209 protein-coding genes, 1 tRNA gene and 5 pseudogenes (2 of these 215 cut by a window edge) are annotated in these 230,686 nt (G+C 49.0%); 138 read left to right on the plus strand and 77 right to left on the minus strand.

Annotation, left to right across the window (positions count from 1 at the left end):
• From malQ to C2M29_RS09865, 16 genes are all read left to right on the plus strand, one after another.
• Nucleotides 1-1,831: the 3' portion of a 4-alpha-glucanotransferase gene (gene malQ, locus C2M29_RS09795; RefSeq protein ID WP_105189612.1), read on the plus strand. Its footprint begins 182 nt before the window's first position; only the last 1,831 of its 2,013 coding nucleotides appear in the window; the start codon falls outside the window, past its left edge; its stop codon occupies nucleotides 1,829-1,831.
• Nucleotides 1,821-4,055 carry a 1,4-alpha-glucan branching protein GlgB gene (gene glgB, locus C2M29_RS09800; RefSeq protein ID WP_105189613.1) on the plus strand — a complete coding sequence of 745 codons (2,235 nt, stop codon included), beginning with the start codon at nucleotides 1,821-1,823 and terminating at the stop codon, nucleotides 4,053-4,055. Before malQ ends, glgB begins: the two co-directional genes overlap by 11 nt.
• Nucleotides 4,036-6,150 carry a glycogen debranching protein GlgX gene (gene glgX, locus C2M29_RS09805; protein ID WP_105190232.1) on the plus strand — a complete coding sequence of 705 codons (2,115 nt, stop codon included), beginning with the start codon at nucleotides 4,036-4,038 and terminating at the stop codon, nucleotides 6,148-6,150. Before glgB ends, glgX begins: the two co-directional genes overlap by 20 nt.
• Nucleotides 6,147-8,636, plus strand: a complete 2,490-nt coding sequence (locus C2M29_RS09810; RefSeq protein ID WP_105189614.1) for a glycogen/starch/alpha-glucan phosphorylase — start codon at nucleotides 6,147-6,149, stop codon at nucleotides 8,634-8,636. Before glgX ends, C2M29_RS09810 begins: the two co-directional genes overlap by 4 nt.
• Before the next feature lies 1 nt (nucleotide 8,637).
• Complete coding sequence (gene glgC, locus C2M29_RS09815; protein ID WP_105189615.1) at nucleotides 8,638-9,930, plus strand: glucose-1-phosphate adenylyltransferase; 1,293 nt, start codon at nucleotides 8,638-8,640, stop codon at nucleotides 9,928-9,930.
• A 5-nt stretch (nucleotides 9,931-9,935) separates the two neighbouring features.
• Nucleotides 9,936-11,516 (plus strand): glycogen synthase, encoded by a 1,581-nt coding sequence (locus tag C2M29_RS09820; RefSeq protein WP_105189616.1) that lies wholly within the window; start codon nucleotides 9,936-9,938, stop codon nucleotides 11,514-11,516.
• Nucleotides 11,517-11,943: 427 nt separating this feature from the next.
• Nucleotides 11,944-12,270 carry a DUF6572 domain-containing protein gene (locus C2M29_RS09825; RefSeq protein ID WP_105189617.1) on the plus strand — a complete coding sequence of 109 codons (327 nt, stop codon included), beginning with the start codon at nucleotides 11,944-11,946 and terminating at the stop codon, nucleotides 12,268-12,270.
• A 111-nt stretch (nucleotides 12,271-12,381) separates the two neighbouring features.
• Nucleotides 12,382-12,786 (plus strand): hypothetical protein, encoded by a 405-nt coding sequence (locus C2M29_RS09830; protein ID WP_105188984.1) that lies wholly within the window; start codon nucleotides 12,382-12,384, stop codon nucleotides 12,784-12,786.
• Nucleotides 12,787-12,912: 126 nt separating this feature from the next.
• Nucleotides 12,913-13,128: a glycine zipper domain-containing protein gene (locus C2M29_RS16595; protein WP_147712359.1), complete on the plus strand. Its 216-nt coding sequence runs from the start codon at nucleotides 12,913-12,915 to the stop codon at nucleotides 13,126-13,128.
• The gene (locus C2M29_RS09835) at nucleotides 13,121-13,456 is read left to right on the plus strand and encodes a threonyl-tRNA synthetase (protein WP_158684706.1); all 336 of its coding nucleotides are present in this window, start codon (nucleotides 13,121-13,123) and stop codon (nucleotides 13,454-13,456) included. Before C2M29_RS16595 ends, C2M29_RS09835 begins: the two co-directional genes overlap by 8 nt.
• A 128-nt stretch (nucleotides 13,457-13,584) precedes the next feature.
• Nucleotides 13,585-14,079: a hypothetical protein gene (locus C2M29_RS09840; RefSeq protein ID WP_105190233.1), complete on the plus strand. Its 495-nt coding sequence runs from the start codon at nucleotides 13,585-13,587 to the stop codon at nucleotides 14,077-14,079.
• A 111-nt stretch (nucleotides 14,080-14,190) separates the two neighbouring features.
• Complete coding sequence (locus C2M29_RS09845; protein WP_105189619.1) at nucleotides 14,191-14,856, plus strand: hypothetical protein; 666 nt, start codon at nucleotides 14,191-14,193, stop codon at nucleotides 14,854-14,856.
• 117 nt (nucleotides 14,857-14,973) lie between these two features.
• The gene (locus tag C2M29_RS09850; protein ID WP_105189620.1) at nucleotides 14,974-15,399 is read left to right on the plus strand and encodes a lysozyme inhibitor LprI family protein; all 426 of its coding nucleotides are present in this window, start codon (nucleotides 14,974-14,976) and stop codon (nucleotides 15,397-15,399) included.
• A 327-nt stretch (nucleotides 15,400-15,726) separates the two neighbouring features.
• Nucleotides 15,727-16,128, plus strand: a complete 402-nt coding sequence (locus tag C2M29_RS16635) for a hypothetical protein (RefSeq protein ID WP_199774877.1) — start codon at nucleotides 15,727-15,729, stop codon at nucleotides 16,126-16,128.
• Between the two features lie 114 nt (nucleotides 16,129-16,242).
• Nucleotides 16,243-17,577, plus strand: a complete 1,335-nt coding sequence (nhaA, locus tag C2M29_RS09860) for a Na+/H+ antiporter NhaA (RefSeq protein ID WP_105189621.1) — start codon at nucleotides 16,243-16,245, stop codon at nucleotides 17,575-17,577.
• A 228-nt stretch (nucleotides 17,578-17,805) separates the two neighbouring features.
• The gene (locus tag C2M29_RS09865; RefSeq protein ID WP_105189622.1) at nucleotides 17,806-18,021 is read left to right on the plus strand and encodes a TIGR02450 family Trp-rich protein; all 216 of its coding nucleotides are present in this window, start codon (nucleotides 17,806-17,808) and stop codon (nucleotides 18,019-18,021) included.
• A 99-nt stretch (nucleotides 18,022-18,120) separates the two neighbouring features.
• On the opposite strand, the gene fur is transcribed toward C2M29_RS09865, so the two are convergent.
• The 5 genes from fur to C2M29_RS09890 all read right to left on the minus strand — a co-directional run bounded on the left by fur (nucleotide 18,121) and on the right by C2M29_RS09890 (nucleotide 20,649).
• Nucleotides 18,121-18,564 (minus strand): ferric iron uptake transcriptional regulator, encoded by a 444-nt coding sequence (fur, locus tag C2M29_RS09870; RefSeq protein WP_105189623.1) that lies wholly within the window; start codon nucleotides 18,562-18,564, stop codon nucleotides 18,121-18,123.
• Between the two features lie 138 nt (nucleotides 18,565-18,702).
• Nucleotides 18,703-19,230 carry a flavodoxin FldA gene (fldA, locus tag C2M29_RS09875; RefSeq protein WP_105189624.1) on the minus strand — a complete coding sequence of 176 codons (528 nt, stop codon included), beginning with the start codon at nucleotides 19,228-19,230 and terminating at the stop codon, nucleotides 18,703-18,705.
• Nucleotides 19,231-19,244: 14 nt separating this feature from the next.
• On the minus strand, nucleotides 19,245-19,523 hold the full coding sequence (gene ybfE / locus C2M29_RS09880) for a LexA regulated protein (protein ID WP_022946544.1): 279 nt from the start codon (nucleotides 19,521-19,523) through the stop codon (nucleotides 19,245-19,247).
• Between the two features lie 2 nt (nucleotides 19,524-19,525).
• Complete coding sequence (locus C2M29_RS09885) at nucleotides 19,526-19,747, minus strand: DUF2788 domain-containing protein (protein ID WP_105189625.1); 222 nt, start codon at nucleotides 19,745-19,747, stop codon at nucleotides 19,526-19,528.
• A gap of 125 nt (nucleotides 19,748-19,872) precedes the next feature.
• The gene (locus tag C2M29_RS09890; protein ID WP_105189626.1) at nucleotides 19,873-20,649 is read right to left on the minus strand and encodes an alpha/beta fold hydrolase; all 777 of its coding nucleotides are present in this window, start codon (nucleotides 20,647-20,649) and stop codon (nucleotides 19,873-19,875) included.
• A gap of 188 nt (nucleotides 20,650-20,837) precedes the next feature.
• Here C2M29_RS09890 and seqA point away from each other — a divergent pair, with 188 nt between their 5' ends.
• From seqA to C2M29_RS09925, 7 genes are all read left to right on the plus strand, one after another.
• Nucleotides 20,838-21,431 carry a replication initiation negative regulator SeqA gene (seqA, locus tag C2M29_RS09895; RefSeq protein WP_105189627.1) on the plus strand — a complete coding sequence of 198 codons (594 nt, stop codon included), beginning with the start codon at nucleotides 20,838-20,840 and terminating at the stop codon, nucleotides 21,429-21,431.
• Between the two features lie 10 nt (nucleotides 21,432-21,441).
• Complete coding sequence (gene pgm / locus C2M29_RS09900) at nucleotides 21,442-23,079, plus strand: phosphoglucomutase (alpha-D-glucose-1,6-bisphosphate-dependent) (RefSeq protein ID WP_105189628.1); 1,638 nt, start codon at nucleotides 21,442-21,444, stop codon at nucleotides 23,077-23,079.
• A 94-nt stretch (nucleotides 23,080-23,173) separates the two neighbouring features.
• Nucleotides 23,174-24,208 (plus strand): succinylglutamate desuccinylase, encoded by a 1,035-nt coding sequence (gene astE / locus C2M29_RS09905; RefSeq protein ID WP_105189629.1) that lies wholly within the window; start codon nucleotides 23,174-23,176, stop codon nucleotides 24,206-24,208.
• Nucleotides 24,209-24,498: 290 nt separating this feature from the next.
• A complete protein-coding gene (locus C2M29_RS09910) occupies nucleotides 24,499-25,716 on the plus strand; it encodes a thiamine pyrophosphate-dependent dehydrogenase E1 component subunit alpha (RefSeq protein WP_105189630.1) in 1,218 nt (405 codons plus the stop codon).
• Complete coding sequence (locus C2M29_RS09915) at nucleotides 25,716-26,693, plus strand: alpha-ketoacid dehydrogenase subunit beta (RefSeq protein WP_105189631.1); 978 nt, start codon at nucleotides 25,716-25,718, stop codon at nucleotides 26,691-26,693. The genes C2M29_RS09910 and C2M29_RS09915 overlap by 1 nt, the downstream gene beginning before the upstream one ends.
• Nucleotides 26,694-26,703: 10 nt before the next feature.
• A complete protein-coding gene (locus C2M29_RS09920; protein ID WP_105189632.1) occupies nucleotides 26,704-28,260 on the plus strand; it encodes a dihydrolipoyllysine-residue acetyltransferase in 1,557 nt (518 codons plus the stop codon).
• A gap of 167 nt (nucleotides 28,261-28,427) precedes the next feature.
• Nucleotides 28,428-28,793 (plus strand): DUF805 domain-containing protein, encoded by a 366-nt coding sequence (locus tag C2M29_RS09925; RefSeq protein ID WP_105189633.1) that lies wholly within the window; start codon nucleotides 28,428-28,430, stop codon nucleotides 28,791-28,793.
• A 73-nt stretch (nucleotides 28,794-28,866) separates the two neighbouring features.
• Here the strand turns inward: C2M29_RS09925 and C2M29_RS09930 are convergent, their stop codons facing one another.
• On the minus strand, nucleotides 28,867-30,495 hold the full coding sequence (locus C2M29_RS09930) for a M28 family metallopeptidase (RefSeq protein WP_105189634.1): 1,629 nt from the start codon (nucleotides 30,493-30,495) through the stop codon (nucleotides 28,867-28,869).
• A 107-nt stretch (nucleotides 30,496-30,602) separates the two neighbouring features.
• On the opposite strand from C2M29_RS09930, the gene C2M29_RS09935 reads away from it, so the two are divergent.
• Genes C2M29_RS09935 through C2M29_RS09945 form a run of 3 tightly spaced genes read left to right on the plus strand, consistent with a single transcriptional unit; the run spans nucleotide 30,603 to nucleotide 33,395 of the window.
• Nucleotides 30,603-31,415 carry a DUF3025 domain-containing protein gene (locus C2M29_RS09935; RefSeq protein WP_105189635.1) on the plus strand — a complete coding sequence of 271 codons (813 nt, stop codon included), beginning with the start codon at nucleotides 30,603-30,605 and terminating at the stop codon, nucleotides 31,413-31,415.
• On the plus strand, nucleotides 31,412-32,203 hold the full coding sequence (locus tag C2M29_RS09940; protein WP_105189636.1) for an ABC transporter ATP-binding protein: 792 nt from the start codon (nucleotides 31,412-31,414) through the stop codon (nucleotides 32,201-32,203). Before C2M29_RS09935 ends, C2M29_RS09940 begins: the two co-directional genes overlap by 4 nt.
• Nucleotides 32,196-33,395 carry an ABC transporter permease gene (locus C2M29_RS09945; protein ID WP_105189637.1) on the plus strand — a complete coding sequence of 400 codons (1,200 nt, stop codon included), beginning with the start codon at nucleotides 32,196-32,198 and terminating at the stop codon, nucleotides 33,393-33,395. Before C2M29_RS09940 ends, C2M29_RS09945 begins: the two co-directional genes overlap by 8 nt.
• Nucleotides 33,396-33,444: 49 nt before the next feature.
• Here C2M29_RS09945 and C2M29_RS09950 read toward each other — a convergent pair whose 3' ends face one another.
• The gene (locus C2M29_RS09950; protein WP_105189638.1) at nucleotides 33,445-34,290 is read right to left on the minus strand and encodes an OmpA family protein; all 846 of its coding nucleotides are present in this window, start codon (nucleotides 34,288-34,290) and stop codon (nucleotides 33,445-33,447) included.
• 99 nt (nucleotides 34,291-34,389) lie between these two features.
• On the opposite strand from C2M29_RS09950, the gene C2M29_RS09955 reads away from it, so the two are divergent.
• The 21 genes from C2M29_RS09955 to C2M29_RS10060 all read left to right on the plus strand — a co-directional run bounded on the left by C2M29_RS09955 (nucleotide 34,390) and on the right by C2M29_RS10060 (nucleotide 54,868).
• Complete coding sequence (locus C2M29_RS09955) at nucleotides 34,390-35,181, plus strand: hypothetical protein (protein ID WP_158684707.1); 792 nt, start codon at nucleotides 34,390-34,392, stop codon at nucleotides 35,179-35,181.
• Between the two features lie 40 nt (nucleotides 35,182-35,221).
• Nucleotides 35,222-35,737: a response regulator transcription factor gene (locus C2M29_RS16640; RefSeq protein ID WP_105189640.1), complete on the plus strand. Its 516-nt coding sequence runs from the start codon at nucleotides 35,222-35,224 to the stop codon at nucleotides 35,735-35,737.
• A 108-nt stretch (nucleotides 35,738-35,845) separates the two neighbouring features.
• Nucleotides 35,846-36,121: a Flp family type IVb pilin gene (locus C2M29_RS09965; protein WP_105189641.1), complete on the plus strand. Its 276-nt coding sequence runs from the start codon at nucleotides 35,846-35,848 to the stop codon at nucleotides 36,119-36,121.
• A gap of 32 nt (nucleotides 36,122-36,153) precedes the next feature.
• Nucleotides 36,154-36,462 (plus strand): Flp family type IVb pilin, encoded by a 309-nt coding sequence (locus C2M29_RS09970; RefSeq protein ID WP_442792549.1) that lies wholly within the window; start codon nucleotides 36,154-36,156, stop codon nucleotides 36,460-36,462.
• A 77-nt stretch (nucleotides 36,463-36,539) separates the two neighbouring features.
• On the plus strand, nucleotides 36,540-37,919 hold the full coding sequence (locus C2M29_RS09975) for a Tad domain-containing protein (protein ID WP_105189642.1): 1,380 nt from the start codon (nucleotides 36,540-36,542) through the stop codon (nucleotides 37,917-37,919).
• Between the two features lie 2 nt (nucleotides 37,920-37,921).
• Nucleotides 37,922-38,824 carry a hypothetical protein gene (locus C2M29_RS09980; protein WP_105189643.1) on the plus strand — a complete coding sequence of 301 codons (903 nt, stop codon included), beginning with the start codon at nucleotides 37,922-37,924 and terminating at the stop codon, nucleotides 38,822-38,824.
• A complete protein-coding gene (locus C2M29_RS09985; protein ID WP_158684708.1) occupies nucleotides 38,814-39,488 on the plus strand; it encodes a hypothetical protein in 675 nt (224 codons plus the stop codon). Before C2M29_RS09980 ends, C2M29_RS09985 begins: the two co-directional genes overlap by 11 nt.
• Entirely contained in the window at nucleotides 39,475-39,711 is a 237-nt protein-coding gene (locus C2M29_RS09990) for a DUF4244 domain-containing protein (protein WP_105189645.1), read from the plus strand. The genes C2M29_RS09985 and C2M29_RS09990 overlap by 14 nt, the downstream gene beginning before the upstream one ends.
• Before the next feature lie 21 nt (nucleotides 39,712-39,732).
• Nucleotides 39,733-40,623 (plus strand): Flp pilus assembly protein CpaB, encoded by an 891-nt coding sequence (gene cpaB, locus C2M29_RS09995; RefSeq protein WP_105189646.1) that lies wholly within the window; start codon nucleotides 39,733-39,735, stop codon nucleotides 40,621-40,623.
• A 25-nt stretch (nucleotides 40,624-40,648) separates the two neighbouring features.
• Entirely contained in the window at nucleotides 40,649-41,944 is a 1,296-nt protein-coding gene (locus tag C2M29_RS10000; RefSeq protein ID WP_105189647.1) for a type II and III secretion system protein family protein, read from the plus strand.
• 8 nt (nucleotides 41,945-41,952) lie between these two features.
• On the plus strand, nucleotides 41,953-43,689 hold the full coding sequence (locus C2M29_RS10005) for an ATPase, T2SS/T4P/T4SS family (protein ID WP_105189648.1): 1,737 nt from the start codon (nucleotides 41,953-41,955) through the stop codon (nucleotides 43,687-43,689).
• Nucleotides 43,682-44,533: a type II secretion system F family protein gene (locus C2M29_RS10010; RefSeq protein WP_105189649.1), complete on the plus strand. Its 852-nt coding sequence runs from the start codon at nucleotides 43,682-43,684 to the stop codon at nucleotides 44,531-44,533. Before C2M29_RS10005 ends, C2M29_RS10010 begins: the two co-directional genes overlap by 8 nt.
• A gap of 9 nt (nucleotides 44,534-44,542) precedes the next feature.
• Nucleotides 44,543-45,406 (plus strand): type II secretion system F family protein, encoded by an 864-nt coding sequence (locus tag C2M29_RS10015; protein WP_105189650.1) that lies wholly within the window; start codon nucleotides 44,543-44,545, stop codon nucleotides 45,404-45,406.
• Nucleotides 45,407-45,408: 2 nt separating this feature from the next.
• The gene (locus C2M29_RS10020) at nucleotides 45,409-45,747 is read left to right on the plus strand and encodes a DUF192 domain-containing protein (RefSeq protein ID WP_105189651.1); all 339 of its coding nucleotides are present in this window, start codon (nucleotides 45,409-45,411) and stop codon (nucleotides 45,745-45,747) included.
• 96 nt (nucleotides 45,748-45,843) lie between these two features.
• Nucleotides 45,844-46,227, plus strand: coding sequence for a tetratricopeptide repeat protein (locus tag C2M29_RS10025; protein WP_233998399.1), 384 nt, complete (start codon nucleotides 45,844-45,846; stop codon nucleotides 46,225-46,227).
• Between the two features lie 25 nt (nucleotides 46,228-46,252).
• Complete coding sequence (locus C2M29_RS10030; protein WP_105189653.1) at nucleotides 46,253-46,972, plus strand: hypothetical protein; 720 nt, start codon at nucleotides 46,253-46,255, stop codon at nucleotides 46,970-46,972.
• Nucleotides 46,973-47,001: 29 nt separating this feature from the next.
• A complete protein-coding gene (locus C2M29_RS10040) occupies nucleotides 47,002-48,498 on the plus strand; it encodes a hypothetical protein (protein WP_199774878.1) in 1,497 nt (498 codons plus the stop codon).
• The gene (locus C2M29_RS10045) at nucleotides 48,468-51,230 is read left to right on the plus strand and encodes an IPT/TIG domain-containing protein (RefSeq protein ID WP_233998430.1); all 2,763 of its coding nucleotides are present in this window, start codon (nucleotides 48,468-48,470) and stop codon (nucleotides 51,228-51,230) included. Before C2M29_RS10040 ends, C2M29_RS10045 begins: the two co-directional genes overlap by 31 nt.
• 49 nt (nucleotides 51,231-51,279) lie before the next feature.
• Nucleotides 51,280-51,735 carry a hypothetical protein gene (locus tag C2M29_RS10050; RefSeq protein ID WP_105189656.1) on the plus strand — a complete coding sequence of 152 codons (456 nt, stop codon included), beginning with the start codon at nucleotides 51,280-51,282 and terminating at the stop codon, nucleotides 51,733-51,735.
• A gap of 2 nt (nucleotides 51,736-51,737) precedes the next feature.
• Entirely contained in the window at nucleotides 51,738-52,433 is a 696-nt protein-coding gene (locus C2M29_RS10055) for a hypothetical protein (RefSeq protein ID WP_105189657.1), read from the plus strand.
• 434 nt (nucleotides 52,434-52,867) lie between these two features.
• Entirely contained in the window at nucleotides 52,868-54,868 is a 2,001-nt protein-coding gene (locus C2M29_RS10060; protein ID WP_158684709.1) for a S8 family serine peptidase, read from the plus strand.
• A gap of 77 nt (nucleotides 54,869-54,945) precedes the next feature.
• Here C2M29_RS10060 and C2M29_RS10065 read toward each other — a convergent pair whose 3' ends face one another.
• The 3 genes from C2M29_RS10065 to C2M29_RS10075 all read right to left on the minus strand — a co-directional run bounded on the left by C2M29_RS10065 (nucleotide 54,946) and on the right by C2M29_RS10075 (nucleotide 58,875).
• Entirely contained in the window at nucleotides 54,946-56,202 is a 1,257-nt protein-coding gene (locus tag C2M29_RS10065) for an aromatic amino acid transport family protein (protein ID WP_105189658.1), read from the minus strand.
• 183 nt (nucleotides 56,203-56,385) lie between these two features.
• The gene (locus C2M29_RS10070; RefSeq protein WP_105189659.1) at nucleotides 56,386-57,960 is read right to left on the minus strand and encodes a peptide MFS transporter; all 1,575 of its coding nucleotides are present in this window, start codon (nucleotides 57,958-57,960) and stop codon (nucleotides 56,386-56,388) included.
• Between the two features lie 114 nt (nucleotides 57,961-58,074).
• Entirely contained in the window at nucleotides 58,075-58,875 is an 801-nt protein-coding gene (locus tag C2M29_RS10075) for a UDP-2,3-diacylglucosamine diphosphatase (RefSeq protein WP_233998400.1), read from the minus strand.
• 46 nt (nucleotides 58,876-58,921) lie between these two features.
• On the opposite strand from C2M29_RS10075, the gene C2M29_RS10080 reads away from it, so the two are divergent.
• Complete coding sequence (locus C2M29_RS10080) at nucleotides 58,922-59,323, plus strand: hypothetical protein (RefSeq protein ID WP_158684710.1); 402 nt, start codon at nucleotides 58,922-58,924, stop codon at nucleotides 59,321-59,323.
• 62 nt (nucleotides 59,324-59,385) lie between these two features.
• Entirely contained in the window at nucleotides 59,386-59,613 is a 228-nt protein-coding gene (locus C2M29_RS10085) for a DUF333 domain-containing protein (protein ID WP_105189661.1), read from the plus strand.
• A 52-nt stretch (nucleotides 59,614-59,665) separates the two neighbouring features.
• Here the strand turns inward: C2M29_RS10085 and C2M29_RS10090 are convergent, their stop codons facing one another.
• The 4 genes from C2M29_RS10090 to C2M29_RS10105 form a co-directional block, all read right to left on the minus strand.
• Nucleotides 59,666-61,393 (minus strand): proline--tRNA ligase, encoded by a 1,728-nt coding sequence (locus C2M29_RS10090; RefSeq protein WP_105189662.1) that lies wholly within the window; start codon nucleotides 61,391-61,393, stop codon nucleotides 59,666-59,668.
• 71 nt (nucleotides 61,394-61,464) lie between these two features.
• The gene (tsaA, locus tag C2M29_RS10095) at nucleotides 61,465-62,172 is read right to left on the minus strand and encodes a tRNA (N6-threonylcarbamoyladenosine(37)-N6)-methyltransferase TrmO (RefSeq protein WP_105189663.1); all 708 of its coding nucleotides are present in this window, start codon (nucleotides 62,170-62,172) and stop codon (nucleotides 61,465-61,467) included.
• Nucleotides 62,173-62,338: 166 nt separating this feature from the next.
• Complete coding sequence (locus tag C2M29_RS10100) at nucleotides 62,339-62,815, minus strand: acyl-CoA thioesterase (protein ID WP_105189664.1); 477 nt, start codon at nucleotides 62,813-62,815, stop codon at nucleotides 62,339-62,341.
• 110 nt (nucleotides 62,816-62,925) lie between these two features.
• Nucleotides 62,926-64,572 carry an electron transfer flavoprotein-ubiquinone oxidoreductase gene (locus tag C2M29_RS10105; protein WP_105189665.1) on the minus strand — a complete coding sequence of 549 codons (1,647 nt, stop codon included), beginning with the start codon at nucleotides 64,570-64,572 and terminating at the stop codon, nucleotides 62,926-62,928.
• Between the two features lie 232 nt (nucleotides 64,573-64,804).
• Between C2M29_RS10105 and C2M29_RS10110 the strand changes: the two genes are divergently transcribed.
• The 3 genes and pseudogenes from C2M29_RS10110 (at nucleotide 64,805) to C2M29_RS10120 (ending at nucleotide 66,878) form a co-directional block, all read left to right on the plus strand.
• On the plus strand, nucleotides 64,805-65,557 hold the full coding sequence (locus C2M29_RS10110; protein WP_105189666.1) for an electron transfer flavoprotein subunit beta/FixA family protein: 753 nt from the start codon (nucleotides 64,805-64,807) through the stop codon (nucleotides 65,555-65,557).
• A pseudogene (locus C2M29_RS10115) lies at nucleotides 65,554-66,481 on the plus strand (electron transfer flavoprotein subunit alpha/FixB family protein). Before C2M29_RS10110 ends, C2M29_RS10115 begins: the two are co-directional and overlap by 4 nt.
• Before the next feature lie 85 nt (nucleotides 66,482-66,566).
• On the plus strand, nucleotides 66,567-66,878 hold the full coding sequence (locus C2M29_RS10120; RefSeq protein ID WP_105189667.1) for a DUF2845 domain-containing protein: 312 nt from the start codon (nucleotides 66,567-66,569) through the stop codon (nucleotides 66,876-66,878).
• A gap of 77 nt (nucleotides 66,879-66,955) precedes the next feature.
• Here the strand turns inward: C2M29_RS10120 and asnS are convergent, their stop codons facing one another.
• Entirely contained in the window at nucleotides 66,956-68,353 is a 1,398-nt protein-coding gene (asnS, locus tag C2M29_RS10125; protein ID WP_105189668.1) for an asparagine--tRNA ligase, read from the minus strand.
• Nucleotides 68,354-68,567: 214 nt separating this feature from the next.
• On the opposite strand from asnS, the gene C2M29_RS10130 reads away from it, so the two are divergent.
• Nucleotides 68,568-68,903, plus strand: a complete 336-nt coding sequence (locus C2M29_RS10130) for a hypothetical protein (protein WP_105189669.1) — start codon at nucleotides 68,568-68,570, stop codon at nucleotides 68,901-68,903.
• Entirely contained in the window at nucleotides 68,903-69,334 is a 432-nt protein-coding gene (locus tag C2M29_RS10135; protein ID WP_105189670.1) for an ATP-binding protein, read from the plus strand. Before C2M29_RS10130 ends, C2M29_RS10135 begins: the two co-directional genes overlap by 1 nt.
• A gap of 52 nt (nucleotides 69,335-69,386) precedes the next feature.
• Here the strand turns inward: C2M29_RS10135 and C2M29_RS10140 are convergent, their stop codons facing one another.
• On the minus strand, nucleotides 69,387-70,724 hold the full coding sequence (locus C2M29_RS10140) for a KamA family radical SAM protein (RefSeq protein WP_105189671.1): 1,338 nt from the start codon (nucleotides 70,722-70,724) through the stop codon (nucleotides 69,387-69,389).
• A 183-nt stretch (nucleotides 70,725-70,907) separates the two neighbouring features.
• Nucleotides 70,908-72,209 (minus strand): adenosylmethionine--8-amino-7-oxononanoate transaminase, encoded by a 1,302-nt coding sequence (gene bioA, locus C2M29_RS10145; RefSeq protein WP_105189672.1) that lies wholly within the window; start codon nucleotides 72,207-72,209, stop codon nucleotides 70,908-70,910.
• A 95-nt stretch (nucleotides 72,210-72,304) separates the two neighbouring features.
• On the opposite strand from bioA, the gene bioB reads away from it, so the two are divergent.
• The 5 genes from bioB to htpX all read left to right on the plus strand — a co-directional run bounded on the left by bioB (nucleotide 72,305) and on the right by htpX (nucleotide 76,939).
• Nucleotides 72,305-73,348: a biotin synthase BioB gene (bioB, locus tag C2M29_RS10150; protein WP_105189673.1), complete on the plus strand. Its 1,044-nt coding sequence runs from the start codon at nucleotides 72,305-72,307 to the stop codon at nucleotides 73,346-73,348.
• Complete coding sequence (locus C2M29_RS10155) at nucleotides 73,349-74,476, plus strand: aminotransferase class I/II-fold pyridoxal phosphate-dependent enzyme (protein WP_105189674.1); 1,128 nt, start codon at nucleotides 73,349-73,351, stop codon at nucleotides 74,474-74,476. It begins immediately after the preceding gene.
• Nucleotides 74,473-75,216, plus strand: coding sequence for a methyltransferase domain-containing protein (locus C2M29_RS10160; protein WP_105189675.1), 744 nt, complete (start codon nucleotides 74,473-74,475; stop codon nucleotides 75,214-75,216). Before C2M29_RS10155 ends, C2M29_RS10160 begins: the two co-directional genes overlap by 4 nt.
• Nucleotides 75,213-75,893, plus strand: coding sequence for a dethiobiotin synthase (bioD, locus tag C2M29_RS10165; RefSeq protein WP_105189676.1), 681 nt, complete (start codon nucleotides 75,213-75,215; stop codon nucleotides 75,891-75,893). Before C2M29_RS10160 ends, bioD begins: the two co-directional genes overlap by 4 nt.
• Before the next feature lie 185 nt (nucleotides 75,894-76,078).
• Complete coding sequence (gene htpX, locus C2M29_RS10170) at nucleotides 76,079-76,939, plus strand: protease HtpX (RefSeq protein ID WP_105189677.1); 861 nt, start codon at nucleotides 76,079-76,081, stop codon at nucleotides 76,937-76,939.
• Nucleotides 76,940-77,138: 199 nt separating this feature from the next.
• Here the strand turns inward: htpX and C2M29_RS10175 are convergent, their stop codons facing one another.
• Complete coding sequence (locus tag C2M29_RS10175) at nucleotides 77,139-77,345, minus strand: hypothetical protein (RefSeq protein ID WP_105189678.1); 207 nt, start codon at nucleotides 77,343-77,345, stop codon at nucleotides 77,139-77,141.
• 80 nt (nucleotides 77,346-77,425) lie between these two features.
• On the opposite strand from C2M29_RS10175, the gene C2M29_RS10180 reads away from it, so the two are divergent.
• Nucleotides 77,426-77,908: a GNAT family N-acetyltransferase gene (locus C2M29_RS10180; RefSeq protein ID WP_105189679.1), complete on the plus strand. Its 483-nt coding sequence runs from the start codon at nucleotides 77,426-77,428 to the stop codon at nucleotides 77,906-77,908.
• A gap of 24 nt (nucleotides 77,909-77,932) precedes the next feature.
• Here the strand turns inward: C2M29_RS10180 and C2M29_RS10185 are convergent, their stop codons facing one another.
• Nucleotides 77,933-78,472, minus strand: coding sequence for a TetR/AcrR family transcriptional regulator (locus C2M29_RS10185; RefSeq protein WP_233998401.1), 540 nt, complete (start codon nucleotides 78,470-78,472; stop codon nucleotides 77,933-77,935).
• Nucleotides 78,473-78,535: 63 nt separating this feature from the next.
• Here C2M29_RS10185 and C2M29_RS10190 point away from each other — a divergent pair, with 63 nt between their 5' ends.
• The 6 genes from C2M29_RS10190 (at nucleotide 78,536) to C2M29_RS10210 (ending at nucleotide 84,637) form a co-directional block, all read left to right on the plus strand.
• A complete protein-coding gene (locus tag C2M29_RS10190; RefSeq protein ID WP_105189680.1) occupies nucleotides 78,536-78,748 on the plus strand; it encodes a hypothetical protein in 213 nt (70 codons plus the stop codon).
• A 181-nt stretch (nucleotides 78,749-78,929) separates the two neighbouring features.
• Complete coding sequence (gene purE, locus C2M29_RS10195) at nucleotides 78,930-79,412, plus strand: 5-(carboxyamino)imidazole ribonucleotide mutase (protein ID WP_105189681.1); 483 nt, start codon at nucleotides 78,930-78,932, stop codon at nucleotides 79,410-79,412.
• A gap of 13 nt (nucleotides 79,413-79,425) precedes the next feature.
• A complete protein-coding gene (locus C2M29_RS10200; protein WP_105189682.1) occupies nucleotides 79,426-80,565 on the plus strand; it encodes a 5-(carboxyamino)imidazole ribonucleotide synthase in 1,140 nt (379 codons plus the stop codon).
• Nucleotides 80,566-80,724: 159 nt separating this feature from the next.
• Nucleotides 80,725-81,243, plus strand: coding sequence for an endonuclease/exonuclease/phosphatase family protein (locus C2M29_RS16730; RefSeq protein ID WP_233998402.1), 519 nt, complete (start codon nucleotides 80,725-80,727; stop codon nucleotides 81,241-81,243).
• Nucleotides 81,231-81,941, plus strand: a complete 711-nt coding sequence (locus C2M29_RS16735) for an endonuclease/exonuclease/phosphatase family protein (RefSeq protein WP_233998403.1) — start codon at nucleotides 81,231-81,233, stop codon at nucleotides 81,939-81,941. The genes C2M29_RS16730 and C2M29_RS16735 overlap by 13 nt, the downstream gene beginning before the upstream one ends.
• A gap of 209 nt (nucleotides 81,942-82,150) precedes the next feature.
• Nucleotides 82,151-84,637 (plus strand): S9 family peptidase, encoded by a 2,487-nt coding sequence (locus C2M29_RS10210; protein ID WP_105189683.1) that lies wholly within the window; start codon nucleotides 82,151-82,153, stop codon nucleotides 84,635-84,637.
• A 76-nt stretch (nucleotides 84,638-84,713) separates the two neighbouring features.
• On the opposite strand, the gene rrtA is transcribed toward C2M29_RS10210, so the two are convergent.
• Entirely contained in the window at nucleotides 84,714-85,298 is a 585-nt protein-coding gene (gene rrtA / locus C2M29_RS10215; protein WP_105189684.1) for a rhombosortase, read from the minus strand.
• Nucleotides 85,299-85,550: 252 nt separating this feature from the next.
• Here rrtA and ggt point away from each other — a divergent pair, with 252 nt between their 5' ends.
• From ggt to C2M29_RS10235, 4 genes are all read left to right on the plus strand, one after another.
• A complete protein-coding gene (gene ggt / locus C2M29_RS10220; RefSeq protein ID WP_105190237.1) occupies nucleotides 85,551-87,314 on the plus strand; it encodes a gamma-glutamyltransferase in 1,764 nt (587 codons plus the stop codon).
• Between the two features lie 155 nt (nucleotides 87,315-87,469).
• Nucleotides 87,470-89,188, plus strand: a complete 1,719-nt coding sequence (locus tag C2M29_RS10225) for an NAD-dependent malic enzyme (protein ID WP_105189685.1) — start codon at nucleotides 87,470-87,472, stop codon at nucleotides 89,186-89,188.
• 171 nt (nucleotides 89,189-89,359) lie between these two features.
• A complete protein-coding gene (locus tag C2M29_RS10230) occupies nucleotides 89,360-90,433 on the plus strand; it encodes a sensor histidine kinase (protein ID WP_105189686.1) in 1,074 nt (357 codons plus the stop codon).
• Nucleotides 90,430-91,257 carry a LytR/AlgR family response regulator transcription factor gene (locus C2M29_RS10235; protein WP_105189687.1) on the plus strand — a complete coding sequence of 276 codons (828 nt, stop codon included), beginning with the start codon at nucleotides 90,430-90,432 and terminating at the stop codon, nucleotides 91,255-91,257. The genes C2M29_RS10230 and C2M29_RS10235 overlap by 4 nt, the downstream gene beginning before the upstream one ends.
• Before the next feature lie 10 nt (nucleotides 91,258-91,267).
• Here the strand turns inward: C2M29_RS10235 and C2M29_RS10240 are convergent, their stop codons facing one another.
• Entirely contained in the window at nucleotides 91,268-92,257 is a 990-nt protein-coding gene (locus tag C2M29_RS10240; RefSeq protein ID WP_105189688.1) for an ATP-dependent 6-phosphofructokinase, read from the minus strand.
• Between the two features lie 38 nt (nucleotides 92,258-92,295).
• Entirely contained in the window at nucleotides 92,296-93,732 is a 1,437-nt protein-coding gene (gene pyk, locus C2M29_RS10245; protein ID WP_105189689.1) for a pyruvate kinase, read from the minus strand.
• A 453-nt stretch (nucleotides 93,733-94,185) separates the two neighbouring features.
• On the opposite strand from pyk, the gene gndA reads away from it, so the two are divergent.
• Entirely contained in the window at nucleotides 94,186-95,559 is a 1,374-nt protein-coding gene (gndA, locus tag C2M29_RS10250) for an NADP-dependent phosphogluconate dehydrogenase (RefSeq protein WP_105189690.1), read from the plus strand.
• 76 nt (nucleotides 95,560-95,635) lie between these two features.
• Here the strand turns inward: gndA and ansA are convergent, their stop codons facing one another.
• Together ansA and sppA are read right to left on the minus strand one after the other, a co-directional pair.
• Nucleotides 95,636-96,646, minus strand: a complete 1,011-nt coding sequence (gene ansA, locus C2M29_RS10255; RefSeq protein ID WP_105189691.1) for an asparaginase — start codon at nucleotides 96,644-96,646, stop codon at nucleotides 95,636-95,638.
• Nucleotides 96,647-96,731: 85 nt separating this feature from the next.
• Nucleotides 96,732-98,597, minus strand: a complete 1,866-nt coding sequence (sppA, locus tag C2M29_RS10260) for a signal peptide peptidase SppA (protein ID WP_105189692.1) — start codon at nucleotides 98,595-98,597, stop codon at nucleotides 96,732-96,734.
• 210 nt (nucleotides 98,598-98,807) lie between these two features.
• On the opposite strand from sppA, the gene C2M29_RS10265 reads away from it, so the two are divergent.
• The 7 genes from C2M29_RS10265 to C2M29_RS10295 all read left to right on the plus strand — a co-directional run bounded on the left by C2M29_RS10265 (nucleotide 98,808) and on the right by C2M29_RS10295 (nucleotide 104,138).
• Entirely contained in the window at nucleotides 98,808-100,778 is a 1,971-nt protein-coding gene (locus C2M29_RS10265; RefSeq protein WP_105189693.1) for an NADPH-dependent 2,4-dienoyl-CoA reductase, read from the plus strand.
• Nucleotides 100,779-100,921: 143 nt separating this feature from the next.
• On the plus strand, nucleotides 100,922-101,611 hold the full coding sequence (locus C2M29_RS10270; RefSeq protein WP_105190238.1) for an HvfX family Cu-binding RiPP maturation protein: 690 nt from the start codon (nucleotides 100,922-100,924) through the stop codon (nucleotides 101,609-101,611).
• Between the two features lie 86 nt (nucleotides 101,612-101,697).
• On the plus strand, nucleotides 101,698-102,249 hold the full coding sequence (locus C2M29_RS10275; RefSeq protein ID WP_105189694.1) for an NAD(P)H nitroreductase: 552 nt from the start codon (nucleotides 101,698-101,700) through the stop codon (nucleotides 102,247-102,249).
• A 187-nt stretch (nucleotides 102,250-102,436) separates the two neighbouring features.
• Nucleotides 102,437-102,814, plus strand: a complete 378-nt coding sequence (locus C2M29_RS10280; protein ID WP_105189695.1) for a hypothetical protein — start codon at nucleotides 102,437-102,439, stop codon at nucleotides 102,812-102,814.
• A 78-nt stretch (nucleotides 102,815-102,892) separates the two neighbouring features.
• Nucleotides 102,893-102,983 (plus strand) — tRNA-Ser (locus tag C2M29_RS10285).
• 79 nt (nucleotides 102,984-103,062) lie between these two features.
• The gene (locus tag C2M29_RS10290; protein ID WP_105189696.1) at nucleotides 103,063-103,425 is read left to right on the plus strand and encodes a hypothetical protein; all 363 of its coding nucleotides are present in this window, start codon (nucleotides 103,063-103,065) and stop codon (nucleotides 103,423-103,425) included.
• A 95-nt stretch (nucleotides 103,426-103,520) separates the two neighbouring features.
• Nucleotides 103,521-104,138 (plus strand): FKBP-type peptidyl-prolyl cis-trans isomerase, encoded by a 618-nt coding sequence (locus C2M29_RS10295; RefSeq protein ID WP_105190239.1) that lies wholly within the window; start codon nucleotides 103,521-103,523, stop codon nucleotides 104,136-104,138.
• A 63-nt stretch (nucleotides 104,139-104,201) separates the two neighbouring features.
• Here C2M29_RS10295 and C2M29_RS10300 read toward each other — a convergent pair whose 3' ends face one another.
• Nucleotides 104,202-104,705, minus strand: a complete 504-nt coding sequence (locus C2M29_RS10300; RefSeq protein ID WP_105189697.1) for a DUF2062 domain-containing protein — start codon at nucleotides 104,703-104,705, stop codon at nucleotides 104,202-104,204.
• A 108-nt stretch (nucleotides 104,706-104,813) separates the two neighbouring features.
• Between C2M29_RS10300 and C2M29_RS10305 the strand changes: the two genes are divergently transcribed.
• From C2M29_RS10305 to tcdA, 7 genes are read left to right on the plus strand one after another with little or no spacing between them, the layout of a single operon-like run.
• Nucleotides 104,814-106,943, plus strand: coding sequence for a DNA internalization-related competence protein ComEC/Rec2 (locus C2M29_RS10305; RefSeq protein WP_158684711.1), 2,130 nt, complete (start codon nucleotides 104,814-104,816; stop codon nucleotides 106,941-106,943).
• Nucleotides 106,944-107,002: 59 nt separating this feature from the next.
• A complete protein-coding gene (msbA, locus tag C2M29_RS10310; protein ID WP_105190240.1) occupies nucleotides 107,003-108,745 on the plus strand; it encodes a lipid A export permease/ATP-binding protein MsbA in 1,743 nt (580 codons plus the stop codon).
• The gene (lpxK, locus tag C2M29_RS10315; RefSeq protein WP_105189699.1) at nucleotides 108,745-109,740 is read left to right on the plus strand and encodes a tetraacyldisaccharide 4'-kinase; all 996 of its coding nucleotides are present in this window, start codon (nucleotides 108,745-108,747) and stop codon (nucleotides 109,738-109,740) included. Before msbA ends, lpxK begins: the two co-directional genes overlap by 1 nt.
• 1 nt (nucleotide 109,741) lies before the next feature.
• The gene (locus C2M29_RS10320; protein ID WP_105189700.1) at nucleotides 109,742-109,939 is read left to right on the plus strand and encodes a Trm112 family protein; all 198 of its coding nucleotides are present in this window, start codon (nucleotides 109,742-109,744) and stop codon (nucleotides 109,937-109,939) included.
• Nucleotides 109,927-110,676 (plus strand): 3-deoxy-manno-octulosonate cytidylyltransferase, encoded by a 750-nt coding sequence (kdsB, locus tag C2M29_RS10325; protein ID WP_105189701.1) that lies wholly within the window; start codon nucleotides 109,927-109,929, stop codon nucleotides 110,674-110,676. The genes C2M29_RS10320 and kdsB overlap by 13 nt, the downstream gene beginning before the upstream one ends.
• On the plus strand, nucleotides 110,673-111,338 hold the full coding sequence (locus C2M29_RS10330) for a TIGR01621 family pseudouridine synthase (protein WP_105189702.1): 666 nt from the start codon (nucleotides 110,673-110,675) through the stop codon (nucleotides 111,336-111,338). The genes kdsB and C2M29_RS10330 overlap by 4 nt, the downstream gene beginning before the upstream one ends.
• A 4-nt stretch (nucleotides 111,339-111,342) precedes the next feature.
• The gene (gene tcdA / locus C2M29_RS10335) at nucleotides 111,343-112,137 is read left to right on the plus strand and encodes a tRNA cyclic N6-threonylcarbamoyladenosine(37) synthase TcdA (protein WP_105189703.1); all 795 of its coding nucleotides are present in this window, start codon (nucleotides 111,343-111,345) and stop codon (nucleotides 112,135-112,137) included.
• Between the two features lie 11 nt (nucleotides 112,138-112,148).
• Here the strand turns inward: tcdA and C2M29_RS10340 are convergent, their stop codons facing one another.
• The 3 genes and pseudogenes from C2M29_RS10340 to C2M29_RS10350 all read right to left on the minus strand — a co-directional run bounded on the left by C2M29_RS10340 (nucleotide 112,149) and on the right by C2M29_RS10350 (nucleotide 115,189).
• The gene (locus C2M29_RS10340) at nucleotides 112,149-112,562 is read right to left on the minus strand and encodes a SufE family protein (RefSeq protein ID WP_105189704.1); all 414 of its coding nucleotides are present in this window, start codon (nucleotides 112,560-112,562) and stop codon (nucleotides 112,149-112,151) included.
• Nucleotides 112,562-113,773 (minus strand): aminotransferase class V-fold PLP-dependent enzyme, encoded by a 1,212-nt coding sequence (locus C2M29_RS10345; protein WP_105189705.1) that lies wholly within the window; start codon nucleotides 113,771-113,773, stop codon nucleotides 112,562-112,564. Before C2M29_RS10345 ends, C2M29_RS10340 begins: the two co-directional genes overlap by 1 nt.
• A 130-nt stretch (nucleotides 113,774-113,903) precedes the next feature.
• Nucleotides 113,904-115,189, minus strand: a pseudogene (locus C2M29_RS10350) (citrate synthase).
• Between the two features lie 428 nt (nucleotides 115,190-115,617).
• Here C2M29_RS10350 and sdhC point away from each other — a divergent pair.
• The 8 genes from sdhC to sucD all read left to right on the plus strand — a co-directional run bounded on the left by sdhC (nucleotide 115,618) and on the right by sucD (nucleotide 125,485).
• Nucleotides 115,618-115,995 carry a succinate dehydrogenase, cytochrome b556 subunit gene (sdhC, locus tag C2M29_RS10355; protein WP_105254189.1) on the plus strand — a complete coding sequence of 126 codons (378 nt, stop codon included), beginning with the start codon at nucleotides 115,618-115,620 and terminating at the stop codon, nucleotides 115,993-115,995.
• Nucleotides 115,986-116,333, plus strand: a complete 348-nt coding sequence (gene sdhD / locus C2M29_RS10360; protein WP_105189707.1) for a succinate dehydrogenase, hydrophobic membrane anchor protein — start codon at nucleotides 115,986-115,988, stop codon at nucleotides 116,331-116,333. The genes sdhC and sdhD overlap by 10 nt, the downstream gene beginning before the upstream one ends.
• Nucleotides 116,334-118,106: a succinate dehydrogenase flavoprotein subunit gene (sdhA, locus tag C2M29_RS10365; RefSeq protein ID WP_105189708.1), complete on the plus strand. Its 1,773-nt coding sequence runs from the start codon at nucleotides 116,334-116,336 to the stop codon at nucleotides 118,104-118,106.
• 11 nt (nucleotides 118,107-118,117) lie between these two features.
• Complete coding sequence (locus C2M29_RS10370) at nucleotides 118,118-118,834, plus strand: succinate dehydrogenase iron-sulfur subunit (RefSeq protein WP_105189709.1); 717 nt, start codon at nucleotides 118,118-118,120, stop codon at nucleotides 118,832-118,834.
• 114 nt (nucleotides 118,835-118,948) lie between these two features.
• On the plus strand, nucleotides 118,949-121,762 hold the full coding sequence (locus C2M29_RS10375; RefSeq protein ID WP_105189710.1) for a 2-oxoglutarate dehydrogenase E1 component: 2,814 nt from the start codon (nucleotides 118,949-118,951) through the stop codon (nucleotides 121,760-121,762).
• A gap of 10 nt (nucleotides 121,763-121,772) precedes the next feature.
• Nucleotides 121,773-123,266, plus strand: a complete 1,494-nt coding sequence (gene odhB, locus C2M29_RS10380; protein ID WP_105189711.1) for a 2-oxoglutarate dehydrogenase complex dihydrolipoyllysine-residue succinyltransferase — start codon at nucleotides 121,773-121,775, stop codon at nucleotides 123,264-123,266.
• Nucleotides 123,267-123,446: 180 nt separating this feature from the next.
• A complete protein-coding gene (sucC, locus tag C2M29_RS10385; RefSeq protein WP_105189712.1) occupies nucleotides 123,447-124,613 on the plus strand; it encodes an ADP-forming succinate--CoA ligase subunit beta in 1,167 nt (388 codons plus the stop codon).
• Entirely contained in the window at nucleotides 124,613-125,485 is an 873-nt protein-coding gene (gene sucD / locus C2M29_RS10390) for a succinate--CoA ligase subunit alpha (RefSeq protein ID WP_105189713.1), read from the plus strand. Before sucC ends, sucD begins: the two co-directional genes overlap by 1 nt.
• Before the next feature lie 65 nt (nucleotides 125,486-125,550).
• On the opposite strand, the gene C2M29_RS10395 is transcribed toward sucD, so the two are convergent.
• Entirely contained in the window at nucleotides 125,551-126,453 is a 903-nt protein-coding gene (locus C2M29_RS10395; protein ID WP_105189714.1) for a LysR family transcriptional regulator, read from the minus strand.
• 148 nt (nucleotides 126,454-126,601) lie between these two features.
• On the opposite strand from C2M29_RS10395, the gene hutH reads away from it, so the two are divergent.
• Together hutH and C2M29_RS10405 are read left to right on the plus strand one after the other, a co-directional pair.
• A complete protein-coding gene (gene hutH / locus C2M29_RS10400; protein WP_105189715.1) occupies nucleotides 126,602-128,095 on the plus strand; it encodes a histidine ammonia-lyase in 1,494 nt (497 codons plus the stop codon).
• Between the two features lie 14 nt (nucleotides 128,096-128,109).
• Nucleotides 128,110-130,110 carry a urocanate hydratase gene (locus C2M29_RS10405; RefSeq protein ID WP_105189716.1) on the plus strand — a complete coding sequence of 667 codons (2,001 nt, stop codon included), beginning with the start codon at nucleotides 128,110-128,112 and terminating at the stop codon, nucleotides 130,108-130,110.
• A gap of 53 nt (nucleotides 130,111-130,163) precedes the next feature.
• Here C2M29_RS10405 and C2M29_RS10410 read toward each other — a convergent pair whose 3' ends face one another.
• The gene (locus C2M29_RS10410; protein ID WP_158684712.1) at nucleotides 130,164-132,170 is read right to left on the minus strand and encodes a winged helix-turn-helix domain-containing protein; all 2,007 of its coding nucleotides are present in this window, start codon (nucleotides 132,168-132,170) and stop codon (nucleotides 130,164-130,166) included.
• 161 nt (nucleotides 132,171-132,331) lie between these two features.
• Here C2M29_RS10410 and C2M29_RS10415 point away from each other — a divergent pair, with 161 nt between their 5' ends.
• Nucleotides 132,332-134,188: a serine hydrolase domain-containing protein gene (locus C2M29_RS10415; protein ID WP_105189718.1), complete on the plus strand. Its 1,857-nt coding sequence runs from the start codon at nucleotides 132,332-132,334 to the stop codon at nucleotides 134,186-134,188.
• A gap of 80 nt (nucleotides 134,189-134,268) precedes the next feature.
• Here C2M29_RS10415 and C2M29_RS10420 read toward each other — a convergent pair whose 3' ends face one another.
• Complete coding sequence (locus C2M29_RS10420) at nucleotides 134,269-134,604, minus strand: zinc ribbon domain-containing protein YjdM (RefSeq protein WP_105189719.1); 336 nt, start codon at nucleotides 134,602-134,604, stop codon at nucleotides 134,269-134,271.
• A gap of 188 nt (nucleotides 134,605-134,792) precedes the next feature.
• Nucleotides 134,793-135,752, minus strand: coding sequence for an integron integrase (locus C2M29_RS10425; protein ID WP_105189720.1), 960 nt, complete (start codon nucleotides 135,750-135,752; stop codon nucleotides 134,793-134,795).
• Nucleotides 135,753-136,202: 450 nt separating this feature from the next.
• On the opposite strand from C2M29_RS10425, the gene C2M29_RS10430 reads away from it, so the two are divergent.
• The 6 genes from C2M29_RS10430 to C2M29_RS10465 all read left to right on the plus strand — a co-directional run bounded on the left by C2M29_RS10430 (nucleotide 136,203) and on the right by C2M29_RS10465 (nucleotide 140,666).
• Entirely contained in the window at nucleotides 136,203-136,433 is a 231-nt protein-coding gene (locus C2M29_RS10430; protein WP_158678968.1) for a hypothetical protein, read from the plus strand.
• Nucleotides 136,434-137,473: 1,040 nt separating this feature from the next.
• Entirely contained in the window at nucleotides 137,474-137,767 is a 294-nt protein-coding gene (locus C2M29_RS10445) for a hypothetical protein (protein WP_105189724.1), read from the plus strand.
• 35 nt (nucleotides 137,768-137,802) lie between these two features.
• Nucleotides 137,803-138,474 carry a DUF3885 domain-containing protein gene (locus C2M29_RS10450; protein ID WP_233998404.1) on the plus strand — a complete coding sequence of 224 codons (672 nt, stop codon included), beginning with the start codon at nucleotides 137,803-137,805 and terminating at the stop codon, nucleotides 138,472-138,474.
• A gap of 107 nt (nucleotides 138,475-138,581) precedes the next feature.
• A complete protein-coding gene (locus C2M29_RS10455; protein WP_105189725.1) occupies nucleotides 138,582-138,881 on the plus strand; it encodes a hypothetical protein in 300 nt (99 codons plus the stop codon).
• Nucleotides 138,882-138,998: 117 nt separating this feature from the next.
• Nucleotides 138,999-139,460 (plus strand): hypothetical protein, encoded by a 462-nt coding sequence (locus tag C2M29_RS10460; RefSeq protein ID WP_105189726.1) that lies wholly within the window; start codon nucleotides 138,999-139,001, stop codon nucleotides 139,458-139,460.
• Between the two features lie 108 nt (nucleotides 139,461-139,568).
• The gene (locus tag C2M29_RS10465; RefSeq protein WP_105189727.1) at nucleotides 139,569-140,666 is read left to right on the plus strand and encodes a DUF4241 domain-containing protein; all 1,098 of its coding nucleotides are present in this window, start codon (nucleotides 139,569-139,571) and stop codon (nucleotides 140,664-140,666) included.
• Nucleotides 140,667-140,855: 189 nt separating this feature from the next.
• On the opposite strand, the gene C2M29_RS10470 is transcribed toward C2M29_RS10465, so the two are convergent.
• The 9 genes and pseudogenes from C2M29_RS10470 to C2M29_RS10510 all read right to left on the minus strand — a co-directional run bounded on the left by C2M29_RS10470 (nucleotide 140,856) and on the right by C2M29_RS10510 (nucleotide 152,158).
• On the minus strand, nucleotides 140,856-143,642 hold the full coding sequence (locus C2M29_RS10470; RefSeq protein WP_105189728.1) for a M16 family metallopeptidase: 2,787 nt from the start codon (nucleotides 143,640-143,642) through the stop codon (nucleotides 140,856-140,858).
• A gap of 248 nt (nucleotides 143,643-143,890) precedes the next feature.
• Complete coding sequence (locus C2M29_RS10475) at nucleotides 143,891-144,550, minus strand: CoA transferase subunit B (protein WP_105189729.1); 660 nt, start codon at nucleotides 144,548-144,550, stop codon at nucleotides 143,891-143,893.
• An 11-nt stretch (nucleotides 144,551-144,561) separates the two neighbouring features.
• Nucleotides 144,562-145,263, minus strand: a complete 702-nt coding sequence (locus C2M29_RS10480; RefSeq protein ID WP_105189730.1) for a CoA transferase subunit A — start codon at nucleotides 145,261-145,263, stop codon at nucleotides 144,562-144,564.
• Nucleotides 145,264-145,281: 18 nt separating this feature from the next.
• The gene (locus tag C2M29_RS10485) at nucleotides 145,282-146,193 is read right to left on the minus strand and encodes a hydroxymethylglutaryl-CoA lyase (RefSeq protein WP_105189731.1); all 912 of its coding nucleotides are present in this window, start codon (nucleotides 146,191-146,193) and stop codon (nucleotides 145,282-145,284) included.
• Nucleotides 146,193-148,156: pseudogene (locus tag C2M29_RS10490) on the minus strand (acetyl/propionyl/methylcrotonyl-CoA carboxylase subunit alpha). The gene C2M29_RS10485 and the pseudogene C2M29_RS10490 overlap by 1 nt, the downstream one beginning before the upstream one ends.
• Before the next feature lie 3 nt (nucleotides 148,157-148,159).
• Nucleotides 148,160-148,936, minus strand: coding sequence for an enoyl-CoA hydratase-related protein (locus C2M29_RS10495; RefSeq protein WP_105189732.1), 777 nt, complete (start codon nucleotides 148,934-148,936; stop codon nucleotides 148,160-148,162).
• 8 nt (nucleotides 148,937-148,944) lie between these two features.
• Nucleotides 148,945-150,552 (minus strand): carboxyl transferase domain-containing protein, encoded by a 1,608-nt coding sequence (locus C2M29_RS10500; RefSeq protein WP_105189733.1) that lies wholly within the window; start codon nucleotides 150,550-150,552, stop codon nucleotides 148,945-148,947.
• A gap of 8 nt (nucleotides 150,553-150,560) precedes the next feature.
• On the minus strand, nucleotides 150,561-151,736 hold the full coding sequence (locus tag C2M29_RS10505; RefSeq protein WP_105189734.1) for an isovaleryl-CoA dehydrogenase: 1,176 nt from the start codon (nucleotides 151,734-151,736) through the stop codon (nucleotides 150,561-150,563).
• Between the two features lie 5 nt (nucleotides 151,737-151,741).
• Nucleotides 151,742-152,158: a MerR family transcriptional regulator gene (locus C2M29_RS10510; RefSeq protein WP_105189735.1), complete on the minus strand. Its 417-nt coding sequence runs from the start codon at nucleotides 152,156-152,158 to the stop codon at nucleotides 151,742-151,744.
• 293 nt (nucleotides 152,159-152,451) lie between these two features.
• On the opposite strand from C2M29_RS10510, the gene C2M29_RS10515 reads away from it, so the two are divergent.
• The 7 genes from C2M29_RS10515 (at nucleotide 152,452) to C2M29_RS10545 (ending at nucleotide 160,007) form a co-directional block, all read left to right on the plus strand.
• Nucleotides 152,452-153,645, plus strand: coding sequence for a thiolase family protein (locus C2M29_RS10515; protein WP_105189736.1), 1,194 nt, complete (start codon nucleotides 152,452-152,454; stop codon nucleotides 153,643-153,645).
• A gap of 63 nt (nucleotides 153,646-153,708) precedes the next feature.
• A complete protein-coding gene (locus C2M29_RS10520) occupies nucleotides 153,709-155,199 on the plus strand; it encodes a CoA-acylating methylmalonate-semialdehyde dehydrogenase (RefSeq protein ID WP_105189737.1) in 1,491 nt (496 codons plus the stop codon).
• 58 nt (nucleotides 155,200-155,257) lie between these two features.
• Nucleotides 155,258-156,415 carry an acyl-CoA dehydrogenase family protein gene (locus C2M29_RS10525; protein ID WP_105189738.1) on the plus strand — a complete coding sequence of 386 codons (1,158 nt, stop codon included), beginning with the start codon at nucleotides 155,258-155,260 and terminating at the stop codon, nucleotides 156,413-156,415.
• 9 nt (nucleotides 156,416-156,424) lie between these two features.
• The gene (locus C2M29_RS10530) at nucleotides 156,425-157,201 is read left to right on the plus strand and encodes an enoyl-CoA hydratase (protein ID WP_105189739.1); all 777 of its coding nucleotides are present in this window, start codon (nucleotides 156,425-156,427) and stop codon (nucleotides 157,199-157,201) included.
• Entirely contained in the window at nucleotides 157,201-158,334 is a 1,134-nt protein-coding gene (locus tag C2M29_RS10535) for an enoyl-CoA hydratase/isomerase family protein (RefSeq protein ID WP_105189740.1), read from the plus strand. Before C2M29_RS10530 ends, C2M29_RS10535 begins: the two co-directional genes overlap by 1 nt.
• 9 nt (nucleotides 158,335-158,343) lie before the next feature.
• Nucleotides 158,344-159,231 (plus strand): 3-hydroxyisobutyrate dehydrogenase, encoded by an 888-nt coding sequence (gene mmsB / locus C2M29_RS10540; RefSeq protein ID WP_105189741.1) that lies wholly within the window; start codon nucleotides 158,344-158,346, stop codon nucleotides 159,229-159,231.
• A gap of 2 nt (nucleotides 159,232-159,233) precedes the next feature.
• Nucleotides 159,234-160,007: an SDR family oxidoreductase gene (locus C2M29_RS10545; protein WP_105189742.1), complete on the plus strand. Its 774-nt coding sequence runs from the start codon at nucleotides 159,234-159,236 to the stop codon at nucleotides 160,005-160,007.
• Nucleotides 160,008-160,070: 63 nt separating this feature from the next.
• On the opposite strand, the gene C2M29_RS10550 is transcribed toward C2M29_RS10545, so the two are convergent.
• A complete protein-coding gene (locus C2M29_RS10550) occupies nucleotides 160,071-161,810 on the minus strand; it encodes a hypothetical protein (protein WP_105189743.1) in 1,740 nt (579 codons plus the stop codon).
• 170 nt (nucleotides 161,811-161,980) lie between these two features.
• Here C2M29_RS10550 and C2M29_RS10555 point away from each other — a divergent pair, with 170 nt between their 5' ends.
• Together C2M29_RS10555 and rmf are read left to right on the plus strand one after the other, a co-directional pair.
• Nucleotides 161,981-163,798, plus strand: coding sequence for a protein kinase domain-containing protein (locus tag C2M29_RS10555; RefSeq protein WP_105189744.1), 1,818 nt, complete (start codon nucleotides 161,981-161,983; stop codon nucleotides 163,796-163,798).
• 471 nt (nucleotides 163,799-164,269) lie between these two features.
• Nucleotides 164,270-164,440, plus strand: a complete 171-nt coding sequence (gene rmf / locus C2M29_RS10560; protein ID WP_105189745.1) for a ribosome modulation factor — start codon at nucleotides 164,270-164,272, stop codon at nucleotides 164,438-164,440.
• 56 nt (nucleotides 164,441-164,496) lie between these two features.
• On the opposite strand, the gene fabA is transcribed toward rmf, so the two are convergent.
• Nucleotides 164,497-165,012 carry a bifunctional 3-hydroxydecanoyl-ACP dehydratase/trans-2-decenoyl-ACP isomerase gene (gene fabA, locus C2M29_RS10565; RefSeq protein WP_105189746.1) on the minus strand — a complete coding sequence of 172 codons (516 nt, stop codon included), beginning with the start codon at nucleotides 165,010-165,012 and terminating at the stop codon, nucleotides 164,497-164,499.
• Nucleotides 165,013-165,249: 237 nt separating this feature from the next.
• On the opposite strand from fabA, the gene C2M29_RS10570 reads away from it, so the two are divergent.
• From C2M29_RS10570 to C2M29_RS10580, 3 genes are read left to right on the plus strand one after another with little or no spacing between them, the layout of a single operon-like run.
• Entirely contained in the window at nucleotides 165,250-166,107 is an 858-nt protein-coding gene (locus C2M29_RS10570) for a 6-carboxytetrahydropterin synthase (RefSeq protein ID WP_105189747.1), read from the plus strand.
• Nucleotides 166,100-166,960, plus strand: coding sequence for a M23 family metallopeptidase (locus C2M29_RS10575; protein WP_105189748.1), 861 nt, complete (start codon nucleotides 166,100-166,102; stop codon nucleotides 166,958-166,960). Before C2M29_RS10570 ends, C2M29_RS10575 begins: the two co-directional genes overlap by 8 nt.
• Nucleotides 166,953-167,390: an acyl-CoA thioesterase gene (locus tag C2M29_RS10580; protein ID WP_105189749.1), complete on the plus strand. Its 438-nt coding sequence runs from the start codon at nucleotides 166,953-166,955 to the stop codon at nucleotides 167,388-167,390. Before C2M29_RS10575 ends, C2M29_RS10580 begins: the two co-directional genes overlap by 8 nt.
• Nucleotides 167,391-167,606: 216 nt before the next feature.
• On the opposite strand, the gene C2M29_RS10585 is transcribed toward C2M29_RS10580, so the two are convergent.
• The 12 genes and pseudogenes from C2M29_RS10585 to C2M29_RS10640 all read right to left on the minus strand — a co-directional run bounded on the left by C2M29_RS10585 (nucleotide 167,607) and on the right by C2M29_RS10640 (nucleotide 181,575).
• Nucleotides 167,607-168,923 (minus strand): Na+/H+ antiporter family protein, encoded by a 1,317-nt coding sequence (locus C2M29_RS10585; RefSeq protein WP_105189750.1) that lies wholly within the window; start codon nucleotides 168,921-168,923, stop codon nucleotides 167,607-167,609.
• Nucleotides 168,924-168,927: 4 nt separating this feature from the next.
• Entirely contained in the window at nucleotides 168,928-170,865 is a 1,938-nt protein-coding gene (locus tag C2M29_RS10590) for a transglutaminase family protein (RefSeq protein ID WP_105189751.1), read from the minus strand.
• Nucleotides 170,858-171,847, minus strand: a complete 990-nt coding sequence (locus C2M29_RS10595) for a DUF58 domain-containing protein (protein ID WP_158684714.1) — start codon at nucleotides 171,845-171,847, stop codon at nucleotides 170,858-170,860. Before C2M29_RS10595 ends, C2M29_RS10590 begins: the two co-directional genes overlap by 8 nt.
• Before the next feature lies 1 nt (nucleotide 171,848).
• Nucleotides 171,849-172,757: an AAA family ATPase gene (locus tag C2M29_RS10600; RefSeq protein WP_105189753.1), complete on the minus strand. Its 909-nt coding sequence runs from the start codon at nucleotides 172,755-172,757 to the stop codon at nucleotides 171,849-171,851.
• 6 nt (nucleotides 172,758-172,763) lie between these two features.
• Nucleotides 172,764-173,144 carry a response regulator gene (locus C2M29_RS10605; protein WP_105189754.1) on the minus strand — a complete coding sequence of 127 codons (381 nt, stop codon included), beginning with the start codon at nucleotides 173,142-173,144 and terminating at the stop codon, nucleotides 172,764-172,766.
• Nucleotides 173,145-173,527: 383 nt separating this feature from the next.
• Nucleotides 173,528-175,438, minus strand: a complete 1,911-nt coding sequence (locus tag C2M29_RS10610) for a cation:proton antiporter domain-containing protein (RefSeq protein ID WP_105189755.1) — start codon at nucleotides 175,436-175,438, stop codon at nucleotides 173,528-173,530.
• A 104-nt stretch (nucleotides 175,439-175,542) separates the two neighbouring features.
• Nucleotides 175,543-175,935 carry an MAPEG family protein gene (locus tag C2M29_RS10615; RefSeq protein ID WP_105189756.1) on the minus strand — a complete coding sequence of 131 codons (393 nt, stop codon included), beginning with the start codon at nucleotides 175,933-175,935 and terminating at the stop codon, nucleotides 175,543-175,545.
• Between the two features lie 125 nt (nucleotides 175,936-176,060).
• Nucleotides 176,061-176,786, minus strand: a complete 726-nt coding sequence (locus C2M29_RS10620; RefSeq protein ID WP_158684715.1) for an SIMPL domain-containing protein — start codon at nucleotides 176,784-176,786, stop codon at nucleotides 176,061-176,063.
• A gap of 124 nt (nucleotides 176,787-176,910) precedes the next feature.
• Nucleotides 176,911-178,468: pseudogene (locus C2M29_RS10625) on the minus strand (SulP family inorganic anion transporter).
• 125 nt (nucleotides 178,469-178,593) lie between these two features.
• On the minus strand, nucleotides 178,594-179,052 hold the full coding sequence (locus C2M29_RS10630) for an Lrp/AsnC family transcriptional regulator (protein ID WP_105189758.1): 459 nt from the start codon (nucleotides 179,050-179,052) through the stop codon (nucleotides 178,594-178,596).
• Between the two features lie 88 nt (nucleotides 179,053-179,140).
• Nucleotides 179,141-179,781: pseudogene (locus tag C2M29_RS10635) on the minus strand (MBL fold metallo-hydrolase).
• 24 nt (nucleotides 179,782-179,805) lie between these two features.
• On the minus strand, nucleotides 179,806-181,575 hold the full coding sequence (locus C2M29_RS10640) for a M14 family metallopeptidase (RefSeq protein WP_105189759.1): 1,770 nt from the start codon (nucleotides 181,573-181,575) through the stop codon (nucleotides 179,806-179,808).
• A 121-nt stretch (nucleotides 181,576-181,696) separates the two neighbouring features.
• On the opposite strand from C2M29_RS10640, the gene C2M29_RS10645 reads away from it, so the two are divergent.
• Complete coding sequence (locus tag C2M29_RS10645) at nucleotides 181,697-182,524, plus strand: SDR family oxidoreductase (protein WP_105190242.1); 828 nt, start codon at nucleotides 181,697-181,699, stop codon at nucleotides 182,522-182,524.
• 57 nt (nucleotides 182,525-182,581) lie between these two features.
• Here C2M29_RS10645 and rplT read toward each other — a convergent pair whose 3' ends face one another.
• From rplT to thrS, 4 genes are all read right to left on the minus strand, one after another.
• A complete protein-coding gene (gene rplT / locus C2M29_RS10650) occupies nucleotides 182,582-182,941 on the minus strand; it encodes a 50S ribosomal protein L20 (RefSeq protein WP_105189760.1) in 360 nt (119 codons plus the stop codon).
• A gap of 15 nt (nucleotides 182,942-182,956) precedes the next feature.
• A complete protein-coding gene (gene rpmI, locus C2M29_RS10655; RefSeq protein ID WP_022944197.1) occupies nucleotides 182,957-183,157 on the minus strand; it encodes a 50S ribosomal protein L35 in 201 nt (66 codons plus the stop codon).
• Nucleotides 183,158-183,365: 208 nt separating this feature from the next.
• Nucleotides 183,366-183,926, minus strand: a complete 561-nt coding sequence (gene infC, locus C2M29_RS10660; protein WP_105190243.1) for a translation initiation factor IF-3 — start codon at nucleotides 183,924-183,926, stop codon at nucleotides 183,366-183,368.
• Between the two features lie 63 nt (nucleotides 183,927-183,989).
• Nucleotides 183,990-185,900 carry a threonine--tRNA ligase gene (gene thrS, locus C2M29_RS10665; protein WP_105190244.1) on the minus strand — a complete coding sequence of 637 codons (1,911 nt, stop codon included), beginning with the start codon at nucleotides 185,898-185,900 and terminating at the stop codon, nucleotides 183,990-183,992.
• Nucleotides 185,901-186,150: 250 nt separating this feature from the next.
• Between thrS and C2M29_RS10670 the strand changes: the two genes are divergently transcribed.
• The 5 genes from C2M29_RS10670 to C2M29_RS10690 all read left to right on the plus strand — a co-directional run bounded on the left by C2M29_RS10670 (nucleotide 186,151) and on the right by C2M29_RS10690 (nucleotide 191,782).
• Nucleotides 186,151-186,591 (plus strand): DUF3010 family protein, encoded by a 441-nt coding sequence (locus C2M29_RS10670; RefSeq protein ID WP_105189761.1) that lies wholly within the window; start codon nucleotides 186,151-186,153, stop codon nucleotides 186,589-186,591.
• A 96-nt stretch (nucleotides 186,592-186,687) separates the two neighbouring features.
• The gene (locus C2M29_RS10675) at nucleotides 186,688-187,227 is read left to right on the plus strand and encodes a manganese efflux pump MntP (RefSeq protein WP_105189762.1); all 540 of its coding nucleotides are present in this window, start codon (nucleotides 186,688-186,690) and stop codon (nucleotides 187,225-187,227) included.
• A 260-nt stretch (nucleotides 187,228-187,487) separates the two neighbouring features.
• Nucleotides 187,488-189,209: an AMP-binding protein gene (locus C2M29_RS10680; RefSeq protein ID WP_105189763.1), complete on the plus strand. Its 1,722-nt coding sequence runs from the start codon at nucleotides 187,488-187,490 to the stop codon at nucleotides 189,207-189,209.
• A gap of 160 nt (nucleotides 189,210-189,369) precedes the next feature.
• Nucleotides 189,370-191,214 carry an ABC transporter ATP-binding protein gene (locus tag C2M29_RS10685; RefSeq protein ID WP_105189764.1) on the plus strand — a complete coding sequence of 615 codons (1,845 nt, stop codon included), beginning with the start codon at nucleotides 189,370-189,372 and terminating at the stop codon, nucleotides 191,212-191,214.
• Nucleotides 191,215-191,377: 163 nt separating this feature from the next.
• Nucleotides 191,378-191,782: a hypothetical protein gene (locus C2M29_RS10690; RefSeq protein ID WP_158684716.1), complete on the plus strand. Its 405-nt coding sequence runs from the start codon at nucleotides 191,378-191,380 to the stop codon at nucleotides 191,780-191,782.
• Between the two features lie 51 nt (nucleotides 191,783-191,833).
• Here the strand turns inward: C2M29_RS10690 and C2M29_RS10695 are convergent, their stop codons facing one another.
• The 8 genes from C2M29_RS10695 to lrp all read right to left on the minus strand — a co-directional run bounded on the left by C2M29_RS10695 (nucleotide 191,834) and on the right by lrp (nucleotide 200,919).
• Entirely contained in the window at nucleotides 191,834-192,883 is a 1,050-nt protein-coding gene (locus tag C2M29_RS10695; protein ID WP_105190245.1) for a peptidase M42, read from the minus strand.
• A 628-nt stretch (nucleotides 192,884-193,511) separates the two neighbouring features.
• Nucleotides 193,512-193,724 carry a hypothetical protein gene (locus tag C2M29_RS10700; protein WP_105189766.1) on the minus strand — a complete coding sequence of 71 codons (213 nt, stop codon included), beginning with the start codon at nucleotides 193,722-193,724 and terminating at the stop codon, nucleotides 193,512-193,514.
• Nucleotides 193,725-193,965: 241 nt separating this feature from the next.
• Nucleotides 193,966-195,261, minus strand: a complete 1,296-nt coding sequence (gene serS, locus C2M29_RS10705) for a serine--tRNA ligase (RefSeq protein WP_105189767.1) — start codon at nucleotides 195,259-195,261, stop codon at nucleotides 193,966-193,968.
• 8 nt (nucleotides 195,262-195,269) lie between these two features.
• Nucleotides 195,270-195,653, minus strand: coding sequence for a fluoride efflux transporter CrcB (gene crcB / locus C2M29_RS10710; RefSeq protein WP_105189768.1), 384 nt, complete (start codon nucleotides 195,651-195,653; stop codon nucleotides 195,270-195,272).
• A complete protein-coding gene (locus C2M29_RS10715) occupies nucleotides 195,640-196,941 on the minus strand; it encodes a replication-associated recombination protein A (RefSeq protein WP_105190246.1) in 1,302 nt (433 codons plus the stop codon). The genes crcB and C2M29_RS10715 overlap by 14 nt, the downstream gene beginning before the upstream one ends.
• A gap of 46 nt (nucleotides 196,942-196,987) precedes the next feature.
• On the minus strand, nucleotides 196,988-197,629 hold the full coding sequence (lolA, locus tag C2M29_RS10720; protein WP_105189769.1) for an outer membrane lipoprotein chaperone LolA: 642 nt from the start codon (nucleotides 197,627-197,629) through the stop codon (nucleotides 196,988-196,990).
• 20 nt (nucleotides 197,630-197,649) lie between these two features.
• Complete coding sequence (locus C2M29_RS10725) at nucleotides 197,650-200,313, minus strand: DNA translocase FtsK (protein WP_105189770.1); 2,664 nt, start codon at nucleotides 200,311-200,313, stop codon at nucleotides 197,650-197,652.
• 123 nt (nucleotides 200,314-200,436) lie between these two features.
• Complete coding sequence (gene lrp / locus C2M29_RS10730) at nucleotides 200,437-200,919, minus strand: leucine-responsive transcriptional regulator Lrp (RefSeq protein WP_105189771.1); 483 nt, start codon at nucleotides 200,917-200,919, stop codon at nucleotides 200,437-200,439.
• A gap of 142 nt (nucleotides 200,920-201,061) precedes the next feature.
• On the opposite strand from lrp, the gene ald reads away from it, so the two are divergent.
• The gene (gene ald / locus C2M29_RS10735) at nucleotides 201,062-202,183 is read left to right on the plus strand and encodes an alanine dehydrogenase (protein ID WP_105189772.1); all 1,122 of its coding nucleotides are present in this window, start codon (nucleotides 201,062-201,064) and stop codon (nucleotides 202,181-202,183) included.
• Nucleotides 202,184-202,251: 68 nt separating this feature from the next.
• On the opposite strand, the gene pssA is transcribed toward ald, so the two are convergent.
• Nucleotides 202,252-203,577 (minus strand): CDP-diacylglycerol--serine O-phosphatidyltransferase, encoded by a 1,326-nt coding sequence (pssA, locus tag C2M29_RS10740; RefSeq protein WP_105189773.1) that lies wholly within the window; start codon nucleotides 203,575-203,577, stop codon nucleotides 202,252-202,254.
• A 256-nt stretch (nucleotides 203,578-203,833) separates the two neighbouring features.
• On the opposite strand from pssA, the gene trxB reads away from it, so the two are divergent.
• The 4 genes from trxB (at nucleotide 203,834) to infA (ending at nucleotide 206,546) form a co-directional block, all read left to right on the plus strand.
• On the plus strand, nucleotides 203,834-204,787 hold the full coding sequence (trxB, locus tag C2M29_RS10745) for a thioredoxin-disulfide reductase (RefSeq protein WP_105190247.1): 954 nt from the start codon (nucleotides 203,834-203,836) through the stop codon (nucleotides 204,785-204,787).
• Nucleotides 204,788-204,816: 29 nt separating this feature from the next.
• Nucleotides 204,817-205,548: a leucyl/phenylalanyl-tRNA--protein transferase gene (aat, locus tag C2M29_RS10750; protein WP_105189774.1), complete on the plus strand. Its 732-nt coding sequence runs from the start codon at nucleotides 204,817-204,819 to the stop codon at nucleotides 205,546-205,548.
• Nucleotides 205,526-206,236, plus strand: coding sequence for an arginyltransferase (locus tag C2M29_RS10755; RefSeq protein ID WP_105189775.1), 711 nt, complete (start codon nucleotides 205,526-205,528; stop codon nucleotides 206,234-206,236). The genes aat and C2M29_RS10755 overlap by 23 nt, the downstream gene beginning before the upstream one ends.
• 91 nt (nucleotides 206,237-206,327) lie before the next feature.
• The gene (gene infA / locus C2M29_RS10760; RefSeq protein WP_010560183.1) at nucleotides 206,328-206,546 is read left to right on the plus strand and encodes a translation initiation factor IF-1; all 219 of its coding nucleotides are present in this window, start codon (nucleotides 206,328-206,330) and stop codon (nucleotides 206,544-206,546) included.
• Between the two features lie 85 nt (nucleotides 206,547-206,631).
• On the opposite strand, the gene clpA is transcribed toward infA, so the two are convergent.
• Together clpA and clpS are read right to left on the minus strand one after the other, a co-directional pair.
• Nucleotides 206,632-208,905, minus strand: a complete 2,274-nt coding sequence (gene clpA / locus C2M29_RS10765; protein ID WP_105189776.1) for an ATP-dependent Clp protease ATP-binding subunit ClpA — start codon at nucleotides 208,903-208,905, stop codon at nucleotides 206,632-206,634.
• A gap of 27 nt (nucleotides 208,906-208,932) precedes the next feature.
• Nucleotides 208,933-209,250, minus strand: a complete 318-nt coding sequence (clpS, locus tag C2M29_RS10770) for an ATP-dependent Clp protease adapter ClpS (RefSeq protein ID WP_105189777.1) — start codon at nucleotides 209,248-209,250, stop codon at nucleotides 208,933-208,935.
• 200 nt (nucleotides 209,251-209,450) lie between these two features.
• Here clpS and cspD point away from each other — a divergent pair, with 200 nt between their 5' ends.
• The 9 genes from cspD to C2M29_RS10815 all read left to right on the plus strand — a co-directional run bounded on the left by cspD (nucleotide 209,451) and on the right by C2M29_RS10815 (nucleotide 218,264).
• Complete coding sequence (gene cspD / locus C2M29_RS10775) at nucleotides 209,451-209,672, plus strand: cold shock domain-containing protein CspD (protein WP_105189778.1); 222 nt, start codon at nucleotides 209,451-209,453, stop codon at nucleotides 209,670-209,672.
• A 305-nt stretch (nucleotides 209,673-209,977) separates the two neighbouring features.
• On the plus strand, nucleotides 209,978-212,200 hold the full coding sequence (locus tag C2M29_RS10780; protein WP_105189779.1) for an NADP-dependent isocitrate dehydrogenase: 2,223 nt from the start codon (nucleotides 209,978-209,980) through the stop codon (nucleotides 212,198-212,200).
• A 55-nt stretch (nucleotides 212,201-212,255) separates the two neighbouring features.
• On the plus strand, nucleotides 212,256-212,909 hold the full coding sequence (locus C2M29_RS10785) for a pseudouridine synthase (protein ID WP_105190248.1): 654 nt from the start codon (nucleotides 212,256-212,258) through the stop codon (nucleotides 212,907-212,909).
• Complete coding sequence (locus tag C2M29_RS10790) at nucleotides 212,902-213,348, plus strand: NUDIX hydrolase (RefSeq protein WP_105189780.1); 447 nt, start codon at nucleotides 212,902-212,904, stop codon at nucleotides 213,346-213,348. Before C2M29_RS10785 ends, C2M29_RS10790 begins: the two co-directional genes overlap by 8 nt.
• An 85-nt stretch (nucleotides 213,349-213,433) precedes the next feature.
• Nucleotides 213,434-214,534: a tRNA 2-thiouridine(34) synthase MnmA gene (gene mnmA, locus C2M29_RS10795; protein ID WP_105189781.1), complete on the plus strand. Its 1,101-nt coding sequence runs from the start codon at nucleotides 213,434-213,436 to the stop codon at nucleotides 214,532-214,534.
• 1 nt (nucleotide 214,535) lies between these two features.
• Complete coding sequence (hflD, locus tag C2M29_RS10800) at nucleotides 214,536-215,138, plus strand: high frequency lysogenization protein HflD (RefSeq protein ID WP_105189782.1); 603 nt, start codon at nucleotides 214,536-214,538, stop codon at nucleotides 215,136-215,138.
• A gap of 71 nt (nucleotides 215,139-215,209) precedes the next feature.
• Nucleotides 215,210-216,577 (plus strand): adenylosuccinate lyase, encoded by a 1,368-nt coding sequence (gene purB, locus C2M29_RS10805; RefSeq protein ID WP_105189783.1) that lies wholly within the window; start codon nucleotides 215,210-215,212, stop codon nucleotides 216,575-216,577.
• 77 nt (nucleotides 216,578-216,654) lie between these two features.
• Nucleotides 216,655-217,797, plus strand: coding sequence for a cupin domain-containing protein (locus tag C2M29_RS10810; protein ID WP_105189784.1), 1,143 nt, complete (start codon nucleotides 216,655-216,657; stop codon nucleotides 217,795-217,797).
• Nucleotides 217,798-217,805: 8 nt separating this feature from the next.
• Nucleotides 217,806-218,264 (plus strand): GNAT family N-acetyltransferase, encoded by a 459-nt coding sequence (locus C2M29_RS10815; RefSeq protein ID WP_105189785.1) that lies wholly within the window; start codon nucleotides 217,806-217,808, stop codon nucleotides 218,262-218,264.
• On the opposite strand, the gene C2M29_RS10820 is transcribed toward C2M29_RS10815, so the two are convergent.
• The 5 genes from C2M29_RS10820 to C2M29_RS10840 form a co-directional block, all read right to left on the minus strand.
• Entirely contained in the window at nucleotides 218,251-218,676 is a 426-nt protein-coding gene (locus C2M29_RS10820) for a DUF4826 family protein (RefSeq protein WP_105189786.1), read from the minus strand. The genes C2M29_RS10815 and C2M29_RS10820 overlap by 14 nt on opposite strands.
• A 99-nt stretch (nucleotides 218,677-218,775) precedes the next feature.
• A complete protein-coding gene (locus C2M29_RS10825; RefSeq protein WP_105190249.1) occupies nucleotides 218,776-220,008 on the minus strand; it encodes a lipoprotein-releasing ABC transporter permease subunit in 1,233 nt (410 codons plus the stop codon).
• Between the two features lie 5 nt (nucleotides 220,009-220,013).
• Entirely contained in the window at nucleotides 220,014-220,715 is a 702-nt protein-coding gene (gene lolD, locus C2M29_RS10830; protein ID WP_105189787.1) for a lipoprotein-releasing ABC transporter ATP-binding protein LolD, read from the minus strand.
• Entirely contained in the window at nucleotides 220,708-221,916 is a 1,209-nt protein-coding gene (locus tag C2M29_RS10835; protein ID WP_105189788.1) for a lipoprotein-releasing ABC transporter permease subunit, read from the minus strand. Before C2M29_RS10835 ends, lolD begins: the two co-directional genes overlap by 8 nt.
• An 86-nt stretch (nucleotides 221,917-222,002) precedes the next feature.
• Nucleotides 222,003-222,911, minus strand: coding sequence for a LysR substrate-binding domain-containing protein (locus tag C2M29_RS10840; RefSeq protein WP_233998407.1), 909 nt, complete (start codon nucleotides 222,909-222,911; stop codon nucleotides 222,003-222,005).
• 93 nt (nucleotides 222,912-223,004) lie between these two features.
• On the opposite strand from C2M29_RS10840, the gene C2M29_RS10845 reads away from it, so the two are divergent.
• Nucleotides 223,005-224,132, plus strand: a complete 1,128-nt coding sequence (locus tag C2M29_RS10845; protein ID WP_105190250.1) for an S-(hydroxymethyl)glutathione dehydrogenase/class III alcohol dehydrogenase — start codon at nucleotides 223,005-223,007, stop codon at nucleotides 224,130-224,132.
• Between the two features lie 9 nt (nucleotides 224,133-224,141).
• Complete coding sequence (gene fghA, locus C2M29_RS10850) at nucleotides 224,142-224,990, plus strand: S-formylglutathione hydrolase (RefSeq protein WP_105189790.1); 849 nt, start codon at nucleotides 224,142-224,144, stop codon at nucleotides 224,988-224,990.
• A 70-nt stretch (nucleotides 224,991-225,060) separates the two neighbouring features.
• On the opposite strand, the gene C2M29_RS10855 is transcribed toward fghA, so the two are convergent.
• Nucleotides 225,061-226,956 (minus strand): beta-ketoacyl synthase, encoded by a 1,896-nt coding sequence (locus tag C2M29_RS10855; protein ID WP_105189791.1) that lies wholly within the window; start codon nucleotides 226,954-226,956, stop codon nucleotides 225,061-225,063.
• Nucleotides 226,957-227,075: 119 nt separating this feature from the next.
• Here C2M29_RS10855 and C2M29_RS10860 point away from each other — a divergent pair, with 119 nt between their 5' ends.
• Nucleotides 227,076-228,074 carry a GlxA family transcriptional regulator gene (locus C2M29_RS10860; protein WP_105189792.1) on the plus strand — a complete coding sequence of 333 codons (999 nt, stop codon included), beginning with the start codon at nucleotides 227,076-227,078 and terminating at the stop codon, nucleotides 228,072-228,074.
• 8 nt (nucleotides 228,075-228,082) lie between these two features.
• Here C2M29_RS10860 and msrA read toward each other — a convergent pair whose 3' ends face one another.
• On the minus strand, nucleotides 228,083-229,375 hold the full coding sequence (gene msrA, locus C2M29_RS10865) for a peptide-methionine (S)-S-oxide reductase MsrA (RefSeq protein ID WP_105189793.1): 1,293 nt from the start codon (nucleotides 229,373-229,375) through the stop codon (nucleotides 228,083-228,085).
• Nucleotides 229,376-229,481: 106 nt separating this feature from the next.
• Between msrA and C2M29_RS10870 the strand changes: the two genes are divergently transcribed.
• Nucleotides 229,482-230,686: the 5' portion of an MFS transporter gene (locus tag C2M29_RS10870; RefSeq protein WP_105189794.1), read on the plus strand. The gene runs 97 nt beyond the window's last position; 1,205 of the gene's 1,302 nt are visible here — the first part of the coding sequence; its start codon is at nucleotides 229,482-229,484; its stop codon lies off the right edge, out of view.

Consider the following 230,686-nt stretch of genomic DNA (forward strand, 5'->3'; position numbering starts at 1 on the left):
GCAGCAGTTGGTTGATGAAACCACCTTGGTCAACGAGCACCAGCCACGCCTTCTGGTGCGGGTGGCGCGCTCGCAGTATCAGCAAAATAACGCCGGTGTTCATTTGCAGTTGCTTGAGGGCGATAAACAATTGCACTGGTCGTTGGCCGAGGGCGAGATTGTGGGTGACTACCATCTCGACCACGAAGTGTATTTAAAACTGGCCTTTAACCTGCCATTCAACTGGCTCGCCCCTGGCTTTTACGATGCCCAGGTGAATATCGGTGAACAACTCGCCGACACCCAGTTATGGTGGGTGCCTGAATATAGCTACCAACCTCACTGTTTTGCACCGCACGCAAAAGTGCCGGTGCAAAAGCTACTGGGCTTATCCTTTGGGCTCTATACCTTGGTCAGCGAGCGTGGTGTTGGCATTGGTGATTTTTCCGATTTAGCCGCCTTAGTGGTCGCAGCAGCAGAGCTGGGTATCGATTACCTTTTACTGAATCCCTTGCATCTGCTCGACACCACACAGGCGCAGGCCGTCAGCCCCTACAGCCCGGTGAGTCGGCTGTTATTGCATCCTTTGTACATCAGTATTGAGCTCAGTGAAGATTGCGACCCGCAACTGCGCCACGACTTGGCCGAGGCACACGCACACTATCAGAGTTTGGCTAATGCGCCCTGGCTCGATTATGAGCGGGTTTATGCCTTGAAGTGGCCCTTGTTACAGCGTCTTTACGATAATTTTTGTGCATCGGCCTGTGTCGAGCGTCGCAGTGCCTTTAGGCGTTTTCAAAGCGCTCGTCGCGATGCCCTGGATACCCTGCCAAGTGGCAGCTCGGAGCAGGATGAATACTGGCAGTGGCAGGCCTGGTTGCAGCGCAAACATTGCCAGCAATTGGCCATTACCAGTGGCATGCGCATCGGTTTGATTAACGACCTCGCCGTAGGCGTTACCCGCAGTAGCGGTGAATATCGACAATACCAGTCTCATTTTACTCAGGGTGCCGAGATAGGCGCGCCACCGGATCCTTTTGCCCGACAGGGGCAAAATTGGGGCATGCCGGCTTTGCACCCCAAACGTTTGGCGTCCGATCATTTTGCGTATTTTAAAAGCCTGTTACGCGCCAATATGCACGATGTGGGGGCGCTGCGCATCGATCACGTCATGGCTCTGCGACGCCTGTGGTGGTGCCTGGCCGACCAACAAGGGTGTTATGTGTACTACCCATTTGATGCACTGTTGGCGGTGGTGAAAATCCTCAGTCATCAAGAGCGTTGCGCCATTATCGGTGAAGACCTGGGGGTGGTGCCGCCACAGGTGCAAACGGCGTTAGCCGAATCGCGGGTATTAACCAACACGGTGTTTTATTTCTGTCGTGATCACCAGGGTTTTTTTGCACCAAAGCAGCTGCCCGAGCAGACGCTGTTGATGATCAGCAATCATGATCTTCCGCCCTTTGCTGCCTGGTGGCAGGGGAGCGATATCGACCAGGCTATCGAACTGCAGCTAATAAGTGACGAACAAGCACAGGACATGTATGGCGAGCGTGAGAGTCAGCGCCGGCAGTTGCTTGAACTACTCAGTGAACAAGGTCAGCAGTGCAACCTGGAGTCGGCGAGTGAAGACATTTATTCGGCCCTGTGCCAGGTATTGGCAAGGGCACCTAGTCGCCTGCTCACCTTGCAACTCGATGATCTGGACAACCAGCACGTGGCGGTCAATGTGCCCGGCACCCATACCCAATATCCCAATTGGCGACGGCAACTAAGCACCCAGGGCGGTGCTATTTTGGCCCGCCAGGCATCCCTTCTTCAGCAATTAGGTAGAGCAAGACATGGCACGTAGCGCGAGCAAATTCGAGTACCCGGTTAATTTAGACGATGCCCTGGCGGCTCTTGAACAGGCCCGAGTGGGCGAGCCGCGCCAGTTGCTGGGTCATCAATGCATAGATGGCGCCTGGTATATTCTAGTTTATAAACCCGGTGCCGAGTCTGTGGCGGTGGTGTTTACAACGGGCACAACCGAGGCCCAGCGTTATGGCGACTCAGCGCTGTTTTTGGCGCCCAGTAAAGCCCGGTTTGAACCCTACGAGCTGCTTATTCGCTACCCGCATTTAACCCGTCAGGAGGCGGATCCCTTTAGTCTGCCCTTGGGGTTAAATGCGGACGATCTTTATTATTTTCGCCAGGGGCAAGAGCAGCAGGCGCAGCGCCATTTAGGCGCACACCCCATGGATATCGATGGCATCCAGGGCGTACGTTTTAGTGTGTGGGCGCCCAATGCCCAGGCGGTGAGCGTAATAGGCGATTTTAACCATTGGGATAAGCGCCAGCATCCCCTTAGTCGCGTCGATGACTCCGGCGTGTGGGCTATTTTTATTCCCTCGGTGCCGCCGGGTAGCTGTTATAAATTCTCCATATACAGTGCCTTAGGTGAGCACCTGGTTAAGGCCGACCCGTATGCCTTGGCCATGGAAAAGCCCCCGGCCACCGCATCCATAGTCACCGCTGCGCCAAGGCTTACCCCGCTGAGTCCCGACTATTATGAGCAGCGCAGTGAACGCAATGCCATTGATGCGCCCATTAGCATCTACGAGGTGCACCTCGGATCCTGGCGGCGCGGTGAAAATAACGTGTATTTAACCTATCGCGAACTGGCGGAGCAACTGCTGCCTTATGTTGAGGACATGGGCTTTACCCATATTCAATTGATGCCCATCAGCGAATATCCCTTTGACGGCTCCTGGGGCTATCAGGGCATAGGCCTGTTTGCGCCGAGTGCACGCTTTGGCAGCGCCGAGGATTTCGCCTATTTTTGCGAACGATGCCGCACCGCGGGGATTGGCCTGCTGCTCGATTGGGTTCCCGGGCACTTTCCCGGCGACAGCCATGGCCTGGCCCGTTTCGATGGCACCCATTTATATGAGCATGCGGATACCCGCCAGGGCTTCCACCCGGATTGGCACACCTATATTTACAATTATGAGCGCCAAGAGGTGCGTAGCTTTTTGGTGTCGAATGCCACCTATTGGCTGGAACAGTTCGCCGTCGATGGCCTGCGTGTCGATGCCGTCGCCTCCATGTTGTATCTCGATTACAGCCGCGAAAATGGCCAATGGCTGGCGAATAAATACGGTGGCCGCGAAAACCTCGGTGCCATCGACTGTTTGCAGCAAATCAACAGTGTCTGTTATGCCCGCAACCAGGGGATCATGATGGTGGCGGAAGAGTCCACCGCCTGGCCCGGTGTCACCAACAGCGTTGAGCATGGCGGCCTGGGCTTTGGCTATAAATGGAATATGGGCTGGATGAATGACTCGCTCAAATACATGCAGCTCGACCCCATCTATCGTCAATACCATCACCATGAAATGACGTTTTCATTGGTCTACGCCTTTAGCGAGAACTTTATCCTGCCGCTCAGTCACGACGAGGTGGTACACGGCAAGGGCTCCTTGTTACATAAGATGCCCGGGGATCTTTGGCAGAAATTCGCTAATCTGCGGGCCTACTACGGTTTTATGTGGGCTCACCCGGGCAAAAAGTTACTGTTTATGGGCGGCGAATTTGCGCAGCACCATGAATGGAACCACGACATGTCCTTGCAGTGGGATTTGCTGGTGCATGACAGTCACCAGGGCATACAGCGCTGGGTGCGCGACTTGAACCAGGTGTACCGTCAATTCCGGGCTTTGCATGATAACGACCGTGACCCCAATGGCTTTACTTGGCTGGATGGCGATAACAGCGCGCACAGTATCTTCAGCTTTGTGCGCACAGCGCGCGATGGTGCCCAGAAGGTGGTTTGCGTGCATAACTTTACGCCTCAGGTGCACCATGATTTTCGCGTCCCCTTACCCGAGTCGGGGCGCTACCGGGTGTTGCTCAACAGTGACGACCAGGGCTATGGCGGCAGCGGGGTGGCCGTAATCGCTGATGAAGAGGTTGGGATTGACGCCGAGCCGGTGCCTTGGTTACAGGAGTCTTACTCGCTGCAACTAAGCCTGGGACCACTGGCCAGTATTTATTTGCTGTGGGAGCGCGAAGTCGATGCAGTGGCTAACCCGTAACGGCAAAACTGACCCCTTGGGCGCTTCGGTCAATGCCGAGGGCGTGAACTTTTGTGTTTTTGCCGAGCATGCTGAGTCTGTGTCTCTGTCCCTGTATGACCACTCCGGCCATAGCGAAGTGGCTCGAGTGCCTTTGCATCGCGGCGAAGCCGGGCTTTGGAGTGTGCAAATCGATGGCCTTCACGCGGGGCAGCTCTATGGCTATCGGGTGCATGGCCCATTTGCCCCACAACAAGGTCAGCTCTACAACGCCAATAAGCTCCTTATCGATCCATATAGTTATGCGCTCCATGGGGAGTTTCAGCCCAGCGTGCGCCATCGCGCCATCGATGAGCAGGGCGTTTTATGCCCCTTGGACAATGCGCATCTTATGCCTAAATCCAAGGTATGTCAGGCGACCCCTTATACCGGCAAGCGCCCAGACATCCCCTGGTCGGAAACGGTGATTTACGAGTGCCATGTTAAGGGTTGGTCGGCGCGCCACAACTGCATTAGCCCGGCCAAGCGCGGTACCTTTTTAGCCTTGGCCGAAGACACCTTTATTGAGCATGTGAAGGCCTTAGGGGTCACCAGTGTCGAGCTGATGCCGGTACACGAATTTATCAGTGAGCCGTTTTTGGCGCCGTTAGGGCTTAGTAATTACTGGGGATACAACACCCTGAGCTATTTTGCTCCGCATCGGGACTATGCCCTGGATCACCCAGTGCAGGAGTTTACCGAGATGGTCAGCAAGCTGCACAGCGAGGGTTTGGAGGTGATCATCGATGTAGTCTACAACCACAGCAGTGAAGGCGCCTTGCTTGGGCCTTGTTGTCACCTGCGCGGATTTGATAACCGGGCCTATTATCGCCTTGATGGCCAAGGCCAGTATATCAACGACACCGGCTGCGGTAATACCCTGGCGCTGGAGCATCCGCAAACCCTGCAATTGGTGCTTGATAGCCTGCGCTACTGGTACCAGGTATTGGGCGTAGACGGTTTTCGCTTTGATCTGGCGCCTATCCTTGGTCGCAATAAACGCGGTTTTAATGCTGCCCACAGTTTCTTTCAATGTCTGGCGCAAGACCCCATTTTGCGCCGCGCCAAGGTCATTGCAGAGCCCTGGGATATAGGCCCGGGCGGCTATCAACTGGGGGCGTTCGCGCCGCCGTGGCGGGAGTGGAACGACCAATATCGTGATGTGGTGCGCCGTTTTTGGCGCGGCGATGCCGATATGTTGGGGCTGCTGGCCAAACGCCTGCATGGCTCGGCGGATATCTTCGTCAATCGCCCCCCGAGCAGCAGCATTAATTTTATTGTCAGCCACGATGGTTTTACCCTGACCGATCTGGTCAGTTATGAGCACAAGCATAATCAGGCCAATGGCGAGCATAACCGCGATGGCCACAGTGCTAACTACAGCTGTAATTATGGTGTCGAAGGGCATAGCCAGGACCCGCAAGTTAAGGCGCGTCGCCTAAAAGCACAAAAGAATCTGCTGCTTACCCTGCTGCTTTCTAAGGGGGTACCCATGCTCAGTGCCGGCAGTGAGCTAGGTCATACCCAGGGCGGCAATAATAATGCCTATTGTCAGGATAACGCCATTAGCTGGCTGGCCTGGCACGATTACAACAGTCACCATCCCTTGGCGAGTTTTATCAGCGAGGTGCTGACCTTACGTCGTTACTTCGCCATTTTTACCCTGGACAGGCATGTCCATCCGGACGATCCCCGCTTTAGTTTGCTCTGGTATCGCCCCGATGGCACACAAATGCAAACCCAGGATTGGCACGATGCCAGCCTGCATACCCTGATCTACACCCTGGTCGATAACGAGCGTCAGCAGAGTTTGGCCATAGTGTTACACCGAGGTGGCAGTGAACGCACCTTGCGTTTGCCGCCTTTGGTCTTGAGCTCAGATGCGCCCGAACCTGGTGATGAGTGCGTACCAGGGCGCTGGCACTGCGTACTCAGCAGTGATAGCCACACCTTGGGTGAGAGCGATAAGCGCACGCCACCGGACCTCTACGAGGGCGACGAACTGACCCTGAGCCCGGGTTCCAGCTCGGTATTTAGCAATATTCCCTGGCCGCAAATAGTGAGACCTTCAGCATGACAAAACCTGCACCACAATGCCAACCCTACGACTGGCAAGAAGCCCCCTTGCTCGACAGCCAAACCCTGGCCGTCGACCTGGCTCGGCACTTTCACTACACCCTGGGTCGCGACAAGGTAGGGGAGTCGCAGCATTATCTTTATCAGGCTCTGGCGCTGACCATACGCGACCGCTTGGTGGCACGCATGCGTCATACCCGTAATGACAATGCCGACAAACGCAGCGTCTCCTATCTGTCCTTGGAGTTTTTAATTGGCCGCAGCCTGAATAACGCCATTTTAAATCTCGATTTGGCCGATGAAGTTACGGCGGCATTGGCAAACTACTGCGCCGAGCTGGAGCACGTGGCCGATGCCGAGCACGATGCCGGCCTGGGTAATGGCGGCCTTGGGCGCCTGGCGGCGTGTTTTCTCGATAGCTGTGCGGCCATGGGGCTGCCGGTGACCGGTTACGGTATTCGCTATGAATATGGCATGTTTAATCAGCGCCTGGACAATGGCTATCAGGTAGAGCAACCGGATCACTGGTTGCATGAGGGTCACCCCTGGGAGCTACCGGCGCCGGACCAAACGGTGCGGGTTAAATTTTTCGGCCATGTGGAAGTGTATAAGGACGCCAGCGGGCGCAGCCATCGCGTGTGGGTCGACACCCATGATGTGTTTGCCGTGCCCTACGATGTGCCTGTACCGGGCAGTGGCAATGACGTGGTCAACACCTTAAGACTATGGAAAAGCGAAGCCACCGATGAGTTTGACCTGAGTGAATTCAATGCCGGGGGCTATGCCGAGGCGGTAGCGAAGAAGAACCTGGCAGAACAGATCTCTATGGTGCTCTATCCCAACGATGCCTCGGAAAACGGCAAAGAGTTGCGCCTGCGCCAGCAATACTTCTTATGCAGTGCGTCCTTGCAGGACAGGCTGAAGATCTGGTGTGAAAAGCATGGCGACGATTTTACCGAGTTTGCCGATTATCACGTGTTTCAGCTTAACGACACCCACCCGAGTATTGCCGTGGCCGAGTTGATGCGTTTGCTGATTGATGAGCACGCGCTCGACTGGCCGCAGGCCTGGGATATCACCACTAAAACCATGGCCTACACCAACCACACCCTGTTGCCGGAAGCCTTGGAAAAATGGTCGGTGGCCTTGTTTGCCAGGCTGCTACCGCGTTTGCTTGAGATCATCTATGAGATCAATGCCCGTTTCCTCGTCGAGGTGGCCAAGCAATGGCCTGGGTGCAGTGACAAGCAAAGAGCGATGTCATTAATCGAGGAGGGCGCGGAGCCTCAGGTGCGCATGGCGTATCTGGCCATCGTTGGCAGTTACTCGGTCAATGGCGTGGCAGCGCTGCACAGTCAGTTACTGCGCCAAAACCTGTTTAAAGACTTTTACGAGTTATGGCCGCATAAATTCAATAACAAGACCAATGGGGTGACCCCAAGGCGCTGGCTGATGCATTGCAATCCCCGGCTGGCGGCGTTGATCACCAGCAAGATAGGATCGCACTGGCAAGATGACTTCAGCGACATCAGCAAACTGCGCCGTTATTATGACGAGCCGCAATTGCTGGCCCAGTGGCAGCAGGTAAAACAGGCCAATAAGCAGCGCCTGTGCGCCCTGGTGCAGTCGCAATGCGGTGTCGAATTTGACGCCAACATGCTATTTGACGTTCAGGTTAAACGCATTCACGAATACAAACGCCAGTTGCTCAATATTCTCCACGTTATCCATCTGTATCGACGCATTTGTGATGGCGACACCGACAACATGGTGCCGCGCTGTGTGCTCATTGGTGGCAAGGCGGCGCCGGGCTATTTTATGGCTAAGCAGATCATCAAGTTGATCAGCAATGTGGCGGCGACCATCAATAACGATGCCAAAGCCAGGCCCTGGCTCAGGGTGGCGTTTTTGCCCAACTATAATGTCACCGCCATGGAAACCATTTGTCCGGCGGCGGATCTCTCCGAGCAAATCTCCACTGCGGGTAAGGAGGCCTCGGGCACCGGCAATATGAAATTTATGATGAACGGCGCAATTACTATAGGCACCTTGGACGGTGCCAATGTGGAGATGCGTGACGCCTTGGGGGGCGAGCATTTCTTTGTATTTGGTGCCGAGATTGATCAGGTCGATACCATTCGCAGTCACTACAACGCCAAGGACATCATCGCCGGAGATGAGAATTTATCCGCCGTGCTGGCGCTGCTAAAAAGCGGCCATTTCAACCTCTGTGAGCCGGGGATCTTCGACTCAATCCTGGCGGCGCTTTACAGCGATTCGGATCCCTGGCTGACCTGTTACGACTTTGCCGATTATTGCCAGGCGCAGGAGCGCGTCAGCAAAGCCTACGAGGATAAACAAGGTTGGACGCAAATGAGTGTGTTAAACACCGCCGCATCCGGCCCGTTTTCCAGTGACCGAACCATTGCCCAATACAGTCAAGAGATTTGGCGCCTAAGCCCGATTGCTTCACCCCAAGGAGAATAGTATGCCCAGTTATGCCAATCGCTATATTAGTAACCTGACCCGTGATACCTATGCCTTGATCCTCGCCGGTGGCCGAGGCTCGCGCCTGCACGAGCTCACCGACTGGCGTGCCAAGCCGGCGGTGTATTTTGGCGGCAAACACAGGATCATCGACTTTCCGCTCTCAAACTGTATTAACTCAGGTATACGCCGTGTCGGCGTGGCTACTCAGTATAAGTCGCACTCGCTTATTCGCCATGTGCAACGCGCCTGGGGTCATTTCAAAAAGGAGCTGGGTGAGTCGGTGGAAATTCTACCGGCGTCGCAGCGTTACGGTGATGACTGGTATTGTGGTACCGCCGATGCGGTGTTCCAGAATATGGATATTATTCGCCACGACTTGCCGCGCTATGTGATGATTTTATCCGGCGATCATGTCTATCGCATGGACTATGGTGCTCTGTTGGCCAAGCATGTGGAAACGGGTGCCGACATGACGGTGTGTTGTATCGAGGTGGATAGTCAGGACGCGGCGAACACCTTTGGGGTGATGACGGTGGATGAACATAATCAAATCCGCCGCTTCGATGAAAAGCCGTCGGTGCCCAATGAAATTCCCGGCAAGAGTGGCCGCTGTCTGGCATCCATGGGTAACTATGTGTTCAACACCGAGTTTTTGTTCGAGCAATTAAAAAAGGATGCACAAAATTCCTGCTCGGGCCGTGATTTCGGTCACGACATTATTCCTGCACTTATCGATAAACATAAGGTCTTTGCCTTTCCGTTTACCGACCCGAATATGTCGGGGCAACCCTATTGGCGCGATGTGGGCACCCTGGACTCGTTCTGGGAGGCGAACATGGAGCTGGTATCGCCAGAGCCAAAGCTTGATCTTTATGACCCAAGCTGGCCAATTTGGACGTATCAGGAGCAACTGCCGCCGGCCAAGTTTATTTTCGATGATGATGACCGTCGCGGCATGGCGGTGGACTCCACGGTATCCGGCGGCTGTATTATTTCCGGTTCAACGGTGCGTAAATCCCTGTTGTTCTCCAATGTCTATGTGCATTCCTACTGTGAAATAGAAGAGGCGGTGGTGTTGCCCGGGGTGGTGGTTAACCGCAATTGCCGTATAAAACGGGCGATCATCGACCGCAGCTGTAAGATTCCGGCGGGTCTGCACATAGGCGTCGACCATGATCAGGACCGCGCCAACGGCTTTAGGGTGTCTAATAACGGCATCGTGCTGGTGACCCGCGATATGCTCGCGGCCTTGGCGGCAAAGACCAACAGCGCCGAGCAGCAAAGGGCCTAGTTCTTATGAGTGCAGTATTATTTGTAAGTAGCGAAAGCGCCGCGATTAGCGGCGCCAAGGTAGGGGGCGTTGCCGATGTGGTTGCCGAGGTGTCAAAGGCCATCGCCGAGGTAAATGCAGGTCTCAGCGGTAATGGGGTACAGGTGGTGCTTCCCGAGTACGCCTGCCTGGAGTTAGCTGAGCGCACGCTTTGCGGTCAATACTCGGTGAACTTTGCCGGCAATCAGCTAACCCTGAATTTATATCGGGTGCTGGTGGAGCAGGGGGTGACGCACTATGTATTGAGCCACCCTTGGCTTAATAGCGCCGAGGTGTATCACAATGACACGGATAATCGCCCCTTCGCTGCGGATGCCAGCAAGTTCGCATTATTCTGCGTGGGGGTGGCCGAGGCCATAAAGCAGGGTGCCTTTGGCGCTCTTGATGTGCTGCATCTGCATGACTGGCACAGCGCCACCTTGGCAGTGCTAAGGGCGTTTGCGCCTCAGTATGAGTGCTTGCAAGGGTTGCGCACCGTTTATACGGTGCATAACCTGGCGCTGCAGGGCACGCGCCCGTTTAGCGGCGATGAGTCATCGCTGCAAACCTGGTTCCCCTGGCTGGGTTATGATGGTCAGCAAATCTGCGATCCGCACTACCTGCACTGCTATAACCCGGTGCGCGCGGCCATTACTTTGTGCGATAAAATTCACCTGGTGTCGCCAACGTATGTTGAGGAAGTATTGCAACCGAGCGACCCAGAGCGGGGCTTTATCGGCGGTGAGGGCTTAGAGGGTGAGTTGCAAAAGGCTCATCAACAAGGTCGTTTGGTTGGCATATTAAACGGTTGTGACTATGAACAAGAGGCCGCGTCTTATCCGCCTAAGGCGCTTTGGCCATTAACGCAGCAGGCGTTGTTTTCGGCCATGGCCAAGTTGCCACAACTAAGCAGCGGTCACTATATTGCCCATGTGCGCATGCAACAATGGCAGCAGTTGCAAATTAAACCCTGGTTGGGTTCGGTGGGACGGGTGACGTCGCAAAAGGTCGCCTTGTTAGCGCAGCGATTGGCAAAGCCCTTGGCACAGCCTATGGCATCGTCAGAAGGAACTTTAGTTATCGATGCGGTGCTCGATGAACTGGCTAAAGAACAAAAGCATTTTATTATGCTTGGCTCAGGTGACCCAGACTATGAAGCGCTCATGACTCAAGCCATGGCCAGACATGATAACTTCCTCTTTATCAACGGCTTTTCCCTGGCACTTAGTGATGCCATCTATGAGCTGTGTGAGCTCTTCTTTATGCCAAGCTCGTTTGAGCCCTGTGGTATCAGCCAGATGCTGGCGCTGCGCAGCGGTACTCCTTGTTTGGTGCATGGCGTTGGCGGCTTAAAGGACACGGTGAGAGAAGGTGACAACGGCTTTGTGTTTAATGGCGACAGCCCAGCACAGCAGAGCGAGCAGTTACTGGCGTGCCTTATTCGCGCTCTGGACATGCACAAAGATCAGCCCCAGCGCTGGCAAGAGCTATGCGCAAACGCCAGAGAATGTCGCTTTAGCTGGCATGAGGCCGCCAAAGCCTATTTAAGCGAGCTTTATGGAGATTAATTCGCTTTAGTATTGCGCAGCCATATCCTTGATTCCCGATTCTGACACCGGGCCGAACATATGCTCGGCTCGGTGTCAGAAAAAGACCTTCGTCCCATATCCTCAAAAACATGGATAAGTAAAAACGCGTCAATTGTGCTTGTTTTGGCACGCTATGTAATACACAAAAACGGCTCGATTATGTGGTAATAAGAGATAGGTTACTGATTTTAATTGGCAAAAATAAAGTACATAGCGAGCCACGCAAGGCTCGAATAAGTGAAGGCTCGTTTTTTCAGGCTCGTTTCTTGATTGCGTGTGAACAAAACACCTGATAACTTATTGCTATTATTGAATAAAAAAGTTTATTAGTGGGCAATGGTGAGGTTGTGGATAACTTCCTTAACCGGGAATTCGCACTAATAAGCTGTTAGCTTTCAAGGATGGTATGTCTATAACTGATAGCCAAACGATTGACTCAGTCATTCGCAGCGATGAACATAATGATGTGGTGTTACTGATTACTGATCATCTTGATTGGTCAGAGCCACAAGAACACTTATTAGCATTGCAACAGAAATTGAATACGTATATTTCTTTTGTGGAATCAGGACAATTGTTCAGTGATTTTCCTGACACCAAAAATAAAGAGGTTTCCATTTTAATTGCCTGCGGATTTGAACCAGTCAATGCAGCACTTAGTTTTTTTAAAAAAGCAGATGTGTTCTTAAACGATAGGCTCAACATCAGGCTAAGGTATGCAATTGAAAGCTAACAAGTCAATTATGGCATGGACGCAAAACGCATGGCTTGTGCTCCTTCGTCGCTAAGTATAGCCATGCATTTATGCGCCCCATATTGAGGCGTTATATAGCCTAAGAGGCTTATGAGAAATCTACTGATTGGGTTAACTACTGTTTTTGCCTGGGTGCCATCAACTTTATTGGTTTTACTCGCATGCTTTGCTTTAATTGGTGCACTAGGCAGTATTTTTGATTTACCGATAACATTTAGCCTTAAATGGATTCTGACTTCGCTATTTGGGATTGCAGGCTATATTGCTTTAACTTCAGTAAGTTGGGGTTTAAAGCTTAATCTTAGAACGCGGTTGGTATTTCTTATTTTAGGCTTAATATCCCTGGTATTTACCTATTGGTCAGGTGTTAAATTTGACGGTGAAATTTTTACACTCGTTAGTGGCTGGTTTGGGATTTATTTGTTTTTATGCCCTGCTTTATTTTTGTTTATTCATATAGTTTTGCATCTACTTTGGTTACGCAAGGCTATATAACAAGTTACTAAATTTCGTTCCGGCCACAAACAGCGTGGCCTCCACGGGACTGCCTACGCTGCGCTGCGGCAGCCCATTAGTAAAGCGTTAGTTGCTTGGCGAACATCAAAATTACATGGAGGTTTTATGTCTAATAAAAGATCTGAAGAAGATAATACAAGAACGACAGGTTCTGCTGTTGGTGGAGCAATATTGGGGGCATCTTTAGGTGGACCTTTTGGAGCAATTATTGGTGGTGTAATTGGCGCTGCTCTTGGTGAATCAGTCAATGATTCCAAACGAGCGGAAAAGAAAAAAACACCATCAAACGATAATAAGCCAAAAGGAGGGAACCGTGGATAAAGTAATGCTTATTCCTTCTGCTATCTTGGGACTACTTCTAGTTCTTTTATATCTATGGCGCTGTTTGAAAACTGGTACGGAGTTTAATCATGCAGTTATGATAAATAGCGTGTTTCAAGCAAGTGGTATCGTCTGTGGTGCATTTTTGATTGCAGGTGTATTTTTCCCCGAAGCCAAGGCTATGATTTCAGGCATAGATATCTATATTTTTGTAAGTGGTCTCGCGGTTTTTGCTGTATCAGCACAAGGCTTCCATCGTGACGCTATTCAGCCAACAAAAGAAAGCGAAAGTGTTAATGACCAAGTGCCCGCAGAAGAAAGCAACTAACAAGCAATTTAAGAGGGATTCACAACGCTTGGCATTTTTGCTTCTACTTCAAATTTAGTGTTTATGGCACAATATTTTAGGTTTGGGTGGAGGCGTTGTTCACCCCTTAATTGGGCGTTAGGTGTGCAATGAAGCGCGGAGCATTAATTATAGTTTCGATACCATTCTTATTCGTTGGATTGTTTTTCGCTTGGTTCGATTTTAGTAATTTAGTTTTAGATGCCAAAACAACAGCAAATGACACAAGGCTTCAAATTCAGCGCACTAAAAATAGAGCTTTAGAAATTGATAATTATTTCAATGAATTTGGCAAGTTACCTACAAACAAGCTACTAGCTTGTGATTGGCAACCATGTCCCGAACATTTTTTTTGGTTGTGGGAGTTAGTCCCTTCGGAGAATGGCGAGTACACACTAAATTACATAAAAATGAGCAACCGATTAGGTCCATTTTTCAAAAGCGTTGTTGTATATGACTCAAAGAGTCAAACAACTGATCATGACTGGTTTCAGGACCAAGCGAATGTGTACTTGTATGCAATATTTCGGTTGTTTATCGACATGCTAGTAATGTTTTTCCCTTTAGTTACATATCTTTCGTACAAAAGGTTAAAGCACACCTAACAAGCCAAGTCAGCGGGACAATTACATGCAGGCTCCCGTCACTTCGTTCCGTATTTTAGCCTGCATGTACTTGCCCCTGCTTGGGGCGTTAGGCATTTATATCAGGGCATTATGAAGTTACTTCTACTATCGTTATCTTTTTTGATTTTAAGCGCTTGTTCTAGCGTTAGTGAAGTTGGCTACCCCGACTTTGTGAATTTAAAGCCTGAGTACACCATCGTTTGGGGGCATATAGAAAAAGGCGAATATTTATCTGAGCTCGAAAGTGAATGCGCTAAAGATCGAATATGCATTTCTTTAGATCCACCTCCACTCAAACTTACCATAGAAGTAGAAGAAGTTATTTACGGGCATATCCAATCAAAATTTGTTACGGCTTACACAACCAGTCATTATGGATTGGCTACATACTTTGATGACGTACCTTATCTATTTTTACTAAAAAGCAATGGAAAAGACCTTATAATTCCTAGATATAGTCCTAAGGAAATTGCTTTTGATGTAAACGATAAACCAACACTTCCCATGCTAAGCGTCAATGACACCCCTAACTGGCTTCCTTGTGAAATATCCAAGCTAAATAGGGAGATAAAATACGATGGTGCAGATGAATATGTTTTGCACGCAATAGAATCCTTCTCTTCAGAAGACCTAAAAACTATTAAAGATTTTTCTATTATTTCAGAATACTCTGTTCGCGTTATACGCGGTATTTATTTGTCTGATTTAAAAAGCTATTTGGCTGATAAGGTTACATTAAATAATTGTGCTAAATAAAGCCTAACAAACTGTTTAAAATGGACGTCTTACTGCTTGGCTGGCGCTCATTCTTCGCTAAGTTTAGCCAAGCGTAATCCGCCCATTAACAGGGCGTTATGTGCACATGGAGAAGCAATGAAAAAATTAGTGCCCCTGTTACTTTTTATCCCTTTGTTCGCTTTCGCTGAGGAAGAAGTAGACTGTGAAAAAGCGTGGACGACACTCGCGATTAATCAGTGTATGCATAAAGATCTGGTGGCGGCTGAGAAGGTAATGGCTAAGTACTTGGCGAAGAGTCTAGAGAGATATTCACAAGACAGTGTATCAGCAACTGCAATTCAAAAAGGCCAGGACGCCTGGTTAAGTTATCGCGAAGCACATTGTGGAGCAGTTTATGACACTTGGCGTGATGGCACCATCAGGACTGCTATGGGACTGGGTTGCAAATTAGAATTAACTCATCAAAGAACGGCTGTTTTGTGGCAGTCATTTTTAACTTATGTTGATTCAACCCCTCCTTTGCTACCTGAGCCTAACTCATATGAACCAAAGTCATATTAACAGTGCACATAACAAGCGCCGAAACCAAAGGACGCCAAACAGCGAGTCTGTGCTACTTTTGATGGGGAAGACCAATTTCATTCTGGAGGGGTAAGTGCAAGAGTTTGATAGAAAGGCTCATTGGCAAAACGTCTATGAGCACAAAGAAGTGACTGAAGTCAGCTGGTTTCAAGCAAAGCCGGTTCTCTCCCTTGAGCTTATAGCCAACAGTCACCTCCAACCCGTGTCTCCGATCATAGACGTAGGTGGGGGAGCGTCGGTGCTGGTCGACCAACTGCTTGAACAGGGGTACACAATCTTACCGTCCTAGATATATCCGGTGCGGCATTGGCTAAATCGGCAAAGCGTCTGGGAGAAAAAGCCGGCGCGGTCAATTGGCTTGAGTCTGACGTTACCGCTTTCTCGCCGGATAGTCAGGTTGCACTTTGGCACGACCGTGCGGTGTTCCACTTCTTAACGGACGCTGCAGACCGTCAGCGTTACGTAGGGGCGTTGAAAAAGGCGCTGCGCCTGGGCGGTCATCTAATTATTGCTGCTTTTGCAATCGGTGGCCCTGAAAAATGCAGCGGATTGCCTATAGTTCAATATGATGCTGCAAAGCTGATAGCCGAGCTTGGGTCGGGCTTCAAGCTGCTTGAGGAGCGAATAGAGGAGCACCTAACTCCGGCCAAGAGGGTGCAAAAATTTGCCTATTTTCGCTTGGAGCGCATCGCAGAAAAAGAAACATAGTAAGTGCTTGCAGGCGGCGTTTAACCCGCTGCGCACCCTTGCTTCCACAAGGGCATATCGCCTCAAACGCGCCTGAACCACGGCGTTGGCGCTTGACAGTCGGAGCGACTTCTTATGGGTACAGGTAAGCAAGACAATTCAGGAGTCGCCCGATTACCCAAGGAATTTGCTGATCGGCTGACCAACCCCTTTGTGCGCTTCTTGCACATTGAGTCAGCGGGTGGGGCCATTCTTCTATTTTTCACTGTTGCCGCGCTCATTCTATCCAACTCACCGTGGGCTGACTCGTTCGAACACGCATGGGAGACACAAATAGGTCTTCAGGTTGGCTCATTCGAGTTTGTCCGTTCTTTGCGGGAATGGATCAATGATGGCCTGATGACGCTGTTTTTCTTTCTTGTCGCATTGGAACTTAAGCGGGAGTTGGTTCTCGGCGAGTTAAGCAAGCCTCGCATGGCCGCGCTATCCATAGCGGCAGCCCTAGGCGGTATGTTCGTTCCCGCTGTGATCTATCTGGCACTGCAATCAGGACAACCCGGCCAGCATGGATGGGGCACTGTCATGGCAACTGACACAGCGTTTGTTATTGGTTGCCTCGCCCTGCTTGGCTCACGCGTTCCTCAAAGCTTAAGGGTGTTTATGCTGTCGTTAGCGATTGTTGACGATATCGGCGCCATACTGGTCGTCGCAATCGGCTACAGCAATGATATTGCCTGGTGGCCCTTGGTGATGGCTGCGCTTGGCCTGGTGAGTATCCGCGCAATCGCAAGGCTCGGATTTCGTGGTTTTCCTCTGTACTTTCTGGTGGGCGTGGTCATCTGGCTTGCTGTGGATGCGTCCGGGATCCACGCTACCATCACAGGCGTGATGCTCGGCCTGATGACGCCGGCGCGTCGATGGGTCAGCGATGAGCGGCTATACGCGATATTGGGTCAGGTTATTGCGCACCCAGCAAGCAGTGAAGGCAGCGGCGATACCAAGGACCGACAAACATTAAAAATGGCCGAAATTGCCGCGCGTGAAACGCTATCCCCAGTGGAGCGTCTGGAGATGGCGCTACATCCCTGGGTGGGTTTTGTCATCATGCCCCTGTTTGCATTTGCGAACTCTGGATTGCCACTCACGTTCAGCGAAGTGGAGAGCCTGCTCACCGTAGCGATTTTCTTAGGTTTCGTGCTTGGTAAGCCTATTGGTATCCTGTTGTTCTGTTGGCTGGTTATACGTTTGCACATCGCCATTCGCCCACCAGAACTCAGCTGGAGGGTATTGGCCGGGGGGAGCCTGCTCGCCGGAATCGGCTTCACCATGGCGTTGTTCATTGCGAACATAGCTTTCGACAAGACCCTGATTGACAGTGCTAAGCTGGGAATTTTCCTCGCATCCGTTTTCTCTGCAGTGGCTGGGCTTGCTCTTTTGAGGTGCTTGCCTGCACGTACAAAACCTCCTTGAGTGTGTCACCAATGGCAGTTCTTCATACCCGTTTGGAACGGTGATAACGGATGCTGTTTGTGTTGCCTCTGGCGCTTACGAGGCGTTCAAAAAGGACCTGAAAAACGTCTTGCTTTTAACTTTAACGTTAGGTGTTCTCTGTTAACATTCAAAATTACTGAACTTGAGTCTTAAGACCTTCGTAAAACCCGTTGTTTGCAAATACAGTCAGAACGTTTTGGAGTGGGCATGAACCGCATTAACCCGGCTAAATTACACCATAGTAAGTGGACAGCAGTGAAGCCGATGAATCGAGAAAAGCATTTCTTAGTATCAGAAATTGAGTTCGACGAGGAGGGTTCTGTCATTTCCTGTAAATTGGAAGCGGTTTTGTCTAAGAACGAGTACTTCATAGACTGGACTGAATTGAAAAGCCAAGAGAAATGGCTTCAAGGTTGGAAATAAGGGCAACCCACCTTAATGCCGCTTCTTAGAGAGGACCCTTACAAACAGGCACAAAAAAGCCTGCGCTAGGGCAGGCTTAATGTCAGCGAAAATGGCTGTTTAGCCGTTTTCTAAGGCGTATTGCTTACACGCCTCCGTGTCCACACATTCACCGTACAGGTACAGGGAATGGTTAGTCAGTTTAATGCCATTGCTGGTGGCAATTTCAACCTGACGCTGTTCGATCATCTCGTCTTCAAATTCGATCACTCGGCCACACTTTAAGCACACCAGATGGTCGTGGTGGGTTGAGCCCGCAAGTTCAAATACCGACTTACCGCCTTCGAAATGGTGGCGGGTGACGATGCCGGCATCATCGAATTGGTTTAGTACGCGATACACAGTTGCCAGACCGATTTCTTCACTGTTATCGAGCAGGATTTTATAGACATCCTCGGCGCTGATATGTTGGTTATCAGGGCATTGGAGGATCTCTAAGATTTTGATCCGCGGGAGCGTGACCTTGAGGCCTGCTTTTTTGAGCTCTAGGTTATGATCAGTCATTCAACGTGTTCTCAATTATGATTCTTTTTGTGCACCTAAAGCAGATTTTGCCCTGGTGCGCGCGACGCATTTTAAAAATTAACAATAACGTGCTTAAGGGGCAAGTGTAAAGCCAAGTTAAACTTGCCCGTCAATGCGTTAGTCGGCTAATTCGGCTAGACACATTTCTTCATGAATTTGTGCACACCACTGCTTCACACGTTGCTCGGTTAGCTCAGGCTGACGGTCTTCGTCGATACCAAGACCAACAAAGTTGTTGTCATCGGCCAAACCTTTTGATGCTTCAAAGTCGTAACCGTCTGTTGACCAGTGACCCACAACGATGGCACCACGCTCGGTGATGATGTCGTTAACCATGCCCATGGCATCTAGGAAGTACTCGGCGTAGTCTTCCTGGTCACCACAACCGAAGATGGCGCAAAGTTTACCTTCGAAGTCGATTTCTTCTAATTCAGGGAAAAAGTCGTCCCAGTCACACTGAGCTTCACCATAGTACCAAGTAGGGATACCAAATAGCAGCAAGTCAAACTCTGCGATCTCTTCTTTACTACTTTTTGCGATATCGTGCACGGCCACGAGTTTCTTGCCGAGCTCTTTTTGGATCATTTTTGCTACGTGTTCAGTGTTACCCGTGTCGCTACCAAAAAATATACCTACACTTGCCATGAATAAATAACCTTTTATGTATCTATAGCCAATCGTTCTTGCAAAATGGTTTCAATCAACGCACTGCGGCTAATATTTTGCGCATCCGCCATATCATTTAATGCCTGATACAGCTCCGATGAAACTTTAAATTCGACGCGTTTCAAGCCTCGCGCCTTATCGCGCTTAAGCTGGTTTCGCTTATTAACTTTTAATTGTAACTCCCGTGGGAGCGGGTTTGTTTTTGGACGACCCGGGCGTCGCTCGTACTCGAATAAATCGAGCGTCGTTCTATCTAGCTCTGACTTGGCCATGGTTAACCCACACCTGCTCCTTGCCAAAACACCTGAATAAGGCCCTTAGCGATAAAGCCGGAACAGCCTAAAAATAATACAAGCCATACAACGTAACGGCCAAATTTAGGCACATCGCCTTTTTTCAACACGTCTTGAATTGCCATGCCGATGAAAAAAAAGATGCCAGCAAGGCCAAAATACAACCCAAGGGTATCCAGTCCATTTATTAATTGGTCGACCATTTACTGCTACCTATTAGTAAAACGGCGCGCATTGTAGCACATAAAAAACGAATAATTTAGGCCATAATGCGCGTTTCGACCCACATCATTATAGTGCGCTTAACGCATAAATTTATTGATATGGATTAACGAGTTAAAAAATCAACAATGGACTTATTGACCGCCACGGGTTTTTCCGCGTGCAGCCAGTGCCCGGCCCCTTGAATCACCTTGGCCTTGGCCTTGGGAAACAAGCGCATAATCTCATCGCGGTGAGGGCTGTCGATGTAATCCGAGTCGGCACCCTTGATAAAGAGTGTATCACACAAACAAGAATCATTTGCAACTGGGGCAGAAAGAATTTGCTCATACTGGGCGGTCAGCACCGGGAGGTTAAATTGCCAGCCAAGCGCTCCCGAGTCAGTTTTACTCAGGCTTTTAGCTAAAAACTGGCGTACGCCCTGAGCGTCGATATGTTCACTCATTAGCGCATCGGCTTCACTGCGTGACTGTACGGCGTTGTTGGCCACCTTGTGCAAGGCTTTAAAGATGGCGTCGTGGCGCGAGTGATAAGCGACCGGGGCGATATCCAGTACCACCAGCTTATCGACGCATTCGGGTTTACTGAGCGCTACCTGCATGGCGATTTTGCCGCCCATGGAATGGCCAACCAAATGTGCTTTTTCTATACCTAAATGGTCGAGCAGGGTGATGATGTCAGCGGCCATCGCCGGATAATCCATCTGCTCGCTGTGAAATGAACGACCATGGTTACGCACATCCACATTAACCACATGAAAGTGCTCGGCCAACGCACGGGCGACGACTTTTAAGTTGTCGAGTGAGCCAAACAGGCCATGGATAACGATAACGCTCGGCGCCTGTTCGATGCTTAATCCGCTTTGTTCATAATTAAGTAACATAGATATGCCAATTTGGGGTTAGGAAAACGCAGGGATTGTGCCCGAGCTAAGGGCCTATTTGCAACCTTGAAGGTAAATCAACTGGCGTATTTATACCGAGATGATGCTCTGTATACCCTAGCTTATTCAGGTAACTTGGGTATAATTCTGGCATGCGTGAAAGACATGGCAGTAATGACAGGAATATCATGAAAAAAATAGAAATAGACGACGAGCTATATCAATATATCGCCAGCAACACCCAAAGTATTGGCGAGAGTGCCTCTACTATTCTGCGTCGTTTATTGAATCTGCACAATACGGGCGCCGATTCGGTGCCTGCGGCCGCGCCTGCCCCTGCAGTGACAACTGCACCCGCAACATCGGCTGACGCAACCGGCTTAGAACAATCAGAGACTGCTACAGTGGCAACCAGTGCACCTGCTAAAGCACAGGCCAGCAATCAAGGGTCGGTATTCGATATTCTTAATAAAGAAGAATTGGCGATGCAAAAAGGGGTGGTGGGTCGCTTCTTATTTATTCTTGCGGCATTTCACCGCAGCCACAAAACCACCTTTGAACGTGTCTTGAATATTAAAGGTCGTGACCGTCGCTACTTTGCCACCAGCAAAGAAGAGCTTCAGGCCAGCGGCAGCAGCCTAAATCCAAAGAACATAGACGACAGCCCGTATTGGGTGATGACTAACTCCAACACCACGCGCAAGAAAATGATGCTGCATGAGGTGGCTCTGGAGTTAGGTTATAGCAAAGAACAAGCTGAAACCATTCGCGACTATTTATAAGGAGCCAAGTATGGCCGTTCATCCTAACGCTGGAAAAACCGCCCCTCAGTCAGAGCTGATTAATGTGCCCAAGCTGATGAGTGCGTATTATTTGCATGAACCTGACGTTGAGCAAAACCCCGAACAGCGTGTGGCATTTGGCACCTCGGGCCATCGTGGCTGCTCCTTGAATACCCAGTTTAACGAATCGCATATTTTGGCCATTACTCAGGCTATTTGCGATTACCGCAAACAAAACAATATCTTTGGCCCCTTGTTCCTGGGTAAAGACACCCATGCCTTGTCTGAGGCAGCGTTTAATTCTGCCATTGAGGTCTTGGTTGCCAATGAGGTGCAGATCATCACCCAAGAAGGGGATGACTACACACCAACGCCGGTGATCAGTCATGCGGTGGTGAGTCATAACCAAGCCCACCCGGGCGAGCTGGCCGATGGCATCGTGGTGACGCCGTCACATAATCCGCCACAGGATGGGGGTTTTAAATACAACCCACCGAATGGTGGCCCGGCGGACACAGAGATCACCAAATGGATTGAGGACAGAGCGAACCAGCTGCTGGCGGAAGATCTGGTTGAAGTCGAGCTGTTTCCTTATGTGCAGGCGGTGCGCTCCGGTTTTATCAAGTATGTGGACCTGAAAACCCCGTATGTCGAAGACCTTGTCAACGTAGTGGATATGCATGCCATTGCCAAATCCGGTATCAGCCTGGGCATTGACCCACTTGGTGGTTCGGGCATCAACTATTGGCCGCTTATCGCTAAGCAATACGGTTTAAACCTGACCGTGGTGAACGACGTCATCGACCCACGTTTTGCCTTTATGCCGCAAGACAAAGACGGCAAAATCCGTATGGACTGCTCGTCGCCTTACGCCATGACCAACCTGATTGGTCTTAAAGACAGATTCGATATCGGCATAGGTAATGATCCCGACTTTGACCGTCATGGCATTGTTACCAAGGATGGTTTGATGAACCCTAACCACTTCCTGGCAGTGGCCATCGACTACCTGTTGACCCATCGCGAGTGGCCAGAGGACGTCAAGGTAGGTAAGACTCTTGTATCAAGCGCTATCATCGACAAGGTGGTGGCCAGCCATGGCAAAGAGCTGGTCGAAGTGCCGGTAGGCATGAAATGGTTTGTTGAGGGTCTGCACAGCAGTGCCCTGTGCTTTGGTGGTGAAGAAAGTGCCGGCGCGGCGTTTTTACGCATCGACGGCTCGGTGTGGTGTACAGATAAAGACGGTTTTATTATGGGCCTATTGGCCGCCGAGATCCTTGCGGTGACCGGTAAAACACCGTCGCAATACTATCGCGAGCTGGTCGCCAAATTTGGTGAACCGCTTTACAAACGCATCGATGCTCCTGCAAATTCAGAGCAAAAACAAAAGCTTAAAGCATTAAGCGGTGACGATATCAGTGCCACCGAGCTGGCCGGTGAACTTATAGTTGCCAAGTTAACTGAGGCACCGGGCAATCATGCCGCCATTGGTGGCCTTAAGGTGGTCACCGAAAATGGTTGGTTTGCGGCACGTCCTTCGGGCACCGAAGATATCTATAAGATCTACTTTGAATCCTTTAAGGGCGAGCAACACCTGGCACAATTAGAACAAGCTGCCATTGAGCTGGTCAACGCCAGTATTGCTTAAGCCCCGTAATTAAAACAAAGCCAGTCGTTTGACTGGCTTTTTGCTATCTAAACTTTGCCACCCCCTTGGTGGCATCATATGTAGAAGGTGTACTATGTATTTACAACGTCTGCAGCAAAGTGGCGATTTCCTCGGAATTACCCGTGAGAATGAATTCACCTTGGCGCCAACCCAGTTCACGCTTGATAATGGCACCGATGTAAAGGTCCTTGACACTGGGGTGATCCAATTCGAGCCGAAGCACTACGGCAACAAGGATTTTATCTTCTCCAGCGCCGTGCACGGCAATGAAACCGCGCCCATTGAAATTTGCGACCAGCTTATCCGAGCCATTATTGCCGGTACTCTTGAGTTGACTCATCGGGTGATGTTTATTTTCGGCAACCCCAAGTCCATTAATATTGGTGAGCGCTTTGTCGATGAAAACCTCAATCGCTTGTTCTGCGGTAAACACAGTGTGGGTGAGGTAACGAACCCAGAGCGTGAACGTGCGAAAAAGCTGGAAGAATACGTTGAAGCGTTTTTTACCGCGCCAGGCGAGGGACGCTATCGCGCCCACTATGACCTGCATACCGCCATTCGTGACTCGAAAAATGAAAAGTTTGCCGTTTACCCGTTTCTACACGGTAAACCGCACAAGCGCGAACAGCTGCAATTCTTAATCAGTTGTGGGGTGCAAACCGTGTTGTTGATGGCGGAGCCGGCTTCAACCTTTAGCTATTTCTCCTCTCGCCACTTTGGTGCCGATGCCTTTACCATAGAGTTGGGTAAGGTGCGTCCATTTGGCGAAAACGATATGGCGCGCTTTGCCAAGGCCAAAGAGACGCTGGCGGCGCTTATTAGCCAGGATGAGGTCGTCTATCCACCATTAAAGGCGGAAGATGTGGAGTTATTCTCAGTGTATCGCACCATTAATCGTCATCATGAAGACTTTTCCTTCACCTTTTCCGACGACGTGCCTAACTTTACCGGCTTTGCCAAAGGTGAGTTGTTAGGTCATGACGGTGGCGAAGAAATACGCGCCGAGGTTGATGGCGAAGCCATTATTTTCCCCAATGCCAAGGTCGCTATAGGGCAGCGTGCATTGCTGACCGTTGTACCCACCGAATTGTCGGATGAATTCATCTGATCAGACCACTTCGCCTCATAATATTTAATCATTTCAGTGTGTTATGAGGCGTACACCGAACTTGCCAACCCGGCGTTATCAATGATGCAATTATTCGGCTATGATTAGTTGAATAAGCCTTTACGTTGACGTAAAGTGGCGGAAGCATAATTTAAACTAGGCACCAAGTGTAGAAATATTATTCTACATACTCACTGCGGTTGAATTGTTTATTTCAGATTTAACGTTAACGCAGAAGCCACAATAACAAACCTGTGCCTAGTGACATGACAACAAGAGAAGGGAAGGTTATGACTAACCCCAATAACGTTTCGTTGAATATCAGTCACGAACTTGCGTTCATCGACAGCCACGCGCTGAATATACCCACTTACCGTGTCCTTAACGAACAAGGCGGTGTAAGCGAAGGCGCCACCGTGCCTGAAATCGATCAAGCAACGGCACTTAAAATTTATGACACCATGCGCTTTATTCGTGCCCTGGATGAGCGTATGCAAGCGGCACAACGTCAAGGCCGTGTAAGCTTCTATATGCAATGTCTTGGTGAAGAAGCGGCGGTAACCGCCAGTGCTGCGGCGCTAGACGATAACGACATGATCATGGCCCAATACCGCGAGCAAGCGGCATTGCGCTACCGTGGTTTTACCCTCGAACAGTTCATGAATCAGATGTTCTCCAATGAGAAGGACTTGGGTAAGGGTCGTCAAATGCCGATCCACTATGGTTCTAACGAATTGAATTATATGACCATCTCTTCGCCGCTGGGCACGCAAATTCCGCAAGCAAGCGGTTATGCCTACGGCCAAAAAATTAAGCATATCAACAAGCAAAGCGGCGAGCTTGATAGCGAAATCGATAACATTACCATCTGTTACTTCGGTGAAGGTGCAGCCTCAGAGGGTGACTTCCACGCCGGTTTGAACATGGCGGCGGTGCATAAGGCCCCGGTGATCTTCTTTGCCCGTAACAATGGTTATGCGATTTCTACCCCGGCGGAAGAACAATTTGCCGGCGACGGTATCGCCTCACGCGGTGTGGGTTATGGCATTAAAACCATTCGTGTTGACGGTGGTGATGCCCTTGCCGTCTATGCGGCGACCAAAACCGCTCGTGAGCATGCAACCAAAACCGGTGAGCCGGTACTCATCGAATCTTTGGCGTATCGTCTTGGCGCGCACTCAACGTCGGACGATCCAAGTGGTTACCGCTCGAAAGATGAAGAAGCGAGCTATCGCGAAAATTGCCCAGTTGCGCGTTTCCGTACCTGGCTTGTGGCTCAAGGCTGGTTAGACGAGCAAGAAGACGAGAAGGTAAAAGAGCAGGTGCGTGAACAGATCCTGGATGCGCTTAAAGTTGCCGAGAAAGTGGCCAAGCCACCGCTTGAAGATCTGATCAGTGATGTATATAACACGCCAATTCCAAGCCTGCAGGCGCAATATGAGCAATTGAAATCTCATATTAAGAAGTACCCGGACGCTTACCCAATTACAGCAGGGAGAATCAAATAATGAAAACAATGAATATGCTCCATGCCATTAACTCAGCCCTGGATATCACCATGGCCGAGAATGATCATGCCTGTATTTTTGGTGAAGACGTGGGTTACTTTGGTGGCGTGTTCCGTGCCACTTCTGGATTGCAGGAAAAATACGGTAAGCACCGTGTTTTCAATACCCCGCTAACCGAGCAGGGTATTGCCGGTTTCGCCAATGGTCTTGCCGCCTTCGGTGCGCCGGCCATTGCCGAAATTCAATTTGCCGATTATATCTTCCCGGCCTTTGACCAAATCGTTAATGAGTCAGCGAAGTTCCGTTACCGCAGTGGCAACGAATTTAATGTGGGCAACCTGACCATTCGTACTCCTTACGGTGGTGGTATTGCCGGTGGTCTTTATCACTCGCAATCACCGGAAGCCTACTTTGCTCATACCCCGGGTTTGAAAATCGTTGTGCCACGCGACCCCTATCAGGCCAAGGGCCTGCTGCGTGCGGCCATTAAAGACGACAACCCAGTGATCTTCTTTGAACCTAAGCGTCTATACCGCGCCTCGGTCGGTGAGGTGCCTGAAGAGGATTACAGCATCGAGCTTGGCAAAGCCGAAGTAGTGCAAGAAGGTAAAGACGTGACCGTGTTGGCCTGGGGTGCGCAGATGGAAATCATCAGTGCCGCCGCTGAAAAGGCTAAAGAGCAGGGCATTAGTGTTGAACTAATCGACCTTCGCAGCATCTTGCCATGGGATGTAGAAACCGTTGCCAACTCAGTGAAGAAAACCGGTCGTTTGGTGGTCAGTCATGAAGCGCCGATTACTAATGGTTTTGGTGCCGAAATAGTTGCCACCATCCAACAAGAGTGTTTCTTACACCTGGAATCGCCTATTGCGCGCGTATGTGGTCTTGATACTCCATATCCGTTGGCACTAGAAAAAGAATATATCCCAGATGCCTTAAAGGTATTCGAGGCGATTAAAAACGCGGTTGAGTTTTAAGGGGACAGGCATGGCTAAAGATTTTATCCTACCAGATATCGGCGAAGGTATCGTCGAGTGTGAAGTGGTTGAATGGCTAGTCGCCGTGGGCGATGAGGTTAAAGAAGACCAGCCAATTTGTGACGTTATGACGGACAAGGCGCTGGTTCAGATCCCCGCAGTACATGATGGCGTGATCACCGAGCTTTACTACGCCAAGGGCGATATCGCCAAGGTGCATGCACCCTTGTTTGCCATGGATGTGGCCGGTGAGGAAAGCAGCGCAGCTGCAACGCCGGTTGCCGAACAAGCGACCCAAGCAGCGCCGGCTGCTCAAGGCTCGGCCCTTGAAGACTTTATCCTGCCGGATATCGGTGAAGGTATCGTCGAGTGTGAAGTGGTTGAGTGGCTTATCAGCGAAGGCGATGAGATCAAAGAAGATCAGCCCGTCTGTGACGTAATGACCGATAAGGCGCTGGTACAGATCCCGGCCAAGTACGATGGCAAGGTGATAAAGCTGTATTACCAAAAAGGCGATATTGCCAAGGTACACAGCCCCTTGTTCCAGATGGAAATCGCGGGTTCATCAGCTAATGCTGCAAACACTGATGCGGCTGCCGCTGTTCAAGCTGCACCAGCACAAACAGCCAATGCCGATAAGCCATCAAGCGAACCTGTGGCCCAAGGTAAAGCCCTGGCTTCACCTGCGGTACGTCGTCGTGCTCGTGAATTGGATGTGGATATCAGCACGGTTCCTGGCTCAGGCAAGAATGGTCGTGTGTTTAAAGAAGATATCGAACGCTTTATTGCCGGTGGTGCATCTGCTAAGCATGCGGAGCAAGCAACCAGCACAAGCGCGGCGCCAGCAGCTCCAGTAAGCGGTGGTACACGCGTCGAGCCTATTAAGGGCATGAAGGCGGCGATGGCCAAACAGATGGTGCGCTCGGTGTCGACTATTCCGCATTTCACCTACAGCGATGAAATCGATTTGACCGACCTTATCGCCCTGCGCGGTGGCATGAAAGAAGAGTATAAGCAACAAGGTGTGAAACTCACCATGATGCCATTCTTCATCAAGGCGCTGTCACTGGCGATGAAGGAATTCCCGATCCTCAATGCCCAGGTGAATGATGACTGCACCGAGTTGACGTATTTTGACGATCACAACATCGGCATGGCCGTTGACTCTAAACTGGGTCTATTGGTACCAAACGTGAAGCAGGTACAGAACAAGTCTATTGTAGATGTGGCTAACGAAGTAACGCGTCTTACGGACAGCGCCCGTGAAGGTCGTGTAGCGCCGGCGGACCTTAAGTCTGGCACCATTTCGATTTCGAATATCGGCGCTATCGGCGGTACCACGGCGACGCCTATTATCAACAAACCTGAGGTGGCCATTGTGGCCCTGGGTAAGCTGCAGCATTTGCCGCGCTTTAATGCCAAGGGTGAAGTTGAGGCTCGTGCCATTATGCAGGTAAGCTGGTCTGGCGATCACCGCGTCATCGACGGCGGCACCATTGCCCGTTTCAACAACCTGTGGAAAGACTACTTAGAGCAGCCCACAAAAATGTTGATGGCGATGAGCTAAAATTAGCTAACAACCTGAATAAAAACTGAAAAAACCAGCGCTTGCTGGTTTTTTTTATGCGTCTTTTGGATTATGATTTGTCCAGCTTTTGCGTCCAGCGAAGGTGGTTTGCTCTGGCGTAACTCGTTCAGATCAATGGAATTTACAATAACGAACAGGAAATAGTGATGAACTATTATATTGAAGCACTCCAGCGTTTTGCTGATTTCAACGGCCGTATCCGCCGCAAAGCATACTGGATGTTCTTTTTATTCAACCTAATCTTTAGCATCGTAGCCACGGTTATCGACATGGTTCTTGGTACCGCGTTTATCGGTACAATTTACTCGCTAGTGCTACTGATCCCAAGCTTAGCCGCGGGCGCTCGTCGTCTTCACGATACTGGCCGTTCAGGTTGGTGGCAGTTACTTTACTTCCTACCGCTTATCGGTTTTATCGTGCTTATCATCTTCTTTGCTCAAGACAGCCAAGACGGTGACAACGACCACGGTCCTAACCCAAAAGAAGCTGATCTAGAAGGCGCTGTTGCTTAATGCAGCAGTTTTAGCTCAGTAAAAAAGCCGGTTTAATAACCGGCTTTTTTATGTCTTTGGTATTTCAGCTAACCTATTTGGCGCGCTGGAACTCTGAATTGGCATACCATTTTGGCCATTGTTCCTGTTGCGAGATATCAAAGCCCACCTTATAGAACAATTGCAGGTCTTGCACCGCGCCGGACAGATCCCATTCATCGCGGTAACGGTCGCAAGGCTGGTGATAACAACCGCGCAGTACCAAGCTCATGCGCTTACGGTATTGTGCGGTTTCTTCGTCACGAGCTTTACTGCCGCCGCCTGCATACATGGCCGGGACACCCATGTTGGCAAAGGCGAAGTGATCCGAGCGATAGTAACCACCCGAACTTGGCTTAGGATCGCCAGAGATGGTGCGCTCCTGCATTTTCGCCGCTTCACCTAGCATATCGTCGAGCTCAGACTTACCCATGCCGACTACGCTCACATCTTTAACCTTGCCCAGCAGGTTGAGGCTATCCATATTGATATTGGCCACGGTTTTATTGGTGGCAATCACCGGGTTAGCGGCATAGTATTTAGCACCCAGCAGGCCTTGCTCTTCGGCGGTCACCGCCAAGAAGGTGATGGAACGGTCTGGGTGACGTGGTAACTTGGTGAAGGCTTCGGCCACTTCAATCATGCCGCCGGTGCCGGTGGCATTATCGTGGGCACCGTTATAAATCTGGTCGCCCTTGCGGTTTTTATCCGTACCCAAGTGATCCCAGTGTGCCGAGTAGATAATGTGCTCATCCGGCTTTTTGCTGCCCGGTAGGGTGGCGATAAAGTTATACGATACCGATTTTTTGATTTCGCTGTTTACCTCAACGCTGGCAGTCAGATCGCCCATATCCACATGGTAGGCGCCCTCGGCGGCACGTTGTTTGGCTTCATCAAAATTCAGTCCGGCCTTGGTGAAGAGCTCTTTAGCCACATCCAAAGTTACCCAGCCTTCGACGGCCACGCGATCCATATTGTTGTTATCTTTTTGGAAGCCGAACTGAGGACCACTCCAAGAATTTTCAACCACGGACCAAGGGTAGGAGGCAGGTGCGGTTTCATGCACTATGATGGCGCCGGCGGCGCCCTGACGGCTGGCCTCTTCAAATTTGTAGGTCCAGCGGCCGTAATAGGTCATGGCATCGCCGGTGAAGAGTTCTGGATTTTTAGTGGCAAAGCCTGGATCGTTTACCAGCATCACCACGGTTTTGCCCTTAACATCCAGGCCTTCGTAGTCGTTCCAGTTGTATTCAGGGGCATTAACGCCATAACCAACAAATACCAACTCGGAATCTTGAATGCTTTCTTTGGCACTGATACGGCTGGTACCTATCACCATGTCTTTTTTGTATTGGTAGTCTTTACCACCAATGCTTAGGGTCATGTTGGCATCGGCCTCGATAGACACCAAAGGCACTTGTTGTAAAAAGCTGTCACCGTTACCCGGCTTGTAACCCAGGGCTTTAAACTGTTCGGTTAAATAAGCCAGCGTCAGCTCTTCGCCTTTTGAAGAAGGGGCACGGCCGCCGAATTCATCAGAAGCCAAGGTTTTTACATGCGTTGCCAGTTGCTCGGCATTGATACTGTTCCAACCAGCCATGACGTCCTGGTTGCTGATCTGTGTGCTAGCGCAGCCGGCAAGAATCGCCGCGCTGACTAGAGTCAAAGGAAAATAGCGCTTCATAATTATTGGTTTCATTGCTATAAGACCGAGCCAGTATAAGGATAGCGGTAAAATTAAACCAGTTTTTGCGCTAAACTACGCAAAATTTACGCCTAATAATCGCAGTAATGAAACGTTTTACCCCTTTTAAACACTGGCAAACAGCCTGTTTGCAGACTGGTGCCTTTGCTCATTTAAATGCGCTTTTTGCACTGGACCAATACAAGGATTGGCCAACGCTGGCCGAGCTTAACCGCCACACTATCGTCAATGCTAATAACCAACCGCTGCAGTTTATTGACAACGCCGAGTTTGAGCGTGACGGACGTTATTATGAGTCGTTTATATTTGAAACCGGCAAGGTACCTACGCGCCAGCATAACTGGCACGACCTTTTTGGCGCCTATATGTGGCATTTATTTCCCAAAACCAAGGCGTTATTAAACCGTTTGCATATCGACGAAATGGCGGTGCAACAGGGAAATCAGCGCAGTAAAATGCGCAATGCCCTGACCCTGTTTGACGAATGTGCGGTGATCTTGGCGGTGACTGACTCAAGTTGGACAGAGGCATTTCGTGAACATCAATGGCATGAGGTGTTTGTATCGCGCCGCGAAGGGTGGCAGAGCGAAATCCGCGCCTATACCTTTGGCCATGCGAACTATGAAATGCTGACTCAGCCCTTTATTGGCCTAACCGGTAAGGCGCTGTTTGTGCCGGTAAGCGCTGATATATTTTGTAAAGATTTAGCCAGCCAATACAGCTACCTAGATGAGCGCCTCTATGAGATGATAGCCAAAGATAGGGTGTTGGCGGATAACTCAGCCATGTCGCCACTGCCGTTATTGGGGGTGCCGCATTGGTATGAAGACAATAATAACGCCGATTTTTATGCCAATACCGACTACTTTAGGCCAAAACGAAGGAAGAATAATAAATGATAAGCGTGAACGGGCTTAAGAAGAAGTTCAAGCTCACCAAGGATCATAAAAAGGGGATCACCGAGGCGCAGCAAGACCCGCGCGAAGAAAAAGACTACTTCCACTCCGTCCGCGATGTGCACTTTCACTGTGAACAGGGCGAAGTATTGGGCTTGTTAGGGCCCAATGGCGCCGGTAAAACCACCACCTTGCGCATGCTCTCTACGGCGCTTAAACCGGATGAAGGCAGTATCGAGGTCGGCGGCGTTGATTTAGTCAAAAAACCCTTGGCCGGGCGTAAGGCCATCGGCTTTTTATCCGGCTCAACCGGGCTCTATGGTCGTTTGACCGCTAAAGAAAATGTCGAATATTTTGCCAAATTACATGGCATGAAGGGCGCCGAGCTCAAGCAGCGCTGTGATGAGCTTTTTACCCTGCTTGATATGCATAGCTTTTTGGATAAGCGCGCCGATAATCTCTCCACCGGGATGAAGCAAAAAACCAATATTGCCCGCGCCGTAGTGCACAGACCTAAGGTGGTCATTCTTGATGAGCCGACCACGGGATTGGACATCATGACCACACAAACGGTGATCAACTTTATTAAAGGCCTAAAGGAGCAGGGCACGCCTGTGGTGTTTTCAACCCACCATCTTGATGAAGTGGCATTGTTGTGTGACCGCGTAACCGTGATTGACCAGGGACTCACTTGTTTTGATGGCACCTTGGCGGCCTTTAAAGAACAGGGGCACAGTGAGGAGCTAAACCAGGCGTTTATGAACATTCTTGAGGGGCATCGTCATGTTTGAAGTATTTTTAAAGGAAATAAAAGAGCTGCTACGTGACAGAAAAACCCTGATGTTTATTGTCGCTTTGCCGCTTTTGATCTTCCCGGTTATTTTTGCCGTGGTCGGCTACATGATGGCAATGGCTAACCTGGAGGCGGAACAAGAAGTCCATAAGGTGTATATCATAGGTGCGGAGGCGGCGCCTGAGTTTACCGAGAGTGTCAAATACCATAAGAACTTTGAACTTGTCACCGCCAACTACGCAAATAAGAATGACATTATCCAGGCAATCCAGAATGAAGAGCTGGATGTGGGGATTGTGATTGAAGCCAAGGCGCAACCCGAAAGCCGGGAGCAAACCACCTGGCAGGTTATTTATAATGACTCTGCGCGCATCAATTACCTGTTTATATACATCGAAGAATTAAAAGAGCAATACCAAAGCAAGGTGCAAACCCTCTCATTTAATGCGCTGGGTGTCACCAAAGAGAGCGAGATGGAGTTTTTGATATCCCCCATCAAGCTGGAGAAGGTGGATACCGCAGATGCACGTGAAAGCTGGGGTGAAAAAATTGGCGTGCTGCTGCCTTATTTGTTGATCCCCATTGTACTGACCGGGGCCGTCTATCCGGCCATCGACCTAGGCGCAGGTGAAAAGGAGCGTGGCACGCTGGAAACCCTGCTACTTACCCCAATATCCAGAACCAACATAGTTTTGGGTAAGTTCTTAACCGTGCTGTCCGCCTCCCTGGCAACGGCCAGTTTGAGTATACTCAGCATGGGGCTCTGGCTGTTTGTGGCCCGCACCTTTGTTAATGTCAGTGAGTTCACCGTCGCGCTATCGCACATCACCTTTGTTGAGCTGCTCGCCATGTTGTCCTTGTTGATCCCCTTGGCGGCGATGTTCTCAAGTATCGTGTTGTCTATTTCTATCTATGCACGCACCTTCAAGGAAGCGCAAAACTATATGGGTCCGCTGTCTATGCTGGTCTTTATTCCGGTGATGATTTCTGTGATGCCAAATATGGAACTGACCTATAAAACGGCGTTTATTCCGGTGACCAATGTGGCCTTAGCAATCAAGGAGTTGCTAAAGGGGACAAGCGAGATTGGCATACTGGCGGTGATCGTCGGCTCGAGTATCCTGCTGGCGGTAGGACTGTTAGCCTTTTGTGTGCGCTGGTTTAATCAAGAAAAAGTGCTGTTCAGATAAAAAATGGCGTTATGCTACGGTGGGTTTGCCACCGTAGCCACTCGCTCAACTAGATATTAAGGGGGGAAATGTCGACGCGGCGATTTTTCTCTTTACCCGCCTCAGACTCGTTAGCAAACCTAGGGCTTCGCTCTCCCACCGATTCAAAGCTTAATACATGCGGCATAACGCCTTGTGCCAACAAATACGTATAGACCGACCGTGCCCGTGCTAACCCCAGTTCGTGGTTATATGGCGCCGAGCCGCTGTTATCTGTGCCGCCGGTGATATTAAACCTGAGCTTAGGGTGTTCGTTAATGACCTTAACAAATCGATCAAGAGCGGTCGTCGTGTGCTCAGTGAGCGTTGCACTGTCGAAGGCAAAGCGCACGGAGGTTGCTTTAGGCGTATCTACTAAATCAAAGTGCTGCAGGGCTATAAAGTAGTTGTCGGCAAAGAAGGTCATTTTGCCAAGATAAAGAGAGTAGTATTCCTTATCCTTTACCCAAAGTTCGTGATATTGATCACCCTTGTCGACTACCGTGTTTTTGATCCCCAATTTACGCTGCAGGCTATTGGCATTGCCACAGGCCGTATCGCGGCAGCTAAACAGGCGCTCATATCCCATAGATGCTAATTTTTGGGCAACGTCGGACGTTAGCTTACGGGTTTTCATTATATCGCTGCCGAATTCTACGCCCGCTACCTTGGCATAACCGACCAGGCGCTTATTTTCTTCTAACGCATAATTAATATCGATGGGTGTGTATTGTTGCACATAGTCGTATGCCGAACTCGGTGCATCAATATCTAATATTTCCTTAATGTTTTCATCACATTTTGAGTCGGTTTCGGCCAGGGTGGTGTGACTAAAAAGTAAAATAGATATTGTTGTTATTATTTCATTAATTTTCATTTATGTCCCTTAATGAATACAAAAATAAAGTAACCTGGATTTTATTTTTGTTTTTCCATAGAATAATTTTTAATAATATTAATTCTAATGCTAACACGTATGAATAAACTAGTCATATCCCTAACATCAATGTTGTTTTTATCTTGTGATGCTAGCGCTGATTTAATACTTAATTACGATATATATTCACTGGATGAAAATGAAAAGCTAGGTAAGGCAGTACTCAAAGTCAGTGATAAAGTGTTGCGCACAGACTATCTGCTTGAGGGTGAAAACTGCTCTTACATGACCGAGAAGTGGGCGGGTCGTTATGTTATAGATCACAACCTGAAGCATGTTTTTGTAACCAACTACCAGGTTATGACAGAGCATTATGCACCGCAGTTGAAAATGATGGCCTCACAGATGCCTAACCTAAGTGAGCGCGATATCTATGAAATGGCGTTCGATCCTCAATCTGACCCCAGCGAATACCTTATTTATGCCCCTAGCGGAGAACATCAGCTGATTGGCCATACACCCGAAGACCCTAGCGATATTCGCTTTCGCATCAGCACTGTGCCTGCTGTTAATGGGATAAAACCTTTAAGCAGTGACGAGTTTAATTGGTTGTTGCAGCGGGTACGTGAAGACATACGTTTTGGCCTTTCCGGTACCCAGCTGACCTATCAGGTGAGCGAGTTATTTAGGCATATAAATTACCAGCATGATGCCTTTCCTTATCGTGTCGAAGACATTGATGCGGGCTTTGTTATTGAATTGAAAAAGATAATTCGAGGGCCTATAGACGAGCAGGGGTTAAGTATTAGCAAGGGCTACCTGCTTCAAGACGCAACGAAACGCTATCTCGAAGCACTTGATGACCTAGCCGAACATTTAGAGCAAGAATAAACGGGCAATCGTAAATAGCGATATTAAGAGGGACTTTAGATTGCATAGCGATACAGACTGGCGGCAAACACTGCGCCGAGAAAATATCAACTTCGTCGACCTTGATGAAATGACCTCCCGCCTTGATGAAGGGGCGGTGGCGGGCGTCGTGGTCGTTCATAGTCGTGGCTGTGATTGTCCATTGACACTTGAGCTCGAGGCGCTGGGTAAAGGCGCCAGGGGAGTGATTTATAAGGATATAGGTGCTCAAGAGCTGGAGGAGGCCATTAAGGCGCTCAACAACAATATCCGCTGGTTTTCCCGTGCGGCTATGTCGACCTTTATCGACCGGGTACTAAAAAGCCAGGCAGAAAAATGCCAGTTGCAGTCGCAGTTAACCCGCCGTGAGCGCGAGATAGCACAGTTGATAATTCAAGGTTTATCGAATAAAGAAATTGCGCTAGAGAAGAGGATAGCCGAGACAACCGCCAAAACTCATGTGCAAAACTTATTGCGAAAATTAGGGGTTAAAAACCGCACTCAACTTGTGGGTTATCTATCTGATTTTAATTTATAGCTATTAATTAAAATATTAATTTTGAGTTAATACTCCAATCGGATGATTGGTCGTTTGTTTTTATTAATCTAGAATGTTCATGTTTTATTAATTATGCATGGAGAGAAAATGAAACAACGTCAATTAGGCCAGGGTATGGTCGAGTACATTATTATTGTTGCTCTTATCGCTGTATCTGCTATCGGTGTATACAGTTTGTTTGGTCAAACTATTCGTAACCAGGTGTCGGGCTTGGCGACCGAAGTGGGTGGTCAAAACTCATCTGCACAAATTCAAGCGGCGCAGGACTCTGCGAAAGATGCGCAGGATAACGCCGATCAAGAGTACAACCTGGGCAATTACAATGAAGGTGCGGCTCAAGAGAGTGGCGGCTCAGGTAACTAATTGCTGCTAACGCTAAACAGAAGGACGCTGTCATGATGCTACAACTCCGAAAACAGCTGGGTCAGGGCATGGTTGAGTACATTATCATCGTTGCTTTGATCGCCGTTTCTGCGATTGGTGTTTACAGTCTCTTCGGGCAAACCATACGTAATCAGGTGTCTGGCCTGGCTACGGAAGTGGGTGGTCAGAACTCGTCGGCGCAAATTGATGCGGCACAGAGCTCTGCTGATAAGGCAACTACCAATGCCGATAAAGAATATAACCTGGGTAACTACAACGAAGGAGCCGCACAAGAGGGTGGCTCGGGTGGTAGCTCGGGTGGTTCAGGCACCGTAGATTAACCTCGTTTTATTAGCGCTAGGCAATTAAAAGAATAGGGGGCCTGGCTCCCTATTTCTTTCTTTAAAGGAATTAGATAATGCACAAGGAAAAGGGTCAGTCCCTGGTGTTGGGTCTTATATTTTTATCGATAATCGTCTTATCTTTGCTGTATTTATTTAATGTCTCACAGCAGAACTTGCATAAAACCCGACTGCAAAACTTCTCCGATGCCGCGGCCTTAAGCGGGGCTCAGCTATTGGCCCGTGATTTGAACTACAAGGCCTACACCAACCGCGCCATGGTGGCCAATCATGTGTCGGTAGCCCAGTACGTCGGTCTAGCGTCCTGGGGCAATATGACCGAAGAAACAACGCGCAACATTTCCCGTATCATGTATTTTATCCCGCCGGCGGCGGCCATCGCTTCGGCGATTGAATCCGCCGTGACCCAAATAAATCAATATATGCAGCCGGTGCTTGAATATGCGGTGATGTTTACCGATGGCGTCAATCGCCTGCTTTCAAGATCGCAACAGCTGATGAGCTCGGCGACCATGGTTGCGGCGGTCGATACCACCAATAAGGTGCTAAAAGAAAACAATCAAAACGCCGATATTGATACTATCTCAGCGCTCGGTGTCGCCAATTACGTGGCAAGGGACTGGGTGAATTTCCAGGGGCGTTTTGACAGACGCGATAACACCGGCCGTTACGATGACCATTTTAATTTGATTGTCGACTCTCGCGATCCCTTCAGTAAAAAACGTTCGTTTAATTGGTCTTTTCCTTTTTCCGCTCATTTATTCCCGGTGAAATATAAATCAAAGCAGGCGGGAGGGACCGAGCTATTTAACAATGGTGAGCGTGATGCGGAAACCTGGAGTGGTATGGATACCTTCAGCTTTCACTTTTATAGATTCAGTTGTAAACGATTTCGCTGTAAGTGGCGTGGCGGTGAAATACCAGTAGGCTGGGGCGCTGGGCATGCGGGCGATGACCAGGACACGACGAATTATACCGCGCGCCATTATTATGGCCGCTCTCGGGCGATTAACCGAAAGGCATCGCGTTACGCCTATACCAATGAGAGTGAGATGAATAATGCTTACTCCGGTTTACAGCCTTTTTATGACATCAAACAGAGTCAAAACAGAAACGTGGCGCCGAAATTCACCATTGCCGTGTCGCAAAAGCGTAAAAATATTCGCACCTCGGAGCAGCTTAATATCGGCACCGGCGGTCCGGCGCAGACCAACGTCAACTTAGAAGAGCACACCGCCACCCCGGACGGTGAGCTGTTAGTGCTCAGTAAGGCGAAAATATACTACTTCCGTGACCGTGCTCTGTGGGGACGCTCCGACTCTAAATGGGAGTATGGCAACCTCTACAACCCATACTGGCAGGTCACCCTGGACGACACCACCAATGGCGAGCGGGGCATGGTGGCCGCGCTCGCCTTTGCGGCGCAGGAGAAATAGTCATGAACAAGCAAACCGGTCAATCCTTAGTAGAAATGGGTATCTTTGTCGCCTTCATAGTCGCCCCCCTAATGTTACTGGTTCCGTATTTCTCCAAGTTAATCGAGGCCCGTCATTACAATGATATGGCCGCCCGTTATGTTGCCTGGGAGCGTACCGTATGGTTTGAACGCGCCCCGGGTAATTGGTCGCGCAGCAGCGGTCATCTGGCCATTAAGAGCACACCCGACGTGGTTGCTCAGGTACCTCATCGCATTCTCAATGGGCATGAATCCTTGATCTTTTCCGACGCCAGTGCGCAAACAAAGAAATGGCACGAAGACAAGGCGGCGCAGCACTACCGCTTTAATCAAGCCGGCCAGAATGACAGCCAGTTTCTGTTAGCCGACTACAACGACGGCAAAGACCAAAACAACAAGCAATACATGGTGCATACGCTTAATAATGAGCGCGTGCCAGGCAGAGTCACCTCGTTACTCAATTCGGCTATGTCGGTATTGAAGATAGGCGGACTGTCGTTAGAGACCCGGGGTATGTATTCGGGCAGCAGCAAAATTAAGGTAAACAGTCATAAGCTGTTGGAAAACGTCAACGGCGATCTGCTGGCCAGCAACGCGCAAGAGAATAAACGCCTGGGCCAGTTTGAATTAGAAATGGAGTCCAAAAACTACATAGTTGCCGATGGCTGGAATGCCGGCAGTCAAAGGCACAACACAAGGCGGGTGAAATCCCTGGTGCCTGCAAACCTGTTGAACATATCTCTGTTGAATAACTTACGAAGACTCTTGTCGAATATTCCCATTGCTCGGCCTATTCGCCCAAGTAGCTTGAAACTCGGGCACACGGACGTTGAAAAACTGCCAGCGCACAGAACAGGAAATAACACGGATGCCAATGATGAATAAATTGCTACTTATATCGGCACTAATATTTTGCAGTGCCAGCGCCGTTGCAAAAATAGAATTTCCCGAACAGGCGACTGTCACGACCGTCTCCGATGGCATGCTGGTTAATGGTAAAAAGGTCAAAGCCTGGACGTTCTCGGGGCAGTTATCGAGCACTGAGATTGCCGCCTATTACACCCAGTTATGGCAAGGGCGCAGCGATAAATTCGACGACCAAACCCTGAGCGGTTGGCGTATTATCAATGCCGTAATTGACGATATTCACTACAGCGCCAAGATCCCCGAGTTGAATGCCGAGGACAATCTGACCTATGTCAGTTCGATGGAAGAGCCGGACTCTGATCTCATCAAGTTGGACAAAGCCCTGGAGAATTTTCCCAAGCCCTTGGGCACCTATGTGGTGACCGATGTTAAAGCCAAGGACGGGGTCAAGCTGTCCAATACCTTGCTGATGCGCAATAGCCTGTCTATTGCCGAAAACCTGAATTTTTATGACAGCTATTTCAAAAAATACGGTTGGGATATAGACACATCGGCCTACACCCAAGATCAACAAAGTGGCGTGTTTATGGCCCGTAAAGGGCCGGAGAATATCAATATCACCTTTGATAGAGAACGCCAATATTCAATCATTACCGCGGTACGAGTCGATGTACAACTTTAAACGGGTCAAAGGCCAGTCAACGGTCGAATATGCCATAGTCACGGCGGCGCTTGCCGGCGCGTTATTGACCCCGGTTCCGCGTTCGGAGCTGATAGAGAACACCTGGCTAAAAGATTATCAGGGCAAAAACGTGATGACTATTCTCAATGACAGGCTAAAGCGCGCATACAACGCCTACAGCTATGCGAAATCTTTGCCACCATTGCCAAAAACAAGTCGGTAGAAAATAACAAGGAAGTAATCGATGAAGAAGCTTAAGTTTCTAGATAAAAACTGGGTGATCCTGCTCATTTCCATTCTCCTTGGCGGCGTGGCCGCCTGGTCCGTGGGCAACTATATGAAAGCAAAAGAGACGGAAATGCAGGAGCGCTATAGCCGTAACAACATAGTAAAAGTGCCGGTGATAGTGGCAACCAGGGAACTGAATAAGGGCGATATCATCGATCAGTCCGCCGTCGCCGTGCGTGAAGTGCCGCAAGATTATCTGGCGCCGGGCGCCATGCACCCCAGCGCATTTGCCGAAGCCGATGGGCAAATGTTGCTCGATCATGTGGCAAAGGGCCAGCCCATCCTACGTTCGTTTTTACCAGGGAAAGGGGTGGAGCAGTTTTCCGACATCATTGCCGATGGCCGCCGCGCGGTGACCATTAGCATCGATGAGCGTAACTCAAATGCCGGTATGCTCGTCGCAGGCGACAAGGTAGACCTGTTTTTAATGCGTGAAAAAAGTAATGAACAGAGCCGCTTGGATCTGTTAATTGAGCGCGTGACCGTGCTCGCGACCGGCAAGGTTACGGTAGATAAACACCGTGAGTTGGTTGATGAGATCTACTCCGATCCATCCAATTACAGTACGGTAACTTTGGATTTAAGTGCCTTCGATGCGGCGCGCGTAACGCTGGCCAAAGAGCATGGTGAGTTTGTGGCGTTATTGAGAAACCGCCGTGATGCGTTGCAAGTCCAACACCAATCGATCGACTCCGGCGCGCTGTTTAAACACGGTGAGTCAGAACGTGAGATTGAAATGATTCTCGGTGGTCAAGGCGGGCTTGCAAGTGGCGTACAAACCTTTGTCAAAGAGCCGGTAGATCCGCCTTTGAACAAAGATTATGCATCTAAGAACAAGAACTTATAATTGAAGTACAGATAAGGGAATATTTATGAAGGCGTCACTGAAGACACTTGCGGTCTTGATATTGTGCTTATATCAAGGTGTAGTTTTCGCTACCGTGCAAACCATTGACATGCAAGTTGGCACCATGGACTTGCTGCCAATTGAAAAAGTAAACCGTCTGGCCATTGCTAGCCCAGGCGTGATTAGCGCCAAAGTGATTGATGACGAGCACGTGTTAGTGATTGCCGAGGGGCAGGGTAACACCGAGCTCCAGGCCTGGGATGGCGAAGGTAACATTATCAAGATTCAAATCAGGGTGTCTGAGTTCAATGGCGACGAGCTTGAGACCAAGGTGCGTGCCTTGCTTAAAGGCATTGAGGGGATCGAAGTGCGCCAGGTTGGCTCTCTGATAGTGCTTAATGGCGAGGTAGACGAGCAACAACTCGGTAAAATCAATACCATAGCGTCGAGCATTCCTAATGTGACTTCATTGGTCTCTACCAAGGTGTTGTCGATGCAACAGATGATCCGCATGGATGTGGACATTGTGGAATTGAGAAAACGTAACTTAAAAAATCTCGGCGTGCGTTGGGACAGCAGTGCTGCAGGGCCGGCCTTTGGCGCTATTAGCAACTGGACCAGCAACGATCTGTTTTCTGTTTCATCGCCCTCCGTGGTCAGTAACTCCATCGTTGACCAACTGGGTGACACTTTGGTCGGTTCAACCAGCTTTGCCCATTTTGGCATTGTTTCCGGCTTAACCTCGCAAATCCAGCTGCTCTCTGAGCAGGGCGATGCGCGCATGTTGGCCCAGCCTACTTTGAGCACCCGAAGTGGTGAAAAGGCACGCTTCTTGGCCGGTGGTGAGGTGCCCATTCCCTTGCTTGCGGCCAATGGCGCAGCGAATGTCGAATTCAAAGAATATGGTATTAAGTTAGAAATTGAACCGGTCGCCGATGAAAAAGGCAATATTGTGTCATTTGTCAGCGCCGAGGTGAGCTCAGTAGACCAATCGGTGCAGGTCGATGGTGTCCCTGGGTTTAAAACCCGAGAAACGGAATCTGTGGTCAATGTCAGCAGCGGCGATACCATAGTGATTTCCGGTCTGGTATCCAGTGAAATGGCGAAGGCCGTGAACAAGGTGCCCTTCCTTGGTTCTATCCCAATTCTTGGCGAGCTGTTTAAATCTCGTGACTTTACCGACAACAAAACCGAGTTGGTTATTCTGGTGACGCCCAAAATCGTGCCTATCGAAAGTCAGGACCACCAAAACCGCCTTAAGCGTGCTCAGGAAATGATTTCCGAGGCTGATAATCTCGAAGCTTTTTATATTCTTGACTAGGAGCCGTTATGTTTGAAGTGAAAGTAAACACGGCCAAAGGCACTAAAGTCGGCACCATAAAGTGCAATGAGACCACCTGTGTTATCGGTAAAGACAAGCGCCACCCCGTGGTGTTGCATGGCTTTAAGGTGTCCCGCGAACATGCAAAATTGTATTTGCGCGACGATGGCATTTATTTAGAAGACAGAGCGAGTCGAACCGGCACCCTGGTCAATGGCAAAAGCGTTGAATCTGCGGGGCCACTTAATGGCGATGATGTGATTGAAATTGGGGGTTATCACCTGAGCGTGGTCGCCTCGGAAAGCATGAAGAAGACGCAGCAAGAGCAGCGACAAAGTGCCGAGACAAACCGAGGGGGCGTGCCCGCCCAGGCACCTGCCTTTGAGGTGCCAAGCGTATCTGATGGTGCCACTACCCAGGCGCCCAAAAAGGCGCTGGCCGCCAATGATACCGAGCAAAAGCGCGAAGAAATAAAGCTGCGCAACACCTGGCGTAAGCAGGTTCATAAGGAGTTGATCAAGCAAATCGACTTGCGCCGCGTGAATGTGTCGGAAATGTCCGATGACGAGCTGCGCACTCAAAGTAAGGGGTTAATTGACGCCATCATCGATAAGTTTGACTTGCCAGCGACCATTTCCAAAGAATCACTCAGCAAAGAGGTGCTTGATGAGACCATTGGTCTTGGGCCTTTAGAGCGTCTGGTGGCCGATCTGGATGTGTCGGAGATCATGGTTAACTCCCACGATGAAATCTTTTTTGAAAAGGCAGGTAAACTCTACCTATCAGACATCGCCTTTACCGACGATCAGGCGGTGCTCGGCGCCATTGAGCGTATTGTTACGCCCCTTGGACGGCGTATCGACGAAGGCCAGCCCATGGTCGATGCGCGTCTCAAGGACGGCTCCCGGGTGAATGCCATTATTCCTCCGTTGGCCCTAAAAGGACCCTGCATCACCATTCGTAAGTTTATGTCTAATAAGCTTGAGGCGGAAGATCTGGTGCGCTTTGGTTCACTGTCGCCGGATATGGTGCGCTTTTTAGAAATGGCCGTGGTGAATAAGCGCAATGTGGTGATCTCCGGCGGTACCGGCTCGGGTAAGACGACTTTGCTTAACGTTTTGTCCAATTTTATACCCGATGATGAGCGTATCATCACGGTCGAGGATGCGGCCGAGCTTAAGCTCTATCAACCTAACCTGGTATCCCTTGAAGCCAGGCCCCCAAACCAGGAGGGTAAAGGCGCCATCGAAATACGCGATCTGGTTAAAAACTGTCTGCGTATGCGCCCGGACCGCATCGTCGTGGGTGAGTGTCGTGATGGTGAAGCCCTGGATATGCTCCAAGCCATGAACACGGGCCACGATGGCTCGTTAACAACAGCGCATGCCAATACGCCGCGCGATTGTATTTCTCGTTTGGAAGTCATGGTGATGATGGCGGGGATGGACTTACCCATTCAGGCCATTCGCGAACAAATTGGCTCTGCGGTGAACATGATAGTGCAGCAGTCTCGCTTTAGTGATGGTTCGCGCCGGGTCACTTCCATTTGCGAAATTACCGGCGTTGAGTCCAATACCATTCAGTTGTCTGAAATCTTTAAGTTTAAACAAACGGGGTACAGTGAATCGGGCAAGGTGCTGGGCGAGTATGTCGCCACCGGCATGATCCCTGAGTTTTACGAAAAGCTGCGGGAGCAGGGAATGGATGTGGATCTGGGCATATTCAAGGTTAGCGGCAATGACTAGTTCAGTGATCTTGATGACCCTGGTCGGGGTGTCGGTGGCGCTCTTGGTTTATGGCGGCAACTACATCTCTCGAGACCTTGCGGTTAAATACCGAGAAACCTTTACTCACTCGGCACGGCACAATCTGTCGGATATGTTCTTGTTTATCGAACCGCAGAAGTTGTTCGCCATGAACTTGGTGGGCATGGCGGTGCTGTTTTTATTTATCTGGGCGTACACGGGCACGATTTTTGTCGCTTTCTTGATGGTGGTGTTGCTGTCGTTTGTGCCACCGTATTTGTATAAGTTTTTACAACGTCGCCGACGTAAAAAGTTTATCTCTCAACTGCCGGATGCGCTGAATATGATCTGCGCATCAATGCGCTCCGGTTCAAGCCTGATCAATTCAATTGAAGCCATGGTGAAGGAACAAGATGCCCCGATCAGCCAGGAATTTTCGTTGTTTTTACGTGAGCAGCGCCTGGGCGTCGACTTTAACGATGGCTTGAACAACATGCTGGCGCGTATGCCCGAGCAGGACTTTAAGTTGGTGGTGGCGGGCATGCAAATTTCTAAAGAGATAGGCGGTAACTTATCGGAAACCCTGGAGCGTTTAGCGGATACCTTGCGCAAGAAACTGGAAATGGAAGGGAAAATCGACTCCTTGACGGCGCAGGGGAAAATGCAAGGGGTGGTGATGACCGGCTTGCCTTTGTTTGTGGGCTTTGTGCTCTATCAAATGGAGCCCACCCATATGGCGCGATTATTTAGTGAGCCCATAGGCTGGCTGGTGTGTTTTGTGGTCGCGGTGATGTTGTTTATCGGTTACAAGTTCATCAAGAAAATAGTCACAATAGATGTATAAGGACAGTACATGTTTATAGGGATAATCGCCTTATTTGGCCTCGCTATTATGATGGGCTGTTATAGCGTTTATGCAATTAAGAAATCCATTCCCGACGAAAATCGGGACTTTATGGATCCGCTGCCCTCATCACTTCGCACCATATGGCCCTTGGTGCGTATCGCCGCCTATTATATTGGTGAGCGCCTGCCGATAGATTATCTGGAAAAGGTCGCCAAAAAACTGCAGGTGTCCGGCGTATCCTATATTTTAACGCCGGAAGAATACGTGGGTGTACGAGTGGTTTCAGCGCTGTTCTTTACCTTACTTGCCTATGCGGGGATGGCGCTGCTTGGACCCATTGACCCGTTAAACCTGTTGCTTGCAGCCGTTTTTGGCTCTTTTCTGCCGCTTATTACCCTCAATGACCTAAAAAAGAAACGGCATATGCAGATCTCCAAAGCACTTCCCGTGTATCTGGATTTTATCACTATGGCGGTGGAAGCCGGTTTGAACCTGACCGGGGGATTGGCGCAGGCGGTTGATAAAGGCCCTGAGGGGCCGCTTAAGGTCGAGTTTGAAAAGGTGATCCGCGACCTGCGCGCCGGGGTAACAAAAATCGATGCCTTCAGGGCCATGGCAGAGCGGGTGCAAACATCGGATATCAACAACCTGGTCAGTGCCTTAGCGCAAGCAGAGCGCACCGGTGCCAGCCTAGGCGGCGCATTGAGGATCCAGGCCGACCAAAGACGAGTAGAGCGTTTTCAGCGTGCGGAGAAAAAAGCGTTGGAAGCGCCCATCAAGCTTATCTTTCCGTTAGTGGCTTTTATATTTCCCGTGACCTTCATCATCTTGTTCTTCCCGATCGTGATGAAGTTTATCTACGAGTTATAGCGATGAAGTCAGTGTTTATATCCATAGAAGGAAAAGGTGAATTAGAGTTGCTGATGGCCGATAGCTGGTGGTTGCGCTTTAGGGGTTTACTTGGGCGCGTTATCAGCCCAAGTCAGGGGATGCTCATTACCCCCTGTCGTTCGGTGCACACCATGTGGATGAGCTACAGCATAGATGTCGTCTATTTAGATAAAGAAAATAGCATCGTAGCAATAAAAAGAGATTTAAAACCCTGGAAATTCAGTGCCTGTTCCGAGGCTTATAACCTTATTGAGTTATTGGCAGGGCAGGCAGAATTCTGGTGCTTTAAGGAAGGAAATACAATTGAGATATCGGGGTAAATAATGAGGATCTATTTGGTTTTACTATGTGCCTGTTTGCTTCTGACTGGTTGTGCAAGTTCTCAGAACAAGGGTGACACCGAGAAGCTAAACCTAGTGCAGTTGGAGAATCAAGCCGAGGCGGCGTACGTGGCCGGTCATTTGGATATGGCCGAGGGCATGTACAGACAACTACTTTCTGCCAAAGAAGGGTATGCACCGGCCTGGTTTCGCCTCGGTAATATCTATGCCCGAACAAACCGCCTAAATGCCGCCGTAAATGCTTATCAGCGCTGTATTCAAATTGATAATGAGCATGAAAAGGCCTGGTTCAATTTGGCCGTTACGCGCATGCGTCAATCCACCAATGTGATTATACAAGCGCAAGAACATGTAAGCAGCGATACCCAGATAAAAGCGCAAATGGATGAGCTTTTTATACAACTAATGAAATTGCAGACAGGGAAGGCTAACAATGCAAAGGCGCACGCGGATACCTAGTATCGGGGCCGTCAAGGGGCAGGCCATGGCGGAGTTTTCGATATCTCTGCCTTTCTTAGCGCCGTTTATCTTGGTGCTCATCATGTTGTTGGTGCAGTGGCTCTTCATCTACAAAGAAAAAGTGACCTTAAATGGCGCGGTGTTTGAAGCCGTTCGAGCGGGTGCCCTAAACCATGGTAGCCCTGAGGCAATGAAAGATGCGCTCGCCCAGGGCATGATGCCTCTGTTTATGGAAGCCGACACCGATGCCCCGGACGTTGCCGATGTCGCGACGGCCTATGCAAAAGCGAGGGCGTACGTGGCAATTGGCTCGGACATTATTATTTTAAACCCCACGCCCGCTGTTTTTAATAAATTCAAGCAACAGCGTAAATACAAGGGGGTTGGCACACTCTATGAGATACCTAACGACAACCTGATGTATCGCAGCAGCGCTGCGGTTAGGGTATACGATGATGTGAAAATTAATATTCAGGATGCGAATTTATTACAGATAGAGGTTAACTGGTGTAAGCGCTTGGAAGTGCCCATTGCCAACTGGGTTATTGGCGAAATACTGACATTGAAAAACGTCGACCCAAATCCCCTGTCGGATAATTACGTCAATTATATTCCTGGGCAGGAGCAATTAAAGTGCAATGCCTTGGGAGCCGCCGCCGGGAATGCACAAAACGGCCAAACAGATTATTACATAACTCTTAAATCCTATGCGTTAATTCGAATGCAATCGCCGTTTCGAATGTAATGGAATTCAATTTTAAAAGGGTAAGGACAATGAACGCAAAACAACTTCTCGCCATGCTGTTGGCAGGAACACTGAGCATAACGCTCGCAGGGTGTAATGAATCACTCGATGAAACGACTCCTACAGAACAACCAGATTCCGGCTCGGGTGATGGTTCTGGTGATGGTTCGGGTGATGGTTCGGGTGATGGTTCGGGTGATGGTTCGGGTGATGGTTCGGGCGATGGCTCAGGAGACAAGGAACCACCGGTGGGCACTTGGGAGAACCAAGATGAGGATAAGGATGGTGTGTTAGATGCCGATGATGATTATCCTTTTGATCCAAGCAAAAGTGCGTATCCCGTCTATGAGGAAGAAGAGCCAAATGATAACCCCTCGGTGGCGACGCCAGTAGAACTTGAGCAGGGTTTTAGGGTAAAAGGCACCATCTCTTCGCGCACGGATAAAGGGGATTTGTTCGGCTTTGATGTTGATGAGGTTACGCTGATAACGGCGGTATTTGAGAGTCCGGCTGAGCGCTTTAGTCCTCAGGTCTATATGTCGAACTCCGAAGGGCAGGTAATAGACAGTTTTGTGCTCAACGAATTTACCAAGGGTGGCAAACATATTGTTAATTTCCAACTGTTTGAGCCTGGTCGCTATCAACTTAGTGTGATGGATAATAACTATGCCGGTGGAACGGATCTCACTTATGAGGTCGTGGTTTTTCATGATCAAGATGTGGATGCCTTTGATGACGCTAAAGAGCGTGCCTTTGCCAGTGACTTGATAAAAAACGACCAAGATGAAGACGGTATTTTGGATGGTCTGGAGTTCACCTTACTCTACACCACAGAGCACATTGACTTTGACGAAGACGGCTTGGCTAACTGGCAAGATATGGATTCCGACGGCGACTCTTTTTCGGATAAGATCGAAGGGATTGAAGACCTCAATGGTGATGGTTTTGCCAATTATCTCGACCGCGACGCCGATGGCAATACCATAGATGACAAGATAGAAAGTGGCGATCCTCTGGCTCCAAACGATTTTGATAATGACAATATTATCGATCACCTGGACTTAGATGATGATGGCGATGGTATCTTTGATATCAATGATATGAATCGGTTAAAGCAGGCACAACGCGTTGTTCCAAGCAGCCCTGATGATTTCTCTATTGAGTGGCTATACAACCTGCATAATGCTGCGTTTACCGTGCGTTCCTTTGTACGCGCCGGCGACCCCGCCGAGCTAGTGGTACGCAATCTACCACAAGAGCAAAACCTGGTTGTTGTTTACACCATTAATGGTCAGGTGTTCAACAGCATTCCAGCGAGCACTGAGGTAGTCGACAATGAAACGCGCCTGTCATTGGAATTACCAAATCTGGTTGGCACAGGGTCGATTAAGCTGGCTTTTGGTGAAAAAATCTCAGACGAGCTGCCTATCGAGATAGTGGCACCAGAAAGGCCGTTGATCCATACCGGCCCATCAAGTTTCAGGCCGGTGACACTATCACCCTCAAGGGAGATAATTTTGACCTAGACGATACCGCCGTCGTTTTCCAAGGCACACCCGTGATGCCCTCGGTAAATAATGGCAGTGAGATAGTGGTAGAAGTTCCTGAGGGCATAGCCGCAGGGCGGTATTGGGTGTCCAATGCTCAAGGCAGCAGTAATGAAATGAGCTACTTCCTAGAGCAAAACATTGCCTATAGTGTCGCTGTTGCCGGAGCAAGCCCCATTTACTCGATTGGCGGCATAGTGCCTAGTCATGCGACTGAAGTTTCAGGAAATACAGTGCAGTTTAAAAAGCTAGGCAACAGCGCCGAGGTTCTCTACTCATTCGCGCTAAATGGTAATGGCCAGCCTGAAATGTATCTCAGCGCTATCCTGGAGGCCGGCGTGCAGGAGGTAGAGTTTAGCTATCGTTCTACCGCTCTGGCGAATATGGCTTCACACCTGATTTTTTTCATTGAAAGTAAAGGCATGAGCCTTGATGAGGCCGCAGACATTCTTGCCCAAAGCCCCGAGTTTGCCAATTACTTGCAAGAGGTGACAGAGGCACTTGAGGCTGATAAGGGTTTCTTCTCATTCGCAAATGCGCGTCCAGGCAGCGCTGAGTTATTGAATAAATACAGCGAGCATTTCAAAAACTATATCGACAATGCCAAGAGTCAAAGTAGCCTCAGTGCAGACCAATTTAACGCTGCCAATTATTCACGGGCGCATGTGTTACGTGGTGCAACGTTAAACGCGGCTACCACAGAAGCAGTAGATACCGATATAGAGCCCAGTATTGTGTCTTATCCTGAGACCAATGGGACCTGGAACCTGTTCGACATGAGTATGGAGGCGTCCACATTTTTAGATAACTCAGTTGAGCTTGGCAATAAATGTGGCGAAGGTGTAGACCCCAAATGGTACGAGGTACTGGGCTATGATGGTTGCGTTCGCTTAGAGAACCGGAGTCAGTTATACCTCAGTTATAGAGTCTATGAGGTGGATCCGGCAACGGGCGAGATCCCCGCTGACGCCATCAGCTCACCCTTAGCTGAACACATAGACACGCCATATCACACCGCCATGGCATCTCCTACCTCTGGTACTTTCCTGGTGTTTGAGTTTTGGTCTAGCGATAAATTGATCGATACATGCGTTTACAAAGACTGTGCGTATCAGATCCTAACCCCTGGTGTAGACGGTAGTTTTGGTCCGACTCCATTTAATCTAACGGGGACAGAAAGCCATAACCAAATTGCGCAAAAAGCACGACGTATGCTGACCATTCGCACCATTATCGATAATATCATCATTCGATTTTATTCAATCTTATTTGATGCCGCAGGCCTAGGTTTAGATAAGGGTGCGCTAAAAAAGCCGGAGCAAGCGCGTGCTGTTATCAAGGCTGTGTATGAGTACATGCCAGCGCTCACCTCGGAAGTGGAGAAACTGGCGAGTAAAGAAAAGGTCACCGAACAAGAGTGGATCGACCTAAGCCAGGCGATAGGTCTGGAAATCTATAACAAAGAAATTAAACCCATTATGACGGATCTGAGTAATTTCCCGAACATCAAACTCGGTCCCACAACAACCGCATTACTCAAGGTCTTCGCGTATGACCAGGCAGACTTTATTCAAGCACTGGGTCAAAAACTCGCGAAAAAGCTCATCCCGGGCTTTGGTGCGGTAGAGACAGCCTATGAAGCAAGCCAATTGGCCACGGCCATGGTTGATATGGGTAAAACCATTAAAGACCTAGCCACGGTACCAAGCAAACTCGATTATGTGGTTTCCTGGGGATTACAACTGGCTGATATTACCCCAAGAAGTATCCAACAAAATGGCCAAGCAAAGACCTTTACCCTGGTTGGCAGTGGTATGGCCGTTCAAAAAGGGGTTTTCAGTGATGAGGACCCAGAAGTCTTAGTGATTGACACGGCAACGAATGAGCGGCTCGATGTCACCTTTTTGAGTGTGAATAAACAAGGCACTGAGCTGGAATTTATGCTCGCTAACGTTAGCCAAATAGATGCGGCTAAAGGGCCACTGGATGTCTATGTAGAGCACCGTGATGATAAGGCGAAGTTACCCTATCAAATACTGGTCGGAACCGACCTGATGATTTCAGCTATTACTCCAAATAGGGCAAAAGCCGGTGAACAGGTAACAATCAGTGGAATAGGCTTTAGTGAACAGCTTGTGGGCAATATCGTGCGCTTTGTCAGTGAGTCCGGTGAAGTGAAGCGGGCGAGTGTCACCGCAGCGACCACAGAGTCTCTTACTGTCACCGTGCCGGACTCGCCGGGTGCCGGCTATGTCACCGTGGAAGTCGGGGGAGAGGTGAGTAACCAGCTGCCATTCTTTGGCCCTGGGCAAGTGAGCATTACCTTTGGTGATAACGGTAACTTTAATGATGATGTCTATAAACTGGCCGTAAATGGCAGAGTGATTTATGAAAACGGGACGCCGAAAAGAAAGGTGGGTCCTCTGGCTATAGCCTTGGATGAGGGTGAGCACACGGTGGAGTTGACCGGTATTCGTGCCGACGATGGTATAGGAACCTATTATATTGAGTTTTCTGGGGATGTTGTAAATGTCAGCGGTGACGCGCAATCGGGTAGGGATCTTTGCCCAGAAGTGGTCAAAACATTTACCATCACAGTCGGCCCGACTGTCGCTAATTCAGTGCCAAGTCAGCGTAGCTATGTTATTGATCCCATGTCTATTTTACAGGATGAAAGTAGTTCCGCACCCAGTGAGTGTGCTGGGCAATAACTACAAACACTAGATGGCCCTGATCACAGGGCCTTTTTAAGGAGAAAATATGAAGCTATCACCTTTGCTAATCGCCACAGCCGTCCTCTCATATAATGCCAGCGCAGCAGACTACAGTGTGCCAATCGAAAACTGCGTAAAAGCAGCCGAGGCTGTTAAGAATAATGATGCGGCCTTGTTAAAACCACTGGTAAGAGATTTGAGTCCTGAAGAAGAAAAAGCCATGGCTTCTTATCTTGCAAAAACGCATAAGTATTTCACAAACGGTAGTTATCAGGGCATTCATAACTTTCGTACAAACGAGGTGCAAGTGATAGAAAATGCCAAAACCAGCATCTATCAACGCACGCGAAAAAATGCAGAAAAGTACGATTACGACGAAGAAATTTGGGTAAATTATACTTTTGACACTAGCTACGCAGGCAAAGAAAATGGTCAAAAAAGCGGGCAGTGCAAGTTTGCACAACTGGATGGCCGCTGGGTCATGATGAATGTATTAAAGTAATCATGAAGCTTGAACTCACCGATCCTGTGTGGTTTTCCTACGTCCATTTTAAGGGGCAAAAGCAGTTATCGCCACACAGTGTTATAAAGCTGCCGTTACTTAGGCTGCTGGCAACGCTTTCGAACAAAATGGAATGGCTGTTTTCGCTTTTGGTACTGGCGTTAGCCTTGCTGCCTTTTATCCTTGAGCCCTTTTTTGGCCCTGCAGCCTTTGTCTTTATCTACTTTCCGGTTTTGGTCGGTGTATTGATGCTTAAACGCATTTTCTTTTGGCGGATGTTTGGCGCCGACAAGAAAAAGCTGATGGTCTTAAGTGCCGAGCAAATTGAGGTGAGCCCACTGGTTTGTGCGCAGTTAAGTGAAACGGCCGTGCTATCTCGCCAGGATATTGCCAGGGTAAAGGTTTACCATACATTTACTCACGACCAGGATGTGGGTAGTTCTGGGGCGAGAGCCTCGGTGAACCAGATCATCCTAGTGCGTAAGGATCACACTGAGTATAAATTAGACGGCTACCGTATTGGTCTGGCTAATGTACTCTATTTACTGGTTTATTTTGACTATCCTTTGGAGTTTATTAAGCAGTCAATAGCCCATGTACCAGGGCACCTGTGGCCTCTCGCTTTGCGGCTAATCCCTATCTGTGCCAACGTCCCGGCACTGGGGCAGACGCTATTTGCGTTAAAAAGCGCATTTTAGCCAGGCATCATTTTATATTTACAAGGACGTGAATATGCCACTCAGACCCCTTAGAAACCCCGCTTCAATCTTGTATCTATGATTTAATTTCTCGCGCGATTTACTTGCCGAGTTGTTATTACTTGGCAGACATTTTTCCTCATCAGGATAGTGTTTTGAGTCTCGGAACTGGTCAGATTTTCCTTATTGAATAAGGGGAGTTACAGCGCAAATCTTTTATTTTGCCTTCTTAGTTCCTAAAAAATGCCCATTTCTTCGCCGATTTCTTTCGACTCTAAAATGGCCTGCTATACTCTGTTCGATATTTGTTCACTTTCTATTAACAAAAAGCCGTAAACATAAGTGGCGAATAGCAGGGGCGAGTTAACGCAAGAGGTTCCAGCTAACCCGGCCCGTTGAAGGAAAACTTATAAAACTATCTTAGGAATCTATCTATGCTGAAAATAAAACGACCCCTGGTAGCGTCTGCAGTACTGTCTGCGTTAGCACTTGCAGGCACCGCACAGGCGGCCAACGAAGATCAACGCTATATAGTCAAATTCAAACCAGGTCACAAAGCATCGGTGATGACGGCGGTGAGCAATAGCCGGGGCAAGGTTGAGCGGGAGCTCGACAAACATCGCCTCGTTGCCGTTACACTCCCAGCGCAAGCGGCCAAACAATTCAAAAATAGAAAAGACATTGAATTTGTCGAAGTGGATCAAAAGCGCTACTTAATGGCAGAAAGTACCCCCTATGGCATCTCTATGGTACAAGCGGACCAAGTCAGCGATGCCCTAACCGGTAATATGAAGGTATGTATCATGGATACCGGTTATGATCTCGGCCATGAAGACCTGCCCAGTACCGGTGTGACCGGCGATGACGGCTACGACAACTACAACTCCGGAAACTGGTATGAAGATGGGCATGGCCATGGTACCCATGTCTCGGGCACCATTGCCGCCTTAGGCGGTAATGGCACAGGGGTGGTGGGTGTGAACCCCAGTGGTAACTTGAGCCTGCATATGGTCAAGGTGTTCAATAGTAACGGCCAATGGGCTTATGGGTCGGATCTGATCGCTGCGGTTGATCAGTGTATGGCCGCCGGAGCCAAGGTGATCAGCATGAGCCTGGGCGGTGGCGGCTCAAGCAGCGCCGAGCAAGCAGCATTCGATAATGCCCATGCTAATGGCCTGCTTTCTATCGCCGCGGCAGGGAATGACGGTAACAGCAGTATGTCCTATCCGGCTTCTTATGATTCCGTGGTGTCTGTTGCAGCGGTTGACTCTAGCGGCAATAAAGCAAGCTTCTCCCAGTACAACAGCCAGGTTGAGATTGCCGCTCCGGGTGTGGCAGTGAACTCAACCTTGCCCAATAACAGCTATGCGGCCTGGAGTGGTACTTCCATGGCCACCCCCCATGTAGCCGGGGTGGCGGCGCTGGTATGGAGCCACTATCCAAGCTGTAGCAATGATCAAGTGCGTACCGCCATGGCATTGTCTGCCGAAGACCGGGGCACTGCAGGCAAAGACAATAGTTATGGTTGGGGCATCGTAAAAGCGAAAGCAATGTTTGACTTGTTCGCCAATGGCTGTGATGTCGGTGAATTGCCACCGCCTCCAGAGCCGGAAGATTTAGTTAACGGCGTGCCGGTAGAGAACCTGGCCGGAGCCAGTGGCGATGCCTTCGAATACAAGATGGCCGTGCCCTCTGGCGCATCTAATCTGGTATTCAATATGTCCGGTGGCAGCGGTGATGCCGACCTCTATGTTAAGTTTGGCTCAAAGCCAACTTCCAGCAGTTATGATTGTCGTCCGTACTCTGGCGGCAACGACGAGAGCTGTAGCTTCACGTCACCACAGACAGGCACCTATTATGTGATGGTACTGGGTTACAGCAGCTTCTCCGGCGTTTCCCTGGTCGGTAACTATGATGGCGGGGGCACGCCCAATACGCCGCCAACCAGTGAATTCAGCTACAGCTGCACGGATTTAAGTTGCGATTTTGATGCCAGCCTCAGCTCTGACAGTGATGGTAGCATCAGTAGCTATAGCTGGAGCTTTGGAGACGGAGCGACGGCAAGTGGCCAGCTTTCATCACATAGCTACAGTGCCGATGGAAGCTACAACGTCACGCTCACGGTGACCGACAATGACGGGGCGTCCGACAGCAGCTCTCAAGTTGTGACCGTGACCGCAGGCGCAAGCAGCGATATTACCTTGCAGGCATCGGGTTATGCCGCTAGAGGCACGCGCTATGTGGATTTAACCTGGAGCAATGCAAACGGTAGCAACGTGGATGTGTATCGCACCAAAAATCGCGATACGGTGACCTTCTCTACGGCTAACGATGGCGCTCACACCGACTCCTTCGGTGGTGGTGGCTCTTTCGTCTACAAGGTATGCGAGTCCGGAACGCAAAACTGTTCACCGGAAGTAACGGTTAATTTCTAATTGCACCTAAGCCTTACAAATAAAAAATCCACCTGCGATGCGGGTGGATTTTTTGTTAAGCCTTGAGCAAATTTAAATTAACTCAACAGGCTATATACCAAAGCAGACACCGCCAGTGCGCCTACAAGGAGTACAAACAAGGTACTCAACTTACCGCGATATTGTGCCAGCGCGGGAACCTTATATACGGCAATCATGGGCATGATAAAGAGGATCATGGCGATAATAGGCCCGGAGATCGCTTCCATCATACCCAGTATGCTCGGGTTATAAATGGCACAAATCCAGATCGCTACAAACATCAAGGCAACACCGAGTTTATCGGCGCCGTGATAACTTAGTGATGAGTGTTTAACCACCAGACCATTAAAGCTTTCACGAGCACCTAAAAAGTGGCCGAAGAAAGACGAGGTTATGGCGACAAACGCAACCAGCGGGCCAACATAGGCTAGCAGTGGGTTGTTATAGGTGTTCGCAAGATAAGAAAGCACCGAAATATTGGCCTCCTTCGCGGCCAACAGCTGCTCGCTTGATAGTGCAAACACGCAGGAGAACACAAACAGCAGTACAAAGCTTATCAGCATAATGGCAGTGTACTTTAGGATGTTGTCAGATTTGGCACGAGCCTGCTCACCGTAGTGGCGGCGCTGGGCATTGGCAAAGCTGGAAATAGCCGCGGCGTGGCTGAATGAAAAGACAATCACGGGCACCGCTAACCATAGGTTGGTTGCCAGCTCTGGGGCGCTACTAATGTCCATGGAGGGTATTTGCCAATGAGGGATTAGATATAAGGACAAGCCAAATAACACCGCTACCAAGGGGTAGACCAAAAAAGCAAAGGCGCGCAACATCAGTTTCTCGCCGCCTAACATCACTGCCACCATGGCCGCCACCAGGACGCCAGAGAGCACTGCACGCGGTGGTGAGTCCATGCCTAACTGATTGACAATAAAGTCATCCACAGTGTTGGTCAGGCCTACGCCATAGATCAACAGAATCGGGAAGATGGATAGAAAATAGAGCAGGGAGATCAGGCGCCCTGCGGTGGCGCCAAAGTGTTCCTGTACCACATCGGTAAAGTCACTGTCGTCCTTCTTGGACGAGAGCACAAAGCGCGCTAAGCCTCGGTGTGCTAGGTAGGTCATGGGGAAGGCGGCCAACGCCATAATTACTAGGGGCCAGAATCCACCTAAGCCTACATTTATGGGTAAGAATAAAATACCCGCGCCGACGGCGGTGCCAAAAAGGCTAAGCAGCCAATGGGTGTCATGACGATTCCATGAACTTGCTGGTGCCGAGGCGCTGGCGCCAAGGACTTGGTGAGAGGAGTTCATATACTACTACCTGATACTGCATAAAAATTCGGGGCAATGATACCTAATATGCCAAAACAATTCATACTTATGCGTAACAGAGTGTATTTTTATGTGACTGGTAGGGCCTCTAAGCCTTAGCCTGTTTGTCTTAGTTATAAAAAAGGCCCCTGAATTCAGAGGCCTAGTTCGACTGGTTATTAATTACACTTTTTGTTCAGCGGGCTGTTCGCTGGGGTTGGCGTCGAGCATGGGCTCGTCTCTGCCGTTGGCGCGCTCCCAGAACTTGGCTTTAAAGTTAAGCAGAACCAGCACTATGCCCACGCCTATGCTAAAGAGAGCGATTTGCATGTATAAGGCCGGTATTTGCTGTACGTTTTCCGGATCGAAAGAACCGGCCAGCAGACCCGAAATAATATTACCGATGGAATAGGTCAGTACAAAGACCCCCATCATTTGGCCGACATAGCGGGCGGGAGATAGACGACTCACGGCACTGAGGGCCACCGGGCTTAAGCAGAGCTCCCCCACAGTATGAAGGAAATAGGTAGTGATCAGCCAGTAAGGCGCCACTTTGAGACCTTCGGCTGCGTATTGAGCGGCAAAAAACATCACCAAAAATCCGGTGGCCATAATAATCAAGCCTACGGCACATTTGACACTGTAAGAGGGGGTGATCATACGTTTGGCCATGTTAATCCAGAGGGCGGCGAAAAACGGCGACAACACGATAATGAAAATCGAGTTGGCCGATTGGAACCAGGCGGTAGGGATCTCGAAGCTACCGACTAAGCGGTCGGTATAGTCTCTGGCAAACAGGTTCAGTGAGGAGCCTGCTTGCTCAAAGCCAGACCAAAAACAGGCGGAGGCCACACAAACCAAAAATAAGGCCCACATGCGCTGCTTCTCACTGTTGGTGAGCTCACCCATAAAATAGATATGGCCAAAATAGATAAAGAAGGTGATGGTAAAGACAATGGCCACGGAGCCCGCCAAGGCAACCGGATTGATAACCAGCCAGCCCTGATAAGTGGCAATGACCGTGAGCGTGACAATTGCAATAAAGGCGCCGATGACGGTCCAGGCCAATGATGCGCCTTTGGCCGAGAGCGGATTGGCGGGCTTGTCATTAATGCCGGCTATATAGCCCTGGCTAAGGCGATATTGCACCAAACCTAAGGCCATGCCCACAGCCGCTGCACCGAAGGCCCAATGCCAGCCGACGTTTTCCATAAAATAACCACATACGCCGTAACCTATCATGGAGCCGATATTGATGCCCATGTAATAAATGGCATAGCCGCTATCACGGCGCTCATCTTCGGTTTTATAGAGCTGGCCGACCATGGCACTGATATTGGGTTTGAGTAAGCCGGTGCCGGTGGCAACAAAAATCAAGCCTACGAAGAAGGAGCTGGGGTGGGGAATAGCGAGAATAATATGGCCGCACATAATAATAATGCCGCCGTACCACACGGTTTTTTGCCCGCCGAGCAGGCGATCGGAGATCCAACCCCCGGGGAGTCCTAAAAAGTACACCGCCCCTGTATATAAACCGTAAATGGCACCGGCCGAGGCCACGGTAAAGGCCAGACCTTGCTGTTGCAAGGAGGCGGTCATAAACAGCACCAGCATGGCTCGCATGCCGTAATAACTCATGCGCTCCCACATTTCGGTAAAGAATAGGGTTTGCAGGCCCTTGGGATGACCAAAAAACGCGCTGTCCAGCTTGGCGTCTCCGGCCACGCTTTTTTGCGTGGATAATTGCTCGTCAGACATAGATTCACTTCCATTATTGTCGTTATAGTGAACAATTATTAGTACGTTAAATAGCCGCGAGATGCAACCTTGACCATTTTTGACGATTCAAAACATGGCCAAGGCAAGGTTTATTTAAGCCGCCTTACTGTTCACCTCGGCAAGGGTGTTACTTGCCACCACATGTTGGGTATCAGACCAGTGTAGCAGCTCCATGCGACCATGCTCGTTTTCGACTAAAGCAGTGCAGTTTTCTATCCAGTCGCCATCGTTACAATAAATAATGCCATCACTGATGCGTAGTTGCGGCTGATGAATATGACCGCACACGATACCATCGTATCCCTGGCGTTTCGCTTCATGGATGGCGGCATTTTCAAATGCGGTGATCGCTGCTTGCGCCTTGTGAAGCCGGGCCTTGATCCAGGATGCCAGGGACCAGTAACGCCCCCCATAGAGTCGACGTATACGGTTATGCCAGCGGTTTAAAAACAATAAAAAATCATAGGCGGCATCGCCTGCCACGCGGATCAATCTGTTATAGCGGGTTGCGGAGTCAAAATCATCGCCATGAAGGATCAAGAAGCGCTTATCGTCCTGCGTGGTGTGCACAAACTGGCGATGTACTTCTACCCCCATAAGGGTGTCCTGATCGTAGCGGCGGAAGGTTTCATCATGGTTGCCCGGCACGTAGATAACTCGGGTCCCCTCATCGGCTTTGGCTTTAAGGGCTTCAAGAACATGATAATGACTGGGATGCCAGAAAAAACGGCGTTTCATTGACCAAAGATCGACAATATCACCGACCAGATAAAGTCGTTCGCACTTTATGCTGTTTAAGAAGTCCAATAGATATTGAGCCTTACAGTCTTTATAGCCCAAGTGTACATCTGATATAAAAACCGCTCGGTAGTATGTGCGCTTAATCTTATCCATAATCAGGTTCATCCCAGAGTAATAGAATCCAGCCTAGGAGGCGCGAATGACAATAAGAAGTCTAAAAAAAGAACAATCCATGACAATGCTATTGCTGTCATTGTTGTTATTTCTGGGCGGGTGCAAAAGTACAGCAGGTCACAGTGACGCCTTTGTCGGTGTCGACTTTATTAACCGCTCCGGGGTGGTGATTAGGGATGTTAAATTAGCGGTGGCAGAGGGCATGGAGCATGTGAGTTGCACGCACATAGACAGCGCCGGTCAATGTGGAACGGGCTTTCCTGCGCACAGCTATAACGCTGAACTGTTGCGGTTGAGCTATTATCAAGGTAAGGACTTTAAAAGCCATTTGTTTAATATCAAGGTGCCCGAGGAAGGTGCTCAGTTTTACCGGGTACAAATTCGCGTAACCCGCGTAGAACCGGATGTATCGGTTATAAAACAATAACACCAGACGTTACTCACTTTGCGTTAGCTGCATAATTTGATGTGGTAAATTAGGAGGCACAGATGCGTGCAGCAATAATTCTAGCGTCACTGTGTATTGTTGCCGCCTGTGAGCAGCAACAAGCCACCGAGTTGCAGCCTGGTGATATGCGCAATCCGGCGATACGCTTTTGCCTGGAGCAAGGAGGGCATTATCTCAGTGAGGGCCGAGCGGCTAACCGACACCAATACTGTGTGTTGGATGATGGCACCAAGGTCGACATGTGGGAGTTTTATCGAGATTATCAATGATATTAAAAAAGCCAGTCTAGGACTGGCTTTTTTATGAGAGCTCGAGAGCGACTTAGTCTTGCTGCAACTGTGCCACGATGGCAGCCACTGCGTCGTCAATTTTAAGCATGGTTTTTTCACCGGTACGGCGGTTTTTCAGCTCAACTTCGTTGTTGTCCAGGTTACGCTCACCGATCACTAGGGTATAAGGTACGCCTAGCAGTTCCATATCGTTAAACATTACGCCTGGGCGCTCTTTACGGTCGTCGAATAAGACATCCACGCCGGCCTGTTGCAACTCGCTATAAAAGCGCTCGGCAATATCTGGGATACGGTGTGACTTATGCATATTCATAGGCACAATCGCAACCTCGAACGGAGCGATATTTTTAGGCCAGATGATGCCGTATTGGTCGTTATTCTGCTCGATGGCAGCGGCAACAACGCGGCTAACGCCGATACCGTAACAACCCATGGTCATGGTTTGGTTTTTACCGTCTTCACCCAACACACCGGCATTCATGGCTTCTGAGTATTTGGTACCAAGCTGGAAGATATGGCCTACTTCAATACCGCGCTTAATGCTCAGCGTACCTTTACCGCATGGACTAGGATCGCCTTCAACCACGTTACGAATGTCGGCCACTTCATAGTCGCTCACATCCCGGTCCCAGTTGATACCGCTGTAATGCACATCATCACTGTTGGCACCAGCAACAAAATCTGCCATCACCGCCGCACTACGATCGACAATGATTGGCACATTAAGGCCAACCGGACCCAAAGAGCCGGGACGGGCGCCAACCAGGTTAACTATGTCTTCCTCTTTGGCCATCTCAAGCGGTGAGAACACACCGGCAAGTTTTTCAGCCTTCAGCTCGTTTAGCTCGTGGTCGCCACGCAGTACCAGGGCAACTAGGCCGCGCTCGCCTTGCTCATTTTCTTCGCCATAAACAAACAGGGTTTTAACGCCACGGTGTGGCTTCACACCATAGTGCTCTTTTAGCTCGGCAATGGTCTTGGCCTTAGGCGTATCGAATTTTTGCAGTTCTTTGCTAGGCTCAGGGCGCGCATCGAGAGGTGCCAATGCCTCTGCTTTTTCGATGTTAGCGGCGTAATCACTGCCGTCGCTAAAGGCGATGGCATCTTCACCAGATTCGGCCAATACGTGGAACTCATGAGAGAAACTACCACCTATAGAGCCTGTATCGGCTAACACGGGACGGTAATCCAAGCCTAAACGGTCAAAAACATTGCAGTAGGCCTGGTGCAGTTTTTCATAGGTTTGCGCCAAGCATTCATCGCTTAGGTGGAATGAATAGGCGTCTTTCATCATAAACTCGCGCGAGCGCATGATGCCAAAGCGTGGGCGAATTTCATCGCGCACCTTGGTTTGGATTTGATACAGGGTGATAGGCAACTGCTTATAGCTGCTTACTTCACGGCGAATGCAGTCGGTGATCACTTCTTCGTGCGTTGGACCCAGAGCAAACGGGCGATTATGACGGTCTTCAATACGCAATAGCTCAGGACCATACTGCTCCCAACGACCCGACTCCTGCCAAAGCTCGGCGGGTTGGATGATGGGCATCAACATTTCGATGGCACCGGCCTTGTTCATTTCTTCACGAACAATATTTTCTACTTTTTTAAGTACTTTTACCCCGGTCGGAAGCCAGGTGTATAGGCCCGAGGCCAATTTGCGGATCATCCCGGCGCGAAGCATAAGCTGGTGGCTTACCACCTCGGCATCTGAAGGCGTCTCTTTCAAGGTCGCAAGTAAATACTGACTGGTACGCATGAAGGTTCCGTTTTGTTATTAGTAAATAGATATGGCGCTAGTTTAGCAGTGCTGGGCCCGCGGGCAAAGCGCTAAAGTGGCGATATTTGCTCGACGTGATTGTGCTCGCCGTCCACCTGCCAGCGGATATTATAATCATACAGGGTCATGCCGTAACTTTGTGTCCCTTGTTTGTTCTTTTTGTAGGCCGGGCGCGGATCTTGCTGCAGCACTTGGGTAATAAAGGTTTGCAGTTGCAGCGCCGGATCCACCGTGGCGATAAAGGCTAAGGCCTGGTCGGAAAAACTCACCGTCATTTGAGTGTGCGGTCGGGTGTCGGCAAAACCGGCGCTGGCATCGGGCAGAGCATCGGAATAGGGCAGGTAAGGCTTAATATCCAGCACTGGGGTGCCATCAAGCAGGTCGACGCCACCTAGTTGCAACGTTACCTGGCCGTTAGCATAATCTACCCCAAGCAGCTCAACCGCACTCATGCCGATGGCATTGGGGCGAAATGTGGCGCGGGTGGCAAACACCCCTTTGCGCGCGTTGCCGCCTAAACGTGGCGGGCGCACCAAGGCCGAATAGCCCTTGTCAGCGGTTTCATGAAAGCGAAATAACACCCAAATATGGCTAAATTCTTCGATGCCGCGGACAAACTCTTCGTGATTAAACTCAGGCGCCAGCACCAGTTGCGCGCGGGCGGTATCCACTAAGCGTGGCTGCCTAGGAATGGCAAACTTTTGTTTATAGGGTGAGCGGATATGGCCGATGGCGTCGATGGCAAAGGATGTGGTCACAGCGGTACTAGCTTAGGTCAAATATTAGCGCGCCAGTGTATCGGCGGCCTCGGCTAAATTCAAGGACTAGCGTTGAGTAATCAAAGCTCCAACCCTAAGCGCGAACCCTAAGCGCGAACCCTAAGCGTGAACCCTAAGCGTGAACCCTAAGGGTGAAATTCAATGGTTAACCCTTGTCTGTGGTTTGGTGCAGCAGATTTTCTGTTTCTATGGCAATTTCTTTCATGCGCATGGCATAGGCTTCGAGTCGCTTTTGTTCATCGGTTTTGGCAACAAACTCTGGCACTTCCACCGGGTACCCGGCCTGATCCATGGCGACAAAGCTAATCACACAATGGTTGGTTTCCACCATGTGCTGCGTTTTTGGATCGCCACAGCGAACTTGAATAAATATCTGCATACTGGTTTTACCTGTGTGGGCTATGCTGGCCTGGACTTCAACCAGTTGGCCAACCAGCACGGGACGGCGGAACTTGACGCCGGCCACAGACACGGTAACGCAATAATGGCCGCTCCAGCCGGCGGCGCAGGCGTAACCGGCCTGATCTATCCATTTCATCACTACACCGCCATGTACCTTACCACCAAAGTTGACGTCGGTGGGCTCGGCTAAAAAGCGAAAGGTCACTGATTGTTGTGGCATAGGTCTTCCCCGGCTGCATTCATGCTTCCTACTAGTATAGTAATCGTCTGAATTTAAGCACAAAAAAGGGGCTTACGCCCCAGTTGCAACTTAGGATATAGAAACAAATATTACATATTTGGATAGTTAGGGCCGCCAGCGCCTTCCGGTGTCACCCAGGTGATATTCTGACTCGGGTCCTTAATATCACAGGTCTTACAGTGCACACAGTTTTGTGCGTTGATCACAAACTTGGGCTCGCCTTCGGTGGTATCTACTTCGTAAACACCTGCCGGACAGTAACGCTGAGCCGGCTCATCAAAGCGCGCCAGGTTCACCTTAATGGGAATGCTGGCATCTTTGAGTTTCAGATGACAAGGCTGCGACTCTTCATGGTTGGTATTAGACAAGAATACCGACGACAATTTATCGAAGCTAAGCTGACCATCCGGCTTAGGGTAATCGATTTTCGGCGCCTGAGAGGCTGGTAATAAGGTGGCATAGTCCGGCGTATTGTCCTTAAAGGTGAAGGGCAATTTACCGGCAAACAGGTTTTGATCTAGGGTGTTATAGGCGCCACCGAAGAACTTACCTAGCTTGTGCATGGCCGGGCCAAAGTTACGTGAACGGTACAGTTCGTCAAACAACCAGGACGCTTCAAAGCGCTCTGCAAAGTCAGCTAGATCCGTGTGCTCCTCGCCCGCTTGAAGTGCGGCAAAAATGCTTTCTGCGGCTAGCATGCCTGATTTCATCGCCGTGTGGTTACCCTTGATCTTGGCGAAGTTTAAAGTACCGGCGTCACAGCCTACCAACAAACCACCCGGGAAGTGCATCTTAGGTAAAGAGTGCAGGCCGCCTTTAGCAATGGCACGGGCACCGTAAGCAAGGCGCTTACCGCCGCTAAGCACATCGGCAAATACTGGATGGTGCTTCATGCGTTGGAATTCATCGAATGGGCTAAGATGTGGGTTTGAGTAGTTCAAATCCACGATTAAGCCGACCACAACCTGATTGTCCTCACTGTGATACATAAAGGCACCGCCGCTGGTATCACCGGATAAAGGCCAGCCTGTCCCATGGACGACTTTACCTTCCTGGTGTTTATCCGCATCGATCTGCCAAATTTCCTTAAAGCCGATACCGTAATGTTGCACTGAGCTGTTTGCATCCAGGGCAAATTGATTGATTAGCTGCTTACCAAGGTGGCCACGACAACCTTCGGCAAACACGGTGTACTTGGCGCGCAGTTCCATGCCCGGCATATAGCCCGGCTTTTCATTGCCGTCTTTGTCCAGACCCATATCACCGGTGATAATGCCTTTAACCGTATCGTTTTCGATTATCAGCTCATGGGCACTGAAGCCAGGGAAGATTTCTACCCCAAGCTGCTCTGCCTGTTCGGCCAAAAAGCGACAGACGTTACCCATTGAGACGATATAGTTGCCGTTATTATGGAAGGTTTTAGGCACCATAAAGTGGGGCAGGGTTTTGGCGCTTTTCTCGTCGCTAAACCACAGGATCTCATCCTCGGTCACCTCAGTGTTTACCGGCGCACCGAGTTCTTTCCAGTTCGGCAGCAGTTCATCGAGGGCCTTGGTTTCAAATACCGCGCCGGAAAGAATATGGGCACCGACTTCCGAGCCTTTCTCCACCACGCATATCATTAATTCTTGTTGTTGTTCTTGTGCAAGCTGCGCAAGTTTAATGGCGCTGGCAAGGCCGCTAGGCCCTGCGCCTACGATCACCACGTCAAACTCCATGGTCTCACGTTCTACCATAATAATCCCCTGCTATTGATGACGGTCAAAGTGTTACGAAATGCAAATTAATCGTTACACAAAAGATAGTGCTCCAAGGTTATTTTAGGTTGACGTTTACGTCAACAGGAAGTACGCTGATTTCATCAAAATAAATAAGTTTACGTTAACGTCAGGTTGTGGTGTCAAAATAGTGATTATGCAGGCTATAGCCTCCTAGACCCACTTTCCTGCGTCTCTACTAGGAGCATATATGAAAGTATTAGTGCCCATTAAACGTGTAATCGATTACAACGTAAAAGTACGCGTTAAGGCCGATAACAGCGATGTGGATTTGGCCAATGTTAAAATGGCAATGAACCCATTTTGTGAAATTGCCATCGAAGAAGCCATACGTTTAAAAGAAGCGGGCAAAGCAACGGAAGTTGTGGCCGTGACTATTGGTGATAAGTCATCGCAGGAGCAACTACGCACCGCCTTGGCACTGGGCGCCGATAGCGCCATTCATATCGAAAGTGACGAAAAGCTGGATTCACTGCATGTAGCCAAGTTGCTTGATAAGGTGATTGATGAACAGCAACCGGATCTGGTGATCCTAGGTAAGCAAAGTATCGATGCCGATAACAACCAAACCGGTCAGATGCTGGCGGCATTGCGCGGTTGGCCACAAGGCACCTTTGCCTCAAAAGTAGAATTGACTGATGGCAAGGTTAACGTGACGCGTGAAGTAGACGGTGGTCTGCAAACAGTGGCACTAACGCTGCCGGCCATAGTGACAACCGACCTGCGTTTGAATGAGCCTCGTTATGCATCGCTGCCTAACATCATGAAGGCAAAACGTAAGCCGTTGGATGTTAAAAATGCTGCAGACATGGGCGTTGACCTGACCCCCCGCGTGCAGTTGGTGAGCGTTGAAGAGCCAAGTCAGCGTCAAGGTGGTGTGATCGTTGAAGACGTAGCAACCTTAGTCAGTAAGTTGAAGAATGAAGCGAAGGTGGTGTCATGAAATCATTAGTAATTGCTGAACACGAATACGGTCATCTTAAGCCTGAAACGGCGAAAACAGTGCATGCGGCTGCTAAAGTAGGCGCCGATATCGATCTACTGCTTATCGGTGAAGGCCTAGAGAATGCGGCGCAAGAAGCGAGCACCATCAGTGGCGTAAGCCGCGTTTTGGTGGCCGATAGCGCCGAGTATGCGCATCAGCTAGCGGAAAACTGTGCGGACCTAGTGGTTAAATTGAGCGCCGATTACAGCCATATCTTTGCTAGCGCCACCACTACGGGTAAAAACATGATGCCACGGTGTTGCTGCGCTACTGGATAAAGCGCAAGTATCGGACATTATTGACGTAATCGACGCCGAAACCTTTAAGCGTCCTATTTATGCTGGTAACGCCATTGCCACGGTAAAATCACTTGAATCACAACATATCATTACCGTACGTAGCAGTGCGTTTGATGTTGCCGAGCAGGGCGGTGCCGCGCCGATCGAAGCTGTGGCAGATGTGATTGCCTCTAGCAACAGTGAATTTGTGTCTAAAGAGCAGACAGAGTCTGAGCGCCCAGAGCTTACCGCCGCTGATGTGATTATTTCAGGTGGTCGTGGTATGCAAAATGGTGAGAACTTCAAGCTACTTGAAGGCATTGCTGATAAGTTAGGTGCCGCCATCGGTGCGTCACGTGCCGCGGTAGACGCCGGTTTTGTGCCTAACGATATGCAAGTAGGTCAAACGGGTAAAATCGTTGCCCCTAACCTGTACATTGCCGTTGGTATTAGCGGAGCCATTCAGCATCTGGCAGGTATGAAAGATTCGAAAGTGATCGTTGCCATCAATAAGGACCCGGAAGCACCTATCTTCCAGGTGGCCGATTATGGTTTGGTTGCGGATCTATTCGATGTGTTGCCTGAGCTTGAAGCCGCTCTGTAATTAATGCTATATAAATAACCTAAGCCCGTATAAGGTATTCTTATACGGGCTTTTTTATTATAGTAACTTGAAACAAGGAGAGTGTATGAAACACGTCATCTATTTATTGCTGACTCTATGTAGCACAGCCGTCTTAGCAGGACAAAGTTTCCGTTTAGCGGACGGTGATCTTGTTTATATTGGTATGAATAAGATAGAAGTACTCGATAAACTTGGTGAGCCTTTAATGAAAGATGTTCAAAGCGTAGGTGTGGATAAAGGAGAAGGTTTTGCTGGTAAGAAAACAGAAGTTTGGTCATATCGATTAGAAGGAGATATTGGCGGCGAATATCTGGTTTCGGTTACATTTAAAGGCGATAAAGCAACGAGCATTGACTCGAAGCAACGCAACCGCTGATGTGCCGCAGGGGGCAAAACATAAAAAACCGCTCAAGGAGCGGTTTTTTATGTTTGCTATATTACTATGCGCTTAGCTTAGTAAGTGGCGCTGCCCTTGGTGCGCGGGAAGGCGATGACGTCACGTACGTTGCCCATGCCGGTTACGTAGGCTACCAGGCGCTCAAAGCCTAGACCGAAACCAGAGTGTGGCACTGTACCGTAACGGCGTAAGTCGCGGTACCAGCTGTAGTCTTCTTTATTTAGACCCATTTCTTCAAGGCGGGCATCAAGTACATCCAAACGCTCTTCACGTTGTGAACCACCGATGATCTCACCAATACCAGGGGCAACCACGTCCATGGCCGCCACCGTCTTGCCGTCTTCATTTTGACGCATATAGAAGGCTTTGATATCGCGCGGGTAGTTTTTGATTACTACCGGTGCTTTAAAGTGCTCTTCTGCTAGGTAGCGTTCATGCTCTGACTGCAGGTCAACGCCCCATTCAACAGGGAACTCGAATTTTTTGCCACATTGTTTCAAGATTTCAATGGCGTCGGTGTAATCAACCTGAGCAAAATCTTTGCTAACGAACTCTTCTAAACGCGTAATGGCGGTTTTCTCAATACGCTGAGCAAAGAATTCCATATCGTCACGACGCTCTTCAAGCACCGCGGCGAATACGTATTTCAGCATGTCTTCGGCAAGCTTGGCGATGTCATTAAGGTCGGCAAAAGCCACTTCCGGCTCAACCATCCAAAACTCCGCCAGGTGGCGAGAGGTGTTTGAGTTTTCGGCACGGAAGGTCGGACCAAAGGTGTAGATCTTAGACAGTGCGCTGGCGTAAGTTTCGCCGTTCAACTGACCGGATACGGTTAGGAATGCTTCTTTACCGAAGAAGTCCTGGCTGTAATCAATCTCGCCCTTATCGGTAAGCGGCAGGTTCTGCATATCAAGTGTTGACACGCGGAACATTTCGCCGGCGCCTTCACAGTCACTGGCAGTGATGATAGGCGTGCTGATCCACATATAACCACGCTCGTGGAAGAAGCGGTGAATCGCTTGTGATAAACAGTTACGCACTCGAGTTACGGCACCAATTACATTGGTACGCGGACGCAGGTGGGCGTGCTCACGTAAATATTCGATGCTGTGACGCTTGGCCGCCATAGGGTAGGTGTCTGGGTTCTCAACCCAGCCAATTACCTCTACGGCTTCGGCTTGAATTTCATAGGCCTGGCCCTGACCGGCTGATGCAACCAGCTTACCGGTAACAGACACAGAGCAACCTGCAGTTAAACGAGTGACTTCATCATAATTATTAAGCGAATTGGGCACGACCGCTTGAATAGGATCAAAACTCGAACCGTCATGAACGGCTAAAAACGAAATACCTGCTTTTGAGTCGCGACGTGTACGCACCCAGCCTTTAATGGTGACCTGGCTGTCCACGGCAACGGCGCCTTTTAGTAGCTCGGCGATTGCTGTATGGCTCATTTTCACTCCAATGATTACTATTGCCCAAAGTGCTTAGCCATGGTTTTGAATCTTACTAAGCAGCTTTTATTATGATGTAAGTTAAGAGGCCTATCTTAACCGCGTTCGGGTGAGAAAAAAACTGTCAATTACGCTGTTTGCCGGTTAAATGCTGAAAATTGGCTGATAATTCACCTAAACTCAAATTGACGTTGATAATTAAAGGCAAACGCTTATGTTGCGAGGCGATAAGGTGAGTCCATTTGTCTTGGTCGGCTGGTGTGCGGCCATGGGATGGAGCGTATTTGTGCTGGTTTTAATACTGATCCATTATGGCCGTCCCGAACAGGATTTCGGCCTGTGGCGTTATTTAGGCGTGCAAACGCGGGATTTTTGGCTCATAAATGCAAAAAATTCTGTTTTATTGCTGCTTGGACTGTGCAGTCTGTGCGCAGTTTGTGGCATTATAAGAGCCAGAAAGATTAATAAAATGATGCATCTAGCGCCTTTATCCCTGATCGCCTTGGCGTTTTTATGTATCAGCTTCACGCTAGCCTTAGTGAGTAGTTAATGAAACAAGTGTTTATATTGCGCGGTTTGCCCGGCAGCGGCAAAACCCATTACGCGCTCAATCTCGCCGACGACCTGGTCGCAGGCGATACCAGTCAATTTGTGATTTGCAGTACCGACGATTACTTTGTCGGAGCCGGCGGGTATCAATTCGATAAACATAAACTGCCCGAATACCATAACCTTAACTTAGCGCGTTTTATTAAAGCGCTGAGCGAGGGCATTCCCTTGGTGATTGCCGATAACACTAATATCAAAAAGTGGGAATTTGTCGCCTATATCGAAGCCGCCCATGCCCTGGGTTATCAGGTTAAAGAGGTGATTGTCGGTGAGGTAAAAGACAAGGCCATGCAACATTTATATGCTCAGCGTAACACCCATAATGTGGCACTGCGCACCATAGCGAAAATGGCTTATCAGTTTGAATGGTAGGCATGAACTAAACAAATAAAAAATCCCGCATTAAGCGGGATTTTTTATGGCCTTACATGGCGTTGTATTCGTCTTCCCAGAAGAATTTCTGTTCGCCAAAGGCCGGTTTAAGATCATCCAGCCAGGTCGCCGTTTCATCGTACTTTGCAAAGAATGGACGCTGCACCCAATCCGGATTACGAGCCTGAATAAAGCGCAACACAAACACCTTTTCACCGGCGATTTCGCTCACCCCCGATACTTCGACCTTACCCGGACCAGCACTCATAGACGGACCGCGCACGGTGCGACTAACGCCGGAGATCTGCTTATAGGCTTCGCGGAAGGTTTCCCATGTCTTATACAGGGGTAACTCGAAATAGCGCTTCGCGCCGGTATCGCGTTCGATAAACATATAGTAAGGGATCATGCCCAGTTGCGTTTGCTCTTTCCACATCTCGGCCCACATATCAGGATCGGTATTGATGTTATTGAGCAGCGGCGCCTGGGTGCGAATTTGCGCCCCGGTTTTACGAATTAAGGCGATGGCTTCGCGGGTAGCCGGACTGCGCAGCTCTTGCTTATGATTTATATGAGCCATAATGGACACATGCTTTCCGGCATCCACCAGTTCTTTGAATAATGCCAGTAAGTCCTGCGCGTCTGGGTCGGTCAGATATCGGTATGGCCAAAAGGTCAATGACTTGGTGCCGATACGAATAGTACGAATATGATCAAACTCGGGCTCTTTTAACTTTTCAAGATAACCACGCAGTTTGACCGTACGCATAACCATGGGGTCGCCGCCGGTCATTAGTAGGTCGGTTACTTCGGTATGCTCGCGCAAATAACCGTGCAGCAGTTCGGTATCGTTGTTGTTAAAGCGTGTCGCTTTACCTACAAACTGCGCCCAGCGGAAGCAGAAGGTGCAGTAAGAGTGGCAGTACTGGCCCTGAGATGGAAAGAATAAGACGGTTTCTTTGTATTTATGCTGAATGCCCTCTACGCGCTCGCCGTCCAGCTCGGGGACATTCTTTTCCATTTGTCCCGCCGGATGGGGGTTAAGCTTCAGGCGAATCTCCTGGGCCAAAGTCATCACCTGTTCGGCACTGGGATTGGTTCTCTGGAGCGCCGCCATTTTCTCATATGACTCGTCGTCGAGCATACCGCGTTGGGGGAAGGTCAATTGAAAAACTGGGTCATTGGGTACCTTGTCCCAGTCGATCAATTCTTCAATGACAAAATTATTGACGCGGAAAGGGAATACGCTGGCGACCACCTTCATTTCAAAGCGCATATGCTCTGGCAGTTGGTGCAAAGCCTCGATTTTATCGATTTGGCGATGTTGATACACGGTAAACCTGGGTGGGACAAAAGCCTCCGCTGGCTGAATGTGGACGTGTTGCTGCATAGAAAGTCACTTGCTTATTGAAAAGTTTGGTACTCTAACAAAAAGCGGTGGGGAATTCCTAGCTAAATCCCGGGATTATGCGGTAATTTTCGCTATAAATGGGGTTTTTATTCACATTTACAGCAAGTTGTTTGCTTTGTGTGCAAACAAATAAAATTACCGCTTGGCCATATTCCTTTTGAACTAGTATTGTTTTTCTGCAATCGCCAGGTAAATTGCGTCACACAATGCCTCGATGTCTTGCTCCGAGCTAACAAAAGGCGGCATAAGATAGACTAATTTACCGAAGGGTCGGATCCACACCCCTTGAGTAACAAAAAAACGCTGGATCTTAGCGACATCGACCTGACTGTCGAGCTCTACCACACCAATGGCGCCCAAGGTGCGCACCGAGACAACGGCCTCGAGTTCTGTGCAGCGCATGAGCCGTTGCAGCCACAGATTGATATTACTAACCTGTTGTTGCCAATCATTTTCCTGCAATAAGTTCAGGCTGGCGTTGGCAACGGCGCAGGCCAGGGGGTTGCCCATAAAGGTGGGGCCATGCATTAAGACACCGGCTTCACCACTACAAATACCGCGCGCGACTTTATCGCTGGTTAGGGTGGCGGCTAAGGTCATATAGCCACCGGTCAAGGCCTTGCCCACACACATGATATCCGGGCTGATATCCGCATGTTCGACGGCGAAAAGCTTGCCGGTACGGCCAAATCCTGTTGCGATTTCATCACAGATCAGTAGCACATCGTATTGGTCGCACAGGGCGCGTACGGTTTTTAGATAGTGCGGGTGGTAGAAGTTCATGCCGCCGGCATTTTGCACTATGGGCTCGATGATAAAAGCGGCAACATCTTGGTGATGCTCGGCAAAGTAACTGTCTAATTGCTCGGCTTCTTGCTCGTCAAACTCGCCATTAAAGGTACTTACCGGCTGCGGAACAAAGATTTGCTCGGGTAAGAAGCCGCGATACATGCTGTGCATGGAATTAACCGGATCGCAGACGCTCATTGCCGCAAAGGTATCGCCATGATAGCCCTTGCGCGGGGTCATGATCTTATGCTTTTGTTTGTGGCCCTGGCTGAACCAATATTGCAGCGCCATTTTAATCGCCACTTCAACACTGACAGAGCCTCCGTCTGCCAGAAACACCTTATCCAAAGGTGCCGGGGTCATAGTGATCAGCTTTTTACATAATTCCACCGCCGGAGCGTGGGTTATACCGCCAAACATCACATGACTCATTTTCTCACTTTGCTCTTGCAGTGCCTTATTTAAGCTAGGGTGATTATAGCCATGCAGTGCACTCCACCACGAGGCCATGCCATCAACCAAGCTCTCGCCACTGGCTAAATGTAATCGCGTACCGCGGGCATGGGTGACTGGGTAGTTGGGCAGCGGTTTAAGCATTGAGGTATAGGGGTGCCAAATATGGTCACGGTCAAATTCGACATCAATGGGGGTAGAGTCTGTATAATTATTATCCATAGGTAAACTTCAAACATTGCAATGGCGTTGACAATACTAAGGCAACTCGTAGACTGATACAAAATAAGTTTACCGTCGATAATAAAGAGAACCCCATGCAACAGGCCGAAATTCGCCATAACTGGACTCATGAACAAGTAAAAGCACTTTTTGAAATGCCGTTTAACGATCTACTGTTTAAAGCGGCTAGCATCCATAGACAGCACTTTAACCCTAATGAGGTGCAGATCTCGACCCTGCTATCGATTAAGACTGGTGCCTGTCCGGAAGATTGCAAGTATTGTCCTCAGTCCGGCCACTATAAAACCGACCTAGAGCGCGAACGCTTGATGGAAGTGGAGAAGGTGGTAGAGCAGGCCCGTTTAGCAAAACAAAAAGGGGCGACCCGTTTTTGTATGGGCGCCGCCTGGTCAGACCCAAAAGACCGCGATATGCCGTATATCGAGAAAATGGTCCGCGAGGTTAAAGAGCTTGGCCTTGAAACCTGTATGACCCTGGGCATGCTAGATAACGATAAAGCACACCAATTACGCGATGCCGGTTTGGATTACTACAATCATAACCTGGATACCTCGCCTGAGTATTATCAACAGATCATCACCACGCGTACCTATCAGGACCGTTTAGACACCTTAGATCACGTTCGCGATGCCGGCATGAAGGTGTGTTCGGGTGGTATCGTAGGCATGGGCGAGCAGGCTAAGGACAGATACGGCCTACTGATCCAGCTTGCTAACCTGCCAAAACAGCCGGAAAGTGTGCCAATCAATATGTTGGTGAAGGTAAAGGGCACACCGCTGGAAAATGTCGACGACCTGGATCACTTTGAATTTATCCGTACCATTGCCGTGGCGCGTATTATGATGCCGAAGAGCTATGTACGTCTGTCTGCCGGTCGTACGGCCATGAACGAGCAAATGCAAAGCATGTGTTTCTTCGCCGGCGCCAACTCGATTTTCTACGGTGACAAGCTACTTACCACGGAAAACCCGGAAGCGGATACAGATATGAACCTTATTCGCAAGTTAGGCATGCGTCCGGCTCAGGGGGAAGACTATTCAGATGAAGCCTATGAAGCGTCTCTGAGCTCGGCGATTGCCGACAAGGCCGAATCCGAGCTGTTCTACGAAGCAAAATAAATGGCGTTTGACTATATACATGACGTATTAAAGGCGAGGCGGCAGCAACATTTGTTGCGCCGTCGTGTACTGGTGGAAGAAGTCAGTGCACGCAGCATTCGTGTGCAGGGGAACGACTACCTTAACTTTGCTTCGAACGACTACCTTGCTCTCGGGGATCTGCCCCTGAGTGAGCTAGCAGCCCGTTCCGGTTCCCACAGTTCTCCCTTAGTGACCGGCTATCAGCGCTGTCATCAGGCGTTGGAACAGCGCTTTTGCGATCTGCTTGGTTATCAAAGCGCCATGCTTTTTCCCAGTGGCTTTAGTGCCAATATCAGTGTGTTAAAAGCGCTGTTTGCCGAGAGTAATGATGCCTTGATTGTGCAGGATAAGCTTAATCATGCCAGCTTGATCGACGGCGGCCTGCAAGCCAATGCCGCCATGCAACGCTTTAACCATAACAACCTAAGCCACTTACAGGCTCGCTTGAGTAAATCCAAGGCGAGTAACAAACTGGTGGTCAGTGAAGGGGTGTTTTCGATGGACGGCGATTGCGCGCCGGTCGATGACCTTCATGCCCTGTGTCGTGCCCATGATGCCTGGTTTATGCTTGATGACGCCCATGGTTTTGGCGTACTCGGTGAGGGCTTAGGCTCAGCGGTTAAGGGTAATACTCGCCCAGATATTCTGGTGATCACCTTCGGTAAGGCGCTGGCCAGCCATGGCGCCGTGGTGTTGGCATCAACGCCCGTGATAGAGCTACTGCTGCAGGGTAATCGCGATTATATCTATTCCACCTCTATCTCGCCCATGCAGTGTGCCATTACCGAGCAGCGTTTGACGCAATTACTTAATGCGAAGGCACTGCGTCAGCAATTGCAAAGTAATATCGCTTATTTTAGAGAGCGATGTGCACAGTCGTCTTTGGCATTAATGGAATCGCAGACGCCGATACAGCCGCTGATTGTGGGTGATAGCGAAAGCGCCTTGCAGATGCAAACCGATTTACGTGAGCAGGGGATCTGGCTCAGTGCCATCCGCCCGCCTACGGTTGCCCATAATACCGCGCGTTTACGTATTACCTTGACCGCGGCCCATCAACAGCAGGACATAGACACCCTGGTCAAGGCCCTGGAGTCCTGTAGATGAGCGTGGCGTTAAAGCAACAAACACAATCGCATTTTTCTAAGGCGGCGTGTCGCTATCAGCACCATGCCCGCGTTCAGGGCAGTGCCAGCGACGTGCTATTGGCGCGACTGGCACAGCGGCCATTAGGACTGTGTTTGGATTTAGGGGCAGGGCCCGGCGTTAACAGTGCGGCCCTTGCGGCGCAAAGTGATGCGCTTATCGCCCTGGATTTATCCTCATCGATGCTGGCGCAAATACGTACACCCAGCGTTAAAATCTGTGCCGATATGGATGCGCTGCCTTTGCAAGCTAATAGCCTGGACACTGTATTTAGCAATTTTGCCATGCAATGGTCGAGTGATATAAACATCGTCATGCGCGAGCTTTATCGTGTGCTCAGGCCAAAGGGGCGCGCTTATCTGGCCATCGTTGCCGCCGACTCTTTGGTTGAGGTTAAAAGCGCCTTTGCCAGTATTGGTCGTGAGGCCATTAATCATTTCGCTACCTTGGAAGAAATGGGCATGGCGGCACAAAATGCCGGCTTCAAGATAAACTGGCAGCAACAATTGCCCTTGTTCGACATCTATGAAAGTGCGAAGGAAGCCCTAAAAAGCCTCTCTGCCATAGGTGCGAACAGCGCCGAGCAGGGCCATAAGGCACTGACTAAAGGCGAGTACGCTCAGATATTAAAGTACTTAGAGGGCGACAAACCCGAAGTCGCCGTAAGTTATAACGTGGCCTTTTTGGAACTCATTAAATGAAACAATTTTTTATTACCGCCACGGACACCGATGCCGGTAAAACTCATGTGACCAGCCTTTTGCTTAAACTGGCGGTACAACATAAGCGTAAGGCCTTAGGCTTTAAACCCATTGCCGCCGGTGCCGAGCACGCCTTTGGTCGTCTGGTGAACACCGATGCCTTAACCTTAATCGAAAGCGGCAATACTCAGGCTTTGTACGAGCAGGTGAACCCCTTTATTTATGAGCCGCCCATCGCTCCCCATATTGCTGCGGAGCAACAGGGAGAGCAGATCACCCTGGCCAAGCTAGACAGGGCCTATGAAGAGATCAGTGCCTTGGACGTTGACATCCTGCTCACCGAAGGAGCCGGTGGTTGGCTGTTGCCTATTAATGACCACGAATTACTCAGTGACTGGGTGGCGGCAGCCAACCTGCCGGTGATCCTGGTGGTGGGCATGAAACTGGGCTGTTTAAATCATGCCCTATTAACCATGGCTTCCTTGCAACAGTGTGGGGTCGAGGTCGCAGGTTGGATTGCCAATCAGGTAGACCCAGAGATGGCGCAATACGATGCTAACCTCGCGACCTTAAAGGCACGTTTGCCGGTACCCATGTTGGCGGAAAGCCCGTACAGCGAGGGAACGCCAAAATTACGCGTTCACGGCGCCTTAATGGATGTGTTGGCGCTGCGCTAGCCCCTGCGTATCCCCCTGAGCGCTGTTACAACTATTTACAATTGTTCATGAAGCTATGTCTTGATGCCGTCATAGTTAGCCTATATATAGAACTCATGGCCAGAGTGATGCTATCCATTATGGGTCAAGGTCAACCCTAAGGGAGGACCCCTAATGAATAATCTTACTCGATTGGAGAATGAAGTATGAAACGTGTTGTGCTGTTTTTATTGACCAACCTGGCAGTGATGCTGGTGCTCGGGGTGGTGTTATCGATTATTTTTGCTGTTTTTGGTATTTCTTCACGCAGCATGGGCGGTATCCTGACCATCGCCGCGGTATTCGGCTTTGGCGGCGCATTTATTTCTTTAGCCATGTCTAAATGGATCGCCAAGCGCTCCACCGGCGCCTATGTGATAGAACACGCCCGCACCGACACAGAGCAATGGCTGGTTGCGACCGTGGCCGAGCAGGCTCAGCAGCGCGGCATTAAAATGCCCGAGGTAGCCATTTACGATAGCCCTGAGATCAACGCCTTTGCTACCGGCCCATCAAAAAATAACGCCCTGGTTGCGGTCAGCAGCGGTCTGCTGCATAACATGACCAAGGATGAAGCCCAGGCGGTGCTGGCGCACGAGGTCTCACATGTTGCCAACGGCGATATGGTGACCCTGACCCTGATCCAAGGCGTGGTAAATACCTTTGTGATCTTCCTGGCCAAGGTGCTAGCCGGTGTGGTGGATAACTTCCTAAGCGGCAACGAAGAAGAGAGCGGCCCAAGCTGGACGTATTTCCTCTTTGATATGCTGTTTCAAATCCTCTTTGGCGTGCTGGCCTCCGTGGTTGTTGCCTACTTCAGCCGTAAACGTGAATATGCCGCCGACCGAGGTGCAGCAGAACTAGTTGGCGCTAATAAGATGCGTGCCGCACTGGAACGTTTAAAAGGGAACCGTGAGTCGCAATTAGAAGGTTCAATGATGGCCTTTGGTATCGCCTCAGGGCGTTCAATTGGGGAGTTGTTTGCATCGCACCCACCACTGGATTCGCGTATCAACGCATTAAAGTAATGAAATACCAATTCACTTAAATAGCTAATCATTCTAGCGGGCTAAACATCGTGCTCACCGCGTTGGATTTTTTCTATGTAGAATAACTACATAAGAAAAATTCCGTCTTGTGATCACATCATTTATCCAGCGCTATATCTGATTTAATACTTAACAGAATTGGTATAAAAAAGGGCCAAAAGGCCCTTTTTTATCGATTTTAATTGCTCGCTTGTTCGCGCGCTTGCTGATTGGGCAGCAGTTGCTCGACGATTTCCCTGGCCGACAGGGTATAACGCACCCCGTCAAACATCACCGACGTATACTCGTCGATGCCGGTGATCCCCGTCAATGTCCATCCCTCACCGCGTTGTGGGCAGTAGACTGTGGTGGTAGGAGGCACCATGATGAATTGTTCTTGGCTCATGCTGTTGCTATTTTTAAACTTGCCGATAGCGCTAGTTTAAGGCAATAATCCGACAACTCAACCTCTGCTCCACAAGTTTAATGATTTATTGCCCAGAAGGCTCGCTGACACTGCGACCTGTACGCCATAAAGATGCGAGGGACCTTTATGCGTTACTTACACATCCCGAGGTAGTTCGTTACAACGATTATGCCGCGCCCTCAAAACAACAGGTGCGAGACATTATTCAAGGCGATATTGAGCTTTTACTTACGACTCAAGGAGTGCGTATGGCCATCGTTTATCAAGGGCAGCTAATAGGCAGTTGTGGGATTTATGACGCCCATACTCAGGTCGCGAAAATAGGCTATGAACTCCACCCCGGGTTTTGGGGGCGAGGTTTGATGTATCAGGCCTTGTCTTTGCTCTTGGCCCAGGGTGGGCAATATATGAGTGCGGGGGTAACGACCCTTGAGGCCCAGGTGCACAGGGATAATTTACGCAGTATTAAGCTGCTAAACCGCCTCGGGTTTGTATTTGTTGAGCAAGGCCGCTATCGCTTACCCTGGAAAGTACACACTTAGCGAGAAGGGAGAGTAGATCTCGCTTTAGAGCAGGGCAATCTTGGCACTGAGACGGCGGACCAGGGTTGAGACATCTGGGTGTTCACAATTGAGCCCTTCAATCAGGGTCATAAAGTAGCAATCCATCATGGCAGCGGCCCGCACCTCGTCATATTGCCGAGTACCATCGAATAACAGCTTTTTAAACTCTTCCATTTGCGCACTAAAAAATGCGCCTTGCCATACCAAGCCTTGCAACAAAGACTTACTGAATTCGATGTGCTGCAGATAAAACCGATAGAGGTGTTGTGCGTAGTGGCGCATTTTCAACTTTGGCAGTTCAAACGTATCCTCATGCTTGGCCTTGGCAATTACCTCATCGATGTGCATCAGCATCAGCTGGCGCAGCAAATCATCTTTATTTTCAAAGTGGGTGAATAGGGTGCCGTTGGCAACCTGGGCAGTTTTGGCGATATCGCGTGTAGAAGTAGCTGCAAAACCGCGCTCCTGAAATAATCGCCAGGCCGCACTCATGATACGTTCGCGAGTTAATTGTTTTTTGCTTGTTACTTCTTTATTGCTCACAAAACACCTGTTTTAAAACTGGAAATGAGCGCGCTCAATTTTAAAATCGTTAAGGAAAACAGCATGAAATCAATTACTAACCTTGCCACCTGGGCTTTTGGCTATATCTTATTTATGCCATTTATCATTTTTTATAGTTATATCCTAGGTCCTATACTCAAAGCAATTTTACTGCCTGGCGGTTTAACCCTCTTGACGCTTATTTTAGGCCCCAAAGAGACGATAAGGGCGTGGCGAGACGCTAACGCATCGGGTCAAAATAGCAAGTCCCGATAACACCATTTTATCCGCCAACTTGGCATGCTTTTTAGCTGGCTTTTTTGTATAATGCGCCGCAACTTATGTTGGCAAATGGCCAACCGCGGTGTGCTGGCGTACCCCTCAAGTCAATTGTGCTTGGTGCCGGCGCGGTTAAACTGCAGTTAAACTAGTATCGTTATTGACCCGAGGAGTAACAATGAAAGTAGGTATTATTATGGGTTCCAAGTCTGATTGGCCCACTATGCAACATGCAGCGGATATGTTGGATAAATTTGGCATTGACTATGAAACCAAGGTGGTATCGGCACACCGTACTCCTCAATTATTGGCAGACTATGCCTCATCAGCCGCCGAGCGTGGCATCAAGGTCATTATCGCCGGTGCCGGCGGTGCGGCTCACCTACCGGGTATGGCTGCTGCCTTCACTTCATTGCCTGTATTAGGCGTACCGGTAAAATCTAAAGCCTTAAACGGTGTTGATTCCTTGCTATCTATTTGCCAAATGCCTAAGGGCGTAGCCGTGGGCACTTTAGCCATTGGTGATCCGGGTGCCGCCAATGCTGGTTTGTTAGCGGCACAAATCTTAGGTTGTCAGCAGCCAGAGTTATTGGCAAAAATCGATGCTTTCCGCAAAGAGCAAACCGATACCGTTTTAGCTAACCCTAACCCAGCTGAATAAGGGGTAGGCTTCAATGAAAATGTTAGTGCTTGGGGCAGGACAGTTAGCGCGAATGATGGCGCTGGTTGGTGCCCCCTTGGATATTCATATCTATGCCTATGATGTAGGGTCAAAGCAGGTCGTTCACCCTGTTACAGGTGAAAATTATGGTTTAACACTGGAGCAGGCGATTGCCGAGAGCGAACGCATTACCGCCGAATTCGAACACATTCCTGCTGATGTATTAGCCCTGTGTGAGCAAAGTGGTAAGTTCTTCCCAGGGAAAGAGGCCATTGCCTGTGGTGGTGATCGTGCCAAAGAAAAAGCCTTGTTGGAGCGTGCCGGTGTTCCGAGCGCACCTTATGTGTTGGTAACCGAGCGCAGCCACTTCGATAAAGCCATCACCGAGTTGTCGTTACCTTTGGTGATTAAAACCTGTCAAGCGGGATACGATGGTAAGGGTCAATGGCGCCTAAAAGACGCCGCGGATGCGGACACTATCTGGGCTGAAATGGTCGAGTTTTTACAAAAGGATGCGCATCACAGCATTATTTGCGAAAAGATGATCCCGTTTGAGCGCGAAGTATCTGTGATTGGTGCCCGAGACCACCAAGGTAACGTGGCCATCTATCCGGTAACCGAAAACGAACATACCAATGGCGTACTGACTCTGTCCGTGGCCGGTTTGGTAAATGACAGTGTGCAGCAGCAAGCCATTGATGCCTATCGCAAATTGGCTAATGAGCTTGACTATGTTGGGGTATTGGCCATTGAGTTCTTCGACGTCGACGGCCAGCTTCTCGTTAACGAAATAGCCCCTCGCGTGCACAACTCAGGGCACTGGACGCAACAGGGTGCCTACAGCTGTCAGTTTGAAAACCATGTGCGTGCCGTAGCCGGTCTTCCTTTAGGCGATACCGAGTTATTGCGCCCAAGCGCGATGATCAATGTGCTGGGTCAGGCGGCTATACCGGTCGAGGTGCTAAGCGTTGCGCAAACCCGCAGCCATTGGTATGGCAAGGGTGTGAAGCCGGGTCGTAAGATGGGCCATATTAATGTTAGCGCCGATACTCTGCATGCCTTGGGTGAACGTCTGGTGGCCTTAGCCGAGCATCTTCCCGAGGAGCAATACCCGGGCGTCGCGGCCATGGCGCAGCGACTGATCCTTAATTAAGGTCCAATCAGTGTAAACAAAAAAGCCGAGCAACTGCTCGGCTTTTTTACCTCTTTTAATTCCAAAGTCAAATGCTTAACTGTTACCATGGCACTCTTGTACCAATTTTATTAATGCAATTGGTCGTAGGATTTTTCGTCAGCTTATATGGAACCTAGTATGACAGCACAATATCGGGCTTTTTCTTGTGTCGCGGCGTTATTTCTTGCCACGAGCGGTATCGGTGTTAGCGCCAACACCTCATCAGTACCCGAACCCCAAGCCACGCCAAGCATACGCATTGCCACCTTTAATGTGAGTATGGACGGCTCTAATTACAGTAAAAACTTTTCCTCACTAACCGAGTCCCCATTACCGAAATTACTGGCCGAGGGCAGCCACCCGCAAATCCACAATATCGCCACCATTATCCAGGCGGTGCGCCCGGATGTGATTTTACTTAATGAATTTGATTTCACCGGCGACTGGCAAAAAAACGTGGCGCTGTTTCAGCAGCATTTTCTCGGCCAGGAACATGGCGATTACCAGGGCATTAGTTACCAACACAGTTATGCTGCACCAGTGAATACGGGTATTGCCAGTGACTATGACTTCGATGGGGATGGTAAAAAGACCGGCATTGCCGGTGATGCCTATGGTTTTGGCTTTATCCGGGCCAATATGGCATGCTGTTGTTGAGCCGCTATGCCATCGACACCGATACGGTACGCACTTTCCAGCAGTTGCCATGGCACACGCAAACAGACGCCGTGGCACCCACACTCAAGGGGCAAGCCTTCTATGATCAGCAAACCTGGCAGGCGGCGCGCCTAAGTTCAAAGTCGTTTTGGGATATTCCGCTGGTGGTTGCGGACCAACGCCTGCATATTCTTGCCTCGCACCCAACGCCGCCGGTGTTTGATGGACCGGAAGATAGAAATGGTTTACGCAATTATGCCGAGATTAAGTTACTGGCAGATTATATCGCCAGCGATGCCCCAGCTTATCTTGTTGATGATAAGGGACAAGTTGGCGGTCTTAGAGGTGCAGGGCGATTTGTAATCCTTGGCGACCTAAACGCTGCTCCGCAAGGGCCAAAGGCTCGCCCAGCGGCCATTAACCAGGTGTTGAATCACCCAAAGGTTGATAGCAGTGTAGCGCCTCAAAGTAAGGGCGGTGCCGAGTCTGCAACCGAGCCCTATGCTAAATACTATACCGCCAGTTGGCAGGCCCGCGCTGATTATGTGTTGCCGTCTAAGCATGGCCTGCGTCCGCTCGGTGGTGGTGTTTACTGGCCGTCAAAAGGCGAACCAGGCTATGAGCTGGTGCGAGATAGAAAGCTTTCTTCGGATCATCGTTTAGTTTGGCTGGATGTGCAGATACTTACAAATGAATAAGCGTAATTGTTCAAATTATGGTCTATATTTATAGGGAACAGGTTCATAGCTTGTTTTATTGCTAGCGCAGAGTTTTGGTCAGCAAGACTTGCTGACCTTTTTTTGCGTTGTTATTCGCCTTGTTAAGCGCGTATTTAATCTAAAACACCTGTCTTTATTGCCGAGTTTTTGCTTAAATCTTGGCACCTGCAATTTCAATACTAATAATTATGTTTCATAAAACTGTGCTAGCGGCCACCATAGCTTCTAGCTTTATCCTCGCGGGCTGTCAAAGCACGGCGTCACAAACTGTGGCACCGACTAGCGTAGAGTCCAGCACGATTGAAAAACAACAAGTATCGACCCCTGCTAAACCTGGCTCTCTCGCCATTACCCTAGAGCAGGCAATGGCTCACCCTGACTGGTTGGGTAATCAGCCGGAAGGGGCTTTTTGGCGCGCCGACTCGGGTGCGGTGATTTATAAGCAGAAACAGCAGGGCAATGAACTAAGAGATCATTTTGTTCAAGTGCTTGGTGAAGATGCCGCCGTGGTGCCTTTAAAAGAGCTTCATACCCTGGGCGATGACGCTGCGGTAATGAGCAAAGATAAACGTCTTCAGGCCTATGTTTTTGAAGGGGATATCTTTGTTAAGGATATGGTTAACAATACCCTGATCCAAATTACCAAAACCTCTGCCTTCGAATCTAAGCCACAGTTTTTAAACGATAACTCTTTGGTATACAGAGTCGGTAACCTGTTTATGCAGGTTGATTTAAATACAGGTCAACGCAGCGAGCTGGTCAATCTAAAGCTTGAAGACAAGCCGGTGAAGGTAAGCGAGCCGACCAGCTACATAGCTAAAGAGCAGCATAAGCTGATCGACTATGTGGCCTTGCAGTTAAAGAATAAAAAAGATGCCGCCGCGCGCCAACAAGCGCTGCTGGATGAAAATGACGCGGTAGTGGATGCCAGTATCTATCTCGGCGAGAACAAACGTTTAGTTGACGCGCAGTTGTCTCCCGATGGTTCTAAGCTGATTGTGGCCTTGACCGACACCCGTAGCTGGCGTGGTGAAAGCGACATCATGCCTAATTACATCACCGATGATGCGGGCATTGATGCCGTACCCGCACGCCGTCGAGTGGCCGATGCTAAGCCACAGGAAACTGAGCTGGTTTATATCGATCTCGATAATAAGCAAAAGTCGACCCTGACCTACAATACTTTACCGGGCTGGGATGAAGACGTGTTGGCCGAGGTCAAAGCGGAAAACTACGCACGCGAAGGCAAAAAGTACATTTCTGAAAAGAAGCGTCGTGAAATCAATTTGATGATGGACTGGGGCTGGGAGCAAAGCGCCATTCAGTGGAACAACGCCGGTACCCAGGTAGCCGTGATGCTTGAAGCCTGGGATAACAAAGACCGCTGGATAGCCACCGTTGATTTCAAGGGTAAAAAACTGGTTAATCAGCACCGTTTGCACGACGATGCATGGGTTAACTACACCTTCAATGACTTCGGCTGGTTTAATAACAGCGATACCCTGTATTACCTATCGGAGCAATCTGGTTACAGCCATATCTACACCAAGCCGCTGGATGGTAAGGCGACTCAACGCACCCGTGGTGCGTTTGAGGTTTCAAACCTGACCCTGAGCGACGATGATGCCTACTTGTACTTTAAGGGCAATAAAAAGCACCCAGGTATTTATGAAATCTATCGTCTGGCGTTACAAGGCGGTGAGGTTGAAGCGCTGACCGATCTAAATGGCATGACGGACTATGTCCTTAGCCCGGATCAAAGCAAGCTGTTGCTGACGCACTCGACCATAATGAATCCGCCTGAGCTATTTGTGATGGACGCGGCCCCTAAGGCCGAGGTAACGCAACTGACTCACACGGTATCCGAGCAGTTTAAGGCCACCAAACTAGTAGCGCCGCAAATTGTTGCCGTACCATCAAGCCACGGCGAGCAGCCTGTGTATGCCAAGGTGTATTACCCAAGCGACTATCAAGAAGGTGAAAGCGGTAAGACCCGTAAGGCGGTGATCTTCAACCATGGTGCCGGTTATCTACAAAACTCCCACTTTGGTTGGTCCGGTTATTTCCGTGAATTTATGTTCCATTCATTACTGGCCAGCGAAGGCTACGTAGTCATGGATATGGATTACCGGGCATCAAAAGGCTATGGCCGTGACTGGCGTACCGCCATTTATCGTCAGATGGGCACACCAGAAACTCAGGATTTGCTGGACGGTATTCAATGGATGGCCGAGCATGCCAACGTTGATACAGGCGCCGTGGGCACCTATGGTGGCTCATACGGTGGCTTTATGACCTTTATGGCCTTATTCACCGCGCCAGATGCATTCCAGGCCGGTGCGGCACTGCGCCCGGTCAGCGACTGGGCTCATTATAATGCGCCATACACCTCGAACATTCTTAACCATCCGGATGTGGATCCCATCGCCTATGAGCGCAGCTCGCCGATTTATTTCGCCGAGGGTCTGCAAAAGCCATTGCTGATCAACGCGCCCATGGTGGATGATAATGTGTTCTTCCAGGACGTGGTGCGTCTGGTACAGCGTTTTATTGAGCTGGAAAAAGAAAACTTCGAGACGGCCATCTTCCCGGTGGAGCCGCACGGCTTTATCCAGCCTTCAAGCTGGTTAGACGAATACCGTCGTATTCATAAGCTGTTTAAAGAAAACCTGTAGTGGTTGATATTTGATAGCATAAAAAAGCCCGGGTATTTTTCCCGGGCTTTTTATTTTCTTCTACGGATAAACTAAGTTACCGGCGTGCAATTGATGTCTTTAGCCAGTGCAATGCGGCCAGCGCCACACCGCCTATAACGCCAAATAAATGGGCTTCAATGGCCACCCGGGAGGCGATTAGGGTTTCTAAGTCGGTACTGGCGCCGATAAACTGTTCATAGGCCACCTTGAGCAACACACCCAGCAACAAGAGGTAACCGGTTTTCTCGCTGCTGCGAATATCCCTCAGTGCACCATAGACCAATAAGCCGTGCAAGGTGCCGCTGAGACCAACGTAAATATCGATATTGTTGGCAAAAAAATAAATAAGCCCGGTGCACCCTACTGAGATGCTCACGACCGCCAGCCAGTAGCCACGAATCGTAAAAAAGTGACCATGGAGTATCCAAAGGGCGCCGACGCCAGCCATATTCATTAATAAGTGAGCGCCATTGCTGTGACTAAAATTGCCGCTGAGCAGCCGATATATTTGTCCTTCATCGATGGCAACGCGATCAAACTGCAGCAGGGGGTTAAGGTTGAACATCATGATCAGGGTACAAAGAATGATCAGGGCCAAGGGAGCAAACAGGGTCGACTTTTTAAACACGGATTGAAACATAGGGCGATTATCTATTATTTTTTGCGTATTGTGCCCGTTTATACCAATTCTGTTAAGTATGTGATCAGATATAGCGCTGGATAAATGATATGCTCACAAGGCGGAGTTTTTTCTTATGTAGTTATTCTACATAGAAAAATCCCAACACAGTGAGCATGATATTTAGCCCGCTAGAATGATTAGCTATTTAAGTGAATTGGTATTTCCCTTAAGATGCCAATCTTAAACAAGACAATGGACCTTGGCATTTTTATGACTTTTTCTAAATCTCTGCTGATCCTTGCAGCCACTCTTTTTCTCACCACAGGCTGCGTTACCACCAAAGAACTCGGTGCCACCGAACAGGTACTCGCCGATAGAGAGCCCGAAGCCACCACCAGTATCGTCACTAAGCACCAGGTTGTCGGTGGTAAATACATGGTCGCCGCCGCGAACCCTTATGCGGTAAAGGCCGGCGAGGCGGTATTGGCCAAAGGCGGTAGCGCTATCGATGCGGCCATTGCCGTGCAATTGGTATTAACCTTGGTCGAGCCGCAATCCTCAGGCATAGGCGGCGGTGCATTTATTATGCACTATGATGGCCAAGCGCATCAGTTAACCACCTTTGATGGTCGTGAAACCGCGCCACAGGCGGCCACACCCGAGTTATTTCTCGACTCCGAGGGAAAGGCGGTACGCTGGATAGATGCGGTTGTAGGTGGTCGCTCTGTGGGTGTACCCGGGGTGATGAAAGCATTGGCCGACGCCCATACGCGTTATGGCACCTTGGCATGGCAAGCGCTATTCGATGATGCCATCGCTTTAGCCGAGCAGGGGTTCGAGGTATCTCCGCGTCTGCATAACCTGCTTGCCCGTCGTATTAACCCCGGCGTTGAAAAGTTGCCGGTAGCGAGCGAATATTTCTTTCCTGGCGGTGAGCCCCTTGCAGTGGGCAGCATTCGTAAAAACCCGCAACTCGCGGCCTTATACCGACAGATGGCAGATCAGGGCGTAGCTGCGTTTTATCAGGGCGATAATGCCGTTGCCATCGCTAATGCGGTGCAGCACAGCGCAGTGGCCCCAGGGCTGTTAACCACCGCGGATATTCGGGGTTATCAAGCAAAAGAGCGAGCCCCGATCTGCGTTGGCTACCACAGCTACCGAGTCTGCTCCATGGCGCCGCCGAGCAGTGGCGGCATGGCGGTACTACAAATTCTAAAATTGCTCGAGCACAAAAACCTAAGCCAATACCCGGCCAACGACCCTGAGGCGCTGCATTATTTTACTCAGGCATCCCGGTTGGCCTTTGCCGATCGCAATGTCTATATGGCCGACCCGGATTTTCAGCCGGTTCCCACACAAGCATTGATGGACAGCGCCTATTTGGACAAACGTGCGGCGCTTATCGGTGAGCGCGACCAAAAGCAGCGCCATGGCAATCCGGTTGTGGGTCTAAGTTATGCCGAGGACGATGCCTTCGAGCTGCCCAACACCAGCCATATTTCTATTGTTGATGCCAAGGGAAACGCGGTGTCCATGACCACCTCGATTGAAATGGCCTTCGGTTCCACCCTGATGGTGAATGGTTACTTGTTGAATAATCAACTTACCGATTTTTCACTCTCGCCTATGCGTGATGGTAAATACGTGCAAAACCGCGTTGAAGGCAATAAGCGTCCGCGTAGCTCAATGGCGCCGGTGATGGTATTCAATGAAGATGGGTCATTGCGCCTGGTGATTGGCTCGCCCGGCGGCAGTCGCATTATTAATTATGTGGCGCACAGCATCATCGGCGTGCTCGATTGGGGACTAACGGCCCAGCAGGCCATTAATATGCCGCGTCTGACCAATCGCAACGATGTCACTACCTTGGAGCAGGGCACAGAATTGGCAAAGCTTAAACCGCAGTTTGAGTTGCGTGGACATGAGGTACGAATCGGTGATCTTAACTCAGGTCTGCACGCGGTCGAGGTTATTGATGGCAAGCTCTACGGCAGCGCCGACCCTCGCCGTGAGGGCATAGCCCTGGGTCAATAGGGCGTCAATGTTAATATAAATTCATGGGCTTGTTGGTTAATTGCTAACAAGCCCGAAAACGCCGAAAGAATGCGTAATCTAACCGATTTCGGTTTGCAATTTGTGCCCAAGGGGCAATAATATCAGGCAATTGTATTCTGCGCTAAGTAGGCATCATGACTGATAAATCATCCGCACCACAAACACAATCTAGCGATCCCAATTATCTTTATATTCCTTATTCCGGCCCAACTCTGTTAGAGACCCCCTTGCTTAATAAAGGCAGCGCGTTCACCCAGCGTGAGCGTGAGAGCTTTAACCTGGCCGGTCTATTGCCGCCACGCTTTGAAACCATCGAAGAGCAAGTCGAGCGCTGCTACCAGCAATACTCGAGCTTTCAAGATAATTTAAATAAACATATTTACTTGCGCGCCATTCAAGATAATAACGAGACCCTGTATTACCGTTTAGTGCGCGATCATATCGATGAGATGATGCCCATTATCTATACGCCAACGGTGGGCGATGCTTGTGAGCAGTTTTCCGATATCTACCGCAGCTCTCGCGGTCTCTTTATTGCGTATGAAGACAGACACAATATCGACGATATTCTCCGTAACGCCACCAAGGGCAAGGTCAAGGTGATCGTGGTTACCGATGGTGAACGCATTTTGGGCCTGGGCGATCAGGGTATTGGCGGTATGGGTATTCCTATCGGTAAGTTGTCCCTGTATACCGCCTGTGGCGGCATCAGTCCGGCCTATACACTGCCGGTGATGCTGGACGTGGGTACCAATAACGAAAAACTGTTGAACGATCCCATGTATATGGGAGCGCGCCATCCGCGTATTAGCCAGGCGGAATACGACGAGTTTCTTGATCTCTTCATTAAAGCGGTGAAACGTCGTTGGCCTAATGTGATGTTGCAGTTTGAAGATTTCGCACAGCCCAACGCCATGCCGTTATTAAAACGCTATCGCGATGAAATCTGTAGCTTTAATGACGATATCCAGGGCACGGCAGCGGTGACAGTGGGCACCTTATTGGCCGCTTGTCGGGTCAAGGGCACCAAATTAAGCGAGCAAAAAGTAGTGTTTGTCGGTGCCGGCTCCGCCGGTTGTGGGATTGCCGAGCAGGTAATAAGCCAGATGGTCTCCGAGGGCATTAGTGATGCCCAGGCGCGCAGTCAAATCTTTATGGTTGACCGCTTTGGCCTGTTAACCGAGGGCATGGACGGCTTGCGTGATTTCCAACAGGCGCTGATGCAAACTCAAGGCAACCTGGCGAAATGGAAGTACAGTGGTGATTATCCATCACTGCTGGACGTGATGCATTGCGCCGAGCCCGGGATCTTAATTGGGGTGTCGGGTCAGCCTGGCCTCTTTACCGAGCAGGTGGTGCGTACCATGGCCGAGAATAATTCGCAGCCGATTATTTTCCCCTTATCGAACCCATCGAAGCAGGTAGAAGCGCATCCACAGGACGTGTTGACCTGGACCAATGGCCAGGCCATTATCGCGACCGGTAGCCCTTTTGGCACCATTAGCCATGAGGGTCAGGATTACACCATTCCGCAGTGTAACAACAGCTATATCTTCCCTGGCATAGGCTTGGGCGTTATCGCCATTAAAGCCAAACGCATTACCGATGAAATGCTGATGGCGGCGAGTGAAACCTTGGCGTCGAGCTCGCCGTTGGCCAATGAGGGCAACGGCAGTTTACTTCCACCACTGACGCAAATCGAAGACCTGTCTAAACGCATTGCCTTTGCCGTGGCCAAGGTGGCCATTGAGCAGGGGGAAGCCCTGGAGGTCAGCGATGAAGATATTATGAAGGCCATAGACAAGAACTACTGGCATCCCGAGTATCGAAACTACAAGCGTGTGAGCATCTAATCAGCGCCTTAAGTCTAAACGCCGCACCCAGAGTGCGGCGTTTTTGCGTTGAAGGAAGGGTTAGATAAGACCAAATACAGTGCGTTTTGGGTTGGCTTTATTAATAATGATGTTAGATAAGTATGCAGCGTGCGTGGATATTGATGGCGTTGCCAAGGAGTTGAGTAAGTTTTGAATTGGCAGCAATTAGTCGATAATCGCCAGCGTTTTTTCTGGGTTTTGCAAATCGCCGGATGGATAGGCTACGCCCTGGTTAATTACATCGGCTCAAAGGTCTTTGAAATGCGTGATATTTACGTGTTCGTGATCTTACTCAACGCCTATGCCGGGTGCCTGATGACGGTACCGCTGCGCTATTTGTATCGTCGCGTTTGGAATGCCAAACCCTGGATTTTGGTGCTGGTGGTATTTGGGGTGTCCTATATCACAGGCACTCTGTGGTCAGTGGTGCAAAAATTTAATCTGTGGGAAATCTATCGCCACGGTTACCGCCCCGATGAATGGTTTTATTATTTTCAGCAGGGCCTTGACTCGGTTTATATCATCTTATGTTGGAGTGGTCTGTATTTCGGTATTAAGTACTACCAGCTCTTACAGGGTGAGCGGCAAAAGGCGCTTAAAGCCAATACCATGGCCCATGAAGCGCAATTAAAAATGCTGCGTTATCAGCTCAATCCGCATTTTTTGTTTAATACCCTCAATGCCATATCGACTTTGATCTTGGTTGAGGAAAACAAGGATGCCAACAAAATGGTGTCGCGTCTGAGTGACTTCTTGCGCTATACGCTCAACACCGACCCAATAAAAAAAGTGGCGTTAGAGCAAGAGCTGCACGCCCTTAGCCTGTATTTAGATATTGAGCGGGTCCGCTTTGATGACCGCTTGGCTGTACAAATGGATATCAGTGACGAGGCTAGAGAAGCCTTGGTGCCGAGTCTTATCCTACAGCCGATAATTGAAAACTCGTTGAAGTATGCCATTGCCCATATGACACAAGGTGGGGTGATCAGCATTAAGGCACAGGTATTTGCCAAAGAGCTGTTACTCGAGGTCAGCGACAATGGACCTGGCACCGAGCTTAAAGACGGGCAACTGCTGCATGCCGGTGGTGTGGGAATAGCCAACACCAAGGATAGATTAAAGACACTTTACGAGAACAATTATTCATTTGTATTATCAGGGAATACGCCGACTGGTTTAACCGTCAACATTCGTATCCCTTATGAGAAGGCAGTAACAGAGTGAATACCATAAAAACCCTGATCGTCGACGATGAGTCGTTAGCTCGCAAGGGCCTGGCCGTGCGTTTGGCACAACTCGATAACATCGAAGTGGTCGAGCAATGCGCCCAAGGTAGCGATGCGGTGGCCTTGTGCCAATCACAAACGATAGATTTGGTCTTTTTGGATATTCAGATGCCAGGAATGAACGGCTTTGAGGTGGCGGATGCGCTTGCGCAGTTGCCCAGCGAAAAGCAACCCCTAGTGGTGTTTGTTACCGCCTTCGATCGCTATGCCGTGCAGGCCTTTGAAGTACATGCGCTCGACTATGTGCTCAAACCTGTGGATGACGACAGACTAAAACAGGCGGTGGAAAAAGTGCAATCACATCTAAAAACACAACAAGATAATATTCATAAGAAGAAGCTCGCCAGCTTTGTTGCCGGGATCACCGGTAATAACTGTGAAGAAATTCTTAAGAAGCTAGCCAGTGGTGATAGCTTGGAAACCAAGCGTTATCCGGAATCTTTGGCGGTAAAAGAGCAGGGTGAGATCATCCGCGTCCCCACCAACAGCATTCAATGGGTGGACGCTGCCGGCGATTACATGTGTCTTCACTGTGGTGATGGGCAAACCCATATTCTGCGCAAGACCATGAAAGAGCTGGAGCGCGAACTCGATCCAAGCCTGTTTGTGCGCGTTCATCGCAGCGCCATCGTCAATTCAAAACAGATCAGCAAACTGGTGACCCAGGTCAGTGGCGAATACCTTTTGGTGTTGAGTAATGGCCAGGAACTCAAAGTTAGCCGCAGTTACCGCGATAAGGTAAAAGCGGCGCTGGCTAACTAACAGCCTGATGTTAAAGACGGTACTGCTTTAAGCGGGCAATAAAGTCTTTATTACGGGTCTGCGTATTAGCGGTATCGGCGAAGGGGATGGTGGTGATGGCATTGTTTTCTATGCCGACCATAATCCCGTTGGCACCGCCAGCGAGCTGTTCGATGGCGGCCACTCCTAACTGCGTCGCTAAAATGCGATCACCGGCCACCGGAGCTCCACCGCGCTGGACATAGCCCAAAATCGCACTGCGGCTATCGACACCAGTATAGTCGCTTAGTTGCTCGGCCAACTGCTGGGCAGTGATACTTAGCGAATGCTCCGCCATGACCAGCACATAACTATGATGTTTATCTCGGCTCAGCGCTAGCGCCATCTCTTCTTTTAGTTCGGTAATAAAGGCGTGCTCATCGTCGAACAGCTCTTTGCAGATAATTTGCTCGGCGCCACTTGCCAACCCCGCTTCCATGGCCAGAATACCGCAATCACGGCCCATAACCTCGACCACAAAGGTACGTTCAAAGGCCTGGGCGGTATCGCGAATCTTGTCTATGCAGTCAAGCGCCGTGTCTATGGCGGTGTGAAACCCTATGGTGGCATCGGTGCCATTGATATCGTTGTCTATGGTACCTGGGATACCAATAAGCTGCCCCTGCCAGTGTTCTTGTAACGCCTGCGCGCCTTTAAAACTGCCGTCACCGCCAATCACTACCAACGCATCGATATGGCATTTACGTAGACTGTTAGCCGCTTGCAATATACCCGCTTCGCTGTGCATTTGTGGGCAGCGAGCCGATTTTAAAATGGTTCCGCCACGATGAATGATGTCGGTGACATCTTGAGCATGGAGTTCGGTGTAATCTTCGTTGATCAGACCATTATAGCCGCCATAAAAACCGACAACTTGATACTCGTGGGAGAGGGCGTGTAACGTAAGGGCGCGAATTGCCGCGTTCATTCCGGGGGCATCGCCCCCGGAACTGAGTATTGCCACTCTTTTCAATTTAGCCATAAGTTATTGCGTTTGTTGCTTAAACCTATGCTAACTATTTATTGAACGGTGACAATTTTCAAGGTATTTGTGGCACCAATGGTTTCCATCATGTCGCCATGGGTGAGGATAACCGTGTCACCTTGTTGTAATTCGCCAAGTTCAACCAAGCGAGCAAGCGCCTGACTGGCAATCTCTTCCTTCTCATACTGGCTGGAATCGAAGTGCACCGGGTAGACCCCACGATATAAGGCAGACTGCCCCAAGGTTTGTTGATGGCGTGATAGCGAGTAAATGGGAAGACCCGATGAAATACGTGACATCAACTTAGCCGTGTTACCGGACTCGGTCAGGGCAACAATGGCTTTAACCGTACCCAGGTGGTTGGCCGCATACATGGCCGATAGGGCGATGGTTTCGGCATTGTCGGCAAACATGCTATCGAGGCGGTGTTTAGAAATATGGGTTTCTTTTTGCGACTCGGCACCCAAACAAACGCGGGCCATGGTTGCTACGGTTTGTTCCGGGTAATCACCGGCGGCGGTCTCCGCTGACAACATCACCGCATCGGTGCCATCCAATACCGCATTAGCCACATCCATGACTTCGGCGCGGGTCGGCATGGGGTTGTCGATCATCGACTCCATCATCTGCGTGGCGGTGATCACCACACGATTAAGCGAGCGGGCACGGTTAATAATGGTTTTTTGTTTACCCACTAGCTCGGCATCGCCAATTTCAACACCCAGGTCACCACGTGCGACCATAACCGCATCGGAGGCGAGAATAATGTCGTCGATGGCCTCAACGCTTTCGACCGCTTCGGCACGCTCAATCTTGGCCAACAATTGCGCCTTAGAGCCTGCTTTTTCGGCCAAAGAGCGTACATAGCGCATATCTTCACCGGAGCGTGGGAATGACACAGCGATATAGTCAACGCCAATTTCGGTGGCGGTGATCAAGTCTTCTTTATCTTTATCGGTAAAGGCCGGCGCCGTTAAGCCACCCCCTAGGCGGTTAATGCCCTTATTGTTTGACAGCACGCCACCTACTTTAACGATACAGTGGACCTTATTGCCTTCAACATGGTCGACGGTCAGTTGAATAAGACCATCGTTAAGCAATAACAGGTCGTCGCTTTTGACATCGCGCGGCAGCTCTTTGTAGTCGATGCCGACGCCGTTAATGTCGCCTTGGCCCGGGCCTAAGTCGGCATCAAGAATAAACTTCTCGCCTTGGGTAAGGGTCACCTTGCCATCTTTAAAGGTAGAAACTCGAATTTTAGGGCCTTGTAAGTCGGCGAGAATAGCGACGTGCACGCCTAAACGGCCAGCGATGTCGCGCACAGCATTGGCACGCTGCTGATGGTCGGCGGCTTTGCCATGGGAAAAGTTTAAGCGCACCACATTGGCGCCAGCGCGGATGATTTTTTCTAGATTATTGTCTCTGTCCGTTGCCGGACCCAGGGTGGCCACGATTTTTGTACGTCTAAGCATTAAAGTCTCCCGTAGGCGTATTTGCTTAATAGCATGGTAGCAAACTCTGGCTTAATTACAGCGTCGAGTCGGCTTTTACTTATTTTTTTACTATTTATGTTTCGCTAGTATGACACCGGTGTCAGATGCAGTCAATTGTGCTATAATCGCCACCTGACTCCTTTATGCAATGATATTGGGCTAATTTGATATAATTCCAAGGCGGGGATTGAATGGTGCATAGTTTTCCCTATAATGCCCGCCGTAATCAGGTTATACACCCAATTTTAAAAGGCGGTCAATCCAAGCGCTGGGCATAGACTGGCTAACGGGTTAATAATTGCAATGTAGCGTATCGCTTTATAGAAATTATTAATGAGGTTAGAGGGTTAGGGCCTAACGCTAACATATTTTTGTTATTGCACCTATGGGTGTTAAAGACCAGTCACACGTTTATACCGAGGAGGAAACTCGATGCAAGTTGCATTAGTAGGTCTGGGAGTGATGGGCAAAAATCTTGCTTTGAACTTAATCGAAAAAGGGCTCACGCTCGTTGCTTATGATAAAAATCCAGACGCTGGTGAAGAATTACTAAGCTGCGCCAAATCACAGGGAACGGCCGAGCGCTTGCATATCGTCTCCGATCTTCATGATATGGTACGTCGCCTAGAAGCGCCACGCTCCATCCTCTTGTTGGTTCCGGCCGGTGAACTGGTCGATCGTGTGTGTCAGGACCTGGTTGATGCCGGTGTCAGTAAAGATGACATCATCGTTGACTGTGGTAACAGTAATTACAAAGACGGTATTGCCCGCAAACTGAAATATCAGAATAAATTTGAATTCGCCACCATGGGAATTTCTGGTGGTGCCGAGGGCGCTCGTCATGGCCCGGCGATGATGGCCAGTGGCTCCGAGGGCGGCTGGGAGCGCCTCGAATCGTCATTTGAAAAAGTGGCGGCCAGCTACAATGGTGAGTCTTGCTTTGCCCGTGTAGGTCAATCCGCCAGTGGTCACTTTGTAAAAATGGTGCACAACGGCATCGAATATGCGCTGATGCAGTTAATCGCCGAGGTATACCAGTTATTGCGCCTGGGTGCGGGTAAAACACCGCAGCAAATTTCAGAGATTTTTGATGCCTGGTCAGAAGGTGAACTCAACAGCTACCTTCTTTCTATTTCAAGCCACATTCTTAAGCTTGAAACGACCGACGGAACTGCCTTAGTCGATTTGATCGATAACAAGGTTGGCGCCAAGGGCACGGGTTTATGGACGGCGCAAAATGCCTTGGAATTAGGCATCGCCGTTCCTTCATTGGTTGCCGCGGTACAGGCTCGTCACCTAACCAATACCGGTGATACCCATGCGGCAAAAGAAATGACCTATGCCGCTAAGGCCACAGACAGCATTGATATCGACCTGGAAGAGCTAAAAGATGCTTTCCACCTGGCGAGTTTGTTGTGCTATCGCCAGGGGCTGGCGCTGATCAAAGGCGCATCGCGTGCCCATCAGTGGAAGGTTGACCTAGCTAAAACACTGCAAACCTGGCGTGCCGGTTGTATTATCCGCGCCGATTATCTGGACCAAATTGCCCAAGGCGTTGAGTTTATCGACACCCTGGATACGCAATTAAAAGCGCTGCGTTCAATCAGCGGTGCCGCGGTCAGTACCGGTCTTGCATTCCCTGTGCTCAGTGCGACACAAAACTATTTGGCCACCTTAAGTACGCCGAGCAATGGTCATTTGGTTCAGGCGCAACGCGATTACTTCGGTGAGCACGGTATTAAAACGCACAGCGGTGAGGTGTGTCACCTAACTGATCTGGTTGAGATTGATGCCAAGGTTCGTTAATCCTCTCGGTTAGACGAATACCTAGAATATAGAAAAGCCCTGCAGATGCGGGGCTTTTTTTGCTTTGAATTTGCGATTAGCGGCTTAACTCACCGCGCAGATTATCCTGCATAAGATGACGAATACTTTGCGTTGAAATTTTCTTGCTCAGTAAATAATGGAGCTTGGTTAAACAGGCTTCCAGCGTCATGTCGAAACCGCTAATAACGCCAACATTCAACAGCGCATTGCCTGTGGCATAGCCACCCATATTTACCTGTCCCTGTAGGCATTGAGTGAGGTTGATCACAACAATGCCACGCTCATTGGCATTGGCTAACAGTTCCAAAAACTCATGGTTTTGTGGCGCGTTACCAACACCAAAGCTCAATAAAATAAGCGCCTTAATATCGTCGTTAATAATTGAGCCGACCACATCGGCGCTGATCCCGGGGTACAGGTGCAACACCGCGATGGCTTGCGGGGTGATGCGCGATACCTGTAATTCATTATCGATATAGGGACTGAGTTGACCCTCTATTAGTCTGATATTGATACCGGCCTTGGCTAAGGGCGCCATGTTAGGGGAGTCGAAGGCGTTAAAGCCGTCGGCATGAATCTTGGTTGCCCTATTACCGCGAAACAGCTGATTGTTAAAGAACAGGCTCACCTCGGCAATGGGGTAGTTAGCGGCCAAATACATGGCGTTTAAGAGGTTGACCTGACCGTCGGAGCGCAGTTGCGATAAGGGGATCTGCGAGCCGGTTACGATCACTGGCTTGGTCAGGTTTTCAAACATAAACGACAGTGCCGAAGCAGTGTAGGCCATGGTGTCCGTGCCATGGAGAACCACAAAGCCGTCATAATCATGGTATTTGGCCTGAATATCGTCGGCTATCATCTGCCAATGGGCTGGCGACATATCGGAAGAGTCGATGAGTGGACAATATTCTTCAATATCGAATAGCGGCATTTCATCGCGGTTAAACTCGGCACTGTTTTTTACCGTTTCGGTCAGGTAACCAGCGGCGGGGATAAAGCCCTGGCTTGATTTTTTCATGCCTATGGTACCGCCGGTGTAGGCGATATAAATACGTTTACGTTTCATAAAAAAGCCCGATAAATGCTATCGGGCTAAGTATACATGCTGTAGCGCCGTGACTAAACGTAGCGCTACGATTTATTTACGAAAATTAATTCGTTACGGTACACACTAAACAGCGGGCATAAATACCTTCTGGGTCGTTAAAGGCTTTAAGCGAGCTAACTTGCTGTTCAATCTGCTCGACGAAATTATCGAACTGCATGGCCGCACCGACGCTGGCGCTTTGCGGTGCTTGCTTGGTAATCAGAGATTGAACCATAGCAGTACCGAACAGGTTTTGAATGAAAATATCCTGTGGCGATAATGGCTGCTCAATAAGCTTCACATCATAGTGCTTAAGGCTCGCCAATTTGGCGGCGGCACTGATGGCAGCCTGTTTATCGCCAAGCTGGTCAACGAGGCCTAATTCTTGAGCCTGAGTCGCTATCCAAACACGGCCCTGAGCGATTTTATCGACTTCTTCAATGGGCAGGCCGCGAGACTCGGACACAACCTTTAAGAAGCGCGCATAGGCGTTTTCAACACTCATTTGAATGGCTTGAGCCAGTTTGTCGTTTAGGCCAAGTAATACGGATGAACCTTTCATCTCAGTGGTGCCGACGCCGTCCGAGTAGATACCCAGTTTTGCGGCGCTGTTTTCAAAGGTCATAATGGTACCGAACACGCCGATAGATCCGGTAATGGTGCTCGGCGCGGCCCAAATCTCATTGGCGGCACTGGCAATCCAGTACCCACCTGAAGCGGCTACCGAACCCATGGATGCAACCACGGGCTTACCCGCTTCTTTTAAGGCGATCACTTCACGACGAATCAATTCCGATGCGAACATGCTGCCACCACCTGAGTCGATACGAAGAACCACGGCCTTAACGCGATCATCGTTACGTGCTTCGCGAAGAAGGGCAGCGGTGCTGTCGCCGCCTATCTCCCCGGCTTTACGATGACCATCAACTATAGTGCCTTTGGCGACGATCACCGCTACTTTTTCGGTTAGCGGATTATCCATAGCCATCGGCAGCTTGAAGGTAGCCAGGTAGTCGTTAAAGCCAATCTGACGGAAGCTGTTGCCGTCATCATCGAGACCGACTAGGTCGATTAGCTGTTGACGCAGCTCTTGATTGTTTTTAAGGGCATCAACCCAACCATACTTGAGCGCGTATTCGGCGCCATTGCCATCAACCTGCTCCAGTTTGCTGAGATAAGTGTCCAGGGTTTCGTCAAAATTGGATTGCTCAAAGCCGCGCAGGGCTGCCACTTCGTCTTTATATTGCTGCCATAGGTGTGACAACCATTCTTTGTTCGCTTCTTTTGCCGCCTGTGACATATCATTGCGGATCAGCGGCTCGACCGCAGATTTAAAGGTACCAACGCGGAACACATGCTGGGTGATCTTGAGCTTGTCCAGGGCATCTTTAAAATACACAGGGTAGACACCAAAGCCTTCGATAGAGACGCCGCCGTATGGGTGTAGATTAATTTCATCGGCGTGAGCCGCCAGGTAATACTGACTTTGGGTGTAATAGTATCCCGTGGCAATAACCGGTTTGCCTTGGGCCTTAAAAGCATCAATGGCTTTCGCGATGGCCGCAAGCTTATTGATATGGGCGCCACCTAGGTTCTGCACATTCAATAGCATGGCTTCGATGCGTTCGTCACTGGCAGCCTTGTTGATCACATCAACCACATCGTCAACCAGGATCTCTGCTGGTTCATCTTGAGCGCCCATAGACTGGGCGAGGGCGGCATCGAGAGGGTCCACATAGCGTTTTTGTTCGACCAGGTAGCCATTGAGGTTTAGGTTAAGCACCGCGCCTTTGGGAACCAGAATCTCGCCATCGTCGCTCGTAATCGAGGCAATCACGACGATAACCAGTGCTATGAAGATGATGTTGACCACAAGGCGGCGGGAAAAGTTAATTCCATCCCATGTGGCTTTTACTACTTTCTTAATCAAAATCAGACCCTTAATTTTAAAATCTGCTCTACACCTAGTTTAGACTTCCATATTAGCCCAAAGACTTCAAAATTTTAAACAGAAAAAAGTAACTAAGTGTTTACAGTTATCTCTGTTTTCGCCACTGCGACTGTCGAATCTACTTGCCGCTGAATGCAAAAATCGCTACTCTCAAACAGGTATGACCAGATTAGTTAGAAGAGGATAGCCATGCTAGAACAACCATTAGAATTAGCGCATGGGCAGATACGAAATCGCCTGGTAATGGGCTCGATGCACACCGGCTTAGAAGAAGGGTGGCATAACCGTAAGCGTTTAGCGGCGTTTTATGAGGAGCGTGCCAAAGGCGGTGTTGGCCTGATTATTACCGGCGGCTATAGCCCCAACCTGCGTGGCAAACTCACCCCCATCTCGTCCTCATTTAATACCTTATTCGATGTGCTCAAGCACAAAAAATACACCCAGGCGGTGCATAAACACGGCGGTAAAATTTGTTTGCAGCTGCTTCATGCGGGCCGTTACGGCTATCACCCTTTTAACTGTGCACCGAGCGCCATTAAGTCGCCGATCACGCCCTATGCCCCTAAAGCCATGACCAAGGGCATGATCAAAAGCACCGTTAAAGATTTTGCCAACAGTGCCCGTTTGGCGCAGCAGGCAGGCTACGATGGCATTGAAATCATGGGTTCAGAGGGGTATTTGATCAATGAATTTATGGCCCCCCATACCAATCAGCGCGACGATGAATACGGCGGTGATAACAGCGGCCGTATGCGTTTTGCCAAGGAAATCGTAGAGGCGGTGCGTGCCCAGGTTAGTGATGAATTTATCATTGTCTTTCGTCTGTCTGTGATGGACCTTATTCCCAATGGCTCCAGTGCTGAAGAAGTCAGCGAACAGGCCAAAGTATTGGCCGCCGCCGGTGTCGATATATTTAATACGGGCATAGGCTGGCATGAGGCAAGGGTGCCGACCATTGCTTCTATGGTACCGCCGGGGGCTTTTCGAGAAGCGTCGCAGCGTTTAAAGGCGGCGACCGATAAACCTGTGATTGCGGTAAATCGTATTAACACTCCAGAGATAGCCAATGAAATACTAGGCGCCGGGCAAGCGGACATGATCTCTATGGCCCGCCCCTTATTGGCCGACCCGGAGCTGTTTAACAAGTATGCGCAGCAGCGCAGCGAGCAGATCAACATCTGTATTGGTTGTAACCAAGGTTGTTTGGACCATGTTTTCAAGGGGCAACGGGCCACCTGTTTGGTTAATCCCTTGGCGGCGTTTGAGCTTGACTTGGCGATTGAACAGGCCGAGAAAAGTAAAAATGTGCTCGTGGTTGGTGCCGGCCCGGCGGGTCTGGCCGCCAGTATTTATTTACGCCAGCGTGGCCATCAGGTCACCTTAATCGAGCGCTCCGATACCACTGGCGGTCAGTTTAACCTGGCCATGCGTATCCCGGGCAAGGAAGACTTTCAATTGGCGCTTAAATATTTTAGCGAAGAAGTGGTGCGCCAGGGCGTGCAACTTCATATGAACACCGCCTATGACGATTCGATGCAAAGTGACTATGATGATATCGTTTTTGCCTGTGGTGTTTCGCCCAGGCAGGCGAATTTTCCTTGCGAAGATGGTAAACGCGTTTACAGCTACGATGAGGTGATCCGCGGTGACGTGGAATTGGGCTCGCGCATCGCTATTCTCGGTGCCGGCGGAATTGGTTTTGATATGGTAGCGTTTTTAACCGAAGAGCATCATCAAAGCATTGCAAATTTTAAGGCGCAGTGGGGTATTGAGCAGCCAGTTGCACTGCATAAGAGCGACAAGAAACTCTACATGCTTAAACGCAGCAGTGGTCGCTTTGGTGCGGGACTAGGCAAGACTACCGGCTGGATCCATCGTCAGGTTGCCAAAATGCACGGCGTCGAGCAAATCGCCGATTGCCAATATGTGCGTTTCGACGCCGAAGGGCTGCATATCACAGTTGCCGGGACGGCAAGGGTGCTTGATGTGGATACTGTGATTGGTTGTATTGGCCAAACGTCTAACGACAGCGAAATCAAACAAGCACAGCAGGGTACAGGTAAAGCCAATCTGCATGTGATTGGCGGTGCCAAATTGGCGGCAGAAATCGATGCCAAGCGCGCCATTAAAGAAGCCCTGATGGTGGCAAGGGAAATTTAATTTCCCGTCCTTATACTCGTTAATTTTAATGCCGCTCAACAGCGGCATTTTTTATGCTTTTAATATTTTTTGTAATAAAAGCAGGGGAATGCAGGTCTTTGTGCTATATCATTAACAGCTTGTTTACTAACAAAGGTTGTCCCATGCACACACGAGTTGCCACTACCCATCAGGAAGTCCCGTTAGGGCCGTTACAGGCTTTTGATGGCTTAGCGCCCTTATTAATGCGCTTAATTTTGGCGCCGGTGATGATCATCGCCGGCTTTAGCAAATTGAACCTAGGTAACAGCCATTTGTCCTGGTCAGACCGAGTGCTCGCCGATCCCAATGTGGTGGCCTGGTTCGGTAATAGTGATTGGGGATTGGGTTTGCCTTTTGCCGATGTGTTTGCATTTTTGGCGGGCTGGGCGGAGTTTGCCGGCGGCTGGTTGCTCCTGGTTGGGTTGTTTACTCGCTTGGTTGCTATTCCTTTGATGATCACCATGGTGGTGGCGGCCACGACTGTCCATTGGGATAACGGCTGGTTTGCCATCACGCCAACCGATACACAAACAAGTCCGGCGCAGGTATTGGATTGGGCCGGCATTGAGGCGGCCCAGAAAAGCCTTGATAACTCTGTGGCGGCGAAAATGCGCCTGGAGGTGATAAAAACCCTGGTCGCCGAACACGGACGCCCAAGCTATTTATATGAGCGCGGCAATATTGTCATTCTCAATAATGGTATCGAGTTTGCTGCTATCTACTTTGTGATGCTGCTGTCGCTCTTTTTTGTTGGCGGCGGTCGTTATGTCAGTTTGGATTACTACCTTGTGCCACGAAGAAGGCGCACCTAAAAGGCTACTAAGGTGCAGCCTCTTATCAGCCTAGGGCGACTGTGGTAGCCTTAGGCTAAAGTACATAAGAGAAAGATCCACCCACAATGAATGCAACAGAGCTGTTATTAAATCGCCAATCCGATAGCCAACTATCTTATCCAGGCCCATCACCACATCAGATGGAACTGATCCAACAAGCGGCATTGCGCGTGCCGGATCACGCCAATCTTGCTCCCTGGCAGTTTATTGTTTTAGAAGATGAGCAACGTGAAGTACTCGGTCGCATCTTTGCTCAGGCTGCCGTGGCCGAAAACATGGGCGAGCGTACCATAGAGCGCGCCGCCAGTTTAGTGGACAGGGCACCCATGGTGATCGTCTGTATAATGAAATACACCCCGCACGACAAGGTGCCTAGAGTCGAGCAAATAGCCAGCGCCTCATGCGCTACCTTTGCCATGCAGCAGGCGGCTTTTGCACAAGGTTTATCGGGGATCTGGCGCACCGGCGCATTTGCTCAATCGCCTACGGTTAAATCCGAGCTGGGGCTCAGTGTCGACGATGAAATTATTGGCTTTTTGTATCTAGGCACGCCCACCTTGGATTGCCCTAAAAAACGTCGTCATCAAGTGGCAGATTTCTTTTCTTATGGTATCTAAGCTAGCTGAGGGCGCCGCACTAACAGAGCAATAAAGTGGTGCCGTCATCTTAGATTAATATTCGCTCATTTATACTCTATTTTTTGCTTAATTAATCACTTTGAGTGGTTTTTTATACCGGTTTTTTTTGTTAGGCTAAGAAATGTACAGAATTGTAACTAACAAAATAATAAGAAGATAAGAGTCAATGGGTAACTTATTCTTAAGAGAAAAAGAGCGTTGGGGATTATGGTCATTTTGGGGTGTAATTGGCGCTATGCTGACCACGTACGTGGCAATGGCCACTGAGGCGCCTTTATACATTACCCTCAGCGCCATGTGCGTAGTGATCTTGGTATCGAGTTGGATGCTTTACAGTAAGCGCTATGATTTTTTGCGTGCCCTCAAGGTCACCGCTTATGTATTGTGTTTTAGCGTGCTACCGGCACTGACTTTGCTAATTATTCCAGCCACAAAACAGCAGCGTGGCGAGCTTATCATGCAAAGCTTGCTGTTTGCTCTGATCGCCCTGATTGGTTGTGTGGTGTGCGCGCTCATTGCCAAGCGTCCTAAACAATATTATTAAACAAGCCCCTCAATGCGGCGAGCGCTCAGGGTTAGACTTTACTTTCGCACCCAAAGCTTTTAATATGCGCGCCAGTTCGGAGAGATGGCAGAGCGGTTGAATGCACCGGTCTTGAAAACCGGCATGGGTTAATAGCCCATCTAGGGTTCAAATCCCTATCTCTCCGCCACCTCATTCTAAAGACCGCCCACGTGGCGGTTTTTTTCGTTATAGTGTCTGGATTCTGATAGCATAATGGAGTTTACAAAATGGCAGCACCGATGCGCATTTTCTTTTGGCTGGCGTTAGCCTTTTTTTACGCCATGGGCTTGGACGTGGTCAATACGCTGGTGCTTGATGCACAGTTGGATACCCTGGCTCAATTGGCGAGTTTTGCCGTCTTCAACCTGTTAGTGGCGCACTTGATAGTCAAGTACGAAACGCAATTTTCCACCTTGTGCGCGCTTTTGGTAGGCTGCCTGGGCATAATTGGCTGTGGCGTTATCTTATGGCCTTGGTTTATCCATATGCCGTATTGGCTATGGGCTTATTTGATCGTGTCCTTATTGGTTTTCACCTGGGCTTGGCCGCTGGTCGCTAAGAAAATGGCGAATATATCGGCAAACAAATAAACATAGCGCCGGTTTTTGGGCGTAAGCCTGACGTACCGTCTTGAGTATGTTACCCTGTGCCCGAATTTTATATTTTCAAAAAGATGGACGATTTTATGTCTGATAAATTTACTACCCATGCAGATAAAGCCAGCTACGGTATTGGCCTGCAAATGGGCGAGCAACTTAAAGCCAACCCTTTTGACGGACTTAACCTGAACTCAGTATTCGAAGGCATGAAAGATGCTTTCACCGGTGAGAGCTTCCAAGTTGAGATCCCTGAAATTCAAGCAGCGTTCGAAAAGATCAATGCTGAAATTCAAGCACGCCGTGAAGAAGAAGCGAAAGTACTTGCCGCTGAAGGCGAAGCTTTCCTTGCTGAAAACGCTAAGCGCGCAGAAGTAACGGTTACCGAGTCTGGCTTACAGTTCGAAGTAATTGAAGCTGGTTCTGGTGAGAAGCCTACTGCTGAATCAACCGTACGTACTCATTACCATGGTACGCTAGTAAATGGCACCGTATTCGATAGTTCATACGAGCGTGGCCAACCTGCTGAATTTCCAGTAGGCGGCGTGATCAAAGGTTGGACCGAAGCATTACAAATGATGCCAGCCGGTTCAAAATGGCGTCTATATATCCCGCACGATCTTGCCTATGGTGAGCGCGGTGCCGGTGCTGCCATTGCGCCTTACTCGACGCTTATCTTCGATATCGAGCTACTTGAAATTCTATAATTTTAAGTGTGATAAAAAACCCGCCAACAGGCGGGTTTTTTTGTTTTTAATTCAGAGCTTAGGCTATTTGCGCGATTCCCATGCCTTTTTCACACCGCGACACCATAAATAGTCAACTAAAATAAACCCTATCAGTGCAGCCAAGGCGCCACAGACTGCAGAGCCGAGTAAAAAGGCCGGGCCTATGGTGGTGAGGCTATCGGTAAGCCATTGCCAGCTGGGCTCAAAGTAAAATTCCTGTTGTGGGTGGCCGAGGATCCAAGTGCCCACCACATAAGAGCAGTAAAAAATAGGTGGCATGGTTAAGGGGTTGGTGATCCACACAAGGGCGATTGAAAGCGGCAAATTAACGCGCAGGGGAATAGCGACGGCCGCAGCTAAAATCATTTGAAAGGGAACTGGAATGAACGCAAAAAACAAGCCAACGGAGAAGGCTCCTCGTGCAGAACGCCTATTTAGGTGCCAGAGATTGGCATCATGTAATAGCCGCCCAAAAATACGAAGCGATTTAAGCTGCTTGATCTTATTATGATCGGGTAAGAACCGTTGAATGGTTTTCTTCGCCATTGGATGGGGCCCTGTACATCTATTGCGCTGTGCAGTGGGTTTTCATTCGGCTGTATTTTGTCACTTTTCACCCCGTCACTGCCAGTACTTTTTACAATAATAGCCATATTGCTAGTTATTCGAACAGTAACTGGTTATTTTATCGGCCAGACCCGTGCCTGCCTGTTCGCACTCCTTTATACCTTAGTCTATTTTCAGGTGTTTTATCATTGGCATGGACCGAAAATTGATAATCGGGTTAGGCAGATAGAAGGGCAGGTGGTGGCCCTCAATGCATTGTCAAATAGCCAATTCGTGACACTGAAACTTAATCAAATTGATCAGTACAAAGTACCTTTTTATCAGAGGGTTATTATTAGTGTACCGGTTGCTGCGAAAATCGAGGTGGCGCTGGGTACCCAGGTCAAAGCACAAACCCGGGTACGCCATAAAAAGTGGCGGGTTAACTTTGCCGTGCGTGACGCACGTATATATGGCTTTTTACACGGGCCTCATCTGGTTGCCTCAAAACCGGTCACGGTTGAAATAGAGACTGTTCAAAGCAATATCGCTCAACGATATCGCTCTTGGCTAGATACACATCTGCGCGATTATCAACTTTATGGCGTCTATAAAGCGCTGCTTAGCGCCGATAGAAGTGCCATCTCTGAAGAGGACAGGCAATTATTTCGCGACACCGGCACCATTCATTTACTCGCCATATCCGGACTGCATATTGCGCTGCTGTACGCGTTTTGCTTTTACGGCATTAAGCTAGTGCTTTGGCTGTTCAGTGCCAGTCTCTTTAGGGGATTACCTCAGGCACACAGCATCAATGGGATTGTCGCGCTGATAGCCCTGATCTTATGTGCGCTCTTTGTGCTGCTGTGCCAATTACCGATTAGTGCACAACGCGCCTGGTTGATGTTGGCACTGTTTGTCGCCTTATATTTTAGTCGGTTACGCTATCAGCTCGGCCACAGTTTGTTGTTGGCATTAACCTTGGTGCTGGTTATCAACCCCTTTGCCCTTTTGGATGTGGGCATGTGGTTTTCTTTTTTTGCGGTGGCGGTCATTTTTGTCGTGCTTAGGCTAAGTACGGGGCGTCATTGGCTGGTGCGTTATCTCTGGGTGCAGCTCAGTTTGTGTTTGGGGTTGGCGCCGCTGAGTTTATTGGTGTTTGGTGGCCTCTCTTGGTCCGCAGCGCTATTCAACCTCTTGTTTGTGCCCCTGGTTAGCTTTATTTTGCTGCCACTGTTAATACTCACTGCTCTAAGCGCTTTTAGGCCTTGGTTGATGGCCTGCTTAGGCGCTTTCGATACGCTTGCAGCTAAGGGGGTAGCCTTCTTGCTGCCTGTAAGTGAGCACTTTTGGTGGTCAAGTTCGCATTTCTCTCTTGCAGTGGTGTTGGCCTGTTATATCGCTATTTTGGCCATGCTCATGCTGCGTAGCTTGTGGCCCGCTTCGTATGCCTTGGTGCTACTAACTGCATTTACTTCGATTGAGCGGGCATGGGCGCCTAGTTGGCAAATGGATGTACTTGATGTCGGTCATGGTTTGAGTATAGTGGTGAGTCGCGGGCGCAAAGCCTTGGTTTATGATCTCGGCGCCAGTTACTTTGGGCGCTATTCCATTGTTGATAATACCTTGTTGCCGTTTATCCAAAGCGAAAACCTAAGCCCAGAGCTGACTCTTCTCTCTCACCGGGATAATGACCATGCCGGCGGCTTAAGGCATTGGCGCGCAGCCGGGTATGGGGAGACATTGGCACGCTTTCATCCTGGAGGGAGGTTGACCTGCAATCAGCATGCGTTGAATTGGCATGGCCTTGAGTTAACTCCCTTGTGGCCGAAGTTTGCAGGTACGAACGACAATGCCAATTCCTGTGTACTGCTTATCTCCGACGGCACATATAAGGTACTGTTAAGTGGTGATATCAGCATGAAGGAAGAAGCCCAGCTGGTAACCCTTAACGCGCTGACACCGGTCGATGTTTTGGTAAGCCCCCATCATGGCAGTCGAACTTCTTCGAGTGCCGCCTATATTAATGTCTTGTCCCCCAGTGAGGTGATTCACTCAAGTAGTGCCCGTACAAATTGGCAGATGCCCCATCCGGATGTGGTGGCCAGATATCAGGCTGTGGGGGCGCGACAATGGCTGACCAAAACCCAAGGCGGAATACGGGTTCAGTTTTACCGCGACAAAATTGTCATTAAGGCGGCAAAAGAGCAGAAAAACTATTGGTTTATCATGGATTGAGTTTTGTTTTTCGCCGCGCAAAGCTACAATAGCCGCTAATGCGTGAATTTGAGAGTCTTATGCAACATAGCGCCACCCAAACCTATAAACGCCTTTTAGGCTACGTAAAAAGCTATAAGTCCGCTGCCATTGTCGCCATCATAGGTATGCTCGGCTATTCGGCCATGGATGCCACCTTCGTTTGGCTGATGCAGCCCTTTATTGACGAAGGCCTTACCGAGCGTAATAGCACAGTATTAGGTTGGGCGCCCTATGTGGTGATTGCGTTGGTTATTGGTCGCGGCACCTTTAACTTTTTATCCAGCTATTGCCTGGCTTATGTCGGCTCGCAGGTGGTGCGTGCTCTGCGTCAAGACCTGTTTGTGCACATGCTTAATTTGCCGGTGAGTTTTCACGATAACCATTCCAACGGCGAGTTGATCTCGAAAATTACCTTTGATACCGAGCAGGTACAGCAGGCCATTACCAAGGCGCTTCTGGTTTTAGTGCGTGAGGGAGCCTATGTGGTGTTCCTGTTAATGGTAATGTTTAACGCCAGCTGGAAGTTAAGTCTTATCTTTTTGGTTATCACCCCCATCGTGGCTGTGATTGTGGCGGTTGTGTCAAAGCGTTTTCGTCGCATCTCCAAAAATATCCAAAATGCCATGGGCGATGTAACTCGCTGCTCTGAGCAAATGCTTGCCGGCCACAAGGTGATCCATGGCTTCAACGGCCAACAACTTGAAACCGAACGATTTGGCCGAGTTAACAACCTTAACCGTTTACAACGGGTAAAAATGGATGCCACTAAGGCCCTAAGCGTGTCGGTTATTCAAATTCTGGCGGCTTCGTCTATGGCGGTGATCTTAGTTTTAATCTCTATGCCAGGCATGATCGACAGCATCACCTCAGGCACCTTTGTGACCTTGATTTCATCTATGATGTTGATGTTGCGCCCGTTAAAGCAGTTGTCTAACGTCAATAGCGAATTACAAAGAGGGATTGCCGCGGCGCAAAGTATTTTTGCCGTACTCGATACCGAGATTGAAAAAGATAATGGCAAGCAGGAGCTTACCAAAGCCAAGGGCCATATCGAAATTAAGGATTTGTCCTTCGCTTACCCAAGCAATGCTGAGCCGGTCATTAAGAATTTGAATCTGGATGTGAAACCGGGTACCAATATTGCGCTGGTGGGACGCTCGGGATCGGGTAAGTCGACCTTGTCGAATCTGTTGCCGCGATATTACGATGTAGAACCCAGTAACGCCATTACCCTCGATGGTGTCCCACTGTGTGATTATAAGCTGCGCAGCCTGCGTCAACAGTTTGCCATCGTATCGCAGCAGGTGGTGCTTTTTAATGACACCATAGCCAATAACATCATGTATGGCCTCGACACCCCACTCAGTGAAAAAGATCTGATTGATGTCGCTAAAAAGGCGCACGTCTGGGAGTTTGTAAAAGATCTGCCACAGGGGTTAAATACCCTGGTCGGAGAAGACGGGGTAATGCTCTCTGGCGGTCAGCGTCAACGCATTGCCATTGCCCGAGCCATAGTTAAAGATGCGCCAATTCTTATTTTAGATGAAGCGACATCGGCGCTCGATACCGAATCCGAAAAGCTGATCCAAAATGCCCTGGAATCGCTAATGCGTGATAAAACGGCCATTATCATCGCCCACCGTTTATCGACCATAGAGCAGGTTGATTGCATTTATGTCCTCGACCAAGGGCGTATTATTGAGCAGGGAACCCATCAGGAGCTACTTACTCAAGATGGCACCTATGCAGCACTGGCTAAAATGCAGCAGGGCGAGAATTAATGGCGGATACGGAAAACGGCTTCGGCAAACGTCTGGAGCGGGCCTGGTATCAAAAGGGTGACTGGCTGGCATACGTCATGTTGCCCCTTAGCGGACTCTTTTGGCTGTTAAGTTCGCTTAATCGGCTGTTATTTCGTCTGCAGATTAAAAAAGCGTATCGCGCCCCGGTGCCTGTCATAGTCGTTGGCAACATCAGCGTCGGCGGCAACGGCAAAACCCCCATGACTATTTATTTGGCTGAGTTGCTCAAGCAACAAGGCAAGCGGGTAGGGATCATCACTCGCGGATACGGTGCCCAGCCGCCCTATACTCCCTTTATGGTTGATGGCCAATGCGACACGCAAACAGGGGGCGACGAGCCCGTGTTATTGGCGCAACGCACCGGGTGTCCAGTGATCATCGGTGGTGATCGCCGGGCCAGCATCGAGAAAATGATGTCCGAACATCAAATTGATGTCATTATCAGCGATGACGGCCTGCAGCATTATGCTTTGGCCCGAGATATTGAACTGTGCATCGTCGATGCCGAGCGGCTATTTGGCAATGGCTTGCTGATGCCCGCCGGACCACTGCGCGAAGGGCAGTGGCGATTAAAAACCGTCGATCTCGTTATTTACAACGGGCAAGCGGGTGAACAGCAGCCAGCGTATCGGCTGGCGCCCAGTGGTATGTTCGGCGTTGCCGATGATAGGAGTATCACGCCGCCTTATACACCGGGCGTGGCCGTCAGTGCCATAGGCAATCCGCAGCGCTTTGAGCGCAGCTTGGTACAGCTCGGCATTGAGCTTACCGGCTATCGCCATTTTCGCGATCATCATCAATATCAAAGTGCCGATTTGCCTAGCAAGGGCGCGGTGTATATGACCGAAAAAGACGCGGTAAAATGTCGCGCCTTTGGCCATCGGCAATGTTATTATTTACGCGTTGATGCCAAGGCCAATGAGGTCCTGAAGCAACAATTGCACAGCCTACTTAAACGTAAAGGGGTCATTTAACATGGCGTTTGATACCAAGTTGTTAGAAATCATTGCTTGTCCGGTTACCAAGGGCAAGCTGCATTACGATAAAGAAAATCAAGAACTGATCAGCACCGCTGCCAAATTGGCCTATCCGGTTCGCGATGACATCCCCGTCTTACTTGAAAGTGAAGCGCGGGAGCTGAGCAGCGAAGAGGTAGAGAAGTGGAATTCGTAGTTATTATTCCTGCTCGATATGCTTCAACTCGGCTGCCGGCCAAGCCGCTGGCCGAAATCCATGGTAAGCCGATGATCCAGCATGTCTATGAGCGAGCTCAGGCATCGGGAGCCAGGGCCGTGTATATTGCCACCGATCATCCTGACGTTGAACAAGCCTGCTCGGCGTTTGGCGCAGAGGTGGTAATGACCCGCGAAGACCATCAATCGGGCACAGAACGCCTGGCCGAGGTGGTCACTAAACTTGGTCTAAGTGACGACACCCTGGTCGTAAACGTGCAGGGTGATGAACCCCTGTTGGCGCCAGAAAATGTTTCTCAGGTAGCTCGTTTGTTAGATGGCAATGATGCGCCTATGGCGACTCTGTCGACACCGGTTATTGATGCCGAAGAGGCGCTTAACCCCAATGCCGTTAAGGTCGTGAGCAACACCAGCGATAACGCCTTGTATTTCTCGCGCGCGCCCATCCCGTATCACCGTGATGCCTTATTAGCAAAACAATGTGAGCTGGACTTTAGCCATATGCAACGTCATATCGGTATTTACGCCTACCGTGCCGGGTTTATCTCGCAATACATTGAATTGACACCTTCACCGATTGAAAAGCTCGAATCTTTAGAGCAACTGCGCGTCTTGTATCATGGTTACACCATTAAGATAGCTGAGGCCGAAGTGGTGCCTGCGGCGGGCGTCGATACCCCCGAAGACTTAGCGCGTGTGATTTCGACTCTACAATGAAGCCATTGCAGCTAGTCGCCAAAGAGTGCGACTTTATTGTCGTTAATAAGCCTGCCGGTTTGAATTTTCATTGTGAAGAGGAAAGCCCGGGCTTGGTTGCCTTGGCTTCGGAGCAGTTTGGCCTGCCGCTGTTCCCCGTGCACCGCCTCGACAAGGTGACCTCCGGGCTGGTGCTCTTACCGACAAGCTCCGAGGCGGCGGCGCGCTTTACCGAGCTCTTTACCAGCCGGCAGGTAAATAAATACTATTTAGCCTTGGCCAGTGATAAACCCAAGAAAAAGCAAGGTTGGGTCAAGGGCGATATGGTCAAGGCCCGGCGCGGCGCATTTAAACTACTTAAAAGCCAAGAAAACCCAGCCATCACACGGTTTTATTCTTATTCTTTGGCACCTAAGGTGCGCGGCTTTGTCCTTAAACCTTACAGTGGCAAAACCCACCAACTTAGGGTCGCCATGAAATCCCTGTCGGCGCCCATTATTGGCGATAAGCTCTATGGTGGGGTGGCGGCGGATCGCACGTATTTGCATGCCTATGCATTACAATTTGAATATCAACAACAGAATTTTCAATTCTATATGCCACCGGGCGAGGGCGAGTTAAATCAGCACATGACTGAACTGACCAGCCAATTCGCCGAGCAACCCTGGCAATTAGAGTGGTAGATACATGACACAAGATTACGAACTCAGGTTTGGTGGCATTGGCCGCCTTTATGGTCAGCAGCAGTCTCAATGGTTAAGCGAAGCGCATTTTTGCGTCATTGGCATAGGCGGCGTAGGCAGTTGGGTCGCCGAAGCGCTGGCACGTACCGGGGTGGGTAAACTCACCCTGATAGATTTGGACGATATCTGTGTAACCAATACTAACAGGCAGATTCACGCCCATCGCAACAGTGTCGGTGAGGCCAAGGTAGATGCCATGAAGGCTCGCTGCGAGCTGATCAACCCAGACATTGAAGTCAGTGTTATCGACGATTTTATTACCTTGGATAATTACCGTGAGCATATTCAGGGCTTTGATTATGTGATCGATGCCATTGACGCGGTGAAAGAAAAGGCTGCGTTAATCGCTCATTGTAAGCGCAACAAGATGCCTATCATCACCACAGGCGGCGCCGGTGGGCAGACAGATCCGAGCGAAATTAAGTTTGGCGATGTTGCCAAAACCACGCATGACCCCTTGCTTGCCAAGGTGCGTTATATCTTGCGTAAGCAGTATAACTTCAGTTCTAACCCTAAGCGTAAATTCGACGTGGATTGTATATACTCAACCGAGCAATTGGTTTATCCCGATGGTCAAGGCCAGGTGTGCAAGGCCAAGCAAGCGGCGGACTCGAGTATGAATATGGACTGCGCGACTGGTTTTGGCTCGGCCACCATGGTTACGGGCACCTTCGGCTTTTTCGCCGCCGCCAAGGCGGTGCGCAAATATTTAGATAAACGCGCACGCCAGGCAAAATAGTCTGAGACTTTTTAAAGGTGCTGTTGTGCAAACGCGTTAATTTGCTGCACGATGGCTCGAATGCCATTGCCTCTGGATGGGCTGAGGTGCTTAAGTAACCCTAGCTCATCAAATTCTTGCTCGGCGTCAATAGCCACAACCTGCGCCGGGGTCTTGTGTCGGTACATCAGTAAGATCACCGCCAACAGGCCCTTAACGATACGGGTATCCGAGTCGGCAATGATCAGCAGTTGGTCTTCTTGCGGGGTAAAATCGATATACATCCACACATTGCTTTCACAACCGGCTACCTTAGCGTCGTCTACCTTCAACTCATTCGCCATCATGGGTAGTTCTTTACCCAGTAGCATTAACTCACGGTAACGCTGCTGCCAACCGCCTAAGGCAATAAACTTGGTTTTTAATTCGTCAAAACTGGCTACCATCAGGCTATCATCTCCAAGGTATTGGCTAATGCTGTAATAAAGGCATCGACGTCGGCCTTATTATTGTAAAACGCCAGGCTCACTCGTACTGTCCCGTTTACACCGAGCGCCGACATAAGTGGTTGTGCACAATGGTGGCCGTGGCGCAGGGCGATGCCTTCCATATCCATCAGTGTCGCTAAATCATAGGGGTGCTCGCCCGAGACCACAAAGCTGATGGTGCCTATGTTGTTGTTAAGGTCTCCCAATATCCGCACCTGACTGAATTGGGCTATTTGGGACTGCAAATAGGCAAAGAGCTGCAGTTCGTGTGCGCGTAATTGCGCGAGCTCAAGGGCGTTAAGGTAATCGATAGCGGCACCAAAACCCAGTACGCCGGCGATATTCGGGGTGCCGGTTTCAAATTTGCCCGGCGGCGGATTGAATTGCGCCTCATTGATGGTGACCTTGGTAACCATCTCGCCTCCAGTTTGAAACACCTCAAGCGCTTCCAAACATGGATAACGACCATAGAGGCCGCCAATACCGGTGGGGCCAAGGCATTTATGGGCGGAGAACACAAAAAAGTCACAATCTAAGGCTTTTACGTCCGGACGTAAGTGCAGCAGGGATTGGGCACCATCTACCAGAGTCAGGCCACCATGGGCTTTAGCTGCCTTGATAAGCGTGTGCACCGGCTGGATATTGCCAAGGGCGTTGGAAGCCTGGCTGATGGCCAATACCTTAGGCTTTAACGCTTCGATCAGAGCCAACGCCGATTTGGTCTCTATTATGCCCTGGTCGTTGACTGGGATGGCACGTAATGTGGCGCCGCTGCGCTTAGCCAATTGTTGCCAGGGGACTATGTTGGCGTGATGCTCAAGTTCGCTAATGAGGATCACATCACCTTTACCCAGACGATGCGTCAGGCCATAGGCCACAAGGTTGATGGCTTCGGTCGCACCCTTGGTCCAAACCAGTTCGTTGGCATGACAATTGATGAATTCAGCGACTTTGGCGCGGGCCAGTTCGTAGCCTTTTGTAGCGTCACTACTGAGCCTGTGCGCGCCACGGTGTACATTTGCGTTGCCATTTTCATAAAAATGACTGACGGCGTCTATGACACATTGCGGCTTTTGACTGGTAGCCGCGGAATCGAGATAGACGATCCCCTGCTGTTGGTGGTGGGTAAGGGCAGGGAAGTCGCTGCGAATAGCCTCGATATCAAACATAAGGGCGGTAAGTCACTTCTAGCGCGAAATTAATGGCCGTCATTGTAGAGAATTGCATTTAAATGGTAAATAAAAAGGCCAGCATAAAGCTGGCCTATTACAAATATAATGCTGGATTATGGCTAATCGCTTAGCGCTTATCCTGACTTACATAATCACGCTTGGTCGCGCCTTTATACAGCTGTCGTGGACGGCTGACTTGTGACCAGGCTGAGATAGCATTTCATCCCAGTGAGAGATCCAACCAACGGTACGCGCCATAGCAAAGATCACGGTGAACATGCTGGTAGGAATACCAATCGCCTTAAGAATGATACCTGAGTAGAAGTCTACGTTCGGGTATAGTTTCTTCTCTACGAAGTACGGATCTTCTAGCGCGATTTGCTCTAGACGCATTGCTACGTCTAGTAGAGGATCTTCGATATTCAGCTCTTTAAGCACTTCGTGACAGGTTTCGCGCATTACCGTAGCGCGTGGGTCGAAGTTCTTATAAACACGGTGACCAAAGCCCATTAGACGGAACGGATCATTCTTGTCTTTTGCTTTGGCAACGTATTCGTCGATGCGATCAACTGAACCGATTTCCTGCAGCATGGTCAAGCAGGCTTCGTTAGCGCCGCCGTGTGCTGGACCCCACAGTGATGCGATACCCGCAGCGATACACGCATAAGGGTTAGCGCCTGAAGAACCAGCGATACGTACTGTCGACGTAGACGCGTTTTGTTCGTGGTCAGCGTGCAACATGAAGATACGGTCCATTGCTTTAGCTAGCACTGGGCTTACCTTGTACTCTTCAGAAGGCACTGAGAACATCATGTGTAGGAAGTTCTCGGCGTAGCTCAAATCGTTACGTGGGTAAACGAAAGGCTGACCGATGGTGTATTTGTAAGCCATTGCCGCGATAGTAGGCAACTTAGCTACCAGGCGGATTGCGCTGCGCTTACGCTGTGCAGGGTCTGCAATGTCCAGGTCCTGGTGGTAGAAAGACGACATAGCACCAACCACGCCACATAGCATCGCCATTGGATGCGCATCAACGCGGAAGCCCTGGAAGAAAGCCGCAACCTTCTCGTGCACCATGGTGCTTAGGGTGATTGAGTTTGAGAACTTCTCAAGCTGTTCTTCAGTTGGCAGTTCGCCGTTTAGAAGTAGGTAGCAAAGCTCGGTGTAGTTTGAGTGCTGTGCTAGCTGGTCGATAGGGTAGCCGCGGTGTAGTAGTACACCTTTGGCGCCATCGATGTAGGTGATAGATGAGTCACAAGAGCCAGTCGACATAAAACCTGGGTCGTAAGTGAAGTAACCGTGAGAGCCCAAGGTACGAACGTCGATAACGTCTTGACCCGCAGTGCCTTCATAAATTGGAAGCTCGATCGGGTCGTGTCCATCAATATGAACTGTGGCTTTCTTATCTGCCATCTATTTATCTCCTAATAAGAATAACAAGCTGTTGCTGTTATGCATGATACTAATGTTAAGCAAATTGCGATCATTCTAACGTACAAGAGGGGTAGAAAGTCAATTTTAATGCATATTCGTATAATAAATATTCCTCGCAGATTAAATATTATACCAATGGCTAATTCGCAAACCTGCGAGACTAAACAAGAATTGTAATATCCTCTACAGACTTATATACTGTCTGAGGTTCAATACCGTAACGTCTTTGAGTAAACCGATTAGGACAAATCAGTGGAAATTCGCTTTAAAGTCGAACACCTAAAGTGAATCTTTCGCATGTCTGCGGTTTATTTCTGTGAGCGCATTTATGCAGCAATGCATAAATGGTTATAAAAACAATGTAGATGGCTCTATTTTTTCAATGTGAGCAAGATGGGCAAGTAACTGTGAAAAAGCAAAGACCTGTAAATCTCGATCTAACGACCATCTCTATGCCAGCAACGGCCAAAGCTTCAATTCTTCACCGCGTCACCGGTGTAGCAATGTTCTTTGCCTTGACCTTTGTGATTTGGGCATGGGCTGAGTCTTTATCTTCTCCGGAAGGATTTGAATTTGTCAAAAGCCTGTTAACCGGGTTTGTTGCCAAATTTATCGCCTGGGGTACCCTCACCGTTCTTTCGTATCACTTCATCGCAGGTGTACGCCACTTAATCCAAGATTTGGGTCCGTGGAAAGAATTAGACTCAGCTAACGCGACTGCAAAAGCTGGTTTCGTGTTGTGGGTAATTGTTGCTGTTCTAGCGGGAGTTTGGCTATGGTCTTAAATCAAGCATCTCTTAAGCGCAATGGCGTTCAGGATTTCGTATCTCTTCGTGCAACGGCGCTAGTAATCAGCGCATACGCACTATTTATTATTGGTTATCTGCTTTGCACTCCAGCACTAACCTATGAAGCATGGTCAGGCCTTTTTGGCAACCTAGCAATGAAAGTGTTCACACTTGTGGCACTGACTTGCATCATGGTTCATGCACGTATCGGCCTTTGGCAGGTACTAACTGACTACGTAAAGAACGCTCAGCTACGCGCGTTTCTTGGCTTCGTACTAAACCTTATGGCGCTTACTTACGTAGTAATCGGCCTATTCGTTCTATGGGGTGTTTAAGTGAAATATTCAGTTCGCGAATTTGATGCGGTAGTAATTGGTGCCGGCGGCGCGGGTATGCGTGCAGCACTAGCTATCACCGAATCGGGCAAGTCTTGTGCTCTTATTTCTAAAGTTTTCCCAACTCGTTCTCACACTGTATCGGCGCAGGGCGGTATTACCGTAGCGCTAGGTAACTCGCACGAGGATAACTGGGAATGGCACATGTACGATACCGTTAAAGGTTCTGATTACATCGGTGACCAAGACGCTATCGAATACATGTGTAAAACTGGCCCGGAAGCGATCACCGAGCTAGAAAACATGGGTCTTCCATTTTCACGTTTTGAAAATGGCCGTGTTTATCAGCGTCCTTTCGGCGGTCAGTCGAAAAATTTTGGTGGTGAGCAGGCTGCTCGTACAGCGGCTGCCGCAGACCGTACAGGTCACGCGCTTCTTCACTGCCTATACCAGCAGAACGTTAAAAACAAAACCAACGTTTATTCTGAATGGTATGCACTTGATCTAGTTAAGAACGACGACGGTGCCGTTGTTGGTTGTACAGCAATCGACATCGAGACCGGTGAAGTTGTTTACTTCAAGTCTAAAGCGGTTGTTCTTGCAACAGGTGGTGCAGGTCGTATCTTCGCCTCAACCACAAATGCGCACATCAACACAGGTGACGGTGTTGGTATGGCAACACGTGCCGGTGTGGCAATGCAGGACATGGAAATGTGGCAGTTCCACCCAACCGGTATCGCCGGTGCCGGTGTACTCGTGACTGAAGGCTGTCGTGGTGAAGGTGGTTATCTTTTAAATAAAGATGGCGAGCGTTTCATGGAGCGTTATGCACCAAACGCTAAAGACCTTGCTTCTCGTGACGTTGTTGCTCGTTCAATGATGACAGAGATCCGTGAAGGTCGTGGTTGTGAAGGTCCATGGGGTCCACACATCAAGCTTAAGCTAGACCACCTGGGTGAAGAAACGCTTAACCTACGTCTTCCTGGCGTATGTGACCTGGCGAAAACATTCGCTCACGTTGACCCAGCAAAAGAGCCAATTCCAGTAATCCCAACCTGTCACTATATGATGGGTGGTGTACCGACCAACGTAAATGGTCAGGTATTGAGCGTTGATGCACAAGGCAACGACAAGCTGATTGAAGGTCTATTCGCGGTAGGTGAAATTGCCTGTGTATCTGTACACGGTGCTAACCGTCTAGGTGGTAACTCACTGCTTGACCTTGTAGTATTCGGCCGTGCCGCGGGTAACTTCCTAGGTACTTACCTGAACGACTACCAAGCGCAGCGTGAAGCTTCAACTGACAACATTGACGGTGCCCTTGCGCGCTTCAATCGTTGGGAAACGTCTAAACCTGGTCAAGGTGAAGACCCAGTGCAAATTAAGAAAGACCTACAACAGTGCATGCAGCTTAACTTCTCGGTATTCCGCGAAGGTGATGCTATGGCGACTGGTCTTAAAGAGCTTAAAGAAATCCGTGAGCGTCTTCAGTTCGCCCGTCTTGATGACAAATCAAGCGACTTCAATACTCAACGTATTGAATGTCTAGAACTAGATAACCTGATGGAAACTGCTTACTCGACAGCGGTTGCTGCAAACTTCCGTACCGAGAGCCGTGGTGCACACTCACGCTTCGACTTCCCAGAGCGTGATGATGACAACTGGCTATGTCACAGTATCTACAACCCTGAGACAGAGCAGATGTCAAAACGTGACGTTAACTACGCGCCTAAGCTACGTGAAGCGTTCCCACCTAAAGCTCGTACTTACTAGGAGAGATGACGATGGCAACTTTAGAATTATCTGTTTATCGTTACAATCCAGATGTGGATAACGCACCGCGCATGCAGGACTACACCCTAGAGGTGGAAGAAGGCCGCGATATGATGGTGCTTGATGCCTTGATTCTGTTAAAAGAACAAGATCCAAGCCTGGCATTCCGTCGTTCTTGCCGCGAAGGTGTATGTGGTTCTGACGGTGTTAACATGAACGGCAAAAACGGCCTTGCCTGTATCACGCCTATTTCTGCGTTGCAGAAAAACGGCAAAGGTAAGGTAGTTATTCGTCCACTTCCAGGTCTACCGGTAGTGCGCGACCTCGTAATTGATATGACTCAGTTCTATACCCAATACGAGAAAGTGAAGCCGTACCTAATCAATGACACGCCGGCAGCAGGCGAGCGCCTTCAATCAATTGAAGAGCGTGACAAGCTTGACGGCCTATACGAGTGTATCTTGTGTGCGTGTTGTTCTACTTCTTGTCCGAGTTTCTGGTGGAACCCAGACAAATTTATTGGCCCAGCTGGCTTGTTACACGCTTATCGCTTCTTGGCGGATAGCCGTGATACAGCAACCGAAGAACGCTTGGCCGATTTGGACGACGCATTTAGCGTATTCCGTTGTCACAACATCATGAACTGTGTCAACGTGTGCCCGAAAGGCTTGAATCCGACTAAAGCGATTGGTCAAATCAAATCAATGCTTCTTAATCGTTCTGTTTAAGGGCATAATAACGCAAAGAATGGCTAGACATCTGTCTGGCCATTCTTCGATCACTTACTCAATTACTGAGTAGGCTAGACAATGTAAATCTGCGCTAGATAAAAGGGCTTATAAATGCACGATGGTGTGATGAAGGCATGGCTAGAGTCTTCTCATCTATACGGCGGCAACGTTGCTTATGTTGAGGAGCTTTATGAAGCATATCTTGATGATGTGACTTCAGTGCCAGAAGAATGGCGTGTAGTGTTCGAACAACTTCCAAAAGTGGAAGGCGTGGATGTAGAAACCAAGCATTCACAAGTTAGAGCCGAATTCGCCGAACTGGCAAAAAATAAACACCGAGAAGTAGTTATTGCAGAAGGGGGTCAGGGCGACCCGAAACAGATTAAAGTTCTGCAACTTATCAATGCTTTTCGTTTCCGTGGTCATCAAAATGCGAACCTTGACCCCTTGGGTCTATGGCAGCGTGAACGCGTACGCGATTTAGACTTAGAATTCCACGGCCTTTCCAAAGAAGATTTCGATACCGAGTTTTATGTAGGTTCATTCGCCGCCGGCGGTGAGATGATGAAACTGGGTGATCTATATCAAGCACTTAAGACTACTTACTGCGGTTCTATTGGTGCTGAATACATGCACATCACATCGACCGAAGAGAAGCGTTGGTTACAACAACGTCTTGAATCGGTGCAGGCTCGCCCGCAATTCGATAGCGCCACCAAAAAGCGTATCCTTAAAGGTCTGATTGCTGCCGATGGTCTAGAAAAGTACCTGGGTGCTAAATTCCCAGGCGCCAAGCGTTTCTCTCTTGAAGGTGGTGACGCCCTAGTACCTATGCTGAAAGAGCTGATTCACCGTGCCGGTGAAAGCGGTCAGCAAGAAGCGGTTATCGGTATGGCCCACCGTGGTCGTCTAAACGTGCTTGTAAACGTACTGGGTAAGAACCCGTCTGCCTTGTTCGACGAATTCGCCGGTAAGCACAATGACACGCTAGGCTCGGGTGATGTGAAATATCACATGGGTTATTCTTCAGATTTCGCAACCGCTGGCGGCAGTGTTCATATGGCACTTGCATTTAACCCGTCGCACCTTGAAATCGTTAACCCGGTTGTGATGGGTTCGGTGCGCGCTCGTCTAGACCGTCTAGGTTGTGAAAGCGGTTCAAAAGCACTGCCAATTACCATTCACGGTGACTCGGCTATCGCCGGTCAAGGTGTGGTACAAGAAACTTTCAATATGTCGCAAACCAACGCCTTTAAGGTAGGTGGTAGCGTACGTATCGTGGTTAATAACCAGGTTGGTTTCACTACCTCTAACGCCGAAGATACCCGTTCAACAGACTACTGTACCGACATCGCGAAGATGGTTCAGGCGCCGATTTTCCACGTTAACTCAGACGACCCGGAAGCGGTTGCCTTTGTAACGCAAATCGCCCTTGATTTCCGTAACCAGTTTAAGCGCGATGTGGTTATCGACTTGGTGTGTTACCGACGTCACGGTCACAACGAAGCCGACGAGCCAAATGCAACGCAGCCGTTGATGTATCAAAAAATCAAAAAGCACGCGGTACCTCGTGAAATCTATGCACAGCAGTTGATTTCTGAAGGCCTGTTCACCGAACAAGAGATCAAAAACCTGATCGATAGCTATCGTGCCGGTTTGGATGATGGTCACTGTGTGGTTGAAGAAATTGAGCCAGAGACTAAGCACTCATCTGAGTGGTCTAAGTTCGTTGGTCACGATTGGGATACGCAATACGATGCCAGCGTGCCGGTTGAGAAGCTTAAAGAGCTTGGTAACAAGGTCGCTTCATACCCAGAAAACCATAAGGCACAATCGCGCGTTAAGAAAATTTACGACGATCGTAAGGCCATGGCTGCCGGTGACAAAAAGCTGGACTGGGGTATGGCGGAAACGCTTGCCTATGCAACCATGGTAGAAGAGGGCACGGACATCCGCCTTACGGGTCAGGACTCGGGTCGTGGTACCTTCTTCCACCGTCACGCGGTTGTACACAACCAGACCGACGCCTCAACCTACTTGCCACTGCAGCATATCAGCGAAAACCAAGGCGCCTTCGAGGTGTACGACTCGGTGCTTTCTGAAGAAGCGGTACTGGCATTTGAATACGGTTATGCCACGGCAGAGCCAACCTCACTGGTTATGTGGGAAGCACAGTTTGGTGACTTCGCTAACGGCGCCCAGGTTGTATTCGACCAATTCCTAAGCTCGGGTGAGCAAAAGTGGGGCCGTCTGTGTGGCCTAACCTGTTTGCTACCACATGGCTACGAAGGTCAGGGCCCGGAGCACAGCTCGGCGCGTCTTGAGCGTTTCCTTCAGCTGTGTGCGGATCACAATATGCAGGTGTGTGTACCTTCGACTCCGGCGCAGGTTTACGCCATGCTTCGTCGTCAGGCGGTACGTCCGCTTCGTCGTCCGCTGATCGTAATGACGCCAAAATCGTTGCTACGTCACCCGCTGGCGGTTTCGTCACTGGAAGAGCTTTCTGAAGGCGTATTCCACAATATGATCGATGAGATCGATGATCTCGATGCGAAGAAAGTTGAGCGCGTGGTGTTCTGTAGCGGTAAGGTTTACTACGAACTACTGCAAGAGCGTCGCAAGCAAGAGCTCGATAATGTTGCCATCGTGCGTGTTGAACAACTTTACCCATTCCCGCATCAGGAAATGGCGAATATTGTTGAGCGTTACAGCCATGTGAAAGATTTTGTATGGTGTCAGGAAGAGCCGCAGAACCAAGGTGCTTGGTACTGCTCGCAACACCATTTCTGGAATTCAATTCCACAGGGTGCAAACCTGACATACGCAGGTCGTAAAGCCTCTGCAGCTCCTGCATGTGGTTATATGGCCGTCCATACTAAAGAACAACAAGCGTTAGTCGCTGACGCGCTTACCATTAAAAAATAAGGGATAAGAGATGACCACAGAAATCAAGGTTCCTGTTCTTCCTGAGTCAGTTGCAGACGCGTCAGTCGCAACATGGCACGTGAGTGTTGGCGACAAAGTTAGTCGCGATCAAAACCTGGTTGACATCGAAACCGACAAGGTTGTTTTAGAAGTAGTTGCACCTGCCGACGGTGTGATCACTGAAATTAAAGAACAAGAAGGCGCAACAGTGCTTGCCGAGCAGGTAATTGCCATTATCGGTGAAGCTGATGCCGCTGACGCTGGTTCTGAGCCAGCTCCATCTGAAGACAAAGCCGCTCCAGCCGCTGCTGGCGCACAAGAAGGTAAAGAAGTGGATATTAAAGTTCCTGTACTTCCAGAATCTGTTGCTGATGCAACAATCGCTACATGGCACGTACAACCAGGCGAAGCGGTAAGCCGCGACCAAAACCTGGTTGATATCGAAACTGACAAGGTTGTTCTTGAGGTGGTAGCACCTGAAGACGGCGTGATGGGTGAGCACATCCATGGCGAAGGCGAGACGGTACTGGCCGAGCAAGTGATCGGTAAGATGAAAGCCGGTGCTTCTGCTGGCGCTGCGCCTGCGGCGGCACCTGCAGCCGACGCATCAAGCGATGACAGTGCTGCTGACGCGCTAACTCCTTCTGTACGTCGTTTAATTGCCGAGAAAGGTCTTGATGCTTCAAAAATCAAGGGTTCTGGTAAGAACGGTCGTGTAACCAAAGAAGACGTTGATGCCTTCATTAAGAGCGCGCCTGCTAAGCAAGAAACTGCTGCAGCTGCGACTCCTGCGCCTGTTGGCAACCGTACACAAAAACGCGTTCCTATGACACGTCTGCGTAAGACCATTGCTAACCGTCTACTTGAAGCGAAGAACTCAACGGCCATGTTGACGACCTTCAACGAAGTAAACATGAAGCCTATTATGGATCTTCGTAAGCAATACCAAGAGGTATTCGAAAAGCGTCACGGTACGCGTCTTGGTTTCATGTCTTTCTACGTGAAAGCGGTAGTTGAAGCGCTTAAGCGCTTCCCAGAAGTAAATGCGTCAATTGACGGTGATGATATTGTTTATCACAACTACTTCGACATCAGCATCGCGGTATCGACTCCGCGTGGTCTGGTGACGCCAGTTCTTCGTGACTGTGACAAGCTATCACTTGCTGAGATCGAAAAGGGCATCAAAGACCTGGCGATCAAAGGCCGTGACGGTAAGCTAACTGTTGAAGATATGACGGGTGGTAACTTCACCATCACTAACGGTGGTGTATTTGGTTCACTACTTTCAACACCAATCATCAACTTACCGCAGTCTTCAATTCTAGGCATGCACAAGATCCAAGACCGTCCAATGGCGGTTAACGGTAAGGTAGAAATCCTACCTATGATGTACCTAGCACTATCGTATGACCACCGTCAAATCGATGGTAAAGAGTCGGTAGGCTTCTTGGTAACCATCAAAGAGATGTTAGAAGATCCTACGCGTCTTCTACTAGACGTATAAGCGTCATATTTGCATAAAAATTAAGCTGCGGCTCTTGCCGCAGCTTTTTTTTGCCACCTTTAGTCGTACTAGGGTTTTCAAGCATTGCCATGAGAACTATACTAGGTGCGCAATTTGGGATGGTTGAATAAATTGCATATTTATTCAGCTCTTTTAGTACAAAAAATTGGATAAAGCATCATGAATTTGCATGAGTATCAGGCAAAACAACTTTTTGCCGAATATGGTTTACCAGTTTCTGAAGGCTACGCATGTGACACGCCTCAAGAAGCTGCTGAAGCCGCTGATAAAATCGGTGGTGACAAATGGGTTGTTAAATGTCAGGTTCACGCCGGTGGCCGCGGTAAAGCGGGCGGTGTAAAACTTGCTGACAGCAAACAAGAGATCAAAGATTTCGCTCAAAACTGGTTAGGTAAAAACCTAGTAACTTACCAAACTGACGAAAACGGTCAGCCAGTTGCTAAGATCCTTGTTGAAAGCTGCACAGACATTGCTAACGAACTCTACCTTGGTGCTGTTGTCGACCGCGCTTCACGCAAAGTTGTTTTCATGGCGTCAACTGAAGGCGGTGTTGAAATTGAACAAGTTGCAGAAGAAACGCCTGAACTTATTCACAAAGCTGAGATCGATCCTCTAGTAGGTCCTCAAGCTTACCAAGGCCGTGAACTAGGCTTCAAATTGGGTCTTAACCCTACACAAATGAAGCAGTTCGTTAAGATCTTCCTAGGTCTTGGCAACATGTTCATCGACCACGATTTCGCTCTACTTGAAATCAACCCACTGGTAATCACCGACGAAGGTAACCTTCACTGTCTAGACGGCAAAATCGGTGTAGATGGTAACGCGCTTTACCGTCAGCCTAAGATCCGCGCTATGCACGATCCTTCGCAAGAAGACGAGCGTGAAGCTCACGCGGCTCAGTGGGAGCTTAACTATGTTGCTCTAGACGGTAACGTAGGTTGTATGGTTAACGGTGCTGGCCTAGCGATGGGCACTATGGACATCGTAAACCTACACGGCGGCAAGCCAGCTAACTTCCTAGACGTTGGTGGCGGCGCGACTAAAGAGCGTGTAGCTGAAGCATTCAAGATCATCCTATCTGACGACAACGTTAAAGCTGTTCTAGTTAACATCTTCGGCGGTATCGTACGTTGTGACATGATCGCAGAAGGCATCATCGGTGCTGTTAAAGAAGTTGGCGTAAACGTTCCTGTAGTTGTACGTCTTGAAGGTACTAATGCTGAACTAGGTCGTGACGTTCTTGCTAACTCAGGTCTAGACATCATTGCTGCAGAATCTCTAACAGACGCTGCTGAAAAAGTTGTTGCTGCTGCGGAGGGCAAATAATGTCTGTACTAATTAATAAAGACACTAAGGTAATCTGCCAAGGTTTCACTGGTGGTCAGGGTACTTTCCACTCTGAGCAAGCAATCGAGTACGGAACGCAAATGGTAGGTGGTGTATCACCTGGTAAAGGCGGTCAAACTCACCTTGGTCTTCCTGTATTCAACACAGTACGTGAAGCGGTAGAAGCGACTGGCGCAACTGCATCAGTTATCTACGTACCAGCTCCTTTCTGTAAAGATGCAATCCTTGAAGCTATCGATGCTGGCATCGAGCTAATCGTTTGTATCACTGAAGGTATCCCAACGCTAGACATGGTTGACGTTAAAGTTAAGCTTGATCAAACTGGCGTTCGCATGATCGGTCCTAACTGCCCAGGTGTTATCACTCCGGGTGAAACTAAGATCGGTATCATGCCTGGTCACATCCACAAGCCTGGTAAAGTAGGTATCGTATCTCGTTCTGGTACGCTTACTTACGAAGCGGTTAAGCAAACTACTGACGCTGGCTTCGGTCAGTCTACTTGTGTAGGTATCGGTGGTGACCCAATTCCTGGTACTAACTTCATCGACGTACTAGAGATGTTCGAAAAAGATCCGCAAACTGAAGCTATCGTAATGATCGGTGAGATCGGCGGTACAGCTGAAGAAGAAGCGGCAGCGTACATCAAAGAAAACGTCACTAAGCCTGTAGTATCTTACATCGCTGGTGTTACTGCTCCTCCGGGCAAACGTATGGGCCACGCTGGCGCCATCATTGCCGGTGGTAAAGGTACTGCTGACGAGAAGTTTGCAGCCCTTGAAGCAGCTGGCGTACAAACTGTACGTTCACTTGCCGATATCGGTAAAGCGCTTAAAGAGAAGACCGGTTGGTAATCTCCGCATAACGCTTAAAAAAAACCCGCCACTCGGCGGGTTTTTTGTATCTGCAATACGCTTAATTACGCCATGGCATTGTGACAGCGCTTCATTTCTTCTATCAGCGCCTGTGCCAGCGGTGAGGCGGAATTACTTTTTGAGGTGATCAACACCACAGGAATGGTATAGCGATACACCTCGGGCAGGATGGCCTTAAACAATCCCTTGTCCACCCAATGCTGGGCATAATGTTCGGGTAGATAGCCGATAAACTTCCCGGATAAAATCAAATGGGCGATGCCTTCGTCATGATAGGCGATGGCACTGTTTTGATAATTTAAACCGTCATTTCGGCTTTCCCTGTCGCGCATATAGTTACTGGTGATCACCTCTGCATCTTGCAAGAGGTCGGTAACGGCGGACGTTTCACAGTCAAACAGAGGATGGCCCTCGGCGCAATACAGGTAGTTCGTTTCATCATGGAGTGGGATATAGTCTAGGCCTCTTAAATGATGGCGGCTTACGCCTATGCCTACCAGCGCCCGACCATTGACCACAGAGGTTTCCACCTCGCGCGCCTCACACACATTGATATCGAACTGAACGTTGTTGCCTCGCTCCTTTAGCTCGGCAATAACGTGCGCAACGGCGCAGCGCGGGTCGCTAACCAAGGTGTCTATGATGGCCAGGCTGACCCGACCCGATAATTCATTTTTTGAGGTCGCGACCGTGCTGGCAAAGGCCTCGCATTGCTGTAACAGCTCCAAAGAGGCCTGATAGGTGATGCGTCCGGGCTCGGTGAGTTCGAAACCGCTGCGCCCGCGTTTACAGAGCTTAATGCCCAGGCGTACTTCTAAGTCCGATAAATGTGAACTAATGGTGGAGCGGCCAATGTTTAGGCGCGATTCTGCCGCCGCCAATCCGCCACATTCGACAATCGCAACAAAGATGCGTAGTAAGCGTAAATCAACATCATGAACTTGCACCAGACCCCCTTACTGTTTGTTATAAGATTTAGTTCGATAAAACCGGAATGAATTACGATTATTATGTATTTATAAAACATCTATGGCAAGTTAGCATGGCCGTATTAAGCAGTATTGCTTCGCACAGACAACGAGTTAGGAGAATAAGATGACGTTTAGATATGGTGTAGACCAGCTAAATCTTGACATTGTTAATGGCATCGCCGATGGCAGTATTAAAGCCGAGCTTTGCCAACAAGCACTGGATAAAATTAATAAGAGTCGCCAGAATGTCGATGTGATGGCCGCTTCCGATAAGGCCGTATACGGTATTAATACCGGCTTTGGTCCTTTGTGCGATACGCAAATCTCACCAGAAGAAACCCATCTTTTACAAAAGAACCTGTTGATCACCCATGCCGTGGGTGTGGGCGAGCCTATCGCCAAATCAATTTCAAAATTAATGCTGATCACTAAGGTACACGCTCTAAGCCAAGGCTTCTCAGGTATTCGCCTGGAAGTGGTAGAACGCATGTTGGCTTTCCTAGAGCTTGATCTTATTCCCGTGGTACCAGAGCAAGGCTCGGTCGGTGCTTCGGGTGACCTGGCGCCGCTTTCACACTTATTCCTGCCACTGATTGGCGAAGGTGAATTCTGGCAAGACGGTAAAACCGTGCCGGCGGCGCAACTGCTTGAAGCCAATGGCTTAGAGCCGCTCGAGCTGCACGCCAAAGAGGGCCTGGCGCTAATTAATGGTACCCAGTTTATTCTTTCACACGGTATCACCGCGCTGACCAAGATGCGTTACCTGCTTGATTTAGCCGATTTGGCCGGTGCCATGAGCATCGAAGGCATGCAGGGCAGTGCTTCACCCTTTAGAGAAGAGCTGCATGCAACCCGTCCGTTTGAAGGTAATATCGAAGTGGCCAAGCGCATGCGTGCCTTCTTTAAAGACTCACAAAATATGGCCTCGCACACCGACTGTGACCGCGTGCAAGACCCTTACTCGCTGCGTTGTATTCCACAGGTACACGGCGCATCACGTAACGCCTTTAACCACCTTAAAGAGCTGGTAGAAATCGAGATGAACTCGGTGACCGATAACCCAATCGTGATCAGCTCAGAAGAAGCGATTTCAGGCGGTAGCTTCCACGGTCAGCCATTGGCCATGGTATTGGATTATGCGTCGATTGCTGCTGCCGAGCTTGGCAATATCGCCGACCGTCGTTGTTATTTAATGCTTGAAGGCCTGCACGGTCTGCCGCGTTTATTGACCACCTCCGGTGGCCTTAACTCGGGCATGATGATCCCTCAGTACGCGACTGCGGCCTTGGTAACAGAGAACAAATCACTGTGTTTCCCACCATCGGCAGACAGTGTGCCTACCTCTATGGGCCAGGAAGACCACGTATCCATGGGCAGCATCTCGGGCAGAAAACTGAATCAAATCCTGGGTAACCTGGAAAAGATCTTTGCTATCGAATTGATGTATGCGGCACAAGCGATTGAATTCCGTCGTCCTAATAAATGCTCTGACATCATCGAAGAAAACTTCGCCATCATCCGTGACAAGGTAGCCAAGCTTGAAGAAGACCGTCTACTTAAGCCGGATATCGATGCCATGATTGAACTAGTTAAAGCACAAGCGTTTAGCGTGAACTAAGGGAGCCAATAACAATGACTTTCCAAGAACAAATTAAACAGGGTATTCCTAGCGTCTTACCTGAGCCTAAGCCATATCCAGCGGGCGTAAACCGCGCGCCAAAGCGAAAAGACATTCTTAGCCCAGAGGAAAAGCAACTGGCGGTACGTAACGCCTTGCGTTATTTCCCTAAAGAATGGCACCAGGAGCTTGCCGCTGAATTTGCCGAGGAACTGAAGCAATTTGGCCGTATTTACATGTACCGCTTTAAGCCAAACTATGACATGAAGGCGCGCTCGGTCTCTGACTACCCCGCAAAATGCGAGCAAGCCGCGGCGATTATGTTGATGGTCGATAACAACCTTGACCCAGCCGTTGCTCAGCACCCAGAGGAGCTGATCACTTACGGTGGTAATGGTGCGGTATTCCAAAACTGGGCGCAGTACTTGTTAACCATGAAGTACCTGAGCGAGATGGAAAAAGACCAAACCTTGCACATTTACTCTGGTCACCCAATGGGACTGTTCCCATCATCAGAAGATGCACCGCGCGTGGTGGTGACTAACGGTATGATGATCCCTAACTACTCCAAGCCGGATGACTGGGAGAAGTTCAATGCTCTGGGTGTGACTCAGTACGGGCAAATGACCGCAGGTTCATTTATGTATATCGGTCCGCAAGGTATTGTACACGGCACTACCATTACGGTGATGAATGCCTTCCGTAAGGTGCTTGAGAAAGGTGAGAGCCCGCAAGGTAAGATCTTCCTGACCGCCGGTCTGGGCGGCATGAGTGGTGCGCAGCCAAAAGCGGGTAACATCGCCAACTGTATTACCGTGTGTGCCGAAGTGAACGCCAAGGCCGCGATTAAGCGCCACCAGCAGGGTTGGGTTGATGAGCTGATCGACAACATGGATGCGCTGATTGAACGTGTTCGTCAGGCGCAAGCTAATGAAGAAGTGGTGTCTATCGCCTACGTGGGTAATATTGTAGATGTGTGGGAAAGCTTCTACGAGCAAGACATCTTTGTTCACCTGGGTTCAGACCAAACCTCACTGCACAACCCATGGTCGGGCGGTTATTACCCGGTTGATATCTCGTTTGAAGAGTCAAACCGTTTGATCCGTGAAGAGCCTGAAGTATTCAAGGTTAAGGTACAAGAGACCTTGAAACGTCATGCCGATGCGGTAAACAAGCACACGGCCCGTGGTACCTATTTCTTTGATTATGGTAATGCCTTCTTATTGGAAGCGTCGCGCGCCGGTGGCGATGTGATGGCCGAAAACGGCATCGACTTTAAATATCCGTCGTACGTGCAGGATATTCTTGGTCCTATGTGTTTTGACTATGGCTTTGGTCCATTCCGTTGGGTATGTGCCTCAGGTAACCCAGACGATCTGGATAAAACCGATGCCATCGCCGCAGAAGTACTGAACAAGATCATGGCCGAATCGCCGGAAGAAATTCAGCAACAGATGCAGGACAACATCACCTGGATCAAAGACGCCAAGCAAAACAAGCTGGTTGTGGGTTCACAGGCGCGTATTCTTTATGCCGACGCCCAAGGTCGTATGGAAATCGCGAAAGCCTTTAACGATGCCATTAATCGCGGCGAAATCGGTCCGGTCGTACTAGGTCGTGACCACCATGACGTGAGCGGCACCGACTCACCGTTCCGTGAAACATCAAATATCTATGATGGCAGCCGTTTCACCGCGGATATGGCGATTCACAACGTGATCGGCGACAGCTTCCGTGGCGCAACCTGGGTCTCTATCCATAATGGTGGCGGTGTAGGTTGGGGCGAAGTAACCAATGGTGGTTTCGGTATGCTGCTTGATGGCAGCGAAGGTGCCGAGCGTCGCTTGAAATCTATGCTGTTGTTCGACGTAAACAATGGTATTGCACGCCGTAGCTGGGCCCGTAACGAAGAAGCCAACTTCGCGATTAAGCGTGAAATGGCCCGTACGCCTAAGTTAAAGGTAACCTTGGCAAACCTGGTTGATGACGAGATCCTCGATAACTTGTCATTCTAATTTGCCGAGCAAATGTAATTTAAAAAGGAAGCCCAAGTGCTTCCTTTTTTGTTTTAGTAGGTCACCCTAACTAAGTCGCTCTGTGCCAGTACCGACCGTATGCCTAGGAGTGTTTTGGCGTCATTTGATAAATCAAAGGTTAACCGGTAGCGGTTTTTGGCCAACAGCGTTTTTTTGTGTTCGCCGGTGTTGATGTCGATACGGTGCAAGTAGGCGAGGTTTTCTTCGTGTTCGGTATAATAAAGCCAGTGCCCGTGCACCTGCCAGCGATTTGGACTGGCACTGGGTAACTGGGTAATAACGTTCTGTTTTTTACCTTCGCTCAGACGCCACACATTAAGGTCCTGATCCAGCTTGATTGCCACGCCATCGTTAATCTCTAGGGCTGCATAGCTGGCATCGTCGACTCGAACCTTGGTGTTTGTTTTTAGCTCATAGCGATAGAGCACCGGTAGCGCGTATTCCAGGCGTGCAAACATCAAGTCCTCGTTCGACTCTTGCCAATAAAGACTGGCTATTTGCTCCAGCTCTGAAGACAGGTATTTAAGTTTATTCTGCTTTAAGTCGTACAAAAATAGCCGGCCATCCACTATGCCGGCCACCTGTGTCTCGGCGTAATTGATCTGCAGCGCACTGAGCTGACTGGTGCTTGGAAACTCCCAAAGGGTGTGAGTCTTGCCATTGGTGATACGCACCAACTCGCTTGTATCGGTACCTTGGCTGATAAAATATATGCTGTGAGTTAGCGCACCTAATTGGGGTAGGTCTTCGTTGCCAGCAAACTCTAAATATTCGTGACTGGCTGTTTGTTGCGCTGAAAAAGGATTGGGGGAAAGGGTTAAGTCCAGGTAGTTGCCATTGTGTTGTCGTGCGAATAGGCATCGTGCACCACAGTGGTGGAACACATTGTTGATATGGGGCAGAGACAATGGCAATGGGGTGAGATTGCTATTGCTAAGCTTATATTGGGCAAACTTGCCATTAAAGCTTGATAGCGTGATTGTACTATCGCTGTCATTCCAGATAAGTTGGTTGAACGGGTGTGGCAGAGCATTAATATGTGTGAGCTCGCCCGTGTCCTTGTGTTGTATCAGCAACTCACTGTCTGTTGCACCTGTACTGCGTAAAATAGCAAGGCGTTTGCCATCATTTGACTCGCGGGCAAAATAGTCTCCCTGGTCCTTGTCGGCGGGGGCGGTTACATTGCTAAAGGTTTGTGAGGCAATCTCAAAGTACCATATCTTCTGCGATGAGCTCGGTTGTTTTGCATCGCTTAGATAAAGTCCAGCCCCATCCATAGACCAGCCTAGGAGGTAACGTTTATTTGCCACCTTGGCGGGGAGTGCCTTGGCGTTGAGCAATGCCTTTTCTTTGGAATAATCAGCGACCAGTATAGCGCTGCCTTCAGGCGTGCTGCGTGTGTAAGCCAGATGCAGACCGTTGGGAGAGAAGTGGGCATTGGCGTAATTGGCGTTATCAAAGGTTAAACGAGTCACTGTGTCGGCGTTCAACTGCTTACTAAAGAGTTGCAGGTAGTCGTCCTTATTGGCTCGGTGAGAAAAAACAAGCCTTTTGTTATTGGCATCAAACCCCGGGCTGACTTCAGACCCTGTTAAAGCAGTTAACTTTTCTATAGTTACAGCGGGCACTGTTTGCTGAGAAGTTTGGTGAAACACCAGCCCGAACAGGGCCAAGAGCACAGTACACGCAACCAACACTTTGGATTTTATAGTTACAGGTTGAGCTGACTCGGGGATATCCTCAACGGCTGCGATGAGTATGAAGCCCTTGGTCGGTATGGTGCGAATGTATCGCGGGTTTTTGGCATCATCGCCCAGGCTTTTACGCAACTTTTTGATCACGGCGCGATAGGCATCATCGGTAATTACTCTGTTTGGCCACAAGGTATCGATTAACAATTGCCGCGATACTAACTCTCCTCGGCGGTCGACAAAGAGTTTTAGTAGTTCGTTGAGTTGTGGCTCAATTTTTTTTGACTCACCGTTTGTGCATAATTGGCCGTGTTGATAATCAAAAACATACTCACCGATACGATACACTTGAATCCACTCGTTTATTATTTTTATAACCTTTTCATAATCTTACTTCATGTGACTATTTGTGACTAATGCTAATTTCAGCAATGTCACATTAAGTCCTTAGGCTTTTCATCCCACCAAGGTCATTGTTTTTCCAGGTAATAAAAACAAAGGTGAAATTTATGACTTACCGAATCAGTTTTTTTCTTTGCTGGGTATTGATGTCCTGCATTTGTTTGGTGCAAGCGAATGAAACAGTAATCACGGATAAAGAGCTTCAAGCCTCATTAAACGAGGTCAGGGAAGAATATAAGGTGCCCGGGATAGCCGTCGCTTTAGTTGAATCCAATCGGCCAACTCGTTTCGTCTTTTCGGGTTTTGCTAACCTGGAGCAAAGGCAACCTGTAGACGAACAGACTCAGTTTCGATTTGGTTCTGTTGGCAAGGTGCTTGTCACCATGTCGATAATGAAACTGGTAGAGCAAGAGCGGTTATCGCTAAATAGCCAAGTACGAGAATTGGTCCCAGAAATAACTTTTATCAATCCTTGGTCTGCCGAACACCCCGTTACCGTGCATCATTTACTCAATCACACAACCGGTTGGGATGGGATGCATTTCGCCGAAAATCTACCACAGAAAAACTCGCCTATTTCAGTTCAACAAGCACTTGCACTTCACCCTCATAGCCGAGAGTCACGCTGGCCCCCGGGAAGTCGTTATGCCTACAACAATACTGGCCCCTTGGTGGCCGCCTACATAGTTGAAAAGCTCAGTGGTACCAGTTTTGAAGCTTATGTGAAGCAGCACTTTTTCAATCCCTTGACTATGAATAGCTGTGATTATTTTTTTACGGATAAGTATCGAAAGCATGGTGCCACCTTGTACCTAAACGGCCAGGCTTTGGATTATGCCCATTTAAATAATCGCCCAGCGGGAGGGTTAAACAGCTCGGTATCAGATATGGGCAAACTTGTGCGCTTTTTATTGACGCAGGGGCGGTCCGATAATAGGGTGCTGGCCGAGCAGGCGATCACAGCCATGCAAACTCCGAGTGGCTCTGTATTTACCCAAGCGGGCGTTGATTTTGTCTATGCTCAAGGGCTTAACCTTTATCATGCCAATGGCTGGGTGCTCTATGGTCATGAAGGAGCAGTGCGGGGAGGCTCTGCCGAGATTATGTATCAACCGCAATTGGGCAAGGGCTTTGTAATAGCCATCAATGGCGAGGGACCGGCAAGGGCAAAGTTACACAACTTACTTGCCGATATGATCACTCGTTCACAGGTGGCGCCCGTTGAACCTCAAGCATCGCAATTTAACCAACAGGCGCAATCTATGTGTGGTTTATATCGGGTCATTAATCCAGGCTCAGAATTAACAGCGCTGTTTTCCGGATTACTCCCCTGGAGATTCACGGTCACAGAAAGTGAAGCCTTGATAGGTCCTATTTTTGGTATGAAGCCTAGGCAACTAGGGGCTTTAGGGGAGCGGACTTTTTCGCAGCTGCAAACGGGGAAATCGGTATTAGTCACGAACCAAGATAAGCTGGTCGGCGATGTTATCCACTATGGTCCCTTGACGCTCAAGCGTGTCACCCCACTTCAAGCCTATGCTCCCCTAATACTCTTGCTGTTGTGGTTAATTGTTATGCTTATAGGCTTGGTGTTTGCGGCTATTTGGCTGCCACGACTGTGCCTGGGCAAAATTACTAATGCTGGCAGTATTCGTTTAAGAAGCTGGTCACTTGCTCCGGCGCTGTTGTTTATAGTTGCCATCGCCATGGTGCTATACGCAAAATCTAGCCCGTCTTTGTTCACGCTTGTAGGTCAGCCCTCCTGGCTATCTATTGCTTTGTTTGCGCAAAGTTTAGGATTCTTGGTGGTCTCCATGCATGCCTTGTATGTTTGGTGGAATACTTCAAAAGCCGATGTGAAACCCCTTATTTATTATTACTGCACAATGTTTATATTCTTAAATATGAGCGTTGCTGTATATCTTCTTATAAATGGCTTAATAGGGGTGCGCCTTTGGGCTTAACGGTTTTCTGATTAGCGCGGCTAGAGGCAAGAACGCCACTTTTTATCAGTGGCGTTTTTATATGTAGATCAGGTAGTACCTTAGGCTTTTTTGACGAATTTGGCGGTGATCATCATCTCGCCAACGCCATCAACCTTACAATCCAGTTCGTGGTCTTTGCTGTCTTTGATGCTGCGGATCTGCGCCTTGGTGCCTATTTTCATAATCATGGAGCTACCTTTGACCTTAAGGTCTTTAGCCAGCGTCACCTTGTCGCCGGCATTCAGTTCGGTGCCGTTGGCATCCTTGGCGGTGATAAGCTCTTCTTCGGCCAGTTGGGCCGGGTCCCATTCATAGCCACACTCGGGGCAAATAAGCTGATTTTGATCTTGATACACATAGGGAGAATTACAATTTAAACAAGGTGGGTGGGCCATAATGCAGGAGCTCTTTAGTTACTGTGCGCCAATAATAAAACTTCTCAGCAACGGGATCGAGTGCGTAAGTGAAAATAGGCAGTGGATTAAGGCTTAAAATATGCCAAAGACGAATAAATTATCAATATCTATACAGTGACAGATAGGCAATTTAATGGTCGGATCCGCGCCGAGAACAGAACTTAGGTTTATTGTCGATCAATGGGGCTGACCGTATGACTAAATCTGGAACCTACTACATGCGTGTAGATTTCCGTTGTTTTTAAATCGGTGTGCCCAAGTAGCTCCTGAACTGTCCGAATGTCTGTACCATTTCGAAGAAGTTCGGTGGCGAAGGAATGTCTGAAAGTATGCGCTTTTACACGTTTACCAATATCAGCACACAGAACGGCTTTTCGAAGGTGCTTCCTAAACGCTGACTCATGAAGATGATGCCGACATACATAACCATCATAGGGGTGAACACAGCGAGTTGTTGAGGGGAAAAGATATTGCCATGAAAAGTCTTTGAGAGCGTTTTTGTACTTACGCATCAATGCAGGAGGTAACGATGTGAATCCATGGCCTTCGCTCACGTCCTTATTGTGTATCGCTTTTACTTTATCTATCTGGTTGGCAATGGCATGGTTCAATGATTTGGGTAAAATTGAATATCTGTCTTTTTTACCTTTACCTCTAAAGACGAATATTGTGTTGTCTGCCAGATTGATATCTTTAACCCTGAGGCTGAGAGCTTCATTTATTCTAAGACCGCTCCCATATAAAATTGATGCTATTAACCAATGAGTGCCTGTCATGTGAGACAGAATCTTTTTTGCTTCGTGATGGGTAAGAACGCTTGGTATGCATTGTTCTCTTTTAGTAAATGAATAGTTCAGCCCGTGAATTTCCTTTTTAACAACGTAGCGGTAAAGGAAAATGATGGCACACAAGGCTTGGTCTTGTGTTGCTGCGCTGACTTGGCGATTTATGGCTAAATGATTTAAGAAACGTTCTATTTCATGGTTACCCATCTTATTAGGATGCTTTTTATCGTTGAACAAAATAAATGATTTAATCCATGTTAAGTACACTTTCTCTGTTTTAAGGCTGTAACGGCGTGTCCTTAGCTCTGTTCGAACGGTTTCCAAAAATGGTGATTGCATCATGATCTCCTCTTGGAATTGGTACTGTATATATATACAGTTATAAGTGGAGGTGTTGAAAATATCAATGAAATGGCACGTTATGTAATGAAAAATAATGGCTCGTTTATGTGCCAATCAAATATAGGTATCTGATATTTATGTAAAAAATAAATTGCATAGCGAGCCAGTGAAGGCTCGAATAAATGAAGGCACGTTTTTTATGGCTTACTTCTTGATTGCGTGTGAGAAAAACACCTGATAACTTGGTGTTATTATTAAATAAAATTTTTATTAGTGAGAGTTACTCCTGCTGTGGATAACTTCCTTAACCGGGAATTCGCACTAATAAGCTGTTATAAGCCTAGGGAGTCTCACTGAAACATGGAAGTTGTTCTTTATCTTTTCTATTGCTTCTTCTGTTTCGGAATAATGCCATATCACGCTTGGGTAGTGTCTAAAAGTAAATACCTTATGTGGTGGCAGTTAGCTGTGTCAGCTATGTGGGCATGGCTAATATTCTACGAATACGTTACTGAAATTCCTGAAGGTGAAAATGGTTCAGTGATTGTAGGTATGTTTGTTTTGGTTCCATTTCTTTGCTTACTCTCACAAGTTATGTTCTTTGTTGTGCATTATGTTGGCAATGGAATTGTTAATCGGATCAAATCGGCTTATAACAAGCCACTGAAGCGGGACTTGTAACAGTTGGCTCGGTTTCGCTTCGCTACACATTTTAGCCAACTATTACTCGCTCCTTAGTGGGGCGTTAGCTTTCACCTTAAATTCTGCAAAAAAGAGGCGTCTCAAATTATTTGGTTAATATATTCAATACTAGGATATGTATTTGGCCTGGCTTCTCTAGCGTCATTGGCTTTTTTCGTCGATGCAACTTGGGATTCTTATCAGCATGGTGTTGATATGGATTCTCTCGGGGTTGTCAGTATTACTCTGATGCCGCATGTCATTCTCTTAATGCTGTCTAGCTGCTGCTTTAACAGAAGAAAAAAGCGAATAAAAGGTATATTCAAGTCGGTTTCAAAGCTGGTATATGCTTATTTGGGGTATCTTTTGATCACCGTAAATTCTATTTGCGTAGTGTTGGCCTTTATATCTAGTCTTGAAATTGAAAGTAAGTATGAAACGTTGGCATTTTTTATGTTGATGTATTTAGGTTATATCTTTGTTTCGTGGAGCAAAAAAAAGCCACTTTACAATTGAAAGCTAACAAACCACTGAAGTGGGACTCGTAACAGTTGGCTCAGTTTCACTTCGCTACACATTTTAGCCAACTATTACTCGCTCCTTAGTGGGGCGTTATGTAACTAGGGAAAAGAATGCAAGCTGATAGTCAATCGTCAGAATTAAGGCAATTAGTTAAAGATGCTCGCAAAGCTATTTGGCTGTTTGCTGTCTTAAATGTTGTCGTATTGTTCTTTTTCTTAGTTGACGGAATATTCAACGAATTTGTATTTGTCCTCTTACTCATTCAGTCAGCTTTATTAATATTTTGGCTACTCCCAGTTTTTTGTTATCAAGTGTTCTTCAAAAAGTTACGAGTAAAATTGGCATTGTACAAAGCATTGGCATCGTACAAAGAAGCAATCGCTCATGTATCGTGGTAGCGTTACATAACAAACGCATTAATGAATGGACGTCTTAAAGCTTGGCTACCGCTCATTCTTCGCTATTTTAGCCAAGCTTAATCCGCCCATTATGCGGGCGTTATGTTTCTATAGGTTCCTATGAGCATTAAAAACTCAAATACATTTTTCGTAGGTTTTGTTGTTGGTGCTGTACTAGGGTTCTTAGGTTATTTTTTACAGTTGGAACCTGGCTCGAAACCAATTGTTGACGCCGTTCTAGATGCGTTAGTTTTTGCGCTTGTGTTAGGAGTTTTTATTGGGATTGGTCTTTTAGGTAAGGCAGGGAAGACCCGCGCTGATGCGGTGCCATTTTCAGATGAAACAGACTATGGCAGGTTCACAAAGAAGCACCCACCCACTACAAAGGTGTTGAATGATGATAACGAAACATAACAAGCGCCTAAACTCCGACAATGTTAAGAGTTGTCATGGTTTTGGCAAACAACGCAAAAAGCCATGCCAACACATTGCGTGTTAGGCGGGCGTTAGAGAGCTCTGGGATGATCGATCAAGCATTCGATAAATTTGGCAAACAGTCATTTCAGCATGCTATTTTTTATAGCAATCAAAAATGTTTGAGATTCGAACTCTCTGAAGGTCGTGAAGAAGATTCATATGTGCATATGTTTACTTCAGCACTTCATAAATCTACTCAAATTATTGATACGATTTTCGAAAATAAGGAAGAAGTATCAATTTGTTTAGCTTTTCCAGGTGATTCATATTTATCGAACTTCAGTGTCTTTAACCAAATTAAACAATTACAAATTGATATTCCAAAAGTTAACTTTAAACTCAAAGAATGGGTAGAAGATGATGAATGGAATCGAAATTACCTATTTTTCAAACTAGATAAATTGGAACTTCATAAACTTATATTTGGCAAGCTTGGTGCCGAGTTGGGTATCAAACCATCTTTTTGGTTTGATTTATATATTTATGACATTGATCTTGGAGTTCTTGTAAATCCATACGACGATAGAGGTATGGATGTTGTTGGTACTAATGAATTCATGATTAAAAGGTTATACAAGCAATATCATAGTTGGTTACTTAACTATGATATAAGTATTATGAGAGAGTGGTTTGGCGCTCTCTAACAAGCTAATTAATAAGGACAAAAATCAGTTTTCTGTTTTCGTTCCTCAACATTTTAGCAAACAATTTTTTGCCCATTATTAGGGCGTTATGTATCTAGGAAAGTTCAGTGAGAGAAAAACAACAATTAGAGGCAACTTTAAACCTTATTGATGATTCAAGCGGAAAGCTCTTTAAACATTACCGCTTACGCATTGCTTTCATTATTTCTATTGCGATCATTCTTGCTGTTTCCATTTATATGCTCCCTAATTTAAATGGCGTGCTACAACATCAATTCAGTTTCATTATATTCTTTTTCCTTGGCGTAGGCACTCAAAAGTGGGAGAGTCTAAACAACCTTAAGCGCTTATTACCTCACCTTAATAAGCAATCCATTAAAAACAGGCTGGGCGAAATAGATACATAACAAGCCGATCATGGTGGGACTAATTAAAGTTGGCTTTTTCTCACTGCGTTCGTTATTTTAGCCAACTTATTAATTAGCCCCATAGCGGGGCGTTATATTGCTTTGTAAGGTCAAGCGTTGAATAAAAAAGAAAGCAAGGAAAGCGGTATCTTATATGCGGTGTTCATTACCGTGTTGTTGTATTTCTTTTTTAAAATTACTTTGATCTTCTCAATAGTGTCAGGCAGGAATTTCACTTGTTTAAGCTCTATTTGGAGTAACTCTTATACTGTAATAACTCCTTTCTCTGCATTTTTTACTGTGGCGATATTTAGCTGCATTTGGTTTTTTTATTGCGGCATAAAGTACAAACAAAAAGTAGGTAAATCTGCATATTTACTATTAGCCGTCGGAACTGTGTTCTATTACTTTTGGTTCAAAGGTTTTTACGGTTTCTGGCAGCTAATGAACTACGAGCAAAAGGAAATTACATTACAAGAGTTTTTTGAAAAAACAGGTGGTACGGAAAGGTTAAAGCTGTATGGTAGTGGCGCTAGTCAAAGTGTATTGTGTAAATCACAATATAACAAAGCAAATTAAAAATGCGGACAAAAAACAGTGGGCTTTGTTCGTACCTCACAAATTATAGCCCACTATTTTTAGCCGTTTATTTGCGGCGTTAGGTGAAACCGGAATTCGAAATCGAGCATGAAAAATATATTTAATTTCTTTAAAAAAACGAATAGTTTCAGTGACCGAGTAGATTCTCCTGAAGATAGAGTCAAAGCGTTTATTTCTCACTGGCATGAACAATGGTCGAAAGCCCGAAAAAAAATGGGCGAAAATGTAGATTTCGATTATTGGGGTAATCAAATATCGGAAGTTGATGAGACCCACTTCATTACTGGCCGAAGTTCAGGATCTAGAAATTCTATTGGCTTAGCACCTGATTATGATCCTAAAACAGAAAAAATAACAGAATGCGAAATTGATGGAGAAATCGCTCAAGTATTTACGGAGATTTACCAAGAGTCACGTAAGTTCTCAAAGTATCACGTTTATGAACTTGTGCGTGATGTAGAGAGTGGCTGGAAAATAACTGATATATTTACACTCTTTCACCCACCTAAGAGTTCTGTCATCGATGTTAATAAGCATGCAGAAATCCTAGCTATGAGCAGCGAAGATGCTCCTTTCATGGAGAGAGCGAAACATATAGATCTCAATGAAAATACTCTTTTTCAAAAAGTTCGCAATATTAAGACCCCACATTTAGATGAAGGTGAGGCAAGATTGGAACGAATCGGAAATCTACGAATCAGTTCCGGGGTTGTCGGTATTTTAGATTTTGGCTATGACATTTACGACTTTGAACCTCTGCATAGAAAAATAAAGCCAGGGGAGTACCCAGTAGAAACAGTCACAATACATGACCGGGTTGCTGGTATTCGAGTCAAATTCAGCGATAGCGAAGAACCAATAAAATGGCATGCAGCTAACACTCCAAGTGGTAACGGAGTTTATGGCGTAGATGCAGGGAATTTAGCTATATTTGATGTGAGTAAGCTCATGGTATTAAACAGAATAGGGAAAGAAAAAATCTTTAATGGATGGTGCATTTCAGGCAAGCCTGAATTAGTGTCAATGACAAGCACGAATGACTGCGTTATATCCACAAGTGGCTTTGGTGATGGCGCTTATCCTGCATATTGGGGTGTCAACAAACAAGATGAAGTAATCTCTCTATATATCGATTTCATGATACTTGTAAAAGAGAATGAAAACGGCATATATGAATCAATCTAAATCACCTTATAAAGTGCTGCTAGGGATAAACCTACGCTGCGCTCCGGTTTGCCTCAGAGCAAAGCGCAAAGCGTTTCCACCACTCACTCTTCGCCCACAGCCTGCTCTGAGCATCAATCTCTATAAACAACCCATAAAAAAGCCCCGGCATACGCAGGGGCTTAATTTTTCAAAGATTAAACTCAGTGCTTAATCCAGGTAAGTTACTTCACCTAGATTTAGACTTTCGATTTGCTCTTTGATCTTGGCTACATCACCGACGATCACCCAGGTCAGTTGCTCAGGCTTAATCACCTTCTTGGCCTCGGCGGCCAGGGTTTTGGTATCCGGCTTACGAACCAGCTCGGCGTAATTTTCCAGATAGGTGACGTCACGGTCTTTACTGTAGGCATCAGCCAGTGAGTTAAGCAGTGACCATTTTTTCTCATAACGACCAGGCAACTTGGCGGTTTTATTCGATACCACCTTGGCCAGCTCTTCATCGGTGGCCGGTTTATTACCGATATAACCATTAAGCTCTTTTAAGATCTCTTGAATTGACTCTTTGGTTTTATCGGTTTGCACCGGGGCGTAAACGAAGAAGGGGCTTTGCGCATTGGTATCCATAAGGATGGTGCGCGCGCCATATGACCAGCCCTTGTCTTCACGCAGGTTCATATTCATGCGCGAGGTAAAGCTGCCGCCTATGATGGTGTTCATCATATCCAGGGTTACTTCATCCTGAGCGCTTAATGATTGGCTGTTTGGACCCAATAGGCCAGAGATGATCAAGGACTGCGGCGACTCAGGCTTGTTCAATACAAATACCCGTGCTTTTTCAGGATTGGCCACATCGGCGATATCAAGTTTCGGTGCCGCTGTTTGTGGTTTTTCCCAGCTTGCCAAAGCCGTTTCCAAGGATGTTTGTAGTTCGGCTTTATCGATATCACCAACCACTACTAAACGGCCCAGATCAGGACGTAACCAGGTCGAAGTAAAGGCTAATAAGTCATCACGACTGATTTGCGCTACCGATTGCTCCGTGCCTGAGCCGGTTAGCGGCTTACCATAAGGGTGGTTTTCGCCGTATAGCAGCGGCGGTAAAACGCGCAGGGCATTGGAGCTTGGGCTTGCTTTTTCTTGCTTAATGCCTTGCAGCAAGAGTTTGCGTACGCGCTCTATATCGCTGTCAGCGAAGCGAGGCTTTTGCAGTACATCGGCAAACAGCGCCAGGCTTGGCTGCCAGTTGGTGGTCATGGCCGACATCATCACCGAGGTTTTATCCAGACCAGCACTGGCAGAGATAGACGCACCCAGAGATTCAAGTTCGGCGGCCAGTTGCAATGCGTCGCGCGAGCCTGCGCCTTCATCAAGCATGTTGGCGGCGAAATTGGCAACACCAGGCTTGTTGTTGGCATCGGTGGCCGTACCGCCGGCAAAGTCTAAACGAATGTTAATAACCGGGGTGTCGCTGCGTTTAGCCAGTACCACTTCCAGGCCATTACTCAGGGTGAAGCTATCAACATCAGGAAGGTCTAGGGCAGGGACCTCGCCGGCACTAGGCACGCCCGTGCTGCGATCCACGCCTTGTTCATTGGCGCTCAGTTCGGCAAATGGGTGAACGGTCAGTACAAAATCGCCGTTGCTCAACCACTTGTTTGCCACCATCTGAATGTCGCTGGGCGTCGCATTAGCGCTAATGCTAAATGCTTCTTTATAATAGGCAGGGTTGTTGTGGTAAACGGCGCCCGAGGCCAATACGTCTGACTTACCGCCAAAACCACCCACGCCTTCTACATTCTTCACCCAGCCAGCGGCATTGGCAAACTTAATGCGGCTTAGCTCTTCGGCCGTTGGGCCCTCGGCGATAATACGAGAAACCTCTTCATCGATAATGCGTTCAATTTTGTCGATATTGTCTTTATCCAGAGCATCGACACCGATCATCAGCTGACCGGCCAGGGTGCGCTGATAGTTAAAGGCAAAGACGCTTGAAGCCAGTTGCTCGTCATACACCAGGCGCTGATACAGACGAGAGTTTTTACCGCCGGCCATGACATCGCTTAACAGCGACAGGTATTCACCATCGACACTGCCTTTTTCCGCCGTGTTCCAAACCTTGAGGATACGTGAGGCTGGCACGCGGTCTTGCATTACTAAACGGGTTTGTTCGTCGCGCTTGGCAATCCATTTTTGCAGTTTGGCTACCGGTTTACCGGGTTTAATATCGCCAAAGTACTTACCCACTTTTTGCTTTGCCGTCTCAACATCGATATCACCGGCTAACACCAACACAGCATTGTTCGGGCCGTAGTAGTCTTTAAACCATTGGTGTACGTCGTCTAACGACGCCGCGTTTAAGTCTTCCATGGAACCGATCACAGACCAGGAGTAGGGATGACCTTGAGGGAAGGTATTCTTCCAGATGTTGTCCCACATGGTGCCGTAAGGCTGGCTTTCGCCCTGGCGTTTTTCGTTTTGAACTACGCCGCGTTGCTCATCGAGCTTGTCCTGCGTGATGGCGCCAAGCAAGTGGCCCATGCGCTCTGACTCCATCCACAACGCCATATCCAAAGCCGGTGTTGGTACGTTTTGGAAATAGTTGGTTCTGTCCGAGTTGGTGGTACCGTTTTGCTCGGTGGCACCGGCACGCTCGAAGGGGCCGAAATACTCGTCGTCGTAGTTTTCGGTGCCGTTAAACATCAGGTGTTCAAACAAATGGGCAAAACCGGTTTTACCCACTTTTTCATTTTTGGCACCCACGTCATACCAAACGTTGACGGCAACTATGGGTGCCTTGCGATCGGTGTGAACGATAACCTTAAGGCCGTTATCCAGGGTGAAAGAGTCGTATTTGATATCTACAAACGGATAATTAGCGGCATTTTGTGCAACTTGTTGTTGCTGCGCTGTGGATTGCGTATCGGTGGTAGCGGAGCAACCACCGAGGGAGATCATCACTGCCACACTGAGGGCACTGAGGGTCATCTTATTCATAGGGATCCTTATTAATCTAGTTGGTGTCCTGAGCAGCAATTTACCACTATATCGGGAACGGCGACATTGAACGCGTTAATCTGCAGCAAGAAAGATGTAAGGAAATGTTTAATGGTGACTTTACACCGGGAAATAGGCGAAAAAAAACCCCTCGCAAGAGGGGTTTTGGGTAACACAGTGCCAACTAGCACTGGGAATGAGGTCGGTACATTTACGGGTATGCCTAAGACATTATGTCAGGCTATCCGTTAGTCAAAGCTCATTTCTGGTACATCGCCTTCGACGATGAGTTTACCCGCTGTTTTACTGATGATTTCATCAACACTAACACCCGGGGCGCGCTCTAGCAAATGGAAAGCGCCGTCTTTGACTTCTAACACGGCCAGGTCGGTTACTATTTTTTTCACACAATTCACGCCGGTCAGTGGCAGTGAACACTCTTCTAGTAACTTAGAGTCGCCGTGTTTACTGGCATGGGTCATGGTAACAATAATGTTCTTCGCGCCGGCAACTAAGTCCATTGCGCCGCCCATACCTTTAATTAACTTCTTCGGGATCATCCACGAGGCAATGTTGCCGTGCTGATCAACTTCAAATGCACCTAAGACCGTCAAGTCTACATGACCACCGCGGATCATGGCAAAGCTATCGGCACTATTAAAAATCGCTGCACCTTTAGCTGCTGTAACGGTTTCTTTACCCGCATTGATCATGTCTGCATCAAGCTCGTCCTCGGTTGGGTAGGGACCCATACCCAGCAGGCCGTTTTCTGATTGCAGCATGACTTCAATGCCTTTGGGTACATAGTTAGCAACCAGGGTAGGGATACCAATACCCAGGTTTACGTAATAGCCGTCGGCCAATTCTTTGGCAACACGTTGAGCAATTTGTTCACGATTTAATGACATCTTGAGTCTCCTTAGGCTTTACGTGTGGTTACGCGTTCGATGCGTTTTTCAAAGGTACCCTTGATAACGCGATTAACATAAATGCCTGGGGTGTGGATTTGACTTGGCTCCAGTTCACCCGGCTCAACGATTTCTTCTACCTCGGCCACGGTGATCTTACCGGCAGTGGCGGCCATAGGGTTAAAGTTCATTGCCGTGTGGCGGAATACCAGGTTTCCGTAACGGTCTGCTTTCCATGCTTTAACGATGGCAAATTCACCGGTAACGGATTCTTCAAGAATATACGGGCGACCATCAAATTCCTTTACCTCTTTACCTTCGGCAACCGGTGTACCGTAGCCGGTAGCGGTATAAAATGCTGGAATACCCGCACCGCCGGCACGCATTTTTTCTGCCAGTGTACCCTGAGGAGTCAGTTCTACTTCCAGCTCACCGTCGAGCATTTGTTTTTCGAATAGCGCGTTCTCACCGACATAAGAGGCGATGATCTTCTTGATTTGCTTGTCTTGAAGCAGCACGCCTAAACCGAAATCATCAACACCACAGTTGTTAGAAACCACGGTAAGATCTGTGGTACCCATGCGCTTAATTTCGGCTATTAGGCCCTCGGGGATGCCGCATAGCCCAAAGCCACCGGCGATAATGGTATCGCCGTCTTTTAGTCCTGCCATGGCATCGGCATAACTTGTTACTACTTTATCGAATCCGGACATGTCTAAGCACTCCTAGGTTTATTGTTCTTGGTCACATTGGGCAAGTATGGCATTGGCCACCTTGCTCTGGGGCTGCTTGTTCAGCGCCTTGCAAATTGTAGCGCCTGCTTGGGCCAGTGTTTTTAAATCAATTCCTGTGTCTATGCCAAGTTTTTGTAACAGATAGACCACATCTTCGGTGGCAACATTTCCTGACGCACCTTGGGCATAAGGGCAGCCACCCAGGCCTGCAACCGCACTGTCTACCGTGCTAATGCCCATTTTTAAGGCAGCATAAATGTTACTAATGGCCTGGCCATAGGTATCGTGAAAATGCACCGCAAGCTGGCTTGCATCCAGATGCTCAAGCAACAGGGCAAGCAACTGCTCAACCTCATTGGCCGTACCTACGCCTATGGTGTCACCCAAACTGACCTCATAGCAGCCCAGAGCCAACAATTGTTTACACACTTCAAGCACTTGTTCAGGCGCAACCGCGCCCTGGTAAGGGCAACCTAGGACGCAGCTGACATAGCCGCGTACCTTGATGTTGTTTGCCTTGGCAAGCTCTACCACCGGGCGGAAGCGCTCAATGCTTTCACTGATTGAACAATTGATGTTCTTTTGCGTAAAGGCCTCGCTGGCGGCGGTGAAAATTGCAAACTCGCCCACGTCAGCTGCCAATGCCAATTCCGCACCTTTAAGATTTGGCGTCAGGGCACTGAGCAACACATCATCATGGCGCTCAATGGCAGCAAACACCGCACTGGAGTCGGCCATTTGTGGCACCCATTTAGGCGATACAAAAGCACCGCCCTCAATATGCTTTAATCCCGCCTTGGCTAGGCTGTTGATCAAGGTCACCTTGTCTTCAAGGCTGACATTGACCTCGTTTTGCAGGCCATCACGAGCACCTACCTCAACGACACGCACCTGTTGTGGAAAAGCCATTAGCTTTGCTCCTCAACGATAGCAAGCAGGGCACCATGGCTGACCAATTCGCCCTCGCCATAGCAGTAGCTGCTGAGCACGCCATCGAATGGCGCATTAAGGGTATATTCCATCTTCATGGCTTCCATGACGACTATGGCATCGCCTTGTTTTACCTCGGTGCCAATATCCAGCAGGTGTTTTACCACAGTGCCGTTCATAGGTGCTGCCAGGGCATCGCCACCGCTTTGCTCGGCGCCTACATAGTGCTTAGAGGTCAGGGCGAAGTCATACTGAGCACCCTGATACATGATGCTCAGTGCTTCGTCATCGATTTGTGCATCGGCGCTTAGGCGCTGACCGTCGACTACGGCAACATAGTGACCGTGACCTTGATACTCACCGCTCAAGCTATGGCCTTGGCCATCGATATCGACTTTAATTCCGGTAGATGTCACATGCAGCATGACCTGATGATCCGCTAGCGGCACGGAGATCTCATTGATGGAATTCAGTTTAAAGCCCGATAAACTCTGCCAAGGTGAGGTTGTAGCTGGGCTTTGCTGGTACCCTGTAAGTGACAATAGTACACCCAAGCAGCCATGGCTAAGGCATGCACATCGGCCTGTGGTGCCTGAGTCAGGTTGTCACAGTTATTGTCGATAAAATGGGTGTCCATGGTGGCATCTTGCAGTGGCTGCGACTCGCACAGGGCTACAAGGAAGCCGGTATTGGCCTTAACGCCGCCAACATAGGTATGGCGTAAAGAGCGCTCCAGCAATGACAGCGCCTGAGCTCGGTTGTCGCCTTTGACGATCAGCTTGGCAACCATGGGGTCGTAGAATGAGCTGATCTCGTCGCCACAGGTAACACCGGTATCAATACGCACGTTTGCATTTTGCTCCGGGAAGCGTAAGTGCGTCAGACGTCCGCTTGAAGGCATAAACTGCTCGCTTGGGTCTTCGGCGTATAAACGGGCTTCAAAGCTGTGGCCTGTGATTGTTACCTGCTCTTGCGAAAGAGGCAAGGTGTCACCGCCGGCAATGGCGATCTGCCACTGCACCAGGTCCACACCCGTAACCATTTCGGTAACCGGGTGCTCTACCTGCAAGCGGGTATTCATTTCCATAAAGAAGAATTCCTCTCCACACAGCAGGAACTCAACCGTACCGGCACCCACATAATCGATGGCTTGAGCACAGCGTACCGCCGCTTCCCCCATGCTCTTGCGCATGGCGTCACTCAGACCGGGAGCGGGGGCTTCCTCAATCACTTTTTGGTGGCGGCGTTGCAATGAGCAGTCGCGGTCGCCCAAGTACACGCAGTTGCCGTGTTTATCGGCAAATACTTGTACTTCCACGTGACGCGGATTATCGACATAACGCTCAATCAACACCAGGTCATTACCAAAGCTGCTGATCGCTTCGCGCTTGGCACCTTCCAGGGCACTGATAAAGTCTTTTTTATCCCGTACCACGCGCATGCCCTTACCACCACCGCCGTAGGCGGCCTTGATAAGCACAGGGTAACCGATTTTATCGGCCTCATCGCTTAGAAAAGTCGGGTCTTGGTTGTCACCGTAATAGCCGGGTACCAAAGGCACGTTGGCGCCAGCCATAATCTCTTTGGCGCGGGTTTTTGAACCCATGGCTTCGATGCTTTTGGCGTAGGGACCAATAAAGGTAATGCCTTTTTGCTCGCACTGTGCGGCAAAGGCTTCATTTTCAGAGAGGAAACCATAACCCGGGTGGATGCAGTCGGCGCCGGCCTGTTCGGCAACGGCAAACAGCTTGTCCATATCCAAGTAAGACGACTTACTCGGTGCCGGGCCTATGTGGTAGGCGCTGTCGGCCATTTGTACGTGCTGAGCATTTGCATCGGCGTCGGAATAGACGGCAATGGTGTGCATACCCAGCATTTTGGCGCTGCGAATAACGCGACAGGCGATCTCACCTCGGTTGGCAATAAGAATTCGTTTTAGCATGAGTTATCCTTGTTGTTGCCAAGCCGGCGCTTGTTTATTGAAAAACGCGTTTAAGCCCGCTTGCCCTTCGTCGCTTACGCGAATGGCGGCAATGCGCTCGGCAGTTAAATGGCGCAGGTCGGCATCAATGTCTTTACCGGCAACGTCATTAATTAAGTTCTTCGCTGCTTTAACGGCCATGGGACCGTTGTCGGTAATGATATCGAGAAACTTGTCGCATTCTGCTTGCAGGTCTTCACACACTTCGTGGATTAGTCCCATGGCGTGCGCTTTGTCGGCGTTAAAGACCTCTGCGGTTAAGAAGTAACGTCTGGCGTTACGCTCGCCGATGGCTTTGATCACATAGGGGCTGATCACAGCCGGGATAAGGCCAAGTTTTACCTCTGACAAACAGAATTTGGCAGTCGGGTTGGCAAGGGCAATGTCACAACTGGCGATTAGACCCAGGGCCCCACCAAAGGCCGCGCCTTGCACCAAACAAATGGTTGGGTGCGGGCAGGTGTGCAGCACATGCATGAGTTGGGCAAGCTCCAGCGAGTCGGCGACGTTGTCCTCGAACGAGTTGTCTTTCATGGATTTCATCCAATTCAGATCGGCACCCGCTGAGAAGTGTTTGCCTTCGCTATTAAGCACCAAGGCACGAATATCGAGTGTGCTTGCATGCTCGATTAAGCGGATCATTTCACTTATTAGCGCATCGTCAAAGGCATTGTGCTTTTCTACGCGCTGCAGAGTAAGCGTGGCGATACGGCTTTTACTAATATTGAGTGTAACTGACATAGCGCCTCCTACATTCTAAACACACCGAACTCGGTGTCTTTTTGTGGCGCGTTGGCAGCCGCTTCAAGGGCTAAACCGAGAACAGAGCGGGTATCCGCTGGGTCGATAATGCCGTCATCCCATAGGCGCGCACTGGCGTAGTAGGGGTGACCCTGACGCTCATACTGCTCAACGATGGGCTTTTTAAACTCTGCGACTTGCTCATCGCTCATGGATTGACCCTGACGCGCAAGACCATCTTGTTTCACCTGAGCTAGTACGCCGGCGGCTTGCTCACCACCCATGACCGAGATACGGGCGTTAGGCCACATCCACATCATGGTAGGGTCGTAGGCGCGACCACACATACCGTAGTTACCGGCGCCGTATGAGCCACCGATCAACACGGTAAACTTAGGCACTTCGGCACAAGAAACCGCGGTCACCATTTTGGCGCCGTGTTTGGCAATGCCTTCGGCTTCATATTTCTGGCCAACCATAAAGCCGGTGATGTTCTGTAAGAAAATCAGAGGGATATTACGCTTGGCACACAGCTGGATAAAGTGGGCACCTTTTTGCGCCGACTCGCTGAATAACACGCCATTGTTGGCGACAATACCAACCGGGTGACCGTAGATATGGGCAAAGCCGGTCACCAGGGTCTCACCAAAGTAACGTTTAAATTCATCAAACGATGAATCGTCGACGATACGGGCGATCACTTCGCGTACATCGAAGCTCTTTTTCAGGTCGCTACCGACGATGCCGTAAAGCTCGTGAATATCGTAACGGGGCGCTTTCACCTCATTCAGAACAGGCGCCACAGGGCGTACATGGTTTAAACGGGCGATACACTGACGGGCGATAGACAGCGCATGCTCGTCATTATCGGCATAGTGATCCGCCACACCAGACACCTTACAGTGCACATCCGCACCGCCCAAGTCTTCGGCGCTCACTTCTTCACCAGTAGCCGCTTTAACCAGCGGTGGACCGGCCAAGAAGATGGTGCCTTGCTCTTTAACGATAATGCTTTCATCGGCCATGGCCGGTACATAGGCACCGCCTGCGGTACACAGACCCATTACCACGGCGATTTGCGCTATGCCTTTGGCCGACATGCGCGCCTGGTTAAAGAAGATGCGACCGAAGTGCAGCTTGTCCGGGAATACCTCGTCCTGCTCCGGCAGGTTCGCACCGCCCGAGTCCACAAGATAAATACAGGGCAGGTGACAGCGCTCGGCAATTTCCTGAGCGCGCAAGTGTTTTTTCACCGTCAGTGGGAAGTAGGTACCGCCCTTAACCGTGGCGTCGTTAGCCACTATCATGCACTCAACGCCTTGAACGCGGCCGATACCGGCGACAACGCCAGCACACGGAATGTCTTGCTCATACACGCCAAACGCGGCGAATTGGCCAATCTCTAAAAAGGGTGAGCCTTCATCGAGCAAGTGTTCGATACGGTCGCGCACAAATAACTTGCCGCGACTTTGGTGACGTTCTACATATTTAGGGCCGCCGCCACCGCGCAGGGTGGCCGCCTTGTCATGCAGGTCTTGAACCAGGGCACGCATCGCTTCGTCATTGACGGCGAACTGCGGGTCCTTAGGGTTTATGCTTGAAGATAGAATGGTCATACAACACCTTAGCGGCTTTCGCTGAACAGTTCGCGGCCGATCAACATACGACGAATTTCAGACGTACCGGCACCGATCTCATACAATTTGGCATCGCGTAACAGACGGCCAGTAGGGTATTCGTTGATATAACCGTTGCCGCCTAGGATTTGAATCGCATCCAGGGCCATCTTGGTTGCCAGTTCGGCAGCGTAGAGGATAACCGCAGCGGCATCTTTACGTGTGGTTTCACCGCGGTCACAAGCGCGGGCTACGGTGTACACGTATGAACGCGCCGCATTCATTTGCGTGTACATATCGGCAATCTTACCCTGGATAAGTTGGAATTGGCCGATGGGCGTGTCGAACTGCTTACGCTCGTGGATATAAGGCACAACCACATCCATACATGCCTGCATAATGCCCAGTGAACCGCCAGAGAGAACCACGCGCTCGTAATCAAGGCCGCTCATCAACACCTTAACGCCTTCGTTTAGGTTACCCAGGATGTTTTCTTCTGGAACCGCACAGTTTTCGAATACCAGCTCACAGGTGTTTGAACCGCGCATACCTAGTTTGTCTAGCTTTTGCGCTTGTGTGAATCCCGGGGTGTCACGTTCAACGATAAAGGCGGTGATGCCTTTAGGGCCGGCGTTAGCGTCTGTTTTGGCGTAAATTACATAGGTGTGGGCATCCGGACCGTTAGTGATCCACATTTTATTGCCGTTAAGGATATAGTGGTCGCCTTTTTTCTCTGCTTTTAAGCGCATAGAAACCACGTCTGAACCTGCACCTGGCTCACTCATGGCTAGGGCACCAATGTGCTCACCGCTGATCAGTTTAGGCAGGTATTTTGCTTTTTGTTCTTCATTACCGTTACGGAAGATTTGGTTTACACACAGGTTAGAGTGAGCGCCATAGCTTAGACCAATAGAGGCGCTGGCACGGCTGATCTCTTCCATGGCAATTACGTGCTCTAGGTAACCTAGACCGGCACCACCGAACTCTTCGCTAACCGTCATGCCCAACAGGCCCATATCACCAAACTTGGTCCACAGCTCATTAGGAAACATATTTTGCTCATCGGTTTGCTCTGCTAAAGGCGCAATCTCGGCGCTGGCAAAGCTATTAACGTGGGCTCGGATCATGTCGGCAGTTTCGCCTAAGCCAAAGTTAAGCTCTTTATATAGAGAGATAGTACTCATGATGATTAATCCTGTTGTAAATGTGAGAGAGTTTCACGGCAGCGTTTTTCGGCCGTTACGAGTTCCATTAGTACGACTTTAATGTCGTCCATTTGCTGTATTAAGTGTGCTTTTTTCTCTTCGATAAGGTCTAACATAGTGACTAACTGTTTGGCGCTGGATTTGTCGGCGTCGTAAAGCTCGAACAAACGGCCGGTTTCTGCCAGGCTAAAGCCCAGGCGTTTGCCCCGTAAGATCAGCTTTAGACGGACCTTATCGCGTTTTGAGTAAATGCGGGTTTGGCCGTTACGACGTGGCATGATCAGTCCCTGGTCTTCGTAGAAACGAATACTGCGGGTGGTGATATCGAATTCTTTTGCCAGATCGCTGATGGAGAAAGTCTGTTCCGGTTGCTCGCTGGGGCTTTGGCTTCGCTCAGTCATCGTTATTTAGTCTTATCTACTACAAAATATTAACACCAATATAAGTGAAGTTTACGTAAAGGTAAAGCTGGATTTCAACTCTCTTTTGGAGAGGTACACAAACACAAATATGGGCGCTAGAGCCGGTTGTTATTGGCCTTGCGCGAAAGTGTAGGGGTTTTTAAGAAGCAGGGTTGGGCTGGTTAGATAAGTTTACAGCTCAAAAAGTATACAGATTAAACTTATCTAATTGACGTTGGCGTAAACGTAAATTTTATGTATGCTCAAGTGAAATTGATTATGGAGACCGGAATATGAGCTCACAGTTAAACGATAACGACATTGTAATTGTCAGTGCGAAGCGTACCGCCATGGGCGGTTTTATGGGCGCCTTGAGCGGCGCAAGTGCCACCGAACTGGGTGCCACTGCTATTAAAGGCGCGCTCGAGAGTGTGAATATTAACCCTAGTGAGATCGATGAAGTCATTATGGGCTGTGTTCTGCCTGCGGGTCTGGGTCAGGCGCCGGCGCGCCAGGCGATGATTAAAGCCGGTATGGACAAGCACACAGGTGCAACCACCATTAATAAGGTGTGTGGCTCTGGTCTTAAAGCCGTTATGTTGGCGCATGACCTTATTAAGGCCGGCAGCGTAAACAGCGTAGTGGCTGGCGGCATGGAAAGCATGTCTAATGCCCCTTATATGTTACCTAAAGCCCGTGGCGGTATGCGCATGGGTCACGGTGAAGTAAAAGACCATATGATGATGGATGGTCTTGAAGATGCCTACGATAACCTGGCCATGGGTTGTTTTGCTCAGGCAACGGCGGATCAATACGATATTACCCGCGAACAAATGGACGAATTTGCTGTTGCTTCATTGGAAAAAGCAAATAAGGCCATCGCCAGCGGTGCATTTAGCAACGAAGTTGTTGCCCATACCATCAGCACTCGTAAAGGCGACCTGGTAGTTGATACCGACGAGCAGCCAGGCAATGCCCGCCCGGATAAAATTCCTTCGCTACGTCCGGCATTTAAAAAAGACGGCACCATTACCGCAGCAAACTCATCGTCTATTTCAGATGGTGCCTCTGCGCTAGTGGTAATGAGCTATGCTGAAGCGCAAAAGCTGGGTCTTGCGCCTATCGCCCGTATCAGCGGTCACAGCACGCATTCGCGTTTGCCTGCGGAATTCACCATTGCCCCAGTGGGTGCCATGGAGAAACTGCTGGCTAAGCTAGAGTGGAGCACGGATGACGTGGATCTGTGGGAAATCAATGAAGCCTTTGCCATGGTAACCATGTTGGCCATCAATGAAATGGGTCTGAATAAAGACAAGGTGAACGTTAATGGTGGTGCCTGTGCTCTGGGTCACCCAATCGGTGCAAGTGGCGCACGTATCCTGACCACACTTATTCACGCTTTGCGTAACCAGGGCAAACGCCGTGGTGTTGCTTCTTTATGTATCGGTGGCGGCGAAGCCGTAGCCTTGGCAGTCGAAGCACTTTAATTTATCCAGCGCCCGTATAACGATAATTTCCGGGCGCGCAGTCAATTTGGGGAGACCTGTATTATGCACAAGGTACCATTATATATCGGCGGCGAAATGCGCCAATCTGAAACATCTCAGTGGTTAGACGTTGTAAACCCGGCTAACCAGGAAGTGCTTGCACAAGTGCCTATGGCCACCGAAGCAGAAGTAACTGAAGCCATTGCCTCGGCCAAAGAAGCGTTCCAAACCTGGAAAGAAGTACCGGTAAGTGAGCGTGCGCGCATCATGATGCGTTACGCTCAGTTGCTAAAAGACCACCACGACGAGCTGGCCACCATTATCTGTCATGAGCTTGGTAAAACCTTTGAGGATGCCAAGGGCGATGTATGGCGCGGTATCGAAGTGGTTGAGCAAGCGGCTAACGCACCATCGAACATGATGGGTGAAACCGTATCGAATGTGGCGCGCAATATCGATACCTACTCACTTATTCAGCCGTTAGGCGTGTGTGCCGGTGTAACACCCTTTAACTTCCCGGCGATGATCCCATTATGGATGTTCCCATTGGCGATTGTATGCGGTAACACCTTCGTATTGAAGCCGTCTGAACAAGACCCGCTAACGCCAATGCGCTTAGTAGAGCTGTTCGAAGAAGCCGGTGCACCTAAGGGCGTACTGCAGGTAGTTCACGGCACCAAGGGCCAGGTAGATCAGCTACTTGAGCATCCGGATATCCGTGCGATTTCATTCGTAGGCTCGTGTGGTGTAGGTCAGTACATTTATGACAAGGGAACGGCAAACCTAAAACGCGTGCAATGCTGTGTGGGTGCGAAGAACCACATGGTCGTCATGCCAGACGCGCACAAGCAAAACGTGATCAATAACCTGGTTGGTTCATCGGTCGGTGCTGCCGGCCAGCGTTGTATGGGTATTTCGGTAGCCGTATTCGTTGGCAGTGCGAAAGACTGGGTTGATGAGCTTAAAGATGCACTGAGTGTGGTTAAGCCAGGTCCTTGGGACCAAGCTGACTCAGCCTATGGTCCGCAAACAACCATCGCCGCGAAGCAACGTATCCTGTCGCTAATTGCCCAAGGTAAGCAAGAAGGCGCCGACTGTCTGCTTGATGGCTCTGACTTTACCGTTGAAGGCTATGAAGAAGGTAACTGGGTTGGACCTACGCTGTTCACCAATGTCACGCCTGATATGGCCATTTACCGCGAAGAAATCTTCGGCCCGGTATTGTGCTGTGTGTTTGTAGACACCCTGGACGAAGCCATTGCCCTAATCAATGACAACCCATACGGTAACGGTACTTCTATCTTTACCGCCAGTGGCGCTGCGGCACGTAAGTTCCAGCACCACATTGAAGTAGGTCAGGTAGGTGTGAACGTACCCATCCCTGTGCCATTGCCATTCTTCTCGTTCACCGGTTGGAAGGGCTCGTTCTACGGCGACCAGCATACCTATGGTAAGCAGGGTGTCCGTTTCTATACCGAGACCAAGACCATTACTGCACGTTGGTTTGAAGACGACGTGGTAAGTGGACCAAACATGAGTATTCACCTTAAATAATTTCTTTACGGGTCGCCAAGGAGCGGCCCGATAAGCATGTAGTACAAGAGAGTGTGTTATGGACTTTAATCTTAGTGAAGATCAACTGGCCTTTGCCGATATGGCCGAGCGTTTCGCCAGCCAGGAACTAGCCCCTTTTGCAGCAAAATGGGATCAGGAACATATTTTCCCCAAAGAAACCATTCAAAAAGCCGGTGAGCTAGGCTTTTGTTCCCTTTACACCCCGGAAGAAGCCGGTGGTTTAGGTCTTTCTCGTCTAGACTCAAGCATCATTTTTGAGCAGCTGGCCAAAGGCTGTACCGCCACCACGGCAATGTTGACCATTCACAATATGGCGACCTGGATGGTAGCAAGTTTCGGTACCCAAACGGCGAAAGACACCTATTGCCCAGAGTTGGTAACCGGTGAAAAACTGGCTTCTTATTGTTTGACTGAGCCAGGCAGCGGCTCGGACGCGGCCTCGCTTAAAACCAAGGCCGTACGTGATGGTGACCATTACTACATCACGGGTTCAAAAATGTTTATCTCTGGCGCCGGCAGCACAGAAGTGCTGGTGGTCATGGCCCGTACCGGTGAAGAAGGCCCCAAAGGCATTAGCGCCTTTGTGGTTCCTGCGGATGCAGAAGGCATCAGCTATGGTAAAGCGGAAGAGAAAATGGGCTGGAACGCACAGCCGACTCGTCTGGTTACCTTTGAAAACGTACGTATCCCAGCGGATCACCTGTTAGGTAACGAAGGCGAAGGCTTTAAGTTCGCTATGCAGGGCCTGGATGGCGGCCGTATTAATATCGCCACCTGTTCAATTGGTACTGCACAACAAGCCTTGAACACGGCGAAAGCCTATCTTAAGGAGCGTGAGCAGTTCGGTAAGCCGTTGGCGGCATTCCAGGCATTGCAATTTAAACTGGCGGATATGAACACCGAATTGGTGGCAGCACGTCAAATGGTTCGCCTGGCGGCGTTTAAACTGGACAGTGGCGATAGCGAAAAAACAGCCTATTGCGCCATGGCCAAGCGTTTTGCTACCGATGTGGGCGTGAAGGTGTGTGACGACGCGCTACAGATCCACGGTGGTTACGGTTACATTAAAGAATACCCGCTTGAGCGTCATCTGCGTGATGTACGTGTTCACCAAATTCTCGAAGGTACGAACGAAATCATGCGCTTAATCGTTGCTAGACGTATTCTGGCCGATGAAGTGAACGAAATTCTTTAGGAGGAAGTTATGTCAGCACAAATTCAACTAGAAAAAAAAGGGCATATTGCCGTCCTTACCATGAGTAATCCGCCGGCAAACACCTGGACTGAACAAACGCTTATCAGCCTTAAAGAACAGGTTGAAGCCCTTAACGCCGATAAAGATATCTTTGCCTTGGTACTGACAGGCGAGGGTGAGAAGTTTTTCTCGGCCGGCGCCGACTTAAATGTATTCGCCAGTGGTGACAAGGGCGTAGCTGCGCAGATGTCACAAGTCTTTGGTGCCGCCTTTGAAGCGCTAAGCAATTTCCGCGGTGTGTCGATTGCCGCTATCAATGGTTATGCTATGGGCGGCGGTCTTGAAGTGGCCTTGGCCTGTGATATCCGTATCGCTGAAGAGCAAGCGCAAATGGCACTGCCGGAAGCCAAGGTGGGTCTGCTTCCTTGTGCCGGTGGTACTCAAAACCTGTCATGGCTGGTGGGCGAAGGCTGGGCCAAGCGCATGATCCTGTGTGGCGAGCGCATTAAAGCCGACAAGGCCAAAGAAATTGGTCTGGTAGAAGAAGTGGTAGCGACAGGTGGTGCCCTTGATAAAGCAATGGCTCTTGCCGAGCAAGTGGGCGACCAAAGCCCGGTAGCAGTAAGCTACTGTAAGGAACTGATTCAAAAGGGTCGTCACGGCGACATCACCAGTGCCTTGCCTTTGGAGCGTGAGCTGTTTGTGAAATTGTTCGACACGCAAGACCAAAAAGAAGGTGTAAACGCCTTCTTGGAAAAACGCAAAGCGAACTGGGTGAACGGCTAATGGATACACTGATCCCTCTCAATAACCCAGAATCAGAGGTGGTGTTTGAGCTGGCTCAGTGTAGCAATGGCGCAAAAATCGCCCTTGCTACCTTAAATGTGCCAAAAGCACTCAATGCCTTAAACCTGAATATGATCCGCCTGCTCGACGAGCAGCTGACCAATTGGCAAAGCGACGACGAGGTTGCCTTGGTGATCATCAAGGGCGCCGGCGACAAAGCCTTTTGCGCCGGCGGCGATGTGGTCAGCCTGCACCGCGCTATGGCCACGGGTGAGCCCAAAGACTATGGTAAGACCTTCTTTAGCGAAGAATACCGCCTGGATTATGCCATCCACTGCTATGACAAGCCGATCATCGTGTGGGGTGATGGCTTTATCATGGGTGGCGGTATGGGCCTGATGGCCGGTGCCAGCCACCGCGTGGTCACCGAGCGCTCTAAGCTTGCCATGCCGGAAATCACCATAGGCTTATACCCGGATGTGGGCGGCAGCTATTTCTTGCAAAAAGCGCCAGACCAGGTGGGTCTATTCCTCGGTCTAACCGGGGCATTAATGAATGCCGATGATGCTCGTTTTGCAAGTTTGGCGGATCACAGCATCGACAGCGAGCGCTTTGTTGAGTTGCTCAGCACCTTGTGTGAACAAAGCTGGGGTAAGGTTTCCGCTCTTAATCACGATAAGCTGACGCAGCTGTTGAAGAAATTCGAAAGCGAGTCCAAGGCGATGGAAAAAGGTGGCCTGCGCAAGCATCAGGCAGTTATCGCCAAGCTAGCCGAATTCGATACTTTGGAAGCCAAGGTGGATTACCTGAGCGGCATAGAGACCGAGGATAAGTGGTTGGCCAAGGCCATCAAAACCCTGAAACACGGCTGTCCGCTCAGCGCACACCTGGTTTTCGAACAGCTTAAACGTGCTCAGGGTCTATCCCTTAAAGCCTGTTTCCAAATGGAACTGGGTATGTCGGTAACCTGCTGTGAGGTAGGTGAATTCCAAGAGGGCGTACGTGCGCTCTTGATCGATAAAGACATGGCACCGAAGTGGCAATATCCCACTTTAGAGAGTGTGCCTGCCGATGTGATCGAACGATTTTTTGCACCCATGGGTGAGAGCCACCCGTTGGCAAGCTTAGCTTAGGAGAAAGGCATGGCTAAAATAGGATTTATCGGCCTGGGTAATATGGGCGCGCCAATGGCGCGTAACCTGATTGCCGCCGGCCACGAAGTGCAAGTATTTGATTTAAACCAGCATGTGGTCAGCCAGTTGGCTGAGGAAGGGGCAATGGCGTGTAAGAACGCCAATGATGTCGCTCAGGGTGCTAACTTTGTGATCAGCATGCTCCCAGCGGCCAAGCATGTGCAATCACTTTATTTAGGCGAAAATGGCTTAATTAACCATCTTGGTGACGATGCCATTGTGATCGACTGCTCAACCATAGATGCGGCCAGTGCCAAGAGTCTTGGCGAAGCACTAATGGACAAGGGCATTGCCTTTGTCGACGCGCCGGTTTCAGGTGGCGTAGCAGGTGCCGCGGCGGGTACCTTAACCTTTATCGTCGGTGGTGCGCAGGAACATTTCGATGTGGTTGAGCCCATTTTACAAAACATGGGTAAGAATATTTTCCATGCCGGTGCCATTGGCGCCGGGCAAGTGGCTAAAATCTGTAACAATATGCTGTTGAGTATCTTGATGGCGGGAACCAGTGAAGCCCTGCAAATGGGTATTAATCACGGCCTTGATCCTAAGGTCCTGTCTGAGATCATGCTTAACAGCTCAGGCCGTAACTGGACGCTAGAGCTGTATAACCCATGTCCGGGTGTGATTGATTCTGTGCCTTCAAGCAACCAGTACCAGCCGGGCTTTATGGTTGATTTGATGGCTAAAGACCTGGGGCTGGCCTTAGAAGCGGCGCAAAACTCAGGCTCGGTAACACCACTTGGTGCGCTTAGCAAAAACCTCTACACCCTGTTGCAAAACCAAGGGGCGGGAGCGAAAGACTTCAGCGCTATTTTTACCCTATTTGAGAAGAAATAAGCATGGATTTAAATAATAAAACCATAGTTGTCACCGGTGGTGCCCAGGGCTTGGGTCTCGCCATGGCGCAAATGGCTGCCGAGCAAGGCGCCCAGTTGGCCCTGATCGATATGGACAGTGCTCTGTTGGATGAAGCCGTGACGCATTTACGTCAGGCCAGTACCAATACGGATGCAAAAATTAAAGCCTATGTAGCCAACGTCAGTGTTGAGCAGGAAGTGGAAGCAACTTTTGCCGCTATCGCTCAAGACTTTGGTGCCATTCATGGCCTTATCAATAACGCCGGTATTCTGCGCGACGGTCTCTTTATCAAGGCCAAAGAAGGCAAGGTGGTTGATAAGATGTCACTGGCGCAATTCCAGTCTGTTATTGACGTTAACCTCACCGGTGTTTTCCTATGTGGCCGTGAAGCAGCGGTACACATGGTTGAAAGCGGTGAGGGCGGCGTTATCATCAACATGAGTAGTGTGGCACGTGCCGGTAACATGGGTCAGACCAACTACTCGGCGGCTAAATCCGGCGTGGTTGCCATGACGACCAGCTGGGCTAAAGAGCTGGGTCGTTTTGGTATTCGCGTGGGCGCCATTGCCCCAGGTGTTATTCGTACCAAGATGACGGATGCCATGAAGCCAGAAGCCAAAGAGCGCCTGGTGAAGATGAAGCCGGTGGGTCGCCTTGGTGAAGCCGAGGAAATCGCACATACTGCCAAGTATATCTTCGAAAACGATTTCTTCACCGGGCGTGTGGTTGAAATCGACGGTGGTATTCGTTTGTAAGACGTATATTCGACGTAAAAAAGGCGGTCAATGACCGCCTTTTTTGTGTTTGCTTTCTATTCGTTAGTTTTTACGAATATGCGAGCTAGAACTTAGCTGTATACCATGACCATTGATGTCTGTGGTCATTGAACCGGAAATATTTTGCTCGGCCAGAGCTTTTAATTCCGGCGGCAGCTCTTGTCCGCTCGCTTCATTGGCGGCGACAACTATTTCCATTAATGGCGCGAGATTAACCGTCATACCAAGCAGACCATTGGCTTCAAGCGCTTGATTTTGCAAGGCGCTGGCTTGCTGCTCGGCTTGCTCACCGGTATAGAAGGTAATGTGGTTACCTTTGACCGCTAACTTCATGTCCAAGTCGTGTTCCATGCCCATTTCCAGTAGCTCGTTCACTGAAACGGCACTGCCATCGCTTGGAATTGTTACTTGGGCAAGCTCTGGTACCAGTGATTTGGCGGTATTGATCAGTGTCATAGGATCATCGGCACTGAGCGTTACCAGGCCGCTAAACTCTTTGATATCAGGCGCATGTGGGTTGGTTAAATCCAGCTCTAAATCGTTTATGGTGACGCTGACACCCTTAACGCCGTAAAACATACCTGTCGCCATGGCGATGGCCATGGGATTGGCTCCCTGAGCCTGCTCTTGAGCCATTAATAACGGCTCACATTCGAACTCGGCTTGGGTGAAGGAGCTCCATAAGGTGTTGGTTAGCGAGCCCACCTTTGAGACGTCAATGCCATAACCCAGGCTCAAAATGGCCGCATCGGCTTGGGTAACATGTTGTGGAATAAAACCGCGCAGGGTTGCCAGGGCGCCAAGCAGGTCGTTATCACTGCTTTCGAAAATAACATCGGCGTCAAAATTAGCATAGCTGCTGGTGACTTCTAAATCCGATGTGCCCCACACCACGGCCGGGAATTTAGTAGCGATGGCGGGTAGATCTTTTTTACAGCCCGGGGTGCGCAGTGCGTCTAACGCATCTTCCTTTCCTGCTTTGGCTATAAAGGTGTCGATCATGGTACCCAGGCGTGAAGGTTTTTCGGCAACCAGAGCCGAAACCAACGCCTTATTATCGATAAAATTGACCGAGCTGCCGTCCCAGTCGTATTTGTCAGCGTAGGCTTGTAAGCGACCGGTGCTAGCCAATGAATTCGCGGGCTTTTCGGTGGCCAAGGCAAGGGCAAGATCGTCGTCGCTGCCAAACATGTCGCTGCTTAAGGTCAGGGTTAACCACTGTCCTTGCACGCTGGTGATGAGTTCAAGAGACTGGCCTTGCTGTGCTTCAAGGATAAAGCGGGTATAGGCGGTATTAGCCAAGGTGTGCTCTTGATAATTCAGGCCCGCTTTATCGGCCGCTTCCTTAAGTGTACCAATAAAGGTTTGTGGCTCGGCCAGCTCGATACGAGCAACCGGCATAAGGCCAACCGCATAGGTCAGGTAACGCAGTTCGCTGCCAAAACCCCAAATCTTATCTGCACTTTGACTTGCCATGGCCTGCTCATATTTACTCACCAGCTCGGCAATGAATACCGCCGTTGCGTCGCCTTCTTGTCTCAATGCCTCGGTGATTTCACTGAACTGACCGCGTTGCTCATCGCTCAGCACAGTCGCGGGTAATAACTTGGCATATTGTTCATAGGGGAAGGGGGTAAGCTGAGACGCGAAAAACACCGTGTCTGCTGGCACATAGTCCAATTCGGCGAGGTTAATTGCGGCACTGGTTTGATTAGTTTGCTGGTAATACACACCAACACCAAGGGCAGCAACAACCGCCGCGCCAACGAGGACTTTCTTCATGAGAACTCCATTTCTATTTATAAGTGTAATTGTGAGCAAAAAGCATACTGTATTGAACCTGCCTTAACAAGCGCACGGGCTGGGTGAATTTGTTTCCGGTTATTTCGAATGGCGGAAAAAAAGCGTAAACTGAGCAGATAGTTAGCATTTATTCAAACACCGAGGTAACGGTGGCGCAGCGGCCGATCACGAACTTCTACATCAATGAAGAGCAGTCTATTTATCTGCTTTCACACCGTGATGCAAAAAAACACAAGCAATGGCTTAACATCTGTATTAAGCAATTGACTATGCTTGGCTACCAGGAGGTTGAATTGATTGGCTCCGGTGCTTACGGTTTTGTGTTTGCCGGTGTGGACGACAAAGCGCAGCAGTGGGTGTTTAAGTTCTCCCGTATTACTCTGGCGCAATCGGTCCGCGATCGCCTCGAAGACGAAGCCTATATGCTGTCGCGTTTCAATCATCCGATGATCCCTAAATTTTATGCCTTTGAGCGTATTAAAAAACAGGGGATCTTGATGATGGCCCGGTCTTTAGGGCACGATCTAGAGCATTTTTCCCTGCGCTTGGGGAAAATATCCGCGAAACAACTGCTTGCCTTGGCACTGCAATTACATCAGTTGTTATTGGTGTTGCGTAACCACCGCAATGGCATTACCCCAACTCCCGTTGTCCATGGCGATATTAAACCCTCTAATTTGGTATGGGATCCGCGCACCGGCGCCTTGTCTTTGGTCGATTGGGGTAGCTCAGTGTATGCCCAACTCGATGCCCAGGGTCATCCCGTGGGCGCCAATGTCATGGATTTAATGTCTGCGGACATTACCAATACCAACGCTCGTATGGGGGATGTGTATTTTATCGGTGACGAGCAGATGTCCGGCGCTAAGTCGTCGCCGCGTTTTGATGAGCAGGGCGTCGCCTCGACCTTGTATGCGTTGGCGTCGGCTCAGTCCTGCCGGTTTGGTGCCCAGGTTATTCCCGCCAGCTCCCTGGGGCTGCCTATGGAATTCGCCAGGGTAATAGACGCAATGCTTAGTAAGGATAAGGCTACACGGGACAGTGCCGGCGATTATTTTATGCGTAATATGCCAGCTATGGCTCGCGCTTTTGTGCCTGTGCAGCAGCGCGTACCGTCTAAGTCGCTGATCCCGTTTTGGAGCTCGGTGGCCGATATCTTGCCCGACACAGTAGTATATAGCTCGCGTAAACAGTTTCTACGCCAGGCCGACGCTGATAAGCGTTTAAGCGATGTTAACGACGCCCAGTTAGAGCGTTATTATCGGGAGTTTTTGTTCGACACCGGCGACACGGAAAAAGCGTTTCTTGCCGCCATTAGCCGTCTGGCAAAATACCCTGTGGTGGGCGGCCTCAGTTTTCACTGGAAAAAGGATAACCTGTTTGTCGAATCAAGCCTGATACTCTACGACGAATCAATGCAACTGGCGTTTCAGGATGCGGTCGACAACACGGTGAAGCTGGCCCAAGGCATTGAACAGAAGGGCTTGTTTAAGTGTTGTTTGTTCGACGCCAGACAAACCATTCAGCTTGAGCGAGACGACACCGGCGCTTTTGTGTTTGAGCAGTTACCCGAGCTCAGCTATGACGTCATAGATATACCCTCCACGGAGATGCTGAGGCCACATTCTTACTTTGAGGACGGAAAAGATCCGGACGAGCAGTTACAACTGCCGAAAAAGATTATTCAATGTGTTTTCGAGCTCAATAAAATTCATCACACCGGCTGCATCATTTTCGAGTCTTTGCCACAACGTCTGAAAGTTCACCACTATTATCGTCTGCTTGATGCCAGCCAGGAAGCACGTTTTGTGCAACTTCTCAATGAAATTATGCAGTATGCCATGAGCATAGACGGGGTTGGGGTGGCGGGTTTTATGAAGCTGCCGTATAAGAATACAAGGGAGTTTTCACTGTGCGCAAAACAGCCGGATTATTTTTTATCAAAGAACCCAAAAAAACATAGTTGATGCAAAAATTAACATAAGATCGCGGTTCGCAAACGCAATGTTGTGAAGATCTGCGCCACTTTTGTTTTCTACAAAAAGCATGCACATATTATATCTAGCCACGCCAAAAAATAAGACTTGAAAACTGTCTCAATAGACGGCAGATTGACCTTAGGGACAACGGAACTTATTAGTCACTTTCGTTGTCAGTAGTTGTAAGTATCGTCCGTTTTGCGCAAGAAGATATTACCGTCAATTACACGGATTTTAGCGCTGCAGACGATACCGTTATTACGGAGTCCATGTAATCGGTCGAAGAAACAGAGGTACGGCCACTTATTTTTTCGCAGTCAACAACTGTTCATCGCGCCTAAATAACCTGCTGTGGTTTTAAGTATGGCCAACAAAAATGACAGTTCTATTAATTATCCATTACTTGTAGATGATAAAAACACTACAAATGACGAAACTACAATGGTGAGGACTTTACCTATGAAGAGACAAAAACGTGATCGTCTAGAACGCGCCCATTCTCAAGGTTATAAAGCAGGCATGGCAGGCCGCTCAAAAGAAAACTGCCCCTACCAACAGCTCGACCCGCGATCACAATGGCTTGGCGGGTGGCGAGAGGCCATCGAAGAACGAGCCCAATTTAAAGTCTAAATTCAAAATAAAAACGCCGCTATTTAGCGGCGTTTTTACGTATTTAGTGCTGGCGCTTAAAACGCGCTGGTATCTTGGAAAAGACCTACTTTTAAATCTTTCGCTTCATAGATAACACGACCATCTACCTCTACGGTACCATCAGCCATGCCCATGAATAATTTACGCTTGATAACACGTTTCATATCGATGCGGTAGGTTACTTTTTTAGCGGTAGGCAAGATCTGACCGGTAAATTTAACTTCGCCCACACCCAGGGCGCGACCAAGACCTGGTCCACCAGACCAACCTAAGAAAAAGCCGACGATTTGCCACATTGCATCTAGGCCAAGACAACCAGGCATTACCGGATCACCTTTAAAGTGACAGTCAAAGAACCACAGCGACGGGTCAATATCCAGCTCGGCAATGATTTGGCCTTTACCGTGCTCACCACCATCTTCAGTAATAGAGACGATGCGATCCATCATTAACATATTGTCGCTAGGAAGACGGCAATTGTTCTCACCGAACATTTTGCCTTCACCACACAACACCAAGTCTTCTTTCGAGTAGCTATTCTTACGTTCCATAACACACTTATTGTTTGAAAATTTGCAGCTACTTTAGCGTACACCTGTACGCTAAACAACTCTGAGCAGTCATTTAATGACTTAGTTTTACGCGTTTTTTATGTAATTTATGTGAACTTGAAGTTGTGTCACTGTTAAAGGGCCGGAAATTACCAATAAATCCGCAAAAGGGCAGCAATTTAACCCTTTCCTCTGTATAATTTGGACAAAATTCTCAATTGCTTTTTAGGCTAGCCTATGACTTTGTTTGTCAACGATCTTACCGTTATCGATTTTTCATATTTTTGTCCCGACCGAGGACCGGTAGGAGAAAGTTGGATTGTTGATTTAACCCTGGATGGAGATTTGAATGATGAATCCATGGTGCTTGATTTTGGCTTGGTAAAAAAGCAGATAAAACGCATTATCGATGACAGTGTCGACCACACCTTGGCAGTGCCGATGCAGGCGGATCTGAGCCTGGTAGAGCGTGATGAGCTCGTTATTCTCGACGCCCGTTTTGGCGCCAATCATCATTTGGCAATGAGTGCGCCATTGCAGGCGGTGAGTAAAATTGACGCGCCACGCATTGATGAGCAGGCGCTAACAGCGCATCTGATTACCTTGATCACTCCCCAGTTGCCGGCCAATGTTACCGGTATGGGCCTACATTTGCGGCCCGAGCCAAGTAGCAGCTTCTACTATCACTATTCTCACGGCCTTAAAAAGCACGATGGTAACTGCCAGCGCATTATCCATGGTCATCGCAGCACCTTGGGTATTGAGCTTGATGGCATGGCGATGCCGCGCTTACAAAAAGAATGGGCCGACCGTTGGCAAGACATTTACCTACTTAGCGCAGAAGATAAAGTGGATGCGACGCAACTGCAGCATATCCAGGCCCAGGAAGGTGACCTTTGCAGCCGTTATCGTTCAACTCAGGGTGAATTTGAGCTTGCCATCAGTGCTGAGTGCGTTGAAATACTTCCTTGCGATACCACGGTTGAATGTATCGCCGATTTTATGGCTCAAGAATTAAAACAACAACACCCCGACAAGCAGGTTAAGGTGACAGCATATGAAGGGGTAGGGAAAGGATCCATTAGTTATGCTTAAACGTTTCATTTGCTCGAGTTTAATTGCTCTTGCATGTATTGGTAGTCCGGTCGTCTCCGCTAAAGGGGCAAACTTACCAGCGCCTTTGGTTAAGGGGTCGCTTACGCAAGGAGCCATGCTGATTGGGCAACTCCCTGATGCGCAAAAGGTCGTGTTTGCCGATCGCGAACTAAAACGTAATGCAGAAGGCTACTTTGTGTTTGGTATTGGCCGCGATGCCGAGCCGCAGCAGCAGCTTAAGTGGCTTGATCAGCAAGGCAATTGGCAGTATCTGGATTTTACCGTAACCCAGCGTGAATACGATATCGATCGTATCGAAGGGGTTGAGAAGAAATATGTGGCGCCACCCCAGGAGGTGCTGGAGCGTATTCGCAGTGAAGCCGCCATGGTTCGCCAGGCCCGTGCCAATGAATCGGAATTAACCGACTTTATGGCAACCGTTTATCGCCCGGCACAAGGGCGAATCTCCGGGGTCTATGGCAGTCAACGTTACTTTAACGGCACGCCTAAGCGCCCCCATTTTGGTTTGGACATTGCTAACAAGACCGGCACGCCCATCTATGCACCGCTGCCTGGACGAGTGGTGTTTGCACACTCGGACCTTTATTACTCCGGCGGCACAGTGATCATCGACCACGGTCATGGTATCAGTTCAACCTATATCCACATGCACAAGGTGCTTGTTGACGAAGGTGAAATTATTGAAACAGGCGAGCGCATCGGCCAAATTGGTGCCACAGGGCGGGTTACAGGCCCGCATTTAGACTGGCGTTTTAACTGGTTTAACACCCGGTTAGACCCTCAACTTATGATGATAGATACTCTAGCGAGCGAAGCTAACACGAATGACTAATACCATAGATAAAGAAGCAATTGTTGCACAGCGTATTCACGACTCAATCACCCATGTAACTAAAACCGTGTTTCCTGGGCGAACCAACCACCATAACACCTTGTTCGGTGGCGATGCCCTGGCGTGGATGGATGAGGTTGCCTTTATTGCTGCGACCCGTTTTTGTCGCAAGCCCTTAGTAACCATTTCTTCAGACCGTGTCGACTTTAAAGAGGCAATTCCTGCGGGTACCTTTGCCGAATTGGTATCTAAGGTAGTGCACGTGGGTAATACCAGCTTAAAGGTGGACGTGGAAATCTTCCTCGAGACCATGCACAAAGACAACAAGCACCTAGCAATTCGCGGTAGCTTTACCTTTGTCGCCGTTGATGAAAATCATCGTCCGACGCCGGTGGTGTGCGAGCGAATGCTCAACGGATTTAGCGATTAAATAGATTGGGGGCTTAGGCTCCCTTTTTTATACCCCACCTAAATTGAACACATCATACCTAAATTAGGCTGATATGAAACCTTAGCATCGGCAACTAATTTCTAAAAATGCGGTGTACAAGCGACTATCGTCTCTTTGTATGACCGGGTTACTAGATAGCTTGTTCGGTATAAAAAGAGCCGCAATACTGCGCCTTTTTCGGGTTGCTAAGTGTGTCTACAGCACCATGGCCGCTATCCAGCCAAATATCACTAAGGGGATATTAAAGTGGATAAAGGTTGGGACCACTGAGTCCCAAATATGATCGTGTTGACCATCAACATTTAAGCCCGATGTTGGTCCTAGGGTCGAATCCGAAGCGGGGGAGCCCGCATCGCCTAAGGCGCCGGCGGTGCCAACCAAGGCGGCAGTGGCCATGGGTGAAAAACCCAGTTGTAAACACAATGGCACAAAAAGGGCAGCGATAATGGGCACGGTGGAAAACGAACTGCCTATGCCCATGGTGATCATCAGACCGACTAGCAATATAAGTAATGCGGCCAGCGGCTTATTGCCGCCAATTAACTCTGTTGCGGTGCTTACCAAGGTGCCGATGTGGCCGGTGGCCTTCATCACTTCGGCAAACCCCTGTGCGGAAATCATAATGAAACCTATCATCGCCATCATGGCCACGCCTTTAGAAAACACATCCTGGTTTTCGTGCCATTTGACGATACCAAAGATGGTAAAAACCATGACCCCGACTAGGCCGCCGAGTATCATCGACTGGCTCATAAACTGGGCGATAAGCGATAAAAGAATGGCTAAAGTGCCGACCATTAATACCTTGCCCGGGTTCTCTACCTTGAGTGCCTCGTCCTCGCTGACAGCGCTGTGATTATATTCACGCTTACGTCGGTAACTAATAAATATTGCCACTAATAAGCCAACAAACATGCCTATAGCCGGAATAATCATGGCCTTAGGCACCGCGCTCTTATCAATTACCAGGGCATTCTCGACCAGGTTAAGGTGCAAAATATTATAAAGATAGATGCCACCAAAACCGTAGGGCAGTACCATATAGGCGGTTGCCAAGCCAAAGGTGAGAATGCAGGCGATGGCGCGGCGGTCCAGTTGCAAGCGGTTAAAAATGCCCAGTAATGGTGGGATCAAAATAGGAATAAAGGCGATATGGACCGGGATAAGGTTTTGTGAGCTTAATGCACAAAAAAGAATCACTGTCATAATGGCAAAGGATAAATAGCGCTGCGACGTCTGCTCTTTACCCATTAAGGTCAGCAATCGCGCTGCCAATAAGTTAGTGAGCCCGGATTTGGCGATGGCTACGGCAAAGGCGCCTAGCATGGCATAGCTCAAGGCTATTTCTGCACCACCGGACAGCCCATTATTGAAAGCATTTACCGTATCGGTGAGGGAGAGTCCGCCGACCAAGCCGCTGGCAAGTGCCGCGACCGTCATGGCGACAATAACATTGACCCTAAACAGGGTTAATAACAGCATGAGAACCACGCCAATAATTACTGCATTCATGTGATTAACCGATAATCTTTATTGATTTATTTACTAATTTTTTAAGTTCTAAGCGCTGCTTTTTGGTTAGAGGCTGTTGCTCATAGGTTGTTTGAACATACAAACGTGAAATTCTTTCCATGTGCGCTTTTAGTTGTGGCGTATGTGTCGCCAGATAGTCGAGCTGTGCTACTGGGGTCAGTTGCTCTGGTGATAACAGAGCGGAAGCTTCGGCGGCATCAAATAGCCTGGATAATTGTTTGGCACTGAAGGTCAGTTGCACCTTGCGTTGGCGTGAGCTTAGCATCAACACAATAAATAACGTCAGGGCAATGGCAATTACCACGAGGGCCATACTGTATTGTGCGAACTGACTTCCCAGCAAGCCCTTTAGTAAGTTATTTTGCTTTTGCTGGTCGAACCCTAAGACCCATTTGGTCCAGGTGTAATCGATTTTTTCTAGTTGAATACGCAGCCAGTTCAGAGATTTAAAGCTACTAAGTTGCAAAAGGCCAAGCTCGAGGTTGGCGCGAAATTCTTGCCGTAACTGCTCAACTTGAGATAAGGAGCCATTAAGGCGCCCAGGTGCCACCACTGCGGTGGCATCAAAACGCTGCCAACGTACACCGTCATGATATTCGACCCAGGCGTGAGCGTCATACTGATACACAGATAAATAATCACTGCCGCCGACATTTTCTCCGCCTAAATAACCGGAGACTACCCGAGCCGGTATTCCGACGCTGCGCATCATAAAGGCGCTGACGCTGGCATAATGGCCACAAAACCCACGCTGCGTCTGCGTTAAAAAGATGTCCAGCGTATCGCTGCCGGTAATAGGGGTTGGGGTCAGCGTATAGGTAAAGCCTTGATAGCGGTAATAATCATAAAGCTCCGCGATAAACGCGTTGGCATCATTGCTTTTGGTACCCAGGCGTCTCGCCAAGTTACGGGTCAGCGGGTTCCCTTGCTGTGGCAATTGGGTGTAATACTGATACTCATAGCGACTCAAAGCCTCGGGCAATTGCGGCCGATAACTTAGCGGGTATTTAAAGCTCGAAGCGGAGGGGTCTTTACGTTGTAACAAACCATCGCTTAGGTTTCTAACGTCGGATGCGCGACTCACACCATCTCCGAGCGTATAAAGCCAAGGGTTCGCACTTTTTTCAAGGTATATTTGTGCCGAGCCCGAATAGGCAGGCCAATCGATATTGGTGCGCGCCTGGGCCGGTATCTTTGCTTTTATCCAGGCTCTGCCGTCAAACTCAGTGTGTAACATGGCGCGCCAGTAATAGGGGGGTGACGCCAGAGTGTCATTAAACTCGGCGCGAAATACCAGCTCGTCGGATTTAGCCAAACTGGCGATGTCAAACGGGTCTATACGCTCATTAAGACCGGTTTTAGCGGAATTAGCCCCAGGTAATTGCCAAAAGGCGGGCATTTTTGGTACGAATACCAACATCAGCGCCGCTAAAGGTACGGCAATACTCAGCGAATAAATGCTCTTTCGTATCGCTAAACGTGTGGTTGGTAGGCCGTTGAGACTCGCCAGTGCTATGGTCAGGGCGATGAAAAAGAGACCGACGAGCAATGTACTATATAGCGACTGTTGATAAAGAAAGACCGTTGAGATAGAGAAAAAGGTGAGTACGATCACCGTTTGCTGTTGCTTTGCGCTACTTGCCTGCAACAGTTTTAAAATACTGGCCTGTAGCAGCATGGTCACAAACAATAAAACACTTTGTTTTAAGTCCACGGTAATAAAGAGTACCGCCAACAGGGCGGCGGCGAGAATATTTGTAGCCAGCAACGCTGGACGTGTTAATCCCTTATTGGCAAGCAATAAATTCCAAAGGCATAACAGCAGCAACAGACTTAACAACATGGTCGGGAGCTCAGTCGCTAACAACATAAGGATGCCGATATAGATAAAGCTTAAGGCGCTACTGGCAAAATTACTCATGAATTGCGCCCCGGTTTTTATAAAGGGCGAGGGTGCGAAGTGCTTTTAGGTAGTGTTCATCGCTGCTATCACTGGGTAGCGTGAGGCCTGGTAACCTGACGGCTATGGGAATATGTTGGATTTGTGCCTGCTCAATACTATAGGCCATCAGGCTTAAGCGATTTTCGATATCACCGGGTAATTGCCCAAAATCGACGACATAGGCACTGTCAGCCTCGGTAATAAACTCTTTGACTAAAAGCTGCTCACGCTTAGCGAAATGCTTCCAGGAAATGCGCCGATAATCTGCTAGCTGTTTATGCTCTTTAAGGCCATCGAATTCGTCATTGCCGGACTGACTCAGGGCGCCACTACTTTGTTGCGGCGTTTCACTAAGCGCTTGCTTATTTAGGGCATGGTTATGTGGCTGCGGCGCAGGATAAACATAATAATCGGCATTGGCTTCGAGATAGCTCCACACTTTGGCGAGACCAAATGGATAGGTAGAAAATATTTTTAACCTAGGTACCTGATAACAACCTCTAGGTTGTTTATCGCCATTAATATAGACATCCTGACTGGTACTATCGACTTTCTCAACCAAGGTCGTATTGCCACGCCACTGGAATTGAACAGCATAGCTATTTCGCTGTTGGTTAGTGACACTCAGGCGATAAGTTCGCCCTTGATTGGCGTAACCACTAGGTACTTCCTTAAATTGCAGTTGCAGCCCCCTGATATTGGCGTAGGACTGGATCAACGACATGAGTACGAGTACCAACATCAAGTAAGAGCTCAACTGCACCAGATTATTTTGGTAGTTGGCGGCAAGAATAAAATTGAGCCCGGCAACCAATAGAAACCCAAAGCCAAGCTTTGAAGGCAGTACATACACTGTGCTGTGACCTAAGGTTAACGTCGCTGTTTTATGCTTATCCCTGAGCAGCCAGTCTTGGAGTCGGTGATGGAGTGGGGCACAGATCTTGTGTAGCAGGGCGACCATACTACAAAGGCACCTTGACCCGGCGTAAGATATCGTCACAGACACTGGCCTGGCTGTAATTGTCATGCGGATTGACGCGATGCTCACAGATGCTGGCAAAGACCGCCTGCACATCCTCGGGCATCACATAATCACGACCTTCCAGGAAAGCCCAGGCCTTTGCACCTTGTGCCAGTGCAATGCTAGCGCGAGGTGACAGCGGATGAGTAATATCGCGATCGTGACGGGTTAAGGTCACTAAAGCGAGGATATAATCAACCACAGTATTGGCGATGCTGACATTATCTACCTGATTCTGCATACTCTGCAGCTCGTCACAGGTGATGATGGGCTTAATTGGCTTGTGTCTTTGGGGGCCAAGGCCTTTGATCAGGAGCTTTTCCGCATCTGCCGGTGGAAACCCTAGGCTGATGCGCATAAAAAAGCGGTCTAACTGGGATTCGGGTAACGGAAAGGTCCCTGATTGGTGTTGCGGGTTTTGCGTGGCGATAACGAAAAAAGGCGACGGCAATGTATAGCGTTCGGAATCAATGCTGACACAGCCTTCTTCCATGGCTTCGAGCAGAGCACTTTGCGTTTTGGGACCTGCGCGGTTAATTTCATCGGCCAAAACCATTTGGCTGAAAATAGGGCCTTTATGAAATGTAAATTTCTGTTCTTTGGTATTAAAAATACTGGCACCAAGAATATCAGCGGGCAGTAAGTCACTGGTAAACTGGATACGCTGGTAGCTCATACCTAAGGTTTGTGCCAGACCATGAGACAGTGTTGTCTTACCCATACCGGGAAGGTCTTCAAGTAACAAGTGACCACGAGAAAGCATGGCGCATAGCGCTAGCTTGATTTGTTGCTCTTTGCCAAAGATGACATCCGCCAAACCAAGCGTAAGTTGTTTTAATTTTTCTTGCATAAGGGGTTAGTTAAGCTCTAAACGCTTCATGACCATGTCGACTTTATTGGCATTAAAAGGCTTACTAATGTATTCCTCGGCGCCAAACTCCCAATTGTGCTCAACATTCTCATAGGAATTATGATCGGCACAGAGGATGATTTTACAGTGCGGATGTAGCTCAGACAGGTAGCTGATAATATCGCAGCCATCGCTGTCGGGTAAGGCGATATCGACGAAGATAACCTTAGGATCTAGTTGTGCGAGTAAAGGTTTTGCGTCGTTAATATCCGCGCTACCGGTGATCTGGTCATAACCTAGGTCGGTGAGAATCGCGGCTAAAGAACTGCGCATGGACTGATCATTGTCGATGATCAGAATTGGCTCCAGCGGGCGAACAAACTCCATAATGCATCTTTTTTATTACTGTTTTAAATAATACTATGCGATAAGGCGCGTTTGCTCAATACAACCATCGCATGATTAAGTACTTATCATTAATTTAATCGAAATTTAATGCGAACATATAGCGTCTGTATAAGAGGATTGTTAGTGCAATGCAAAACCACCTCCGGCAGCATTAAAATGTCCGATACCGTCTAGTATTGGACATAGCTAGGTGGAGTAATTGGGTGTAATACATATAAACCAGAACATCCTATAATTTATGTTATGTTAAATTGGGTAAATAAATGCATGGCATACATTACTCCCTTATTTAGAAAGGCATTTTAAAAACCTTTTTGTCCTAGCTCGCATAACTGTGGCAAACGCTATCTCGGTGTTTAAGCTTAATCCTCACATTTTTTATTAGAACCCTCACTGTCGTTTGAGTTAGCGTAGGTCTTAGTGTCCTTATGTGTATTAATAATTTCCGCGACTGACTCTTTTAATTCAGGTGCGTACTGCTGCATATAGTCTTTCACTAACTTCACATACTCATCATTGTCCTGAAATGGCAAACTGGCATCAAAGGCCTCTGCGGTGACCCGCATCATCTGCTTATCATAGACGTCAAACTTTGAAATGATTTGCTGCGCTTGTTCGCTTTTAACTCCTAGTGCTTCATACGCGGCGCGCCCCATGCGCAGTGAGCTGTCATATGTCTCGCGGATAATGTCACGGCACCCCAGTGCCCACAATTGATAAACGTGATGCCGGTCGACCGCCCGAGTTAGCACATGAACATGGGGGTAATTTTGGAGCACGTAGTGCGTTAGCGTGGTGATTTGATCTTTATCGTCCAAAGCGATGACTAATAACTTGGCTCTCTCTATCCCGGCACTGTCTAGTAAATCCGGGCGTGTCGCGTCACCATAAAAATAATGTACACCCACTCGAGCCATGGCCTCTAAATGATTAAAATTATGATCAATGACGGTGGCTCTAAACCCGCCTATTTTTAATATCCTATCCACTAGACCGCCAACCCGACCGGAGCCGGCAATAATAATATGGCTTTGCTCTGGGAACTGCTCTTCGCGGCTTTTCCCTTCAACTACATAGCGTGGCGCTATCACATACTGGTAAAGGATAAAAAGTAAAGGCGATATCAGCATGGACAAGGTTACGACTAGCAATAGTTGCTCCGCCATAGCTCCAGTCATTACCTGATTACTAACGGAAAACGACAACAAAACAAAGCCAAACTCACCGGCCTGCGCCAATGCCAATGCTAAGAGCCAAAGTGCACCTCCCTTTATGCCAAGTAACCTGCCCAAGACCAAGAGCACGCCAATCTTGATCACTATCAAAGCTGTCGTGGTTAGTGCAATAGTCGTAAACTGCTCGGCCAATAAGCCAAAGTTAATTCCCGCCCCCACGGTAATGAAGAAGACCCCAAGCAAGAGTCCTTTAAATGGCTCAATGTTGCTTTCAAGTTCATGCTTATAGGGTGAGTTGGCTAAAACCACACCCGCAATAAAGGTGCCGAGCGCCGGTGATAAGCCCACTAGGGTCATCATCAGCGCAATGCCTATAACCAGTAATAAAGCGGTTGCGGTAAAGAGCTCTCTTAATCTGGCCTGGGCAATAAATTTGAAGATGGGTCCGGTTAGGTACGCGCCCCCTATCACCACAGCTAAGATAACACCCATTACTACTAACGCGCTTTGCCAGCCATTTAATCCACTTAGTATGTTTAGTTGGGACGTAGCATGTGCCCCAGCCATGTCGGCGCCGCTTACACCGCCCATGGCCAGTAAGGGTAAGACGGCTAATATAGGGATAACGGCGATATCCTGGGTGAGTAAAACCGAAAACGTCGCCTTCCCGCCCTCGGTATCAAGCTCGGAGCGCTCGGCCAAGCTCTGCAAGACTATGGCAGTGGAAGACAAGGTTAAGATAAGTCCGATACTAAGCCCTAGTTGCCATGAATACCCCAAAAGCATGGCCACGCCCATGATAGCCAAAGCAGTAAGCATCACCTGCCCACCTCCGAGACCGATTAACTGAGCGCGCATCAACCAAAGTTTTTTTGGTTCCAGTTCTAAACCGACCAGAAAGAGCATCATCACCACACCAAATTCAGCGACATGCTGAATCGATACCAGATCTATATTGAGCAACGACAATAAGGGCGCAATGATAATCCCGGCTATCAGATAGCCAAGTACAGAGCCCAAACCAAAGCGCGTGGCAATGGGAACGGCCACTATGGAGGAGATGAGAAAAATACAGGCAACAATAAGAATGTCTGTCATTAAATTGCCCTTGAGCTAGTAATTTTGAATCACGCTTAAGGGCAAGTTTAGACGACTATTCATACTCAGGCATTGAGATTGCCTGGGACATAAAGAGGGTTAAGTTAAAGGTAAATCCCCAAGGTGGCATCGAGTAGCAAGGAAACAGAAGCAATTAATATAACCGCGAAGGTCAGCATCATGCTCACCACCCTCACCTTGATGTTTTCATCTAACTGAGAAATATTACTGGCATGAATTAATCGCGCGAAAACTAAAGTCGCCCCAAGAGCATGGCTGTAGTGACTTGCGAGTCCTTGATATTCATTAAAAAATAGCAGCAGTAAGGCCAGCGGCACATACTCGATAAAGTTACCATGAGCACGCACGGCACGTTGCAGAGCTTCGCTGTCGCCGGTGCCGATCGAACGTTGGCTACGACGGCGCTCTTTGACCACATAAAGGCTCAGTTGCAAATAGACCAGCGCCAAAATGGCACCGTAAATGGATACAATCACGTCTGCTCTCCCGAGTAAGCTACTAGGCTAGAAGGTACAGGTAATTGATTTAAAAGAAAAGTGCCGAAGGCAAACAGATTGGCCTTTACCTTCGGCGAGGTTGCGCACGGCTTTTGTTATCAAGCTTAGTTATCGAGTAAATATACGGCATTGACCGAGGCGGTGACTTTGATCTCGCCAACATTGTAGGCCTGCTCTACACCAGGAGCGGCATCGGCAGTGGACATCATTTTCATTTCCGCACGAGGATATGGAATGGGTCTATCGTGGCTCATCACATTAATGCTGTAAATTTTACCCACCTTGGTATCAAAACCCTCGGCATACGTTTTTGCTTTTTGCTTGGCATCGCTAAACGCTTGCTGTTGCGCTTGATTGTAAAGCTCGTCGTAATTACTTAAACCAAAATGGGATTGCCCTACTTGATTGGCTCCTTGCTGTACCAACAACTGCAAAACCAACGCGTAGTTATCGATTTGGCGCAGAATAACACTGACGTTACGACTTACTTCATAGCCGTCAAATTCATTTGTTTGCGTCTCGCGGTTGTATTTCGTTTTGCTGTGAATGCTTAGCTGACTGGCGTGAATATCCTTGCTTTCAATGCCCTGCTCTTTTAAGGCGATGATCATCTTTGCCAGTTTACTGTCGGCGGCCTTTTTCGCTTCAAGCAAGTCCATGCTTTGTTCGTTCACGCTTAGGTTGATGGTTACCTTGTCCGGTGTGGCCCACACTTCACCAACGCCGCGCACCTGCAAATGAGGTTCATCGGGAATGGTTTGCGCTTGCACGGTCAAGGTCGCGCCGAAGGCCAAGGTGGAAGTCAATAACACCGAAATTACTTGTTTCATAGTCGTACCCATTATCGAAGAATTGCTTTAAGTCTATGTATAGGCTGGTTAATTGCAACTGAATAAAAAAGGCCAGCGAAATGCTGGCCTTAATATATGTGCTCGCTTGGGTTAGAGAAACGCCTTAACCCAGTTCGTCCGAAGCGACGCGATATTTAGGATCTTCAATCACGTTGATTTCTACCAGGTCGCGCGCCTTGTGCAACAATTCTTTACAGTCGGCGCTGACATGGCGAAGATGCAGGGTTTTGCCTGCCTTAGTGTATTTATCCGCCAAGGTGTCGATGGCTTCGATGGCGCTGTGATCTGCCACGCGACTGTGTTTGAACTCGATGATCACGTCTTTAGGGTCGTTCTTAATGTCGAACAGCTCTAAGAAATTTTTCACCGAGCCGAAGAACAATGGGCCGTGTAGCTCATACACTTTGGAGCCTTCTTCATCGAGGTAACTTTCAGTGTAAATGTGTTTCGCATGCTGCCAGGCAAAGACCAGGGCGGAGACGATAATACCCACACAAACGGCGATGGCGAGATCAGTCGCAACGGTTACCGCACTCACTAAGAAGATCACAAAGGCATCGGATTTGGGTACCTTGCGCATAATACGGAAGCTTGACCATTCAAAGGTGCCGATCACCACCATAAACATCACCCCTACCAGCGCGGCTAGCGGGATCATTTCGATGTAGCTGGCGGCAAATAGAATAAAGACCAGTAGCAATAGCGCCGCGGTAATACCCGATAACCGACTACGACCACCGGAATTAATGTTGATCATCGACTGACCTATCATGGCACAACCACCCATTGCGCCGAAGAAACCACAGGTCACGTTGGCAGCGCCCTGACCCACACATTCTTTGTTACTGTGACCGCGGGTATCGGTAATTTCATCGATTAGGGTCAATGTCAGCAGTGATTCAATCAAACCAATGGCCGGCCAGAATAACCGCATAAGGAAGGATGATCTTGAATGTTTCCAGGTTAAAAGGCACCTGTGGAATGTGGAATTCTGGGAAACCACCGGCTATGGTTGCGGCGCTGTCACCAGTCATGTCTTTAACAAAGTCGATAACCGTGCGCGCGTCTAAGTCGAATCCTAATACCAGGCCCGTCACCACCACGATAGCAGCAAGGCTTGATGGAATAGCCGTTGTCAGTTTAGGTAAGAAATGAATGATGGCCATGGTTAAAGCCACTAGGCCCAACATGGTGTACATCATCTCGCCTTGCATCCATTGCATTTGCCCGTCGTCACCTAGGACCTTAAACTGCCCCAACTGCGCGAGGAAAATTACTATGGCTAAGCCATTTACAAAGCCCAGCATAACCGGGTGTGGCACCATACGAATAAATTTTCCGAGCTTAAATACACCGGCCAGGATTTGCAGTATACCCATCAAGAGTACGGTCGCAAACAGGTATTCGACACCGTGGGTAATGACCAAAGAGGTCATCACCACGGCCAAAGCCCCGGTTGCACCGGAGATCATGCCCGGTCGGCCACCGATTAAAGAAGTGATAAGACCGACGATAAACGCGGCATATAAGCCAACAAGTGGGTCAACCTGAGCAACAAAAGCAAAGGCTACGGCTTCGGGCACCAGTGCTAGCGCGACGGTAAGACCCGATAAAATATCATTTTTAGCAGAGCTAGGTGCTTTGCTGAGTAAGTTAAACATTCATTCCTCGTTTGCGGTGCGATTAGAAACAAGCTGCGAAAGGGGTGCAGATTCTAGCAAAACGGTGAGAAATTAACAATTCAGCAAAGAGTTAGGCGACCAATATGGTCGCCTTCTAATAAGGTTTATAGAGGCAGAGACGTGGTGCGCTTCACACAGGTCATGGTGACGTTAGAATGCACCTCTTGCACATACGGCAGGCTGAGTAAATTATCACGAACAAACAACTCATAGCCTTCAATGCCCTTGGAGATAATGCGCAGCATAAAGTCCATGGTGCCGGCCATAGTGTAACACTCGGTGACCTCATCATAGCTCATGATCAATTCTTCAAATTGTGCCAATTGATCACGCCCATGATTAGATAAACGCACATGGGCATAGACCAGCATATCAAAGCCGAGCTTTTTCTCATCGAGTAACGCAACTTTCCCCTTGATATAACCCTCTTGCTCCAAACGGGCAATACGGCGCCAGCAAGGCGATTGCGACAAGCCGACTTGGTCGGCAATTTCTGCAGTAGAGAGACTGGCATCTTGCTGCAACAGCGCCAGTATCTGGCGATCAACTTGATTTAATGACATTGATTTTTCTTATTCTTTATTTAATTAGGTAAAATTATACACAATCCTACGGGGATCGTCTTGTTTTTTGGGGTTAACCCGAATTAAGTTAGCCAAAACGCCCGCTGATAAAAGGGTTAGTGGCTCGTTCATGGCCCACCGTGGTGTTTTCACCATGACCACTTAAGATGACAAAATCATCCGCCAAAGACAAGACCTCACCTTGTATGCTGGCAATCAGTGTGGGCGCATCGCCTCTAGGGAAATCCGTGCGCCCTATCGACCCTTTAAAAATCACATCCCCTACCAGTGCTTGCTTCGCCTTATGCTCAACAAAAATAACATGGCCCGGTGTATGACCCGGACAATGGCGCACCTCAAAATTAAGCTCACCTAGGGTTAAGGTATCGCCATGGCGCAACCAGGTCGTTGGCAAGAATGCCGGACGAGGCGCAAAACGAACATCTGCGCCTGTTGTGGTAGTGCATCAAACCAAAACTGCTCGTCGATATGTGGACCGATTATCTCTATGTTATAGGCACGAGCAAGCTCGTCCGCCGCACCAACATGGTCCAGGTGACCATGGGTAAGCCATATTGCCTCGGGCACCAGGCCAAGCTCATTAAGTGTGGTCACTATTTTTTGTACATCGCCGCCGGGGTCCACTACGGCGGTCTTTTTGCTTTTTTCACATACCAGAATACGGCAATTTTGTTGAAAAGGTGTCACCGGCACCGTGTGTATATTTATCGTCATGGTTAACTATCTATTCTTTCAGTACTGCATTAACACAGGGTAATTTAAGTATTGCTGATCATAATAAGGGCTTTGTTGATAAAGCCAAGCCCGACGTGCTTCTGCATCCTGAGCAAACGCCTTATCCTTCAGTTTTTGCTCATATTTTGCTTTGATATCGGGAGCGGTTGACAGCATCTGCTGTGCATAAGGGGCTAAGGCATAATTTTCAACATACTCGGTGCGCTGAAAGAGGCTGTGGAAAAAGCCCCACTGCAATAAGGAATCCGGTGCATCCGGGTGCAACAGATGGGTGGCTAACAGGCCCAATGCCTGGTTTGTGTCTACCTTTACCCAATTCTCATCGAGACGCACATTAACCTGGGCGTATTTAAGTTGAGGAGTAACGCGAAATCGCCCTTCAAACGGCGCCTTGGCAAATTCATGACTGGTTATGCTTGCTTGAACTAGCGGCAAGGTGACTGGGGTTGTCATGGCATCGACATGTACGCCCTGAATGGTTAGTACCTCCAAGGCCTGTGCATATTGACGAGGTATATAAAACGCTTTGGGGATATCTACCTTGGCTTTAACCTCTTTTTGCCAGTAAACAGGCAGTTTTTGATATTCATGCGCTTTGCCCAGATAGCGAATCTCAAGGGCACCGGTCACATCACTGGTATAATGCTCATAGGCTATCCCCTTAAAGGAAATATAATCCGGCTCGGTGGCATAACCTCGCGCCACCACCAAGTCCGTGTATTCCTCCTTAATTGAACCTGCTACCGCCTTCGCAAGGTCTTTACCGTGCTTTGCTAACGCCTCGATGGCGCCGTCTAATAGCACGTAGGTGCCGAGTACCCTTTGTTTGTAAGGCTTTAAGGAATGGTTCTCAACTAAGATGGTGGGCAGATGACGAAGCTCTCCCCAACCATTGGAGTAACGAGGACCGGCAACCCAACCAGCCAGACCCTTTGAAAACTCCATCTTGTCCATCACAAACACCAGCGGCCCGGGAATATGGCCCTGCTCTTCAAGCCTGGCATGGATAATGGGTGCCACGAATTTGTCCATGGCCTGGGCCACCTTAGGTGTGGCGCTGACAAAATCCGGGTTGTAGCCGTAAGTAATATCGTACTGGTAATCAGCGCCGTCGGTAACATGCACGTCTATATATAAATCCGGCTGATAGATGTTGACCACATTGGCTATGGCGCGAACGCCTGGGGTGTCTAACTTGGTGTAGTCGCGATTTAAATTAAGATTCTGGCCATTGGTGCGAAAGCCCATCACCCTCGGGCCGCGTTGATTTATGCGATTAAAAGCACTGCTGCGCTCATGACCATCGACATTTAAAATAGGAATGAATAACAGGTTGACGCTGTTGAGAATGTCTGGACGCGCACCGTTGGCGATGTCTCGAAGAAGCATAAAACCGGCGTCTTTGCCGTCTATCTCTCCGCTGTGAATTCCGGCTTGGATCAGCAAGGTGGGTTTACTGTCTGCGGCGACCTGCTTTGCAGTGGTAAATCCTTCTTTGGAGGCGAGCAACATACGTATATCACGCCCGGCATCACTTTTACCAATAGTCACTATGTGAAACTGGGCGCCATGCGCCTGCGCTAACTTGGCCATATAGGCCATGGTATTTTCATAATTAGGGGAGTCTACCCCCAGGGAGCGTTCGAAATCTGTGAGCAAGGGCCCCTGGGTTTGCATCAGCGCTTCGCTTTGTCCCCGCCAGGGAATTAACGGCGGCAGGTGCGCATCCTGGCTTAGGGCTAGGGTAAGTAAAAAGGACGTTAGCATAATAAGCTCTTGTTATTCTTATAAGTGCTTTTGAGTATAACAAGCTAAAACAAACACTGGCGAGGGCTGCGACGAAATGGTAGTTTTCTCGCACAAGGATGCAAACACCCTAATATTCACCATGAAAACCATACTAATTACCGGCTGCTCTAGCGGCATTGGCTATTACTGCGCGCAACAACTGCAAAAGCGTGGCTATGATGTGATTGCCAGCTGCCGTGCCTTAGAGGATGTACGTAAGCTCAATGCTCAAGGTATTACCTGCGTACATCTTGATTACAGTGACCCTCAATCCATAGAGCAAGGCCTGCAAGATGCCCTCGCCTATAGCGGCGGAAAGCTCGATGCGCTGTTTAATAATGGCGCCTATGGCCAGCCTGGTGCCGTTGAAGATTTACCTGTCGATGCATTGCGTAGGCAGTTTGAAACCAATGTATTCGGCTGGCATCACCTCACCCAACTGGTGTGTAAAAAGATGCGTCAGCAAGGGCATGGCCGTATTATCCAGAATTCGTCCGTACTTGGCCTTGTGACCTTACCCTACCGAGGGGCTTATAACGCCAGTAAATTCGCCTTGGAAGGACTTACAGACACGCTGCGGCTGGAGCTCAAAGGCAGCGGTGTTCATGTTTCGCTGATAGAGCCTGGCCCCATCACCTCTAAGTTTCGCGATAATGCGCTGCAGGCGTTTTTAAGCTCGGGTATAAACATTGAAACCAGTGCGCACAGAGAAAACTATCTAGCTCAACAGCGCAGATTGGAGTCTGCAACTGGCCCACAACCCTTCACGCTAGGCCCCGAGGCCGTTTATAAACGTTTAGTACATGCCCTTGAATCGCAGCGCCCGCAGGCGCGTTACTATGTCACCACACCAACCTATTTATTTGGCTTTTTAAAGCGTATCTTGCCCATAGGTTGGATGGATTGGGTGCTCACTAAATCCCGCTAACATGAATTTTAGGCAATAAAAAAGGAGCCATTAGGCTCCTTTCTCTGCTAACACAAATTAAGCTTCTAGGCCTTCTTTAGCCTTAGCTACTAGTGCTGCAAATGCAGTTTGGTCATAAACAGCGATGTCTGCAAGGATCTTACGGTCGATCTCTACAGAAGTCTTCTTAAGACCGTTGATGAAACGGCTGTAAGACAAACCATTTTGACGAGCTGCGGCGTTGATACGAGCAATCCATAGTTGACGGAAAGTACGTTTCTTCGCACGACGGTCACGGTAAGCGTATTGACCCGCTTTAGTAACCGCTTGGAAAGCTACGCGGTAAACACGTGAACGTGCACCGTAGTAACCTTTAGCTTGCTTTAAAACTTTCTTGTGACGTGCGCGCGCGATAGTACCGCGTTTTACTCTTGCCATTATTCTATACCCCTATTAAGCGAATGGTAACATACGAGAAACTAAGCCGTGGTCGTTCTTGTGAACCATTAGCTTAGGACGTAGGTGAAGCTTACGCTTAGAGGTTTTCTTAGTCAGAATGTGACGAAGGTGCGCCTGTTTACGCTTGAAACCGCCAGAAGCAGTTTTCTTGAAGCGCTTAGCAGCGCCACGGTGTGTTTTTAGCTTATAAGCCATTGCAATAACTCCAATTGATATTGCTTAAATTTAGCAAGCAGGCGTCCAGCTTACGCTGACACTTTATTGGCCTAACTTACTCCCAAAACCGGTGAAGGGACTTAAAAAGTCCCCTACTTTCAACCGGATAGATACAGGTGCTAAATAAATTACCGAAGTAACCCAAGTAGCTTGTAAACCTGCACTAAATCTTAAGGCGCGCAGTATACTATTTTTTAGCCACTGGCGCTAGCATCATAATCATTTGACGACCTTCGACTTTCTTAGGGAAAGACTCACAGGTTGCCAAATCTTCTAAATCCGTCTTGATGCGGTTTAGAAGCTCGATACCGATCTCTTGGTGGGCCATTTCACGGCCACGGAAGCGGATAGTTACTTTCGCTTTATCGCCAGCTTCTAAGAACTTGCGAAGGTTACGAAGCTTAACCTGGTAGTCACCAATGTCAGTACCCGGACGGAATTTAATTTCCTTAATCTGGATTTGCTTTTGCTTCTTCTTCTGTTCTTTTTGTGCCTTGCTCTTCTCGAAAATGAACTTACCGTAGTCCATAACCTTACAAACAGGTGGCTCAGCATTAGGGCTGATCTCAACGAGATCGACACCAGCTTCTTCCGCCAATGACAACGCTTCACTTAAAGACACAATGCCTGCTTGCTCACCGTCAAAGCCAATTAGTCGAACTTCTTTTGCCGTGATGTCTTCGTTAATACGATTTTTTTGAGTCGTTTGTTGACCCTTTTTTCCGCCTCTAATGGTACGTTCCTCCAAGAATATTAAAAACAAAAAAGGGTGTTACCGTTAGTATTTGGCACACCCTTTTTCCATCACAGACTAGCGTCTATTCTTAATTTCATCTGCGATTTTTGTAATAAAGTCATCGACTTTAAACTTGCCCAGGTCTTCACCTGTACGTGTCCTCACTGCGACTTCTTGTTGTTCAACTTCTTTGTCGCCAACAACTAATAAGTAAGGTATACGTTTTAAAGTATGTTCGCGAATTTTAAAGCCAATTTTCTCATTTCTCAAGTCGGCTGCGGCACGAATGCCCAGTTTATTTAATTTTTGTACAACTTCTTGCACATAATCCGCCTGCTTATCGGTGATATTCATCAATACCACCTGCTTTGGCGCCAACCAAGTTGGGAATAAACCAGCGTATTCTTCGGTCAAAATACCGATAAAGCGCTCGATTGAACCGAGAATCGCACGGTGGATCATCACCGGTGTGCGACGGTCGTTATTTTCGGCAACATAAGTTGCACCTAAACGGCCCGGCAACATGAAATCTAATTGCACAGTACCACACTGCCATGCACGTTCCAAACAATCATATAGCGTAAACTCAATTTTTGGTCCGTAGAAGGCACCTTCGCCAGGCAAGTATTCAAATTCAATATTTTTGTCGGTCAGCGCCTGAGCCAGTGCTTGCTCGGCTTTACCCCAAAGTGCATCCTCACCGATACGTTGCTCTGGGCGGGTTGACAGCTTAACCACGATTTTTTCAAAACCGAAAGTTGAATAGGTGTCGTATACCATGTCGATACACGCGGCTACTTCATCAAGAATTTGCTCTTCGGTACAGAAAATATGGGCATCGTCTTGGGTAAAACCACGCACACGCATCAGGCCATGTAAGGCACCCGACGGCTCATTACGGTGACAACAACCAAATTCGGCCATACGCAATGGCAGGTCACGATAAGATTTCAATCCCTGGTTAAAGATCTGTACGTGACCCGGACAGTTCATAGGTTTAATCGCGTATTCGCGCTTTTCCGACTCAGTGGTGAACATGGCATCGCCATATTTGTCCCAGTGGCCAGATTTTTCCCAAAGCACACGGTCCATCATCAATGGGCCTTTTACTTCTTCGTAATCGTACTCGCGTAGTTTTTCACGAACGAAATCTTCCAGTTCGCGGTAAATGCTCCAGCCATCGTTATGCCAGAATACCATGCCCGGCGCTTCTTCTTGCCAGTGCCATAGGTCGAGTGCTTTACCGATTTTACGGTGATCGCGCTTTTCTGCTTCTTCTAAACGCTGTAGATAACCTTTAAGTTGCTTTTTGTCGCCCCAGGCTGTGCCGTAGATACGTTGCAGCATCTTGTTATCAGAGTCGCCGCGCCAGTATGCGCCGGCAACCTTCATTAGTTTAAAGTGCTGACAGAAAGACATGTTCGGTACGTGAGGACCGCGACACATGTCGACATACTCTTCGTGATGATATAAGCCAGGACGGTCATCTTTTGCGATGTTTTCGTCAAGGATTTCCATCTTGTAGGTCTCGCCGCGCGCAGCAAAGGTCTCACGCGCTTCTTGCCAGCTCACGGTCTTCTTAACTACATCGTATTTGGTTTTCGCAAGCTCTAGCATGCGCTTCTCTAACGCTTCAAGATCTTCTTGGGTCAGCGAGTGCTCCATATCAACATCGTAGTAAAAGCCGTTGTCGATAGTTGGACCAATCGCCATTTTTGCATCAGGATAAAGCTGCTTAATGGCGTGGCCAATAAGGTGTGCACAAGAGTGGCGAATAATTTCTAAACCATCTTCGTCTTTGGCGGTGATAATTTCTAAACGCGCATCTTCGGTGATTAGATCGCAGGCATCAACGCGCTCACCATTAACGCGACCAGCGATGGTTGCTTTGGCCAGGCCCGGGCCGATGTCGTTAGCGACATCCATTGTTGAAACTGGGTTATCAAAAATACGCTGACTACCGTCAGGAAGAGTAATTACAGGCATGTTTTGTCCTTTTACAGTGGTGACACCTACGCCGCGCCACTTGTAGTAAGTTATATTTAATCGATTTAATTCATAATCAACGCTTATACCAACAAGCATTGCGATGATACTGCTGCGTCCTTTAGCGAGCGCAAGCGGTTATTCTCGCGTGCCCCGCATCCAAATTCAAGGCTCTGGGAATAATTTTATTCCATTGTTTTTACACCATCTCTGATATACTAGAGGCCATTGAATACAAAGGCGATATAACATGAATACCTGTGGTGTAGAAATTAAAGGCAGCGAAGTGCTGCTTTGCTTATTATCAAAAGACAATGACGTTTTCGACATTCGCGATGTACGACAAACACGTTTTGTACTTAGTGATGCCGACGACACCGAGCAAGTACAAAAGTTTTACCGTGATTTTAAAAAGCTGATGGAAGATTATGGGGTGGATTCAATTGCCATTAAAGGTCGCCCACATAAAGGCAAATTCGCCGGTGGTGCAGTAGGCTTTAAAATGGAAGCAGCACTGCAGCTTATTAGCGAGCTAGATGTGCGCGTTATCAATGCCACCGCCATGAAAGAGCAACTTAAGCGCAACCCTATCCCCATAGATTTTGAAGAAACCGGCCTCAAAAAGTTCCAAGAGCAAGCATTTAACACCGCCTATGTGTACATAATGCAGCGCACCTACGCCAAGGACTAGTGTCGGACTGGTTATCGATAGGCCGCACTGCTTAAAGCGGCCTTTTTTCTATGTGAAGAACTAAATTTTAACATTCCTCTTGATGCGAGTTTTCTCATGATTGAAGTTTTTATCTTGGCCGTCGCGCTGAGTATGGATGCGTTTGCCGTATCTATCGGACTTGGGTCAAAGCATATGACCCTGACCCGTTCCCTGGCACTCAAAGCTGGCATTTATTTTGGTCTATTTCAGGGTCTCATGCCGCTAATTGGTTATCTTGGCGGAAAAGGCGTACTCGGCTGGGTTGAAGACTATGCTCACTGGATAGCGTTCGGCTTGCTACTGCTTATTGGTGCAAAAATGATTTATGAAGCCCTGAGCGAAGGCATTGAAGAAGACATTGCACAAATCACCCACAAGGTCATGCTGTTGCTCGCCATTGCCACCAGTATTGATGCCATGGCGGCCGGATTTACATTGACCCTACTCGATGTCCATCCATTATTAGCCTGTACAATTATCGGAGTGGTCACCCTGGTGTTCAGCTTCGCCGGTGTATTTGTAGGATCAAGAAGCGGCACCTGGTTAGAAAGCAAAGCGGAATTGCTCGGTGGTGTGGTGTTGATCCTCATCGGGTTTAAAATACTGCTCGTCTAAATCTGCTTTAGAGCGAATTTGGCCCATTCCCTTTGCGGTGGGCCAGTGTGCTTATGTGCCTCTTTGCCCCTCCTTCCATTAACCCCCCTCCCCTTGGCGTTTGACTTTGTCGACAGCCAGATACATCTTTAGTCGTAAACACGGTTAAAAACGTCTTTTTTAATGGCACGTGTCGACAATCTATGATTGAGTAGCTTATGTACTATGCGTTACGAGCATTTCGTTGCGACAACATAACTTTTGCGCCAAGGAGGCACAGTATGCCTACGCATTTAAACGAGCAATTAAACAACTTTCCCCTTGTTATTAGCACTTACAGTGGCAGTACTCAGCAAGCCCTCAGTGATTTGACTATTGGCAACTACCTACAGAGTATTGTCGACACCTACCCAGAAAACGAAGCCATTGTCATTCGTCACCAAAATATCCGCTGGAGCTATCGTCGCTACTTAGAAGAAATAGAACGGGTCGCCACCGGCCTGTTGGCATTAGGCGTTCAGCCCGGCGATCGTGTCGGCATCTGGTCACCGAACAATATCGAGTGGTCGCTTATTCAAATGGCGACGGCGAAAATTGGCGCCATCATGGTGTGTTTAAACCCGGCCTACCGCCCCCATGAACTGGAGTTTGCCATTAATAACGTTGAGGTGAAGTTTCTGGTGATGGCCCAAGAATTTAAAGCCTCTAATTATGTAGAAATGCTTTATCAATTGGCACCGGAATTAACTGACCCCAATCATCAAGGACCAATCGCCAAACTGCCATCACTGACTCGCGTGATCTGTATTGGTGAGCAGCAGCGCTGCGGCATGCTGCCTTTTGCTCAGCTTCAGGATTTGGGGCAACCACAGCATTATCAACATATGCGTGAATTGGCGAGTCAATTAGACGCAAACGATGCTATCAATATTCAGTTTACCTCCGGCACCACGGGGAACCCCAAAGGAGCGACCCTGAGCCATAGAAATATACTCAACAACGCGTTGCTCGTTGCCCGCGCCATGCAATTTAGCGCAAACGACCGCCTTTGTATCCCTGTGCCTCTGTATCACTGTTTTGGTATGGTGCTAGGTAACCTGGTATGTGTCGCCAGCGGCGCCTGTGCTATCTATCCCAGCCCTTCGTTTGAGCCCCTAACCACGCTGCAAACTGTAGAGCAGGAGCGATGCACCGCCTTACATGGTGTGCCCACCATGTTTATTGCCCAACTGGAATTGCCCGAGTTTTCCAAATTTGACCTCAGTACCCTGCGCACCGGGGTGATGGCCGGTGCTACCTGCCCGCAAGAATTAATGCGCAAGGTACATAGCCAGTTTAATATGACACAAGTGCTGATTGGTTACGGACAAACCGAATGCAGCCCCATTAATCACATTACCGAGATAGACTCGCCCCTAGAGAAACAGGTTGAAACCGTAGGAAGGGCTATGGCACACACCGAGGTGAAAATAATTGATGAGCGCGGTGGCATTGCCGCAATTGGTACCGCCGGGGAAATATGCGCCCGGGGCTATTGCGTTATGCAGGGTTACTGGGGCGATGAAGCAAAAACCAAGGCCACCATAGACGAGCAAGGCTGGCTGCACTCGGGCGATCTGGGTGTAATGGACGACCAAGGCTATGTCACCATAGTCGGCCGTATTAAGGATATGATCATCCGTGGCGGCGAGAATATTTACCCGCGCGAAATAGAAGAGCTGTTATATCTGCATGAGGCCATCAGCGACGCGGCGGTGTTTGGTATTCCCGACGATAAGTTCGGTGAGCAGGTATGCTTATGGCTTAAGCTCAAAGAGGGGCATGACCTCACTGAGCAACAAGTGCGTGATTACCTGAAAGAACACCTGGCTTACTTTAAAATACCCAAATACATTGAAATCGTTGATGAATACCCAATGACGGTGACTGGTAAACTGCAAAAATTTAAAATGCGCGAGCAAATGATAGAAAAACTGCAAGCGCAACATGCGCAAGCCGTCTAAGGCAAATGGCCCCAAAAGTGGGGCCAATTCTCACTATTCAAATCTGACTGATTAAAAAACACGCTGCACATTGATGCCGAACTGCCACACACTTCGACTAGGCAGCCCTACTCAAACTCGCTACACTGCACCATTAATAGAATTAGTTGTTTACGGTCCTATGTTTGCATTTTTTGAAAAGCTCACTCGCCCTTTTCCCGAGCGCGCAACCCAAGCCCCTCCCAAGGGACTCCTCGCATTTTGTCGCTACTATACCCGAGGTATGGAATGGCCCTTGGCGGTGATGTCCATCAGTGCCGCGCTATTGGCGGTAATCGAAGTATCCTTGTTTAGCTTTATGGGTCAGCTGGTGGATTGGCTAAATCAAACAACGCCGCAAGAGCTGTTCGCACAAGACAGCGCGAAGTTATGGTTTATGGGCATACTGACACTCGTCGTCTTACCCATACTCGTTTTCGTCCATTCAGCCGTGTTGCATCAAGCCCTGCTGGGTAACTATCCGATGTCGATTCGCTGGCTGGCACACCGCTACCTGCTGCGTCAAAGTATGAGCTTTTATCAGGATGATTTTGCCGGGCGCATCGCCACTAAGGTAATGCAAACGTCCTTGGCGGTAAGGGAAACCGTGATCAAGCTTTTGGATGTGGCGGTTTATATTCTCGTTTATTTTTCCGCCATGTTGCTCTTTATTGGCCAGGCGGACTGGCGCCTTACCGCACCCATGCTGCTCTGGCTGGTCGGCTATGCCTGTATTCAGCGTTATTTTATTCCTCGTTTAAAGCGCGTGGCCGAGGAGCAAGCCGAGGCTCGCTCACAAATGACCGGGCGCATCGTCGACAGCTACACCAATATTTCTACCATTAAGCTGTTCTCTCACTCGTCCACCGAGGAACGTTATGCCAAGGAATCCATGGAGCTATTCCTGGATCCCGTCTATCGGCAAATGCGTTTGGCTACCGGCTTGCAGGTAAGCGTACAGGTGTTGAACTACACGCTTGTGGGCATCACCGCAGCGTTGTCGATTTACCTCTGGTCGTTGAGTGCCATCAGCGTGGGAGCCATTGCCATTGCCGTGAGTTTGGCCCTGCGCCTAAACGGTATGGCTCAGTGGATCATGTGGGAAATCAGTGCCCTATTTGAAAATATTGGTACCGTTACCGATGGCATGAACACACTCACCAAACCCATCGCCATTGAAGACAAACGCGATGCCAAAGAGCTTGAGGTCAAATCCGGTGCCATTAGCTTCAACAATATCAGTTTTAACTATGGTAAAGCCCAGCATGATGAGCAGCATAGCGTATTAGCCGGATTAAACCTGGATATTCGTGCTGGTGAAAAGGTCGGCGTGGTTGGGCGCTCTGGCGCCGGCAAATCTACATTAGTAAACCTGTTACTGCGCTTTTATGACGTCGAGCAAGGCTCCATCAGTATCGACAATCAAGCGATAGACAGTGTCACCCAGGAAAGCCTGCGCCAGCACATCGCCATGGTGTCACAAGACACCGCCCTGTTACATCGCAGCGTACGCGAAAATATCGGCTATGGCCTGGCCAATGCCAGCGACGAGCAGATCATCAATGCCGCTAAACAAGCTAAGGCCTGGGAATTTATTGGGGAACTTGAAGACAGCAAGGGCAATAAAGGTCTGGATGCCCAAGTCGGCGAGCGCGGTGTTAAACTCTCCGGTGGTCAGCGCCAGCGTATCGCCATTGCCCGCGTGCTGCTAAAAGACGCCCCTATTTTGGTGCTTGATGAGGCCACCTCGGCGCTCGACTCCGAGGTGGAAGCGGCTATCCAGGCGAGCCTAGACACCCTGATGCAAAACAAGACAGTGATAGCCATTGCCCACCGTTTGTCGACCATAGCGCAAATGGATCGCCTGGTGGTTATGGATAAAGGCCACATTGTTGAGCAAGGCACGCACCAAGAGCTTATTGCCGCCGGCGGTATATATGCGCAACTCTGGGCGCACCAAACCGGTGGTTTTATCGGCACAGAGTAGTAATGTAACCTCTATAGTAAGGCGATTTAAAGACCATAATTAGACAGACCAAATAAACACGGCTAGCTTTATTAGCTCATGTTGCAATATCGCAACCTGTAACGAGGAACTTACTATGTATAAGCACTTATTTATAGTAGCGTTGTTTTGTGTCTTTAGTTTGATGTCTATTCAAGTCGTACACGCAGATGATCATGAGCCACCCTTTATCGGGGGTAATTACTGGGAAGTTACAGGGATTAAAATTGCCGATGGAGCGGGTTTAAAGTATGCGAAGTGGTTAGCGTCCGAATGGCGGAAAAACTCGGACTTCGCAGTGGAACAAGGTTGGATTATTAGCTATTCCATTATCAAAAATGTGCATGCCCGAGCGGACGAACCCGATCTCTATATCGTCCGGGTATTTGAAAATATGGCCACGGTCGCCGAAAATGAAAAGCGTCGAGAAGCCTACTTTGCCTGGGTTAAGAAAAGCATGGAAAAAATGCATGAAGAAAGTGGTAACCGTGCCGAGTATCGTACCATTATGAGCACAGTTTTACTCCAGGAAATGAAGTTTAGGGATTAGCCAAGAGCGAGCAGAGCCCATCCACTGGCTCTGCTTGTTGCCTCGCCCCAATTATTCCTTTGATAAGGCACAGAGCATAGATAGAAAGGTTTCGACAGACTCTAACGATGCAGATTCCTGCATTGTGTGATAACCCGTGGTTGGCACCTGAATTGTCGTCCCATCAACCAAACCATTCGATGCAGCGATAATACGACCCAGCTCCGTACTACCGATGGATGTTGGCTCCATTCCTTGACTTATTAAGTGTTTGTTATGCTCTTCAACGTATTTGTCTTTATACAAATAACTGATGTTTTCGTTCGCGCATATCTGCGCAACTCTTTGCGTCGCCTCGAGATTGAAAGTCGCGTTTGCATCCTTGTAACGCAACACCAGTTGCTGATTATTTGCGGCATTGGTATCTGGAAACGGACTGGTATCAACCACAAACAAGCGGTTTGTTGAACCACCAAAACGTCGAAACCATTCCAAGAGATAGCGCCAGCTTTTACCGGCTTCTTCCTGGGCCGTGAAAAATGCGGTGCCTTGGAAACCCATGCTAAATAAATGAACTAAGGCCGCGGCAGACAAGACATTGTCCAATTGTCCGTACAATCGGCCGCTCTCAATTTTTAACTTGTCTTTAAACGCCACAGGAGTGCCGGCGACCAGCCCCTCCAGCCCGTCGATTTCAAAAATCAGGTTGTTTCTAAATTCACAGATATAGGCTTTTTTGATTATGCCACTACCCCGATAGGCACCAGACCAGGGCTCGTAAGCGTAAACCGGTTCACTTTGAAAGCGCTCGGTTATCTTGGTCATTAATTCTTCAGATACCGAGTTGTTTAACAAGTCCGTTCTATTAGCGGAAATAAAAGCCGCATATTGAAACTCGTTCGGGCCGGTGCACACTAAGCCATGCCTATCTATATGCGCCGAAAACATGGTGCTAAATGGCTTGCTGCCTTGGGCAACCAGTAATCCTTCATACCAGGTTACATGTGCCCCCCGCTCCTCTAATTCCCTTTGTAATACTCTAAAAAATGAATGCTCGGCTCCCACCACACTGGGTTGGCGGATAATGGTTTTTAGCAGATCAAAAAACTCATTGTTTAACATAGATGTCTGACTCTGTAAGCGCAATTTAAATGGGTCCATCCCCAACTAGCGAAGCTAAAACAGCTCTTGTTTAGAGTCAATCTATTTGATCTACCGGATGGTTAATTTGCGTTTGTGAACTAGAAAGACGTGCAAAATGGCGGCGCGGTTGGCCTGTATGAAAAGGAGCTCACCTTGGTCTCAGCAAAACATTCTGAAAACCAGGTGTTCCCTCTATGCCAGGCGCCTATTACCCGCCCACTGGCGTCAACTTGAACCACAACCGTAAACTTGAAAGGGATAGAGGTGGTTTTGCGTAAACACCCTGGAAATGCCAAAGCGGCAAGCTGCCCCTGGGCATGGGTTAAACGCTCTCTTTATTTAGCCGACAACGCGCTCTCGATTTGCTCGGCGTGAGATTTTGCTTGCGCATAGCTTATCCGATTAACCTCTGCCGAAGCAGACACGGACAGAATTGCGAGAAGGTAATAGCTATATTTCATGAGTGAGTCCTTTCTTTTGTAAGAGATTTACCTACAGTCCATTGCAGAGGTAGTTTAGACTATTACCGCATTGAGGGGAGTAAATATCCGCTGGCTAACACCAAAAAAACGGATATGCTAAGGAGTCAGCCACCGGCATGTAGTATTTACACCGCGTGTTTAACACCCAGAAGTCGATTCAGTTTCTTTAACTGGTAGATAGCCATTGCGCCAATGGCAAGGCCTGCAACACCGATGGCAATCACCAGCATTCCTCGGCTGTCACCGGCGTCCGGGGTTGCTAATAAGGTAGCCAGGCCTGCAAATGACAGTAAGAATGTGCTTAAAATGACTAACAGCGTAGATGGGATAACTTTCATAAAAATTCCTTGTTTATCGTTTTATATTTTTTAGTGAATATAGTAGCAAGGGGTTAGCTTTACCCTACTAACTGCTGTCCCTACTCGTTCACTGCAAATATTGATAACAGATAGTTACAATTTATGCAAGTTTTAGCCCTGTGCTCTCTGTCCATAATTACCCACCCGCATATTCTTATAATGAATTATGGGCAAAAAAATGGCCGCTGATGAGCGGCCATTTCAATTTATAGTTCAATGCTTATTGTGCACGAATAACTTCCAAACCACCCATATAAGGACGCAGCACCTGAGGTACCACTACAGAGCCGTCGGCTTGCTGGTAGTTCTCTAAAATAGCGACCAGAGTACGGCCTACCGCTAGGCCTGAACCGTTTAATGTGTGCAGTAATTCAGGCTTTTTCTCACCGGCGCGGCGGAAACGAGCCTGCATGCGGCGTGCCTGGAAGTCACCCATGTTAGAACAAGACGAAATTTCGCGGTAAGTGTCTTGAGCCGGCAACCACACTTCTAGATCATAGGTTTTTGCCGCGCCAAAACCCATATCGCCGGTGCACAGCACTACCTTACGGTATGGCAGCTCTAGGGCCTGAAGAATTTGCTCGGCGTGACCGGTTAGCTCTTCCAGAGCCTGCATCGAGTCTTCCGGTTTTACCAGTTGTACTAACTCAACCTTATCAAACTGGTGCTGACGGATCAGACCGCGCGTGTCACGACCATAGCTGCCCGCCTCACTGCGAAAACAGGGGGTGTGTGCCGTCATGCGCACTGGCAATTGCTTTTCATCGAAGATTTCGTCACGTGCGCAGTTGGTAAGCGGTACTTCGGCGGTTGGAATAAGGCTAAAGCCGTCGTCATGTTCGCCCAGCTTCTCGGTGTGGAAAAGATCTTCAGCAAACTTAGGAAGCTGACCGGTACCGAATAGGCTGTCCTTGTTTACTAAATAAGGCACATACATCTCGGTGTAGCCATTTTTATCCGTATGCGTGTCGAGCATAAACTGTACCAGGGCACGGTGCATGCGGGCAACCTGACCACGCATCACGGTAAAACGGGCACCTGATAGCTTCACGCCGGCCTCAAAATCAAGGCCCTTGTCCAAGGCTTCGCCAAGATCGACATGGTCTTTGACCTCAAAGTCATAAGACTTGGGCTCGCCCCATTTAGTAACCTCAACGTTATCGTCTTCGTCGTTACCTACTGGCACTTCTTCTGCAGGTAGGTTAGGCATGCCCAAAGCAATGTCTTTAAGCTCGGCTAACACGTTATCTTGTTCTTTTTTGGCGTTTTCTAATTCGTCACCTAGGTGTGCGACGGCATCAAGAAGTGGCTGAATGTCTTCACCCTTGGCTTTGGCCTGACCGATGGCTTTGGAACGGGAATTGCGCTCGCTTTGTAGTTCTTGTGTTTGTACTTGTAGTGCTTTGCGCTTTTCTTCAAGCTCGGCAAGCTTGGCAACGTCTAATACGAAACCACGCGTTTTTAAACGTGCGGCTGTTTGCTCTACGTCCTGACGGAGATACTTTGAGTCTAACATGTGAGTTATTAACCTTTTTGCGTTGTTAGCATGAGGCCTATTGCAGCCATAAAAATACACACCCCGACATTGAGCAGGATGTTTAACGCCACTTTCAGCCACTGACCTTGCTGCATCAACAGCAGAGTATCGAGCGAAAATGTTGAAAATGTTGTTAGTGCGCCTAAAAACCCTATGCCCAGGGTCAGGCGGTGCGGATCGGTCAATATTTCACGATCCAAAAGGCCATATAAAACGCCCATTAACAATGAACCGAGAATATTAACCGTCAGCGTGCCAAAAGGGAATCCCTTGGACAGGAGTTTTAGCGCTAATTCATTAATACCAAAGCGCATACAAGCACCGAGGGCACCGCCAAGTGCTATCAAAAGATAGGTATTAATCGCGCTCATAGCGTTTACGCTCGCTTTGTTGGTCGCGTTCCTTTAGGTATTGCAGTTTATCCCCAATGCGTTTTTCCAGGCCCCTATCGCTTGGATGATAGTACTGGGTTGATGCTATCTCGGGGGGGAAGAAATTTTCGCCGGCTGCATAGGCGCCGGGTTCATCGTGGGCATAACGGTAATCGGCTCCAAATCCCTGCTCTTTCATCAGCGCCGTCGGTGCATTGCGCAAATGTAACGGCACATCAAGATCGGCGGTGGCCATGGCATGACGTTTTGCCTCATTAAAGGCGCAATAAACGGCGTTGCTTTTTGGTGCGCTGGCAAGATAAATGGTGGCTTGGGCGATGGCCCTTTCACCTTCGCTCGGGCCTACGCGGTGATAAATATCCCACGCGTTTAAAGCCACATCCATGGCTTTAGGGTCCGCGGTACCTATATCCTCGGTGGCTATCGCCAATAAACGCCGCGCCACATAAAGGGGGTCACCACCGGCGGTAATAATACGGCAATACCAGTAGAGGGCGCCATCCGGGCTTGAGCCCCGCACTGACTTGTGGAAAGCGGAAATTAAATCGTAATAATGGTCGCCGCCCTTGCCATAACGTGCCACCATTTGCGGTGCGACCTGTTGCATTACCTGCGGATCGATCACCACGCCCTTACCCGCAACTGTCTCCTGAGCGCTGATGGCATAGGTAGCGGCCAGCTCAAGCAAATTCAGTACGCTGCGCGCATCCCCTCCGGCTCCCTGGCATAGCTGCTCCAGGCTGTCTTCGGCTACGCTGACCTTGGCATTTTTAAGCTCGCTATCCTGCGTCAGTGCCTGGTGCACAACAGCTTTGAGTTCATCGAGGCTGAGCTTTTTCAAGGTGTATACGCGCGCCCGGGAGAGCACCGCATTATTCAAGGCGAAGGAGGGGTTTTCGGTAGTGGCGCCGATAAAGATAAAGGTGCCATTTTCCACATAAGGTAACAGGGCGTCTTGCTGTGATTTATTAAAGCGATGCACTTCGTCCACAAACAACAAACTGCGACGCCCTTGTTGCAGGCTCATCTGTGCCTGCTCAACCGCTTCGCGTATATCCTTTACCCCGGCGGTGACCGCCGATAAAGTGATAAATTCGGCATCGCAGTGATGGGCAATAATATGTGCCAGGGTGGTTTTCCCCACACCCGGCGGCCCCCATAGGATTAGGCTGTGACAGTTACCGGTGGTAATGGCGCGATAAAGGGGTTGCTCGGGGCCAAGAATATGGCTTTGGCCTATGTATTGCTGTAAGGACGTTGGCCGCATGCGCGCCGCAAGTGGACGCACATCGGGGGCAAAGTCGAGGGAAAAACTATTCGCCACTTAACTGGCTTCCTCGCTGCTCCCTTTGGTCATCAATAAAGACGTGCTCGGGAATGGTAAATTCAAAACGCCCATCATCGATGTCACTATTGATTTCGCTGTCCTTGAACTCAAATTTAGAGCGCTGACCGGACTGATCGATAACCTCAAGAGCCGCTATTTGCGCTTGGTCGTTAAAGTACAGGCTTAATTGCTCAACCTGGCCCTGCTCTTTGCTAATGGGCTTAACTGCAAATCCCTGGTCTATAGCGGTAATGGTAAATTTCTGCCACAACTGCTGGTCGTCCGTGGTCAATAAAATAAAGGGGGTATTGTCGATAAGCTTGGCGGTATCGAGCAGAGTTACCTGCTCGGCAAAGGGGTCGTAGTAATAGCTATCAACACCGTTAGACACAAACAGGGTTTCATCCGGTGTTTGTTGCTGCCAGCGGATCTTGCGAGGTTGCTCTAATTGCAAATGCCCCTGGCTTTGACTTACAAGCTCACCTTCCGGGTCAAAAACCTGCTGTGAGAAAGCGCTGCTCAGCGAGTTTAACTTGGATAATTTAGCCTTTAATGCCTGAGCGTCATCGGCTAAGGCCTGGGTCGCCGTTAGAGAAAAAAGCACAGCAGACATAAAAATACGTTTCATAATACCTCCATTACAGGCAATTAATTGGCGTTGTTTTTCACCAATACTTCTCGGGTGCCATTGTGCCCCGGCGGGCTTACCAGCCCGGATATTTCCATTTGCTCGACTAGTCGAGCGGCACGGTTATAGCCAACGCGTAATTTACGCTGAACGCTGGAAACCGATACCCTTCCGCTTTCAATAACGAACGCCACAGCTTCATCGTAAAGTGGATCGGACTCGCCATCTTCATCTTCCGGTGTTTCACCGGGGAGTAAAACATCTTCCACCGCATCGCCATTGAGGATTTCATCCACATAATTTGGCTTGCCTCGGGCCTTCCAGTCGTTAACCACCGCATGCACCTCGTGGTCATCGACAAAGGCGCCATGCACGCGTATCGGAACGCTGGTGCCCGGCGGCAGATACAACATATCACCCATGCCTAACAGATGTTCTGCGCCCTGCTGATCGAGAATTGTTCGCGAGTCAATTTTCGACGACACCTGAAACGCCATGCGAGTTGGAATATTGGCCTTTATCAGGCCGGTGATCACATCCACCGACGGTCGCTGTGTCGCCAGCACCAAATGTATACCTGCGGCACGAGCCTTCTGTGCGATACGGGCAATCAACTCTTCCACCTTTTTACCGACTATCATCATCATGTCGGCAAATTCATCAATGACTACCACTATGCTGGGAAGCTTATCGAGCTCCTGCGGACCATCGGCCATACCGTCGGTGTCTTTGAACAGCGGGTCAAGAATAGGTTGTCCCGCTGCCTTTGCATCCAGCACCTTTTGGTTATAGCCCTTAAGATTACGCACCCCAAGCGCCGACATCAGCTTATAGCGACGCTCCATCTCGCCAACACACCAGCGCAGAGCATTAGCCGCTTCCTTCATATCGGTGACCACTTCACACAGAAGGTGCGGGATCCCTTCGTACACCGAAAGCTCAAGCATTTTCGGGTCGATCATGATCAGGCGCACATCTTCCGGCGGCGACTTATAAAGCAAGCTTAAGATCATTACATTAACGCCCACTGACTTACCCGAACCTGTGGTACCGGCAACAAGCAGATGCGGCATTTTCGCCAAATCGGCAACTACTGGCTGGCCAGCAATATCCTTGCCCAGCACCATAGTCAAAGGCGATTTATTTTGCTCAAACTTAGGAGCATTAATTACCTCAGACAGGCGCACCACTTCACGGTGTTTGTTCGGCAACTCCAGACCCACATAGGTTTTGCCTGGTATTACCTCAACTACACGGACGCTGACCGCCGATAATGAACGAGCTAGGTCTTTGGCCAGACCGGAAATTTTTGCTACCTTGACACCAGGCGCTAAATCCAGCTCAAAGCGTGTAACCACGGGACCTGGGTATACCCCAACCACCGAGGCCTGTACGCCAAAGTCCTGTAACTTGGCCTCGACTAGGCGCGAAACCGCTTCTAGCTCTTCTTCGGAAATAGGGTTTTTTTGTTTATCCGGACGGTCAAGTAAGTCCAGAGACGGCAAAGGTGCCATGGGAGGCTGCTCGGCCATCAGTTGGTCAAACTTTTCTTTTGCCGACAGCGGCTTATTGTTCACTGCAGTGGATGGTGTTCGGTGCTGAGCCGCCTGCTGTGCATTGGCCGCTGCCGAGTGTGCAGACGCTTGGGCCCCGGGTTGTGCCAAAGGCTGGGTCTGCGTTTTCGCTAACGGCTGCTCACGGTCTAATTCGTTTAGTGCATCTACGGTATCGAAGCCTTCGTCATCGATGGCGCTGAAGTTCATTTCTTCGGCGAAGATATCGTCCAGCTCATCTAACGCCGCATGCTGTTTTTTAGCCTTTGCAGGCGCTGCTTGCGAGGGCGAACCACCCTGATGCGCCTCAAATTCATCCACATATACTGGCTCAGCCTCGGCTTCTGATTTAGTCTCGGGGGCAAACATGGCTGCCGCCTTATCCAGTATCGATGCCGCTTTTTGTTTGGCTAGGTTTTTATCTTCCTGATCCTGGCTCAGTTCCCTGTCAGATTGCGCCTGTTCAATCATTGGCACCCCAGAGGCGTTGCCTTCAATCGCCGGTTGCAACTCCGCCTGATCGTATTCCTCGCGCCACTGACCCCGTTTGCGTTGTAACCAATTCCATAGCCACAGTCCGGCCTTCATAACATAGGCACCCAAGGTATCGACAAATTGCACCCAGGAAATACCGGTGAGCAAGGTTAATCCGGCAAAAAAGAAGCACAGTAAAAGAATAGAGGTGCCAGTAAAATTGAACGCGGGCATCATGGCGCCGGCGATTACATCCCCTACTACCCCACCGGATGAAAAGTAAAAAATATCGTCAAAATTAACCGAACTGATTGCGGTGGCGCTAAGCACAAACAATACCAAACCAATTAGGCGCAAAGCCAAGGTAATGTAATCAAGACGCAACACTTGGTGAGGGCGTTTAAAAGCAAAATAGCCGAATAACTGAACTCCGGCGGGCACTAAAAAGGCAAGCCAGCCAAAACTAAAGAGGAGAATATCCGCCAACCAGGCGCCCGCGGTGCCGGTAATATTTTTCACGTCGACAAATTCGCCGGTTTGAGACCAGGATGGGTCGGCAGGATCAAAGCTGATGAGCGCACATAAAATAAAAATGGCAAAGGCGGTGCTCATAATTAAGCCCGTCTCAAGCAGTCTTTGTACACCGTTTAGGCGCATATTCCATTATCCTTATTTTTTATCTAGATACTTCAGCGCAATACCCTTACCTTACCAATTCTAAGCACATTATGCACTGGGTTTATAATCAGTAATTGTAATTGCAACGCTCGGCTTATGCCTCTATTCCGGCACCTGGGGACGTATGATCAAGGCTTCCTCACCTTTGACCTCTTCCATTACCACATAGGTGCGACTCTCACTGATGTTTGGCAGCTTTAAGAGAATGTCGCCAAGCACCTGACGGTATTCAGACATATCGGTTACCCGAGTCTTCAATAGAAAATCGAAATTACCGGAGACCAGGTGACACTCCACGATTTCATCATGTTTTTTCACCGCCTGATTAAACTCATCAAACACATCCGGTGAGGTCTTGGTAATGGTAACCTCAACATACACCAATAAGCCCTGGCCCAATTTCGCTGGATCCACCACTGCCTTATAGCCTCGAATATATCCTTCGCGCTCCAGCTTTTTCACTCGCTCCAAACAAGGGGTTGCGCTCAAGCCGATACGTTTGGCCAATTCAACATTTGAAATCCGCCCGTCACGCTGTAATTCGACTAAAATTTTACGGTCTATTCGATCGAGTTGTTGATGCATAGTTGATAATAGTTAATTGCACTGAATTTAGAGTTAATAAAGTTTAATACACTGGACACAGATTGCAAAATAGTGAGACACACTATTTGGCCATATGTACAATAGTGAAAAATTTTTCCGTTCAAAAAAGGTATAGTTACTTATGATAATCGGTGTACCAAAAGAGATTAAAAACCACGAGTACCGTGTGGGTATGATCCCAGCAAGCGCACGCGAGCTGATCAACCACGGTCACGAAGTGATCGTTGAAACCAACGCGGGCTTAGGTATTGGCTTTACCGACGAAGACTATATTGAAGTTGGCGCTAAAATCTTGCCAACCGCAGCTGAGATTTTCGCTCAAGCTGAAATGATCATCAAAGTAAAAGAGCCGCAAGCCGTTGAGCGTGCGATGCTTCGTAAAGATCAAATCCTATTTACTTACCTGCACCTAGCACCGGATCTTCCTCAGACCGAAGACCTTGTGAAAAGTGGCGCTATCTGTATCGCTTACGAAACTGTAACCGATGCCAAAGGCGGTCTTCCGCTTCTAGCACCTATGTCAGAAGTTGCCGGCCGTATGTCTATTCAAGCCGGTGCTCAGGCGCTAGAGAAGTCTAAGCAAGGTCTTGGTATGCTTCTAGGTGGCGTTCCTGGCGTTGAACCTGCCAAGGTTGTTGTTATCGGTGGCGGTATGGTTGGTCGTAACGCGGCGCAAATGGCTGTTGGCCTAGGTGCTGACGTAACCATCCTTGACCGTAACATCGACGTACTACGTAGCCTTAACGCTCAGTTTGGTTCATTGGCTAAAGTTGTTTATTCAACCGCTGACGCCCTTGAGAAGCACGTAGTTGACGCCGACCTAGTTATCGGTGGCGTACTAATCCCAGGTGCTGCTGCGCCTAAGCTAGTGACTGCAGAGCACATCAAAGCAATGAAGCCTGGTGCCGCTATCGTTGACGTAGCCATCGACCAAGGCGGTTGTATCGCCACTTCTAAGCCGACTACACACGATGAGCCTACCTACATCGTTGATGATGTTGTTCACTACTGTGTTGCTAACATGCCTGGCGCTGTACCACGCACGTCAACATTTGCCTTGAATAACGCAACACTGCCTTACATCATCAAGCTAGCCAACAAAGGCTATAAGCAAGCACTACTTGAAGACAAGCACTTCCTAGAAGGCTTGAACGTGATCAAGGGTAAGGTAACGTACAAAGAAGTAGCAGAAGCCTTCAACATGGAATATGTTGACCCACGCACTGCCGTTGAAACACTTTAATTTATAGCTAGTGTTTACAAAAAACCCGCCTATTGGCGGGTTTTTTATTTGCTTAAGATTTTAAAAAGCTAGATAAAGCGCTTGATAATAAAATCGACCTTTACCCGTTTAGCCTGACCCAATATCTTTTGTACCGGCTCCGGATAATCGCTCAGTTGCTCAAGTTCGGTGTAGCTTTCTAGTCGCGTACAATGTGCCATGATGGCCGCTTTTTCTCGCCCTACCGCGTCGCTTATCTGACCTTTTTTATCGTCGATAAAAATACCGTTTTCGATATCCAGGCCCCAAGCTCTGGGGTTCAAGTTATGGCCACTCAGCAGGTGGTAGCGGTTATCCGAGCAAATGCCTTTAAGGTGAAACGAGTTATTATCGTGTTTCCATAAGTACACATTGAGGTTACCGGCCTCAACATAGCGCTGCTGAGTTTTTAAAAACTTAGCCAAGATGGTTTCGTATAAATATGGCAGCGCCCCGACCTTGGAAAATTTTTCCTCGGGTGGAATATAAAAATCATTGGCGGTTTTATCCCCAACCACTATCGTGACCTGCTTACCTTGGCGTAACAGTCTGCGCAGGGCGCGTAACAAAGGCGTAGGGAAATTAAAGTAAGGGGTGTAAAGCACCAACTCCTGCTCGGTGATATCGAACAACTGCTTGATCAAACGATTGAGCTTGTTGTTTCTGCGCCCCAAGCCGATAAAAGGTCGCACCGTCAAATCGCCATCATGATCACTTTGCGCAAGTGTGTAACTGGCTTTTTTAAGAGCCTTAACCAATTGGCGATGAGCACCCTTGATATCAATAAATTTGGGAATGGGTCTGGTGTCTAGACGCGGTACCGCCTCGCTGGCCAGCAAGGTGTTTTCGGTAAATTCAACAAAGGCATCGCATAACTGTGGTTGTCTTATTAGGAAATAACGATCCAGGCGATATTTATCAAAGTACTGCAGATAGACATTATTAAGGCTGGCACCGCTATAGAGCAAGGTGTCGTCGATGACAAAGCCTTTCAAGTGAAGCACACCAAATAGCTCTTTGGCTTTTACCGGCACACCATAAACCTGCACATTAGACTGATGTTCCTCAAGCGCCTTATGATAGAGAGCTGCATTGCCTTCACTGGCCGCAGCACCAATGAGACCTCGTTGGGCACGATGAAAATCGACCAATACCTTGATTTCTAAATCGGGATTATTACGCGAGGCGGTGTGCAGCGCTTCGAGAACTTCACGCCCGGCTTCATCATCCTGCAAATATAACGCAGTGATGTAGATGCGGTGCTTCGCGTTTGCGATTAGTTCAAGTAGCTTGGTTCGATAGCTTTTTGCATCAAGTAGTATGTCGATATCTTGTTGTTCGAGGCCATAGCCTGCTTGATGTTGCCAAAAATACATAAGGCCCTTATTTTTCTGCGTCGCCGCCAGCTTAGCGCTATGAGCGAGTTTTTATTTGCCTAGAACATAGCAAAAAAAATATCTAAGGTCATGAAATAACGTTTAGGCTGTCGCTATTTGCTGTTTAATCACACAGTACAGTTATTTTGACAGCTTAAGTATTTATGCAAATGGAAAATTCGTAATTTTATTTACATATGGATTGTTTTTCTTAGAATCACCCGCATAACCTAATTCTATAAATTAATTGAGAAGTATTATGAGCGCCAAACACTGTAAGTTACTTATCCTTGGCTCAGGCCCCGCTGGCTACACAGCCGCCGTTTACGCTGCCCGTGCAAACCTAAATCCGGTATTGGTAACCGGTATTCAACAAGGCGGTCAGTTGACCACCACGACCGAAGTTGAAAACTGGCCCGGTGATGCCCACGGTTTGACAGGCCCAGCGTTGATGGAGCGCATGAAAGAACACGCCGAGCGCTTCGAAACGGAGATCGTGTTTGACCACATCAACGAAGTAAACCTGAATGTGCGCCCGTTCGAGCTTAAAGGTGACAGTGGCACCTACACCGCCGATGCTTTGATCATCGCCACCGGTGCGTCGGCGAAATACCTAGGCTTAGAATCAGAGACTGCATTCCAGGGTCGTGGTGTGTCTGCCTGTGCAACCTGTGATGGCTTCTTCTACAAAAACCAAAAAGTAGCCGTTGTCGGTGGTGGTAATACCGCCGTTGAAGAGGCCCTTTACCTATCTAACATTGCCTCTGAAGTGCATGTGATCCACCGCCGCGACAGTTTCCGCAGTGAGAAAATCCTATCGGACCGTCTGTTAGAAAAAGCAGAAAACGGCAACGTGACTATTCACTGGAACCGCACGCTTGACGAAGTACTGGGTGACGAGATGGGTGTAACCGGCCTGCGCATGAAAGACAGCCAGTCTGATGCGACCGAGGAGCTTGATCTAGCCGGCGTATTCATCGCTATTGGTCACAAGCCAAACACCGACATGTTCCAAGGCCAATTAGAAATGAAAGACGGCTACCTAGTTGTTGAGTCAGGCCTAAACGGCAATGCTACTCAAACCAGCATTGAAGGCGTGTTTGCCGCTGGTGATGTATCGGATCACATCTACCGTCAGGCTATTACCTCGGCTGGCACCGGTTGTATGGCGGCGCTAGACGCAGAGCGTTACTTGGATAACCTTAAGTAAAATAGATGGGGCTTCGGCCCCACTTTTCTATGACTCAATATTTGCATTATCTTGGCAGCGTTGCCGATGGTTTCCCCGACCCCAACACCGCCCTGACCCAACCCGATGGCCTACTTGCCATAGGCGGTTGTTTATCGCTTGCACGCTTACAGCAAGCCTATCAACAAGGTATTTTCCCCTGGTACAGCGAAGGTGAGCCGTTAATGTGGTGGTCCCCCAGTGAGCGCGCCATCATTGAACTCGATGAATTTCACGTCAGCCGCAGCCTGAAAAAGGCAGCACGTCGTCTCAATACTCGGGTTACCATTAATACCTGTTTTGCCGATGTGATACATGCCTGCAAGACGCAACGCCAAGACACAGAGGGTACCTGGATCACCGACGCCATGGAACAAGCGTATATTCACGCCCACGAAAATGGCCTGGCCCACAGTGTGGAGGTGTGGCAAGGCGATACTCTGGTCGGCGGCCTGTACGGCATCATGCAATCGTCGGTTTTTTGCGGTGAGTCGATGTTTTTCCATGTCCCTGAGTGCTCCAAGTTAGCCATGTGGGCACTGGTTGAATTATTAAAGGCCCATCAAGGTGCCTTTATCGATTGTCAGTTAATGAACCCCTACCTGGCGCAATTAGGGGCAAAGGCCCTTCCACGCCAGCAATTCTTGACTAAACTAAAGGAAAGTAACCATCAGTCGATAAACTTGTCGTTTTGGCAAGCTCGGCAGTTAGAGACTCCTTATGACGCAACACCTTCCGATTAAAATCGGCCTTAGTCAGCGTTTTCCTTGTAGCTACTTGGCCTCTCAGGAAGAGCAATTACTGGTTATCCTAGACCCTATTTGTTACAGCCCAAATGGATTTGAAGCACTACTAAAACAAGGTTTTAGACGCAGTGGCGAGCAGATTTACCGCCCCCATTGTCCAACCTGCAATGCCTGTCAGTCTGTGCGGGTTTTAGCACCCCATTATACGCCCAGCCGCTCGCAAAAACGCCTGATCGCCAAGGGCAGAGAATTCCAGGTTCGCATCAGCAAACGGGAAAAAGCCGACTATTACCCTTTATACGAGCGTTATATAAATGCCCGCCATAGCGACGGCACCATGTATCCGCCGCAACGCTCACAATTTGACAGTTTTTTGTTTTGTCACTGGATGGAGATCGACTTTATCGAGCTGTGGGACAGAGACAAACTGATCGCCGTGGCCGTGACCGATGTTATGGCTCATTCACTTTCTGCCATTTATACCTTTTTCGACCCAGATTACGAACACCTGAGTCTTGGCAGTCTGATGATAATCAAGCAGATCCAATTAGCCGCCGATTGGGGCAAACGCTACCTGTATCTTGGTTATCAAATAGATCAATGTCGCAAGATGCGTTACAAGCTACAGTACTTGCCCGCACAACAACTGCGCAATAACCATTGGGAAGATGTAATTTGCCTGTAAAATCGACAAATTCAGTGCCTTGGCTTTACTTATCCGTTGCTTTTCGGCACAATCCCATGCGTTTAACTATCACAGAGGTGTTACGCTAGATATGGCGAAAGAAGACGTAATTGAAATGCAAGGTACAGTACTAGATACCTTGCCTAATACAATGTTCCGTGTAGAGCTTGAGAATGGTCACGTGGTTGTGGCTCACATTTCCGGTAAAATGCGTAAAAACTACATTCGTATTTTAACTGGCGACAAAGTAACAGTGGAACTTACGCCTTACGATCTATCAAAAGGCCGTATCGTTTTCCGTGCTCGTTAATATGCCTGCACGCTAAGCCGATTTAGCAAAAAGCCCAGCAACTGCTGGGCTTTTTGTTATCTTTTTTTTGGCTTACGATAAATGGTTAGGCCGGACTTAACTGAGCGGCATAGGTGAATTCTAAGCGATCGTTCTCGCTGTCGACATCAACCTGTACATCACCACCATCGACTAAGCTGCCAAAGAGTATTTCATTGGCCAGCGGTTTTTTCAGTTGCTCCTGAATAACTCGTGCCATGGGGCGAGCTCCCATCGCCTTGTCGTAGCCCTTCTCTGCGAGCCAACGACGTGCAGCATCGCTGAGCTCCAGATTAACGGATTTCTTATCAAGCTGGGCTTGCAGCTCCACCAGGAACTTATCAACCACAAGCAGGATGATCTCGCTATCGAGGTGATTGAACCAGATGATGTTATCTAAACGGTTTCTAAACTCCGGTGAAAACACCTTGTTTATCTCGCTCATGGCATCAAAAGAGGTGTCTTGATCGGCGAAACCAATGCTGTTTTTCACCGTCTCCTGTACCCCGGCATTGGTGGTTAATACCAACACCACATTACGGAAGTCAGCCTTGCGACCATTATTGTCCGTGAGTGTGCCGTGATCCATCACCTGCAATAAGATGTTGTAAATATCACTGTGGGCCTTTTCGATTTCATCGAGCAAGACCACCGCGTGCGGATGTTTGATAACCGCATCGGTTAACAGACCGCCCTGCTCATAACCCACATAACCTGGAGGCGCACCGATCAAACGGCTGATGGCATGGCGTTCCATGTATTCGGACATATCGAAGCGTAAGAATTCAATGCCCATGCATTTTGCCAGTTGTTTGGTTACCTCGGTTTTACCCACACCGGTTGGACCGGCGAATAAGAAGGAGCCGACGGGCTTGTCTTCATTAGCTAGCCCCGAGCGCGATAAGCGAATGGCCGATGATAAAGCATCAATGGACTGATCCTGACCAAACACCAGCATCTTGAGATTGCGATCCAGGTTCTTCAATACTTCCTTATCGGACGAAGACACACTTTGCTGTGGTATACGGGCAATCTTAGCAATAATCTGCTCAATATCGGCTACATTAATGGTTTTCTTGCGCTTTGACACAGGCTGCAGACGCTGATTAGCACCGGCTTCGTCTATCACATCAATGGCCTTGTCGGGCAAATGACGCTCATTAATATATTTAGCACTTAACTCGGCGGCTGCCCGCAATGCTTTTTGCGTGTAGCGAATGCCGTGGTGCTCTTCGTAGCGTTCTTTTAAGCCATTAAGAATTTTCGTTGTGTCATCGATACTTGGTTCGTTAATGTCGATTTTTTGGAACCGACGCACTAAGGCTCGATCCTTCTCAAAGATATTCTTAAACTCGTTATAGGTAGTCGAGCCCATGCAGCGTAGTTGGCCGCTTGATAGCAGCGGTTTGATCAGGTTCGACGCATCCATCACCCCTCCCGATGCGGCGCCCGCACCGATAATGGTGTGAATTTCATCAATAAAGAGAATGGCACCTTGCTGTTGCTGCAACTGTTTGAGCAGACTCTTTAAGCGTTTTTCAAAGTCACCGCGGTATTTGGTGCCAGCTAGCAAAGCGCCCATATCCAGCGAATACACCACGCCATCGGCAATGACTTCAGGCACTTCGTTGTTAACGATACGATAGGCCAGACCTTCGGCAATGGCGGTTTTGCCCACACCGGCTTCACCTACCAGTAAAGGATTATTCTTTTTGCGACGACACAACACCTGTACCGTACGTTCCACTTCCTGGTCACGCCCGATAAGAGGATCAACCGCGCCTTTTTGTGCTTCGACGTTAAGGTTGGTTGTGTATTTATCGAGAATATTCTGCTCTTCGCTGGCATCGCCGACTAATTCTTCGGGGATTTCCTCATGATCATCTATGTGTTCGCTTTCATCCTCGGCGCGTGAAATACCGTGAGAGATAAAATTAACTATATCCAAGCGATTAACATCATGCTTTTTAAGCAAGTATACGGCCTGACTTTCTTGTTCTGAAAAAATAGCTACAAGTACATTTACGCCGGTGACTTCATTTTTACCGGACGATTGCACATGAAATACAGCGCGCTGCAGCACCCGTTGAAAGCCTAGCGTTGGCTGGGTCTCACGCTCTTTTTCGAGATCGGAGATAACCGGTGTGGTTTCATCGATAAATTCCGATAACTCGGTACGCAATAGGGCCAAATCCAAACCACAGGCGATCAACGCCTCATTGGCTGATGGGTTATCCAATAACGCCAGCAATAAATGCTCGACCGTCATAAACTCATGACGACGGGTGCGGGCTTCTTTAAACGCATCGTTTAAAGTAATTTCAAGATCTTTATTTAGCATTGGCAACCCCCAAAACTGAAAAACTCGTTATTCCTGCTCACAACTACATAGCAGTGGATGCTCATGCTCTCTGGCATAGCGATTAACCTGCTCGGTTTTGGTGTGGGCAATATCTGCAGGATAGATACCGCATACCGCTTTACCCTCATGGTGAACTTTGAGCATTACGTCTGTTGCTCTTTCGCTATCCATATTGAAAAAAGTCATTAAAACTTCGATCACAAAGTCCATTGGTGTGTAGTCGTCGTTGTTGAGTATCACCTTATATTTACGCGGCGGCTGCAACTTTTGCTTCTGCTCGTCACGGCTGCGCTCTACAACACCAGAATCTTTCATTCCACTCATAAATAAATATAGTCTTCTCTGTAGATCTCAAGCAAACCCGAAATCAAAAATAAATAAACTGTTAAAAAAATGCACAAAAAACTTGACTGAATGGGCAAATAAACTACAGTCAGATTTGGGCTGTCTATCTATTAGCCAGTCTATCAAACTATCAGGTTTAGATTAACTAAATTAGTCAACTTATAGAAGGATGTAGAAGTATGGCTTGTGGAAAAGTCAAATGGTTCAACAATGCCAAAGGGTTCGGTTTTATCCAAGAAGTAGGCAGTGAGGAAGACATCTTTGCGCACTACTCAACCATTAAGATGGATGGATACAAAACACTAAAAGCTGGCCAGGATGTAACCTTCGAACTGCAACAAGGGCCCAAAGGCCTACACGCTACAAACATTCTACCCACTGATGGCTCCGAAGGCATTTAGTCGGTAAATTGTGAGCACTTTGCAGTAACAGCTTAGCTGTTTGGTCACGTCTAAGAGCGAGCTTATGTAGTAACTAGCTCGCTTTGATCCCTTCCCTGTACCCCTCGATGTCGCTCGTCGCAACGTAAAGTTTCCGACCATTTTGTAAACTATACTTGAAATTTTAACATTCGCCCTAACCTAAAGGTGAATGGAGCTTTTCTCTTTTGCTTGATACACTGCACCGCAGTGACAGCAGATGTCGGTCAATTTAGGTGATTTTTTTACCTAGGCCGATAATACACAACGATAAATTAGGACACAAAATGACCTCGAAAATCATTTACACCAAGACTGATGAGGCGCCAGCTCTGGCTACCTATTCTTTGCTTCCTGTAATCGAAGCAGTTTCAAAAGTTGCCGGTATCGATGTAGAAACTCGCGATATCTCTCTTGCCGGTCGTATCATTGCCTTATTCCCTGAGTTTTTAAACGAAGACCAGCGCATCGGCGACGCCCTTGCCGAACTAGGTGAATTGGCCAAGACGCCAGAAGCAAACATCATCAAGCTTCCTAATATCAGTGCTTCAATCCCGCAGCTTAAAGCGGCTATTAAAGAATTACAGGCCCAGGGTTATGCCCTACCTAACTACCCAGATGAGCCTAAAAACGAGCAAGAAGAAGACATCAAAGCCCGTTATGACAAGGTTAAAGGCAGTGCGGTAAACCCAGTACTACGTGAAGGTAACTCAGACCGTCGCGCCCCAGCATCGGTAAAAGCCTATGCCCGTAAAAACCCACATTCAATGGGTGAATGGAGCAAGGATTCTCAGTCTCGTGTTGTCTCAATGACAGACGGCGACTTCTTCGGTTCTGAAAAATCAGTGACCGTAGACAAAGCAACCAGCGTACGTATTGAGCATGTGGCAGATAACGGCGACATCACCGTCTTAAAGCCAGAAGTAAAACTACTCGATGGCGAGATCATCGATGGTTCGTGCATGAGCGTATCTAAGCTACAGGCCTTTATCGCCGAGCAAATCGATGCAGCTAAAGCACAAGGCATCTTATTCTCACTACACATGAAAGCCACTATGATGAAGGTGTCTGACCCGATTATCTTCGGTCATGCGGTAAAAGTATTCTACAAAGATGTATTTGCTAAGCACGGTGCCTTATTTGAAGAGCTAGGCGTTGACGTAAATAACGGTCTTGGCGATATATACGCGCGTATCGAAAGCCTAGACGAAGCCAAGCGCAAAGAAATCGAAGCCGATATCATGGCGGTATACGAGCAGCGTCCAGCGGTTGCCATGGTAGACTCAGACCGTGGTATCACTAACCTTCACGTACCGAGCGATGTAATCATCGATGCCTCAATGCCTGCCGCAATTCGTTCTTCTGGTCAAATGTGGAATGCCGACGGTCAGCTACAAGACACTGCTTTCGTAATTCCAGATCGCAGCTACTCTGGCGTATACGATGCGACCGTTGAATTCTGTAAAGAACACGGTGCATTCGATCCAAGCACCATGGGCAGCGTACCAAACGTAGGTCTTATGGCTCAAAAAGCCGAAGAATACGGTTCACACGACAAGACTTTTGAAATCAAGAGTGCTGGTAAAGTCCGCGTTGTTGATGCCAACGACAATGTGCTTATGGAGCATGACGTTGATGCCGGTGATATCTGGCGTATGTGTCAGGTGAAAGATGCACCTATTCAAGACTGGGTTAAACTAGCCGTTAATCGTGCCCGTGCCACTAACACTCCTGCGGTATTCTGGCTAAATGAAGCCCGCGCACACGATGCCGAGCTTATCAAAAAGGTTAACGCCTACTTGCCACAGCACGATACAAGTGGCTTAGAAATCCATATCCTTGACCCAATTGCAGCAACCAAGTTCTCACTTGAGCGCATCAAAGAAGGCAAGGACACTATTTCAGTAACCGGTAACGTACTACGTGACTACCTGACTGACCTATTCCCAATTCTTGAACTGGGTACCAGTGCGAAAATGCTGTCTATCGTGCCACTGATGAATGGCGGCGGTCTATTCGAAACGGGCGCTGGCGGTAGCGCTCCTAAACACGTTCAACAGTTCCAAAAAGAAAACCACCTACGTTGGGATTCTTTAGGTGAATTCCTTGCTCTTGCAGCATCCTACGAGCACCTAAGCGCACGTACCAACAATGCCAAAGCACAAGTATTGGCGGATACACTGGATCAAGCAACGGCTAAATTCCTAGATGAGAATAAGTCACCTTCACGTAAGGTTGGTGAGATCGATAACCGTGGTAGCCACTTCTACCTGACTCTGTTCTGGGCCGAGGCACTAGCGGCACAAGATCAGGATGCAGATCTTAAAGCGCGCTTCACAGAGGTAGCTGGCCTACTTCGTGAAAACGAGCAGACCATCATCAAGGAACTAAACGACGCACAAGGTCCAAGTATGGATATCGGTGGTTACTACCAGCCAAATGAAGAGCTTGCGTTCAAAGCAATGCGTCCAAGCAATACTTTCAATGCGATTCTTGCTAAACTAGCTTAATCGTATCGATTGCATTATCAAGGCATCCAATCGGATGCCTTTTTTATTTAACTCCATGACAAAAAAACCAAATAACACGCGTCCACGCCCGTTTACGGGAAAATCTGCAGACAAAACCCGGTTTAAGCGTAAACCCGCTAAGCCTAGCCTTCCCCCCGAGCAAGTTAAGGTGGTTTTATTTAACAAGCCCTATGATGTGCTCTGCCAGTTCACCGATGATGCGAACCGCCGTACCCTGGCCGACTACATAGACATTAAACAGGTGTATGCCGCAGGTCGTCTAGACAGAGATTCAGAAGGTCTGTTACTGCTAACCAATTGCGGCAAGTTGCAGCATCAACTCGCCAACCCCAAGAAAAATACTTATAAAACCTACTGGGTACAGGTCGAGGGCGCGGTCACCGAGGATGCTGTAAAAATGTTACAACAAGGCGTTGAGCTAAATGACGGTATGACCCTACCGGCCAAGGTTAAGATCATAACTGAGCCGCCAGGACTTTGGCCGCGCACACCACCGATACGCGAGCGCAAAAATATTCCTACTACCTGGCTGGAAATACAAATACGTGAAGGCCGTAATCGCCAGGTGCGGCGCATGACCGCCCATGTGGGGCACCCTACACTACGCCTGATCCGCGCCGCTATAGGCTGCTATCAACTGGGTGATTTAAAAAGTGGCGAATACCGCTTGGAGAAACAGCATGTATAGACCAAACGTCACCGTCGCCATGGTGCTAAAAAGTGGCGAGCATTATCTGATGGTGCAAGAGCGAGATAAGCGAAGCGGTGACATTGTGTTTAATCAACCTGCGGGCCATTTAGAAGAAAATGAATCACTGATTGACGCTTGTGCCCGAGAGCTTTTTGAGGAAACCGGGTTAACGGCCGATCCCTTAGGTTTGGTTGGCATTTATAGCCTACAGGCAAAAAATGGCGTGCATTATCTGCGTTTTTGTTTTTATGGCGAGTTAGATCAATGCCAGGACAGCACACCGCAGGACTCGGATATCATCGCTTGCCATTGGCTCACCCGAGAAGAAATTGAAACCCGTGCGCTTCGCTCCGAGCTGGTGCGCCGATGCATTGACGATTCCCGGTCGCAGCCCTTGATCCCGCTTAGCTATTTGAGCTACCAAGTTGATGCATAACCACCTCGCTTGCTACTTCAAGCCCTTGGGTAAGCGTGATATAATTCGCGCCTTTAAAGCCAAGTGATGTGAAAATTCAGTTCCTATGAGCGATAACAGCCAAATTAAAGTAATCGTCGGCATGTCCGGTGGTGTTGACTCATCCGTATCCGCTTACCTGTTAAAAGAGCAAGGCTATCAAGTCGAAGGCCTGTTCATGAAAAACTGGGAAGAAGACGACAACGATGAATATTGTGCCGCTGCAGAAGATCTGAAAGACGCACAAATGGTCTGCGAAAAATTAGGAATCGAATTACACACGGTTAACTTTGCCGCCGAATATTGGGATAACGTGTTCGAGTACTTCCTTGCCGAGTATAAGGCGGGACGTACCCCCAATCCGGATATTATGTGTAACAAGGAAATCAAATTTAAAGCCTTTTTAGAGTTTGCCGCCGAAGCCCTGGGCGCCGACTATATCGCCACCGGCCACTATGTGCGCCGTGAAGAGCGCGATGGTAAGTTCGCCATGCTCCGCGGTAAGGACGACAACAAGGATCAAAGTTACTTCCTGTACACCCTAAGCCATGAGCACATCGCTCAAACTCTGTTCCCCGTAGGCGAATTACCTAAGCCGCAGGTACGTGAAATCGCCGAGCAACAAGGCTTGGTCACACACGATAAAAAAGACAGTACCGGCATCTGTTTTATCGGCGAGCGCAAGTTTAAAGACTTTTTACAACGTTACCTTCCCGCTCAGCCCGGCGTTATTGAAGACACCGAGGGTAATGAAGTGGGTGAACACGAAGGCCTTATGTATCATACTTTAGGTCAACGTAAGGGACTGCATATTGGCGGCCTAAAAGAGGGCTCAGGTGAGCCTTGGTACGTGGTCGATAAAGATATCGAACGCAATGTGCTGGTCGTTGGCCAGGGTAAAGACCACCCGCGCCTATACAGTAACGGCCTTAATGCCGACCAACTCCATTGGGTTGACCGCGTCGGTCCTAAAGGCACGGCGCGCGTGACAGTGAAAACCCGTTACCGTCAGCATGACATCCCTTGTAGCCTACTGGTCGGTGAAGACGGTGTTGCCCGCGTGCTCTTCGATGAGCCGCAAAAAGCGGTCACTCCTGGTCAATCGGCGGTGTTTTACGACGGCGAAGTCTGTCTTGGTGGCGGCATTATTGACTCGGTGATCCGCTAACATGAATGCCAATCAAGTGATGGCCTTGGCAGCCATGTGTCAAGTTGCCCTGCAGGTACAAAAATTGGCCAAATACGGTCAGTCGCAACAGCATGAAATCGAGCCGCTGCTGAATTCCTTGTTAGCGACCGATGCCGAGAATGCCGAACAAATTTACGGCGGCAGTCGCAATCTTCATTCCGGCTATCGCGCCTTGGTTGCGCAATTAAGCCCGGGCAGCGATAAAAATGTCGAGCTGGTCAAATACGTCGGCGGTCTAATTCAACTTGAGCGTATTCTCAGCAGCAAACCGCAAGCTCTGGCCGAGCTCGGCCGCGACATTGACCAAGTAAAAAATAAATTACAGCACTTAGACCTGCTTGATGAGTCTATTATTGCCGCCTTTGCCGACACTTACGCCCGCATCATCAGCCCCTTAGGGCAACGTATTCAGGTATTCGGGCAACCGGCACTATTAAAACAAAGCAGCATTCAAAACCGTATCCGCGCCCTGCTCTTGGCGGGTATACGCGCAGCGGTGCTATGGCGCCAGGTAGGTGGTAAACGCCGTCACTTTATATTTGCTAAACGCAAAATATTGGCCTTAGCTAAAGAACACATTTAAACCCCGGCTTGCAAGTCAGGTGCTTGCAGGCAAACAAAAGATAAATCGTTCAACGTAACTTAGGAGTTAATATGGAGCTTTCAGCGTTAACCGCGATCTCTCCGGTAGATGGGCGCTACGGTAGTAAAACAACTGAACTACGTAGCATTTTTAGTGAATTTGGTCTGATCAAATACCGCGTACAGGTAGAAGTACGTTGGTTACAAGCCCTCGCCGAGGCCAAGGAAATTGCAGAAGTTCCAGCATTCAGTGCAGAAGCCAATGCCCTACTTGATAGCATAGTTGCTAACTTTAGCGAAGCCGATGCGGCCCGCGTTAAAGAGATTGAACGCACCACTAACCACGACGTAAAAGCGGTTGAGTACCTTCTAAAAGAAAAAGTGGCCGATAACGCCGAGCTTAACGCCGTAAATGAATTCATTCACTTCGCCTGTACCTCTGAAGACATCAATAACCTGTCACACGGTCTGATGCTCAGCGAAGCGCGCGATACCGTATTGCTTCCTTACATGGACCAACTACTTGACGCGGTAAAAGAAAAAGCCGTTGAATACAAGTCGGTAGCCATGATGACCCGTACTCACGGCCAACCTGCATCACCGTCAACCATGGGTAAAGAATTTGCCAATGTGTACATGCGCCTTAAACGCCAGCGCGACCAGGTTGCTCAAGTAAGCATGCTAGGTAAAATCAACGGCGCCGTTGGTAACTACAATGCTCACCTAAGTGCCTACCCTGATTACGACTGGCACACACACGCTGAAAAGTTTGTAACCAGCTTGGGTCTTACCTTTAACCCGTTCACCACGCAAATCGAACCACACGACTACATCGCCGAGTTGTTCGATGCGGTTGCGCGTTTCAACACCATTCTTATCGACTTCGATCGTGACGTATGGGGTTACATCGCCCTTAATCACTTTAAGCAAAAGACCATTGCCGGTGAAATTGGTTCATCGACCATGCCGCACAAGGTTAACCCGATCGACTTCGAAAACTCAGAAGGTAACCTGGGTCTGGCCAATGCGATTTTCGCTCACCTGGCGCAAAAGCTACCAATTTCACGCTGGCAGCGCGACCTAACCGACTCTACGGTTCTACGTAACCTGGGTGTTGGCATGGGTTATACCCTAATCGCTTATCAAGCGACCCTAAAAGGGATCAGCAAGCTTGAAGTAAATGCCGACCGTTTACTTGCCGAACTTGATCAGAACTGGGAACTACTTGCAGAGCCAATTCAAACGGTAATGCGCAAGTACAGCATCGAAAAACCCTATGAAAAGCTAAAAGAGCTAACTCGTGGTAAGCGTGTTGATCAGGTGGCTATGGCCGAGTTTATCGACACCCTTGAACTACCAGCAGAAGTTAAAGCGCAATTAAAAGAGCTAAGCCCAGCCAATTACATTGGCCGCGCCGTTGAGTTCATTGATAACCTTTAATTCGCAGCACTAGAATATGCTATAAAGCGAAAGACGTGGCCACATGCCGCTCTTTCGCTTTTTTTATTGGAGTAACCATGTACAGCCTAACAATAAACGAGCTCAGCAAGGCGCAGTTTTTAGCGCAATACTGGCAGAAGCAACCCCTGCTCATTAAGGGCGGCTTTAAAAATTTTGTTGACCCAATTGATGCAGAAGAACTCGCCGGTCTGGCGATGGAAGAAGGTATAGAGTCGCGCATCGTCACCAATAGCGACGGTTGGCAATGCGCCAATGGCCCATTTGAAGACTTCAGCACCCTAGGCGAAGAACGCTCTACCCTATTGGTGCAGGCGGTCGACCATTGGCACCCCGAAGCCGCCGAGCTGGTTGAGCCATTTCGTTTTATTCCTAATTGGCGCATTGATGACTTGATGGTGAGCTATTCCACCCCAGGCGGCGGTGTGGGTCCGCACATAGATCAGTATGATGTGTTCATAATTCAAGGAGCGGGTAAACGCCACTGGCGCGTAGGCAAGGTGGATAAAAATGTGCAACAGTTTAGCGCCAACAAGGGACTGCTTCAGGTTGGCCCTTTTACCGCGGTGATCGATGTTGAGTTGGAGCCAGGGGATATTCTATACATTCCGCCGAACGCACCGCATGAAGGTTATGCCGTTGAGCCCTCGCTGAACTACTCCATCGGTTTTAGAGCGCCTAACCAAACCGACCTGCTTTCTTCTTTCGCAGATCACCTGATTGACCATGACCTAGGACAAGCCCGTTATAGCGATGAACAGCTAACGGAGCGTGCTAGTCGCGGCGAGCTAACTGGTGATGAAATCGCCCGCCTACGTAAATTAATGATTGCCGCCATTGAAGATGACAATACTTTCTTACGCTTTATCAGCGAAAACCTCAGTGAGGCTAAACATGATAAGGATCTATTGCCCCTTGATGCGCCGCTAGAAGAAAACCAAATAATGGATTTTCTTAGTGATTATCCCGTTTTACACAAGGCCGGTGGCCTAAGAGCGCTTTATATCGAGCGACCGGATGCCGTAATCCTAGCCGTCGAAGGCCATAGCTTTTGTCTACCAATCAAACACTTGGATAGTGTAAAGCAATTGTGTGATGAGCAAGTCGTGGCCACCGATGTGCTGGCACCGAATACAAGTTGTTTACTTTTCCGCCAGACATTGGCTACACTGATTAGTGAAGGTTATTGGTTTGCAGATTAGGAGGGTTTATGCCCTATCGGATCCACCAAGTCGACTGGGGGTCTAAAGATAACCCAATACGCCAAATTCGAGAACGAGTGTTTGTATTCGAATTGAATATTCCCAAAAGCGTGGAATTCGACGATCGCGACAATCATGCCCTGCATTTTGTCGCTTTTGACGAAAATGGCGAGCCGGTTGCTACAGCACGGCTTTGCGAAGATGGCTTATTGGGCCGCATTGCCGTTCTTCCCGATCACCGCAATCGCGGCATCTATACCGAAATACTCGAATATGTACTCAGTAATGCCGCCAGTTGTGGCTTTGAATTTATTTGTATTAATTGCGTATTGGACGAGGTAGAGCGCTTTAAGAAGAATGGCTTTTCGCCATGTGGGTGTGTCTTTATGGAGGCTGGCATTCCAAGACAACGCTTGGAATGCCCGGTGTCACGCTGTGACAGTAGCCCCTTTACTATGGTTCATTAACCCATAGCTCTTTTTTATCATAGAGCTCATACAGGCCATGTGCACGGTTTATCAAAAGCTGGGCAAAATCGTGTTGGGTCTTGTCTAATCGGGTACTGCTAAGCAGTTGCTCGGCTTTTAATTGCCATTGAAAAGAAAAATGGCGAATAGCTTCGCGCGCCGTGGTTGCCGCTGAGACTTCCACATGATCCGCGGGTAATTGACCGGTGATCACCCAATAGGTTTTGCCGTTTTGGGCTTTAAATTTCCATACCGCACACAGTGGCGCTAAAAAGCGGCTGTCTTTTTCTACCAGGGTTTTAGGCATAATGCCCTTTTCGGCTAAGTGCTTCTGAGCGGTTTCAAAACAATGACGTTGAAAGGCACGAATTTGTTGTTCTTGTGGTGCTAATTGTTCTTGTTGTTGCGACATAATACTACTTCTATTGTTGTTGCTAGAGCCACTTTACGAAGAAGCGCCCTGCCTTGCAAGTCCTAAAGGATACAAAGCAGGACTTTAGTAGACCTGGTATTAATTACCCAACACCTTAGCCGGGTCTACCTTGGCAGCTTGCCACGCCGGATAAATGGACGCCAACACGGTAATAACCAGGGTAATAGCCGCGACTAAGGTGATGTCCTGCCAGTGAATTTGTGCCGGTAAGAAATCGATAAAATACACGCCAGCTAATTTATTCTCACCGATAAAATCGCTCCAAAGCACGAAAATATCCGTGATATTCAAGGCCAGTAACACCCCCACCAGAGCGCCAATCAAGGTAGCGGTAACGGCCGAGACCACACCTTGAAGCATAAAAGCCTGCATGATCACCAGATCGCTGGCGCCCATGGTGCGTAAGATGGCTATCGCACTTTGCTTTTCTTTTACTTCCATAAACAGCGAAGAAATAATATTAAAGCTGGCCACGGCAATAATCAAAAATACGCTTAAATATACTATGGTGCGCACCATCTGAATATCCTGATACAGACCACCTTGGGTCCGCACCCAACTATTAACATACACATAGTCATCCAGGGTACGGCCTATGCGCATGGCCTCACTGGGGGCGCTAAAAACATCTTCCAGGGTAACTCGTAAGCCGGTTACCTGATCATGCTCAAGAGCAAAGGCCTGCTGTAAGGTTGCCAAAGGCAAGAAAATTTGTACCTTATCCAAGGGACCATGGCTTTGTATTAATCCGGCCACCTGCACATTTAATCGCACCGGTGCGCTCAGTGCATCGCTGTGGTTACTCAGATCCGTCATCAAGAGCGTGAGGTTATCGCCATTTTCCAGCCCCAAGGCCTTGGCCAACTCGGCGCCCATGACCACCTCGTCACCGGCCATTTGCGATAGCTTTTTCCCGAGAATGAATTCATCAACGATGGACACCTTGGTCTCAAGCTCAGGCACTACCCCCCGTACCTGGGCCGCTTCCAATTGGCCGCGATATTGCGCCATGGCATTAACGGCGATAAAGGGAGCCGCCGCCACCACATTTCCTTGTTGCTCCAAACGCTGCTGCTTTTGCGGCCACTGCGTTATGGGTTTGTCGGCGGCCACGTATTCCACGTGAGGTACCAGCGCCAATAAGCGTTCAACCAGTTGCTGTTGAAAGCCATTGACCACGGATAGCGCCAGGATAAGCACGGCCACCCCCAGGATAATACCCAGGCTTGAACTACGGGCCATAAACCCCATAAAGCCGCTATTTCGCTGCGATTTACGAAAGCGTTGAGCCAATAGCAAACTTAAGGACATGGCTTTCATAGGATAGGAGCCTCAACCTGCTGCGCACTCAACACCCCCTCGTCCAGTACCACGGTGCGAGTCAGGCGACTGGCAAGATCAAGGTCGTGTGTAACCACGACAAAGCTGGTACCCAGGTCCTGTTGGAGTTCCATCAGCAAGGCAAAGATCCGCTGAGCGTTATGTTTATCCAGGTTTCCCGTCGGTTCATCGGCCAGCACCAAGTCGGGCTCACTGACCACGGCGCGGGCGATGGCCACGCGTTGGCGCTCACCACCGGAGAGTTTTGCAGGTTTATGATCGGCGCGATGAGACAAGCCCACTTTTTCCAGCATTACCTCGGCTTTTTGCTCAGCCTGTTTGGCATCCATCCCCGCTATCAGCAGGGGCATGGCGACGTTTTCAAGCGCCGTAAACTCCATTAAAAGATGGTGAAACTGATAGATAAAACCCAGATGCTTATTACGAAACTGCGCCTGTTGCTTACGGGATAGTTTGGCGACCTCAGTATTGCAAATAGATAACTCACCGGATGTGGGGTTGTCCAAGGTGCCGAGAATATGCAATAAGGTGCTCTTGCCCGAGCCGGACGAGCCGACGATGGCGACACTTTCTCCGCGTTCAACGGTTAAGTCGACGCCCTTAAGCACTTCAATTTGCTCCGCCGCATCGCTGTAAACTTTCGTCAGCTTTTGGCAACTAATTACTATACTACTCATACCTTAATACCTCTGCTGGACGCACCTCTGCGGCCTTTTTCGCTGGATACAATGTGGCAACAAAACTCATGACAACGGCGCCGAGCACTATCAACGCCAAATTGGTGGAGGACACCACCACGGGCAGTTGCTGCTGACCGAAAAGCTGTAGGCCAATGGCAGCTAATAAGGCATTGAGGTTGTACACCACAAGCACGGCTAAAATCGCACCAATCAGACTACCGACGACACCGTTATACAGGCCCTGTATCATAAAAATGCGGGCGATTTGCCTATGGTCTAGACCCAAGGTCTGCAAAATAGCGACCTCGCCTTGCTTTTCCCGGACCATCATGGTCAAGGACGATAATATATTGAATACGGCAACCAGGAAGATCAGCCCCAATAACAGGCTCATGATACGTTTTTCCATCGCCACCGCGGCGAATAAACTTCCCTGACTTTGACGCCAGTCACTCACCCCCTGGCGCTGCTGCTCACTTAAGCGTGACAACACCAGCTCACTGCTAAAGGCATCGTCGAGCATGACTTCGATTGGCGCATCCTCGGCATTTCTAATGCGCAACAAACGTTGCAGTGACTCGCCGGAAGTAAACAAGGTGTGCATATCAAGCTCAGAGCCGGTACGGTAAATAACAGCCACGGTGAATAATCGCTGCGCCGGAATGCGGCCCATGGGGGTATAGGTAGAAACACTGGGAATGGTGACACGCAGTTTATCGCCCACACCGACACCCAGGGTACGGGCCAAATAACGACTGATGGCGATGTGATAGCGCTCATCATAGAGGCTCTGCATCCTGCCCACCTCAATATTATCGATCACCTTATCCGGTAAGGTTTTATAAGGAGCTTGCAACAGCACACCCTGAATGTCAGCAGCGCTTTGCACTATGGCCTGTGCCTGGTGATAGCGTTTTACCGAGGTGACTTCTTGTTGCGCCTTTAAGTCGGCAATTAACTGCTGCTGCGCCTCGGGAGTACGCTCGGCCATGGTGAATTGTAAATGGGGGATCATCGACAACATGGTGCGTTTTAAATTGTTTTCAAAACCATCCATCACCGACATAACGGTAAACAAGGCAGTGATACCCAGGGCAATACCGGCGATGGAAAAAAACGAAACAAAGGAGACAAACGCACTGCCTTTAGATAAGCGCGAATAGCGTAGACCAATAAATAAACTGACAGGCTTATACATCAACAGCTTAACAATAAAACAAAATTGTCTCGATGCTAACACAGGGACGCCGCCATGGGTATGCTCAGCACCTCCACACGGCGAATTTATCGCCGCAGCCCGAGAGTATTTATGGCACCAAGTTTATCGCTCAGATGCTCGGCAAGATAATCCATCAGCGCCTTGGTGGCGTTGGCCTGATATAAATTTGCCGGGGTGATGGCGGAAATGGGCTCCTTGTGGATAGCAAAACTGTGCAGCACTTCCTTTAGCAAGCCCTGATGCAAGGCCGACTGCACATAGTAATCCGGTAGTTGCACCAGGCCTAGTCCTCGCACCGCCGCGTCGGCCAGGGCCCAACCACTGTTACAACGTAACTTGGTCTTGGCAATTTTTACGTGTCTCAGCCGGGCGCCCTCTTGAAAGCGCCAGGAATCGGAATGGCCGAGAAGGCATTGATGGTGAGCAAGCTCGCTAAGTGCATAGGGCTGGCCATATTCGTTTAAATAGTCTGGTGATGCGCACACCACCACCGCCCTTGAGGCCAGGCGCCGCGCTCTAAGATTTGAATCTGCAAGCTCTCCAATGCGAATAGCTAAATCAATATGCTCGCCAATCAAGTCCATGGTTTGATTACTCAATACCATGGTGACGCTGACCTTGGGGTAGCGGGCCATGTATTCGTGAACCAAGGGCATAATAAATTGTTCACCAAACATGACCGGGGCGGTGATCTTCAATTGGCCGCTGGGCTGAGCTTGTTGTTGTTGCAACGCCCACTCCCCCTGCTCCAATACGCTCTGCGCTTTTTTTGCGTGATGTAATAACAACTCCCCTTGCTGCGTTAACACCACCTTACGGGTACTGCGAATAAAGAGCTGGGTATTGTAGTACTCCTCCAACGCGCTGACTGAGCGACTGATATGCGCCACCGACGTGCCAATTTGCTGGGCCGCCGCGGTAAAGGATTGGGCTTGTGCCGCGGCAATAAATTCCGGCATACCTTGCCAACGCATTATTACCTCTGTGTAAAAGTATCTTAATTCTGGTTAAAACTTACCACAACGTGTAATAATTTCACCTCATTTCATAAGAAGAGATCCATGGTTATGGCTGAATTTATTAAATCAAAAGCCGCCGTTGCTTGGGGCCCTAAGCAACCACTTAAAATAGAAGAAGTCGATGTGATGATGCCCAAAGCGGGCGAAGTGCTGGTTAAAATCCATGCCACCGGCGTGTGTCATACCGATGCTTTTACCCTCTCTGGTGAAGATCCTGAAGGCATTTTCCCTGCCATCCTCGGCCATGAAGGCGGTGGTGTGGTAGAAGCCGTAGGTGAAGGCGTGACCAGCGTAACCGTAGGCGATCATGTGATTCCACTGTACACCCCGGAATGCGGTGAATGTAAGTTCTGTACTTCTGGCAAGACCAACCTGTGTCAGAAAATTCGCGAAACTCAGGGTAAGGGCCTGATGCCAGACGGCACCACACGCTTTTATAAAGACGGTGAACCAATTTATCACTATATGGGCTGCTCAACCTTTTCCGAATACACTGTATTGCCGGAAATTTCTCTAGCCAAGGTAAATAAAGAAGCACCACTTGAAGAGGTCTGTCTGCTAGGTTGTGGCGTTACCACCGGCATGGGTGCGGTGCTCAACACCGCCAAAGTACAACCCGGCGATAGCGTGGCCATTTTTGGCCTTGGCGGCATCGGTTTGTCGGCCATTATCGGCGCTAAAATGGCCGGTGCCGGCCGTATTATCGGTATCGACATTAATGAAAGTAAGTTTGAGCTGGCGAAGAAACTCGGTGCCACCGACCTTATTAACTCCAACGATTACGATAAGCCAATTCAGGAAGTGATCGTTGAGATGACCGATGGCGGTGTCGACTATTCGTTCGAGTGTATCGGTAATGTCAATGTCATGCGCAGCGCCTTGGAATGTTGCCACAAGGGCTGGGGTGAGTCGGTGATCATAGGTGTTGCCGGGGCCGGTCAGGAAATCTCAACTCGTCCATTCCAGCTGGTAACAGGCCGTGTCTGGCGTGGTACCGCCTTTGGTGGCGTAAAAGGCCGCTCTGAACTGCCTGAAATCGTCGAGCGTTATCTCAATAACGAGTTCGCCCTAAATGACTTTATCACTCATACCATGCCTCTTGAAGACATCAATGAGGCGTTCGAGCTGATGCACGCAGGTAAGAGTATTCGCAGCGTCATCCATTACGATAAGTAAGGGGGCAATATGAGCCTAGAGTTACTTGCCAACAACAAGGTGCACGGTGGCTGGCATAAGCGCTACAGCCATAAATCCACGGTGAATAACTGCACCATGACCTTTGCCATTTTTCTACCGCCCGGAGTGGATGAAACGACAAAGGCCCCGGTGCTGTACTGGCTGTCAGGATTGACCTGTACCGATGAAAACTTTATGCAAAAAGCGGCAGCGTTTAAAACCGCCGCCGAGCTCGGCATAATTCTTGTGGCACCGGACACCAGCCCGCGAGGCGAGGGTGTGGCCGATGATCCCGATGGCAGTTACGACTTCGGTTTAGGCGCTGGCTTTTACGTCAATGCCACCGAGGAGCCCTATAAGCAGCATTACCAAATGTATGACTATGTTTGCGCTGAACTGCCAGCCTTAATCGACGAGCACTTCCCCAGTAATGGTAAAAAGGCCATCAGCGGCCATTCCATGGGTGGTCATGGTGCTCTGGTGCTGGGTTTACGTAACCTAGGCGAATACCGCAGTATCAGCGCCTTCGCCCCCATTACCAACCCGTTAAATTGCCCATGGGGTGATAAAGCCTTCAATGGTTATCTGGGTAAAGACAGGGAGAGCTGGAAAGCCTATGACAGCTGTGAACTGCTGCGCCATACCCCGGTAGACAGCTGTCCGCCGCTGTTGGTGAGCCAGGGCATGAGTGACACCTTCTTGGACAGCCAGCTGCGCCCGGATCGTCTGGTCGCTGCGGCGGAACAAGCCGGCGTCGAACTTTGCCTGGAGCAACATCCTGGTTACGATCACAGTTACTTTTTTATCACTAGCTTTATCGACCAGCATCTGCGTTTTCACGCCAAATACCTAGGCTAACGTCAACGCATTTGCAGATTACAAAAAAAGCCCCGATAATTCGGGGCTTTTTTATTGCTTAATAAAAAACTTACTTGGTCATATCGCTGTATGGATTAGCGATATCCAAACGCACCGGCTTATCAAAACCCGGGATCTGCATCTGCTCGGTGTCAAAGCTGATGGCATTTTCATCGATTAGGCCTTCGCCGAAACGATAGATCAATGAAAACTCGCCGCGCTGCGCCTGTTCAAAATACACTTGCTGCTGAACGGCAGTGTTTTTATAGGCTACTTCGTGAGCCGCAATGGCGGCATCGCCATGGCGTGCCGCCAACATACGTTTAGTCACACTTGGGCTCAGCACGGGTGCGGTAGCATTATTACCACCAAAGCCTTTGGAGTTGATAAAGGCCACATCCTGAGGCGCACACTGATAGTGCTCCAGGCTGATATTCAGGCGTTCGCTAAATACATCGTCTGCCACTTTATCGATGGTGGTCACGCCCGGCATGATGTTGTCGCTAAACACACCCAGGGCAAAGGCAAGCTGATCGCCACTGGCCGGTGCTATGGTGTGGCCAACAAACGCTTTAGGCGCCACAACCGGCCAATCGTTAATGCCATAGGCAGTCGCGATACGATCGTAAATCGCCGACTCAGTCACACGGTTTTGCGGTGTGCTTGAGCCATGGGCAAGAATAAAGCTGCGCTCGCTGATGGCTTCATCGCCAACAATGGCCTGCGCCAGGGCGACCGCTTTGGCCATGGTGATATAGTTACCCGGACCCGGTGCGGTGATCGACTTTTTAAAGCCATCGGCATTTACAAACACATCCGGCACACTGCCTAGAATGTCTGCGCCCAGCTCCAATGCCAGGGCGTCATCCATTAGGATGGTAACCTGAGCCCCCTCGCCTATGGTGAAACCACAGTTTTCGCCAAATGGACGCGAAGTACGGCGGTAATCCACCTCATCGCTACCATCGAGCTTTTTCAGGTTTTCGTCATTGGCCAAGGCGCCCATATTGCCGAAGCCTTCAATAATTTCCGGCTCAATGGCGCATTCGCTTGAAGCAACGACAGCAACACGGGTACGACCCGCCTTAATGTCGTGAACCGCCGCACGCAAGTTATACAAGAAGGTGGCACAGGCACCCGAGGTGGTAAAGGTTGTACCCACGTTACCGGTGACATAGGCATTAATAAAGTCGGTGGACATGGTGTTAAGACCCAGTGCCAGTTGCTTGGTACTGACCCTGTCGCCCTGAAGACGCGCCTTAAACAGACCGCCTAGACCTTCGCTGTTCACCTGACCAGCCACAGACGCACTGTAGGTACCGATTTGATCCGGCTCCACCGAGTTCATCACCTTTTGCCAATCCAGGCCACTGGCATGAATGGCATCGCTAGCCGCGAAGATGGTGGCTTGCAGGCCCCGTGGTTGATAACGGCTGTTATACATTTGCGCCGGCTCAAAACCGGTGGGTAATTGACCCGCCGCTTTAATGGGGTTGTCACGGTAGCTGTCGTGTTTTATCTCAAAGTCACCACAAATGGTCACTTCCACCTGGCCTTTTTCCAGCTCGGTCACTTGCCAATTGCTTGGCAGCGGATCCGGTAGCTGACGTTTGCGGGTGGTAAAACTGATCGGCGCACTTGCCTGTGCTACGAGTTTCTGGTGTGAATGAGTGGCATCAACATCGAAAAAGCGTTCTTCGATACGACGAATAAGGGTACCGGCCAAAATTTGCTCGCCCAATTGCGCTTCAACGTTATCGGCGGTGATGGCAACGCCATCCTTGCTCACTAATTGCCCTTGCTCGTTACTGACCAGATTCATTAAACTGGCTAAGCCTATTAGGGTTTCTTGACGCTGAGATAAAGGTAAGGCGTCGAGCACTACTCGGCGAAAACCCTGATTAAACGACGTGCGCCCGGCGGCATTAATGCCCCCCATGGCAACAATTACAGGTAATGCACTCATAACAACTCATTCTTTACTTTGGAAATTGTCCCTAGTGTAAGTGGAACAAAGCGGTCACTATGTGCTTTAATGGCCATATATTTATCAAATACGGCCAAATTTGAATGGTCGGATCTTTTATGAAGCCCTTTAACGTCTTAATCGCCCTTTATCCGCAGATGTTAGCCACCAGCTTGACCCTGCCCTTTGAAATGCTGCATGCCGGCTACGCCTTTGCGCGGCGGCACAACAAACACGTCCCGACACTAAGCCTACAGCTGATGGCGCAATCCGATGAGCCGGTGTTGGCCCACAGTGGCTTACCCTTCATGGCCAATGTCGGCCTCGATGCGTTAGATAAATGCGATCTGCTCATTTTGCCCAGTCTTTGGCGTAACCCGCGTCCGGTATTAAGAAAACAAGAGCGTCTGATCCGGGCGTTGGCAAAACTCGACCCTAAACGCTGCGCCATGATAGGCGTTGGCACCGGCAACTGTTTTCTCGCCGAGGCCAAATTACTCGATGGCCACCCGGCTACCACCCATTGGCATTATGCCGATCAGTTTAAACGCGATTACCCTGAGGTTGAATTAAAGCCCGAGTACTTTATCACCCAGGCCGAGGGGCTTTACTGTGTGGCCAGCCTTAATGCGCTGGCGGATGTGATAGTGCATATTCTCGAAAACATGTATGGTCGCGAATGCGCCTTGCATGTACAGCGCAACTTCTCCCATGAGGTACGAAAGCCCTATGAGCAACAGCGCTATCTAGAAGGTATGAATGAACGCCATCCCGATGAGCTCATTGCCCAAGTCCAGTTTTGGCTTAAGAACAACCTTAGCAGTGAGCTGAGTATCGCCGAGATAGCCAGCCAATTTGCCATTTCTCAGCGTACCCTGACTAGGCGATTTAGGCAGGCCACCGGCCTGAGTCCCAACCAATATTGGCGTAAGCTCAAAGTTCAGGCCGGGCAAGAGTTGCTCGCCAACTCCAACCTCAGCATTAACGACATCGCCCTGGAGCTGGGCTTTAATCATCAGGCGTTGCTCAACAAGCTCTTTACCCAGGAGTTGGGGCAAAGCCCGAGCGAGTACCGCACCCTGGTGCGCAAAAAGCTCTTTAGTAGTGATAGCGACTAGGCCGAGAGTTATTGCGTCTTGGTGCGGGCACGGTATTGAGCGCGTGGTACAAACTCGAGCACGGTGGCATTAATACAATAGCGAGGTTTGCCCCCCGGTCCCTCGTTGGCAAACACATGGCCGAGGTGAATACCGGAGGATTTGGAACGTATCTCCACTCGTCGCATGCCATAACTGTTGTCTTGATGACGGGTTACCTGCCCTGCCACGGGTTTGGTAAATGACAACCAGCCGGTGCCGGAATTAAAGCGGTCTTTGGTATCAAATAAGGGCGCACCGGATAATTTGTCTATAAACACACCATCCGGGGTATTTTTGAAAATTTCATACTCTTTACAGAAGCGATTATCCGTGCCCTTGTTAAAGGCGACCCGGTAGGCTTCGGTGTTTCCTAATTTGAACGCACCGAGTGCTTTATAAAATAGTTGTGGCTCCATATACCCCTGATAACCGGCCACTTCCTTCCCGTCTTCTAGGAATAAGATGGTGGGCGTTGCAAAGGTGGGCGTGGTCACCGTTAGGCCATCAAGCTGGGAAGCGTAGCGCATGTGCACAGCAATCGAGCCTTGATAATCGTTTAGCACCTCCGCTTTAAACTTTTCGCAGTAAGGGCAATAGGCACGCGCATCAAGCATGACAATATGCTTGCCCTGCAATAAAGAGGTGTTATCTACTTTTGCTTCCTGTTGCTGAGCAAATCGCACCCCGGTGGAGTGATCCGGGCAATAGCCATTCGGGTTCTTTTGTAAATAATCCTGGTGGTATTGCTCAGCAGGATAAAATCTATCTAATGGCTTAATAATCGTGGCAATGCTGCCATATCCTGCGTCTGTCAGTAGTTTTTGATATTGGTTCTTTATATTAACGGCGATTCGGTGCTGCTCGTCATTATAGGTAAGAATGGTCGAGCGATATTGTGTGCCCCTGTCATTCCCCTGGCGATTAACCTGGGTAGGGTCGTGTTGTTCAAAGTAGTATTGCAAAATCTGCTCTAAGCTGACGATGTTGGCATTAAATGTCACGCGAACCACTTCTGCATAGTTGTTTTCATCGTAACGCCGTTTTCTGGCAATGATGTTTTTGTAGGTTGGCTTAAACCCGCGACCATCGGCATAACCCGATTGCGCATTGAGCACGCCATCCATTGCTTCAAACCGTTTTTCAACTCCCCAAAAGCATCCTGCTCCCAAGACAATTTGCGTTGTCGCATCGGTCATTTTCGGCTTGTCGGCACCGAGCACAGTCGTCGTGCACAGACCAAGTACCAATGAAATTGTACATAAAAACAGCTTGTTAAACATGCTAACCTCTCTAAACTAAACTATGACAACGCACCTACATAGCAGCATACGAATCACGCTTACTATTAGATGACCGTACAAACATGTAATTTATTCATTTGAGGTTATGAAAACTAAAATCACTAAAGACCAACTTTACACACGTTTAGCCAACACCGAAGACGCACGAGCCTGTAAAGGAATTGATGACGCAGCCTGTAAAGTCGTCCCGGGTAATTATGTCACCTTATTGTTGTCACAAGTGCTGAGTAAGTTTGCTGACGCCCTACTCAATCCCAAGGTGACCCTGCCTTGGCTATTACACGCCCTTAATGTCCCTAGCGCCTTTATTGCCTGGCTGGTTCCTATTCGCGAATCCGGCGCCTTGTTACCCCAGCTTGCGATTGCAGATTATGTCCGCAGCCTGCCTGTTCGCAAATGGGTATGGGTCTTAGGTGCTCTGGTGCAAGCTTTGTGTATATTTGCCATGGTAATAGCGGGCCTGACCACCGAAGGTAATATCGCCGGTTATTCCATTATCGCCCTGCTCATCATATTTTCCTTAGCGCGCGGATTTAACTCGGTAGCGGCCAAAGACGTGCTAGGTAAAACCATACCCAAAAGACAAAGAGGCGGCGTTTCGGGCTATGCGGCCAGCGCTGCAGGTTTTGCGACCATCACCTTTGGATTGGCGCTTTGGTACTTTCAACGCCAGGGAGATAAGCCCTCCGTCTTAATCGCCTTAAGTGCGGGCGCCCTAATGTGGGTCTTAGCGGCGCTGGTTTATGCAAAAATTGACGAGTATCCTGGTGCAACCGACGGCGGTAAAAATGGCCTGGCACACGCGCTCGGGAAATTACGCCTGCTTATTGACGATAAACCCTTTGCTCATTTTGTGCTGACTCGTGCCTTACTGCTTTGCTCTGCGCTCAGTGCGCCTTTTTATATCGTCCTTGCCTCGGAGCAGCGGTTCGACTTCTCCCTTCTCGCATTGTTTTTAGCCTTATCCGGCTTTGCTTCTCTAATATCCGGCCCTTTTTGGGGTCACTTAAGTGACCGTTCTTCAAAGCAGGTGTTAGTTTTCGCCTCCATATTGGTGAGCTTGAATGGCCTACTTGTGTATTTGGTGGCAACCTGGTCACCCTACTTGCTATCAAGCCCCCTATTTTTACCGGGTATGTACCTTATCTTGACCATTGCTCACCAAGGCGTACGCCTGGGAAGAAAAACCTACTTAGTGGATATGGCCGAGGGTAATAAGCGCACAGACTATGTTGCGGTAAGCAATACGGTTATCGGCATGTGCTTGCTTGCCTTTGGTAGCCTTGGCTT

Source organism: Pseudoalteromonas sp. T1lg48, from assembly GCF_002964785.1.
Classification (GTDB): domain Bacteria; phylum Pseudomonadota; class Gammaproteobacteria; order Enterobacterales; family Alteromonadaceae; genus Pseudoalteromonas.

Coding starts and splice junctions, on each gene's coding strand:
- C2M29_RS10065 (WP_105189658.1), bottom strand. CDS start 56,202: ATGAACTCCTCTCACCAAGTCCTTGGCGCCAGCGCCTCGGCACCAGCA.
- C2M29_RS10420 (WP_105189719.1), bottom strand. CDS start 134,604: ATGGCCCACCCACCTTGTTTAAATTGTAATTCTCCCTATGTGTATCAA.
- C2M29_RS09945 (WP_105189637.1), top strand. CDS start 32,196: ATGTTTGAAGTATTTTTAAAGGAAATAAAAGAGCTGCTACGTGACAGA.
- C2M29_RS16735 (WP_233998403.1), top strand. CDS start 81,231: ATGCTGTTGTTGAGCCGCTATGCCATCGACACCGATACGGTACGCACT.
- C2M29_RS10445 (WP_105189724.1), top strand. CDS start 137,474: ATGAGCATTAAAAACTCAAATACATTTTTCGTAGGTTTTGTTGTTGGT.
- C2M29_RS09990 (WP_105189645.1), top strand. CDS start 39,475: ATGTACAACTTTAAACGGGTCAAAGGCCAGTCAACGGTCGAATATGCC.
- C2M29_RS09830 (WP_105188984.1), top strand. CDS start 12,382: ATGAGAAATCTACTGATTGGGTTAACTACTGTTTTTGCCTGGGTGCCA.
- C2M29_RS09910 (WP_105189630.1), top strand. CDS start 24,499: ATGACTAACCCCAATAACGTTTCGTTGAATATCAGTCACGAACTTGCG.
- C2M29_RS10810 (WP_105189784.1), top strand. CDS start 216,655: ATGTACAGCCTAACAATAAACGAGCTCAGCAAGGCGCAGTTTTTAGCG.
- aat (WP_105189774.1), top strand. CDS start 204,817: ATGACTCAATATTTGCATTATCTTGGCAGCGTTGCCGATGGTTTCCCC.
- clpS (WP_105189777.1), bottom strand. CDS start 209,250: ATGAGTGGAATGAAAGATTCTGGTGTTGTAGAGCGCAGCCGTGACGAG.
- C2M29_RS16595 (WP_147712359.1), top strand. CDS start 12,913: ATGTCTAATAAAAGATCTGAAGAAGATAATACAAGAACGACAGGTTCT.
- C2M29_RS10855 (WP_105189791.1), bottom strand. CDS start 226,956: ATGAGTGCATTACCTGTAATTGTTGCCATGGGGGGCATTAATGCCGCC.
- C2M29_RS10320 (WP_105189700.1), top strand. CDS start 109,742: ATGGCGTTTGATACCAAGTTGTTAGAAATCATTGCTTGTCCGGTTACC.
- fur (WP_105189623.1), bottom strand. CDS start 18,564: ATGACTGATCATAACCTAGAGCTCAAAAAAGCAGGCCTCAAGGTCACG.
- glgC (WP_105189615.1), top strand. CDS start 8,638: ATGCCCAGTTATGCCAATCGCTATATTAGTAACCTGACCCGTGATACC.
- C2M29_RS10085 (WP_105189661.1), top strand. CDS start 59,386: ATGCGTGCAGCAATAATTCTAGCGTCACTGTGTATTGTTGCCGCCTGT.
- glgX (WP_105190232.1), top strand. CDS start 4,036: ATGCAGTGGCTAACCCGTAACGGCAAAACTGACCCCTTGGGCGCTTCG.
- C2M29_RS09825 (WP_105189617.1), top strand. CDS start 11,944: ATGTCTATAACTGATAGCCAAACGATTGACTCAGTCATTCGCAGCGAT.
- C2M29_RS09865 (WP_105189622.1), top strand. CDS start 17,806: ATGAACCGCATTAACCCGGCTAAATTACACCATAGTAAGTGGACAGCA.
- crcB (WP_105189768.1), bottom strand. CDS start 195,653: ATGAGCGCGATTAATACCTATCTTTTGATAGCACTTGGCGGTGCCCTC.
- C2M29_RS09940 (WP_105189636.1), top strand. CDS start 31,412: ATGATAAGCGTGAACGGGCTTAAGAAGAAGTTCAAGCTCACCAAGGAT.
- C2M29_RS10525 (WP_105189738.1), top strand. CDS start 155,258: ATGGACTTTAATCTTAGTGAAGATCAACTGGCCTTTGCCGATATGGCC.
- C2M29_RS09920 (WP_105189632.1), top strand. CDS start 26,704: ATGGCTAAAGATTTTATCCTACCAGATATCGGCGAAGGTATCGTCGAG.
- C2M29_RS10695 (WP_105190245.1), bottom strand. CDS start 192,883: ATGTTAAACAATGAGTTTTTTGATCTGCTAAAAACCATTATCCGCCAA.
- C2M29_RS10485 (WP_105189731.1), bottom strand. CDS start 146,193: ATGGCTTTTCCACAACAGGTGCGTGTCGTTGAGGTAGGTGCTCGTGAT.
- ald (WP_105189772.1), top strand. CDS start 201,062: ATGATAATCGGTGTACCAAAAGAGATTAAAAACCACGAGTACCGTGTG.
- C2M29_RS10055 (WP_105189657.1), top strand. CDS start 51,738: ATGAAGCTTGAACTCACCGATCCTGTGTGGTTTTCCTACGTCCATTTT.
- C2M29_RS10715 (WP_105190246.1), bottom strand. CDS start 196,941: ATGCGGCCAACGTCCTTACAGCAATACATAGGCCAAAGCCATATTCTT.
- C2M29_RS10160 (WP_105189675.1), top strand. CDS start 74,473: ATGAGCGTGGCGTTAAAGCAACAAACACAATCGCATTTTTCTAAGGCG.
- bioD (WP_105189676.1), top strand. CDS start 75,213: ATGAAACAATTTTTTATTACCGCCACGGACACCGATGCCGGTAAAACT.
- C2M29_RS10600 (WP_105189753.1), bottom strand. CDS start 172,757: ATGCAAGAAAAATTAAAACAACTTACGCTTGGTTTGGCGGATGTCATC.
- C2M29_RS09845 (WP_105189619.1), top strand. CDS start 14,191: ATGAAGTTACTTCTACTATCGTTATCTTTTTTGATTTTAAGCGCTTGT.
- C2M29_RS10005 (WP_105189648.1), top strand. CDS start 41,953: ATGTTTGAAGTGAAAGTAAACACGGCCAAAGGCACTAAAGTCGGCACC.
- C2M29_RS10680 (WP_105189763.1), top strand. CDS start 187,488: ATGCCTACGCATTTAAACGAGCAATTAAACAACTTTCCCCTTGTTATT.
- C2M29_RS10785 (WP_105190248.1), top strand. CDS start 212,256: ATGACAAAAAAACCAAATAACACGCGTCCACGCCCGTTTACGGGAAAA.
- sucD (WP_105189713.1), top strand. CDS start 124,613: ATGTCTGTACTAATTAATAAAGACACTAAGGTAATCTGCCAAGGTTTC.
- C2M29_RS10465 (WP_105189727.1), top strand. CDS start 139,569: ATGAAAAATATATTTAATTTCTTTAAAAAAACGAATAGTTTCAGTGAC.
- C2M29_RS10265 (WP_105189693.1), top strand. CDS start 98,808: ATGCTAGAACAACCATTAGAATTAGCGCATGGGCAGATACGAAATCGC.
- ansA (WP_105189691.1), bottom strand. CDS start 96,646: ATGAAACGTAAACGTATTTATATCGCCTACACCGGCGGTACCATAGGC.
- C2M29_RS10670 (WP_105189761.1), top strand. CDS start 186,151: ATGAATACCTGTGGTGTAGAAATTAAAGGCAGCGAAGTGCTGCTTTGC.
- asnS (WP_105189668.1), bottom strand. CDS start 68,353: ATGAGCCATACAGCAATCGCCGAGCTACTAAAAGGCGCCGTTGCCGTG.
- cpaB (WP_105189646.1), top strand. CDS start 39,733: ATGAAGAAGCTTAAGTTTCTAGATAAAAACTGGGTGATCCTGCTCATT.
- C2M29_RS10415 (WP_105189718.1), top strand. CDS start 132,332: ATGACTTACCGAATCAGTTTTTTTCTTTGCTGGGTATTGATGTCCTGC.
- fldA (WP_105189624.1), bottom strand. CDS start 19,230: ATGGCAAGTGTAGGTATATTTTTTGGTAGCGACACGGGTAACACTGAA.
- lpxK (WP_105189699.1), top strand. CDS start 108,745: ATGGCGGATACGGAAAACGGCTTCGGCAAACGTCTGGAGCGGGCCTGG.
- C2M29_RS10500 (WP_105189733.1), bottom strand. CDS start 150,552: ATGACCATTCTATCTTCAAGCATAAACCCTAAGGACCCGCAGTTCGCC.
- C2M29_RS10825 (WP_105190249.1), bottom strand. CDS start 220,008: ATGTCCTTAAGTTTGCTATTGGCTCAACGCTTTCGTAAATCGCAGCGA.
- fabA (WP_105189746.1), bottom strand. CDS start 165,012: ATGGAACGTAAGAATAGCTACTCGAAAGAAGACTTGGTGTTGTGTGGT.
- C2M29_RS10725 (WP_105189770.1), bottom strand. CDS start 200,313: ATGCGCCTAAACGGTGTACAAAGACTGCTTGAGACGGGCTTAATTATG.
- C2M29_RS10585 (WP_105189750.1), bottom strand. CDS start 168,923: ATGAATGCAGTAATTATTGGCGTGGTTCTCATGCTGTTATTAACCCTG.
- mnmA (WP_105189781.1), top strand. CDS start 213,434: ATGAGCGATAACAGCCAAATTAAAGTAATCGTCGGCATGTCCGGTGGT.
- C2M29_RS10840 (WP_233998407.1), bottom strand. CDS start 222,911: ATGCGTTGGCAAGGTATGCCGGAATTTATTGCCGCGGCACAAGCCCAA.
- C2M29_RS09935 (WP_105189635.1), top strand. CDS start 30,603: ATGAAACGTTTTACCCCTTTTAAACACTGGCAAACAGCCTGTTTGCAG.
- C2M29_RS10515 (WP_105189736.1), top strand. CDS start 152,452: ATGAGCTCACAGTTAAACGATAACGACATTGTAATTGTCAGTGCGAAG.
- rpmI (WP_022944197.1), bottom strand. CDS start 183,157: ATGGCTTATAAGCTAAAAACACACCGTGGCGCTGCTAAGCGCTTCAAG.
- C2M29_RS10845 (WP_105190250.1), top strand. CDS start 223,005: ATGGCTGAATTTATTAAATCAAAAGCCGCCGTTGCTTGGGGCCCTAAG.
- C2M29_RS10275 (WP_105189694.1), top strand. CDS start 101,698: ATGAATGCAACAGAGCTGTTATTAAATCGCCAATCCGATAGCCAACTA.
- C2M29_RS09965 (WP_105189641.1), top strand. CDS start 35,846: ATGAAACAACGTCAATTAGGCCAGGGTATGGTCGAGTACATTATTATT.
- C2M29_RS10040 (WP_199774878.1), top strand. CDS start 47,002: ATGAACGCAAAACAACTTCTCGCCATGCTGTTGGCAGGAACACTGAGC.
- C2M29_RS10190 (WP_105189680.1), top strand. CDS start 78,536: ATGAAATCAATTACTAACCTTGCCACCTGGGCTTTTGGCTATATCTTA.
- pssA (WP_105189773.1), bottom strand. CDS start 203,577: ATGTATTTTTGGCAACATCAAGCAGGCTATGGCCTCGAACAACAAGAT.
- tcdA (WP_105189703.1), top strand. CDS start 111,343: ATGACACAAGATTACGAACTCAGGTTTGGTGGCATTGGCCGCCTTTAT.
- C2M29_RS09985 (WP_158684708.1), top strand. CDS start 38,814: ATGATGAATAAATTGCTACTTATATCGGCACTAATATTTTGCAGTGCC.
- C2M29_RS10090 (WP_105189662.1), bottom strand. CDS start 61,393: ATGCGTACCAGTCAGTATTTACTTGCGACCTTGAAAGAGACGCCTTCA.
- C2M29_RS10480 (WP_105189730.1), bottom strand. CDS start 145,263: ATGTCCGGATTCGATAAAGTAGTAACAAGTTATGCCGATGCCATGGCA.
- C2M29_RS10590 (WP_105189751.1), bottom strand. CDS start 170,865: ATGAGTAATTTTGCCAGTAGCGCCTTAAGCTTTATCTATATCGGCATC.
- C2M29_RS10210 (WP_105189683.1), top strand. CDS start 82,151: ATGTTTCATAAAACTGTGCTAGCGGCCACCATAGCTTCTAGCTTTATC.
- C2M29_RS10700 (WP_105189766.1), bottom strand. CDS start 193,724: ATGAAAGTTATCCCATCTACGCTGTTAGTCATTTTAAGCACATTCTTA.
- C2M29_RS10020 (WP_105189651.1), top strand. CDS start 45,409: ATGAAGTCAGTGTTTATATCCATAGAAGGAAAAGGTGAATTAGAGTTG.
- C2M29_RS10060 (WP_158684709.1), top strand. CDS start 52,868: ATGCTGAAAATAAAACGACCCCTGGTAGCGTCTGCAGTACTGTCTGCG.
- C2M29_RS10640 (WP_105189759.1), bottom strand. CDS start 181,575: ATGCTAACGTCCTTTTTACTTACCCTAGCCCTAAGCCAGGATGCGCAC.
- C2M29_RS09890 (WP_105189626.1), bottom strand. CDS start 20,649: ATGTTACTTAATTATGAACAAAGCGGATTAAGCATCGAACAGGCGCCG.
- C2M29_RS10675 (WP_105189762.1), top strand. CDS start 186,688: ATGATTGAAGTTTTTATCTTGGCCGTCGCGCTGAGTATGGATGCGTTT.
- C2M29_RS10780 (WP_105189779.1), top strand. CDS start 209,978: ATGACCTCGAAAATCATTTACACCAAGACTGATGAGGCGCCAGCTCTG.
- odhB (WP_105189711.1), top strand. CDS start 121,773: ATGACCACAGAAATCAAGGTTCCTGTTCTTCCTGAGTCAGTTGCAGAC.
- htpX (WP_105189677.1), top strand. CDS start 76,079: ATGAAACGTGTTGTGCTGTTTTTATTGACCAACCTGGCAGTGATGCTG.
- astE (WP_105189629.1), top strand. CDS start 23,174: ATGTATTTACAACGTCTGCAGCAAAGTGGCGATTTCCTCGGAATTACC.
- C2M29_RS10140 (WP_105189671.1), bottom strand. CDS start 70,724: ATGCAGCAACACGTCCACATTCAGCCAGCGGAGGCTTTTGTCCCACCC.
- C2M29_RS16730 (WP_233998402.1), top strand. CDS start 80,725: ATGACAGCACAATATCGGGCTTTTTCTTGTGTCGCGGCGTTATTTCTT.
- C2M29_RS10535 (WP_105189740.1), top strand. CDS start 157,201: ATGGATACACTGATCCCTCTCAATAACCCAGAATCAGAGGTGGTGTTT.
- C2M29_RS10015 (WP_105189650.1), top strand. CDS start 44,543: ATGTTTATAGGGATAATCGCCTTATTTGGCCTCGCTATTATGATGGGC.
- msrA (WP_105189793.1), bottom strand. CDS start 229,375: ATGTTTAACAAGCTGTTTTTATGTACAATTTCATTGGTACTTGGTCTG.
- C2M29_RS10345 (WP_105189705.1), bottom strand. CDS start 113,773: ATGTTTGATATCGAGGCTATTCGCAGCGACTTCCCTGCCCTTACCCAC.
- C2M29_RS10070 (WP_105189659.1), bottom strand. CDS start 57,960: ATGTCTGACGAGCAATTATCCACGCAAAAAAGCGTGGCCGGAGACGCC.
- C2M29_RS09930 (WP_105189634.1), bottom strand. CDS start 30,495: ATGAAGCGCTATTTTCCTTTGACTCTAGTCAGCGCGGCGATTCTTGCC.
- ybfE (WP_022946544.1), bottom strand. CDS start 19,523: ATGGCCAAGTCAGAGCTAGATAGAACGACGCTCGATTTATTCGAGTAC.
- pgm (WP_105189628.1), top strand. CDS start 21,442: ATGGCCGTTCATCCTAACGCTGGAAAAACCGCCCCTCAGTCAGAGCTG.
- C2M29_RS10575 (WP_105189748.1), top strand. CDS start 166,100: ATGCTTAAACGTTTCATTTGCTCGAGTTTAATTGCTCTTGCATGTATT.
- lolD (WP_105189787.1), bottom strand. CDS start 220,715: ATGAGTAGTATAGTAATTAGTTGCCAAAAGCTGACGAAAGTTTACAGC.
- C2M29_RS10470 (WP_105189728.1), bottom strand. CDS start 143,642: ATGAATAAGATGACCCTCAGTGCCCTCAGTGTGGCAGTGATGATCTCC.
- lrp (WP_105189771.1), bottom strand. CDS start 200,919: ATGCATCAACAACTCGATCGAATAGACCGTAAAATTTTAGTCGAATTA.
- purB (WP_105189783.1), top strand. CDS start 215,210: ATGGAGCTTTCAGCGTTAACCGCGATCTCTCCGGTAGATGGGCGCTAC.
- C2M29_RS10225 (WP_105189685.1), top strand. CDS start 87,470: ATGACTGATAAATCATCCGCACCACAAACACAATCTAGCGATCCCAAT.
- C2M29_RS10815 (WP_105189785.1), top strand. CDS start 217,806: ATGCCCTATCGGATCCACCAAGTCGACTGGGGGTCTAAAGATAACCCA.
- C2M29_RS10100 (WP_105189664.1), bottom strand. CDS start 62,815: ATGCCACAACAATCAGTGACCTTTCGCTTTTTAGCCGAGCCCACCGAC.
- C2M29_RS10505 (WP_105189734.1), bottom strand. CDS start 151,736: ATGAGTACTATCTCTCTATATAAAGAGCTTAACTTTGGCTTAGGCGAA.
- ggt (WP_105190237.1), top strand. CDS start 85,551: ATGACTTTTTCTAAATCTCTGCTGATCCTTGCAGCCACTCTTTTTCTC.
- C2M29_RS09840 (WP_105190233.1), top strand. CDS start 13,585: ATGAAGCGCGGAGCATTAATTATAGTTTCGATACCATTCTTATTCGTT.
- fghA (WP_105189790.1), top strand. CDS start 224,142: ATGAGCCTAGAGTTACTTGCCAACAACAAGGTGCACGGTGGCTGGCAT.
- C2M29_RS10280 (WP_105189695.1), top strand. CDS start 102,437: ATGGGTAACTTATTCTTAAGAGAAAAAGAGCGTTGGGGATTATGGTCA.
- C2M29_RS10610 (WP_105189755.1), bottom strand. CDS start 175,438: ATGACAGACATTCTTATTGTTGCCTGTATTTTTCTCATCTCCTCCATA.
- C2M29_RS10105 (WP_105189665.1), bottom strand. CDS start 64,572: ATGGTAGAACGTGAGACCATGGAGTTTGACGTGGTGATCGTAGGCGCA.
- C2M29_RS10405 (WP_105189716.1), top strand. CDS start 128,110: ATGACTTTCCAAGAACAAATTAAACAGGGTATTCCTAGCGTCTTACCT.
- C2M29_RS10290 (WP_105189696.1), top strand. CDS start 103,063: ATGGCAGCACCGATGCGCATTTTCTTTTGGCTGGCGTTAGCCTTTTTT.
- C2M29_RS10425 (WP_105189720.1), bottom strand. CDS start 135,752: ATGATGCAATCACCATTTTTGGAAACCGTTCGAACAGAGCTAAGGACA.
- thrS (WP_105190244.1), bottom strand. CDS start 185,900: ATGCCTGTAATTACTCTTCCTGACGGTAGTCAGCGTATTTTTGATAAC.
- C2M29_RS09975 (WP_105189642.1), top strand. CDS start 36,540: ATGCACAAGGAAAAGGGTCAGTCCCTGGTGTTGGGTCTTATATTTTTA.
- C2M29_RS09820 (WP_105189616.1), top strand. CDS start 9,936: ATGAGTGCAGTATTATTTGTAAGTAGCGAAAGCGCCGCGATTAGCGGC.
- pyk (WP_105189689.1), bottom strand. CDS start 93,732: ATGCTTAGACGTACAAAAATCGTGGCCACCCTGGGTCCGGCAACGGAC.
- C2M29_RS10580 (WP_105189749.1), top strand. CDS start 166,953: ATGACTAATACCATAGATAAAGAAGCAATTGTTGCACAGCGTATTCAC.
- sucC (WP_105189712.1), top strand. CDS start 123,447: ATGAATTTGCATGAGTATCAGGCAAAACAACTTTTTGCCGAATATGGT.
- clpA (WP_105189776.1), bottom strand. CDS start 208,905: ATGCTAAATAAAGATCTTGAAATTACTTTAAACGATGCGTTTAAAGAA.
- rrtA (WP_105189684.1), bottom strand. CDS start 85,298: ATGTTTCAATCCGTGTTTAAAAAGTCGACCCTGTTTGCTCCCTTGGCC.
- C2M29_RS10010 (WP_105189649.1), top strand. CDS start 43,682: ATGACTAGTTCAGTGATCTTGATGACCCTGGTCGGGGTGTCGGTGGCG.
- C2M29_RS10450 (WP_233998404.1), top strand. CDS start 137,803: ATGGTTTTGGCAAACAACGCAAAAAGCCATGCCAACACATTGCGTGTT.
- C2M29_RS10240 (WP_105189688.1), bottom strand. CDS start 92,257: ATGGCTAAATTGAAAAGAGTGGCAATACTCAGTTCCGGGGGCGATGCC.
- C2M29_RS10130 (WP_105189669.1), top strand. CDS start 68,568: ATGTTGCGAGGCGATAAGGTGAGTCCATTTGTCTTGGTCGGCTGGTGT.
- C2M29_RS10690 (WP_158684716.1), top strand. CDS start 191,378: ATGTCTATTCAAGTCGTACACGCAGATGATCATGAGCCACCCTTTATC.
- C2M29_RS10530 (WP_105189739.1), top strand. CDS start 156,425: ATGTCAGCACAAATTCAACTAGAAAAAAAAGGGCATATTGCCGTCCTT.
- C2M29_RS10790 (WP_105189780.1), top strand. CDS start 212,902: ATGTATAGACCAAACGTCACCGTCGCCATGGTGCTAAAAAGTGGCGAG.
- C2M29_RS10430 (WP_158678968.1), top strand. CDS start 136,203: ATGTGGTGGCAGTTAGCTGTGTCAGCTATGTGGGCATGGCTAATATTC.
- bioA (WP_105189672.1), bottom strand. CDS start 72,209: ATGGATAATAATTATACAGACTCTACCCCCATTGATGTCGAATTTGAC.
- C2M29_RS10630 (WP_105189758.1), bottom strand. CDS start 179,052: ATGTCATTAAATCAAGTTGATCGCCAGATACTGGCGCTGTTGCAGCAA.
- hutH (WP_105189715.1), top strand. CDS start 126,602: ATGACGTTTAGATATGGTGTAGACCAGCTAAATCTTGACATTGTTAAT.
- C2M29_RS09915 (WP_105189631.1), top strand. CDS start 25,716: ATGAAAACAATGAATATGCTCCATGCCATTAACTCAGCCCTGGATATC.
- C2M29_RS10155 (WP_105189674.1), top strand. CDS start 73,349: ATGGCGTTTGACTATATACATGACGTATTAAAGGCGAGGCGGCAGCAA.
- C2M29_RS10835 (WP_105189788.1), bottom strand. CDS start 221,916: ATGTATAAGCCTGTCAGTTTATTTATTGGTCTACGCTATTCGCGCTTA.
- C2M29_RS10330 (WP_105189702.1), top strand. CDS start 110,673: ATGAAGCCATTGCAGCTAGTCGCCAAAGAGTGCGACTTTATTGTCGTT.
- C2M29_RS10495 (WP_105189732.1), bottom strand. CDS start 148,936: ATGTCAGTTACACTCAATATTAGTAAAAGCCGTATCGCCACGCTTACT.
- C2M29_RS10000 (WP_105189647.1), top strand. CDS start 40,649: ATGAAGGCGTCACTGAAGACACTTGCGGTCTTGATATTGTGCTTATAT.
- C2M29_RS10175 (WP_105189678.1), bottom strand. CDS start 77,345: ATGAGCCAAGAACAATTCATCATGGTGCCTCCTACCACCACAGTCTAC.
- C2M29_RS09850 (WP_105189620.1), top strand. CDS start 14,974: ATGAAAAAATTAGTGCCCCTGTTACTTTTTATCCCTTTGTTCGCTTTC.
- C2M29_RS10620 (WP_158684715.1), bottom strand. CDS start 176,786: ATGAAACAAGTAATTTCGGTGTTATTGACTTCCACCTTGGCCTTCGGC.
- C2M29_RS09955 (WP_158684707.1), top strand. CDS start 34,390: ATGAATAAACTAGTCATATCCCTAACATCAATGTTGTTTTTATCTTGT.
- C2M29_RS10550 (WP_105189743.1), bottom strand. CDS start 161,810: ATGAAGAAAGTCCTCGTTGGCGCGGCGGTTGTTGCTGCCCTTGGTGTT.
- C2M29_RS10135 (WP_105189670.1), top strand. CDS start 68,903: ATGAAACAAGTGTTTATATTGCGCGGTTTGCCCGGCAGCGGCAAAACC.
- C2M29_RS10375 (WP_105189710.1), top strand. CDS start 118,949: ATGCACGATGGTGTGATGAAGGCATGGCTAGAGTCTTCTCATCTATAC.
- C2M29_RS09980 (WP_105189643.1), top strand. CDS start 37,922: ATGAACAAGCAAACCGGTCAATCCTTAGTAGAAATGGGTATCTTTGTC.
- seqA (WP_105189627.1), top strand. CDS start 20,838: ATGAAAAAAATAGAAATAGACGACGAGCTATATCAATATATCGCCAGC.
- sdhD (WP_105189707.1), top strand. CDS start 115,986: ATGGTCTTAAATCAAGCATCTCTTAAGCGCAATGGCGTTCAGGATTTC.
- C2M29_RS10820 (WP_105189786.1), bottom strand. CDS start 218,676: ATGTCGCAACAACAAGAACAATTAGCACCACAAGAACAACAAATTCGT.
- lolA (WP_105189769.1), bottom strand. CDS start 197,629: ATGAAACGTATTTTTATGTCTGCTGTGCTTTTTTCTCTAACGGCGACC.
- C2M29_RS10340 (WP_105189704.1), bottom strand. CDS start 112,562: ATGGTAGCCAGTTTTGACGAATTAAAAACCAAGTTTATTGCCTTAGGC.
- C2M29_RS10050 (WP_105189656.1), top strand. CDS start 51,280: ATGAAGCTATCACCTTTGCTAATCGCCACAGCCGTCCTCTCATATAAT.
- C2M29_RS10080 (WP_158684710.1), top strand. CDS start 58,922: ATGACAATAAGAAGTCTAAAAAAAGAACAATCCATGACAATGCTATTG.
- C2M29_RS09810 (WP_105189614.1), top strand. CDS start 6,147: ATGACAAAACCTGCACCACAATGCCAACCCTACGACTGGCAAGAAGCC.
- cspD (WP_105189778.1), top strand. CDS start 209,451: ATGGCTTGTGGAAAAGTCAAATGGTTCAACAATGCCAAAGGGTTCGGT.
- C2M29_RS10545 (WP_105189742.1), top strand. CDS start 159,234: ATGGATTTAAATAATAAAACCATAGTTGTCACCGGTGGTGCCCAGGGC.
- C2M29_RS10645 (WP_105190242.1), top strand. CDS start 181,697: ATGAAAACCATACTAATTACCGGCTGCTCTAGCGGCATTGGCTATTAC.
- C2M29_RS10605 (WP_105189754.1), bottom strand. CDS start 173,144: ATGGAGTTTGTTCGCCCGCTGGAGCCAATTCTGATCATCGACAATGAT.
- C2M29_RS10595 (WP_158684714.1), bottom strand. CDS start 171,847: ATGGTCGCCCTGCTACACAAGATCTGTGCCCCACTCCATCACCGACTC.
- C2M29_RS10075 (WP_233998400.1), bottom strand. CDS start 58,875: ATGGATAAGATTAAGCGCACATACTACCGAGCGGTTTTTATATCAGAT.
- C2M29_RS10685 (WP_105189764.1), top strand. CDS start 189,370: ATGTTTGCATTTTTTGAAAAGCTCACTCGCCCTTTTCCCGAGCGCGCA.
- serS (WP_105189767.1), bottom strand. CDS start 195,261: ATGTTAGACTCAAAGTATCTCCGTCAGGACGTAGAGCAAACAGCCGCA.
- C2M29_RS10030 (WP_105189653.1), top strand. CDS start 46,253: ATGGCGGAGTTTTCGATATCTCTGCCTTTCTTAGCGCCGTTTATCTTG.
- glgB (WP_105189613.1), top strand. CDS start 1,821: ATGGCACGTAGCGCGAGCAAATTCGAGTACCCGGTTAATTTAGACGAT.
- C2M29_RS09885 (WP_105189625.1), bottom strand. CDS start 19,747: ATGGTCGACCAATTAATAAATGGACTGGATACCCTTGGGTTGTATTTT.
- C2M29_RS10180 (WP_105189679.1), top strand. CDS start 77,426: ATGATTTATTGCCCAGAAGGCTCGCTGACACTGCGACCTGTACGCCAT.
- C2M29_RS10520 (WP_105189737.1), top strand. CDS start 153,709: ATGCACAAGGTACCATTATATATCGGCGGCGAAATGCGCCAATCTGAA.
- C2M29_RS10120 (WP_105189667.1), top strand. CDS start 66,567: ATGAAACACGTCATCTATTTATTGCTGACTCTATGTAGCACAGCCGTC.
- C2M29_RS10295 (WP_105190239.1), top strand. CDS start 103,521: ATGTCTGATAAATTTACTACCCATGCAGATAAAGCCAGCTACGGTATT.
- purE (WP_105189681.1), top strand. CDS start 78,930: ATGAAAGTAGGTATTATTATGGGTTCCAAGTCTGATTGGCCCACTATG.
- hflD (WP_105189782.1), top strand. CDS start 214,536: ATGAATGCCAATCAAGTGATGGCCTTGGCAGCCATGTGTCAAGTTGCC.
- C2M29_RS10110 (WP_105189666.1), top strand. CDS start 64,805: ATGAAAGTATTAGTGCCCATTAAACGTGTAATCGATTACAACGTAAAA.
- C2M29_RS10755 (WP_105189775.1), top strand. CDS start 205,526: ATGACGCAACACCTTCCGATTAAAATCGGCCTTAGTCAGCGTTTTCCT.
- C2M29_RS10270 (WP_105190238.1), top strand. CDS start 100,922: ATGCACACACGAGTTGCCACTACCCATCAGGAAGTCCCGTTAGGGCCG.
- C2M29_RS10475 (WP_105189729.1), bottom strand. CDS start 144,550: ATGTCATTAAATCGTGAACAAATTGCTCAACGTGTTGCCAAAGAATTG.
- nhaA (WP_105189621.1), top strand. CDS start 16,243: ATGGGTACAGGTAAGCAAGACAATTCAGGAGTCGCCCGATTACCCAAG.
- infA (WP_010560183.1), top strand. CDS start 206,328: ATGGCGAAAGAAGACGTAATTGAAATGCAAGGTACAGTACTAGATACC.
- C2M29_RS10860 (WP_105189792.1), top strand. CDS start 227,076: ATGAAGCCCTTTAACGTCTTAATCGCCCTTTATCCGCAGATGTTAGCC.
- C2M29_RS10370 (WP_105189709.1), top strand. CDS start 118,118: ATGGCAACTTTAGAATTATCTGTTTATCGTTACAATCCAGATGTGGAT.
- C2M29_RS10570 (WP_105189747.1), top strand. CDS start 165,250: ATGACTTTGTTTGTCAACGATCTTACCGTTATCGATTTTTCATATTTT.
- gndA (WP_105189690.1), top strand. CDS start 94,186: ATGCAAGTTGCATTAGTAGGTCTGGGAGTGATGGGCAAAAATCTTGCT.
- msbA (WP_105190240.1), top strand. CDS start 107,003: ATGCAACATAGCGCCACCCAAACCTATAAACGCCTTTTAGGCTACGTA.
- C2M29_RS09925 (WP_105189633.1), top strand. CDS start 28,428: ATGAACTATTATATTGAAGCACTCCAGCGTTTTGCTGATTTCAACGGC.
- rplT (WP_105189760.1), bottom strand. CDS start 182,941: ATGGCAAGAGTAAAACGCGGTACTATCGCGCGCGCACGTCACAAGAAA.
- C2M29_RS10510 (WP_105189735.1), bottom strand. CDS start 152,158: ATGACTGAGCGAAGCCAAAGCCCCAGCGAGCAACCGGAACAGACTTTC.
- rmf (WP_105189745.1), top strand. CDS start 164,270: ATGAAGAGACAAAAACGTGATCGTCTAGAACGCGCCCATTCTCAAGGT.
- C2M29_RS10300 (WP_105189697.1), bottom strand. CDS start 104,705: ATGGCGAAGAAAACCATTCAACGGTTCTTACCCGATCATAATAAGATC.
- mmsB (WP_105189741.1), top strand. CDS start 158,344: ATGGCTAAAATAGGATTTATCGGCCTGGGTAATATGGGCGCGCCAATG.
- bioB (WP_105189673.1), top strand. CDS start 72,305: ATGCAACAGGCCGAAATTCGCCATAACTGGACTCATGAACAAGTAAAA.
- C2M29_RS10200 (WP_105189682.1), top strand. CDS start 79,426: ATGAAAATGTTAGTGCTTGGGGCAGGACAGTTAGCGCGAATGATGGCG.
- C2M29_RS09970 (WP_442792549.1), top strand. CDS start 36,154: ATGATGCTACAACTCCGAAAACAGCTGGGTCAGGGCATGGTTGAGTAC.
- C2M29_RS09950 (WP_105189638.1), bottom strand. CDS start 34,290: ATGAAAATTAATGAAATAATAACAACAATATCTATTTTACTTTTTAGT.